Annotated in this window: 219 protein-coding genes, 6 tRNA genes, 1 other RNA gene, 3 pseudogenes, 2 riboswitches and 1 other annotated feature (1 of these 232 only partly in view); of the genes and pseudogenes, 36 read left to right on the forward strand and 193 right to left on the reverse strand. The window is 36.1% G+C overall.

Features of this window, described 5'->3' with window-relative positions:
• Nucleotides 1-322 precede the first annotated feature (322 nt).
• Nucleotides 323-1,318, forward strand: a complete 996-nt coding sequence (locus BN1066_RS16745) for a carbon-nitrogen hydrolase family protein (RefSeq protein WP_077320578.1) — start codon at nucleotides 323-325, stop codon at nucleotides 1,316-1,318.
• Nucleotides 1,319-1,742: 424 nt separating this feature from the next.
• Here the strand turns inward: BN1066_RS16745 and BN1066_RS20935 are convergent.
• The 11 genes and pseudogenes from BN1066_RS20935 to BN1066_RS16795 all read right to left on the reverse strand — a co-directional run.
• A pseudogene (locus BN1066_RS20935) lies at nucleotides 1,743-1,913 on the reverse strand (IS5/IS1182 family transposase); the annotation flags it as partial.
• A gap of 324 nt (nucleotides 1,914-2,237) precedes the next feature.
• Nucleotides 2,238-2,750 carry an isoprenylcysteine carboxyl methyltransferase family protein gene (locus tag BN1066_RS16750; protein WP_077320579.1) on the reverse strand — a complete coding sequence of 171 codons (513 nt, stop codon included), beginning with the start codon at nucleotides 2,748-2,750 and terminating at the stop codon, nucleotides 2,238-2,240.
• On the reverse strand, nucleotides 2,751-3,839 hold the full coding sequence (locus BN1066_RS16755; protein WP_077320580.1) for a type III polyketide synthase: 1,089 nt from the start codon (nucleotides 3,837-3,839) through the stop codon (nucleotides 2,751-2,753). It abuts the gene before it with no gap.
• Between the two features lie 72 nt (nucleotides 3,840-3,911).
• Nucleotides 3,912-5,411, reverse strand: a complete 1,500-nt coding sequence (locus BN1066_RS16760; protein ID WP_077320581.1) for a carboxypeptidase M32 — start codon at nucleotides 5,409-5,411, stop codon at nucleotides 3,912-3,914.
• On the reverse strand, nucleotides 5,411-6,553 hold the full coding sequence (locus BN1066_RS16765; RefSeq protein WP_077320582.1) for a THUMP domain-containing class I SAM-dependent RNA methyltransferase: 1,143 nt from the start codon (nucleotides 6,551-6,553) through the stop codon (nucleotides 5,411-5,413). The genes BN1066_RS16760 and BN1066_RS16765 overlap by 1 nt, the downstream gene beginning before the upstream one ends.
• A gap of 448 nt (nucleotides 6,554-7,001) precedes the next feature.
• An RNA gene (gene rnpB, locus BN1066_RS16770) (RNase P RNA component class B) lies at nucleotides 7,002-7,385 on the reverse strand.
• Between the two features lie 60 nt (nucleotides 7,386-7,445).
• Complete coding sequence (gene gpsB / locus BN1066_RS16775) at nucleotides 7,446-7,760, reverse strand: cell division regulator GpsB (RefSeq protein ID WP_077320583.1); 315 nt, start codon at nucleotides 7,758-7,760, stop codon at nucleotides 7,446-7,448.
• Nucleotides 7,761-8,296: 536 nt separating this feature from the next.
• A complete protein-coding gene (cdd, locus tag BN1066_RS16780) occupies nucleotides 8,297-8,707 on the reverse strand; it encodes a cytidine deaminase (RefSeq protein WP_077320584.1) in 411 nt (136 codons plus the stop codon).
• Nucleotides 8,708-8,781: 74 nt separating this feature from the next.
• Nucleotides 8,782-9,132: a DUF1798 family protein gene (locus BN1066_RS16785; RefSeq protein WP_077320585.1), complete on the reverse strand. Its 351-nt coding sequence runs from the start codon at nucleotides 9,130-9,132 to the stop codon at nucleotides 8,782-8,784.
• Between the two features lie 376 nt (nucleotides 9,133-9,508).
• Nucleotides 9,509-9,733, reverse strand: a complete 225-nt coding sequence (locus BN1066_RS16790) for a hypothetical protein (RefSeq protein WP_077320586.1) — start codon at nucleotides 9,731-9,733, stop codon at nucleotides 9,509-9,511.
• A gap of 571 nt (nucleotides 9,734-10,304) precedes the next feature.
• Nucleotides 10,305-11,276, reverse strand: a complete 972-nt coding sequence (locus tag BN1066_RS16795; RefSeq protein WP_077320587.1) for a DUF2515 family protein — start codon at nucleotides 11,274-11,276, stop codon at nucleotides 10,305-10,307.
• Between the two features lie 118 nt (nucleotides 11,277-11,394).
• Here BN1066_RS16795 and recU point away from each other — a divergent pair, with 118 nt between their 5' ends.
• A complete protein-coding gene (gene recU, locus BN1066_RS16800) occupies nucleotides 11,395-11,976 on the forward strand; it encodes a Holliday junction resolvase RecU (protein WP_077320588.1) in 582 nt (193 codons plus the stop codon).
• Nucleotides 11,977-11,994: 18 nt separating this feature from the next.
• Nucleotides 11,995-14,805, forward strand: a complete 2,811-nt coding sequence (locus BN1066_RS16805; RefSeq protein WP_077320589.1) for a PBP1A family penicillin-binding protein — start codon at nucleotides 11,995-11,997, stop codon at nucleotides 14,803-14,805.
• A 32-nt stretch (nucleotides 14,806-14,837) separates the two neighbouring features.
• Here the strand turns inward: BN1066_RS16805 and nth are convergent, their stop codons facing one another.
• The 13 genes from nth to BN1066_RS16875 all read right to left on the reverse strand — a co-directional run bounded on the left by nth (nucleotide 14,838) and on the right by BN1066_RS16875 (nucleotide 28,120).
• Nucleotides 14,838-15,491 carry an endonuclease III gene (gene nth / locus BN1066_RS16810; RefSeq protein WP_077320590.1) on the reverse strand — a complete coding sequence of 218 codons (654 nt, stop codon included), beginning with the start codon at nucleotides 15,489-15,491 and terminating at the stop codon, nucleotides 14,838-14,840.
• 4 nt (nucleotides 15,492-15,495) lie between these two features.
• The gene (locus tag BN1066_RS16815) at nucleotides 15,496-16,188 is read right to left on the reverse strand and encodes a DnaD domain-containing protein (protein ID WP_077320591.1); all 693 of its coding nucleotides are present in this window, start codon (nucleotides 16,186-16,188) and stop codon (nucleotides 15,496-15,498) included.
• A 606-nt stretch (nucleotides 16,189-16,794) separates the two neighbouring features.
• Nucleotides 16,795-18,087 (reverse strand): asparagine--tRNA ligase, encoded by a 1,293-nt coding sequence (gene asnS, locus BN1066_RS16825; RefSeq protein WP_077320593.1) that lies wholly within the window; start codon nucleotides 18,085-18,087, stop codon nucleotides 16,795-16,797.
• A 17-nt stretch (nucleotides 18,088-18,104) separates the two neighbouring features.
• Entirely contained in the window at nucleotides 18,105-19,289 is a 1,185-nt protein-coding gene (locus BN1066_RS16830) for a pyridoxal phosphate-dependent aminotransferase (protein WP_077320594.1), read from the reverse strand.
• Nucleotides 19,290-19,302: 13 nt separating this feature from the next.
• Nucleotides 19,303-19,836, reverse strand: coding sequence for a cell wall elongation regulator TseB-like domain-containing protein (locus BN1066_RS16835; RefSeq protein ID WP_077320595.1), 534 nt, complete (start codon nucleotides 19,834-19,836; stop codon nucleotides 19,303-19,305).
• A complete protein-coding gene (locus BN1066_RS16840; protein WP_077320596.1) occupies nucleotides 19,799-19,969 on the reverse strand; it encodes a YpmA family protein in 171 nt (56 codons plus the stop codon). Before BN1066_RS16840 ends, BN1066_RS16835 begins: the two co-directional genes overlap by 38 nt.
• Nucleotides 19,970-20,357: 388 nt before the next feature.
• On the reverse strand, nucleotides 20,358-23,156 hold the full coding sequence (gene dinG, locus BN1066_RS16845; RefSeq protein WP_077320597.1) for an ATP-dependent DNA helicase DinG: 2,799 nt from the start codon (nucleotides 23,154-23,156) through the stop codon (nucleotides 20,358-20,360).
• A gap of 47 nt (nucleotides 23,157-23,203) precedes the next feature.
• Nucleotides 23,204-24,205, reverse strand: a complete 1,002-nt coding sequence (locus BN1066_RS16850) for a biotin--[acetyl-CoA-carboxylase] ligase (protein WP_077320598.1) — start codon at nucleotides 24,203-24,205, stop codon at nucleotides 23,204-23,206.
• Complete coding sequence (locus BN1066_RS16855) at nucleotides 24,181-25,380, reverse strand: CCA tRNA nucleotidyltransferase (RefSeq protein ID WP_077320599.1); 1,200 nt, start codon at nucleotides 25,378-25,380, stop codon at nucleotides 24,181-24,183. The genes BN1066_RS16850 and BN1066_RS16855 overlap by 25 nt, the downstream gene beginning before the upstream one ends.
• Nucleotides 25,381-25,385: 5 nt before the next feature.
• Nucleotides 25,386-26,528, reverse strand: coding sequence for an N-acetyl-alpha-D-glucosaminyl L-malate synthase BshA (bshA, locus tag BN1066_RS16860; RefSeq protein ID WP_077320600.1), 1,143 nt, complete (start codon nucleotides 26,526-26,528; stop codon nucleotides 25,386-25,388).
• Nucleotides 26,525-26,947: a methylglyoxal synthase gene (mgsA, locus tag BN1066_RS16865; protein ID WP_077320601.1), complete on the reverse strand. Its 423-nt coding sequence runs from the start codon at nucleotides 26,945-26,947 to the stop codon at nucleotides 26,525-26,527. The genes bshA and mgsA overlap by 4 nt, the downstream gene beginning before the upstream one ends.
• Nucleotides 26,948-26,962: 15 nt before the next feature.
• Nucleotides 26,963-27,760: a 4-hydroxy-tetrahydrodipicolinate reductase gene (gene dapB / locus BN1066_RS16870; RefSeq protein WP_077320602.1), complete on the reverse strand. Its 798-nt coding sequence runs from the start codon at nucleotides 27,758-27,760 to the stop codon at nucleotides 26,963-26,965.
• 27 nt (nucleotides 27,761-27,787) lie between these two features.
• Nucleotides 27,788-28,120: a nucleotide pyrophosphohydrolase gene (locus tag BN1066_RS16875; RefSeq protein WP_077320603.1), complete on the reverse strand. Its 333-nt coding sequence runs from the start codon at nucleotides 28,118-28,120 to the stop codon at nucleotides 27,788-27,790.
• A gap of 421 nt (nucleotides 28,121-28,541) precedes the next feature.
• On the opposite strand from BN1066_RS16875, the gene BN1066_RS16880 reads away from it, so the two are divergent.
• Nucleotides 28,542-29,414, forward strand: a complete 873-nt coding sequence (locus tag BN1066_RS16880) for a YitT family protein (protein WP_077320604.1) — start codon at nucleotides 28,542-28,544, stop codon at nucleotides 29,412-29,414.
• A gap of 652 nt (nucleotides 29,415-30,066) precedes the next feature.
• Here the strand turns inward: BN1066_RS16880 and BN1066_RS16885 are convergent.
• From BN1066_RS16885 to sleB, 36 genes and pseudogenes are all read right to left on the reverse strand, one after another.
• Entirely contained in the window at nucleotides 30,067-30,753 is a 687-nt protein-coding gene (locus BN1066_RS16885; protein WP_077320605.1) for a zinc metallopeptidase, read from the reverse strand.
• Between the two features lie 45 nt (nucleotides 30,754-30,798).
• A pseudogene (locus BN1066_RS20940) lies at nucleotides 30,799-30,918 on the reverse strand (sporulation protein YpjB); the annotation flags it as partial.
• Nucleotides 30,919-31,131: 213 nt separating this feature from the next.
• Complete coding sequence (gene lhaT, locus BN1066_RS16895) at nucleotides 31,132-31,719, reverse strand: lipoprotein heptaprenylglyceryl N-acetyltransferase LhaT (RefSeq protein WP_077320607.1); 588 nt, start codon at nucleotides 31,717-31,719, stop codon at nucleotides 31,132-31,134.
• Nucleotides 31,720-31,899: 180 nt separating this feature from the next.
• Complete coding sequence (locus tag BN1066_RS16900) at nucleotides 31,900-32,673, reverse strand: menaquinol-cytochrome c reductase cytochrome b/c subunit (RefSeq protein WP_077320608.1); 774 nt, start codon at nucleotides 32,671-32,673, stop codon at nucleotides 31,900-31,902.
• Nucleotides 32,674-32,688: 15 nt separating this feature from the next.
• Entirely contained in the window at nucleotides 32,689-33,363 is a 675-nt protein-coding gene (gene qcrB / locus BN1066_RS16905; protein ID WP_077320609.1) for a menaquinol-cytochrome c reductase cytochrome b subunit, read from the reverse strand.
• A 6-nt stretch (nucleotides 33,364-33,369) separates the two neighbouring features.
• Nucleotides 33,370-33,882 carry a QcrA and Rieske domain-containing protein gene (locus tag BN1066_RS16910; protein ID WP_077320610.1) on the reverse strand — a complete coding sequence of 171 codons (513 nt, stop codon included), beginning with the start codon at nucleotides 33,880-33,882 and terminating at the stop codon, nucleotides 33,370-33,372.
• A 135-nt stretch (nucleotides 33,883-34,017) separates the two neighbouring features.
• Nucleotides 34,018-34,476: a DUF2487 family protein gene (locus tag BN1066_RS16915; RefSeq protein ID WP_077320611.1), complete on the reverse strand. Its 459-nt coding sequence runs from the start codon at nucleotides 34,474-34,476 to the stop codon at nucleotides 34,018-34,020.
• Nucleotides 34,477-34,698: 222 nt separating this feature from the next.
• Nucleotides 34,699-35,274 (reverse strand): ReoY family proteolytic degradation factor, encoded by a 576-nt coding sequence (locus BN1066_RS16920; protein WP_077321530.1) that lies wholly within the window; start codon nucleotides 35,272-35,274, stop codon nucleotides 34,699-34,701.
• Nucleotides 35,275-35,323: 49 nt separating this feature from the next.
• The gene (locus tag BN1066_RS16925) at nucleotides 35,324-36,589 is read right to left on the reverse strand and encodes a tetratricopeptide repeat protein (protein WP_077320612.1); all 1,266 of its coding nucleotides are present in this window, start codon (nucleotides 36,587-36,589) and stop codon (nucleotides 35,324-35,326) included.
• A gap of 545 nt (nucleotides 36,590-37,134) precedes the next feature.
• On the reverse strand, nucleotides 37,135-38,421 hold the full coding sequence (gene aroA, locus BN1066_RS16930) for a 3-phosphoshikimate 1-carboxyvinyltransferase (RefSeq protein ID WP_245799821.1): 1,287 nt from the start codon (nucleotides 38,419-38,421) through the stop codon (nucleotides 37,135-37,137).
• 24 nt (nucleotides 38,422-38,445) lie between these two features.
• Nucleotides 38,446-39,546 carry a prephenate dehydrogenase gene (locus BN1066_RS16935; protein ID WP_077320614.1) on the reverse strand — a complete coding sequence of 367 codons (1,101 nt, stop codon included), beginning with the start codon at nucleotides 39,544-39,546 and terminating at the stop codon, nucleotides 38,446-38,448.
• Between the two features lie 12 nt (nucleotides 39,547-39,558).
• Nucleotides 39,559-40,650, reverse strand: coding sequence for a histidinol-phosphate transaminase (hisC, locus tag BN1066_RS16940; protein ID WP_077320615.1), 1,092 nt, complete (start codon nucleotides 40,648-40,650; stop codon nucleotides 39,559-39,561).
• On the reverse strand, nucleotides 40,647-41,030 hold the full coding sequence (aroH, locus tag BN1066_RS16945) for a chorismate mutase (RefSeq protein ID WP_077320616.1): 384 nt from the start codon (nucleotides 41,028-41,030) through the stop codon (nucleotides 40,647-40,649). Before aroH ends, hisC begins: the two co-directional genes overlap by 4 nt.
• Complete coding sequence (gene aroB / locus BN1066_RS16950) at nucleotides 41,027-42,106, reverse strand: 3-dehydroquinate synthase (protein ID WP_077320617.1); 1,080 nt, start codon at nucleotides 42,104-42,106, stop codon at nucleotides 41,027-41,029. Before aroB ends, aroH begins: the two co-directional genes overlap by 4 nt.
• A gap of 1 nt (nucleotide 42,107) precedes the next feature.
• Complete coding sequence (gene aroC / locus BN1066_RS16955; protein ID WP_077320618.1) at nucleotides 42,108-43,277, reverse strand: chorismate synthase; 1,170 nt, start codon at nucleotides 43,275-43,277, stop codon at nucleotides 42,108-42,110.
• Between the two features lie 441 nt (nucleotides 43,278-43,718).
• A complete protein-coding gene (locus BN1066_RS16960) occupies nucleotides 43,719-44,489 on the reverse strand; it encodes a CheR family methyltransferase (protein WP_281250279.1) in 771 nt (256 codons plus the stop codon).
• Between the two features lie 557 nt (nucleotides 44,490-45,046).
• A complete protein-coding gene (gene ndk, locus BN1066_RS16965; RefSeq protein WP_077320619.1) occupies nucleotides 45,047-45,493 on the reverse strand; it encodes a nucleoside-diphosphate kinase in 447 nt (148 codons plus the stop codon).
• Nucleotides 45,494-45,576: 83 nt separating this feature from the next.
• Nucleotides 45,577-46,548 (reverse strand): heptaprenyl diphosphate synthase component II, encoded by a 972-nt coding sequence (gene hepT, locus BN1066_RS16970; RefSeq protein ID WP_077320620.1) that lies wholly within the window; start codon nucleotides 46,546-46,548, stop codon nucleotides 45,577-45,579.
• Between the two features lie 24 nt (nucleotides 46,549-46,572).
• The gene (locus tag BN1066_RS16975; protein ID WP_077320621.1) at nucleotides 46,573-47,292 is read right to left on the reverse strand and encodes a demethylmenaquinone methyltransferase; all 720 of its coding nucleotides are present in this window, start codon (nucleotides 47,290-47,292) and stop codon (nucleotides 46,573-46,575) included.
• Between the two features lie 3 nt (nucleotides 47,293-47,295).
• Nucleotides 47,296-48,090, reverse strand: a complete 795-nt coding sequence (locus BN1066_RS16980; protein WP_179104423.1) for a heptaprenyl diphosphate synthase component 1 — start codon at nucleotides 48,088-48,090, stop codon at nucleotides 47,296-47,298.
• A gap of 106 nt (nucleotides 48,091-48,196) precedes the next feature.
• Nucleotides 48,197-48,421 (reverse strand): trp RNA-binding attenuation protein MtrB, encoded by a 225-nt coding sequence (gene mtrB / locus BN1066_RS16985; protein WP_425445285.1) that lies wholly within the window; start codon nucleotides 48,419-48,421, stop codon nucleotides 48,197-48,199.
• Nucleotides 48,422-48,654: 233 nt separating this feature from the next.
• Nucleotides 48,655-48,927, reverse strand: coding sequence for an HU family DNA-binding protein (locus tag BN1066_RS16990; protein ID WP_077320623.1), 273 nt, complete (start codon nucleotides 48,925-48,927; stop codon nucleotides 48,655-48,657).
• A gap of 730 nt (nucleotides 48,928-49,657) precedes the next feature.
• A complete protein-coding gene (gene spoIVA, locus BN1066_RS16995) occupies nucleotides 49,658-51,136 on the reverse strand; it encodes a stage IV sporulation protein A (RefSeq protein WP_077320624.1) in 1,479 nt (492 codons plus the stop codon).
• A 698-nt stretch (nucleotides 51,137-51,834) separates the two neighbouring features.
• Nucleotides 51,835-52,518, reverse strand: coding sequence for a hypothetical protein (locus BN1066_RS17000; RefSeq protein ID WP_077321533.1), 684 nt, complete (start codon nucleotides 52,516-52,518; stop codon nucleotides 51,835-51,837).
• A 64-nt stretch (nucleotides 52,519-52,582) separates the two neighbouring features.
• Nucleotides 52,583-52,780 carry a DUF2768 domain-containing protein gene (locus BN1066_RS17005; RefSeq protein WP_077320625.1) on the reverse strand — a complete coding sequence of 66 codons (198 nt, stop codon included), beginning with the start codon at nucleotides 52,778-52,780 and terminating at the stop codon, nucleotides 52,583-52,585.
• A 558-nt stretch (nucleotides 52,781-53,338) separates the two neighbouring features.
• On the reverse strand, nucleotides 53,339-53,599 hold the full coding sequence (locus tag BN1066_RS17010) for a stage VI sporulation protein F (RefSeq protein ID WP_077320626.1): 261 nt from the start codon (nucleotides 53,597-53,599) through the stop codon (nucleotides 53,339-53,341).
• Between the two features lie 61 nt (nucleotides 53,600-53,660).
• Entirely contained in the window at nucleotides 53,661-54,695 is a 1,035-nt protein-coding gene (locus BN1066_RS17015) for an NAD(P)H-dependent glycerol-3-phosphate dehydrogenase (protein WP_077320627.1), read from the reverse strand.
• Nucleotides 54,696-54,711: 16 nt separating this feature from the next.
• Entirely contained in the window at nucleotides 54,712-56,022 is a 1,311-nt protein-coding gene (gene der, locus BN1066_RS17020; RefSeq protein WP_077320628.1) for a ribosome biogenesis GTPase Der, read from the reverse strand.
• Between the two features lie 232 nt (nucleotides 56,023-56,254).
• Nucleotides 56,255-56,440, reverse strand: a complete 186-nt coding sequence (locus tag BN1066_RS17025; protein ID WP_077320629.1) for a capping complex subunit for YIEGIA — start codon at nucleotides 56,438-56,440, stop codon at nucleotides 56,255-56,257.
• A 1-nt stretch (nucleotide 56,441) separates the two neighbouring features.
• Complete coding sequence (locus tag BN1066_RS17030; protein WP_077320630.1) at nucleotides 56,442-57,335, reverse strand: YIEGIA family protein; 894 nt, start codon at nucleotides 57,333-57,335, stop codon at nucleotides 56,442-56,444.
• A 445-nt stretch (nucleotides 57,336-57,780) separates the two neighbouring features.
• Complete coding sequence (gene rpsA, locus BN1066_RS17035) at nucleotides 57,781-58,917, reverse strand: 30S ribosomal protein S1 (protein WP_077320631.1); 1,137 nt, start codon at nucleotides 58,915-58,917, stop codon at nucleotides 57,781-57,783.
• 165 nt (nucleotides 58,918-59,082) lie between these two features.
• Nucleotides 59,083-59,664 carry a lysophospholipid acyltransferase family protein gene (locus BN1066_RS17040; RefSeq protein ID WP_077320632.1) on the reverse strand — a complete coding sequence of 194 codons (582 nt, stop codon included), beginning with the start codon at nucleotides 59,662-59,664 and terminating at the stop codon, nucleotides 59,083-59,085.
• A gap of 588 nt (nucleotides 59,665-60,252) precedes the next feature.
• Entirely contained in the window at nucleotides 60,253-60,927 is a 675-nt protein-coding gene (gene cmk, locus BN1066_RS17045) for a (d)CMP kinase (protein ID WP_077320633.1), read from the reverse strand.
• A 158-nt stretch (nucleotides 60,928-61,085) separates the two neighbouring features.
• Nucleotides 61,086-61,736, reverse strand: coding sequence for a flagellar brake protein (locus BN1066_RS17050; RefSeq protein ID WP_179104424.1), 651 nt, complete (start codon nucleotides 61,734-61,736; stop codon nucleotides 61,086-61,088).
• Between the two features lie 68 nt (nucleotides 61,737-61,804).
• Nucleotides 61,805-63,145 carry a germination protein YpeB gene (gene ypeB / locus BN1066_RS17055; RefSeq protein WP_077320637.1) on the reverse strand — a complete coding sequence of 447 codons (1,341 nt, stop codon included), beginning with the start codon at nucleotides 63,143-63,145 and terminating at the stop codon, nucleotides 61,805-61,807.
• 15 nt (nucleotides 63,146-63,160) lie between these two features.
• Nucleotides 63,161-63,907 (reverse strand): spore cortex-lytic enzyme, encoded by a 747-nt coding sequence (sleB, locus tag BN1066_RS17060; RefSeq protein WP_245799854.1) that lies wholly within the window; start codon nucleotides 63,905-63,907, stop codon nucleotides 63,161-63,163.
• A 460-nt stretch (nucleotides 63,908-64,367) separates the two neighbouring features.
• Here sleB and BN1066_RS20375 point away from each other — a divergent pair, with 460 nt between their 5' ends.
• On the forward strand, nucleotides 64,368-64,535 hold the full coding sequence (locus BN1066_RS20375) for a hypothetical protein (protein WP_179104425.1): 168 nt from the start codon (nucleotides 64,368-64,370) through the stop codon (nucleotides 64,533-64,535).
• Between the two features lie 586 nt (nucleotides 64,536-65,121).
• On the opposite strand, the gene prsW is transcribed toward BN1066_RS20375, so the two are convergent.
• The 9 genes from prsW to BN1066_RS17105 form a co-directional block, all read right to left on the reverse strand.
• The gene (gene prsW, locus BN1066_RS17065; RefSeq protein ID WP_077320641.1) at nucleotides 65,122-65,811 is read right to left on the reverse strand and encodes a glutamic-type intramembrane protease PrsW; all 690 of its coding nucleotides are present in this window, start codon (nucleotides 65,809-65,811) and stop codon (nucleotides 65,122-65,124) included.
• A gap of 114 nt (nucleotides 65,812-65,925) precedes the next feature.
• Entirely contained in the window at nucleotides 65,926-66,903 is a 978-nt protein-coding gene (locus tag BN1066_RS17070) for an asparaginase (protein WP_077320643.1), read from the reverse strand.
• A 1,556-nt stretch (nucleotides 66,904-68,459) separates the two neighbouring features.
• On the reverse strand, nucleotides 68,460-69,422 hold the full coding sequence (locus tag BN1066_RS17075) for a YpdA family putative bacillithiol disulfide reductase (RefSeq protein ID WP_077320645.1): 963 nt from the start codon (nucleotides 69,420-69,422) through the stop codon (nucleotides 68,460-68,462).
• Nucleotides 69,423-69,584: 162 nt separating this feature from the next.
• On the reverse strand, nucleotides 69,585-70,865 hold the full coding sequence (locus BN1066_RS17080; RefSeq protein WP_077320647.1) for a Glu/Leu/Phe/Val family dehydrogenase: 1,281 nt from the start codon (nucleotides 70,863-70,865) through the stop codon (nucleotides 69,585-69,587).
• Nucleotides 70,866-71,610: 745 nt separating this feature from the next.
• The gene (locus BN1066_RS17085) at nucleotides 71,611-72,198 is read right to left on the reverse strand and encodes a genetic competence negative regulator (protein ID WP_077320649.1); all 588 of its coding nucleotides are present in this window, start codon (nucleotides 72,196-72,198) and stop codon (nucleotides 71,611-71,613) included.
• A 462-nt stretch (nucleotides 72,199-72,660) separates the two neighbouring features.
• Entirely contained in the window at nucleotides 72,661-72,978 is a 318-nt protein-coding gene (locus BN1066_RS17090) for a hypothetical protein (protein ID WP_077320651.1), read from the reverse strand.
• Nucleotides 72,975-73,559: a CPBP family intramembrane glutamic endopeptidase gene (locus tag BN1066_RS17095; RefSeq protein ID WP_077320653.1), complete on the reverse strand. Its 585-nt coding sequence runs from the start codon at nucleotides 73,557-73,559 to the stop codon at nucleotides 72,975-72,977. Before BN1066_RS17095 ends, BN1066_RS17090 begins: the two co-directional genes overlap by 4 nt.
• Entirely contained in the window at nucleotides 73,546-75,093 is a 1,548-nt protein-coding gene (locus tag BN1066_RS17100; RefSeq protein ID WP_077320655.1) for a RecQ family ATP-dependent DNA helicase, read from the reverse strand. The genes BN1066_RS17095 and BN1066_RS17100 overlap by 14 nt, the downstream gene beginning before the upstream one ends.
• A 74-nt stretch (nucleotides 75,094-75,167) precedes the next feature.
• Nucleotides 75,168-76,250 carry a YpbB family protein gene (locus BN1066_RS17105; RefSeq protein ID WP_077320657.1) on the reverse strand — a complete coding sequence of 361 codons (1,083 nt, stop codon included), beginning with the start codon at nucleotides 76,248-76,250 and terminating at the stop codon, nucleotides 75,168-75,170.
• Nucleotides 76,251-76,617: 367 nt separating this feature from the next.
• Between BN1066_RS17105 and BN1066_RS17110 the strand changes: the two genes are divergently transcribed.
• Nucleotides 76,618-76,866: a ferredoxin gene (locus BN1066_RS17110; protein ID WP_077320659.1), complete on the forward strand. Its 249-nt coding sequence runs from the start codon at nucleotides 76,618-76,620 to the stop codon at nucleotides 76,864-76,866.
• A gap of 229 nt (nucleotides 76,867-77,095) precedes the next feature.
• Here BN1066_RS17110 and BN1066_RS17115 read toward each other — a convergent pair whose 3' ends face one another.
• Both BN1066_RS17115 and sigX read right to left on the reverse strand, forming a co-directional pair.
• Nucleotides 77,096-78,241 (reverse strand): hypothetical protein, encoded by a 1,146-nt coding sequence (locus BN1066_RS17115; RefSeq protein WP_077320661.1) that lies wholly within the window; start codon nucleotides 78,239-78,241, stop codon nucleotides 77,096-77,098.
• The gene (gene sigX, locus BN1066_RS17120) at nucleotides 78,228-78,770 is read right to left on the reverse strand and encodes an RNA polymerase sigma factor SigX (protein ID WP_077320663.1); all 543 of its coding nucleotides are present in this window, start codon (nucleotides 78,768-78,770) and stop codon (nucleotides 78,228-78,230) included. Before sigX ends, BN1066_RS17115 begins: the two co-directional genes overlap by 14 nt.
• Before the next feature lie 660 nt (nucleotides 78,771-79,430).
• Between sigX and BN1066_RS20945 the strand changes: the two are divergent.
• A pseudogene (locus BN1066_RS20945) lies at nucleotides 79,431-79,908 on the forward strand (IS5/IS1182 family transposase); the annotation flags it as partial.
• Nucleotides 79,909-80,438: 530 nt separating this feature from the next.
• On the opposite strand, the gene BN1066_RS17130 reads toward BN1066_RS20945, so the two are convergent.
• The 8 genes from BN1066_RS17130 to BN1066_RS17165 all read right to left on the reverse strand — a co-directional run bounded on the left by BN1066_RS17130 (nucleotide 80,439) and on the right by BN1066_RS17165 (nucleotide 88,645).
• Nucleotides 80,439-80,951 carry an ECF transporter S component gene (locus BN1066_RS17130; protein WP_077320667.1) on the reverse strand — a complete coding sequence of 171 codons (513 nt, stop codon included), beginning with the start codon at nucleotides 80,949-80,951 and terminating at the stop codon, nucleotides 80,439-80,441.
• Nucleotides 80,952-80,956: 5 nt separating this feature from the next.
• Nucleotides 80,957-81,385, reverse strand: coding sequence for a DUF4430 domain-containing protein (locus tag BN1066_RS17135; protein WP_077320669.1), 429 nt, complete (start codon nucleotides 81,383-81,385; stop codon nucleotides 80,957-80,959).
• A gap of 390 nt (nucleotides 81,386-81,775) precedes the next feature.
• Entirely contained in the window at nucleotides 81,776-83,542 is a 1,767-nt protein-coding gene (locus tag BN1066_RS17140; protein WP_077320671.1) for an ATP-binding protein, read from the reverse strand.
• The gene (locus tag BN1066_RS17145; protein WP_077320673.1) at nucleotides 83,542-84,258 is read right to left on the reverse strand and encodes a response regulator transcription factor; all 717 of its coding nucleotides are present in this window, start codon (nucleotides 84,256-84,258) and stop codon (nucleotides 83,542-83,544) included. Before BN1066_RS17145 ends, BN1066_RS17140 begins: the two co-directional genes overlap by 1 nt.
• 119 nt (nucleotides 84,259-84,377) lie before the next feature.
• Complete coding sequence (gene ccsB / locus BN1066_RS17150) at nucleotides 84,378-85,568, reverse strand: c-type cytochrome biogenesis protein CcsB (RefSeq protein ID WP_077320675.1); 1,191 nt, start codon at nucleotides 85,566-85,568, stop codon at nucleotides 84,378-84,380.
• 28 nt (nucleotides 85,569-85,596) lie between these two features.
• On the reverse strand, nucleotides 85,597-87,240 hold the full coding sequence (gene resB, locus BN1066_RS17155) for a cytochrome c biogenesis protein ResB (protein ID WP_077320677.1): 1,644 nt from the start codon (nucleotides 87,238-87,240) through the stop codon (nucleotides 85,597-85,599).
• Between the two features lie 31 nt (nucleotides 87,241-87,271).
• Nucleotides 87,272-87,844, reverse strand: a complete 573-nt coding sequence (resA, locus tag BN1066_RS17160) for a thiol-disulfide oxidoreductase ResA (RefSeq protein ID WP_077321534.1) — start codon at nucleotides 87,842-87,844, stop codon at nucleotides 87,272-87,274.
• A gap of 69 nt (nucleotides 87,845-87,913) precedes the next feature.
• Entirely contained in the window at nucleotides 87,914-88,645 is a 732-nt protein-coding gene (locus tag BN1066_RS17165; RefSeq protein WP_077320678.1) for a pseudouridine synthase, read from the reverse strand.
• Nucleotides 88,646-89,500: 855 nt separating this feature from the next.
• Here BN1066_RS17165 and BN1066_RS17170 point away from each other — a divergent pair.
• Complete coding sequence (locus BN1066_RS17170) at nucleotides 89,501-90,058, forward strand: delta-aminolevulinic acid dehydratase (protein WP_077320680.1); 558 nt, start codon at nucleotides 89,501-89,503, stop codon at nucleotides 90,056-90,058.
• A gap of 638 nt (nucleotides 90,059-90,696) precedes the next feature.
• On the opposite strand, the gene BN1066_RS17175 is transcribed toward BN1066_RS17170, so the two are convergent.
• The 6 genes from BN1066_RS17175 to BN1066_RS17200 all read right to left on the reverse strand — a co-directional run bounded on the left by BN1066_RS17175 (nucleotide 90,697) and on the right by BN1066_RS17200 (nucleotide 95,896).
• Nucleotides 90,697-91,167 (reverse strand): spore maturation protein, encoded by a 471-nt coding sequence (locus BN1066_RS17175; RefSeq protein ID WP_425445301.1) that lies wholly within the window; start codon nucleotides 91,165-91,167, stop codon nucleotides 90,697-90,699.
• Between the two features lie 63 nt (nucleotides 91,168-91,230).
• Nucleotides 91,231-91,815 (reverse strand): nucleoside recognition domain-containing protein, encoded by a 585-nt coding sequence (locus BN1066_RS17180; RefSeq protein ID WP_077320684.1) that lies wholly within the window; start codon nucleotides 91,813-91,815, stop codon nucleotides 91,231-91,233.
• On the reverse strand, nucleotides 91,809-92,915 hold the full coding sequence (locus tag BN1066_RS17185; RefSeq protein ID WP_077320686.1) for a D-alanyl-D-alanine carboxypeptidase family protein: 1,107 nt from the start codon (nucleotides 92,913-92,915) through the stop codon (nucleotides 91,809-91,811). Before BN1066_RS17185 ends, BN1066_RS17180 begins: the two co-directional genes overlap by 7 nt.
• Before the next feature lie 237 nt (nucleotides 92,916-93,152).
• On the reverse strand, nucleotides 93,153-94,025 hold the full coding sequence (locus BN1066_RS17190) for a superoxide dismutase (RefSeq protein ID WP_077320688.1): 873 nt from the start codon (nucleotides 94,023-94,025) through the stop codon (nucleotides 93,153-93,155).
• A gap of 543 nt (nucleotides 94,026-94,568) precedes the next feature.
• A complete protein-coding gene (gene scpB / locus BN1066_RS17195; protein WP_077320690.1) occupies nucleotides 94,569-95,159 on the reverse strand; it encodes an SMC-Scp complex subunit ScpB in 591 nt (196 codons plus the stop codon).
• 2 nt (nucleotides 95,160-95,161) lie between these two features.
• A complete protein-coding gene (locus BN1066_RS17200; protein WP_077320692.1) occupies nucleotides 95,162-95,896 on the reverse strand; it encodes a segregation/condensation protein A in 735 nt (244 codons plus the stop codon).
• A 142-nt stretch (nucleotides 95,897-96,038) separates the two neighbouring features.
• Here BN1066_RS17200 and BN1066_RS17205 point away from each other — a divergent pair, with 142 nt between their 5' ends.
• Complete coding sequence (locus tag BN1066_RS17205; RefSeq protein WP_021291215.1) at nucleotides 96,039-96,128, forward strand: YjcZ family sporulation protein; 90 nt, start codon at nucleotides 96,039-96,041, stop codon at nucleotides 96,126-96,128.
• 70 nt (nucleotides 96,129-96,198) lie between these two features.
• Here the strand turns inward: BN1066_RS17205 and BN1066_RS17210 are convergent, their stop codons facing one another.
• The 7 genes from BN1066_RS17210 to BN1066_RS17240 form a co-directional block, all read right to left on the reverse strand.
• Nucleotides 96,199-96,576, reverse strand: coding sequence for a GNAT family N-acetyltransferase (locus BN1066_RS17210; RefSeq protein ID WP_077320694.1), 378 nt, complete (start codon nucleotides 96,574-96,576; stop codon nucleotides 96,199-96,201).
• A gap of 292 nt (nucleotides 96,577-96,868) precedes the next feature.
• Nucleotides 96,869-97,327 carry a site-2 protease family protein gene (locus BN1066_RS17215; RefSeq protein WP_077320696.1) on the reverse strand — a complete coding sequence of 153 codons (459 nt, stop codon included), beginning with the start codon at nucleotides 97,325-97,327 and terminating at the stop codon, nucleotides 96,869-96,871.
• 18 nt (nucleotides 97,328-97,345) lie between these two features.
• Entirely contained in the window at nucleotides 97,346-97,783 is a 438-nt protein-coding gene (locus BN1066_RS17220) for a peptidylprolyl isomerase (protein ID WP_077320698.1), read from the reverse strand.
• An 82-nt stretch (nucleotides 97,784-97,865) separates the two neighbouring features.
• Nucleotides 97,866-99,179: a diaminopimelate decarboxylase gene (lysA, locus tag BN1066_RS17225; protein ID WP_077320700.1), complete on the reverse strand. Its 1,314-nt coding sequence runs from the start codon at nucleotides 99,177-99,179 to the stop codon at nucleotides 97,866-97,868.
• Between the two features lie 149 nt (nucleotides 99,180-99,328).
• The gene (locus BN1066_RS17230) at nucleotides 99,329-100,807 is read right to left on the reverse strand and encodes a spore germination protein (RefSeq protein WP_077320702.1); all 1,479 of its coding nucleotides are present in this window, start codon (nucleotides 100,805-100,807) and stop codon (nucleotides 99,329-99,331) included.
• 151 nt (nucleotides 100,808-100,958) lie between these two features.
• Nucleotides 100,959-101,387, reverse strand: coding sequence for a stage V sporulation protein AB (locus BN1066_RS17235; protein ID WP_077320704.1), 429 nt, complete (start codon nucleotides 101,385-101,387; stop codon nucleotides 100,959-100,961).
• Entirely contained in the window at nucleotides 101,356-101,976 is a 621-nt protein-coding gene (locus tag BN1066_RS17240; protein WP_077321535.1) for a stage V sporulation protein AA, read from the reverse strand. The genes BN1066_RS17235 and BN1066_RS17240 overlap by 32 nt, the downstream gene beginning before the upstream one ends.
• A gap of 170 nt (nucleotides 101,977-102,146) precedes the next feature.
• Here BN1066_RS17240 and BN1066_RS21075 point away from each other — a divergent pair, with 170 nt between their 5' ends.
• On the forward strand, nucleotides 102,147-102,275 hold the full coding sequence (locus BN1066_RS21075) for a hypothetical protein (protein WP_281250297.1): 129 nt from the start codon (nucleotides 102,147-102,149) through the stop codon (nucleotides 102,273-102,275).
• A gap of 276 nt (nucleotides 102,276-102,551) precedes the next feature.
• Here the strand turns inward: BN1066_RS21075 and sigF are convergent, their stop codons facing one another.
• From sigF to BN1066_RS17305, 13 genes are all read right to left on the reverse strand, one after another.
• A complete protein-coding gene (gene sigF / locus BN1066_RS17245; RefSeq protein ID WP_077320706.1) occupies nucleotides 102,552-103,307 on the reverse strand; it encodes an RNA polymerase sporulation sigma factor SigF in 756 nt (251 codons plus the stop codon).
• 12 nt (nucleotides 103,308-103,319) lie between these two features.
• Nucleotides 103,320-103,763 (reverse strand): anti-sigma F factor, encoded by a 444-nt coding sequence (gene spoIIAB, locus BN1066_RS17250; RefSeq protein WP_077320708.1) that lies wholly within the window; start codon nucleotides 103,761-103,763, stop codon nucleotides 103,320-103,322.
• Nucleotides 103,760-104,113, reverse strand: a complete 354-nt coding sequence (gene spoIIAA, locus BN1066_RS17255) for an anti-sigma F factor antagonist (RefSeq protein ID WP_077320710.1) — start codon at nucleotides 104,111-104,113, stop codon at nucleotides 103,760-103,762. The genes spoIIAB and spoIIAA overlap by 4 nt, the downstream gene beginning before the upstream one ends.
• Before the next feature lie 108 nt (nucleotides 104,114-104,221).
• Nucleotides 104,222-105,397: a D-alanyl-D-alanine carboxypeptidase family protein gene (locus tag BN1066_RS17260; protein ID WP_077320712.1), complete on the reverse strand. Its 1,176-nt coding sequence runs from the start codon at nucleotides 105,395-105,397 to the stop codon at nucleotides 104,222-104,224.
• Nucleotides 105,398-106,419: 1,022 nt separating this feature from the next.
• On the reverse strand, nucleotides 106,420-107,727 hold the full coding sequence (locus tag BN1066_RS17265; RefSeq protein ID WP_077320714.1) for a pyrimidine-nucleoside phosphorylase: 1,308 nt from the start codon (nucleotides 107,725-107,727) through the stop codon (nucleotides 106,420-106,422).
• Between the two features lie 9 nt (nucleotides 107,728-107,736).
• The gene (locus tag BN1066_RS17270; RefSeq protein WP_077320716.1) at nucleotides 107,737-108,561 is read right to left on the reverse strand and encodes a purine-nucleoside phosphorylase; all 825 of its coding nucleotides are present in this window, start codon (nucleotides 108,559-108,561) and stop codon (nucleotides 107,737-107,739) included.
• A 14-nt stretch (nucleotides 108,562-108,575) separates the two neighbouring features.
• Entirely contained in the window at nucleotides 108,576-109,757 is a 1,182-nt protein-coding gene (deoB, locus tag BN1066_RS17275; protein ID WP_077320718.1) for a phosphopentomutase, read from the reverse strand.
• Nucleotides 109,758-109,859: 102 nt separating this feature from the next.
• Nucleotides 109,860-110,753: a site-specific tyrosine recombinase XerD gene (gene xerD, locus BN1066_RS17280; RefSeq protein WP_077320720.1), complete on the reverse strand. Its 894-nt coding sequence runs from the start codon at nucleotides 110,751-110,753 to the stop codon at nucleotides 109,860-109,862.
• 7 nt (nucleotides 110,754-110,760) lie between these two features.
• Nucleotides 110,761-110,967: a DUF4227 family protein gene (locus tag BN1066_RS17285; protein WP_077320722.1), complete on the reverse strand. Its 207-nt coding sequence runs from the start codon at nucleotides 110,965-110,967 to the stop codon at nucleotides 110,761-110,763.
• Between the two features lie 609 nt (nucleotides 110,968-111,576).
• Complete coding sequence (fur, locus tag BN1066_RS17290) at nucleotides 111,577-112,035, reverse strand: ferric iron uptake transcriptional regulator (protein ID WP_077320724.1); 459 nt, start codon at nucleotides 112,033-112,035, stop codon at nucleotides 111,577-111,579.
• Nucleotides 112,036-112,145: 110 nt separating this feature from the next.
• The gene (spoIIM, locus tag BN1066_RS17295) at nucleotides 112,146-112,781 is read right to left on the reverse strand and encodes a stage II sporulation protein M (protein WP_077320726.1); all 636 of its coding nucleotides are present in this window, start codon (nucleotides 112,779-112,781) and stop codon (nucleotides 112,146-112,148) included.
• A gap of 101 nt (nucleotides 112,782-112,882) precedes the next feature.
• Nucleotides 112,883-114,046, reverse strand: coding sequence for an endonuclease Q family protein (locus BN1066_RS17300; RefSeq protein ID WP_245799822.1), 1,164 nt, complete (start codon nucleotides 114,044-114,046; stop codon nucleotides 112,883-112,885).
• A 2-nt stretch (nucleotides 114,047-114,048) separates the two neighbouring features.
• Nucleotides 114,049-114,594, reverse strand: a complete 546-nt coding sequence (locus BN1066_RS17305) for an NUDIX hydrolase (protein ID WP_077320728.1) — start codon at nucleotides 114,592-114,594, stop codon at nucleotides 114,049-114,051.
• A gap of 113 nt (nucleotides 114,595-114,707) precedes the next feature.
• On the opposite strand from BN1066_RS17305, the gene BN1066_RS17310 reads away from it, so the two are divergent.
• Nucleotides 114,708-115,622, forward strand: a complete 915-nt coding sequence (locus BN1066_RS17310) for an aldo/keto reductase (protein ID WP_077320730.1) — start codon at nucleotides 114,708-114,710, stop codon at nucleotides 115,620-115,622.
• Between the two features lie 467 nt (nucleotides 115,623-116,089).
• Here BN1066_RS17310 and BN1066_RS17315 read toward each other — a convergent pair whose 3' ends face one another.
• Genes BN1066_RS17315 through BN1066_RS17325 form a run of 3 tightly spaced genes read right to left on the reverse strand, consistent with a single transcriptional unit; the run spans nucleotide 116,090 to nucleotide 118,224 of the window.
• Nucleotides 116,090-116,458 carry an iron-sulfur cluster biosynthesis family protein gene (locus BN1066_RS17315; protein WP_077320732.1) on the reverse strand — a complete coding sequence of 123 codons (369 nt, stop codon included), beginning with the start codon at nucleotides 116,456-116,458 and terminating at the stop codon, nucleotides 116,090-116,092.
• 19 nt (nucleotides 116,459-116,477) lie between these two features.
• Nucleotides 116,478-117,275 (reverse strand): SDR family NAD(P)-dependent oxidoreductase, encoded by a 798-nt coding sequence (locus BN1066_RS17320; protein WP_077320734.1) that lies wholly within the window; start codon nucleotides 117,273-117,275, stop codon nucleotides 116,478-116,480.
• Complete coding sequence (locus BN1066_RS17325) at nucleotides 117,250-118,224, reverse strand: MBL fold metallo-hydrolase (RefSeq protein WP_245799823.1); 975 nt, start codon at nucleotides 118,222-118,224, stop codon at nucleotides 117,250-117,252. Before BN1066_RS17325 ends, BN1066_RS17320 begins: the two co-directional genes overlap by 26 nt.
• A 379-nt stretch (nucleotides 118,225-118,603) precedes the next feature.
• On the opposite strand from BN1066_RS17325, the gene BN1066_RS17330 reads away from it, so the two are divergent.
• From BN1066_RS17330 to BN1066_RS17345, 4 genes are read left to right on the forward strand one after another with little or no spacing between them, the layout of a single operon-like run.
• Nucleotides 118,604-119,347: a glycerophosphodiester phosphodiesterase gene (locus BN1066_RS17330; RefSeq protein ID WP_077320736.1), complete on the forward strand. Its 744-nt coding sequence runs from the start codon at nucleotides 118,604-118,606 to the stop codon at nucleotides 119,345-119,347.
• A gap of 14 nt (nucleotides 119,348-119,361) precedes the next feature.
• Nucleotides 119,362-120,378, forward strand: a complete 1,017-nt coding sequence (gene namA, locus BN1066_RS17335) for an NADPH dehydrogenase NamA (protein WP_077320738.1) — start codon at nucleotides 119,362-119,364, stop codon at nucleotides 120,376-120,378.
• A gap of 16 nt (nucleotides 120,379-120,394) precedes the next feature.
• Nucleotides 120,395-121,312, forward strand: coding sequence for a ribonuclease Z (gene rnz, locus BN1066_RS17340; protein ID WP_077320740.1), 918 nt, complete (start codon nucleotides 120,395-120,397; stop codon nucleotides 121,310-121,312).
• 17 nt (nucleotides 121,313-121,329) lie between these two features.
• Nucleotides 121,330-122,700 (forward strand): aldehyde dehydrogenase, encoded by a 1,371-nt coding sequence (locus BN1066_RS17345; protein ID WP_425445286.1) that lies wholly within the window; start codon nucleotides 121,330-121,332, stop codon nucleotides 122,698-122,700.
• Nucleotides 122,701-122,934: 234 nt separating this feature from the next.
• Here the strand turns inward: BN1066_RS17345 and BN1066_RS17350 are convergent, their stop codons facing one another.
• From BN1066_RS17350 to mce, 4 genes are all read right to left on the reverse strand, one after another.
• A complete protein-coding gene (locus BN1066_RS17350) occupies nucleotides 122,935-124,185 on the reverse strand; it encodes a DNA polymerase IV (RefSeq protein ID WP_077320742.1) in 1,251 nt (416 codons plus the stop codon).
• Between the two features lie 180 nt (nucleotides 124,186-124,365).
• Nucleotides 124,366-125,484, reverse strand: a complete 1,119-nt coding sequence (locus BN1066_RS17355) for a M20/M25/M40 family metallo-hydrolase (RefSeq protein WP_077320744.1) — start codon at nucleotides 125,482-125,484, stop codon at nucleotides 124,366-124,368.
• A 28-nt stretch (nucleotides 125,485-125,512) separates the two neighbouring features.
• The gene (locus tag BN1066_RS17360) at nucleotides 125,513-127,039 is read right to left on the reverse strand and encodes an acyl-CoA carboxylase subunit beta (RefSeq protein ID WP_077320746.1); all 1,527 of its coding nucleotides are present in this window, start codon (nucleotides 127,037-127,039) and stop codon (nucleotides 125,513-125,515) included.
• Nucleotides 127,040-127,468, reverse strand: coding sequence for a methylmalonyl-CoA epimerase (gene mce / locus BN1066_RS17365; RefSeq protein ID WP_281250280.1), 429 nt, complete (start codon nucleotides 127,466-127,468; stop codon nucleotides 127,040-127,042).
• 711 nt (nucleotides 127,469-128,179) lie between these two features.
• Here mce and prli42 point away from each other — a divergent pair.
• On the forward strand, nucleotides 128,180-128,287 hold the full coding sequence (gene prli42 / locus BN1066_RS19980; protein ID WP_077320748.1) for a stressosome-associated protein Prli42: 108 nt from the start codon (nucleotides 128,180-128,182) through the stop codon (nucleotides 128,285-128,287).
• A gap of 307 nt (nucleotides 128,288-128,594) precedes the next feature.
• Here the strand turns inward: prli42 and BN1066_RS17375 are convergent, their stop codons facing one another.
• The 10 genes from BN1066_RS17375 to BN1066_RS17420 form a co-directional block, all read right to left on the reverse strand.
• The gene (locus BN1066_RS17375) at nucleotides 128,595-129,572 is read right to left on the reverse strand and encodes an aromatic acid exporter family protein (protein ID WP_077320750.1); all 978 of its coding nucleotides are present in this window, start codon (nucleotides 129,570-129,572) and stop codon (nucleotides 128,595-128,597) included.
• A 414-nt stretch (nucleotides 129,573-129,986) separates the two neighbouring features.
• On the reverse strand, nucleotides 129,987-130,418 hold the full coding sequence (locus BN1066_RS17380; protein WP_077320752.1) for a BrxA/BrxB family bacilliredoxin: 432 nt from the start codon (nucleotides 130,416-130,418) through the stop codon (nucleotides 129,987-129,989).
• Between the two features lie 101 nt (nucleotides 130,419-130,519).
• The gene (locus tag BN1066_RS17385) at nucleotides 130,520-131,785 is read right to left on the reverse strand and encodes a dihydrolipoamide acetyltransferase family protein (protein ID WP_077320754.1); all 1,266 of its coding nucleotides are present in this window, start codon (nucleotides 131,783-131,785) and stop codon (nucleotides 130,520-130,522) included.
• A gap of 19 nt (nucleotides 131,786-131,804) precedes the next feature.
• Complete coding sequence (locus tag BN1066_RS17390; RefSeq protein ID WP_077320756.1) at nucleotides 131,805-132,788, reverse strand: alpha-ketoacid dehydrogenase subunit beta; 984 nt, start codon at nucleotides 132,786-132,788, stop codon at nucleotides 131,805-131,807.
• Between the two features lie 15 nt (nucleotides 132,789-132,803).
• On the reverse strand, nucleotides 132,804-133,796 hold the full coding sequence (locus tag BN1066_RS17395; protein WP_077320758.1) for a thiamine pyrophosphate-dependent dehydrogenase E1 component subunit alpha: 993 nt from the start codon (nucleotides 133,794-133,796) through the stop codon (nucleotides 132,804-132,806).
• Between the two features lie 296 nt (nucleotides 133,797-134,092).
• Nucleotides 134,093-135,517: a dihydrolipoyl dehydrogenase gene (gene lpdA, locus BN1066_RS17400; protein WP_077320760.1), complete on the reverse strand. Its 1,425-nt coding sequence runs from the start codon at nucleotides 135,515-135,517 to the stop codon at nucleotides 134,093-134,095.
• 5 nt (nucleotides 135,518-135,522) lie between these two features.
• Nucleotides 135,523-136,620, reverse strand: coding sequence for a butyrate kinase (buk, locus tag BN1066_RS17405; RefSeq protein WP_077320762.1), 1,098 nt, complete (start codon nucleotides 136,618-136,620; stop codon nucleotides 135,523-135,525).
• A gap of 337 nt (nucleotides 136,621-136,957) precedes the next feature.
• Nucleotides 136,958-138,055 (reverse strand): Leu/Phe/Val dehydrogenase, encoded by a 1,098-nt coding sequence (locus tag BN1066_RS17410; RefSeq protein ID WP_077320764.1) that lies wholly within the window; start codon nucleotides 138,053-138,055, stop codon nucleotides 136,958-136,960.
• A gap of 2 nt (nucleotides 138,056-138,057) precedes the next feature.
• Nucleotides 138,058-138,975, reverse strand: coding sequence for a phosphate butyryltransferase (gene yqiS, locus BN1066_RS17415; protein WP_077320766.1), 918 nt, complete (start codon nucleotides 138,973-138,975; stop codon nucleotides 138,058-138,060).
• Nucleotides 138,976-139,092: 117 nt separating this feature from the next.
• Complete coding sequence (locus BN1066_RS17420; RefSeq protein ID WP_077320768.1) at nucleotides 139,093-141,156, reverse strand: sigma 54-interacting transcriptional regulator; 2,064 nt, start codon at nucleotides 141,154-141,156, stop codon at nucleotides 139,093-139,095.
• A 197-nt stretch (nucleotides 141,157-141,353) separates the two neighbouring features.
• Between BN1066_RS17420 and BN1066_RS17425 the strand changes: the two genes are divergently transcribed.
• Together BN1066_RS17425 and BN1066_RS17430 are read left to right on the forward strand one after the other, a co-directional pair.
• Nucleotides 141,354-141,605: a DUF2627 domain-containing protein gene (locus BN1066_RS17425; RefSeq protein ID WP_077320770.1), complete on the forward strand. Its 252-nt coding sequence runs from the start codon at nucleotides 141,354-141,356 to the stop codon at nucleotides 141,603-141,605.
• Nucleotides 141,606-141,943: 338 nt separating this feature from the next.
• Nucleotides 141,944-143,290, forward strand: a complete 1,347-nt coding sequence (locus tag BN1066_RS17430) for an aspartate kinase (RefSeq protein WP_077320772.1) — start codon at nucleotides 141,944-141,946, stop codon at nucleotides 143,288-143,290.
• 415 nt (nucleotides 143,291-143,705) lie between these two features.
• Here the strand turns inward: BN1066_RS17430 and spo0A are convergent, their stop codons facing one another.
• The 25 genes from spo0A to BN1066_RS17560 form a co-directional block, all read right to left on the reverse strand.
• The gene (gene spo0A, locus BN1066_RS17435) at nucleotides 143,706-144,506 is read right to left on the reverse strand and encodes a sporulation transcription factor Spo0A (RefSeq protein ID WP_179104426.1); all 801 of its coding nucleotides are present in this window, start codon (nucleotides 144,504-144,506) and stop codon (nucleotides 143,706-143,708) included.
• A gap of 284 nt (nucleotides 144,507-144,790) precedes the next feature.
• On the reverse strand, nucleotides 144,791-146,059 hold the full coding sequence (gene spoIVB / locus BN1066_RS17440) for a SpoIVB peptidase (protein ID WP_077321540.1): 1,269 nt from the start codon (nucleotides 146,057-146,059) through the stop codon (nucleotides 144,791-144,793).
• A gap of 350 nt (nucleotides 146,060-146,409) precedes the next feature.
• Nucleotides 146,410-148,146 (reverse strand): DNA repair protein RecN, encoded by a 1,737-nt coding sequence (recN, locus tag BN1066_RS17445; protein ID WP_077320776.1) that lies wholly within the window; start codon nucleotides 148,144-148,146, stop codon nucleotides 146,410-146,412.
• A gap of 24 nt (nucleotides 148,147-148,170) precedes the next feature.
• A complete protein-coding gene (gene ahrC / locus BN1066_RS17450; protein WP_077320778.1) occupies nucleotides 148,171-148,620 on the reverse strand; it encodes a transcriptional regulator AhrC/ArgR in 450 nt (149 codons plus the stop codon).
• Between the two features lie 17 nt (nucleotides 148,621-148,637).
• On the reverse strand, nucleotides 148,638-149,474 hold the full coding sequence (locus BN1066_RS17455; protein WP_077320780.1) for a TlyA family RNA methyltransferase: 837 nt from the start codon (nucleotides 149,472-149,474) through the stop codon (nucleotides 148,638-148,640).
• 14 nt (nucleotides 149,475-149,488) lie between these two features.
• A complete protein-coding gene (locus BN1066_RS17460) occupies nucleotides 149,489-150,067 on the reverse strand; it encodes a hypothetical protein (RefSeq protein WP_077320782.1) in 579 nt (192 codons plus the stop codon).
• A gap of 929 nt (nucleotides 150,068-150,996) precedes the next feature.
• Complete coding sequence (locus tag BN1066_RS17465; protein WP_245799825.1) at nucleotides 150,997-151,881, reverse strand: polyprenyl synthetase family protein; 885 nt, start codon at nucleotides 151,879-151,881, stop codon at nucleotides 150,997-150,999.
• Nucleotides 151,882-151,883: 2 nt separating this feature from the next.
• Entirely contained in the window at nucleotides 151,884-152,120 is a 237-nt protein-coding gene (locus BN1066_RS17470) for an exodeoxyribonuclease VII small subunit (RefSeq protein WP_077320784.1), read from the reverse strand.
• Nucleotides 152,121-152,122: 2 nt separating this feature from the next.
• Nucleotides 152,123-153,466, reverse strand: a complete 1,344-nt coding sequence (gene xseA / locus BN1066_RS17475; protein WP_077320786.1) for an exodeoxyribonuclease VII large subunit — start codon at nucleotides 153,464-153,466, stop codon at nucleotides 152,123-152,125.
• Nucleotides 153,456-154,316: a bifunctional methylenetetrahydrofolate dehydrogenase/methenyltetrahydrofolate cyclohydrolase FolD gene (folD, locus tag BN1066_RS17480; protein WP_077320788.1), complete on the reverse strand. Its 861-nt coding sequence runs from the start codon at nucleotides 154,314-154,316 to the stop codon at nucleotides 153,456-153,458. The genes xseA and folD overlap by 11 nt, the downstream gene beginning before the upstream one ends.
• A gap of 331 nt (nucleotides 154,317-154,647) precedes the next feature.
• The gene (gene nusB / locus BN1066_RS17485) at nucleotides 154,648-155,025 is read right to left on the reverse strand and encodes a transcription antitermination factor NusB (RefSeq protein ID WP_077320790.1); all 378 of its coding nucleotides are present in this window, start codon (nucleotides 155,023-155,025) and stop codon (nucleotides 154,648-154,650) included.
• A gap of 1,100 nt (nucleotides 155,026-156,125) precedes the next feature.
• The gene (locus tag BN1066_RS17495; protein WP_077320794.1) at nucleotides 156,126-156,521 is read right to left on the reverse strand and encodes an Asp23/Gls24 family envelope stress response protein; all 396 of its coding nucleotides are present in this window, start codon (nucleotides 156,519-156,521) and stop codon (nucleotides 156,126-156,128) included.
• 58 nt (nucleotides 156,522-156,579) lie between these two features.
• Complete coding sequence (accC, locus tag BN1066_RS17500) at nucleotides 156,580-157,941, reverse strand: acetyl-CoA carboxylase biotin carboxylase subunit (RefSeq protein WP_077320796.1); 1,362 nt, start codon at nucleotides 157,939-157,941, stop codon at nucleotides 156,580-156,582.
• Between the two features lie 13 nt (nucleotides 157,942-157,954).
• Complete coding sequence (gene accB, locus BN1066_RS17505) at nucleotides 157,955-158,437, reverse strand: acetyl-CoA carboxylase biotin carboxyl carrier protein (protein WP_077320798.1); 483 nt, start codon at nucleotides 158,435-158,437, stop codon at nucleotides 157,955-157,957.
• Nucleotides 158,438-159,333: 896 nt separating this feature from the next.
• Nucleotides 159,334-159,906 (reverse strand): SpoIIIAH-like family protein, encoded by a 573-nt coding sequence (locus BN1066_RS17510; protein ID WP_077320800.1) that lies wholly within the window; start codon nucleotides 159,904-159,906, stop codon nucleotides 159,334-159,336.
• Nucleotides 159,907-159,920: 14 nt separating this feature from the next.
• On the reverse strand, nucleotides 159,921-160,562 hold the full coding sequence (gene spoIIIAG, locus BN1066_RS17515; protein WP_077320803.1) for a stage III sporulation protein AG: 642 nt from the start codon (nucleotides 160,560-160,562) through the stop codon (nucleotides 159,921-159,923).
• A complete protein-coding gene (gene spoIIIAF / locus BN1066_RS17520; RefSeq protein ID WP_077320805.1) occupies nucleotides 160,559-161,182 on the reverse strand; it encodes a stage III sporulation protein AF in 624 nt (207 codons plus the stop codon). The genes spoIIIAG and spoIIIAF overlap by 4 nt, the downstream gene beginning before the upstream one ends.
• Nucleotides 161,183-161,192: 10 nt before the next feature.
• Nucleotides 161,193-162,368, reverse strand: coding sequence for a stage III sporulation protein AE (spoIIIAE, locus tag BN1066_RS17525; RefSeq protein ID WP_077320807.1), 1,176 nt, complete (start codon nucleotides 162,366-162,368; stop codon nucleotides 161,193-161,195).
• A 176-nt stretch (nucleotides 162,369-162,544) separates the two neighbouring features.
• On the reverse strand, nucleotides 162,545-162,937 hold the full coding sequence (spoIIIAD, locus tag BN1066_RS17530) for a stage III sporulation protein AD (protein WP_077320809.1): 393 nt from the start codon (nucleotides 162,935-162,937) through the stop codon (nucleotides 162,545-162,547).
• 5 nt (nucleotides 162,938-162,942) lie between these two features.
• A complete protein-coding gene (gene spoIIIAC / locus BN1066_RS17535) occupies nucleotides 162,943-163,149 on the reverse strand; it encodes a stage III sporulation protein AC (protein WP_077320811.1) in 207 nt (68 codons plus the stop codon).
• 19 nt (nucleotides 163,150-163,168) lie between these two features.
• On the reverse strand, nucleotides 163,169-163,681 hold the full coding sequence (spoIIIAB, locus tag BN1066_RS17540) for a stage III sporulation protein SpoIIIAB (protein WP_077320813.1): 513 nt from the start codon (nucleotides 163,679-163,681) through the stop codon (nucleotides 163,169-163,171).
• 3 nt (nucleotides 163,682-163,684) lie between these two features.
• The gene (gene spoIIIAA / locus BN1066_RS17545; protein WP_077320815.1) at nucleotides 163,685-164,605 is read right to left on the reverse strand and encodes a stage III sporulation protein AA; all 921 of its coding nucleotides are present in this window, start codon (nucleotides 164,603-164,605) and stop codon (nucleotides 163,685-163,687) included.
• Nucleotides 164,606-165,671: 1,066 nt separating this feature from the next.
• Entirely contained in the window at nucleotides 165,672-166,235 is a 564-nt protein-coding gene (gene efp, locus BN1066_RS17550; protein ID WP_077320817.1) for an elongation factor P, read from the reverse strand.
• Nucleotides 166,236-166,247: 12 nt separating this feature from the next.
• Nucleotides 166,248-167,309, reverse strand: a complete 1,062-nt coding sequence (locus BN1066_RS17555; protein WP_077320819.1) for a M24 family metallopeptidase — start codon at nucleotides 167,307-167,309, stop codon at nucleotides 166,248-166,250.
• 113 nt (nucleotides 167,310-167,422) lie between these two features.
• Nucleotides 167,423-167,950, reverse strand: a complete 528-nt coding sequence (locus BN1066_RS17560) for a YqhR family membrane protein (protein WP_077320821.1) — start codon at nucleotides 167,948-167,950, stop codon at nucleotides 167,423-167,425.
• 799 nt (nucleotides 167,951-168,749) lie between these two features.
• Here BN1066_RS17560 and BN1066_RS17565 point away from each other — a divergent pair.
• Nucleotides 168,750-169,130, forward strand: coding sequence for an SA1362 family protein (locus BN1066_RS17565; RefSeq protein ID WP_077320823.1), 381 nt, complete (start codon nucleotides 168,750-168,752; stop codon nucleotides 169,128-169,130).
• A gap of 14 nt (nucleotides 169,131-169,144) precedes the next feature.
• Here the strand turns inward: BN1066_RS17565 and BN1066_RS17570 are convergent, their stop codons facing one another.
• Both BN1066_RS17570 and mntR read right to left on the reverse strand, forming a co-directional pair.
• Nucleotides 169,145-170,035, reverse strand: coding sequence for a patatin-like phospholipase family protein (locus tag BN1066_RS17570; RefSeq protein ID WP_077320825.1), 891 nt, complete (start codon nucleotides 170,033-170,035; stop codon nucleotides 169,145-169,147).
• Between the two features lie 101 nt (nucleotides 170,036-170,136).
• Nucleotides 170,137-170,568, reverse strand: a complete 432-nt coding sequence (gene mntR / locus BN1066_RS17575; protein WP_077320827.1) for a transcriptional regulator MntR — start codon at nucleotides 170,566-170,568, stop codon at nucleotides 170,137-170,139.
• Between the two features lie 405 nt (nucleotides 170,569-170,973).
• Here mntR and BN1066_RS17580 point away from each other — a divergent pair, with 405 nt between their 5' ends.
• Nucleotides 170,974-171,342, forward strand: a complete 369-nt coding sequence (locus tag BN1066_RS17580; protein WP_077321542.1) for a rhodanese-like domain-containing protein — start codon at nucleotides 170,974-170,976, stop codon at nucleotides 171,340-171,342.
• A 344-nt stretch (nucleotides 171,343-171,686) separates the two neighbouring features.
• Here BN1066_RS17580 and gcvPB read toward each other — a convergent pair whose 3' ends face one another.
• From gcvPB to gcvT, 3 genes are read right to left on the reverse strand one after another with little or no spacing between them, the layout of a single operon-like run.
• On the reverse strand, nucleotides 171,687-173,156 hold the full coding sequence (gene gcvPB, locus BN1066_RS17585; RefSeq protein ID WP_077320829.1) for an aminomethyl-transferring glycine dehydrogenase subunit GcvPB: 1,470 nt from the start codon (nucleotides 173,154-173,156) through the stop codon (nucleotides 171,687-171,689).
• Nucleotides 173,149-174,498, reverse strand: a complete 1,350-nt coding sequence (gene gcvPA / locus BN1066_RS17590) for an aminomethyl-transferring glycine dehydrogenase subunit GcvPA (RefSeq protein WP_077320831.1) — start codon at nucleotides 174,496-174,498, stop codon at nucleotides 173,149-173,151. The genes gcvPB and gcvPA overlap by 8 nt, the downstream gene beginning before the upstream one ends.
• Before the next feature lie 12 nt (nucleotides 174,499-174,510).
• Nucleotides 174,511-175,626: a glycine cleavage system aminomethyltransferase GcvT gene (gene gcvT, locus BN1066_RS17595; protein WP_077320833.1), complete on the reverse strand. Its 1,116-nt coding sequence runs from the start codon at nucleotides 175,624-175,626 to the stop codon at nucleotides 174,511-174,513.
• A 418-nt stretch (nucleotides 175,627-176,044) separates the two neighbouring features.
• A riboswitch (glycine riboswitch) is annotated at nucleotides 176,045-176,133 on the reverse strand.
• Nucleotides 176,134-176,136: 3 nt separating this feature from the next.
• Nucleotides 176,137-176,245: riboswitch (glycine riboswitch) on the reverse strand.
• 150 nt (nucleotides 176,246-176,395) lie between these two features.
• On the opposite strand from gcvT, the gene BN1066_RS17600 reads away from it, so the two are divergent.
• Together BN1066_RS17600 and BN1066_RS17605 are read left to right on the forward strand one after the other, a co-directional pair.
• Nucleotides 176,396-178,057, forward strand: coding sequence for a DEAD/DEAH box helicase (locus BN1066_RS17600; protein WP_077320835.1), 1,662 nt, complete (start codon nucleotides 176,396-176,398; stop codon nucleotides 178,055-178,057).
• Entirely contained in the window at nucleotides 178,044-178,826 is a 783-nt protein-coding gene (locus BN1066_RS17605; RefSeq protein WP_077320838.1) for a YqhG family protein, read from the forward strand. The genes BN1066_RS17600 and BN1066_RS17605 overlap by 14 nt, the downstream gene beginning before the upstream one ends.
• Nucleotides 178,827-178,836: 10 nt before the next feature.
• On the opposite strand, the gene BN1066_RS17610 is transcribed toward BN1066_RS17605, so the two are convergent.
• Nucleotides 178,837-179,028 carry a YqzE family protein gene (locus BN1066_RS17610; RefSeq protein WP_077320840.1) on the reverse strand — a complete coding sequence of 64 codons (192 nt, stop codon included), beginning with the start codon at nucleotides 179,026-179,028 and terminating at the stop codon, nucleotides 178,837-178,839.
• 144 nt (nucleotides 179,029-179,172) lie between these two features.
• Between BN1066_RS17610 and comGA the strand changes: the two genes are divergently transcribed.
• From comGA to BN1066_RS17650, 8 genes are all read left to right on the forward strand, one after another.
• Nucleotides 179,173-180,189 carry a competence type IV pilus ATPase ComGA gene (gene comGA / locus BN1066_RS17615; RefSeq protein ID WP_077320842.1) on the forward strand — a complete coding sequence of 339 codons (1,017 nt, stop codon included), beginning with the start codon at nucleotides 179,173-179,175 and terminating at the stop codon, nucleotides 180,187-180,189.
• On the forward strand, nucleotides 180,146-181,198 hold the full coding sequence (gene comGB / locus BN1066_RS17620) for a competence type IV pilus assembly protein ComGB (RefSeq protein ID WP_077320844.1): 1,053 nt from the start codon (nucleotides 180,146-180,148) through the stop codon (nucleotides 181,196-181,198). The genes comGA and comGB overlap by 44 nt, the downstream gene beginning before the upstream one ends.
• Before the next feature lie 13 nt (nucleotides 181,199-181,211).
• A complete protein-coding gene (gene comGC, locus BN1066_RS17625; RefSeq protein WP_077320846.1) occupies nucleotides 181,212-181,520 on the forward strand; it encodes a competence type IV pilus major pilin ComGC in 309 nt (102 codons plus the stop codon).
• Complete coding sequence (gene comGD, locus BN1066_RS17630; RefSeq protein WP_077320847.1) at nucleotides 181,483-181,938, forward strand: competence type IV pilus minor pilin ComGD; 456 nt, start codon at nucleotides 181,483-181,485, stop codon at nucleotides 181,936-181,938. The genes comGC and comGD overlap by 38 nt, the downstream gene beginning before the upstream one ends.
• Nucleotides 181,925-182,263 (forward strand): prepilin-type N-terminal cleavage/methylation domain-containing protein, encoded by a 339-nt coding sequence (locus BN1066_RS17635; protein WP_179104427.1) that lies wholly within the window; start codon nucleotides 181,925-181,927, stop codon nucleotides 182,261-182,263. Before comGD ends, BN1066_RS17635 begins: the two co-directional genes overlap by 14 nt.
• Nucleotides 182,214-182,660: a competence type IV pilus minor pilin ComGF gene (locus BN1066_RS17640; RefSeq protein ID WP_077320852.1), complete on the forward strand. Its 447-nt coding sequence runs from the start codon at nucleotides 182,214-182,216 to the stop codon at nucleotides 182,658-182,660. The genes BN1066_RS17635 and BN1066_RS17640 overlap by 50 nt, the downstream gene beginning before the upstream one ends.
• Complete coding sequence (locus tag BN1066_RS17645) at nucleotides 182,632-183,021, forward strand: competence type IV pilus minor pilin ComGG (RefSeq protein ID WP_077320854.1); 390 nt, start codon at nucleotides 182,632-182,634, stop codon at nucleotides 183,019-183,021. The genes BN1066_RS17640 and BN1066_RS17645 overlap by 29 nt, the downstream gene beginning before the upstream one ends.
• A gap of 495 nt (nucleotides 183,022-183,516) precedes the next feature.
• The gene (locus BN1066_RS17650) at nucleotides 183,517-183,759 is read left to right on the forward strand and encodes a DUF2626 domain-containing protein (protein ID WP_077320855.1); all 243 of its coding nucleotides are present in this window, start codon (nucleotides 183,517-183,519) and stop codon (nucleotides 183,757-183,759) included.
• Between the two features lie 68 nt (nucleotides 183,760-183,827).
• On the opposite strand, the gene BN1066_RS17655 is transcribed toward BN1066_RS17650, so the two are convergent.
• On the reverse strand, nucleotides 183,828-184,451 hold the full coding sequence (locus BN1066_RS17655; protein WP_077320857.1) for an MBL fold metallo-hydrolase: 624 nt from the start codon (nucleotides 184,449-184,451) through the stop codon (nucleotides 183,828-183,830).
• Between the two features lie 163 nt (nucleotides 184,452-184,614).
• Between BN1066_RS17655 and BN1066_RS17660 the strand changes: the two genes are divergently transcribed.
• The gene (locus BN1066_RS17660; protein ID WP_077320859.1) at nucleotides 184,615-184,785 is read left to right on the forward strand and encodes a DUF2759 family protein; all 171 of its coding nucleotides are present in this window, start codon (nucleotides 184,615-184,617) and stop codon (nucleotides 184,783-184,785) included.
• 227 nt (nucleotides 184,786-185,012) lie between these two features.
• On the opposite strand, the gene BN1066_RS17665 is transcribed toward BN1066_RS17660, so the two are convergent.
• The 4 genes from BN1066_RS17665 to BN1066_RS17680 form a co-directional block, all read right to left on the reverse strand.
• Nucleotides 185,013-186,932, reverse strand: coding sequence for an LTA synthase family protein (locus tag BN1066_RS17665; protein WP_077320861.1), 1,920 nt, complete (start codon nucleotides 186,930-186,932; stop codon nucleotides 185,013-185,015).
• Between the two features lie 597 nt (nucleotides 186,933-187,529).
• Complete coding sequence (locus tag BN1066_RS17670; protein WP_077320863.1) at nucleotides 187,530-188,492, reverse strand: ROK family glucokinase; 963 nt, start codon at nucleotides 188,490-188,492, stop codon at nucleotides 187,530-187,532.
• 19 nt (nucleotides 188,493-188,511) lie between these two features.
• Entirely contained in the window at nucleotides 188,512-188,706 is a 195-nt protein-coding gene (locus BN1066_RS17675) for a YqgQ family protein (protein WP_077320865.1), read from the reverse strand.
• A gap of 333 nt (nucleotides 188,707-189,039) precedes the next feature.
• Nucleotides 189,040-190,497: a spore germination protein gene (locus BN1066_RS17680; protein ID WP_077320867.1), complete on the reverse strand. Its 1,458-nt coding sequence runs from the start codon at nucleotides 190,495-190,497 to the stop codon at nucleotides 189,040-189,042.
• Nucleotides 190,498-190,639: 142 nt separating this feature from the next.
• On the opposite strand from BN1066_RS17680, the gene BN1066_RS17685 reads away from it, so the two are divergent.
• Nucleotides 190,640-191,488 (forward strand): hypothetical protein, encoded by an 849-nt coding sequence (locus tag BN1066_RS17685; protein ID WP_077320869.1) that lies wholly within the window; start codon nucleotides 190,640-190,642, stop codon nucleotides 191,486-191,488.
• A gap of 288 nt (nucleotides 191,489-191,776) precedes the next feature.
• Here BN1066_RS17685 and BN1066_RS17690 read toward each other — a convergent pair whose 3' ends face one another.
• The 4 genes from BN1066_RS17690 to rpmG form a co-directional block, all read right to left on the reverse strand.
• Complete coding sequence (locus tag BN1066_RS17690) at nucleotides 191,777-193,327, reverse strand: rhomboid family intramembrane serine protease (protein WP_077320871.1); 1,551 nt, start codon at nucleotides 193,325-193,327, stop codon at nucleotides 191,777-191,779.
• Nucleotides 193,328-193,499: 172 nt separating this feature from the next.
• On the reverse strand, nucleotides 193,500-193,679 hold the full coding sequence (locus tag BN1066_RS17695; RefSeq protein WP_077320873.1) for a hypothetical protein: 180 nt from the start codon (nucleotides 193,677-193,679) through the stop codon (nucleotides 193,500-193,502).
• A 286-nt stretch (nucleotides 193,680-193,965) separates the two neighbouring features.
• The gene (locus BN1066_RS17700; RefSeq protein ID WP_077320875.1) at nucleotides 193,966-194,520 is read right to left on the reverse strand and encodes a 5-formyltetrahydrofolate cyclo-ligase; all 555 of its coding nucleotides are present in this window, start codon (nucleotides 194,518-194,520) and stop codon (nucleotides 193,966-193,968) included.
• Between the two features lie 489 nt (nucleotides 194,521-195,009).
• On the reverse strand, nucleotides 195,010-195,159 hold the full coding sequence (rpmG, locus tag BN1066_RS17705) for a 50S ribosomal protein L33 (RefSeq protein ID WP_050353076.1): 150 nt from the start codon (nucleotides 195,157-195,159) through the stop codon (nucleotides 195,010-195,012).
• Between the two features lie 574 nt (nucleotides 195,160-195,733).
• On the opposite strand from rpmG, the gene BN1066_RS17710 reads away from it, so the two are divergent.
• Nucleotides 195,734-195,949, forward strand: coding sequence for a hypothetical protein (locus tag BN1066_RS17710; protein ID WP_077320877.1), 216 nt, complete (start codon nucleotides 195,734-195,736; stop codon nucleotides 195,947-195,949).
• Nucleotides 195,950-195,967: 18 nt separating this feature from the next.
• On the forward strand, nucleotides 195,968-196,534 hold the full coding sequence (locus tag BN1066_RS17715; protein ID WP_077320878.1) for an endolytic transglycosylase MltG: 567 nt from the start codon (nucleotides 195,968-195,970) through the stop codon (nucleotides 196,532-196,534).
• Between the two features lie 38 nt (nucleotides 196,535-196,572).
• On the opposite strand, the gene phoU is transcribed toward BN1066_RS17715, so the two are convergent.
• The 13 genes from phoU to BN1066_RS17780 form a co-directional block, all read right to left on the reverse strand.
• Nucleotides 196,573-197,229, reverse strand: coding sequence for a phosphate signaling complex protein PhoU (gene phoU / locus BN1066_RS17720; RefSeq protein ID WP_077320880.1), 657 nt, complete (start codon nucleotides 197,227-197,229; stop codon nucleotides 196,573-196,575).
• 369 nt (nucleotides 197,230-197,598) lie between these two features.
• Nucleotides 197,599-199,659, reverse strand: coding sequence for a peptidoglycan D,D-transpeptidase FtsI family protein (locus BN1066_RS17725; RefSeq protein WP_077320882.1), 2,061 nt, complete (start codon nucleotides 199,657-199,659; stop codon nucleotides 197,599-197,601).
• A 452-nt stretch (nucleotides 199,660-200,111) separates the two neighbouring features.
• Nucleotides 200,112-201,380 (reverse strand): MFS transporter, encoded by a 1,269-nt coding sequence (locus BN1066_RS17730; protein WP_077320885.1) that lies wholly within the window; start codon nucleotides 201,378-201,380, stop codon nucleotides 200,112-200,114.
• 336 nt (nucleotides 201,381-201,716) lie between these two features.
• Nucleotides 201,717-202,595 (reverse strand): MurR/RpiR family transcriptional regulator, encoded by an 879-nt coding sequence (locus BN1066_RS17735; RefSeq protein ID WP_077320887.1) that lies wholly within the window; start codon nucleotides 202,593-202,595, stop codon nucleotides 201,717-201,719.
• A gap of 709 nt (nucleotides 202,596-203,304) precedes the next feature.
• Nucleotides 203,305-203,916, reverse strand: coding sequence for a superoxide dismutase SodA (gene sodA, locus BN1066_RS17740; protein WP_077320889.1), 612 nt, complete (start codon nucleotides 203,914-203,916; stop codon nucleotides 203,305-203,307).
• Nucleotides 203,917-204,480: 564 nt separating this feature from the next.
• Nucleotides 204,481-204,556: transfer RNA gene (locus BN1066_RS17745), tRNA-Phe, on the reverse strand.
• Nucleotides 204,557-204,605: 49 nt separating this feature from the next.
• Nucleotides 204,606-204,698, reverse strand: a tRNA-Ser gene (locus BN1066_RS17750).
• Nucleotides 204,699-204,706: 8 nt separating this feature from the next.
• Nucleotides 204,707-204,783, reverse strand: a tRNA-Ile gene (locus BN1066_RS17755).
• A 22-nt stretch (nucleotides 204,784-204,805) separates the two neighbouring features.
• Nucleotides 204,806-204,881: transfer RNA gene (locus BN1066_RS17760), tRNA-His, on the reverse strand.
• A 20-nt stretch (nucleotides 204,882-204,901) separates the two neighbouring features.
• Nucleotides 204,902-204,975: transfer RNA gene (locus BN1066_RS17765), tRNA-Met, on the reverse strand.
• Nucleotides 204,976-204,979: 4 nt separating this feature from the next.
• Nucleotides 204,980-205,054 (reverse strand) — tRNA-Asn (locus BN1066_RS17770).
• Nucleotides 205,055-205,627: 573 nt separating this feature from the next.
• Nucleotides 205,628-207,253: a Na/Pi cotransporter family protein gene (locus BN1066_RS17775; RefSeq protein ID WP_077320891.1), complete on the reverse strand. Its 1,626-nt coding sequence runs from the start codon at nucleotides 207,251-207,253 to the stop codon at nucleotides 205,628-205,630.
• Nucleotides 207,254-207,931: 678 nt separating this feature from the next.
• Nucleotides 207,932-208,561: an NfeD family protein gene (locus BN1066_RS17780; protein WP_077320893.1), complete on the reverse strand. Its 630-nt coding sequence runs from the start codon at nucleotides 208,559-208,561 to the stop codon at nucleotides 207,932-207,934.
• A gap of 76 nt (nucleotides 208,562-208,637) precedes the next feature.
• Between BN1066_RS17780 and BN1066_RS17785 the strand changes: the two genes are divergently transcribed.
• Entirely contained in the window at nucleotides 208,638-208,970 is a 333-nt protein-coding gene (locus tag BN1066_RS17785; protein WP_077320895.1) for a LysM peptidoglycan-binding domain-containing protein, read from the forward strand.
• Nucleotides 208,971-209,495: 525 nt separating this feature from the next.
• Here the strand turns inward: BN1066_RS17785 and BN1066_RS17790 are convergent.
• Nucleotides 209,496-209,870 (reverse strand): DUF4190 domain-containing protein, encoded by a 375-nt coding sequence (locus tag BN1066_RS17790; RefSeq protein WP_077320896.1) that lies wholly within the window; start codon nucleotides 209,868-209,870, stop codon nucleotides 209,496-209,498.
• Nucleotides 209,871-210,044: 174 nt separating this feature from the next.
• Here BN1066_RS17790 and BN1066_RS17795 point away from each other — a divergent pair, with 174 nt between their 5' ends.
• Nucleotides 210,045-210,329, forward strand: a complete 285-nt coding sequence (locus BN1066_RS17795) for a DUF2624 family protein (protein ID WP_077320898.1) — start codon at nucleotides 210,045-210,047, stop codon at nucleotides 210,327-210,329.
• A gap of 280 nt (nucleotides 210,330-210,609) precedes the next feature.
• Here the strand turns inward: BN1066_RS17795 and BN1066_RS17800 are convergent, their stop codons facing one another.
• The 17 genes from BN1066_RS17800 to BN1066_RS17885 all read right to left on the reverse strand — a co-directional run.
• Nucleotides 210,610-211,503, reverse strand: a complete 894-nt coding sequence (locus tag BN1066_RS17800) for a deoxyribonuclease IV (RefSeq protein WP_077320900.1) — start codon at nucleotides 211,501-211,503, stop codon at nucleotides 210,610-210,612.
• A gap of 25 nt (nucleotides 211,504-211,528) precedes the next feature.
• Nucleotides 211,529-212,839, reverse strand: coding sequence for a DEAD/DEAH box helicase (locus tag BN1066_RS17805; RefSeq protein WP_077320902.1), 1,311 nt, complete (start codon nucleotides 212,837-212,839; stop codon nucleotides 211,529-211,531).
• A 29-nt stretch (nucleotides 212,840-212,868) separates the two neighbouring features.
• Nucleotides 212,869-213,984, reverse strand: coding sequence for a Nif3-like dinuclear metal center hexameric protein (locus BN1066_RS17810; RefSeq protein ID WP_077320904.1), 1,116 nt, complete (start codon nucleotides 213,982-213,984; stop codon nucleotides 212,869-212,871).
• Nucleotides 213,981-214,682: a tRNA (adenine(22)-N(1))-methyltransferase gene (locus tag BN1066_RS17815; RefSeq protein ID WP_077320906.1), complete on the reverse strand. Its 702-nt coding sequence runs from the start codon at nucleotides 214,680-214,682 to the stop codon at nucleotides 213,981-213,983. The genes BN1066_RS17810 and BN1066_RS17815 overlap by 4 nt, the downstream gene beginning before the upstream one ends.
• A 485-nt stretch (nucleotides 214,683-215,167) precedes the next feature.
• Nucleotides 215,168-215,545, reverse strand: coding sequence for a cytochrome c550 (gene cccA, locus BN1066_RS17820; protein WP_077320908.1), 378 nt, complete (start codon nucleotides 215,543-215,545; stop codon nucleotides 215,168-215,170).
• A 1,143-nt stretch (nucleotides 215,546-216,688) separates the two neighbouring features.
• Nucleotides 216,689-217,813: an RNA polymerase sigma factor RpoD gene (rpoD, locus tag BN1066_RS17830; protein ID WP_077320912.1), complete on the reverse strand. Its 1,125-nt coding sequence runs from the start codon at nucleotides 217,811-217,813 to the stop codon at nucleotides 216,689-216,691.
• A gap of 31 nt (nucleotides 217,814-217,844) precedes the next feature.
• Entirely contained in the window at nucleotides 217,845-219,662 is a 1,818-nt protein-coding gene (gene dnaG, locus BN1066_RS17835; protein ID WP_077320914.1) for a DNA primase, read from the reverse strand.
• A 1,350-nt stretch (nucleotides 219,663-221,012) separates the two neighbouring features.
• Nucleotides 221,013-221,813, reverse strand: a complete 801-nt coding sequence (locus tag BN1066_RS17840) for a pyruvate, water dikinase regulatory protein (protein WP_077320916.1) — start codon at nucleotides 221,811-221,813, stop codon at nucleotides 221,013-221,015.
• An 18-nt stretch (nucleotides 221,814-221,831) separates the two neighbouring features.
• The gene (ccpN, locus tag BN1066_RS17845; RefSeq protein ID WP_077320918.1) at nucleotides 221,832-222,461 is read right to left on the reverse strand and encodes a transcriptional regulator CcpN; all 630 of its coding nucleotides are present in this window, start codon (nucleotides 222,459-222,461) and stop codon (nucleotides 221,832-221,834) included.
• 93 nt (nucleotides 222,462-222,554) lie between these two features.
• Complete coding sequence (glyS, locus tag BN1066_RS17850) at nucleotides 222,555-224,633, reverse strand: glycine--tRNA ligase subunit beta (protein WP_077320920.1); 2,079 nt, start codon at nucleotides 224,631-224,633, stop codon at nucleotides 222,555-222,557.
• Between the two features lies 1 nt (nucleotide 224,634).
• Nucleotides 224,635-225,513, reverse strand: coding sequence for a glycine--tRNA ligase subunit alpha (gene glyQ, locus BN1066_RS17855; protein WP_077320922.1), 879 nt, complete (start codon nucleotides 225,511-225,513; stop codon nucleotides 224,635-224,637).
• Nucleotides 225,514-225,579: 66 nt separating this feature from the next.
• Nucleotides 225,580-225,748 (reverse strand) — a binding site (T-box leader).
• A gap of 49 nt (nucleotides 225,749-225,797) precedes the next feature.
• Nucleotides 225,798-226,541, reverse strand: a complete 744-nt coding sequence (recO, locus tag BN1066_RS17860) for a DNA repair protein RecO (RefSeq protein WP_077320924.1) — start codon at nucleotides 226,539-226,541, stop codon at nucleotides 225,798-225,800.
• Nucleotides 226,542-226,591: 50 nt separating this feature from the next.
• A complete protein-coding gene (locus tag BN1066_RS17865; RefSeq protein WP_077321543.1) occupies nucleotides 226,592-226,738 on the reverse strand; it encodes a YqzL family protein in 147 nt (48 codons plus the stop codon).
• A gap of 281 nt (nucleotides 226,739-227,019) precedes the next feature.
• The gene (gene era / locus BN1066_RS17870; RefSeq protein ID WP_077320926.1) at nucleotides 227,020-227,922 is read right to left on the reverse strand and encodes a GTPase Era; all 903 of its coding nucleotides are present in this window, start codon (nucleotides 227,920-227,922) and stop codon (nucleotides 227,020-227,022) included.
• Nucleotides 227,923-228,286: 364 nt separating this feature from the next.
• Nucleotides 228,287-228,649, reverse strand: a complete 363-nt coding sequence (locus BN1066_RS17875) for a diacylglycerol kinase family protein (protein WP_245799826.1) — start codon at nucleotides 228,647-228,649, stop codon at nucleotides 228,287-228,289.
• On the reverse strand, nucleotides 228,639-229,103 hold the full coding sequence (ybeY, locus tag BN1066_RS17880; protein ID WP_077320930.1) for an rRNA maturation RNase YbeY: 465 nt from the start codon (nucleotides 229,101-229,103) through the stop codon (nucleotides 228,639-228,641). Before ybeY ends, BN1066_RS17875 begins: the two co-directional genes overlap by 11 nt.
• A protein-coding gene (locus BN1066_RS17885; protein WP_077320932.1) for an HD family phosphohydrolase crosses the window boundary here: on the reverse strand, nucleotides 229,104-230,686 show its 3' portion. Its footprint extends 562 nt past the window's final position; 1,583 of the gene's 2,145 nt are visible here — the last part of the coding sequence; its start codon lies beyond the right edge, outside the window; the stop codon is at nucleotides 229,104-229,106.

A 230,686-nucleotide genomic window follows, 5' to 3' on the forward strand; every position in this document is an offset into this window, starting at 1 on the left:
TAAGGACGAGGATACATGCGTCTGCCTCTGTGTTTCTAAAAATAATAAATTTGTTGTTCCAATTACATAAACTAGTAGATGCAGATAAAAAAACAGAAAAATTCCCCCCTAAATGAAGGATTAGATGAAACTTATTATGTTCTTCAATTGTTCATCGGCCGTTTGGGCAATTCACTCTTCCATTTTTGGGAAAATGTTACATTTTATTGAACCTTTGTTTGTTTTACAATCTAAAAAGAAAATAATTGTTATAATTATACCAAGAAATAATTTTCACATAATTTAAAAGCGAAAAAATATTAAAGGAGAGGTGCGTATAACTATGTCAAAACAATATCCAAAGTTTAAAGCAGCAGCAGTTCAAGCTGCACCAGTATACTTGAATTTAGATGCAACAGTTGAAAAGTCTTGTAAGTTAATTGATGAAGCAGGAGCAAATGGAGCAAAATTAGTAGGATTTCCGGAGGCTTTCCTACCAGGATACCCTTGGTTTGCTTTTATTGGACATCCGGAATATACAAGAAAATGGTATCGCGTATTATATAAAAATGCAGTAGAAATTCCTAGTTTAGCAGTTCAAAAAATAAGTGAAGCAGCAAAAAGAAATAAAACCTATGTTTGTATTTCCTGCAGCGAGAAAGATGGAGGATCATTATATCTAGCACAATTATGGTTTAATCCAGAAGGAGATTTAATTGGAAAACATAGAAAAATGAGGGCTTCTGTTGCTGAAAGACTCTGCTGGGGGGATGGAAACGGAAGCTTAATGCCTGTATTTGAAACAGAAATTGGAAATTTGGGAGGATGCATGTGTTGGGAGCATCAGGTACCTTTAAATCTTCTTGCTATGAATTCTCAAAATGAACAAGTACATGTAGCATCTTGGCCTGGATATTTCGATGATGAAATTTCAAGTAGATATTATGCAATTTCTACCCAAACTTTTGTGTTAATGTCTTCGTCAATTTATTCAGAAGAAATGAAAAATATGATTTGTGAAACGAAAGAGCAAAGAGATTACTTCGATACGTTTAAAAGTGGCCATACTTGTATTTATGGTCCAGATGGAGAACCAATTAGTGAAATGATTGAAGCAGAAACAGAAGGTATTGCATATGCAGATATAGATGTAGAAAAAATTATTGACTTTAAATATTATATTGATCCAGCCGGACACTACTCTAATCAAAGTCTTAGTATGAATTTCAACCAAAGTCCAAATCCAGTTGTTAGAAAGTTCGGAGAAAACAAAAATAAAGTTATAACCTATGATGAACTTAATTTATCAATAGGTAATGAAGAAGTAAGTATTGAATAATCCCTACCTAATTTAATTTGGGCTTAAATAGAGAACTAAAATAATTTGAACTTTTTTTATTCTCTATTAGGAATGATACCTCTTAATTCTTAGAAAATAATCTTATTAATCAGGACACAAGGATTTAATACAAATTCATATGACTATTAGTAAATCATCAACAAATATAAATTAAACGATACTAAACTATTACGCAAGGTGTAGAACTAAAAATTATTTGGCATACTGGAAAGGTAGCTTTAGACGGGAAGAGGAACATAACTAGCCTAAAATAACAAAAAGGTTCCGATCATCGTTTTTTGATGACCAGAACCTTTTTTGTGAATTATTTTTATGATCTGTTACGGCATTCGCTGCCATCGTGATGTACTTTCTCAAGTTAATGTCGTAAGCGAAACCCTACACCTTTATCTGTTCGAGTATCATTTGAACAGATGAAAGTATCACTTTCTATATCCTTTTCCCATTTCATCATGTAAAAAGGATTTTGCTTATATTTTTTTTTCTTCTCTTTCCGATACATGCTATACGTAGTCAACGGGGTGCGCTTTCGGTTAACCATCACATCTTCGTAATTTTGTTCACTTTCGTAGCCCTTAATAGTTCCAGATGAACAGTAACAGTCAACACTTTATCTCTTGCGCTTGGTTAGCGACGTAAAAAGCGGAGAACTCTGATAATGACTAGATAAAGAAAACATACCCTGCAACAAGGGGATGCCGATGACTGAGGGGCAAGCCGGATTTTAGTCGCCTTCCTTTAGATTCGAGCCGATGTTGACTTATTATAGAAAGGAAATTCGAAGTTTGCTACAGATTGAGCGATCTTATGCTAAACGATGCTACGTTCACAAACGATGTCCATTATGCAAATGTATATCGTTCCCTGGATATTAAATAAACGATAAACCATGCTAACGTCATTTTTTTAATTCCAAAAGTGCTTTTTCTTCGGCGGGGATGCGAATCGTAAGTAATAGGATATGCAAAATTGGAAAGACAATACCGGTAATATACGCATTAAACAGAAATGGAATGACCATTAATTCAATGCCAACAATAATATAATTAGGGTGTTTCACATATTTATATGGCCCTTCTTTGACTAGTGAAAATTGCGGTGAAATAATAATTTTTGTATTCCAAAACTTTCCTAGACTAGTAATACACCAAATTCGCCCTATTTGTGTCAGCAAAAAAAGAAGAAATAGTAAATAATTGAATTTGAAAGTTTGCTGGTTGTTTAACAATGCTTCTGCAAGTAACGAGACAAAAAACAGCGTGTGGACGATAATAAACCATTTATAATGATCTTCTCCTTTTTCCACTCCTCCCCGCTGTTTCAACCATGCTTCATTCCTTTTAGCAATTCGAAGTTCCAGCAACCGTTGTATGATAATTAGCAATAAGATCATCCACATATAAATAGGCATTTATGATTCCCACTCCAATAAAATCAACTCTGAACTAAAGCCTGGACCAAGAGCAGAAATGATACTCTTTTCACCAGTTGGGATTTTTTCATTCATCCATTCTCGTAACACATATAAAACGGTACTGGAAGACATATTGCCATGTTTCTTTAATATTTCCCTCGAATAACAAAATTTTCTCGGATCGGCATGAAGCACTTTTTGCATCGCTTCAATAACTTTCCTTCCTCCCGGATGAGCAATATAAGCAAATATATCGGCTTCTGTTAATTCATGATTAGCTAAAAATAATTGGATATGCTCTTTCCAAAATGACCTTACCAATGCGGGAATGCTTTTCGAAAAGATAACTTCAAAACCAGCATTTGTTACATTCCATCCCATGACGGAAAGACTATCTTTTTTCGTATACGTATGAGATTGCAATAATTTAGGTGCGCCCCCTTTTTTCTGTTTCACTAACGGCGACTGTGCTCCAACTGCTAATGCAGCGCTAATGCCATCCCCAAATAAAGCAGTACCAACTATATTGCTTTTGGTTACATCCCCTTTTTGAAATGTTAAGCTGCATAATTCACAGCAAACAATTAATGCTGTTTTATCAGGATTAGCAGTTAACCAATCACGAGCTCTTGCCAATCCCCCAGCTCCTCCTGCACACCCTAACCCCCAAAGTGGCATTCGTTGTACGTCTTGTCTAAAGGGACGCTCATTCATAAAATGAGTATCTAAAGTAGGTGCAGCAATACCTGTACTGGATACAAAAATAATCATATCAATATCTTGATAAGCAACCGTTTCTAATAAAAAATCAGGATTTGTCAAACAGTCATCCATTGCTTTTAAAGCATAATGTTTAGCTAACTTCATAAATAAATCATTACGCTCTTTAAATGAATGGTCTTCCAAGAACCAGGTCGATGGGACAACGAATTGCCGGTTATCAATTTGAGCATTTTCAAAAACAGGAAGTAATCGATTAATCTGTCGTTCCGAATTAATAAAAAGATGCTGTACCAGTTGCTTTACTTCATTTTGATTTAGTTGATATTTCGGGATTCCAAGCCCTACGGAACAAATATACGTCATTGTCAAATCTCCTTTAGTATTAGGCAATAGCATAAAATGACAAGATATTCTTTCCTTCCTGGTTATGTCGACTTAAAATTGATACATAGCTGCATATTTTTGCTCTAAGTAATGAACGAGGTAATTAGGATTTAATGTTTCATTCGTTACGTCCTTTAAGATTTCTAATGGTTTTTTCATTTTTCCATATTGATGAATAGATGTGGCTAACCATTGGTTTATCTTCATAAGCTCACCAGATTGAATAATATCTTGAAGATTCAATTTTTCTGTTAATGTATGATAAATTTGAGCTGCGTACATATAGCCTAGTGCATAAGACGGAAAATATCCAAAATCTCCACCCGCCCAATGAATATCCTGCAACACACCTTCTCGATCTGTAGGTGGAGTAACACCAAGATATTCTTTCATTTTTTTATTCCATAAGTAAGGTAAATCACTTACAGCTATTTCTTCGTTCATCAACGCTTTTTCCAGTTCATATCGAATAATAATGTGTAAAGGATAAGTTAACTCATCTGCTTCAATTCGAATGAACGACGGTTTTACTTCATTAATTGACAAATAGAAATCATTTAGTGCCACTTGCTTAAAATGGTCTGGTGCATAGTTTAGGAATAAGTCGTAGTTTTTATTCCAAAATAGATCGCTTCTTGCTATTAAGTTTTCCCAAAATAAGGATTGTGATTCATGAATTCCCATAGAAGTTCCTGTCGCAAGTGGAGTCTTTGCTAAACGTTTATCAATGTTTTGTTCATATAAAGCATGCCCACCCTCGTGAATGGTTCCAAATACGGCAACACGAAAATCCGTTTCATCGTAGTTTGTAGTTATTCGTACGTCATTTTGATTAATCGTTATTTCAAATGGATGAATGGTTTCATCTAAGCGACCTGCGTCAAAGTCATAACCCATTTGGTGTAATACTTCTTTTGTAAAGGCTTCTTGAGCTTCTTTTGGAAAATGACATGTTACTAGCTGTGGATTTGGCTTAACATTGCTAGCTTCTACTTTTTCCAAAAGTGAATGAAGTGATTTTTGTAATGTTGGAAATACTTTATCAAGCGTCTTTGTTGTTATTCCTGGCTCAAAATGATGTAGTAACGCATCATAAATATTATCTTCATAACCCCAATATGATGCAAACTTACGGTTATAATCAACGAGCTTTTCTAAATAAGGCTGGAATAAGTTAAAATCCGCTTTTTCTCTTGCTGTTTGCCATACTGCTTCAGATTTAGACTGGGTAATCATAAACTCTTTATACATTTCATGTGGAATTCTACGGTTTCTTTCATAATCTTCCTCACATACTTCAAGTGTTTTTTGCATGATGCTATCAGATGAATAAATTTTCAGTTCGTCGATATAATATTTCATTTTATTTGAGGTTTTTAGCTTGTGAATTTTTCCACCTAGAAAACCAGCAACTTCTGCCCGTTGCTCAACCCCTTTTTTAGGTATTTTCGTACGCATGTCCCAATAAATAAGCATCAAAGCTTCTTGATAAGCGTTTATTTCCTCCAAGTATTGCTTAAACTGTTTTTCCTTTTCCCGTTTAGATTCCATTATGAACTCTCCCCTTTTATTTTTTGTCCGAAGTATTGATAATAATCGGTACGAATATAGCCATTAAATAGTTTTCTTTTTTTGGTAGCCTTAACGCCAAAGCCTTGTTCGAATTTTTCAAATGCGGTTAAAATATATATGCTCCAGCTTGGGTTTTCTTGCCATATAGAGCTGAGTTCTTCTGCTAATAGCTTAGCATTTTCCTGATCTCCAATCCTTAGTCCGTATGGTGGATTGCCAATCAGGTAGCCATTTGGTTCTTTGATGGTTAGATCCTTTAGCTGCATTTGTTTCCAAGTGATCAGATCGCCAAGACCTGCCTCCATTGCATTTTGGTTTGCGATTTCTACCATTTTATGGTCGATATCGGAACCAACAATATTTAATGGTTGATCATATTTAGCAAGATCTTCTGCTTCTTCAAAAGCTTTTTCCCAATGCTTTTGTTTCACCAATGTCCATTCTTCTGAGGCAAATTCTCGGTTAAATCCTGGAGCAATATTTTGCCCAATCAGCGCAGCTTCAATGGGAATAGTTCCTGATCCGCAAAATGGATCGATAAATGGTTCGTCAGCATGCCAATTCGTGAGTAAAACTAATGAAGCTGCAAGCGTTTCTTTCAATGGAGCTTCACCCTGACCGATTCGATATCCCCGTTTATGCAAGCCAGCTCCGGATGTATCAATAGTCAGCGTGACTTCGTCTTTTAGCAAAGCGACTTCCACCCGATAAAGCGCTCCAGTTTCTGGCAACTTGGAGATCATACCATATTTTAATTTTAATCTTTCAACGATTGCTTTTTTGGTGATTTTTTGACAATCTGGTACACTATAAAGTTTGGAATGGACGGATTTTCCAATTATGGGAATTTGCCCATCTTCGGCAATATAATATTCCCAAGGCAGTGCTTTTGTTGCTTCAAATAGCTCATCAAATGTAGTTGCTTTAAATTTTCCGACAACCAATTTCACGCGATCGGCAGACCGTAACCACAAATTGCAACGAGCAATTGCTGAAATTGGTGCATCAAATTGTACTTTCCCATTATCTACTTGAACTTCATATCCTAAATCTCTTACTTCATTAGCAACTACGGATTCTAAGCCCATGGCTGCTGTGGCGATTAACGTCACTGTTTGCATAAAGAGCTGTCCTTTCTGTTATGTATTTGTTTTTTTAGTTTATCACATCTTCAAGCATTTAATAAAAGGAAACAGTGAAACTTTATTCAAGGAGTGCTCTTCTTCTTGAAACAGTTGGTGTAGGCTAAGTTCCCAAACGTCCTTGAAAAACCACGGTGTATTGCTGCCGAAACATACTCTGTTTTTGAAAAAGAAAAACGCTTTTTCAGCGTGCGAAGTATTAACTATGTCCGGTTGTCCCAAACGAATTGGACATTTAGAGCTGTTTCTCTCATAAAGTCCGTATAATAATCAGATTTCTAAAATGAGAGAAATACGGCTTCTTATAAAGATATTCACCATGAAGAAATGGATCACAAAAATAAAACAGTCTCATTAACTTCTATGATGTAGAAATTAACGAGACTGTAAATTATTTATTGTATATAAGAATTAGACCTGTTAAATACTCTATAAGCCATGTTCTGTACCATTGTACTACAAACGGTGGTCAGCCTCGTACTCCGGTTGCGATCATCTATCTACAAGCTTCTTAACTTGTCCCTCTTTCGGTTCCTATTCCCTACTAAAGGATGCCCCTACCATTATTTGGGTTGCTCACTCGTGGGGTTTACCTCGTTCCACCTGACTGGTTTCCCAATCAGCTTCGTCACTGTGGCACTTTAAAGGCAACTTCCATATTCAATTATGAACGTAGGTAGTTGTCCTGCCGTTAACCAATAAGTTTGATTACCTTGACTTATGATTTCGTCAAGCACGAACACTACAAACATCGCAGTTTGTGTGAGCATGGACTTTCCTCTGTATTTGCATACAGCGATCACACGAGTATTTAACCATTAACCTTATTAATTATACCATAGATATTTTTCAGATTCAACAATACGTTTTATTAGCTATCCGATTCTGCAAATTTTTTACCAAATACCGCTTTTTCCAAATTGGAAAGTCGTTTTAACACATCATAATTAACCTGATGATTTGGAACAGCTTGTACGGACCTTGTTTTCGGTTGTTCTGCTGGAGTCTTTTTCAAACGATCAATTTCTTGTTGCAATCGTTCAATTTCCACTTTAAATGCATCATAATCCTGGATAATTATGTCTAAAAACTCATCAACCTCTTCCTGGTTGTATCCACGCATTGCAGTTTTAAAATCTTTTTCCAGTATATCTTTACTAGTTAATTTCACTTGTTTCGAGCTCATCTACGATCACCTCATGATATTCCATAATAAATTGGCTTTTTCGATTCTTTTTCCATTGTATGATACGTAATTTATTTTATGTTTACATTATTCTATTTTATTATAGCATTAAAAGAAGAACGTGAAAAATGAATCTGTAGATCTAATATACATATGAAACAAGTATAGATAAATTTTTTAAAAAAGCAATACCTACTATATTACTATTTAAAAAAGAGAAAAACACACTTTGTTAAGTGTGCCTCCTATTACCATTATAAATCATGTCGTTATATGAAACAAGCTTTGAGAAATAGATGTTAATACCGATCGAATTAAAATCTTGTGTAAATGATGCAAATCCGTAAAAATAGCCACTCGAAAACTTTATGCTGACACGTTTTTTCCTACATCAGATGCCGTAAGATTCGCATTTTAAGAGTTATACTGAAAATATGAAGACGTCTAAGTGATGATTCAGGTCGAAGCGATACATCATAGAGAAAAACGCTCCTTGAATGACGTTTCTGCTTTTATCCCCTATTTAAAACATGCACTTATGCTTTAGGTTCTGTTAAATCAGATGGCTGGAATGAAAAAGGTAATAATTCCTCCATCGTCACTGTTTTAATATCATCTTTTAGATTAGATAAATGAATAATCATATCCGTTTTAAAAAATTCGCTCATTACTTGTCGACACGAACCGCATGGAGGTACGGGGCGATCCGTATCAGCTACTACAGCCATTTCAGCAAAGTCCCTTTCACCGTTAGCGATTGCTTGAAAAATAGCAACCCGTTCAGCACAACAAGATACAGGATAGGCAGCATTTTCTATATTACAACCTGTGTACGTGTTTCCCGATTTTGTTCGTAAAGCTGCCCCGACCGGAAATGCTGAATAAGGTACATAAGCACGATTTCGTATCAATTTAGCTGCTTCTAACAAGTCATCTTTTGTTGTCATGATTATCACCTTTCATTAGTGTATGGAAGCATATTATAAGCAATAAAACAAAAAATGTAAAGAGTTTACAGATGCTAGTCTAATTCAGCCAACAATTGATCAAGAATATATAAGACAGAATGATTTAATTCCATATACCGTTTTCTTCGCACATCAAGGTAATAACTATGCATCAATAATAACTCCATATTCTCCCTAGTAGAAATAATCTGTTGTGGATGAATATTCACTTTTCTCGTTTTAATTAATTGGAGTACGTCTCTTTCCCACTGTTCAAGCAATTGAAAGACTGGAGCGGTTTCATTCTTCACCTGGGAAAACAATGCTTTATCTTTTGGATTCTCCGGTTTTTCGCCTTTTTCAAATTTTTGCTTCAAGCTGTGAAAATGTACTTTAAGTACTTTGGTTTGTTCGTTTACGTTCATAACTCATTCCGCCTTTTGCTAAAATATACATATCTATTTTAACATAAGACATATTTTCTCGAGTATATGAATATCATCCAGAAACTTTTTTAAACGAACAGCCAAAGGATTAAACATATTCGTTTATTTATCCTGTATCTATAATGATATAAGAATTTCAAAAATTAGTGGAAGATAACGGAACCTAAATATCCAATTTGTTCAAGTCGACAGGATAGAGAAGCTACGGCAGCAATACATCACGATTTTCAAGAGAGAGAGATTTCACGGTTTTTCAAGGACGCCTGCGAACTTAGCCTTTAATCCAATGGTTCAGAAAAAATCGCTCCTTGAATATAGTTTCATTTTAATACATTTAGGTTTAACACACAGTATTTCACCCATCATTTGACCATTCCTCATGCTGATTTACCAAACGTTTTTTCAATAAACTTAATTCATTTAAACGGTCATAATATTGATAAGTAATCGTATTTTCCACTTTCATGATGAGCTTTTGATCCATCCATCGCAGCTGATTTGAAAGTTGATATAAAGCAATTTCTAAGGTTTTTCTGTCCACCCCTTGCTTTTGATCCATTGGTAAATGACGTATAAGCATGTTATTATTTCCTCCTTACGTTCAAAAGACTTTACTAATAACTACTTCTTGTTATGATAAACTCTTCCTGCACGTTCGACAAAACTAGAATAAAGCTTACAAAACAAGTGAATTTGCTCATTTTTTTCGTGGATTTTGACAAACTAATAATGAAAGGAGGAATAACAATGAAAGATGTAAAGCATAAACAGGTTAAACAACCTAAAACAAAAACGGAAAGCATTATTTCAAAGTCATTAAAAGAGGGAGATAAAAAATTGAACGGTCCGAATATCCCATCGACCTAATGATTCATTTAGCGCAGGGTTCATTTGAAGCCCTGCGCCTTCTGATGTTCTAGGTTTAAAAATTTGTATTTAGGTAATAATTCGTAATTATCCTCGCTAGAGTTTCAGTAGCTTGTCGGTCTCTAGCTTTTATTCTTCCGGATATTCTTTTTACTTTACCTCCTCTCCGATAGCTGTTTAAAACAGAAAATATCTTCTCATTCGAATTTAACTGTTAGGCTTTATAGGATAAGAAAAACGAGCTTTCGCCATGAAGACTTGGAGATAAGCCAAGTTTTTCCAATCTAACTGAAATGATTCTTCATCGTTATCGCTCGTTTGACATGGAAATAAACATACATGAATTGACGCTTTTGATAAAATGTTTTTCCTGTTTTTGAGCTGATATTTACGTTCTGATTCTTTAACCATTTACGCTTTATACCCCCTGATTTATACCAATCTTTTCGAATAATATCGCGATGTGTAATTATTGGATACACCATTCTTAAATACGGAGCCCTTGGCATAGATAGATGTAAAAAGCGTTCATAATCATAACGAGAACCTGTATGTTCAATACATTTAGCAAATTCATAGGTTTGATTGTATACGGTTGGGGAAAAAATAATAGATGCCAGCTTTTTTCCTAATTCAATACGATTCGTTAAGTTTGTAAAATTATGTACATAGCAACCATATAACTGCTGAGACATGGTTGGTATGAGTACTGCATTCATTATCAATAAATTTTGCAATAAATATGGCGGTTGACAAAATACACGCTGTTTAAAAAAGGACTGTTTGATGACAGGAGCTTGAATAACATTTTGCTCATTAATAATCAATGCTTGAACTAAGCGGTCTTCATCTAAGTGTTTCCAAAAATGAAACCACTCTTTTACCATATACGTAGATACTTTAAAAGATGACAAAAGGTGAAACAATGGTTTATTATATTGTCTGGATAACTGATAAATCAAAAGCTGTGGAAAAGCATCGGAAAAGATTAACCAATTTGCTCTTTCATAGGTTATAAATAATCGTTGTCTTTCTTTTGTACCTAATAAATAACGAAAAGGTTCTAACTCTAAATCTGTCATATTCCATCCTGCATTTCTGGATACAATACTTGCTAAAAATGCCCATTTTATTTCAGGAAATTGTAAATAAAACGAAAAATACGCTTTCGTTCGAGAAATATTATCTCGATTATGTTCCTTTGTTTTATTTGTTATATAATGAATGTAGGAGCGTGATAGCAAATCATTACACATGCTTCGATCCTGCTTTCTTTTTGTTTTTTAACATGCAGCAAGATGTTTAACTGTATACATTTTTTGAAATGGCATTTTTTTCTTACTAGATATGGTAAAATGCAAGGAGGATTTAAAATTGAATTACCCAAACGGTAAAAAAAGGAATGGCAGTGTTTCTAATCATCGTCCATATCGGTTTGGAAATCGCGGTATGACGCTTGAAGAAGATATAAATGATACAAATACGTATTACTTAGCAATAAAAAGAGCTGTCATTCATAAAAAACCAACCCCTGTACAAATTGTGCGAGTTAATTATCCGAAGCGTAGTGCAGCGGTTATTACAGAAGCTTATTTTAAACAAGCGTCAACAACAGATTATAATGGAGTATACCGTGAAAAATATATTGATTTTGAAGCAAAGGAAACGAAAAATAAAACAATTTTCCCCTTAGCTAATATACATGATCACCAAATCGAACATATGAAAGCAGTGGTCGAACAAGGAGGAATTAGTTTCATGATTATCCGCTTTTCGACACTTGATGAAACTTACTTTTTCCCTGCTGAGAAACTTTTTAAACACTGGAACGTCAAATTAAACGGTGGAAGAAAATCCATTCCGTATCAGACGATCCAGCAAAAGGGATACCTTATCCCTTTTCAATATAAGGCAAGAGTTGACTATTTAGCAATTATTGATAAGCTTTATTTTTAGAGACGGAGGAATGAAGCGATGGCAAATAACAGCCCATCTCGTACAGCGAGAAGAAAACAAAAAAAATCAAAGAAAAAACCTTTATGGAAAAAAATATTCCTTTCTTTATTTATTATTTTTGTAGTACTAGTAATAGGTGCAAGTGCAACTGCTGCCTATTGGATTGCTACTGCACCAGATTTGGATAAGTCCAAGCTGTCCGATCCGCTTGCATCTGAAATACTTGATAAAGACGGAAAGGCTTTTGCAGTTTTAGGAGAAAAGAACCGAACAAAAATTAGTTATAGTGATTTACCACAAGTATTAATTGATGCCGTAACAGCGACAGAGGATGCCAGATTTTTTGAACACTCGGGTATTGATTTACGAAGAATTGGCGCCGCGGTTATTGCTAATATTAAAGATGGATTCGGTTCTGAAGGAGCAAGTACAATTACACAACAAGTAGTAGAAAAATCCTTCTTGTCAGCGGATAAAAAAATCAGCTTGAAGGTTCAGGAACAATGGCTTGCCTTACAGCTTGAAAGAGATTATTCTAAAGAAGAAATTTTAGAAATGTATTTAAACAAAATATTTTATGGAAGTAATGCTTACGGTGTAGCAGCAGCTGCTGAAACGTATTTTGGCAAAGAGGATTTAAATGATCTTACTTTGCCAGAAGCAGCTATTCTAGCAGGTCTACCGCAACGTCCAACGGCCTATAATCCATTTAAAAATCCAGAGCTTACGAAAGAGAGAATGAATACCGTATTAAAATTAATGGTACGTCATGGCAAAATTACCGAAAAACAGGCAGAAGAAGCTAGAAAAGTGGATATCCCTTCCCTGCTAGTAAAATCAAAACCTGATTCTACACCTTATGAAGCATTCATTCAGCAAGTGGAAAAGGAAGTAAAAGAAAAGGTTGATGGTGCTGATATATATACAGACGGATTAAAAATTCATACGACGATTGACCCCAAAGTTCAAGAACATGTTGAATTTTTGTTAACAGATAGTGAAACTAATCCTATCCCTTATCCTGATGATGAAATGCAAGCCGCAATGACTGTGTTGGATACGAAAAGCGGTGCTATTCGTGCAGTTGGCGGTAGACGTAATAGCGAAGGGAAAAAAGAATTCAACTATGCGATTGAAGGGAAAACGCAAGCTGGTTCAACCTTTAAACCAATCACAGCTTATGGTCCTGCTATTGAATACAATAAAATATCAACATACCATCAGATTAATGATGACAAACCATATCAAATACCTGGCACCAGCAAAACGATAAGAAACTGGAACAGGCAATATAGTGGCTGGATGTCAGCACGAGAAGCTTTAAATAAATCATTAAACGTGCCAGCAGTAAAAATGCTTGAAGAAGTAGGCTATGATAAAGCGAAGGAATTTGCAGAAGGCTTAGGGATTAAATTTCATAAAAATCGTGTGCTAATTGGCGATGCAATTGGTGGTACAGATACAGAGGTTACACCATTAGAATTAGCAGGCGCCTTTCGAGCTTTTGGAAACGAAGGTATCTATAATGATCCATATTCTGTAACAAAAGTTGAATTTCCAGACGGAAAAACAGTAGATTTAAAACCGAAAGCAAAACCGGCAATGTCTGACTATACCGCTTATATGATAACAGATATGTTAAAGACAGCCGTTACAGAAGGTACAGGAACGCAAGCTCATATCCCTGGTTTGCCGATGGCTGGAAAAACAGGTACAACAAGCTTAGAGAATACAGAAGGAAGTCCGGATGCTTGGTTTAGCGGATATACGACGAATTATACGATTTCTGCATGGGTTGGCGGTTATCATGATGAAAATAAACGCCGAGCTCCTATACCGGATGGATACACGAAAATTCCTTTGCAAATGTTTAAAAATACAATGACAGAAATATCTAAGGATATTGAAACGAAGGATTTCGTGAAGCCAGATTCTGTCGTTGAAGTTCAAGTAGAAAAGGGCTCAAATCCGCCTGCAAAACCAAGTAAACATACACCATCAGAAAATATTACTACCGAATTATTTGTTAAGGGAACCGAGCCAAAGGGTACTTCAGAGAAATTTGCTAAGCTTGATCCAGTAAGTGGCCTAACTGCCAGCTTTAATAAAGATAATAATTCAATTGATGTTTCGTGGAATTACGATTCAGATGCAGATGTATCGTTTGAGGTGAGTGCCCAAGTTAATGGTGGCGGTATGCAGCCACTATCAACAACAAAAGAAAATTCCCTGGAAATTAATGAAGTAGAACCGAATGCAGAATATACCATTCAAGTCATAGCGGTAAGTAATGAAGACGGCTCAAAAAGTGAACCAAAAACAACTACCGTTTCTACTGGCGAAGAAAAGGAACAGGAAGAGATACCAGCTGTTGAAGGTTTATCAGCCACATACAATGAATCGAGCTCACTCATTAATGTTAGCTGGAATTATAACGGTCCACCTGCTTCATTTGAAGTATCTGTAAACGGGCAAGCACAAACTGTGGGATCAAATGGATTAGAAATTAGTGGAGCAACTCCGGGAGAGACTTATTCCATCACTGTTACTCCGATTGGAAAAGAGGGAGCGAATGAAGGAAAACGTGGTTCCGCACAAAGTACATCCATTACAGTTCCCTCTGAGCAATCAGAACCTCCTACCAACGGGAATGAAGAGGATAAACCTGATGATCAGAACGGTAATGTTAATGAGAACAATGATGGCGATAGTGGTAATAACGAGGAAAATAACAACGATGGTGATGAACAAGATGACCAACAGAATCAAAATAATCAACAAAACAATCACCAGAATAACCGGAACCGATCAAAAGAAGAAAATGAATAAATTAAAAAGAGGTAAACGAGAATACTGCTCGTTTACCTCTTTTCTATTTTCATTCGTTTTTTTCCTTCGCGGCATATTTCCAATAACGGACATTCTGGACAATTCGGATTTCTGGCTTTACAGTGATACCGACCGAAAAAAATCATACGGTGGTGTGTATCGCTCCACTCTTCCTTTGGGATTTTTCGCATCAAAGTCTCCTCAACTTCAAGGACGGAATCTTTCCACCTGCATATACCCAATCGTTTTGCGACCCGTTCAACATGGGTATCAACTGCAATCGCAGGTTCATCAAATGCGACAGAGGCTACCACATTCGCTGTTTTTCTCCCTACTCCAGCAAGCTTCATCAACTCTTCTTTGGACTTAGGAACAATTCCGCCATATTCTTCTAATAACGTTGTACAGAGCTTACGAATATTTTTTGCCTTATTACGATATAAACCAATTGACTTTATATCCTCTTGAAGTTCCTCTAAGGGTACCGCTAAATAGTCTTCGGGAGTTTTGTATTTCTTAAATAAATCCTTCGTTACTTTATTAACGAGATTATCCGTGCATTGAGCAGAAAGAACAACTGCGATGAGTAATTCAAATGGGTTACCATGAACTAATTCACATTGTGCATCGGGAAACATTTTTTTCATCTCATCTAAACAAAATCGAATTTGCTTTTTTGTCAGCATACTCCTACTCTTCCCCTTCTAACCAATTATAATAAAAAGAAGTATCACGCTTTTGACTAGACTGTATACTAGAATTTGCTTTACGCGCATGATATTCTTTACTGGATCTGCGTGCTTGTTCAACGGATTGAATTCCTTTTTTCATCCATTCTCGTAAAATACGATCAATATACTTAAAGTTTAACTTGCTCATTAGAACTGCTTCACGTAAACCCGCTTTTATTAAAGCTGGAGAGATTTTATCCTGGTCAAGCCATGCATTAATGGTTTCTATTTCAAAAGGAGAAAGCGGTCTGCCAAACTCCTGTTCAAATAAAATAAAAATGGTACCTTCCGACGTTTCTTCTTCACTTTGTTGATGATGATTTACCTTAAATAGTTTTTCCCAAAGTGGGTTTAAACAGTATGCTTCTTTTAGCTTCTGTCCTTGTTCTTCCTGTTGATCAATTGTCAGCATACCTTTTTGAATCAGTCCGCGCAAGATAAGTGCACATTCCTTCTCACTCATTGTTACATATTGAGCTAGTTGATCTGGCGTTGGAAAATCAATTCCGTCTTGGATAAAACGCTGTAATTGTAAAAGAAGCATCACTTCTCTTTCATGGAGCCCCAATGTAGTATACGAAGTTAGTAATTGTGTTGGGACATGTAATTGCTGCAATAATAATTGCTGAATAGAAAACTGTTGCTTCTTCATAAACTTAAGCACCTCTTTAAAATATCATGATAAGAACAAAAGCTTAGAAGCGCTCAGTTAGCCATGTGCAAACTGGGAAACTTCTGACAAGTTAAAGTGAAAACTTCAATCCGTGGAACGCTTTTTACAGGAAATGTTAGTACCGTAAAGGTATGACCTAAAGGCCCATGAACTATTCGGGCATTTAGTTGCCGTTTTCCTTTCCCTTTGAATTCCTCCATATTCTCTTTAATCTTGAATACATGCGGGCTAGAAAAACATGCCGCTAACATAGGGGAATGCATACACCTAAGCGGGCAAGCCTGCTTTTAGTCGACCTTTCTTAGATTCGAGCAGATGTTAACTTATCAAAGATCTCCAGTTTGTTTAAAGCACGAGCGCTTAAGATAAACGACGCTACTTTTTCAATTAGATAAATTCCTAGATACAAGATAAAACAATCCCTCGCTTATAGAGCAAGGGATTAGCATTTTTTGGAGATGTTATCAAAATGAAGTAAAGATCCCGTTATATACCCTTAGTTAGCCCGCTGCTGCTAGAGTCATATTAGAAACAGATGTTACTCATAGACGTATGAATTTTTCGCACACATTATGATAGGCAAACTTAAGGATAAAGCCGATTTAATAAGCGAGGAAATGGTATTGTTTCACGAACATGGTCAACTCCAGAAATCCAAGCAACAGTACGTTCTAAACCAAGTCCGAAACCGGAATGTGGAACACTTCCATATTTTCTTAGCTCTAAATACCATTGATATGCTTCTCCAGTTAATCCATGCTCTTCGTATCGCTGTTTCATAAGCTCTAGATCATCAATACGTTGAGAACCTCCAATTATCTCTCCATAGCCTTCAGGAGCAATTAAGTCTGCACATAAAACTACGTCATCTCGTTTTGGATGGGGCTTCATATAAAAAGCTTTGACATTCTTAGGGTAGTTGGTTATAAATACAGGCTTGTCATAGCTCTCTGCTATTGCCGTTTCATGTGGTGCTCCAAAATCTTCACCCCACTCTATATCCGTAAACCCTTTTTCTTTTAAGAGTTCGATTGCTTCATCATAGGTAATCCGCGGAAAAGGTGCTTGTACTTTTTCTAATTTATCAGTGTCACGATCTAACGTATGTAACTCTAATTTACAATTTTTTAGTACACTTTGAACTATGAAGCTTACGTATTTTTCTTGGATCTCGAGACTTTCTTCATGCTCTACAAAAGCCATTTCCGGCTCAATCATCCAAAATTCAATTAAATGTCTTCTCGTTTTGGATTTTTCAGCTCGGAATGTTGGCCCAAAGGAAAAGACCTTTCCAAATGCCATTGCTGCAGCTTCCATATATAACTGACCACTTTGTGATAAATAAGCTTCCTCATCGAAGTACTTCGTGTGGAACAGTTCAGTAGTTCCTTCTGCTGATGATGCTGTTAATATTGGTGGGTCAATTTTAACAAATCCATGTTCATTAAAAAATTGATACGTAGCACGAATGATTTCATTACGAACTTTCATGATGGCATGTTGTCTTTTTGATCGAAGCCATAGATGGCGATGATCCATTAAAAATTCCGTACCGTGTTCTTTTGGTGTGATTGGATAATCATGTGATTCGTGAATTAATTCAATATCTTTTACATGCATTTCGTAACCAAATGGTGATCTTTTATCTTCGACTATTTTACCAGTAATGTACATGGAAGATTCTTGGGTTAAATTTTTGGCCAGTTGGAACGTTTCTTCACTTACATCATTTTTGGCAACCACCCCTTGGATAAATCCAGTCCCATCACGTAATTGTAAAAATGCGATTTTTCCACTGGATCGTTTATTCGTAAGCCAAGCGCCGATGGTTACGATTTGGTCATGATAGTTTGGTGCTTGAGAAATAGTTGTTTTCAAAAGAATACCTCCTAATGCTATGATTGATGCGTTTTGATAAATCGTTTAATTCGATTAGCTGCTTCTTCTAATGCTTCGATCGATGTAGCGTAGGATAAACGGATATTATTAGGTGCACCAAAACCAGTTCCCGGAATAAGTGCCACCTTCTCCTCTTCTAATAATGCACTAGCCCAATCATCTACATTTTTAAAGCCATTCGCACGTACAGCCTCCGTGACATTTGGGAATAAATAAAATGCTCCTTTTGGCTTAATGCATGTCACTCCTGGTATTTCAGTAATTAACTGATACAGTTTTTCCAAACGCTCAGAAAAGACATGTTTCATTTTCTCACTGAATTCTCCATCCATCTTATAAGCAGCTAATGTAGCATATTGTGCAATTGAAGTTGGATTGGACGTAGAATGTGAAGCTAGGCTAGTCATTGCCTTAATGATATTAGCAGGACCAGCAGCATAACCAATTCTCCATCCAGTCATAGAATGAGATTTTGATACTCCATTTACAACGACCGTTTGCTCTTTTAGTACAGGCGATAATTGTGCGATCGATACATGTGGATCTTCTGAATAAATTAGTTTTTCATAAATTTCATCGGAAACAATTAAGATATTATGCTTTAGGCAAATTTCCCCTAGCTGCTCGAGTTCTTCTTTGCTATACATCATACCAGTTGGATTGCTCGGAGAATTAATAATAATCGCCTTTGTTTTATCGGTAATCGCTAATTCCAGCTCTTCTGGAGTAATTTTAAATGCATTTTCTTCTTTTGCAGGCACAAAAACTGGAACCCCGCCAGCAAGCTTTACTTGTTCTGGATAACTTACCCAATATGGAGCAGGAACAATAACCTCATCACCTTCATTTAAGATGACTTGGAATAACGTATAAAGTGCATGCTTTGCTCCCGTAGTAACGATAATTTGCTCTTTTTCATAAACAAGATTATTATCTGCTTTAAATTTAGCGATAATCGCTTCCTTTAGCTCGACAATACCACCAGATGGGGTATATTTAGTCATCCCTTGCTTCATTGCTTCTTCAGCAGCTTGCAAGATAGATTCTGGTGTATTAAAATCTGGCTCTCCTGCTCCTAAAGCGATGACATCATGTCCTTGTTGCTTTAATTCCTTGGCTTTTGCGGTAATAGCCAAGGTAGATGAAGGGGTTAATGTTTTAACTCTGTTTGCTAGTTCCATTTTGATCACCTTTCTATTTAAACATTCGTTTTAAACGGTATTGTTCATAACGAGAACCATCATACATATCGAAATAATCGAAGACGTAACGACCCGATGAATCTACATATGTAAGTTCCCAGAGTTCCTTTCCATCAACTAGTGCTGGTGTAATTTTAATAAATTTGCAGGATGAGCATTCTTTTTTCCAATCAGTAAGGATCGCTTCTTTATTAAGAATTTCTGCTTGGTCCACAGTTGTAAGTTGTTTTTCTTTTCCTTTCAACGGATAAAAAATAATCTTATTCTTTCCTTTTTTATCTTTACCATACACTACATGATAAGCATTTTCGCCATTAAACGTTTCAATGTCTGTTACCTCTTTTAAAGAACCAGCTTTTAAAAGCTGCTGCTTTGTTTCTTCATATCCTGCTGTTTTGCTATCTAACAAATCCATATATAACACGGTTAAATAAATACCACAAGAAACAATAATAAAAATGATGGCGAAGAGGCTCCACTTTAACCATTTAGGATTGGTAAATAGTGAAGATAGCTTGTTCTTCATTTGTACCATCCAATGCTAATCCGAACATAAAATCTTGTTCTTTTAAGGTTTTATTTAACAAATCAACAATTTTATATAGATCCGGTGAATAGTGAAGCTTTACAGCTGCTAATTTTGTTAAAGAATTCTCCATCTTTTTCCCTCCTGGATAAAAGTTTCTTGTTTTATCAAGATCTGTTAGACATAATATGCAGCTTGCTGCAAATGCTAGGTATATGCTGAATGAATATAAATGAAGCATAGTTATAGTATACCAAGCTTCTTACCAAATTTGTTTTGTTTTTATTTATTTCGGCAAATTTTTTTCTAACCTATACCACTTTATGAATGCTGATGCTTCTATTGAGCATCAGTTTTTTTATACTATAGGAATGTATAAAACTTTAGGTTTTGTATCTTTCGCCATAAAACTTGGCGACAAGCCAAGTTTTTCTAATATAGGAAATTATATATGCATGTTGAGTAACTTCTTTAAACGTATCATGATCTCGCTGAATCGCCTAATCATTGAGTTCGCTTCATTAAAACCATTGTTCTGCTTTTTTCAATAACTCATTGGTTGTATCAAAGGTCAATGGTACCTTAGGAATGGAGTCAATAAAATATTTCCCATATCGAGCTTTGATAATTCGTGAATCACAAATAAAAACAATTCCTCGATCATTACTGGAGCGAATTAGTCTGCCAAAGCCTTGTTTAAAGCGAATGACAGCATTTGGTAAAGCATATTCCATAAATGGGTTTTTCCCTTTGTTCTTAAAAAATTGTGCCTTCGCCTGATGAACGGGATGATCAGGCGGTTGAAATGGTAATCGGACAATGACAAGGCAAGATAAATCTTCTCCTGGTATATCAACGCCTTCCCAAAATGAACTAGTTCCTAATAAGATGGCGTGATTGAATGATTGAAAATTTTTCTTCAAACGTGTTCTGCTGCCACTAGAAATACCTTGAGCAATTAATACATAACGATCATCTTGCATCATTTCTTTTAAAATTTCATATGATTTACGTAACATTTCATATGAGGTAAATAAGACTAGCATACGTCCATCTGTAATTTGTGCCAAAGATAAAATTACTTCGCTAGTTGCGTAAATAAAATCATCATTATTTCCATATTTTATATCTGGAAAATCATTCGGTATCATTAACTGGACTTGATCATAGTAAGAAAATGGAGATGCAATTTGTTTTGCAATTAATCTGTCCGGATCAATTCCAAGTCGATCGATAATAAATTGGAATGACTTCCCCATCGTTAAGGTAGCACTTGTCAAAATAACACTGTGCTTTGTAGTAAAGAAGTCTTCAGCTAATAATGTTGACACATCAGTAGGTTCGCTATACAAATAGACCGCATTTTTGGCTCCATTTGCTTCAATTTCCATCCACTTTACCTGTTTCATACTGTCTTCAACAAGAAAAAGCTGTTCCAGTTGATCAATATATATTTGTAACTGTTCTGTACAATAATTAATTCTCTCATTATCCTCAGTTCGAATTTCTTCTTTGTTTAACTGGGCTTTCATGATAGCCAAACCATGAATCAAATCCCTAAGGTAAAAGATAAGCCGAGTTACCATATCAATAATCGTACTCCACTTTCTTTCATCTTCCTGCTTTTTTTCAAACCGATACTGAGTTCTGCCAATATCACTTAACGTTTTATTTATTCTTCGTTGCTCCATGACGTATTGAAATAACTGCCGAAACAAATCATCTGTTTCATACTTTGCATTATCTAATAACTCATTCCACTGTTCTACTATTGTTGCAGGTACAGCTACTTCATAATGCGAGAGAATGCGATAAACAAGCTTTTCATCATCTGTTTTCCCCAGTTGATTAAGCGTATACTGTATTTGAACATAATCCAGTTTTAAACCGTAATACCTAGAGACGGTTGCTTCAAAATGATGTGCTTCATCGATAATTACTTGATCAAAGCTTGGCAACAGAGATGAGGCATGAAACATATCGGTACATAACAATGCATGATTCGTAATTACAATATTTGCCTGCTGCGCCTTCCGACGTGCCTTTTGATAATAAGATTTAAAAAACCATGGAGAAGTCGGATCAATATTTTCTTCCATCTCAGCGGAAATCCGCCTGAAAAATCGATAACCACTAGCGGGCAATTGGATCTCATCAATATCACCGGTACATGTTTCTGTTAACCAAACGAATATCATAGCTTTGGTTAAGGCAATATCATAATTGTTCTCTTCTGTTTCAGCTAGTTCTTGTTCTAACTTCTCCAAGCTAATATAATGAGATTTTCCTTTTAAAAGCGCAACTCGAAAAGGAAATGGCAGCAGTTTTTTGATTAGCGGGGTTTCTTCTTCCAATAATTGTGATTGCAATTGAGTTGTATACGTACTAATCACGATTCTTTTCCCTGTTGTAACTGCTTTGTAGACGGCAGGGATTAAATATGCTAATGATTTTCCAGTACCGGTCTCTGCTTCAATTAATGCATGCTCTTTTCTCTGAAACGCATCAAAAATAATTTCTGACATTTCCCGTTGTCCAGTTCGCCTCTCATATTTTTCCATCGTTTTTGCAAGCGTTCCGTCCGCTTCATAAATGCTGTCAAGATAATCACCGAATGATATATCTACAGAGGTAAGCGGTTCATCTATTATCTCTGTATGCCGATAGGCCAGTCCCCGATATGTATCTATTTTCGTATCCTCGGATGGGTTAAACAATCGTTGCTCTTTATAATAATGAAACAGTTTATACACGTCAGACTTTAATGTTTTTTCTAGTTTTAAAAGCTGATCCATTGTTTCATATGGTAAAGAAGCAAGCTTCTCTTTTATTTTTAAAAATAATTTCCCTGTTACGAAAGCGTCCGATAACGCTCGATGAGGTTGATTATGATTAATCTGTAAATGTTCGGTAAGCTGATTTAACTTATAACTAGGTGAAGTTGGGAAAAAAATTCTAGCCAATTCTACCGTATCGAGTACCGGATTAGTTAACTTTGATTGACCGCAATTCTCTAATTCCAAATTTAAAAAACCTAAATCAAATGGAACATTATGAGCTATCAGGTAGCTGTCTTTAAACAGTTCGATAATTTCTTCAGCAACCTCATTAAAGGTAGGAGCCTCCATAACATCTTCATCTGAAATCCCTGTTAGATTTGTGATAAATGAAGGGATTTCCTGTTTGGGATTCAGTAAGGTGGAGTAACTATCAACAATGGCATCTTGTTCAATAACAACAATTCCTACTTCAATAATTTTATCTGTTTTTGCTGGTGAGTTTCCGGTTGTTTCTAAATCTATGACTACATATCGATCCATACATAACCACCTCACTTCATTTGTGATCGTATTTACCAGTTGTTCAGTTAGTCGGACGATGAATAGTCAAACCAGTCAATTTCTCCAGAATATAACCGTTCAACACGATTTTCCTCATTTTTTACTAATAATGCTCCATCTTCGGCCAACCCGTAAAATATAGCTTTTTGTTGTTTATTTAATTGGTGAATCGTAATCATTTCACCGATGCGAAACCCGTACTTTTCCCATTTTGTCTTTACCACTTGAAAACCTTTCTTTATATATAAATCATAAATATGCTCAAAAGATACTAAAAAATGCTGGATTATTTGTTGAATAGACCACTCTGTTCCAGATTCAATTCGCAGTGAAGTTGCTCGCTGCTGTAATTCCTCCGGCCAGTCTTCCAATTGTTGATTTATATTTAATCCTACACCAATGATTACGTAGTCGATCTGATCTTGTTCTGCTTGTAGTTCTGTTAAAATTCCAGCACATTTTTTACCATTACTAAACAGTATATCATTTGGCCACTTAATCAGTGGATGTAAAGGTGTAAGTTCTTTAATCGTATCCGCTAAAGCAACAGCAGTTAATAATGTTAATTGCGGAGCAAGATATGGAGGTAAAGGTGGTTCGAGAATTATGCTCAACCACATACCATCGCCTTTTTTAGTGTGCCACGTTCTATTCATTCTGCCTCTACCTGAAGTTTGTTCATTTGCAATAACAATTGTTCCATGTTCACTAATACTTTCCTTAGCAGTGTTATGAGCAAGGATTTGCGTAGAGCTAGTTACTTCACGGTGAATGATCTTTTTGCCAAGCCAGTTCGTATCTAAGCCCCATTGCAGCGTATTTGCTGTTATTTTATCCGGATAGCCAATAATTCGATAACCAAGCTTCGACTTTGCTTCAATCAAATAGCCATCTTTTTTTAGATCATTCATATGTTTCCAAATGGCACTACGCGATATATTTAGTTGTTCAGAGAGTTTTTGTCCGGAAATATACGTATCTTTATTCTCTGCCAATAGATGAATTAATTTATTCCGGGTGGATTCCATTTTATCCACTCCTTTATCGCTTGATATTCATTAGGTAATTGCTTTGTAACAATTTGGCGTTCAATAGAATTTAATAATTGCTGGATCCATGGTCCACGTTTTGAACCTGGAAATAGCTCTAAAATATCATTACCGCTAAAATTGATTTCCTGTTTTGTATGTATTGGTAATGCATGGTCTATTTCCAGCATCTGTTCCATCATAACTTTCTTACCGCATAAACAACTAATAAGCCGCACAAAACCGCCATAGAGAGTATTCGGCAATTGATAAACAAGCCAAGGACTTAGACCTTCATGACTGAATAAATCAATTTGCTCGGTTAATTGTAATGCTTCTCGTTTTTGCTTGTTGGAGCATTTCCAAGCCTTTGACCAAGCTGCAATAGAAATAGAGCGATCTAAAAAATGAAATAAGACCAATACTTCACTAAATGAAAGTAATGGCTTTACATTAGCTGGCAAACGAACAAATAATTGATCGTTGTCACGAAATATCGGTAAATATTGATATATTTTTAAATTTATAATGTAATCGAGCGCTTTTTGTACATGTTCTCCTGCAAACAACTTCGTAAATTCTTTTGTAATTCGTTCCACAGCAAGACCTTCTATTTCCTGTTTTACTTGTTTCATATGTGTAATGGTTTCCGGATGAATGGTAAAGCCGAGCTGACTGCTAAATCGTAATGCACGAATAATACGCAATGGATCCTCCGAGAATCTTTCTACCCCATTGCCAACTGTTCGGATGATTCCTTTTTTTAAATCACTTTTGCCATGAAATAAATCAATAATCTTTCCATCTTTATCCATGGCAAGTGCGTTAATGGTAAAGTCCCTTCGCTCAAGATCCTTGTCAATTTGGTCAATATACGTAACTGTATCTGGATGGCGTTGATCTGAATAATTGCCATCGACCCGGAATGTCGTTACCTCATAGGATTGTCCTTCAAATCGAACGATCACAGTACCATGCTCAATCCCAACCGGAATAATCGATTCAAATATTTGCTGTAACTCATCAGGGGTTGCTGATGTAGCAATATCAATATCTCCAATTGGTCGACTTATCAAATAATCTCGAACACAGCCACCAACAAAATAAGCTTGGTGCTGATAACTTTCAATTATTTCTAAGATGGCCTTTGCTTTATGAAAGGGGTTTGCTAACATGTTAATCACCAATTTCTAATTCTATGACTACCTAGTACTTGTTCATACAATTGCTCATATTCGTTTACAATAATATCGGAATGGAACTTAACGTTTGCCCGCTTCAGCGCCTGTTCAGAAAATAAATGTAACTTGTTTTCATCTGTTAATAATTGAACCGCATATTCCGCTGCTTGATTTACTGCACCAAGTTGAACAAGATAACCTGTTACTCCATGTTCAATCACTTCAGGAATACCGCCAATTCTCGTTCCAATACAAGGAACACCGCAAGCCATTGCTTCTAATAAGACAAGGCCAAAGCTTTCTTTTTCAGATAAAAGTAATTTCAAATCACTAATTCGTATGAAATCACTGATGTTTTTTTGTTTTCCTAAAAACAATACATGTTCCTGTAAACCTAATTCATCAACAAGCTCCATTGCAGTACTACACTCAGGGCCATCACCAATTAATAATAGCTTGCAATCAATTCGTTTTTGGATTTGAGCAAATGTATGAATAATATCTGGCAATCGTTTTACCTTGCGAAAGTTAGAGATATGGACGATTACCTTTTCCGATGGTTTGATCCCATATTGTTCTTTAATGGACGGTAATGATTTTGGATAATATTCCTTTTCATTGACAAAATTATAAATAACATGAATGGGCTGTTTAACATTTAATTGTTTTTTCGTTTGTTCTTTCAGATGTTCTGAAACAGCAGTCACAGCATCAGAATGGTTAATAGCATGGGTAATCATATTTTTAAAAATATCGTCAATCGCCAATACTGTAATATCCGTCCCATGCAAAGTGGTAACTATTTTTACATCTCGATCTGCTATATCTCTTGCTAGGAGCGCACTAACTGCATGTGGCATGGCATAATGAACATGCAAAATATCTAACTCCTCCCGACTTATTACTTCCGCCATTTTTGCTGCTAAAGCCAAGTCATAAGGAGGATACTGAAATACGGGATAATGACTTAATTCAACTTCATGATAGTAAATTCGTGGGTTAATTCGATTTAAGCGAAAGGGTAAACTGGATGTAATAAAATGTACTTCATTACCTCTCTCAGCCAAAAGCATACCAAGTTCTGTTGCGATAATACCAGACCCGCCAACACTAGGATAGCAAGTAATACCTATTTTTTTCATTCCTGCTTTCCTTTTGTTTTTTTCTGTTTTATAATTTCACGCCACTGGAAATCGCCATCGTGCAAGCCTCGAATAAATATTTCCGAAGCAGCAATATTGGTAGCAAGCGGAATTTGGTACACATCACATAGCCGCATCAAAGCACTAACATCCGGTTCATGTGGTTGAGCTGTTAATGGATCTCGGAAGAAAATCACCATATCCATATTATTATCAGCAATCATAGCACCTATTTGTTGATCACCACCTAATGGGCCTGATTGAAATAAATGTATATCTAAGCCAGTTGCTTCCATGATCATACTTCCAGTCGTTCCTGTTGCATATAGCTGATGCTCTTTTAGAATGTACTGATATGCTCTTGCAAAATTAATGATTTCTTGTTTCTTTTTATCATGAGCTATTAACGCAATATTCATCGAATACCCCCAAGATTATAAAATGTTTTCTAAACCGTATGTTAATCCTTTTGTTTCCATTACTTTTTCAATACTAAGTCTTATGCCAGCCATAAATGAAGTACGATTGATAGAGTCATGCTTGATCGTCAACGTTTGTCCCGGACTGCCAAAAATAACCTCCTGATGCGCAACTAATCCAGGTAGACGAACACTATGTAATCTAATTCCATCTAGATCAGCCCCTCTTGCACCTGGCAATGTTTCTTTTTCATCTGGATGTCCTTGCTTTTTAGGGACACGATTTTCCCTAATCAATTCTGCAGTTTTTATAGCTGTGCCGGATGGTGCATCTAATTTGCCATCATGGTGTTTTTCAATAATATCAACATCCGCAAAGTATTTTGCTGCCATCTTAGCAAATTTCATCATAAGTACAGCACCAACAGCAAAATTTGGTACGATCATGCACCCCATATTTTGTTGTTGAGCAAGCGTATCTAATTCCTGTAATTGAGATTCAGTAAATCCTGTAGTCCCTACAACAGGACGAATATAATGTTCTAAAGCTATTTTTGTATGGTTATATCCCGCTGAAGGAACAGATAACTCAATAAGCACATCTGCTTCTTCATGCTGTTTAAAACATTCTCGTGCATCATTATAAATCGGAACTGCTGCTTCTGTTCCCGGAAGCACTTCATTTAACGTTTTGCCATTATTTTTCCGATCAATACAGGCAACTAATCTGAACTCAGCTTCATTCATTACCATTTTCACTGCTTCCGATCCCATATTTCCTCTTGGTCCAGCAATTACAACATTAATGGTCATATGCTTCTTCTCCTCTTCTTATGTGGTTCAATCTTTTTTCGTCCAGCGATCTTTATCACGTGTTTCTATTTTCCTTATAGCTGTATGAAATGCATCGGATAAATCAATGTCTAATGAATTAGCAAAACAAGTTAAGACAAAAATGATATCGCCTAATTCTTCTTCAACCGTTTTTTCCTGTTCTGTCGGCTTTTTTGGCTTTTCTCCGTAATAATGATTCACTTCTCTTGCTAATTCACCTGTTTCTTCCGTTAAACGGGCCATTAGGCTTAAAGGAGAAAAATAACCTTCTTTAAATTGACGGATATATCGGTCAACTCGCTCTTGAATCTCTTTCGTCGTATATAGTGGTGTCGTCATAAAAACCTTCCTTTTCAACAACGTTTGCTATTATCATGTTAGCTAATCCGCACTGTTTTGACAAATTATTTCTATTGGTTTCAAACAAATTTTTATCCCGCATGTAAGATGCCGTAAGACTCCCACTTTAAAATCTTGAGTTGATACAAAAGGTCTAAGTGGGAGAAAACGGCACCTAAATGCCCGATTCGTTCAACTAACATTATTCCGCTGTTTCTCTACTAAAAACCAAATTGTTCTTTAACGTTAGTTTGTCTATACTAAAAAAGAAGTTTTTTCTATTTTAACAGAACATTTATATCACACCACAAGAGAATATGGCATATCTTTTCAATTTAACTAGTCATTTATGAACTTATAAAATAAACTTATGTAACTTTACTTACAAATAATCGATGTTTGCACAATAGGAGGTAATCGTTTGTTTTTAGGATTGAAAATAAAAAATATCATATTTATTTTATTTGGTGCAGCTATTTTTTCTTTTGGTATCGTTCATTTTAACATGCAGCATAATCTGGGGGAAGGCGGATTTACAGGTATAACACTTTTACTTTATTTCTTATGGGGATTCGATCCAGCGATCACCAATATTTTATTAAATATTCCCCTTTTTTTAGTCGGATGGAAATTTTTGGGTAAAGCAACTTTTGTTTATAGTATTATCGGTACAGGAGCAGTATCTTTATTTTTAAGTATATTTCAATACAAGCCATTTGCTATCCACCTTGAATCTGACATGACATTAGTTGCACTATTTGCCGGAGTATTTATCGGTGTCGGCTTAGGAATTATTTTTCGGTATGGTGGAACAACGGGTGGTGTTGATATTATCGCAAGGCTTGTTAATAAATATGTCGGTTGGAGTATGGGAAAAACAATGTTTCTCTTCGACTTTATCGTCATTACGACTTCTGTATTTGCTATCTTAGATTTAAAACAAGGGATGTATACGTTAGTGGCTGTATATCTTGGAGCTAGAGTAATTGATTTTATTCAGGAGGGTGTCTATTCAGCAAAAGGAGCGATGATTATCTCTAATTACAGTGAACAAATTGCCGAAAAAATCCTAACAGACATGGATCGAGGTGTTACTGTATTAGAAGGGCGAGGGAGTTATTCGGGTCATAAGCGAGCTGTTTTGTATTGTGTTGTTGCAAGAAACGAAATTGTTCGTCTTAAAAATGTAATACACCAAATTGATCCACATGCATTTGTAGCGATTAGTACTGTTCACGATGTAGCTGGTGAAGGATTTACACTAGATGAAAACAAAAATCCAATACAAAACTAACGAGAAAGTAGTAACTACTTACACCAGTCGTTAGAAAAACTTGGCTTGTCGTCAAGTCTTTATGGAGAATTCTTATACGATCAAGCCTAAAGTTTTATATTTTCCTATAGACAAAGCCCTAATAATGATGCTTCTTGGTGGGATCAAAACAACATTTTTAAGTGATGTTTAAGGATGCTGAGCTAGAAGCCTTGTTTAGGGACGTACAAACGGAAGAACCTTAAGTCAACATCAGGAGAGCCGACGTTGACTTATCGTAGGAAGAAGAGCGAAGTTTGCTACAACTTTAGCGCTTAAGCTAGATGATACTAATTTTCAAAAAAATCACCTACAAGCTAGAAATGGAAATAATTCTTGGAAACTAAAAAAGAGATGGCACTATTGACCATCCCTTTTCATCGTATTTATCCCGCATGTAAGGTGCCGTAAGACTCCACATCAAGAGTCTTTAGTTGATATAAAAGGATCTAGTGGGAAAAAACGGCACCTAAATGCCCGATTCGTTCAACTAACATTCCGTATAAAAAGCATTCCACGGAATGAAGTTTCACTTATCCCGCATGTAAGGTGCCGTAAGACTCCACATCAAGAGTCTTTAGTTGATATAAAAGGGTCTAAGTGGAAGAAAACTCCTACTGAATAAAGTTTCTCTTTATTCATTGCTGGAAACGTACATCAGGATAAATCGGACAAGCTCTGCTACAGCTACAAGTGCCGCTGCAACATAGGTTAATGCAGCTGCATTCAGCACTTTTCTCGTAGCTCGTTCTTCGTTATTACGAATAACTCCAGATGAGACGAGCTGAGCCATTGCACGGTTTGATGCGTCAAACTCGACCGGCAAAGTTACTAGCTGGAATAACACAGCTAGGGCAAAGAAAATTATTCCCAATAAGAATAATCCTGACATGCCGAGGAAAAGTCCAGCTAGAATTAAAAAGAACGACATATTCGAACCAAAGTTTGCTACAGGAACGAGTGCGCTTCTAAATCGTAAAAACGCATAGTCCTCTGCATCCTGAATAGCATGTCCAACTTCATGTGCCGCAACGGCAGAAGCGGCCATGGAATGTCCGTGATAGTTATCTGTTGAAAGACGAACTACTTTTTTTCTAGGGTCATAATGATCCGAAAGCATCCCTCTGGTTTCTTCGATAGTAACATCATATAGCCCGTTTTCATCAAGAATTTTCCGTGCAACTTGTGCACCGGTCATATACGAGGAAGTAGGCTGCTTCGAATATTTTTTGTATGTGCTCTTCACCTTCGATTGTGCCCAAAGTGGGATTATCATCAATAAGGCAATGTAGATTAGGTAACCTCCTAAACCACCAAACATATGCATCCCTCCTTATTAAGGTCAATTTTAGTCAAAAATCAGCTGTTAGTCAACTGTTTTATCTTGCTTATTTCTTTTTTCCGCTTCGCCTTTATATTTTCTCCAACTAACATAAGTTAATGTAATTCCAATGCATCCTCCTACAATAATAACAATCCAAATAAGAGGAATAATCCCTCCATTTTGTTCCCTCGCAGTAGTTGTCTTAAGAAGTGTGCTCGCTTGCATGTTTGACATAAGAAATCCATCACTGATTATAATCCCTATGATTATCAGGCAAGTTGTGGTAATACATAACATAAGTTTTTTCATAGAGACCTCCCCATCTTTAACTTCTTATACTAATGTATGAATGGGAGGAATATTATATAACAGCGATTATCTAGGTAGCGTATGATGTTTTTTATTTCCAACCGTTAAGAAATAAGCCAAGGCAATGGATATGATACTTAGCCAAAACGTAAAATAGCCTATCTCATTCATATAAGTTATCAGTGATGAATAGACCGGCATTTGCTCAAACACATAATCAATCACATCATTATGTAATGTCCAAATCGAAGCTACTACAATATGACGTAATTTCAACTGATAGAATGGTGCATATAAGAGGCCTTGAATAGCCATTGCTCCATGAGAAGCCATTAACATATATCCTTGCCAACTTAAAGTTCCATCCAAAAATAGTGTGAGGAGATTCATCATCACAGCCCAGATCCCGTATTTAAACAAGGTGATCATTGCTAATGCTTCAATATAAGGTACATGTTTACCAAAGATAAAAAATAACAAGAAAACAGTAAAAAACAAACTTGCTGTCGGACTGTCCGGTACAAAAATGAAAAATAAGGGTTCGGTATTCGAAAGTTGGCTTTCATACCACATATATCCATAAATGGTTCCACTTAAATTGATAAAAAATAATATGATTAGCAATCGTTTATCAAGTAATATGTATTTATTCAAAAATATCCCTCTTTTCTACGGTCGAGGTTAGGGTAAAGATAAAGAAAACGTTAGACTAATTCCCATTAAATACAAGCAACTTGTTATAATTAAAAGTACTCTATCCCAGCTATCTTATTCTTTCTTAATGGATGAAAAAGGCACCTTTACCAGCAATGTGATAAAGGTGCTTGTTATTGCTTATTTTTGTGACTCATTAACGGATACGATAAAATCTACTAATTGCTTAAGCTCTTCTTCTGTTCCTTTAAATTGCTCCGGCGGCATCGAACCAATACCTTCAACAGCAATTTTCGCAATTTCTTCAGCAGATTTATCCGTTCCAACTAACGGTGGGCCAGCCGCACCACCTTGCAGCATTTCCCCATGACAAGATAAGCAACTATTTTCATAAATCGCATAGCCCGGATCTTCAGTATCAACTTCTTGTCCCGGAGGAATCGGTTTATTTGCTTCCGCACGGGCCTCCCAATCAACTTTGGCAGCAGACTCATACGTAAGCCATATAACCGATGCTAATGCAAGAACCATCATGCCAACAGCTATTGGTCGTTGATGTGGTCTTCTTCCAGGTCCATTATCCAAAAATGGTGCGAGTAATAATGCACCAAATGCAATCCCCGGCAAGACAAGAATACCCAATAGAATAAAATCTTGACTTGCAAATTCATATTTCAACAATTCATACAAAAACAAGAAGTACCAGTCTGGCAATGGTATATATCCTGAACTAGTTGGATCAGCCATTCCTTCTAAAGGAGAAGGATGAGCTAAAGTTAAGGATAAAAAGCCAACTAAAAAAACGGCACCTACCAACCATTCTTTTAATAAAAAGTTGGGCCAGAAAGCTTCTGTTCTCCCAGGATATTCTGAATAATCTTTTGGCAGATTCGATTTCTTCTCTAAAGGAATTCGCGAATCGCCGACAAATTTCATACCTTTACCCCTATGCATGCTTTCCCCTCCTTTTTATAATGGTCCTGATATACCTTGTCTACGAATTAAAATAAAGTGTACAGCTAATAAAGCAAATAATGCAGCTGGTAAGAAAAATACATGGATCGCAAAGAAGCGAGTGAGTGTCTGAGCCCCTACGATATTCGCATCTCCAGCTAACAGCGTTTTCAATTCTTCACCTATAAATGGAACTTGTTGGGCAATTTCTAGCCCGACCTGAGTCGCAAAATAGGCTTTGTTATCCCATGGTAATAGATAGCCTGTAAACCCTAGGCCAAGCATGATAAAGAAGATTAGCACACCAACAATCCAATTTAATTCACGCGGTTTTTTATATGCTCCTTGGAAAAACACACGCAGTGTATGTAATAATAGCATTACGATTACAACACTGGCACCCCAATGGTGCATACCACGAACAATTTGTCCATGTGCAACCTCGGTTTGTAAGTAATAGACCGATTTCCAAGCATTTTCTATATCCGGTACATAATACATGGTTAAAAACATACCAGATAGGATTTGAATAACAACAACAAAGAATGTTAACCCGCCAAAACAATAGACAAATGCAGAAAAATGGTGAGCTGGATTAACATGCTCTGGTACTTCATGATCCGCAATATCCCGCCAGATTGGCGTAATATCTGCGCGCTCATCAATCCAATCGTAAATTTTTTGTAGCATAAGTTATTACGCCCCCTCTCTAGGTACCGGGTCACCTAAATATAACATGCCATCCTTTACTTCATACTCATAAACATCCAATGGCTTTAAAGGCGGTGTACCTGGTACGTTTGTTCCATCCTTATAGTATCGACCATCATGACATGGGCAGAAAAATTGATCAGGATGTTCGTCACTTCCTCCCCAGTTAACGACACAACCCAAGTGCTTACATACCGGTGAAAAGGCTTGAATCTCACCCTTGTCGTCTTTAAATACAAAGGCTGATCGACTTACTTCAGATTCATACCAGCCATCAATTTGTTTGACCTTCCAGTCGATTTTCTTAGGCTCTGTTGTAATATCATCAACAGCTAAATCGACACTCACCATATCACCGCGCCCCGATTCTTTTAACACTGGGTCAATTGCCATTCGCAACATCGGTGCCAGCATTCCTGCTGCCATAAATCCACCGACCCCGGTTAGCGTATAGTTTAAAAATTGCCTGCGGGATACCTGCTGCTTTTTTTTGCTCATGATTTTCCCCCCTCTTCTTACAATAATCACGGACAATATTGTTACATCAGATTACTAGGACATAACCATGATAGCGTAAACTGTTTGTCTGGTCAATCATATTCCCCCTTGAAAAGAAAAAGTTTTCATTATTTTTCACCAATAAGATTGGATGAGTTCACTTAGTTGCTCTACCTGATCACGAATGAAGCGATGCATTTCAGCTGATTTTAAATCTCCTGACTTCATTCCGGAAAGCCATATTAATGTTCCAGCAAATGCTAGTTCATGTTTTTTCCAAGCTGGATCTAACGTTAAGATAAACACATGTTTAAACGGTTGTTGCTTGACTTCTTCTATCCATGCATTTATTCGAGAAAGCTCCTCTGACCTATCGGCTGTCTTTATATAATAATAAATAGGTGCTAGCAAAATCCGTCCCGTTAATTCTTTTTCCAATTCATTTGCTAACAAATTGGTCCATTCACTTTGAAAAGCATTTACTTCCATATTTGCATCATTGTCCATTTGATAAGGTACCAAAGGAATCAAAACTGAATCAATATATTCTTTTGCTTCTATGTATTGAATTACGTCCGATTTCTCCCATTTCATATAGTAAGTCCAACCTTTCGCTTGTCATCTTATGTTATATTTCTGTATTTTTTAAAAAGTCCGGTAAACATGCGGTTATATGCATTGCTGACTTGTGGTAGCGTTTTATATTCAATTGATACACTCCACTACTCGAAACTACATCGCCTCAATTCTCTTAACCTCTTATTTTTGACCATGCACGTTAATTAAATCTTATCTATCCAGACAAAAAAAATCAACCTATTGCTTTTGCAATTTTGGTTGCATTGAATAGGTTGCATCTAACGCTTTTAGTTCATTTACCAATACCAAAAAAGCAGCTTCGTCCATATCATCTAGCGCCTTATCGATTTTTCTTTGGATGATTTGTTTTTGAAATTTGTATAGGGATTGATCTAAAATTTGTTTAGCGATTTTTTTATCTTTTTCCGTAATAAAATACTCATCTGGGATAAATGGATTCTCCTCGAGAACAGAAATATAAAGTGCATTTTGATAGGACTTATGAAAATTTAGTTGTAGATACAACGGTTCGTTTTTATTCAAGCGAATATCATGAAACGACTTTTCTGCATCTGTTGTAACTAATTGATTTTTATAAAAGCGAAAAGCTACTTCTTCTGAACATTGACTTGTCATAATTATGCCACGCGGGCAGAATTTTGCTTCCCGAACAAAATGAAGCTGTCCAAGTAATTCATCATGATTCATTAAATAATTTAAAATCCATACGCTCTCTCGCTTTTTTAACTGATAATTGTTTAAAAACCATTGGATGAAGTTCTTTTTATCTTCCACAGATACCGGAGTGTGCACCATCCTCTAACCTCCCTCACAACCGCTAACTTGCCTTGCATAAACCTTTCTAAATCCCTCTATCTGATTGTTGTAATCGACGCAGAAATTCAGTAATCTCATCATCAAATGGCTGTTTTTCTAGATATGCAGTAAAAACAGGTATTGCTTCTTCTACCCTCCCTTCTTCCGTTAAAAAGTATCCATACTCCTTCAAGAAATCACTATCATCTTTTAGATTATTATATGCTATTGTATAATGTTTTAATGCATTATTATATTCTTCAATTTCATTATAAGCACGGGCTAGTTCCCATTCATACAAAGGATCAAGAGCCCCTATATCTTTTATTTCGATAAGCAGGTCAATAATTCCTTTAAAATCGGCCCTGTTTTTTAAGAGTTCAATTAAAAATAAAATCGCTTCTTTAAAGTCAGGGTCAATCGCAACTGCTTCTCTTACATACGTTTCACTTGCATCATCCTTATTAAGTTGATGTGCGAGCCGTCCGGCAAGTAAATATAATTCTTTATGAAACTCATCTACTTGCAAACCTTTTTGAGCAGTTTCATATGCTTTTTCAATTAAACCTTCTTCCATATAAACATTAGCAAGATGAAGGTAAACAGTATGATAATACGTATCAAGCTCAATAACTCGCTCCCAAGCTTTTCTTGCAATATCGTTTCTGCCAGCTTGATAGGCAGTAAAACCGTATTTAAACAAGGACTCCGGATTTTCATTTGCTTCATCTTGGTAATAGGTTAAGGCAAGTTCGAATTCACCAGCTTCTGCATATGCTTCTGCCAGCCGATCGCGAACCGATACATGCCCAATTTCGTTCGTTTTTGGCAAGACTTTTTCATAATAAGTCGTTGCTTTTAAATAATTTCCTGTAGAAAAATATAATTCTCCTAACGCAAAATCAATGATTGGTTCATTTGGATCGAGTCGCTTCGCAGCTAATAACTTTTGTTCTGAAACCTCAAATAAACCTTGAGATTGGTAAAGATCAGCTAATTGAATTAACGTTTGCATATAAGCAGGATCATTTTCATGAATATCGTTTAATAATTCAATGGCAGATTCATCATCTTCTAATTCAATATAAATATCAGCAAGTGTTAATTTTAGTTCCGCTTCATCAGGGTATTGTTGAATTAATTCCTCTAGTAGTACTTTTGCTTCTTGCAAAAAGCCCCATTGTATATATAATTCAGCAATCGTATAGCGTTCCTCTTCATTTGCAACTGGCAAAAAATTTTCTAATAGTTCGATTGCTTTTTCTGTTTGTTGGGCCTCCATAAGTCGAATGGCTTCCATAATTGTTTCCAAATTGAACTCCCTTTCTACACGTTCTTCATACTTTTTATGATAACGAAAAACAGATGCATGTTCAAAATATAAGTATAGCTACATATAACAAACTATTTTCCATCTTAAACGAAGAAGCAAGCTAGCCTTTATGAAGACAGGTGCTGGGACATAAGCAAATACGAAATAGCACAAACCGAACAATTCATTTATAATTGTTCGGTTTGTTTGTGTTTAGAAAAACTTGGCTTGTCGCCAAGTCTTTAGCGAAAGCCATCGTTTTTCTTATACGATAAAGTGAAACTTCATTCAGTAGGAGTTTTCTTCCATCTCCTATTGAATGTTAGTACCGCAAGGGTATGACCTAAAGGCCCTTAAACGAATCGGGCATTTAGGTGCCGTTTTCTCCCGCTTAGACCTTTAGTATCAACTCAAGATTTTGAAGTGGGAGGTCTTACGGCACCTTACATACGGGATAAAGCCTAAAATTTTATACTTTCCTATAGTACAAGGACGATTTGTTGTTCGTTTTTTAATCAGCAGTTTTTGTTTTGTCCCAGCCTCTTTTATATAATTTGCTCCAAATCTTTAAAAAAACTTGGATATGATGTGGCGATTGGAGTGATATCATCAATCGTAACTTCTGTAGTGGTAATCAGTGAGGCGACCGCTGCGAGCATCCCCATTCGATGGTCATGATAAGATTCAACTCGGTTACCTACTAATTTTGTTTTTCCACAAATAATGAATCCATCTTTCGTTTCTTTAATGTTTGCCCCTAAACGTGTTAAGGTTTCTGTGACAGCGCGAATTCGGTCCGTTTCTTTAACGCGAAGCTCTCGTGCATCTTTAATTACGGTTGTGCCTTCAGCTTGGGTAGCCAAAAGAGCAATAATTGGAATTTCATCGATTAAGCGAGGAATAATCTCACCCTCTATAGTTACAGCTTTTAATTCCCGATACGTAATGGTAATGTTACCGATCCGCTCTCCGCCTTTTTGCCGCTCATTTTCTATCTGGATATCCGCTCCCATTTCCAATAAAACATCAATGATTCCCGTTCTTGTTTCATTTAACCCTACGTTTAAAAGCTTTAAACTACTTCCAGGTACAATCGCTGCTGCTACTAAGAAAAAGGCTGCAGAAGAAATATCACCAGGGACATAGATATCCGTTGCTGTTAGTGTTTGATTACCTTTTAAAGAAACAGCAGTTCCGTTTATATGTAACTCAGCGCCAAAAGCTTCTAACATCGTTTCTGTATGGTTTCGCGTTGACGTACTCTCCGTCACGGTTGTTTCTCCTTCAGCAAATAAACCTGCTAAAAGAATAGCTGATTTCACTTGTGCACTTTTAACAGGCAACTCGTAACGGATTCCCTTCATTGTTTGTCCTCTTATGGCTAATGGAAGATAATTACCGTGATCTCTACCATCTATTTGCGCTCCCATTAAACGGAGTGGCTCCACTACCCGGTTCATGGGACGTTTCGTTAATGAAATATCACCATGTAATGTAGTAAACATTGGCAATCCTGCTAAAATGCCAAGCATTAATCTTGCAGTTGTTCCAGAATTACCGAAATACAATGGCTCCAAAGGTTCTTTTAAAGCTTCCGGTCCTTTACCAAAAATGGTTAAACTGGAACCTTTTTGCTCGATTTTTACTCCCATCGCTTGAAAGATAGTCAACGTACGCAGACAATCTTCACTACCTAAAAAATGTTGAACATGCGTCGTTCCATGGGCTAACGAACCAAACATAACGGAACGGTGTGAAATAGATTTGTCTCCAGGTACCTCAATTTTTCCTTGTAACGGTCCTTTCGGCGGCTGAAGCTTTCGTTCCCTCAACAGATACTCCTCCTTTTGCATGGATTAGTTTTCAATCATTGTTTCATATCCTGCTTGTTTTAAAACCAATTCACTCGTTTTTTGTAATTTTTCCGAAGCAAAGCTTAAGCGTAATGCACCCATGATACCTTCACGAATTTCTAATATTTGAATATTATTAATACTTACTTCATGCTGTGCTAATAATTGCGTTACATGTGCTAACGCACCTGTTTGGTCACGAATGTCTACATATAAATCGTGATAGGAAGGAATTACCCCTTTATCCGATGTACCTAAACCGTCGCGATACACTTTGGCCTCTTCTAAATAGTTTATCATTTCTTTCTTTCTATTTTTCTCTAGTAGCGTTTTTAATGTTTCCATCTCGGTAATCCATTCACCTAATAATTGAGCCATTTTTTTACGGTTATGATAAAAAATATCTTGCCATAGAGCTGGATTACTTGAAGCTATTCTAGTAATATCACGAAAACCACCAGCAGCGAGGTTTGGGAGATATGCATGTGTTTGTTGCCAATGTTTTGCTTGATGAACTAATGATGAAGCAATAAGATGTGGAAAATGGGAAATCACTCCTGTCATTTCGTCATGCTCTTCTGCTTCTAAAACAACAAATTTACTCTTTGTAGGAAGCAATAATGATTTTAATGCTTCCACATCGGATGATGAACTACTCTCTGTTGGTGTAAGGACATAAATGGCATTTTCGAACAAATGGCCTTTCGCTGCTTCTATCCCTTTTTTATGTGAACCTGCCATCGGATGACCACCAATAAACGCTACCTGGCTATTTTTTAGTTGGTTAGCTGCTACTATTATGGATTGCTTTACGGATGAAACATCACTTACGATAAGTTTCTTCGTCAATGGTATTTCGTCTAACATTGCTAATAGACGAATCGATTCAGAAATGGGCGCAGCTATAATTAAGTAATCTGCCCGTTGTACTGCTGTTGTATAATCCGTAATAGCCTCCTGAATAATTCGATGCTCCTTTGCATATCGAAGCGTATCCTTATGAATATCATAGCCAATAATATGATTTGCATCGCTCGGTTGAAGTGCTTTAGCGATAGATGCTCCAATCAATCCCAAACCAGCAATTGTTATGGTTCGCTTCACGTTGCCATCTCCTTAGCCCTTTTGTTTATGATACTTTAAGATTAATTCTTGCAGTCGTTCCATATCTTCTTTTAATCCTAGTGTTAATCGAATTGTATTAGGTATACCTAATAGTTCTCCTGGACGTAGGATAAAGCCATGTTGAATTAAATAATCAAACATATCTGTTCCGCTTTCGGGTGTTGCCACGAGCATAAAATTAGTTTCAGACGGAAAATAATGCCATCCTATATCATCTAAAAACTGTTGAAATGCTAATTTCACTTCTAAGTTTTTTGCTTTTGTGTCTTTGATAAAAGCTTCGTCATTTAACGCAATTCGGGCAATTTGCTGAGCAATAGATGTTGTATTGAACGGACCACGAACTAAATTCAGCTGCTTAACAATAGCTGCATTTGCTATTCCATAACCAATGCGGAGGCCTGCGAGCCCATATGCTTTAGAAAAGGTTCGTAATACAATTAGATTGCTATATTGTTTTACTTGTTCAATAGCTTGTATATCTTTTTCCGGATCGACATATTCGTAGTATGCTTCATCCAAGACAACTAGAACTTCTTCAGGGCATGCATTCATAAATCGAATAAAGTTCTCTTTTGGCATCGGATTTCCAGTCGGGTTATTCGGTGAGCAGAACCATACCACATTGGTGTTTTCATCAATCGCTTCCAGCATACCGTCTATATCATGATAGCCGTCAATGGTAGCTATTTCCCTCACCTCTGCTCCCTCAATAATGGCATTATGCTTATATTGCGGAAAGGTAGGAGCTGCCATTACAGTATTCACGTCTGGAAAAAGAAACGTACGACAAATCATTTGAATGATTTCCTCTGATCCACTGCCAAAGATAATTTCAGCCTCGTGTACATTTAGTTTTTTGGCAAGGTCTATTCGTAACTCTCTTGTATATCCATCTGGATACATATCAAAAGCAGGTACATAATCTATTAAAAACTCCTTAATTTTTGGTGTAAAACCATAAGGATTCTCATTAGAAGATAATTTAACGATTCGATCTAATTTATAATATTTTTTTATGTCTTGAATCTGCTTTCCTTGCTGATATGGTGCTAATTGATTTAATCTATCTTTTATCTTCATTGTCTAAACCCCTTTTTTGTTAGGTCTGGCCGTAAATGTATCGCTTCATTTTGAAATATGTGCTGAATACTAGCTTGATCTTTCTCTGTGTTTACTACCATCATAACACGGATACACGCCATTAAACTGTTAGGTACGTCTATTTCCTTCATACACATAACAGGCACATACTTCCACCCTGTTCCTGGTAATAGTCGTAAGGCTTTGGCTGGAAATGCAGCCGTAATGTCTTTTGTAACAGAGATAAAAACATGCGATACATCGTCAGGAACTATATTATTTTTTTCTACCATTTCCTCAACCAAAATTCTTGTATTCTCAATAATAACTTCTTCTTTATTCTCAGATACAGTTGTCGCTCCACGAATTCCCCTTGTCACTTCTTCACCAGCTTTCTTTCAAAAGAATGTAAGTAATCTAACATTGCTTGATCACCAATTGTTCTTATGGCTGGTTTACCAATCTTCTCAAGTAAAACCATTTGAATCTGCTTTTGTTTATTTTTCTTATCTTTTTTCATTTTTGCAAGTAGTGCTTGATGCTCGATGGCTTTTAAATGGAGAGGATATTTATTTTGCTCCATCCACTGTTTTAATTGTCTAAATGGTAGTTCATTATTAAAGAACTGCTCACTCACATGAACAGCAAACAATAGACCAATTGCCACTGCTTCCCCATGAGTTAAAGATCCATAGCCTAACTCTGCTTCTAGTGCATGCCCTAACGTATGTCCTAAATTTAAGTATTTCCGAATACCGGCTTCTTTTTCATCTTTTTCCACAACTTCGGCCTTAATTTGAATTCCTGTACGGAGATGAGTTTGTAAGCTTTGTAACGATAAAGCAGCTAAGTCAGCTTTTAAAAAGGAATGAAAGGTCAACTCATCCGAGATCATTGCTTCTTTTATTAATTCTGCATAGCCAGACCGCACTTCTTGCTCACTTAGGGTCTGCAATGTTTCTACATCATAAATGACTGCTTGCGGCTGATAAAAGCTGCCAATCAAATTCTTGCCCATCGAATGATTAATGGCTACTTTCCCGCCTACACTGCTGTCATGAGCTAAAATCGTTGTTGGCATTTGAATATAATCTATTCCTCGCATGTATGTTGCAGCTACAAAACCAGCCAAATCGCCAATAACTCCCCCACCTAAAGCAATAAGTAAAGCATCACGATCCAGACCAAATTTGATAGCTTCTGTTTGCAATTGGTAAAAATATTCGATACTCTTTGTTCGTTCTCCTCTTGGAACGACAGTATGGTAAACTTGATGATCTGAAAGGCTTGATAAACAATCGGATAAATATAAATCTCTCACCCGTTCATCGGTGACAATCCAAATAGCCGAGTACTCCTTAGGCAAATAATTCGCAATCTGGTTACGTATACCTTCTCCAATTGTAATCGTATATGAATTCGTACTTGCTTGTACGATAAGTTCTGTCGTTTTCACTTTAAAAACACCTGATTTCTTCCCGATATTGATCCATCGCTGCTTGCAATTTGGGAAATTGATCACTCGTAAATTGTTCCGTAATCGCTTTGGCTAATTCAAAAGCTACTACATGTTCCATCACTACAGCAGCAGCTGGAACTGCACAAGCATCCGATCGTTCTACTGTTGCTTTAAATGGCTGTTTCGTTTCTATATCAACACTTTGTAGCGGGTGTTTCATCAATGTTGGGATCGGCTTCATAACCCCTCTTACAACAATCGGCATTCCGGTCGTCATTCCACCTTCAAAGCCGCCAAGACGGTTAGTAGTACGATAATAACCTCTTTCTTCACTCCAAGCAATCTCATCATGAACCTCACTACCGTTAAGCTTGGCTGCTGCAAAACCAATCCCAAATTCTACCCCTTTAAATGCATTAATACTCACAACACTACCTGCTATTTTACTATCAAGCTTGCGGTCATAGTGAACGTAAGATCCGATTCCTGCTGGCATTCCTTCTACGTAGACCTCGCAAATGCCCCCGATAGAATCACCTTCTTGTTTTGCTAGATCAATCGCATCCATCATCGATTGTTCCACATCTTTATCCAGCACACGGACCGGTGAATCCTCTGAAAGTTGCTGGCGATCTGACATAGTTAAATGCTCTTGATCTTTGGCAACGATACCTGCTATTTCTTTCACATAACCAGATATTTCAATCCCTAAATGTTTCAGCATTGTTTTAGCAACAGCACCAGATGCTACACGTGCTGCTGTTTCACGAGCAGAGGAACGCTCCAAAATATTTCGTATATCGCGATGCCCGTATTTTAGGGCACCATTCAAATCAGCGTGTCCAGGCCTTGGTCTCGTTACTACTCTTCTTATTTTGGTTTCCTCAGAAATAGGGTCTTCTCCCATAATATCTTCCCAATGCTTAAAATCATCGTTATGTATGACTAAAGAGACGGGAGAGCCTAAAGTCATACCATGTCTAACACCGCCTACAATCTCAACTAAATCCTTTTCAATTTGCATTCTTTTTCCACGCCCATGGCCTTTTTGCCTGCGTAATAGAGAACTATTGATATCTTCTTTTAAAAGCGGCATACGAGCTGGTACGCCCTCAATAATGGTTGTTAATTGCTTTCCATGTGATTCTCCCGCTGTCAAGTAACGCACATCTCATTCTCCTTTTATGAATTTTTCTAATTACTATACCATAAATTGTCGTGTTTTTGGCAATAAAAACACAAAAAAACGAATTAATACGTTAAAAGATTAAAGTGAAGCGCTATCAATTCATCTTTTAACAAAACGAATGGTTATAAATTGATGTTGTTTCTCTATCTCAAATATCACGGAAGATAAGTGAATATTTGAGATAGGGTCACGATGGGAATGAAAAGTACGAAGAAACATATATATGTCAGGAGGCAGGCAGATATCCCCATTGTACTAGCTTACACTTCCCACTACATCTTATTAACTTCTAAAGCCCAATAGTGACCATTCTTCCATACGATTTGTCATTTTCACCGATTTTTGAACAACCTTTCAACAAGACATATTAATTAACCCCAACAGCCAAACGGTGTTTGACAATTGGGGTACAAACTAAAATCAAATTTTTTGATAAAAAAAGGTATCTAATAATTGCAAGCCATATTTTTCCGGATTAAAGATTTGTTCGGTACTACCTACAAACAATACGCCATTTGTATTTAAAGCCTGAGAGAAATAGCGATAAATTTTTTCTTTTGCTTCATCTGTAAAATAAATAAGTACATTTCTGCAGATAATTAGATCTAAATTTTTAGGATAAGCATCAGCAAGCAGATTATGCTTTTGAAAATTTACTTGTTGTTTTATTTCCTCACTCACATGATATAAATTATGCTGTTGAATAAAGTATTTGTTAATTAAATTTTTTGGCATATCTTTTAACGCTTGTTCTGGATAGATAGCTTGCTTTGCTTTATTCAGGGCTGTTTCGTCAATATCTGTGGCTAAGATTCGATACATTGCGTTAGGGAAATATTCTGAAAGCATAACCGCAATACTATAAGGTTCTTCCCCCGTGGAACAAGCAGCACTCCAGATATGGAAAGGTCGTTTGTTAACTAAGGCTGGTAATACAGAGTGTTGTAGGACTTCCCACCGTTTCGGATTCCGATAAAACTCAGATACATTAATGGTTAAACGATCAATAAATTCTTTTAGCAGGACTTTATCTTGATCCAAAGCATGATAATAAGTGGCGAAATCTGTAAAGCCACGTTTGTTTCGTAATGAAGTCAGTCTCCGCTTCATTTGCGTTTCCTTATACAGCTGCAAATCGATTCCCAGCTTATTCTTAATTTTGGCCATAAAGTTAAAATAATCTCGGTCCAATGTTCCCCCTTCTTTCAATCGGTTATTTTTATTGCCTTTATTTAAATCTAAACTTAAGCTCGACTAGATATAAAGTCTTTGGTATACGATTGTCATTTCCTTTTTAACATCACTATTTTCCGACTAAAACCTAGCTCTACGCTAATTATTTCGCTTTAAAACGTATAAAACACTTATAGAATAGTGATTTAAACGCATTTTATGTATTGTAAAACTACTAACAGTATTACCAGACAGAGGAAAAGCTAGTAGCGCTCGGTTAGTGACATACAAACCAGAGAACTTCTGACATGATCAAGGAAACATGCCTCTAAAACAAGGGGATGCCGATGCCTGAGCGGTAACCCTACTTTTCGTCGGCCTTTCTTTAGATTCGAGCCGATGATTGACTTATCATCAGAAGAAAATTGAAGTTTGCTAGGCGCTTGAGCGCTTAAGCTAGACGATGATGCTATTTTCAAAAAAGATATCCACCATGCATGGAAGGATATAATTTCTTATGATGCAAGAGGATGCCGTGAGGATAACCTCACGGCCAAACTATTTTATATTTACTTTTAGTAAATCCAAGCAGAATCCTGCTTATGGTAAGAAACAAGTTCTTCTTCTTTAAAAAATAATTTAAGCTCACGTTGGGCACTTTCTGGAGAGTCTGATCCATGAATGACGTTTTTTCCAACGGTCAACCCATAATCACCGCGAATGGTTCCTGGCGATGCATCTGCAGGATTTGTTTTTCCCATCATTTCACGTGCGATTGCGATTACATTTTCCCCTTCCCATGCCATCGCAAACACTGGTCCGGAAGTAATAAAATCTACAAGCTCATGAAAGAATGGACGCTCTTTGTGTTCTGCATAATGCTCTTCTGCTAAAGCTGTTGAAATTGTCATTAGCTTTGCCCCTACTAATTTAAAACCTTTTGCTTCAAAGCGTTTAATAATAGATCCAATTAGATTACGTTGTACTCCATCTGGTTTTACCATTAAAAATGTTTTTTCCATGCTCCAAATCCCCTTATTCTATGTATTTTTCTAATCGATAAAATTCTATCAAATCTATGTAAAAAAGACAACGGTACGAGATATCATGTACGGCGTTTTCCGATGTATTTACCAATTTGTATGAGCGTGCGTTTAGGACGGCTATCTGGTAAGCCATCTAATTGCTGTAAGGCTTTAGCCAAATACCGGTTACTTAAATCATAAGATGCTTCAATCGCATGTGTCTGTTTTATTGCTTCTACGACATTTTTTATACGTGCTTCTCTTATGGAGTAATCAGCCTGCAAACTACTCTTTATGTTTTCTCGTAAAGAAGCATCCTTCATCGCCATAAAAACAGGCAATGTTAAATTTCCTTGTAATAAATCATTACCTGCAGGTTTTCCCATTTCTTTTTCTGATCCAATAAAATCAAGAATATCATCGATAATTTGGTAAGACATTCCAATATTGTAACCATAGCGATACAAACGTTGGGCATCTCTATCATTTACACCTGAAGCAATTGCCCCTAATTTACAGCTTGTAGCGATTAGTAATGCTGTTTTTCGTTTAATTCTGCGTAAATAATTTCGCAAACCCTGGTTCCAATCAAATTTGTCTTTAATTTGTTCTATTTCACCTTTACAAACTTCAACAATTGTTTGGGATAGCAAGCGATGAATTTTCGGATCTCGCAGTAACGTAATCTCTTCTAAAGCACGGGCTAAAATATAATCCCCTGTATACATGGCTACTCGATTGCCATATATTTGTCTAACTGTAGGCATGCCTCTGCGAATTTCGGCATCATCTATAACATCATCATGCACCAAAGTGGCTGTATGTATAAGTTCTAATGACACTGCAACTAGCTTTAATTTTTCTAAATTATACGCGCCCATTTGCCCGGACAACAAAACAAAAACAGGGCGAATCCGCTTGCCCCCTGCTTGCAGTAGTTCTGTTGAAGCCTGTCGTAATACAGGATGCTTTGCTTGTATCACTTTGTTAATGGATTGTTCTATTTGTTCTAAATCTTTTTTTAAATATCCGTAAGCTTTAGCTAATTTCATGAATGTCACCTTTAATTTTACTTATTAATCATGCGGTTCTCCCTTAAATCCAATATGCATTGCTGCTACACCACCAGTATAACTTTTCACTTGAACATTTGAAAACCCTGCACGGATAAACATTTGCTTTAATGCTTTTTTATCAGGAAAGTCTCTTGCTGATTCATTTAACCATGCATATTCTTTTTGACTTTTAGCAACCAACTTTCCCAGTAAAGGCATAATATATTGAAAATAAAGATAGTATAATTGCCGGTAAACTGGTATTGTAGGCTGAGAGGTTTCTAAACAAACCACTTTTCCGCCTGGTTTAACTACACGATACATTTCTTTTAGGACAGCCATATAATCTTGAACGTTGCGTAATCCGAACCCAATCGTTACATAATCAAAACGATTATCCGCAAATGGTAATTTCATCGCATTTCCTTCAATAAAACGTACATTGTCCAGATTCGCCTGTTGCTTTTTCTCTTCTGCAACAGATAGCATATTTCCACTAAAATCAAGACCTAATACCTCGCCAGTTGGTCCTGTTTCCTCTGCCATTACTAGTGTCCAATCTCCTGTACCGCAGCAAACATCTAAAGCTATTGTACCAGGCTGTACATCCATTCGTTTCATGACATCTTTTCGCCATGCTTTATGACGTTTAAACGATATAATTGAATTCATGGAATCATACTTGGAATAAATTCGTTCAAATACATGATGTACACGTTCTTCTTTCGATGATTGTGCCATAACCTAACCTTCTCCCCCCATCGTTAGATTCATATTCCCGACAGCCGTAATTTCACGATTGATTTGGTACAAAAGATAATTATGATTTGGTATTTTTTCTAAATCAGCAGTAAGTTGCTTCATTGTTGCCTTTAATTGTTCTTTTAACTCGTCTATCATAGTAAGCTGGGATGGAAAACTCCACTTCTCAATTTTTGCCGAGTTATCATGTGATTGTATGATATAGAACATTTGCGTTAGTATCTTTATAAATAACCAATTTCCAGCAACTTTACCCAAAACGGGAACATGTAAATATTCTGCGACACGTACAAGTAATAATGTATCAATGATTTTTTGAATTTGCATATATTCCGTCAATGAACTCGTTTCATTATAATAGAGAATCATTTTATACTCATTAATTTCTTTAATAGCTGAAGCAAGCTGACGGATAAAATCAAAATCATCTATTTCAGCTAGTAACAAATAATAGAGGCCACTATAATAATCACCTGCAAGTACGTGGAGCTGCTTTGTTAGTTTAACGTCATCTTCTTCATCCAATGCCGTTACACTAGGAACTAAATCATGGGTATCAAGTGCCATTTGGACAAGCATTGTCGTTATAATATATCTTTCTTTAAGAGATTCAGATAAGGTAGTGTGATAGACCATTTCCACTAGTAACTGCAATTTTCTCTCATCGATGGCAGGCTTTTTAATATGCTTTTCTAAATAGGAGTGCTCTATTTTAGCTACTATTTTTTGTTTAAGGTACTGTATATTCACCTTTGAATTAATCAAAAAATCACCCAAGCCCTTCATCCAATCTATTCATGCTTTAGCTATTATAGCATAATTTATACGCATTCCATAATCAAGCATTCTGGACTTTAGTTGATCTTTTTCTAAATAATGGGGCTTAGTAGTTTTCTATCTCACCATGACTTGTTTGAATTAATGCTTTTCCTCTTACTTTAACAGCCGATGTATGCTCTGTAAATTGAGCAATCATCGTTTCTCCTTTATCCAGCTTTTCGGAATGGTGAAATCTCGTGTCATTTCCTCTTGTTAGTCCGATTACCTGTACACCGTCTTCTAACGCTTTAATTACAAAAAAATCGGCTGAAACCATTGGCTTATCCATTACCTTTCCTCCTTCATTTGGGTGAAAAATGCTATTCAAGTACATTTAATTTTATGTCAGCTAAATTGATGCTAACGGGATCATATATCCCCATCTCACCTTTTATTTTGCTTATAGGATGAATTATTAGGTGACGTATGATTTACTATTCCTTCAATTTTATTTTTTGTTAGAGAATCTTATCAGCAAAAAGAGGATACGCTTTTGCGTACCCTCTCGCCCTATGTAACCTATTATTTTACAGCGTCTTTTAGGGCTTTACCTGGTTTAAATGCAGGAACTTTGCTTGCTGGAATTTCGATCTCTTCCCCTGTTTGAGGATTACGACCTTTACGAGCAGAACGTTCACGTACTTCAAAGTTTCCAAATCCAATTAACTGTACTTTTTCACCTTTTTTAAGTGAATCCATGACAGATTCGAATACTGCATCAACAGCTTTCGTTGCATCTTTCTTAGAAAGTTCGCTTTTTTCAGCTACAGCATTAATTAAGTCTGTTTTATTCATGACATTCACCTCCTCCCATTAAACATCAATCGACATTGGAACAAATTCTAATGAAGCTATCATCATTTGTTCACCATTTTGCCAGTTTTTATACCTCATGTCACGAAATTCATGTAGTGACATGGCTTATCTTAACCGAGTTTGCAACAAAATTCAACACTTTCCCGGTAATTTTTCCGTATTTCTTGTAGTTTTTATATGTTTAAACTAAAAAATTGGGTTGTTTTACCATTATGGTCAGAAAGGTTGATGAATAGCTTTGTTAGCAATCGTTCGGTTATATTAAAGATATACGACATCCCTATTAAATATCCTGCCGTTTTTATAAATTTTTTTTAATAGACAGCTATATAGTAATTTTTAAACATAAATTAATAGGTACATAAAAACTGTTATTTTGCACAAAAGGACAACATCGTAACCCCTCCCTTATCACTCCCAAGAAGCGCTGGAATCTGCGATAGGGACTGTTCCCTGCACGACGACGAGGAGTGAAAAAACCTCGAGGGCTAGGCATTGAAGCTGGATGGGAATAAAATTAACACAAAATAGGTTCCTAAAAAGAACAAAAGTTAGAAGCACTCGGCTAGCGGCGTGAGGAGATTGAAGTTTGCAATCGCTCGAGCGCTTAAACTAAACGACGAAGATACTTTTCAAAAAAGCTGTCTACAATGTACAAATGGATATTGTTTCTCACAAAATAAAAAAGCAGCTACATTAGCTGCTTATGCTATAAAATAATAGCGATAAGTCCTCCAGACCCTTCATTAATGATTCGTTCAAGTGTATCTTTTAACTTGTAGCGTGCATTTTCAGGCATTAAAGCAATTTTGGCTTGAATTCCTTCCCTGACAATCGAACTCAGTGAGCGCCCAAAAATATCTGACTCCCAAATGGAGAGCGGGTCCTCTTCAAAGTCTTGCATTAAATAGCGGACAAGTTCTTCACTTTGCTTCTCTGTGCCAATTATCGGTGAAAATTCAGATTCCACTTCTACTTTAATCATATGGATAGACGGAGCAACAGCTTTCAGCCGAACACCAAAACGAGATCCTTGACGGATGATTTCTGGTTCATCTAAGATCATATCTTCTAATGCAGGAGCGGCAATTCCATATCCTGTTTGTTTAACCATTTGTAATGCCCCAGCAACTTGATCATATTCTCGTTTAGCATAAGCAAAGTCCTGCATTAGCTCCAATAAGTGGTCTTTCCCTCTTATTTCCTCACCGACAATTTCTTTTAATACTTCATCATACAAATGATCTGGTGCATGTAAGTCAATTTCTGCAATTCCCTCTCCCATTTCCATTCCTGCGAGCTTTGCCTGATCAATGTACTCATAGTCAGAAAAATCTCCAACAATTTGATCTACATCCCGTAATCGCTTTATGTTTTTTACCGTATCTTGGATTGCTTCTTGATAGCTTTTTCTTAACCAGTGTCCTTCATTCAAGACCATAACCCAGCTCGGAAGATTTACATTTACTTCTAATACCGGGAATTCATACAGTGCTTCCCGTAGTAAGTTCGTCACATCATGCTCTGTCATTGATTCAACGCTCATTGCTAAAACGGGAATATCATATTTTTCCGCAAGATCTTGCCGCAGTAATTCCGTTTCCTGACTGCTGGGACGTTGTGAATTTATAACCATAATAAATGGTTTGCCAACTTCCTTTAGTTCTTCTACCACCCTAACTTCTGCTTCAACATAATTACTTCTTTCAATTTCGCCAAATGTACCATCTGCTGTAACAATTACTCCAATAGTAGAATGCTCTTGAATTACCTTCCGAGTACCAATTTCAGCTGCATCATGAAAGGGAATAGGGTCCTCGTACCATGGCGTATGAATCATTCTTGGTCCATTTTCATCCTCAAACCCTTTTGCACCTTCTACAGCATATCCCACACAGTCAACAAGACGGATGTTAACATCTAATCCCTCGTCAACATGAACCGATACCGCTTGGTTTGGAACAAATTTGGGTTCCGTAGTCATAATGGTTTTTCCAGCTGCGCTTTGAGGTAACTCATCTAGTGCACGTGCTCGTTCGCTTTCCTCCTCTATATTAGGAAGGACTACTAGCTCCATAAATTTTTTTATAAATGTAGATTTACCAGTGCGAACAGCTCCTACAATACCTAAATAAATATCTCCATTCGTCCGTTTCGAAATATCATTAAAAATATCAACTCTTTCCAAAAGATCCCCTCCCGATCTTCGTTCTTTTTAATTACGAACAAACTACGAATAATTGACATTACAAGTCTATGATGTTGTCCTATCAAAATATGCCTGAATTATGTATAAAAGTTTAAAAAGCTTAGCACTATATCCGATAGCTCTGTGAAAAGTATAGCGCTTACTATTCAGTGTAGAGAGAACAAGACGCAAACTATAAATACAACTAGGTAATAAAAACGGAATCGTTTATACAGATTTTTCGAAAAGGACTTAAGTAAACCTCCTTTTTTATAAAGTGAACTTCCGTCCATTTTTCTCCGAGATGACCAAAAACTAAAATTTTAGATATCCTTAAAAAGGTACCATTGCCAAGTTATTCCTCGTGCAGAAGAAAGTTGTCATAGCTTTTCTGCCATCGAAAAAGCACTTTTTATTTGTACGGTGTACTCCTACCGAAGCTTTATCGCCCCGAATGAATCTGGATTTTAGGTGTTGTCTTTTCATCATTCTATAACTCTTAAAGTGAGGGTCTTACAGCAACTTAGGCAACGGGGTTAATAATGCTATAACTCAAGACATAAACGAGCTGTACTGCATCTATTATTTATAATTTAAAAAATACATCCAAAATACATTTTCTACTATTTACGTTTTTAAATTGCAAGCAAAAAACCCTTGAAATAATATATGTTTCAAGGGCTTTTATATGATGAATTTTATTTATTTTCTTGTAAAAATATTGGTTCTCCATTCTTAATCGTATAAGGAAGCGAATAAGCAGGAACAAACGGTGTATTATCTGCTAAGATATAACGAATATCATCCCCTGGCTTATAGTCATGCTTATATTTCTGCAAAGCCTTAGCTAAATCAATTCGATAGTCGACATAGAGTTTTCCATCTGTATCCATCACGATTGGCAGTTGCTCTTGTGAATAAGGGCTAACTACGGTTGGCGAAGAATCCAACCCTAGTTTTTTATAATCAATCATATATACTCCTTCTGCAACTTCCCTGGAAAATGGTGGATATAGATGCTCATTTCGATATATATCCAATTTCAAATTTACACTGCGAATTGCTTCTGTTATTCGTAAATCAATTAATTTTACACGTGGTTTTTTTTCCGGTCTAATGACGGTATATTGATAAACACCACCATTTTCAAAAGCGTTTCCAGGAATTTCAGTTAAAATACCTACTTCTTTCAATTTAGAAAAATCAACTAAATATTTTTCAAAGATTGGCGTATCACTATCTTTCGTTCGAATTGGTACAAGTCCACCACTTGTTTCCTGATATTGTTCAACAGCTGATTGAACCATCTCCAACTGGTCTTCATTTGGTACCTGGTTTTTTGCTAATTCTTCCTCTGGATATAAACAACCACTTAATAGCATGGTGAAAAATAAGATAACGGCTACATTTTGATATGTGCGATTCAATCCCGGCTCCCCCCTTACTTTAGCCTGTTGGACCACTAAATACAACATAGAAAATAATAAGACTTCCTAACAGTAACGATATGTATGCAAATAACGAGATAATCCTTGCAAGCCAACCCCTTAGTTTATATCTGGCTAACAAAATCAGACCTATTGCTACAAGTAATAACGCCATTCCAATAAATGAAATGTACATTTTTAGCATCGATTCCGACATATATTCCCACCCCTACTAAACGAACTATTATTGCACCACGTATTATAACATAAACAGCAAAGATAAAGTTAGAAAAGGGCATTTCACTTTAACAGATACCAAAGCTTAAAGCGCCTTGAATAAGCGGCTGGAACGGAGACTACCTACGCCGCAGGAGAAGTGAAGCGACCTCAAAGGGCTAACCGCTGAAACTGGCTGTGAATAAATACAATCTAAAATAAAATAAAGTGAAACTTCATTCAGTAGGAGTTTCTTCTATCTCCTACTGAATGTTAGTACCACAAGGGGATGACCTAAAGGCCCTTGAACGAATCGGGCATTTAGGTGCCGTTTTCTCCCACTTAGACCCTTTTGTACCAACTCATGTCTTAAAGTGGGAGTCTTACGGCACCGTACATGCGGGATAATTTCTTAAACCATAGCAAAAGCCGAGACGAAGGGGGCTTCTCCATCTCGGTTTGACTAAATAATTATCCGCTGCAACTCTATCCATGAATGCTTGTGCGATTTATTTTATGCAAGAATATGAATAATTGTATCCTCACTTGCCCAAGTATGCTATTTTTTAAATAGTTTGTTTAATGAATTCATATCCATAGGAATATCATTTTTAACAATGGATTGTACAATTTTATCCTCTTTTTGCTTTGATACAGGCTTATTTGCCAATTTACTCAACTGACGTACTAATCTTCTCACTGTTTTCTCATCCGAAAAATCAGCATGCTTTACAGAATCAGCTACTTTGTATACATCATCTGGATTAATTTTTGCTTTTTGTTGAATTTTGTCAAAAAGCCCCTTTTGAAAATTGTTCACATACTCGCCTCCCTGCTAAGTTACTCAAACACAGTATATGCAGGAAGCAGTGTGCATGTTATTACGAATACCTTTCCATTAACAATTGGGCAAGATCGTCCATTTCCTCTCGTTTCGAACGGTTCATCAATTGTTCCACAACATCTTTTGGATCTTTTGCTTCAAATAGAACTTGATAAATACCTTCTGTAATCGGCATTTCTACTTGTTGCTCTTTAGCAAATTGGTAAGCTGCTTTTACGGTTCTAACCCCTTCCACAACCATGCCCATTTGTTCAAGAACATCTTCTAATTCTTTCCCTTTCCCTAATAAATTACCGGCACGCCAATTTCTGCTATGGACACTCGTACAAGTAACAATTAAATCGCCAACCCCTGATAAACCTAAAAAGCTTAATGGATTCGCACCTAATGATGTACCTAATCTTGTAATTTCCGCCAGCCCTCTTGTCATGAGTGCAGCTTTTGCATTATCTCCATAACCTAAGCCATCCGAAATACCAGCACCTAAAGCAATAATATTTTTAAGTGCACCACCAAGTTCAATTCCTAATACATCTGTACTTGTGTAAACACGAAAAAACTCATTGATGAATAAATCCTGAGCCAATTTTGCTTCTACAGAATTTACTGAAGAAACGGTAACTGTCGTTGGTTGTCGTAATGCGACTTCTTCTGCATGACTAGGACCGGATAAAACAACCACATCTTCTTCATTACATGTTGTTAATTCTTCTCCAATAACTTGTGATACACGCTTCAATGTTCCTGGTTCGATTCCTTTTGAAGCGTGAATAATTGTTATATTATCTGGGAGAATTGGATCCAATTGTTTACATACTTCACGAATAGCTTTTGTCGGTACAACAATAACGATTGCTATAACGTCTTGAATCGCTTTTTGTAGATCATGATAAGCAGTAATCGCTTCAGGAATATCTACATCCAAATAATGTTCATTTCTTCTTGTTTTATTAATATGATCAGCATGGTCGCTGTCGTGTGTCCATAGTCTTACATCATGTTTATTATCAGATAATACGATACTTAATGCTGTTCCCCAGCTTCCGGCTCCTAATACAGCAATCTTTGCCATATACAGCTCCTCCTTATTATTGTCTCATTCTTGGAACAATTTTTATCGGTGTTCCTACAAATCCGAATGCTTCTCTAATTTTATTTTCCAAAAAGCGTTTATATGAAAAATGCATCAACTCTGGATCATTTACGAAAACAACAAAGCGTGGAGGCTTCACTCCAACTTGTGTGCAATACAGTACTTTTAATTTTCTTCCTTTAATTGTTGGCGATGGATTCAAAGCGATTGCATCCATAATAACATCATTTAAAACATTCGTAGGTACACGCTTTGAATGGTTTTCACTGGCTAATTGAATAGCAGGAATTAACGTATGCAATCGTTTTTTTGTTTTGGCGGATAAAAAGACGATTGGGGCATAATCCAAATATTGGAAATGAGCACGTATATTTGTTTCAAATTCCTGCATGGTTTTATCTGTTTTTGTCACCGTATCCCATTTATTAACAACAATCACAACAGCTCTTCCTGCTTCGTGTGCATAACCTGCTATTCGCTTATCCTGCTCTCTTATACCTGTTTCTGCGTCTAATAACACCAAGACGACATCAGATCGTTCAATCGCTTTTAGCGCACGTAACACACTATATTTTTCGGTTGATTCATATACCTTTCCGCGCTTACGCATTCCGGCTGTATCAATGATGACAAAATCCTGGTCATAGGCATGTAATTTTGTATCAATTGCATCTCTTGTCGTTCCTTCCATATCACTAACGATTACCCGCTCTTCATTAAGCAATGCATTTACTAATGAAGACTTTCCTACATTCGGTCTGCCAATAACGCTGAAGTATATCGTATCTTCGTCCTGCTCAGTCGTTTCATGTTTTGGAAAATGACGAACTACTTCATCTAATAAATCGCCTAACCCTAATCCATGTGCCCCTGAAATCGGAAATGGTTCTCCAAAGCCAAGTGAATAATATTCATAAATCGTTTCACGCATTTCTGGATTATCAATTTTATTTACACCAAGAACTACCGGCTTATTAGATTTGTATAATAGTTTTGCAACTTCTTCGTCAGCAGCTGTAATACCTTCCTTCCCGTTAACGAGAAAGATAATAACATCTGCTTCTTCAATCGCTATTTCTGCTTGGTGACGAATTTTTGTTAATAATGGTTCATCACTCATTTCAATTCCGCCTGTATCAATCAGATTAAACGTCGTTGTCAACCACTCTGCCTGCGCATAGATTCGATCCCTTGTTACTCCGGGAACATCTTCTACAATAGATATTCTTTCACCAACTAATCTATTAAAAATAGTTGATTTTCCTACATTTGGTCTTCCTACAATTGCTACAGTTGCTTTTCTCATGAAAGGGAACATCCTTTCTCTTTCTCAAAATTAATCTATAGCACATAAAGTACTATTGGTTTATATCTTGCAAATCGTGTTAGCAAAATATGGACCCTTTTGGAAATCTCACAACCATTATTAGTGTTGATAGACCTTCAAAAAGGAGATTATCTCTTTTTGCCAAACCATTGGACAACCTCTATCATAGCAAAAGAGGGACGTATAAACAATTAAAACTTACGAGAAGAACTTAATGTTTTACAATGATGAATAGATCCTCACTAAGTTGATGTGCTATCCCATCCATAATCGCTTCTAAATTTGCAGCTATATCCTCTGCTTCTTTTCTGCTTTCACAAATAAAGGTAGGAGCTCCCCCTTCGATAGCAGAGGGGTTTGTCGTGACAACAGCGAGAATCGCTTTTTCGATTTCCATTTTACTGATTCCCCTTTCTATAGTTAAAAGCAGACTCTGAAGGCATGCGAATAGCATTCTCAAGTACGGGGACTTCTCCTATTACCTTTTTCGCTTTGTTAATATCTCGAATTTGCGGCAACATAAAAATACCGATACGCCCATCGTCTAAATCTCGTTTTATCAATGGTGTAAGAGCAGGTGTTCCCGAATCTCTAAATACACCTAATGTTACCGATACATCATGCAAAATCGCTTGACGTTGTCCCAGATTTGCAATAGTTGTTACGATATTTATATTCTTGGGTTTTAAAACAAATCCCATTCCATATCTTAGAATTTCATCTTGTCGTTCCGGAAGACCAATGTTCATAATGTAAATATTATCAACATACAATCCTGCACCTTTAAAATGGAGTGAATGATGTTCAATTTCCACAATATCTTTGATTCGCTTCCCGCTCATTAATGCCATCGAAATAGCTAGGCAACTGGTTGCTACTAATAATGCAATATACACGCCAAAAACAATAAATGTAAGTGTAGAGAAAAATGACGTAAAAATAACTAAGTAATTTCTACTTTCAAACGATATGGCAATTCCTTCTATATACGTTTTTCCTCTTGGTACTAACTCAAAACCATCTACTTCTGTCAATGTATTTCTCTCCATATTTCTCACTTCTCTAAATTGCGTTGCAGCAACAGTTAAAAAGGTTACTGCGGTAAATTCTAATTCCATAATTGCTGGAATAGCTACCGCACCTAAGGCAGCTGCGATAAATCCCAGTGATATATGAATCACTTTTCCATGTAAATATGTAGGATATTGTCGATAATCGGTACGAAGCATTAGAATACGTGCTAACGTTCCAATAATTACCCCAAATAAAATTGGCATCGAATATTCATTCATTCTGTTACCTCCATAGTTGTGTACTAAATTAATTGCTCGATTTGGAATTAATATAAAGTGAAACTTCATTCAGTAGGAGTTTTCTTTCATCTCCTACTGAATATTAGTACCACAAGGGTATGACCTAAAGGCCCTTGAACGAATCGAGCATTTAGGCGCCGTTTTCTCCCACTTAGAACTCAAGTCTAAAGTGGGAGTCTTACGGCACCTTACATGCGGGATAAGCAAATAATACCCTTGTATAATTCCCTCTCAAATGTTAGGCGATCCTTATTATTCGTATATTAGCAGTATTGCTGTTTCTTTTCATTTGTATACAAAAAAGACGCTTTTCCGAATAGGAAAAGCGTCTTTGAAAGGACGTGTTAGTAACAGTGTTGTAAACAGAACAAGGAAAACATGGATAGCCAGACATCGCCTCTTTTTCAAGGACATTCGCTCATAGTTATTGTTTGTATTTATTCAATTTGTCCCCGATAATATCACTGATATGAAAACCAGATTGCTCATCATCTTTTTCATATCGTTTATACTCATCTGCTTCTTTTTCCTGCTCCAGCTCTCGAATGCTTAATGAAATCCGTTCATCTTTTTCATTCACATCAAGTACCTTTACCTTTACTTCTTGACCTGCCTCAAGCACTTCCTGGGGAGTACCAATATGACGTGTTGCAATTTGGGAAATGTGTACAAGACCTTCAACACCTGGCTCTATTTCAACAAATGCGCCAAAATTAACAAGGCGTTTCACAGTACCGTTAAGCACATCTCCACGAGAAATTCGCTCTTCAATACCAGCCCAAGGCCCCGGTAAAACTTTCTTTCTCGATAAAGAAATCCGCTCACTATCTGGATCAACAGATAACACTTCTACTTTAATTGTATCCCCTTCTTTTACTACATCTGAAGGGTGCTCCACATGCTCATGCGCCAATTGTGAAATGTGTACTAATCCATCCACTCCACCAATATCAACAAATACACCAAAATCAGTAAGTCGTTGTACAGTTCCTTCAATGACCTGTCCAGCTTCCAAAGACTGAAGCAATGATTTTTTCTTTTCCTGTAGCTTTTCCTCTTGAACGGCACGGTGTGATAAAATGACGCGATTCTGCTCAGGTACGAGGTCTACAACTTTAACAGTTAGTGTTTTATCTTTATAGTCACTAAAATCCTCTACATAATATGTTTCTACTAATGAAGCTGGAATAAACCCTCTTACACCAACATCAACAACCAATCCACCGTTAACAACCTCTTTAACTTGAGTTTCAAATACTTCACCATTCTCATATTTCTCTTGTAAATCCTTCCATGCTTTATCAGCATCTACTGCTTTTTTGGAAAGGATAATATCTTCATCTTCTACTTTTTTTACTTTTAAAGTCAATGTATCTCCTTCATTCACTGCATCACTTACAGTATCAATATGAAGGTTGGAAATTTCACCAATCGGCAAAATTCCTTCCGCTTTGTAACCAATATCAACTAAAGCTTGCTTTTCCTCTACTCTTACTACAGTTCCAGTTACAATGTCACCTACATTTAAATCGATTTGTTCTTTGTTTGTTTCTTCACTCATATCCATAGCCCTCCTAAAATCATATCGAAACCCCAAATAACTTTATGTAATAAGCTACTTAAGCTTTCTTTTAATTAACAAATAATAACGATAAATAATTGCTTTTAAAAATATCCCTTTTTTATAACTTCTAATAATTATAATTATTTGTCAAGTAATGTAGTTTTATTTATTTGCATCCATTAATTTTTGAATCTCTGACATGATCACTTCCGCCGCTTCTTGCGCAGATGCTTTTCGTTCCTTAAGTTCTTTCATTGAAATTGGCTGTCCATAGACGACCTTTAACTTTTTAAATGGTTGATATGTTCCAATGATCGCACAGGGAACGATTGTTGCCTCTGATCGAAGGGCAAAGAATCCTGCTCCAGCTAGCGGTTTTCTGAGTTTTCCAGTTTTACTTCTGGTACCTTCAGGAAATAAACCTAGCGTGTGACCTTCTTTTAGAATCGCCATCCCTTTTCTTAAAGCATTTCGATCGCCTATTCCCCGTTTTACCGGGAAAGCTTGAATAGCTGTTAATAATTTACCGAGTAAAAGTTTTTCAAACAATTCTTGTTTTGCCATAAAATAAATACTTCTTGGTGAAGTTATTCCAACTGTTGGTGGATCTAAATTAGAAATATGATTCGAACAAATAATAACAGGTCCCGTTTTGGGAATATTTTCTTTTCCAATTACTCGAATGCGAAATAATGGGAAAAAAATAACGGAAACTACCAATTTAGCTATTTTATATAAATTCATCATCTTTCCCTCTAACCAGCTTATTTATTTTAATAAAGGAATGAGCTTATTTAATCAATAGAAATTAGTTCCATCTAATAATTTTTCTATATAAAGTGAATCTTTAATCAGTGGAGGGCTTTTATTGCCCACTGATTGTTAGTACCGCAAGGGTATAACCTAAAAGTCTCTGAACAGAATCAGGCATTTGATTTGTAATTGATTCCTTCACTTACCCTCTAGAATCCACCTCGTAGCATGGTAAGGGTTAAACTAGAATTATAACCAAATATACTTATTTATAACTTTTCTTTTTCATTTATACTTATAAATTTGTATTTAAAAAGGAGTTACAATGACCAAAGTTGGCTAAGATCGAAGTATGCTAGCAACACGAGCTCTTAAGCTAGACGAAGATACGTTTTAAAAAGTTATCCGCTATGTACAAACGGATAGCCAATAAAAATTTCACTACGTCGACTTAACTACAATGCTAAAATTTTATCCATTTCTTTCTAATGGTATACAGAAAATTTGTCGTCATGTTTGACACACTTTTGAGCACGCCTGATAAATGCACGATTAGGAACCCTTGCTCATTATTTTGAATTAATGTAATTTACGAACCTCTTCAAGAATTCGTTCAGCTACTTCCTCAATTGTTAAAGATGTCGTATCAATTTTTACAGCATCTTCAGCCTTTATTAAAGGGGAGATCTCCCGTTTGGAATCAAGTTCATCTCTTTGTTCGATTTCTTTTTTCAATTCATTGAAATCTGTATGTATTCCTTTTCTCTTATTTTCTTCATATCTTCGTTTTGCTCGTTCTTCGACAGATGCGACTAAAAAGATTTTAACCTCTGCATCTGGTAATACATGTGTCCCAATATCACGTCCATCCATGACGACATCTTTTTCTTCTGCTAACAACTGTTGTCGTCTTACCATTTCTTTTCTAATTAATGGATGCTTCGCAACATAAGACACAGCATTCGTTACCTCGTTTGAGCGAATGGCTGTTGTGACATCTTGCCCATCAATAAATACAAGCTGACCATCTCTGCCTTGCTTCAACTCCATTATGGTTGTTTCAAGTAATTTTACAAGAGCAGCTTCTTCATTTACATTAACATCATTTTTGAGCGCTTTCCAAGTAATAGCTCGATACATCGCTCCAGTATCTATATAAATACAAGAGAGCTTTTCTGCTACGATTTTTGCTACTGTACTTTTTCCTGCTGCAGCAGGACCATCAATTGCAACCGTTATTGTTTTATTTTCCATGAATGGTATCCATTCCTCTCATACATTTCTTGCATAAAAATTAGCTGAAAAAACTTGACCGTGCCAAGTTTTATAAAAATAAGCCCTGTATTAAATAATAACATATTCATTAAATGATGGTCTATTCCTATAGCTAGGTTTTCCCTTTTTACCTAAGATTAATCTAATAATTGCTTTCTTCTTGCTTCTCTTTGCTTTTCAAAGCAATAACGGATAATAGACTGCTGCATCTTTTGATCTATATTCACATATTTAAATGCAGCGATCGTAATTCCGTTTTCTCCCTCCTTGTCAAAGACTAATTCCGCTTTTGTATGGGGATAAACGTACTGCCCACCTGCTAATGGCAATACCATCCATAACTCAACTAATTTTCCTTTTAATTTTTTATGCTTCGGTAATAAAATGGATACCCCTCCGCCACTTATATCATTTGTAACTGTCGTAAACGGCGGAAAAAGCTGATCTGGAGAATGGACAGCTATATCGACTGCTGCATCTACCCGAACGAAATTTCGCCGTTGTACGCGCTTTAATTCTTCTGGTAATGTCATTGCTAAAGCTTTTATATTTAATTTAACTTTAGCGGCTAATCTGGAACGAAAGTGATAAACGACCTCATCCTCACCTATAAAAAACACATCAAATACGGTGCCTTTATTAAAAAAAGCAGTTTTTTTCGTTTTTACATCGACAGGATAATCAATGAATAAATACTTGTCATTTTTATCGATAATTTTACACCGATACTTTTTATTTTGTTTATTGGCTTGGGTAATCAGCAACTGGAGTACCGTTCCTATTTTCATACCCATTCACCTCCATAGACCTTTATACCTATTATTACAGATATTAAAAAAAAGAGGAAGACATAACGTCATCCTCTAGCATAATTTATTTCCGATCCGGTTAGTTTTTCTACATTTTCTTCTCGACCATCTTCAGCGTTAATAAAGATTCGATAGGTCTCATTTCCCATTGTTCCAAGAAATTCATATGTTAGTACTTCTTCGCCTAAATCGTTATCAATCACAGCTAGGTATTCTTCCTGAATATCTACATTCGGGTTTACCTTTTCTTTAGCTTCCTCATTACTAATTTTCGGTTTAGGCTTTTCTCTTTCATTGTGGTTCATAAAATAATCAATCGCCGTTAAACCGAGAATTTCACCATTATCTAGGGCTACTTTTACTTCAACTGCATCTGAATAGTAACGAACACCATCTTTACTATATAGGAATGAATAAGCCCCAATATTATTATATTGTGCACTTTGAAAAACAATCATATTATTAAAATCATTTTTTTTCAAAAATACTTCTGCTTTTTTCATCCCACTATTTAAGCTAATCTTCTTTGTATTAACAGGTCGATCAATGAGGAAGGTCATTGGGTGTCCACCTTTTTGTGATAGATCCATATAAGCACTTTTCTTATTATTCCGGTAGGAAATACTATATACGGGAACATCAGCACCTTTTCCGCTTTTTGTAATTCGTATCTTTTCTTTGTTATCTATCGAAAGAATTTTTTTTGCTTTAGCTAGTGCTTCATCCTCTTTTAAAGGTTTGCCTTTTAAATTTTTAAAATGGTGTTCCCTAACGGTTTGGTTAGAGATAGATGCTTGGCCAATTCCTTCTGCAAAACCTTCTGCTTTTTTCTCCACTGTTTTAAATCCATCTATAATTGTATTATCGATTTGCTCACCTTCATTTGCTAACGCAAGCTGTACATCCATCCAACGTAAATCATTTTCTAAAGCGGTATGTTGAACTTTCCGTAATTCATCTTTAATTTCTCCAGACTGTTTATACAAATTTTCTAACGTCTTCGTTTCTTTATCCGATAACGGTTCTTTTTCAAGATCTCGTACTGCAGTACGGTATGTGAACTCACCGATATTAGCTAGGAACTCCTCGGTTTTATTAAATGGTAATAATCCTAAAGGCAATTGTCCCACATCTGATAAGGCTTCTGAAGTAACCCGCCATATCTCAACAAGCTGAGGAGATATGCGTTGCTTTGAATTCATTGCTAATGCCGAACCAATTTTATCATTTAACACATCAATTCGGTATGTTAACTCATGGAAAGCTCGTTGATACGTATTTTCCGCCTGAATGAGCACGGCATTTTTTTCCTGATGTTCTTGGTAACCCCAGACCCCTGTTCCAATAATTCCTAGGGATAATACAACAATAAGTATCCAACGAAACATTTTTATATCACCTACCTATTTACAAAAAATATGTTTACCAATTTTTTTAATTTGTGGTCTTGACCAAATCCAAGACGATGTCGCGGTATTTGGATTAAAATAATAAATAGCGTTTCCTGAAGGATCCCAACCATTTATCGCATCCAATACAGCTTCTCTTGCCGTTTCGTCTGGAGTTAACCAAATCTGTCCATCAGCAACAGCAGTAAAGGCTCTCGGTTCAAAAATAACACCAGACACCGTATTGGGAAATGTTGGACTCTCCACGCGATTTAAAATTACTGCAGCTACAGCTACTTGACCAACATAAGGTTCTCCTCTTGCCTCTCCATGAACCGCATTAGCCATTAACCGAATATCGTTTTGCGAATAACCCGGTGGTACGTTAACAGCGGTAGTATTATCTTGCTTATTTGCTTGCCCACCACCTCCAGACTGTTTTTTTCCACCACCATAATGGGTGAATTTTCTTCCTTTATTAATTTGTTCTTTTACATAGGCTTCATCATATTTACTAGCTTTAACTAACTTTTGCTTTGTTGTAGGTCCGGCTAATCCGTCAATTTCCAGACCAAACTCATACTGAAAATTACGTAATGCCCAATACGTTCCCCAGCCAAAGACACCGTCAATTTTTCCATTATAAAAACCTAAATATTGTAATCTTGCCTGCAGTTCTATAACATCATCACCTGCTGCTCCATGCTGAATAACTTGGGAACTAAAAGCATGAACTGTTTTATCCGGCTGCACATTTTGCATTCCAAGGAATAAAAAACTAACTATAAATAAGGAAATCATCAGTTTTTTATTGGTCATACATTTTCCTCCTGGTATTCATAGTATTGTCTAGATAGTTTTTGATATAATTCTTTTTTTATTCATGGTTGATTTATAATAAATAAGGTTTTACACGCTAACCTTAGGTTGTTTACTTCAGAATCATGAAGTTATAGAAAGTAAAAGAATAGTTGTAATACGTTAAGGGGGGAGGGAATATCCATGTGAATACTCCAGTTGATAATTGGATACAGATTAAAACAGAAGTGAGCGACTAAATTTAAAATATAGTCATAAGGCAACTATTTTCGAAAAATTGGTAATTCTATTTCAAACGAACCATTTTTATCCCTTACTTCCACTGACGGCAGTTCTATCTCCATTCATTCCCTTAATATACAACTAATTTAAGAAGATAATAATTATCAGGAGGTGATAAAACATGAACCATCAAACGAAATTAACAAATGAACAGATCCTTGAACAACCTTGTAATTCAGGTGACAGAAAATGTATTGGTGATCGTTGGCATGTATGTGAAGACGGTAGATGGAAACCCTCAGGTGGATATTGTCCAGATGATAGTAGTCAGAATGGTAATTGTAAATAACATGGCACCAATAGGGATATTTTTTGTTGGAGACGTATTACGAAAAGTATAATATAAATTAAAAAAGGGTCTTCCTTTATTCCTTTATTAGGAAGTCCCTTTTGTGATATCTAATGTTTCATTTGAAAAAGTTAATGTAAATTAAAATAGTTTTTAAATCCTTCATTATAATTCTTAGCGATATCGAGTGTTCCAAATAAGAGGCAATTATTCACTAAAAGATAATAGCCTTTAATTAAGCAAAATGGACATAAACATTTATAAGCAAACCACGATGTTTGTAAGAAAAACACGAAGTATTGAATAAAGTTGCGATAGTTATAAAAAGATACCTTTATCTGTTCAATCAAAGAATTCTAAATAAGTCTTTTCGATAATACTAAATGTTCATTCAAAAAGAAACGAATCCGATTTGCCCAATCTTTTTTATGGGTTCTTTTATTTATTGTAGAATAAGGATTTACGAGATGTTTTTAATTAATTTTTATCTTAAACATTAGCGACTGCTATTTGGATTTTTCTTCACAAAAAATTCCCTGTCTAAACTGTACAGAGAATTTCATTGTTTTATACATATGATACATAGCTATATTGCTGGATCATCCTCTTGTTTTTCATAGTTAGAGTAAGCTGGATACATTATAGTATTAGCAATTTTCATTCGATGTAAAGAAAGGAGCCACAAACCAATCATGAATGGCGCTAAGATTATGACCCAATTATCTTTAAGTTGGGTAAGAATATAGTTATAGGTTCCATGTAATAAATAAGGCATGAGGAAGGCTAAAAACAATGTCCTACGCTTATGAACAGAAAATATTTTCGCTTTTCCAAAATAGTACCCCATAATAACTCCGAAAAGTGCATGTGAGGAAACAGGGAAAAAGGCCCGAATAAATGCATATTTAATACCATTTGTAAATAAGTATAAAATATTCTCTAGTGTTGCAAACCCAAGGCTAATAGCTACTGCATAAACAATACCATCGTAATGTGCATCGAATTCAGAATGGTGGTAAATAGCATACATAAAAATAAACCATTTAAAAAACTCTTCCAATAAGCCAACAACTAGAAACGATTCAACAAACGGATTTGTTACAACACCTTCCGTTTGCAACACATACTGAATAAACATAATAGGAAAAACAAGCAACATCCCTAAAATAAAGGTACGAATAATTAATGCTAGTGGTTCCGTAACACGATCTTTTAAATAAAAAAATGACATTAAGGCTAATGCCGGTGCAACTCCAGCTGATAAAATAGTAAACATAGCTTACAAACCTCTTTCCCTAATACCATTATCGTTTCATCTAACCGATATAATTAAAAACAGACAGAAGATAAGCATTTACTGGCTTTGCACATTTGTAACCAACATTAAGTTCTAAAGTGGATTAAATATTTCAGATATATTTGGATGGTTACTAGCTAACCCCACCATTAGCTTCATTCTGGCTTTTTTACTATCATAATCTCTTCCAAGAATAACTCCAGCTTTTTTTAAATCAAACGCGCTTCCTTCATAATCATAAGTCGTATAAACTTCCCCCTCCACAGCAGAAGTAGTAATAACTACAATAATTCCAGCTTGAATGCACTGTTTTATTTCTCCCATCATTGCAGGTGTTACTTGACCTCTGCCGACACCTTCTAAAACTATTCCATCAACATTAGCTTCTCTAGCTGCTCTTACATATTTATCATCAGCACCCATATAACACTTAATAATATCAACTTCAGGTAATGATGACTTCAACTCATAAAACTCATTGACTAAAGGTTTCTGGAAAATGTACACTGCTTCATTATCAATAATTCCAAGATAACCAAAGCCGAATGAATTAAAGCCTTGAACATTGGAAGCATGTTCCTTTTTTACATAACGAGAATGAAAAATACGTTCATTAAAAACGACTACAACACCGACATGATATAAATCCTCACTACACGCTGCGAGAATAGCATGCTTTATATTTATAAAAGCATCTGTTCCTACTTCACCAGGTGAACGCTGTGATCCAGTAAAAACAATTGGTTTTTTATGATTGGTTATTAAATTAATAAAATAAGATGACTCTTCTAATGTATCTGTTCCTTGAGTAACAACTACTCCAGATACATCATCCTTTCTTAAATAAAGATCGATCCGCTCTTTCAATGTTAATAGATCATCAAAGGTTAGATGCATACTTGCCTTTTGTAACATCGACTCTACTTCTACATTTATGTCTGCTGGTATATCACAGTATTGAACAATTTCTTCTCCTGTAATAACTCCAGATTCTAATAACCCTGTGTCTTCCTTCTTTTTACTTGCAATTGTGCCACCAGTAGCAATTAAAACCACTTTTTTTCGTTTCATAAGGCAACACCCACTTATCTAATTTTTTACTAATCACCTTTTTATGAAAAGTACTCTTTTCTAGCATATTTGTTTTGTCGAATCCAGTCAATTAAAAGGGAATGTTTGTACGGAATAAGAAAGTCCTTCCTCAAGTATTGACCAACAAAAAAAGTATAGTATAACCAAAATGACTAAGACACAAATACTTAGGGTGAAATGATGTCAAATTGCTTTAAGAAAAACATCTTTATTCAACTTTTTGGTAGTGGAATTTATTAAATAAAAATGCATGGATTTAAAAACATTCATTGAAGCTATTCGTAAGTCTGAAGGAATTGGCATGCCGTTGTTGCAGTGAAGTATTTTTCTTGCGCTTAAAAACATAATGTATTACTATGGCTATCGAAGTTTATCTGTCAACGAATCGGATATTTTATGTACCGCTCTTTTCTGATTTTCTTAAGTGGTTATGGCACTTTTGATAGGGTGAAAAGGAGGAATGAAAATGAGTTTACTTACCATTCTTAATTTGGTAAATAATATGATGATCAGTTTGCTGTGAGTAATCTGAATTTGCAGATAAAACTTGGAGATATTTACGATTTACTCCGTCTCAACAGGCAGGAAAATCCCCATCATTCACGCTGTTACAAGACTTTTAGAATTGATGAAGGAAAGATTATTTTTGAAGATGGAAAAACATTCATCATTGGTATAGGTACATTCATCGGACTTGTTCTACAGAAGTTATATTTCTATCCTTATATAACAGTTCAAGAGAATATCGAATTCTTTTGTTCATTATAGAGGTTGTTCAAAAAGTACGCTAAAAATGGCATATCAAATTTCTTCGCACGTTAGAACGGATAAAATGTTAGGTTGGTTCATTCAACGTAGTTAAAAATTTTTAAGTTCTACATATACGTGCAACAAGGCTTTTTGCTCTTCGCTTACTGCTAGCCAAGTTTTCTTTATTGGCTAGTTTCTCCGTTCCTTGGAAAAGAAAAACACTTTTCCTACGCGGAAATGAGTCTCAATGAAGTAATGCTCGTGCTTATGTATCTATATACTGCATACACTCCAGCTATTCGAAACTCTGCCGCCTTGAACTTCGACTAGATAGGGCATACTTGTGTTGGTGTTGCAACAGGATAAAGAAAGCTTCTTGAATAAACATCACGATTTATCAAGTATGCTTCGACAGCAATACACCGTACGCAGAAAAAGCACTTTGCTGCCTGAGACCTATAAACGACCTTGGTCTGCTTAACGTTTTTATATAGCTATAATAAATCTGAATTAAAGCTACAAACTGAAAAAGCTACGGAAATAGCCGATTAAACAGGCGGACAAGAAATTATACGTATCACAAATGAAGCACTTAGTTAGAAGCAACCTTTCTATTAAATGAAAGGGCTTTTGATACTTTATTCTTTTCTAAAAAAATTTATGACAATTCATATATCATAAAGCCAATGTCATGTTTGTGTTTATCATTCCCCTTTATCCTTAATCCTTGCGGGAAGATATTCCGCAAGGATTAAGTTATCAGCTCAAACCTCTCGCCCTAGGGTTTATAATTTACTAGAAACAGAATCAGCAATTTTCCCTCCGTGAAAACGTCCATTTTCGATGAAAATTTTATTGTTATTAAAACCTGCTGCTACAACACCAGCTATATATAGGCCTGCGATATTAGTCTCATACGTTTCTTCATTATAAAAAGGCTCTCCTGTTTTAGGATCTACTTCGATCCCACAGGAGGTAAGAAAGCCAATATCCGGTCGGTAACCAGTCATGGCAAATACAAAGTCGTTACGAATCTCCTTTTCCTCATTACCAACTTTGTAAAATACAGCGTTATCTGTAATTTTACAAACCATAGCATGGAAAATCATATTTACTTTTTCTTTTTGAACAAGTGAATCAAATTCTGGCAGAATCCAAGGCTTTATGCTTTCTGAATATTGACCACCACGATATAATACCGTGACATAAGCTCCTGCTTTATGCAATTCCATTGCCGCATCGACTGCTGAATTTTTTCCGCCGATGACAACAACATTCTTTTTAAAGTATGGGTGTGCTTCTTTAAAATAATGCGAAACCTTTGGTAATTCTTCTCCAGGTATATTTAACATATTTGGTTGACCGTAATATCCCGTAGCTATGACAACATAATCTGCTAAATATTCCTGTTTTGTAGTTACTACATGAAAACGATCTTCCACTCGATTAACAGTTATAACTGTTTCAAACGTATGAATACGTAATTCTTTACGTTCAGCGACAGCTCGGTAATATGCAAGTGCTTGATTACGCACAGGCTTATGTTTTTCAGTAATAAAAGCAACATCGCCAATTTCTAACCTATCACTGGAACTAAAAAAGGTCTGATGGGTAGGATAACGATAGATTGCATCTACAATATTACCTTTCTCAATAATTAATGGTTGAACCCCTAATTTTTGTAACTCAATAGCTGCAGACATTCCGCAAGGCCCACTGCCAACGACAATCACTTTTTCTTGTTGCATATACTTAACCCTTCTTTCTATCTATAAGTCTGACTAAATTCGCTATTTTTTTCTTATCTTACATCTGTACATAAAAGCTTTCTTCTAATAGAAAAAACTCTTATCTAACTATACAAGATAAGAGTTTTTTCGTCATCTATTCGTGCTTATCTAATTTGTTATTTATACCCAACCGCGAAATCTTGAAGCTTCTGCCATTTTCCGAACACCAATCATATAAGCAGCTAGACGCATATCAACTCGTCTTGTTTCCGCAGTATTATAAATCGAATTAAATGCCTTAATCATAATCTCGTGGAGCTTCTTATCAATTTCTTCTTCAGACCAATAATAGCCTTGGTTATTTTGTACCCATTCAAAATAAGAAACGGTTACTCCACCAGCTGAGGCTAGTACGTCAGGTACTAACAAAATTCCGCGTTCTGTCAAAATTTTTGTGGCTTCCATTGTTGTAGGACCATTGGCTGCTTCAACAACAATACCGGCTTTAATATTGTGAGCATTTTCTTCTGTGATTTGGTTCTCAACAGCTGCAGGCACTAAAATGTCACATTCCTTTTCAAGCAATTCTTTATTGGTAATGGTGTTATTAAACAATTTGGTTACGGTTCCAAAGCTGTCTCTACGATCTAACAAATAGTCAATATCAAGGCCTTCCGAATCATAAAGAGCGCCATAAGCATCAGATATTCCTACAACTTTTGCACCAGCATCATGCAAAAATTTAGACAGAAAACTACCAGCGTTTCCAAATCCTTGAATGATTACACTTGCGCCTTTAACATCAATGCCTCTTTTTTTCGCAGCTTCATTGATACAAATTGTAACACCTTTCGCAGTTGCAGATTCCCTACCATGTGAACCGCCAAGAACTATTGGTTTACCAGTTATAAAGCCAGGACTATTAAATTCATCAATACGGCTATATTCATCCATCATCCAAGCCATGATTTGTGAATTTGTAAATACATCTGGTGCTGGGATATCTTTTGTTGGTCCGACAATTTGGCTAATTGCCCGGACATACCCCCTGCTTAATCCTTCCAGCTCGCGGAAAGACATTTCACGAGGATCACAAATGATACCGCCCTTTCCACCACCATATGGTAAATCAACAATTCCGGCTTTTAAGCTCATCCAAATAGATAATGCTTTTACTTCATCTTCTGTCACGTCCGGATGAAATCGAACTCCACCTTTTGTCGGTCCAACGGAATCATTGTGTTGTGCACGATATCCAGTAAATACTTTAATCGAACCATCATCCATCCGTACAGGGATACGAACTGTCATCATACGAATCGGATCTTTGAATAATTCATAGACCTCCTCAGGGTAACCCAATTTCTCCAATGCAGTTTTTACAACAGCTCGTGTTGAACTTAAAATATCCATTTTCTCTTTCACTTCTTTGGTAGAATCTGCTGCGTTATCGGCTACCATGAATTTACCTCCTAGAATATCTCAAAATAATAGTTAATAGAAGATGTTCAAAAGGTTTGGTAAAAGTGACGCAAAGAAATCCTTATTGGCTTTTTTCTCCAGCTCCTGAATTTGTTTTATGGTTGTTTAGTCTATCATTTCAGGAGTTAAGTAGATGACATTGTAATACTACCCCTTTTCCGATTGTAAGCGCCTTCTTAGAGCAGGAATCTTCTAAATACTTCATCTGCAAGAAACACTTAAACGGTTTTGCTAATTAAAGCTTACGCCATTAAAACCTCTCCGTCCTTTTTAATCCCCCTTATTTGAACATACAATATAGCTGTACTCAGACATTAGTATACACTTTCACTGTAAATATGCAATAAAATTACTCTAATTTTTCACAACGAAAATTTGTTAGATTAATTTCATTGCTTTAGCAGCTAGTAACTTGACTTTATTATGCTTACGTATTTGCCTTCATAACAGCAATTATCCAATAGATATCGTAACATTTTATAAAGAAACCTTCTAGTCCATTCTCTAATTTATTGGATAAATAAAAAACGAAATGCAACTCGCAATAAAGTTTAACACAGTTTTATTACATGATAGTTACATATTGTCATAAGAAAGTACTAGAAATATATTTTCTCTAAGGGAAGTTCTTATTCGATTATTTCTATTTATCTACTTCAATAAAAAACTAATGAAAAGTAAAGTTAATAACTATAAAGCAAGCCCATGGTCACGAGATCCGAAATTAGCGTTTAGAATAAAATAATTGAATAATTTTCTTGACAGCTCCTTCAGAAAAAATTTCTTTTCCGTATTCCTGTAGCCGATGTGTTGTCAAAATGCTAGGTTGAGCAAATTCAGACATTATAGCAATGATATCCTCCCGGTTTGCACCATTTAATTCATGATCATTTAATAGCATATAATACGTATGGTTCATATAATATAACTTTCCCCCCTCAACGGTTAAGGCAGATAAATAGGAAGCGACATCGATGACATTTTCAAAATCATGAAAAGAAAATAACATTTTTTTATTTTCATCTAACGTAACTTTCATTTCTACAAAATCAGTATCAAAAACTGCATCAGAAAATTTTTGCGTTACAATAACATGCATGCCCTGTGCTTGCATTAGATGGACTTGAACAAGGAGTGCCCCTTCCAAATCAAAACCTAATTCTGAACTTGCTTCATACATCATATCACTAAACAACTTTCGAACGTTTGATCCGTCATACCATAAATCATCTTTTGTAAATCCACGTTCAATTAAATCATCAAATGTTAAAAAAATAGTAAATTGATTATTAGACACTCTCTCAAATCGCATATTGTAACCTCCTCCAATTGCTGCTTAAGCAGCATCGATAATGATATATAAAGAAAAAACTTCATTCGGTAGGGCTTTTGCTGATAAGAGATAGAACGAGGTCTAAGATTTCAGGAATCCTTGAAAAATCGCACGAGGTGTGGCCGTTGTAGCTTTCCCTGTCCTTGAAAAAACACGATGCGTTACTGCCGTAGCTTCTCTGTCCTATCGACCCGAATGAATCAGGCATTTATTATCTCCCACTTATACTTCTTCATATTCTCTACAGCTATTGAAGTAGGAGTCTTACAGAACCTTAGCTGTATAATTATTGTTCACTAGTTTAATAATTTTAGAACACCATTATTCTCTTTATACATCCTATGCTTATTAAGCTGTTGTTGAACATGGGCATCTTATTTTTTATACAGTTTTACGAAGATTTCTTAAATAACATATATTTTCAAAGTCCTATCTTCAAAATTAAACACCGTAAAAAATCTCAGAAAAGCTGGCAAATAACTCATCACCAAGAAAGAGATAAGCCATGATTAAAATGGCTAAAAGAACCAAAATGATAAATGCTAGTCTACGAAAGGGAACACTTATTTTTATTCGAGTTGGTTGTCCCTTATTATTATGAACTTCGCTTCGTGGTGGTAAATTGAGAATGTCTGTATCCCTCTCAATTTCCTCATCAATCATTAATTCTCTGCTTTCGTTTTGCTTATCATCATCTGCAACTACCATATTTCGTAACTCTTTTGCTTGGTCGTCTTGATTATGCTTTTCTTCATTCACCTCGTCCACACCTCTCTTTTAAATCGAATGAAAAATCCTAATAAACAATCGACAATAAAATGAGCAACCATCGTTACAACTAAGTTTTCCGTTAAATAAAACAGATAACCAAGATAAAAACTAACGAAAAGTACAGATATAAGTAATACAGGTTTCTTTAAATAGCGAAAATGAACCAACGCAAACAACAGGCTGGCAAACCAATACCCAAACGACGTTTGCAGCACACCACGAAATAATAGCTCCTCAGAAACAGCGACTAACAGTGAAAAAACAAGGATAAACCAAATTGGCTGTTCAGCAAATATTTTTTCATTAATTCCACCGTCATCATAATATTTTGCTGGCAGAAGATATGTCAAGATTAAATCAATGGAAACAATAACCAAACCAGGTAGTACTCCATAAAAGAGGATTTCCTTTATCTGCCATTGAAACAATTGCAACCATTGAGCGGTGAATGATTCAAATAGAGCAAAGCTAAGGACGAGGCTTATTAAGATGAAAATAATTTGCGATAGAGTAAGTTGCTTTCGCAATTCTTGATTGTCCATACGCAATATCAGTTCACGTTGTTTCATTTGCTCCTCCGATTAATAGTTTATTTTTAAGCTGCTCCTGCCAAGAATAAGTATTCCCTTTGCGCCTTGTTTGTTGTGGTTGCCAATCTTTCCAGGAAAATCCACAATTGCTGCAGCATTGAAATACTGGGGGTTGATAAGAAGATTGAAATCCCTTATACAAATGTTTACGCAAGCAGTCTTGCTGATAAATCCAATCAATGATTTCAGCTAATTTTGCTTGTTTTATCATCGTTCGTTTTTCAATATATGTATATATTTGCTTAAAAGCATGGTCCCATGTCTCCTGCTGAAAATGTATGCTATTATGTTTAATAATACCATGATTTTCTAAATGATACTTGATAAATCGCCATTGAACTTCATTTATATCAAAGCAATTTACAACTTCTTCTTCCTTAATTGGTAGAGGTTTGTCTGCATCATCTAATACCTTTAACTTGTTAAATACGAATACTAATTCTTGCTTGGAAGGAAGTTCTCGGCTAATGATATGTTTTGGTAGCTGAATGTCTTTATTTGAATATAATAATAGGCTGACACTTGCTTCTCCATCTCTTCCAGCCCTGCCAATTTCTTGAATGTACGCTTCCAGTTGTGTTGTTAAATGATAATGAATAACTAAATGAATATTAGACTTATTAATCCCCATTCCAAAAGCACTCGTACAACAGATAATATCCAATTGATCATTCATAAACTGTTGCTGTATCGTAATACGGTCTTGTTGCTCCATTCCCCCGTGATATACAGCGATGCGAAGATCTAAGCTAGAAGCTAACTCCTGTGCAACTTCTTCTGCTGCTTGCCTGCTGGAAAAATACACTAAGGAGGGAACCCGATATTGGCTAAACAACCGTTTCATAATAACTAGCTTTTCATCTTCGTTTTCTACTTGTTCTACACTAAAAGCAATATTAGGTCGATCCATTGGATAGATGTGCTTAACAAATTCCTTACCTCCTAATGCATATATAATGTCCTCTTGTACCTTTGGTGTAGCTGTAGCACTCAGCGCTAAAACAGGGGGGGATTTACAAGCCATAATTACTTCCTGCAATTTCAAATAGTCCGGTCTAAATTCATGTCCCCATTGAGATATACAATGTGCTTCATCAATAACAAACAAGCTTACCTTTAAATTTCTTAATCTTCCTTGTACATATTGTTGCTGCAGAAGTTCTGGTGAAACATAAATTAGTCTGTAGGTGTGGAGTTTACGTAAAACACTATTCCTCATCTCCCGATTCATAAAGCTGTTAATCGCTGTAACCTGTTTAAATTGCTTCGCTTTTAACTGTTTCACTTGATCAATCATAAGAGAAATAAGCGGAGATACAACAATTGTAGTCCCGTTTAGTAGCTTTGCAGGCAGTTGATAACAAATCGATTTACCAGATCCTGTTGGTAGAATTCCTAAAACATTTTTTCCAGCTAAAATATCACGAATTATCTCTGCTTGTCCTCGACGGAAAGAAGAGTAGCCAAAATTTTGCTGTAATTGCTCTTGTAAAAAAGTGGTTTCAACTTGCAACCTATTCCCTCACTTTCTCCGTATTTTTTAACGTTTAGGAAACTACATCCGTTTTTGCATGGTGGATAACTTTTTTAAAATATAGCTTCGTCATCTAGCTTAAGCGCTTCTAACTTTTGCTCCACCGCCAACACTAAGCGGATTTGAAAATACGATATATGGCTTGGCACGAGTTCTTTTATTAGTTTCAATTTATAAGAACGCACTATTTTGAAAGCTTCGGTTACCAAATGATAATCTTCATCAGAGACGTAGCGATCAATCGGAAAAGCTTCTTCATATAGTGCTATTTCTACAACATGATCATATATCGTATTGACTTTCAATCTCCTTTTTTCAGCGATTTCCTCAATAGAATAACCCACTTTCAGCAATTGATCGGTAGTCTGAGCAGATGCCGTTATTTGTGAAGTTACCATATCTTCAATTACCTTGGTTAAAATGGGGAAATGATCTCTATTTGCTTTTATTCGTTGAATCATATGATGGATAATAGCCGTAAGCATCAACTGTACATCGATGGCAGACATTTGATAATCGCCTGCCAATTGATAGATACTCTTCCCGTAATCCTTAAAGCTAGTTAAACGTTCAACAAAAAGTTTTGCTAGTTTATCTGGGAAATCACATAATAATTTAAATAATTCTTGATATAAGTTGGATAAAAATAGATCTAAGGAGGATTTGATTTTTTGATACTGCTGTTTTACCCAATGTTCTACCTGTGGATTTTCCACAACAGGTATGAATTGAAAATAACTCATTTTAGCATTTGTAGCGGTCTGAATGATTAGATGTAATCGATCGGAAAAAAGTCTGGCTATACTGCTGTATTGTAATCCATGAAACCATGTTAAATAAAGGCCGGGTTCATTTTTATGCAGCCAAAGACTGCCATGTTTTGTTAACATATATACTTGTTCATCATGATGGATTTCTTTGATCATTTCTTGCTCTGTTAAAGCAGTAATCATTTGATCAAACTGTGACTTCGGTAGATGTTGGCATACAGAAAAATATGCTTGCAAATGGTATAAATGGATATCCTGTACGGTTTGGATCGACTTTTTCCCTGTTACTATATGATAAACTGCGGAAATAGATCTTTCTGTTTGCAACTTAGACAGACAGCTCAGTATAATTCCTTCTAAAATCAATGATCACTCCTCCAATTCTATAAAACACATTATAGCATTTTTTACACATCTAATGTGCCGTATTTTGTCTCGTTTGAAAAATCTGTATATTATTCTGTAACTATTTTGAGAGAAACGTAACCCCAATGCTCGATTCGTTCAGATCGACAGGACAAGGAAAGCTTAATATGGTATTATACCAAGAAAAACGCTTTCTCTTTTTTAAGACGTGGATCCCAAAGACGTTGAAAACTTAGCCTTTGATCCACTGCTTCAAGAAGAAAAACAATCCTTCAAAAATAATTCACTTATCTACTATCCGCAGCATTGAAAAATGATTATATGGAGTATAAACTTAGAAGGGAATTTCACTAAAGGAGATAACAACATGACTTATTATACTAGAATTGACAGAGAAAAATGCATCGCTTGTGGCGCCTGCATAATGGCAGCACCTGAGCTTTATGATTGTGACGATGATTGTCTCGCCTATTCCTTAAAAGATCGCAATCAAGGAATAACTCCCGTTTGTGAACCCTTGATTGAAGCAATGTTTGATGCACATGATGGTTGTCCAACAGATTCAGTAAAAATCGCTAAACAACCTTTCCATGGGTTATCATTAGATGACGAATAATCTATTTACCAATCCAAATTAGAACAGAAATGCTACGATAGCAACATAACATAATTTTTCAAGGGCAAGAGAGTCTTTGGCATAAATATGCCATATTTTTTAAAGTGATACCTGAGTTTTTAGCCGTTATTCCACTTCAAGGAGAAAAGTACTCCTTGAAGTAAGCTTCACTTTATCTTGTCAAAAGTTCCCCAGTTTTGTACATCTACCTAGCGCCTGTACCATTTGTCTATCTCCTTGCTAAGTCAATATATACCGGATTTGGAGCTTGCGGAACTGAAATTGGCTTAGCTAAATTGTAATTTTCTATTTTATTGCCCGTAGTTAAATTTTGAAAAATGACTTGCTGATAGCCATAACTTTTGGCAGTCATTAATACAGATTCAATAAGTAACACTAAATTAACGTTTGTTATATTTTCTAGTTTTTTAGAAAACCGAATTTGTAATGTATCTTGAGAAGTAGTAAGCTCATATTCGCTATCTTCAGGAATAGTTCGTTTAATACCAAATTTCTCGTCACTTACCTGCAACTTCTGGATAGCCTCTTTAATCGTCTCCTGATGATTATTCGGTATCTGTACAAGCCATTTTTCTGTAGCTTGTTTATATAGCTTGTAACTATATCTAGGATTTGGAGTTAGGGTGATTTTAGAATATAACTCTCCGTCCATCTTTTCTTGATTGCCTTGTCTAAAGCTAATCGTTCGAATTTGATATGGAAGAAACATCGTCATAATATGCTGTTCTAATAAGTTATTTGTAACTGTTTTTTCCTTCTTAAAAAAATCCACTGGTAACTTCAATGTAGCTTTTTGCTCTTTTTGCTTCAGTTCATATGTTACTCCATGAAGTAAATAGCGTTCATTCGAAATTTGCAGTTCTTTTATGAAGCTGTCTATTTGATTGTAAGCAGCTTGCAAGTTGTTTGCTCCACGGATAATAAATGATATTGGGATCGTATATTGCAATTGCTCATCAGCAATTGCAGCATAGACAATTTGTTCGGAAACATTCATATCATGAATAACAAAACTGTTTTTCTCAATATTTGATTCTGGCTGGTTTGAATATGTCGTCTCTTGTTCTATTGCCTGATCATAAAATTCACTTTCTTCAGTTGTTCTATGATCTGCACTCTCTTCTGTTGTCAGAAAAAAATCAAACGAATAAAATATTTGGATGGAAAAAAAGCCAATTATAAGTACGAAGCCTACAGCTAGGATAGGAATGAGTCTCATTCGTTTACCAGCAACTTGTTTCCGTTGTAAGTTTTCAGAGAGCTGACGATATACAACTGCTTTGGAACAGTTATCTGTTATTTTTGGCAACTGCTGTAGTTGTTTTTTCAATTGTTTATCATTATAGTCGCTCATAATCCGCTTCTCCTTTTCTGTATTTCTCCATCGCCATTTTTAATACCTTTAAACCACGATGCTGGGTTGTTCTTACTTTACTTTCACTAAAATTAAGAATTTCTGCTGTTTCACGAACGGAAAACGATTGTATGTATCGAAGGATAATAACACTCTTTTGATCAACAGTACAATTATCTAAACAACGATAAAGATTTTGGATTTCCTCTTGCTGTTCGGCTATTTCGTCTGGCAAAGGCTGAGCATCTTTTAATTTTTCTCCCTTTTCTCCCCAATCAAAAAAGTCTACAAAACGTTTTCGTTTACGTTTTTGAGAACGGAAATAATCAATAACTACGTGACGTGCAATGGAGAGTATCCAGGTCTTAACTGAACTGTCTCCCCTAAAACGAGGTAATGATTTAAACACTTTCAAATAAACTTCTTGTAGTAAATCTTCTGTTAACGTTTTGTCCTTTACCATGTAAAAGATAAATTGATATAGGTCTTGATGATGATCGTCATATAGTTGATCAAAAGTTATCTTCATAAAGCCCCTCCGTTCTCTAAATAGTCGATTTTTACATGGAAAAGGTTACAGCTTTCTTATCCTTTACTATAAAATGATGATTACTTTTATGCAACATTAGTTTGAAAGCAAGAACAAAAGCTTAAAGTCTCAGTTATTAACGTATAAACTGGAGATCTTCTGGAGAGATAAAATGGACTTCATTCAAGGAGTGGTTTTTTTCTCGAAAACAGTAGATCAAAAGCTAAGTTCGTAGGCGTCCTTGAAAAACCACGATGCGTCGCCTAACGTAGCCTTTCCTCTCCCTTCCAAAAAGTAAACTTTTTGGAAGGGAGATACCTATTTAAATAGTTTCTCTAGTCTTGTCACCTCAAACGAATCGGGAATTTAGGAGCCGTTTCTCTCATGAAATTCGAAAAATAATAAAGCAGATTTCTCAATGAAGTAATATAAATTCTTCGATAAAGGCGATATAAAACTGATGTCCTTATCGTAGGAAGAAGAGCGAAGTTTGCTACAGATTAAGCGATTAAACTAGACGAAGTACTTTTAAAAACCATTTTAGATGTATGAATTTCATAATTCTTAGCCTATGTACCACAAGGGCTGTAAGATATGAAAAAGGAAGTACCTCCCCAAATCTTGTATAGTGGTAGTTGACCAAAACAACCAAAAGACTGGATGACCATTATACGACAAACTAGTTTATTCAGCATTCAAGAATTATACGATATGGAACCTAAATTGATGCAATTATCTTAGCGATAGATTTGAATATAAGATTTATCGCAAAGTATCCAAAAAATCACGAAATAGCGCCAGAAGAACTGAATGATGCTGCCATGATTATTTCTACTTTTGTGAGTATGTCGAACGCATCCCCACGATGAAGGATCTTGTTAAGCGCCTTAATGATGATATTGTTTTTAGTTAAACTGCGGGTATCTAGTATCATCAGACTACGTACTATCAGAGGGCTCTTTCATGGATGATATAGTTACCATCGATGCAACCCATTTGAAGTACGTGATCAAACACCGCCAAAAGAGGGAAAGCCAAAACCTGAACCCCAAAAAACGTAGACGCAAATCTAAAAAACAAGTATGAACAACGGCTAAAAGAACAAGGTAAAAAGGAAACTAACCTATTTTTTTATAAATGGATAGTACGAGGGATTTAGGTCTGTGTGCCGGATACACGTAGACTCCTGTCGGAAAACAACAGCTGAAAATCCCGCAGGAAGCCGTTCTTTGCTTCCGAGGAAGTTGAGGCGTTGTCCATGGAAAGCGAAGTGTATCCGAATGGAACACAGATAGCAAAACTTTATATTGATTCAAAAGTAAAAGAGGCTACGACATACTTAAAACAGCTGATTAAAAAACGAACATTAATCGTCCTATATAAACGAAGTTTTAGCGTAGTCAACATATGTAGACTCCTACAGCTGAAGATCCCGTAGGAAAGCGATCTTTGCTTTCCGAGGAAGCTGAAGCCGTGCCCACGGAAAGGGAAATATGTTGACGTAGCGAGGATAGGAATTTTTTTACACTATAAGAAAGTATAAAATTTTTAGGCTTTATCGTATAAGAAAACCTATGGCTTTCACAAGCCAAATTTTTCTAAACACAAACAAACCGAACAATTATAAATGAATTGTTCGGTTTTTGCTATTTAGTATTTGCTTTTGTCTCAGCCTCTTTTTACTGAAAAATGATTTGACGCATATTTTCGGATTAGAAATGTGATGATAGGATAAAACAAGACCATAAATACAGCATTACCAATGGCATGGTTTGTATCAAATGGTAAACCACTAATGTAATAAGGCCAGAATGCTCCAGTAATTTGGTACGTTATCAAAGAAATAATAAAACCGAAAAAATAGCCGCTAAATATCGCAAAGAGCAATAAAAATGGCAACGAAATAGGATGAAAAACCTTTCCCATCCAGCCACTTAAAATTCCGATGATTCCCCAAGAAATTATTTGCCAAACCGTCCATATGCCCATTCCTAACAGCATATTCGAAACAAAAGTAATAATAAAAGCAAGTATTACTGCTGATACAGGTCCTAATAGTAAACCGGCAATGATAATTATCGAGGTTACTGGTTGAACATTTGGAATGAAGGAAAACCAATATCTGCCAACGATTGCTATCGCAGCTAAAATCGCAAGCAGTGTTAGCTTATACGTATTCATTTGCTTCATTTCCAAGCTTGAAAATCGAAAATAACCTTATCATTTGGCTTTAGCTTATACTCAGCTGCACCAATATTTGGCATCTCTCCATTTACTGTATAAATCCAGCCCTTTTTTTCTCCCTCTTTAGCAGACAACCTTTCAATAGAAGTGATAAATTCGCCACTTTTATCTGTTTCAATATAAAAGTTTTCCTCCATGACATCCATTAAGATATCGCCTTCTTTAATCGGTATTTCCTTTTCATGTAAATACTCCGCGCCATCATCTTTGGAAATAGTGATTAAGACGGTTTCTTCAGATTGTTTTTCTTGTGTTTGTTCCTCGTTAGTATTCGAAGTTTGGTTTGTCGGTGTTTCCTTCTCTGCTCCACAGCCAACTAATAAGAAAATAGCTATAAAAAGAGAGGTTAGACGTAAGAACCATCGCTTCATAAATTGATTCACCCTTTCTTTCATACCATTTTTCCAAATAATCATATCATATAAAGTGAAACTTCATTTCTTGGAATGCCTTTCCCAAGAAATGTTAGCTGAACGAATCTCGCATTTAGATGCCGTTTTACCTACCATAGACCCTATTTTGTATCAACTCAGATCTTGAAGTGGGAGTCTTACGGCACCTTACATGCGAGACAAATAAAGTGAATTAGAAGAAGTTTCCTGTTTTATTACTTACTTTGTTTTGTAAAAAAATAGATCGTACAATGGGGGCTTATTCCCTCCCCATGGTTAAACGAGTTTTTACATCTTTCGGTTTTACATAAATGGTAGAAGTAAAAGCCATCCCTTGTGATACCCAAAAACAACTTGAGAGTTATGGCATTACTCTACATCCTGGTGTGGAATGCGAAAATGAAAAGCAGTACCTTGATTTAGTTTACTATTCACATTTATCGAACCATGATGTGCATCAATGATATTTTTAGCAATTGCTAAGCCTAAACCAGTACCTTTTTTCTTTTTATCTCTCGCTCTTGATTTATCTGCTTTATAGAACCTCTCAAATACAAATGGAAGATCTTCTTCTGGAATTCCGCTTCCGGTATCTTGAATTTCTACTTGAAAATCAGTTTTGTAATTAATAACTTTTACATTTACATAACCGTTTTTGCTTGTATGACGAATAGCATTATCAATAAGATTCGTAAACACTTGTTCAATACGATCAGGATCAAATTTTGCTACTGGTTCGTCAATTTGTTTTTCAAGTGTTATTGTAATCTCATTTTCTTGAGCTAAACCTTTAAATTTCTTTAAAATTCGTTCTACATATGGATTTATTTCTACTGGTTCTTTGTTAAGATGAATATGACCAGCTTCCATACGAGCCAAGTCTAATAATTCATTAACTAAACGCCCCATTCGCAATGATTCTTCATGAATAATTTTTGCTAACTCATTTTTTTCCTCTTTTGTTTCGGCGATATCATCAACAATTGCTTCACTATAGCCCTGTAACATCGAAATAGGTGTTCGCAATTCATGAGAAACATTAGCAATAAAGTCTTCTCGCAATTTATCCATTCTGCGTTCTTCCGTCATATCTCGAATAACCGCTACTGCACCCCGAACATAAGATTGGTCATAAAGAGGGGTCATTAACATTACCCAATTTCTTCCTTGTAAACTTAACTCATGAATCGCTTCCTTTTCACCCTCAATAACTTCCTGTAAAATCTCATATAACTCATCTGGAAGTTTTCGTTTTTCTGCATCATAGGTTAAATTGTTCTCATAATACCAATCTTCAATAAATCGATCTGCCGGTGCATTCGTAACGATCATCTCTCCGGAACGGCTTAGTGTAATAACACCATCAGCCATTGAGCTTACAATACTGGATAATTGTTCCTTTTCTTGCCGCAGTGCATTCAAATGAAATTTTAGCTGCCTTCCCATGCGATTAAAGGCTAAAGCTAATTCTCCTATTTCATCATGTGTTAAAATAGGTACCTTTGTATTAAATTCACCTCTGGCCAAATCAAAAGCTGCTTCCCGCATCTTTATTAGAGGCGATGTAATTCTCGTTGATAAAAAGAAGGCAAAAATTGTTGTCAGTACAATAGCGATACCAGCAGCTAGAAAAATAATTTTTGTCGTCTCTGCTTTTGTCTGGTCAATTACATTTAATGATTGATATACATAAATGGCGGCATTTTGGTTATCAATAGGAACACCAACAATCATCGCTTCCCTTTCATTTCCTGGCAAGTGAATTTGCTTTCGAATTTGCTGGTTATCTGTTAGTACTTTTGATAATTCATCTCGCTTTAGCCAATCTTCTTCTAATTTCGCCAAACTGCTATCTTCGCTGTCAGAAACCCATAATTCACCATCATCAAAAACAATCGCTACTCGGCTAGTAGGGTCTTTAACCCGTTCTGTTGTTTCGGTTATCAGTTGTTTGTGTTCATGGGATTCTACTAGAAGAGAGACCTTTGTGGCCGTTTGCAGCATATCTTGTTCCGCTTCCTGTATATGAAAATCTTCAAAAAACTGCAAGAGAAAAATCGTTAAAATAAATAATACAAAAGAAACTAGCAATAGAATGGTTATTGCTAGTTTACCAACTACACTTCGCCAAAACATTAGTCTTCAGCCACCTCAAATTTGTAACCAACTCCCCATACAGTAACAATCATTTTTGCTGCCTCCGGAGATACATGGTTCAGTTTTTCACGTAATCTTTTTACATGAGTGTCCACCGTACGCAAATCGCCGAAAAATTCATATTGCCATACCTCTTTCAGCAAATGTTCACGGTTAAATACTTTATCAGGTGATTTTGCCAAAAAGCATAATAGTTCATATTCCTTTGGTGTTAAATTAACTTCCTCACCATCTGCAGTAACTCGATGTGCATCATGATCAATTGTTATATGTGGAAAAACTAAAATATTTTTTGCTGTTGTATCGGCATTTTGAAAGGATGAACTTGATACACGTCGAAGCAAAGCCTTTACCCGTAATACAACCTCTCTTGGACTAAATGGTTTTACAATATAGTCATCAGCTCCAATTTCAAAGCCTTGTACTCGGTTAGCTTCTTCGCCTTTAGCTGTTAACATAATAACCGGTGTATCCTTTTCTTTTCTCAATTCTTGACAAACTTCTACACCGTCCATTTCCGGCATCATAATATCAAGTAAAATAACATCATAATGATGATCTAAAGCGAATTGTAATGCTTCCGTTCCATTTTCTGCTTCTTCGACAATAAAACCCTCTCGCTCCATATACATGCGGATCAGCCTACGTATTCTTTCTTCATCATCTACCACTAATACTTTTGTTTCCTTTTCCATCTACGTTCCCCCCTGTATCATATCTGCTCTAATAAAAGTATAAACTAAGTTGTTTAAAAAGTATAAGAAAAACAAGGCATCACGATGAAACGATAGGATGCCTTGCGATTAGGGGAATATTACGCATAAGAGTGCAACCCTGCGAGTACAAGGTTTACAACAATTAAATTAAACATGATAATACCAAAACCTATTGCTGCTAACCATGCAGACTTTTCGCCATGCCATCCCCTTGATAATCGCAAATGTAAGAAGGCTGCATAAAAGAACCAGGTAATGAGCGCCCAAACTTCTTTTGGGTCCCATCCCCAGAATCTTCCCCACGCTTCTTCAGCCCAGATCGATGCAAAGATCAGCCCGCCTAATGTAAATAGCGGAAATCCAATAGCCACTGAGCGATATGTGATTTCATCAAGTAAATCCGGTCTTGCTTTTTTAAGTAATGGCTGAATTGTAGCTCCAATTCGTTTTCTAAATACAAGTCTTAACAATAGATAAAGACCTGTACCAAAAATGAATGACCAAATTAACGTATTAAATTTTCTACCAGCATCCGTACCGTGCATCCATTCAGGTATTTCAAACCATGGTTTCATTACACCATCGGTTATTAATTTTCCATCTGTTGGTGCTGCAATTGCCGGCATATGATATTCGGTTTGTACCATTGTCTCACCAGTCGTATTTGGATATTCAAATACAGCCTGGTAGTTCATAACATTAAATAGTGTAGATGATATAATAAAGCCAATAAATAAGACTAGGCCGTACAAAATAAGCTCCAGCCAGGTTGTTCGCTTCGTTGTTTTTGTTTGATCGATTTGGCGAATTAAATAAATTAACCCTGACACAAAGCTAATGGTTAAAATTCCTTGTGATAACGATACAGTCGTTACGTGAATATATAACCAATGACTTTGTAAAGATGGAATTAACGGTGATATCTCTGTTGGAAACATGCTCGCATAAGCAATGATTATTAAAGCTATTGGAAGAGCAAATAGTCCTAAAACAGTTACCTTATAAATAAAGTAAAGAATAATAAACCCGAGGACAGTTGCCATTCCAAAAAAAGTCATGTACTCAAATAAATTGCTGACAGGAGCATGCCCACTTCCTATCCATCTAGTAATAAAGTACCCTAATTGAGTCAAAAAACCAATAATAGTTAAGGTAATGCCAATTTTAGCGGCTTTTCCATCCGATTTTCGCTTACTTCCAATTGTAAACGAAAAAAATAAAGTTGCAACCAAATAAAGAAAAAAAGCAGTATATAGCAGTGTACTACTTAATTCAATTAAGTTATACATGAAACCCCTCCTAAATTACCTTCGTTAGCTATTTGTCTATTTCTTGCTGATCGACAACCATGTTAATATTGGTAGCAGCAATTGCCTTTTCGATATCACGTTTTATCCCATGCCAGTTTTTATTCGTATGAGCAGCCAAAAGAAGTCCCCCTGCTTGCGGTCGAATCCAGATTCGACGGTGCTGCCAGTACATTCCTTGAATTACTCCAATCATAAAAATAATTGCACCAATGATAAAATATGGTAATGAGTAGTCACGTCTCACACTTAATCCGCTAACATCTCTCATTTCAAAGTCCGTAATCCCAACTTTATAGTCATTTTCCCCAGTAGCATCGATGTTTTTGCCGATTCCTAAAAAGCTAATTTCCGGCTCACTTCCATTGGGCGGATAAACCATCATAACAAACGCAGGATTTCTTGGATAGTTTGTCTCTGAAGCAGGCTCTCCTTTATCATCAAGATAATAGTCCGGATAATAGTTATTGATCTCAACTCGAAAGCCATTTTCTAATTCATACGTTGACTTTGGAGAAGCAAAATCAACGGTAAACTCACCCAAGGATTTTTCTTTTGCATCATTGGTTTCATGAATTTTAAATGTCATGCTGGAAAATTCATTTTGTTGATAACCTGATTGATATACCACATAGTCATCAAACTTAATTGGTTCATTCATACGAATGCTGCCTTCTTTGATCTTTTTCAGTTCAGGCTCTGCACCTGTTACTTCCGGCTTCATCGCTTGATAAATTACTACATTTGTTTGATAGTTACTCGGAACGATGCCCCCTTCTTTGGCTATTGCATCTTTAAACTTCTCATCTTCTGGATCATAGTTCTCTATAATAAAATCTTTGTTTTCAATGTAGTACGCCTGGTCCGTTCCTGGGATAACCTTCTGCTCACCCTCGCGTACCCAGACGTACTCATCCATGTAGAAAACAGAGGTTTGCCTTAATAATGCGGCAAGCAAAATTATAATTAATCCAATATGATTGACATACGGGCCCCATCTGGAAAATCTCCCCTTTTCCGCCAGAATATGTCCATCTTCAACCGTAACATGATAGCGTTGTTTCTTTAATCCTTGCTTTAATGTTTCCATGTCGGTATCTGTTATGTTATCTGTCTGACTGAACAGACGTTGTCTTTTCAAAAACGTTTCATGACGTTTTGCTTTTTGATTACGCAATGCGCGAAATAAAGGGACAAATCGATCCAGGCTACAAATGACCAATGAAATCCCAATAAGCGCAATTAAAATCATGTACCACCACGAGCTATACAAATTGTGAAAGCCTAATTGATAATAGATTTGTCCGAGAATTCCATACCGCTCCTCATAAAAAATAGCAGGATCTCGTGAAACAGCATCTGCTGGTATGTATTGTTCCTGTGGAAAGATCGATCCGATAGCAGAGGCGAATAAAGCAATGACAATAAGCCAGACCCCCACTTTTACCGAAGAAAAGAAACTCCAAATTTTATCAACAATCGTTTTATTATATGTTTGCGACCTGCGAGCAGTCCCGTCATAGCGCATATTTAACAGCTTTTTCTTATCATTGCCATCAAGATGCTGATTTTCATCAATTGGCTTTCCACATGATTCACAAAGTACTGTCCCCTCCGGATTAACATGACCACATTCACATTTAATTTTATTCATTTTATACCCCTTCCCCTTACAAACGAAGTTACTACTTAGGTGTTATCTCCTGAAGATAACCATCCAATCGTTCCAATGTTAATGCACCATTGACTACCTCAACAATTTTCCCTTGAGGGTCAATAAACACAGTACTTGGAATGGGGCCCACTTTATATAAATCTCGTACTTGGCTGTCTTTATCATGAGGAATTGGAAATGTTAAATCATATTTATCAATAAATCGATGCACAACCAACTCCGTTGAATCGAGACTTACAGCAACTATTTCTACTCCTCGCTCTTTATATTTTGGATATAACTTCTCCATATAAGGCATTTCTTCTTCACAAGGTTTGCACCAAGTCCCCCAAAAATTAAGCATAACCCCTTTTCCTTCTAGATCACTTAATCGAATGGTCTCATTCTCATTATACTTATTAATTTGCTCCAATTGAAAATCTGGTGCATCATCTCCAACTTCGTAAATAATTTTATCGCTTTGCAGATTTTGCACCACCGCAAAAATGACTGCCCCTATTAATACAGCTAAAATGATCGACCGAAATATGAAGCGGTTTCGTTTTTTATTTTGCTTCTTTCTTTTCCTCTCTTCAAGACCCATCATGAATCAACTCCCAGAGTCATTATAACATTCAGAAATGATGCAATTTTTGACTATTATTCAACAATTTCATTCCAGAGCTAAATTTCGCATTTGCTTTACTTCTTTTGGATTGAGCGGTCGATACTCACCAGGCTTTAATCCATCCAGTGTTAATAAACCATATCGCTCTCGTTTTAACTTTACTACAGGATAACCTAAACCTTCCATCATTCTGCGTACATGTCTATTTTTCCCTTCTCGTAATGTCAGCTGTAAAATCGTATGGTTTTTTTGTTTGTCTATTTTCAATACACGGTAATCTATAGCTTTTAATAGATCGTCTCCAGAATGCACCCCTTTCCGTAATTGAGCAAGCTTAGCCTTATCTGGAATACCCTTTATTTTAGCAACATACACTTTATCAATCTGAAACCGAGGATGCATTAACAAGTTAGCAAACTCTCCATCATTCGTTAAAATTAAAATACCAGATGTATCATAGTCTAATCTCCCAACCGGAAAAACACGTTCTTCGATTTCATCAAGTAAATCGGTAACCACTTTTCTTCCTTTATCATCCTTGACACTGGAAATAACGCCACGCGGCTTATATAGCAAGTAGTAAACAGGTGCTTCTTTTTCTAACGGTACACCATCCACTTCAATTCTATCCTCTAGGTGCACCTTGGTTCCCAACTTCGTGATAACTTTATTATTAACTTTTACCTTTCCATCAAGAATAAGTTGTTCTGCTTTTCTTCTTGAGGTTATACCACTTTGAGCAATTACTTTTTGTAAACGTTCTTGAGCTTTTGTCATTATTTCACCACTACCTTTAGTTAAACTTAAACGAAATATCAGATTAAATAGCTAGTAATTAGTTACTTTTACCTTTTCTACATGTATTCCATTAAATTGTACGCGCCAATTACACTATACGAATTAATGTTACAGATAACAAACATTACGCCTTTTTCAGATCCACTATTTTTAGCGACAGAGACCTTATCTAGCACCTAGCTAGGCAATTTGTATTTGAAATACCAATGAAGGACAACCAATTTTCCAGCTGATCTTATCATCCATTTACTGCACGTATTCCCCTTGATGGTTACGTAACTGCAACAACTAATTGCGTATACGTCCCTCTAGTTATGCTTAAATGTTAAACCTACTTTTTACGAGTTTTAGTCAACTTGACGGTAATTTTATCCACATGTAACTTGCAGTAAGACCTCCACTTTTAAAACCTAGGAAGAAAAGCGTGCAATCCAACTGCAAGTTACATGTCCGATTCTGTTCAGAAGGCTTGAGGTCATACCTTTAAAGTACTAACAATCAATGGGGGATAAGAGAAATCTCCACTGACCTGAAGATTTGATTTATCTGAACCTTAAAAAATTTCTTCAAGTGGAGGTTTCTAGTTCGTTCATGCTAGAAACTTTTCCAGGTTACTAATTGTATAATAAATGAAGCATCTTGAAAAGGGACTTTACGCTTTACTTTACTAATGCAATATTAAACAGCTTTAAGTTAATTTAATATGGTCAGCTAGTTTTATCGTCCTGTCAAAGGTATAATAAAATCTCCTATAATATTTTTAACTGAGTCAGATTTTGATTTCAAACCTTTTTTTCTAGTGTTATAGTAAATTTAAAAAAAGGAGCTGCTTCTATGAGTAAACCAGAGTTGTATATAAGCCTCATTGTTGGACCAAACTGTGAGTGGGATTCATTTGCTCTTCGTTCATCTCTAGAATACTTTGGAGCAAGAGTTAACACATATGCTGTTGGTCGACCTCAAGATCTAGTTGATGTACTGTCTGGAAAGGATCGGGAGGATAAATTGGATTATCTAATTTTAAACTTCCATGGAGACGAAGGACGATTTTGTATGCCTTTATTGGGTGAGGATGTGTATGAAGTAGGAGAACCAAGAGAAGAATTTTTTGATGAACAACATGTGAGGCGTTATTCGAAGTTAAATAATGTAAGAGTAATAGCGTCTGGTTGTACATTGGGAAGGGAATCATTAGCAAAAGCCTTTTTAAGCTGTGGAACCCGATCTTACTTAGGACCTGATGATTATATAGACGGCAATTCAAACTTCATGTTTGTTGTCAGATTTTTCTATGAACGAATAACAAATCATAAAACAGAGCAACAGGCATTTAAAATTGCTGCCTCTATGGACGAGGAAACTGCAATGTATAAACGCTACTGTTCCTCCTGATCTTGTAGCTGTTTCTTCTACACTTCCATTGAAACAAAGGTACAAGCACTCGGTTAACAACACACAAACGAAGAACACTTAACGAGATAAAGAGAAATTTCATTTAAGTAGTAGCTGACGTCCTTGTAAAATCGCGATGTGTTGCTGTCGTAGCTTTCCTTGTCCGATTTCCCAAACGAATCGGGAATTTAGGAGCCGAATCTCTCTTAAAGTTCATAAAATAATAAACAGATTTTTCAAAGGTGAGAAATACGGCTCCTTACGAAATAAAGGAAATTACGTCTCTAAAACAGGATTATGCCGACGCCTGAAACGGCAAGCCTTTTAGTCAGCCTTCCTTAGATTCGAACTAATGTTTGGCTTATCGAAGAAAGAAGATCAAAAGTAGTTTGCTAGTCGTTCGAGCGCTTAAAACAGGTGATGCTACTTTTAAAAAGGAAATTCACCTGCGAAAACGGATATAAGTATTCTAGAAATCGATGAAAAACATCTTATCTTTCTCAGGGTTTTGGATTTTGCAAGCTGATGTTATTTTCTATCATTATAAGAACATGGTCAGCGCCTTTAGACGTTGATAAACATTACAATAATTAGCTATTTTTCACCCTATTTAGTTGTCCCTTGATCATTTGGACGATTTAGCCAAAAAGAATGGTTACAATTATGATTGAGGCTGTAATACCAACCACGTCAGCTAATAAGCCAACCTTTAAAGCATATCCCATTTTTTTTATACCGATTGCTCCAAAATAAACGGTTAAAATATACAAGGTCGTGTCCGTACTCCCCTGCATAACGGATGCTAATCTTCCAATAAAGGAATCAGGTCCGTAAGTATGAATTAATTCAGTAGTCATTCCTAAGGCAGCTGTACCAGATATTGGCCTAATAAGTGCTAATGGAATGATTTCTGGAGGGATACCGATAAGTGTAAGAATTGGTGCCAATAACTGAATAAAAGCTTCTAAAGCTCCAGAACTTCGTAAGATAGCAATTGCTACAATCATCCCAACTAGAAAAGGAACTAAGGAAAAAGCCATTTTGACCCCTTCCTTCCCACCATCTACAAATAATTCATAAGCAGGTACTTTCTTTATCATTGCTGTCATTAAAACGAGCAAGATGAAACAAGGAATGATCCATGTGCTAATAGAAGTAAATAACGCCATGCATTATGCCCTCCACCTACTTCTATAGTAAAAAAAGCGGTCAATGATAATTGCACTCAATGAAGATATAATTGTTGCCATCATAGTTGCTCCAACAATTTCTGTAGGGGATACGGAATCATATTGCATCCGTATAGCAATAACCGTTGTTGGAATTAGTGTTAAGCTTGATGTATTTAATGCTAAAAAAGTAATCATCGAACGAGAAGCGGTATTTGTTCCGCTTAACTGTTTCATTTGCTCCATCGCCTTGATCCCCATTGGTGTAGCTGCATTACCTAATCCAAAAACATTTGCTGTGAAATTTGATAAAATATAGCCAATTGCTGGGTGATCTTTTGGGATATCAGGGAATAGTTTTATTACAAGTGGACGAAAGATTTTTGCTAATACTGCTAATATCCCTGCTTTTTCTGCTACTTTCATAATTCCTAACCAAAAGACAAGTACACTAATAAGGCCGATTGACAAGGTAACTGCTTCACCAGCACTTGTAAAAATCGCTTCATTCACTTCATCCATTGTTCCATGAATCATGGCATATACTATTCCAATTATTGCCATAAATGCCCAAATTAGATTTACCACAAATCGTCACCCCCTGACACCCGACGAAATATTTCCCAAAACTCCTTTACCATTGAATTTGTTGCTGTGTGTTTAGGCTGTTTACTTAAAACTGTTGCTTCTGCAATTTGGGTTCCATTTAAATAAAAGACGTTTCGTCCAATTGTTTGTTTATTCATTGCATTGTTTAAGATGAACAATTGATTGGATACTTTATTTTTTTCTTGATTGGTTAATGGATATATAACATCTTTGTCTAAATAACCAAATTGAATTTTCTCTTCATTACCTAGTTGATAAGCAATCTTTTTTTCTTCCGATAACGTTTCTAAACGATAGTTTTTAAACCCCCATTCAAACATGGCAATATGGTCACGCCAATCATCAGGGGCATTCAGTGTAACAGCAATTAGATCCATATCATTTTTAGTGGCAGTGGATACTAAGGTTCTACCCGTTTTTTTCGTAAAGCCTGTTTTTCCGCCGGTGCTATATTCATAATATTGCGTAAGTAGTTTGTTTTTATTTTGCCAAGAATATGTTCGATTCTCTGCCTTATAAGATTTTGCTCCTGTAACTTCACGAAAAGTGGGATTCTTCATTGCATATTGCGTTAATATGGCCATATCATAAGCAGATGAATAATGGTTTTCTTCATCAAGGCCATGTGGGTTAGCAAAATTAGTATCATTCATGCCCAACCACCTTGCCTTTTCATTCATTAAATAGACAAACCCTTCCTCACTTCCGCCAATATGTTCACTGATTGCGACAGCTGAGTCGTTTCCAGAACGAAGCATTAAACCGTAAACAAGGTCTTTGATTGTCATTTTTTCGCCTTGCTCTAAGTAGATGGATGATCCTTCTGTATAAATTGCGTTGCGACTAGTCTTGGCCTTTTCCTCCATTTTTCCGGATTCAATGGCAATAATTGCAGTCATAATTTTTGTAATACTAGCAATTGATTCTTTTGAATAAGCCTGTTTTTCAAATAACACACGCCCTGTCGATTGTTCTATTAATACGGCATTACGTGCTGAAACTTGAGGCTCTGCTTGTCCTACTACTGGAAAAACAAGAATAAAAGTAATTGTAAAGATTGCGATTGCTATCAAACGCATAACCAAGTTCCTCCCAATGGTGGTCTCTGTACAATTTATGCATGTCCATCAAAGTTATGCGTAAAAGTATTTGTTATACGTGTTCAAAAAGGAGAAAATAGACCCGATAGTTCGAGAGTGAGCTGAATAGACGCATTTAAATCCATTGACCGGCAGAATTAAATCAAAAAAGATACTATTTTTGAACATCCTCTACTAATGAGATAAAGGCAGGATCGTTTTCCTACCTTTAGCCCGTTAGTAGGGTTGCCACTGTAACTTTCTTGCTTGTTTAAATCGTTCATTGACATCCTTCCAGTTAACAACATTCCACCAATTGTTGACATATGCTTTTTTGTCTGTTTTATATTGTAAATAATATGCATGCTCCCACATATCTAATACGAGTAAAGGAATGATATCAGCAATTTGGAAGAGCTGATGCTTTTCAAATGATTGCACTCCTAGTTTTCCGCTTCTAGGATTCCAATATAAGATTGCCCATCCGTCCCCTTCAACTGAATTGGCTGTGTTCGTAAATAGAGTTTTAAACTTTGGCCATGACCCGAAATCCATTTCTATTTTTTTTAGTAATTCACCATATGGCTGTTTACTTGAACGAGGGGTCATATTGAACCAAAATATCGTATGCAAGTGATGACCTGAACCATGAAAAGCTTGTTCACGCAACCAGTGCTTGATTAACTTATCATCCTGAGTTCTTCCATAAATTTCTTTTTCCGCCTTATTGAGACCATCTACATATGACTGATGATGTTTGTCATGGTGTAATCGCATAATCTCTTCGCTTATATAAGGTTCCAATGCATGATATGGATAAGGTAATTTAGGTAAGGTGTGCTGACCATATGGAACAGATTTCACAGTGGTAGAAGTGTCTTGCTGTTTTACTATATGGAATATGCGTTCCCCTTCTTCATGAATAGAATGAAGTTGATCTGGTTCAATGCGTTTATTTCCTTGAAGCATTTCACTAACTTTTGCCTGCCAATTATCTATTTGTTCAAGCAATGTCTGTTTTTCTAAGACATCTGAATGTTGCAATCTACTTTTAATTTGTTCTCCCCAGGTCAATAATTCTTGTAAATATATTTCATTTGTTTGACTCATTTGATCACCTCTTTGTAGCATATGCCTAGTTATCCATAGTGTGCATATGAACAAAAGGTTAAGCGTTCAGATAGCGGACATACAAACGGCAGAGCTTCTAATAAGATAAAATGGGACTTTATTTAAGGAGTGCTTTTCTCCTTAAAAAACCTGCGATATATCGCTGACATAGCTTTTCTTGTCCTTAAAAAATAGCGATGTGTCGCTGCAAAGCTTCTCTATCCTTGAAAAATAGCGATCGGTGTCGTAGTTTTTTCTTGTCTGTCAACCGACGAACCGGAAATTTAGGAGCCGTTTTTCTCATTTATGTTCACAAAATAATAAGCAGCTTTTTAAAAGGAGAGAAATGCGGCCCGCTACATCGGGATAAACCTGCAACAGGGGTATGCCAACGCTAGATTCGAGCCGATGTTGACCTATCGTAGGAAAAATTGCGAAGTTTGCTAGACACTATAAGCTAACGGAGATACTTTCAAGAAGATATCCCACCATGCAAATACAGATATAGGTTCATAAACAAAAAAGCTTGCGAATAGTTAACCTCTAGGAAGGATCTTCATTCATATGTTCATGAAACCGTTCAAAAAACAAATCCGCTTCTGTTTCGATATTAGAGTCATCTGTGTCAGGTAAGGGTGGTAAATCATCCAACGATGCTAATCCAAAATAAGTTAAAAATTCTTTGGTTGTCCCGAATAATACTGGGCGGCCAACTGTATCTTTCCTGCCGACCTCTTCAATGAGTAACCTTGATAACAGCGTTTGTACCGGTCGATCACTTTTTACTCCTCTAATTTCTTCGATTTCTGTTCTTGTAATTGGTTGATTATAAGCTATAATTGCAAGTGTTTCCAGCGCTGCCTGTGACATTCTGGTTGTCTGGGGTGTTTCAATTAATTTTTTATAATAATCACTATGCTCTGGTTTAGTAGTTAAATGAAATACTTCATGTGCCTGCATAATTCTAATACCGCGATGAGGTTGTTCATAATCTTTCTTTAATTCTTCTAAGCTTTGTTCAATTGTTGTTTCTGATACCTCTAAAACATCGGATAGTTGTTTGATTGTTATTCCTTCACTTCCTGAAGCAAATAACAATCCTTCGACTATGGCTTTCAAATTTTTTATTTCCACCTTTATTCCTCCATGCTAAATACGTATAATTCTGCTAATTGTTTTTCTTGCTTACAATAGACCTTATTTTTCTTCATCAATTCTAAGATGGCAATAAAAGTTACAACAATATGTGAACGGGAATATACTGTAAATAAATGATCAAACAGTATCCCTCCTTGTGTTGCATGTAGAGTTTTTAGTACTTCTTCCATTCTTTCATTAATGGAAATCTCATTTCTTTCTATTTTTGTTTCTAATGGCGCATCCCATTTTTTACGTTCAAACATCTTACGTAGTGCTGAGAGCATATCATAAATGGATGTTTCCCCCTGAACAACCGTTGGCGGCGAAGTAATTCCTTCTTCAAGCTGAATGGGTGGTCTTGTATAGATTTGATTTGCCTCTTGCTCTTTCTGCTTTAATTGTACTGCTGCTTCTTTGTATTTTCGATATTCGATTAATCGTTGCATTAACTCTTCGCGAGGGTCTTCCATATATTCTTCCGTTTCTTCAGGAAGTTCAGGCTTTGGCAAGAGCATTTGACTTTTAATTTCTACGAGCGTTGCAGCCATAACTAAATACTCACTTGCAATATTTAATTCAAGCTGTTTCATCGTATGGATATACTGCATATATTGTTCTGTAATTACAGCTACAGGTATATCATATATATCAATTTCATATTGATTAATCAAATGGAGTAGTAAATCAAGCGGACCTTCAAATGAGTCTAGTTTCACATAATAACCTTGCACCTATTTTACTCCCCTTCCTTTAAAAATTATACCATTAATTATAAACGCCCAAACAAGACCTTTCCCATTTACATACGTTAGTAATGTAAGATAAATGTTATTCAAAACATTTAGGTTAAGAAGAAAAAGGAGGTATTTCACTATGAGTGGTGGATATGGTTATGGCGGAGGTTTCGCACTAATCGTAGTATTGTTCATTTTATTGATTATCGTCGGTGCTGCTTGGCTATAAAATAAATTAGTCTTTACATGGTTAATCAGCACGCGAAAAGAAAAGCCGGCCCTAACAAAAGGGCTGGCTTTTATTCATCGTTTTTCATTTCTTCAGCTGATCCATCACACTTCTGATAAAAATCCAGAATTTCTTCCGTAGTTGATACGGAATACTGATCTTGATAAAGTCTCTCTACTTCATTTACCATTTTCTTGCCAATCCCAATGTTTCGATGTGATGGATTTACTGAAATATGCTGAATAACAGCATTTACTTCTCCTTCAACTCTTACCCCGATAGCACCTAATACATCATCATCTTCTTTCCACAGATATAGATGCCAATCAGGATTTGTTTCATATTCTTTTATCGTTTGTTGCAATTTTTTTACATCTTTTTCGTCAGGCATAAAAGATAGTAAACCCATTGCAATTTTCTCTAAATTTTTCTTAAAACGAATTAACATAGATACCCCTCATTAACATAATAGCTTATAAGTGACTCTGTTTATCAAGCAATGGTTTTAAAGCAGCCAGCATATATGCCTTAACTGAACAGTTTTAAGTAACTTTTAGACAATATGAACGTTAGTGGCTGCCGGCTACTTGAGTTATACTACTTAGCTGTAATTTTGTCCATAGTATAAGCTTCATATATTGGAGTTTGTAATTATATTTATGCATGTTTCCCTACTTTTGTCAAATATCGGATGTTTTTAATGATCCTGTAATCCTTTTATAATAAGTGTTAAAAAAGGATTAGTTTTTAATAGCACGGTATAAAAGTTTTAACATTACATAACCATCCGTTTGTTTACTTTTTAATTGAATAGGAATCAAGTTAACAACCGCAATCCAAGTATTAAATAGTATAAATAATTGAATAAAAGGAGTTGCAAAAAATTGGCTAATCAACCAGAACAAAAAAACAACAATGCCGCTTGAGATTGGACCGGAAATCGTAATAAATAACTTTTCTATCCAGCTATAGTTTTTTTTGCGTTCACTTACAGCCAATCCGCCCACAAAAAAAAACGATGCAATGGAAATTTGAAATTTTCCAGATTTAAACGTTTTTTCTTTTGATCCTGTACCGATAAATATGTAAATATGATCGGCTTTAACGAACCATGCAGCCATAGCATGTCCAACTTCGTGTAGCAATATACTAATTGGAACAACAAAAGCTATTAAATAAATGAGTAACCCTAATTGCATATATGCCATCCTTAGGCATTAGACCGTATATACTTTTACTTCTTTCATTACATCGCCGTTTTTCATAGACTTGGCGTACTCTATACCTGACGTAACTTGTCCAAATACTGTATGAACACCATCTAAATGTGGTTGAGCTTCATGAACAATAAAAAACTGGCAGCTTCCTGTATCTCTTCCAGCATGTGCCATCGAAAGTGCACCTTCCTGATGCTGATGCGGATTTCCTTTTGTTTCACATTTAATTGTATAGCCAGCTGAACCTGTCCCGTTACCATTCGGACAGCCGCCTTGGCTTACGAATCCCGGAATAACCCGATGGAAGGTCAATCCATTATAGAATCCCTCGTTTGCCAATTTTTCAAAGTTAGCAACCGTATTAGGCGCTGCATCTTCAAATAAATCAAATTCAATTTTATTGTCATTTTCTAAAATAATATATCCTTTTTTATCCATATATGAAAGTCCCCTTTTTTAATGAACTAACGTATATTTTAACACTTAATCAACATCCTGCAAATAATTTGCCGGATATTGATTAATTATCTTCATATGTTAAATCATACTGAACAACGTCTTGATAGCTTTCCCGTCTTATTACTAATTTGTCTTGTCCATTTTCCACAAAAACAACAGCTGGCTTGGCGAAACGATTATAGTGATTCGCCATGGAATAACCATAAGCACCAGTGGAAAAAACAGCAAGTATATCGCCAGGCTTAACCTTTGGTAACGGTAAATCCCAAATTAACATATCACCAGACTCACAGCATTTACCAGCAATGGAAACTTTATCCACTGGCGGAACGGAAGCTTGATTAGCCAACACTGCTTCATATTTTGCTTGATATAATGCGGGTCGTAAATTATCAGTCATTCCTCCATCGACCGCTACATATTTACGAATTCCTGGAATTTCCTTCATTGCACCAACCGTATATAATGTGATACCAGCACTTCCTGCTATTGCTCTTCCAGGTTCTATCCATAACTCTGGCATTGGCATAGCTAGAGCTTCCGTATGTGTTTGGACTTCCTTGACAAGTTCCTCTACAAAAGCAGCATAAGAAATAGATGAATCCGCTTTTGTATAACGAATACCGTAACCGCCACCAAGATTTAGAACTTCTGGAACAAAATCATATTTTTCTTTCCATTTCCGTAATTCGTTGAATAAAACATCCGTAGCAGCTAAAAAGCGGTCTGTTTCAAAAATTTGGGAACCGATATGACAGTGTAGCCCTTTAAAGCGAATATATTCATCTTTATATAATTGTTGAAAGGCAGATTCGGCCTGTCCATTTTGTAAATTAAAACCAAATTTGGAATCTTCATTGCCGGTCATAATGTATTGATGCGTTTTCGATTTAATTCCAGGTGTAATCCGCATAAGGACATCCATTTGTTTATTATATTCTTGTAACAAACAACGAATTTGTTCAATTTCATAAAAGTTATCAACTACGATACAACCAATATCGTTTTCAATTGCCATCCGTATTTCTTGGATACTTTTATTATTACCATGTAAATGAATTCTTTTTGTCGGGAAATCTGCTTGTAATGCAGTATATAATTCCCCTTCAGACACCACATCAAGGCACATACCTTCTTGTTTCATAACTTGAATCATAGCAATCGATGAAAAAGCTTTACTAGCATAGGCAACCTTTGCAGAGACACCCAATTTCTTAAACGTACCTACAAATGCTCGGCAATTATCACGAATCATTTGCACATCGTATACATAAAGCGGTGTCCCATATTTTTCTGCAAGATGGGTACTGTCTATTCCGCCAATTTCCAAGTGCCCATCTTTGTTTACTGGAAAAGGATGGTTATCAATAATCATGTCGTAAAGCCTCCAAGTTTTGTGCGCTAACGCATAATATAATTATAATTAAAAACTTTACCATACCGGCGTATAAAAGAAAAGAGCCAATGCTTGCATTAGCTCTACTGCTCATTAAAAATCTCGTTACATATTTAATTTTTGTCAACTTATTGACCTTCAGGTTGACGATAATCGTTTTTCGGATGAACAATGCTCGGTCTACTATTTGTATAAGGAATTGGTATACGAAATAGCGTGTGAAGCATAGCTTTGGCATTAAACGGGATAAATGGCCATAGATATGGTGTTCTCAGTGACTTCAATTGAACCAAAAACAAAATATGTGCCAAAAACACTGAAATAAAACCAATTAATCCAAAAATACCCGTTAAAATAACAAATATAATATTCACAATCTTGTTCGATACACTTAATTCATAGCTCGGGGTTACATAGGAACCAATTGCACTAACAGATACATACAAAATAACCTCTGGACTAAACATACCAACATCAATCGCAATTTGTCCGATTAGAACCGCTGCAATTAAACCCATAGAGGTTGATAATGGTGTTGGTGTATGAATAGCAGCCATACGAAGAAATTCAATCCCAATCACGGCCATAATGATTTGTATGGGTATGGAGATATTCCCTTCTTCGTTCGGACCAATAAAAGCAAATTCTTTAGGCAAAAGTTCTGGTTCCGTAACAAAAAGCAACCATAAAGGCAGTAAGTACATTGATGCAAATACAGCTAAAAAACGTATCCATCTAACAAAAGTACCAACTGCAGGTGTTTGACGATATTCTTCTGCATGCTGCATATGATGAAAAAAGGTAGTAGGTAATATGATGACACTTGGTGATGTGTCTACAATAATTAATACATGACCCTCTAATAAGTGATTAGCTGCTACATCTGGTCTTTCGGTATAACGAACTAAAGGAAAGGGATACCATCTACGGTCTATGATAAATTCATCGATTGATTTATCTGCCATGGAGATACCGTCTACTTCAATTGCTTGTATCCTTTCCTTAATTAAATGTACAAGTCCATGATCAGCAACGTCTGCAATATAACTAAGACAAACATCCGTTTTGGAGCGTTCACCAACTTTTAGCATTTCATTTCGTAATCTTGGATCACGAATTCGTCTTCTCGTTAATGCAGTATTTTCAATGATATTTTCCGTATAGCCATCTCTTGATCCACGTATAACGCGTTCAATATCGGGTTCTTCTGGTGTTCTTCCCGGATAATTTCTTACATCAATAACAAAAGCAAATTTTTCTCCATCCATAAAGAGAACAATTAAACCAGAAAGCAATTGATCAATGGCTTCATCCATTGTGTTTGATCGTTCTACTTGCTGATGCAATAAACGGTTTTCGATTATTTCCGGGAGCTTCCTTCCGTTTGATTCACGATCATTAACTTGAATTAACTCTTTTAACAGTTCCTGAATAACCAATGAGTCGCATAGTCCTGTTGCATAGTAAATTTGAATCGGACGTTTCAATAGCACAATTTCACGAAAACCTAAATCAAATGACACACCTATACCAACACGTTTTTTCATGTACTGCTCGATATTTTTTAGTTTTGGGAAGACGGGGATTTTCTGATCGGTTTGCGGCATATGTAAGCCCTCCTTTGTTGTTTCTTAAAGGCTAATCCAAAGCCTTTGACACGATTATGTTTATCTACTTAAGATCTAAAAAGTCACGAACTGAATAATCCATGCGGTTAGCCTAGAACACAGGAGGACTGGTTGTACCACTTAAACTTACTTAACGTACAAAAAATACCCATTGGAATAACGAACCAGCAATTTTCCCAAAGACAATCGCCATAAATAACCAAAGCAAGTGCTTTTCAACACCCATTCGTTTATACAAGATAGGAAATACGTTAAGAACTTCAGTTAAAGCAGCCGCCAGCATACCGTTAAAAATACCTTGCATTAATCCCCAAATAGCAACTATAATTGCTGAGTATTCCCACGTCCGGCTTGTAAACGATAAGTAAATTCCAAATATACTACCAAGTAAAATGCATGCCGTATAAATTGGTAAAAACATTTCGGTTTTACTCAATTGAATCAGTCTAGGGATAATTCCTAATATCGTAATAAATGCTACATACCCAGCCCCTACAGCAAGACCTGCACTAAAGCCAATAAGAGCTTCAAGAAGATGAATGAGGAGCATTGGTATCATTTAGTGTATTTTCATGATGGATGACATAGCTGTCAAGATCTTGCTGATAGTTATAGATCTCAACTTCCAAGGGGCTTGGTTCTTCATTAAATCGTTTATTGAACCAATGGTTGAAAAATAACAGCATACCTATCCCTAAGCCAAATGAATAAGGAATTTGCAACCATAAAGGATATTCCTTCTTCTCTCCAGTTAACAAATAATGGATTTTTTGCTGAACTTCTTGCATACTAACATCGTAATGAAAGTTCATAATCGTCATAGCAGTTCCAACAAATATTAACAGCCATACTCCCATTGCTATAAAAACCGATGGTGAATTTCGCCGTTTTTGAATTCGAATAACTGTTTGAGCTGGACCGATTAACTGAAACTCCAAATCCGCAAACTCCTTATTCAAATGCTCGATAACCATAAAACTGTCAATAATAACTATATTATGATCTTTTTTACTTACGCGATAAATCGGTAAATTTTCCAACTGGTGTTTCTTGCTGCTATTTGTTGATATAACAGCAATATCTTTTAGCTTTAATTCTTGGTAACCGGTTAACTCTAAATTTTTTTTCATCCGCAAATAAACTTGCATTGCCAAGTATATCATCCCCCTTTACTTGCTATGATGTACAAATTAGTATGTACTAAATAACTGATAATTACACTGGATAATTGTAGAACTAGTATGACGCTGATAGATCATTATAATTAGACTTTACTTTGTAATGGAAACCGTTAAGTCATTTAAGGAAAGGCTGAGCAATGAAGGGAGTAATGGCTCTATCAATGAGAAAAGAAAAAGTAGAACGTGGCTTAGCCGATTCTAAAGAACTGTATGGGATGCGGTATTATCGTATGCGAGAAAAAAACATCCATGGCAAGATTTATTAATCGCTTCTTATCCGAGAACGTAAAGAAGACTCTCCTTCACCTATCCAGGGGTTAGATAAGTGGAAGACGCCTTTTTCACATAAAGGAAAGATGAATACTGCAAGACTCCTATCGGAAAAACGGGCAATCTGAGCCTCCTGAGTAACGGTTTTATGAAGGTGGCCCGGGGTTCATCCGCGGAAAGCGAGCAGTATTCGTTTGACTGTAAACAACAAAAAAGCTTGTAGGAAAACCAAGGGGTTTCTCTACAAGCTGACCAGAGCAAGCTGGTGTGTTTCAGGAATCGATATAATGCTTCATTTCCTCTAGAATTTTCTTTTCCAAACGGGATACTTGAACTTGGGAAATGCCTAACCGTTCAGCAACTTCGGATTGTGTTTGATCTTTATAATAACGCAAATAAACAATTAATCTTTCTCTTTCACTAAGCACTCGAATCGCTTCCTGCAAGGTCAGTTTTTCAAACCACTTCGTATCCTGATCTGAAATTTGATCTAATAATGTAATTGGATCCCCATCGTTTTCAAAAACGGTTTCATGTATAGATTGGGGAGATTTTGCAGCCTCTTGTGCATGGACTACTTCTTCTGCAGAAATATCTAACGCTTCAGCTATTTCATGTACAGTTGGCGATCTGTCTAATTGTTTAGTTAATTCATCTTTCTTCTTACGAATACGATTCCCCGTTTCTTTTAGTGAACGACTAACTTTAATGGTGCCGTCATCGCGAATAAATCGTTGAATTTCTCCAATAATCATCGGAACTGCGTAGGTAGAAAAGCGCACATCATAAGATAAATCAAATTTATCTATCGATTTGATTAGCCCGATACTTCCTATCTGAAACAAATCATCCGGGTCATATCCTCTGTTAATAAAACGTTGAACAACAGACCAGACGAGACGCATATTTTTTTCCACTAATATATCTCTTGCGGCTTTATCACCTTGTTGACTTTTTTCAATTAGTTGTTTTACTTCTTCATCTGTTAATGTCTCGGCTTTATTGTTCCCTTTTACATTAACATTCATTGACATATTCCCTCATGATGAGCACACCGTTTTAGCTTTTGTTAATTGTTTTGTCATATGCACGGTTGTACCTTTACCAGGATGGGATATAACCTCTACCGTGTCCATGAAGTTTTCGATGATTGTAAATCCCATTCCAGAGCGTTCCAGCTCTGGCTTGGAAGTATATAACGGCTGACGTGCTTCATCTAAATTAGCAATTCCGACACCATTATCTTTAATTGTCAACTCTACTTCTGCATCCATAATAGAGCATGTAATCGTAACTTCGTGATGAGATTCATTATTGTATGCATGAATAATACAATTGGTTACAGCCTCTGAGACAACTGTTTTAATCTCGGTTAGCTCGTCCATTGTTGGATCTAATTGGCTGACAAAAGCTGCAACTGTTACCCTAGCAAAAGCTTCATTTTCACTGACACTAGAAAATGTAACCGTCATTTCATTTTTCACGATGCCACCCCCAATGTTTCTAAAGCAAATCGTTCATTCTCCTCCAAACGAACAATTTTGAAGAGACCTGACATTTCAAATAGTCGTTTAACTGATGGAGAAATTGAACAAACAACCATTTCTCCACCAAGCTGCAATACTTCTTTATATCTGCCAAGGACTACTCCAAGACCTGAACTATCCATAAATGTCATTTCTTCTAAGTTCAAAACAACGTGTTTTACCTTATGCTTATCCATTACTTTTTTCCATTTCTTACGCAAAAATTCTGCTTCATGGTGATCCAACTCTCCAGAAAGCCTTACAATGAGTACATCTTCTTTAACAGCAAATGTTGAGTTCAGCCCCATTTCCTTTCCTCCTATGCTTTACTTACTGTAATTACCTGTTTCTCCATACAATAGGCTAATTCCTGCAAGTTGACAAAAGAAGAAGAAATCCCTTAAAAATAGAATTAATTATTCATTTTTCGCCAATGTTTGCCATGTGCGTTTCCATAGTGTTAAAAAGGATGCTTGCTGAATAGGCTCTTCTACGGTTAGAGCACTTTTTGACAAAATGGTATCCCCATTTTTGACGATCAATTCTCCAACCTTTTCACCACGTTTGACCGGAAGATTTAAATCTTTGACTAAGCGAATATCTGTCGTAATTTTATCGGTTGATTCTCCACGGCGATACAATGTACTTATCGACTCAGAGGCAACAACATCTGTAATTTTATTTTCTGCTTTCAAAAGATTCAGTTCCGTGATCTTATCCCCTTTTTTAAATAGCTTTTTTGTCTGGAAATGATTAAAAGCATAATCTAACATTTGTGATATTTGTGCATTTCTCTCTTTTGTAGAATCTGCTCCCATTACAACCGCAATAACACGCATATCATCTTTTTCAGCAGTTGCTGTTAAACAATATTTCGCTTCACTTGTATAGCCAGTTTTTAAACCATCTACCCCTGGATAAAATTTCACTAAACGGTTTGTATTTACTAGCCAAAACTCATTTTCTTTCCCTTTGCGTAAATAATCTTCATAAATAGACGTATACGTTGTAACGGATTCATGTTTTAACAGTTCTTTAGACATAATCGCCATATCATAAGCTGTACTGTAATGATCATCTGCAGGAAGTCCTGTTGAATTTTGAAACTTTGTATTTTTTAGTTGCAGTTCCTTTGCCTTTTCATTCATTTTTTTAACAAAAGCTTGCTCACTTCCAGCAATTCGTTCTGCCAAAGCAACACTTGCATCATTTCCTGAAGCAACTGCAATTCCTTTTAGTAAATCTTCAACGCTCATCTCCTCCCCAGCCTCTAAAAATATTTGTGATCCTCCCATTGAAGCAGCGCGTTCGCTAATACGTAATTTTTCATCCAGTTTTAACTTTCCTTCTTCCAATGCTTCCATAATTAATAGTAGTGTCATTATTTTAGTCATACTTGCTGGTGAAAGCTTTTCATGTTCATTTTTATTAAATAATATTTTTCCTGTATCCCGTTCAATTAAAATGGCAGATTTAGCATCGACAGTTAAGCTTTTAGCATCGGTATTTTCTTCTGCTCTAGCACTTACTGGTAACATGATGTTTACAAGTAAAAAGAAGACCATACCTGCTGCGAATAGACGTTTCTTCATCCTTTTTCCCTCCAATGGCTTGTATGTATTGTCGTCCGCTGTTTTTTATAAAAGTTATTCTATATAGTGAAACTTCATTCAGTAGGAGTTTGCTTCCATTTCCTACTGAATGTTAGTAGAACGAATCGGGCATTTAGGTGACGTTTATCCCTTTTCGACTTCTTCGTATTCCATAATTCTTGAAGCGGATCTTACGGCACCTTACATGCGGGATAAAACACTTATCTTAAAAATGCAGTACATTTCATTTTTTGATGGTTTACACAAAGAAGTGAAACGCTAGTGTATCGCATTTGTAAGAACCTAATTCGTTAAATGAATAAGGAAAGCTTTTTGGATCAACACTACTTATAAACAGTTTTTAGAACGAGTTTATACCACTTCTTATGAACAGGAATGAAAGAACTTCAACTGGATGGTTGAAAATTACATTCCTTCGGTAAAGAAAAGCAGAATACACAAATAAGTTTGTTTTTCCTGCACGTTAAACTTTCTTTCCAGACGACATACATCTAGCTTATCCATTTCATGTTTTTCTTATACTATCGATTTATAGGAGTTGGAGAATTTACTAATATGAAGGAAGATTGGAAGTATCCAAATAAGTGAGATAGATCTAGAGGTTTTTAAGTGAACAAAGTGATGCTTGCATGAAAAAGGACGAAAAAGAATTTATATTTTTTCATTAGAAAAACTTGGCTTATCGGCAAATCTTTATGGCGAAAGCTATCGTTTTTCTTATACGATAAAGTGAAACTTCATTCCGTGGAATGCTTTTTACACGGAATGTTAGTACCACAAGGGTATGACCTAAAGGCCCTTGAACGAATCGGGCATTTAGGTGCCGTTTTCTCCAACTTTGATTCTTTTGTATCAATTCAGGTCTTGAAGTGGGAAACTTACGGCACCTTACATGCGGGATAAAGCCTAAAGTTTTATGCTTTCCTATAGTACTTAAAAAAACTCCTTTGAAAGAATCCGTTATAAAATAACGCTTCTTTAAAGGAGTCCGTTCATTTAAGTTAAGCAGTTGTTATAATATCATGGATTAATGTTGGTGCAGTAACATCGTCTCTAGAGATAGAAATACTGTTATATAACTTTTCCTTCACTTCATCTAGATTTTCAGAATTAGCATAGATCGTAAGTAATGACTCTCCTTCATTAACTTTATCACCTATTTTCTTATGCAACACCATTCCTACTGCTAAATCAATCTCAGCATCCTTAGTTGCTCTACCAGCACCTAACATCATCGCTGCTGTGCCGATATCATCAGCTACGATTTCAGCTATGGTACCTGATGATTTAGCTGGTAATTCAATTTGGTAGGAAGCTTGTGGAAGCTTTTCCGGGTTATCTACCACGGAGGCGTCCCCACCTTGTGATTCAAGAAAGACTTTAAACTGCTGTAATGCTTTGCCATTATGAAGATTTGCTTCTAATTTAGCTCTCGCTTCATCAATCGATTCTGCTTGTTTAGCTAATACAACCATTTGACTTCCTAAAGTGAGACAAAGTTCGGTTAAATCTTTAGGACCACTTCCACGTAATGTTTCAATAGCTTCACTAACTTCTAACGCATTTCCAATCGCATTACCAAGTGGCTGACTCATATCAGAAATAACTGCCATTGTATTTCTGCCAACTTTATTTCCAATCGCAACCATTGCTGTAGCTAATTCTTTTGCTTCATCTAATTTTTTCATAAATGCTCCGGCACCTGTTTTTACATCAAGTACAATGGCATCTGCACCAGAAGCAATTTTTTTACTCATAATCGAACTAGCAATTAACGGAATGGAATTAACGGTCGCCGTAACATCACGTAAACCATATATTTTTTTATCTGCTGGAGTTAAATTGCCCGATTGCCCAACAACTGCTACTTTATTTTTGTTTACCAAATCAATAAATTCATCATTGGAAATTTCAACATGAAACCCTGGTACAGATTCAAGCTTGTCAATCGTACCACCTGTATGCCCTAATCCTCTACCACTCATTTTAGCTACGGGAACACCGACAGAAGCTACTAATGGTGCTAAAATTAATGTTGTTGTATCACCAACACCGCCGGTTGAATGCTTATCGACTTTAATTCCGTTAATCTTTGACAGGTCAATCTGATCTCCAGATTCAACCATTGCTTGTGTAAGCTGAGCGCGTTCTTCATGATTCATATCTTGAAAATAAATAGCCATTAATAGTGCACTTACTTGATAATCAGGAATTTCATTTTTGGTATAGCCATCAATAAAAAATTTAATTTCATCCTTCGTTAATGCATGCCCATCGCGTTTTTTTTCAATAATGTCATACATACGCATAATATCACTCTACCTTTCAGGAATGGTCTCAATTACTTTTTTAACAAATTGCAAAAATGATTCTTTAACTTGTTCCGTAGTTTCGATTACTTCCTCATGGGTAAGTGGCTGATCAAGGATCCCTGCAGCCATATTTGAAATACAAGAAACTCCTAATACATCCATTCCAGCATGTGCGGCTACTATAACTTCTGGAACTGTTGACATACCAACTGCATCACCGCCTAACATACGCAACATACGAACTTCAGCTGGTGTCTCATATACAGGTCCTGTATTTCCAACATAGACCCCTTTTTGAATCGATAAGTTAATTTGCTCAGCACATGCTTCTGCGTGTTGAATAAGATTTTTCGCATAGACGTTAGATATGTCTGGAAAGCGGACACCTAAGCGATCATCATTTTTACCGATCAATGGATTGTCTCCCATATTATTAATGTGATCGGTAATAATCATTAGATCCCCTGGTTTGAAATTTTCATTTATCCCTCCGGCAGCATTTGTAACGACTAATGTTTCTATACCAAGCTCTTTTAAAACGCGGACAGGAAATGTAACTTGTTGCATAGAATAGCCTTCATAATAATGAAAGCGCCCTTGCATAGCAATAACATGCTTTCCTTTTAATAAGCCGGCTACTAATTGCCCCTTATGACCAGCTACAGTAGAAACCGGGAAATTAGGTACTTCACTATAAGGGATAGTAATGGCGTCTTCAATTTCCTCAGCTAATACGCCTAATCCCGAACCAAGAATTAAGCCAATTTGTGGTCTGTTCTTTAATTTCTTCTCTATAAAAGAACTCGCTTGTTTAATTGACTGTTGATCCATATTGATTCTCCTCCTTAAGATTGGATATCGTTTAGAAAACTTGTACCATGTTTTGGCATCGGAATATCAAAGTTATCTGCAATGGTTGCTCCTATATCAGCAAATGTTTTACGGATTGGCAGTTCTTTTCCTTCTTCAATGCCATTGTAGTATACAAGTAGTGGAACATATTCTCGTGTATGATCTGTCCCATGATGGGTTGGATCATTACCGTGATCGGCAGTAATAATAAGTAAATCGTCATCCTGTAACTCATTTAACACCTCTGGAAGGCGAGCATCATATGCCTCTAAAGCTTCTGCATAACCATCCGGATCACGTCGATGTCCATATTTAGCATCAAAATCAACCAAATTTACGAAGCTAATACCTGTAAAATCTTTTTTCATTGATTCCACTAATTTTGTCATTCCATCATCATTATCTTTCGTGCGAATTGCTTCAGTAACCCCTTCTCCATCATAAATATCAGAAATTTTCCCTAGAGCAATCACATCAAATTTATTGTCTTTTAACTCATTCATCACTGTTTTTCCAAATGGCTTTAATGCATAGTCATGACGGTTTGGTGTTCGCTCAAATGCACCTGGTTTACCGATAAATGGGCGAGCGATTACACGACCAACCATATATTTTTCATCTAAAGTCAATTCTCTAGCAATTTCGCATATACGATACAATTCTTCAACTGGGATAATTTCTTCATGTGCAGCAATTTGTAATACGGAATCAGCAGAAGTATAAACGATTAATGCGCCGGTTTCCATATGCTCCTCGCCCAATTCTTCAATAATTTTTGTACCTGACGCAGGCTTATTACCAATCACCTTCCGACCGGTTCGTTCTTCCAACTGTTGAATTAACTCTTCAGGAAAACCGTCCGGAAAAGTTCGAAACGGTTGTTCAATGTGTAACCCCATAATTTCCCAGTGCCCTGTCATCGTATCTTTACCATTTGATGCCTCTTGCATTTTTGTATAAAATGCCTTAGGAGAAGCTGCTTTTTCAATTCCAGGGATTTCCCGAATGTTACTTAATCCTAAGCTGCCCATAGTTAGCATATGAAGTCCATTTCGATGTTTTGCAATAGACCCAAGCGTATCTGCCCCCTTATCATTAAATTGCTCCGCATCAGGAGCTTCTCCTATCCCAACTGAATCCATGACGATAAGAAAAACACGCTTAAATTTTTTCATGTTATTACCTCCTTGTTATACTATTACTATGTTCCCAAATTTGACCAGAAGTATGTCTTCATTTACTAGTTGTAGGATGTCAGACAACACTAATCAAAAAAATTATGCTCTTGGATGAAAATGTTTATAAACATCCTTTAATCGCGACTTTGTTACATGGGTATAAATTTGTGTCGTTGAAATATCAACATGTCCCAGCATTTCCTGAACAAGCCGCAAGTCTGCACCATTTTCTAACAAATGTGTAGCAAAGGAATGCCGCAATGTATGTGGTGTAATCGTTTTTGTTATCCCTGCCTCTTGCGCTCTTTTCTTCAATATTTTCCAAAACCCTTGTCGTGTGAGCGGTTTACCATGCTGATTGACAAATAAAATTTGATTATCGGTCTGTTGTTTAATTAATTTTCCTCTAGCTTGCTGTAAATAAGTTTCGATTGCTTTAGCCGCTATATTACCAATTGGGACAATCCGTTCTTTAGCACCTTTACCGACACATTGAACAAATCCCATCGTCAAGTGGAGATCCGTGATTTTTAAGGTAATCATCTCGGTTACTCGTAATCCCGTTGCATAAAGCAATTCAAACATTGCTTTATTTCGAATATGTAAAGGGCTATTTCCTGAAATATTTAAAAGCGCATCCATTTCTTTCACCGATAAAACATCTGGCAGTTTCCTTTCTTTTTTCGGTGTTTCAATATGCAAGCTGGGATCATGAGTCACCGATTGGTCACGGATTAAAAATTGATGAAAAGCTCGTATCGCTGAAATATGGCGTGCGATAGTCGCTGATGATTTATTAGCATCTTTTAAACCATAAAGAAAACCAATAATATCACTCCGCGTTACTTGCTCCCAGTCGTCCTTTTTCACCATTGTTTTTAAATAATCCATATACTGTGTCAAATCTCTACGGTATGATACAAGCGTATTTTCTGCTAGTCCCCGTTCAACCTGTAGATAATTAAAGAAATCTTCTACACTGTCGTTTAACATCCTACTTCTACTCCCCTAAACGGAAAAATAATTGAATGCGGTCAAAAAAACTTAACTCTTCTGTAAAAACCTTCATCGCTGGACCTTCAGGGGTATCATAACGATGATATTGTTCATACTCAGCATGCATCAGGCGAAAACCACAATAAAACAGCCATGTACAAGCTACAAAAATGAAAAACACTTTTATCATGTCTAATAGTAATGATTTCATATCTTTGCCCCTCTATTCCAAAAATTCCTTTGTACAAGATATGCAAGAATAGACAGACAATATACATAGAAAACAAGCTTAATTTAAAAAAAGGGTCATAACTTTGTCTATGAGCCTCATCATAGACTTTTTTACTTACCTGCCAATGATAACTCTAAAAACGGATTAAACTATCATCAATTCTAGTAAATGAAGTTCTATCTTTAATGTAACGTTTTTCGGCAAATTTGTAAAACGTTTTCTATCTAATCCACCAAAAATCTAAAAAATGCTAGCAATGGGCCTACCATTAGAAAAACTTGGCTTATGCCAAGTCTTTATGGCGAAAGCTATTGTTTTTCTTACACGATAAAGTGAAACTTCATTCCGTGGAATGCTTTTTACACGGAATGTTAGCACCACAAGGGTATGACCTAAAGGCCCTGAACCAATCGGGCATTTAGGTGCCGTTTTCTCCCGCTTTGACCCCTTGCACTTAACTCAAGGTTTTGAAGCAGGAATCTTACGGCACCTTACATGCGGGATAAACCCTAAAATTTTATACTTTCCTATAGTATAAAAGACTATATTCTTCATTAAAATAAAAATGCTTCTAGTCTAAGTATCCCATTAACTAGAAGCATTTACCATCGCCGCTTGACATTCCTTACATATACCATGAAATGTGAGTCGGTGATCCTTTACTTTAAATCCCCATTCATCTTGGACAATTTTTTCAACTTCCTCTAACAAATCATCTTCAATTTCTTGAACAGCGCCACATTCAGAACAAACTAAATGGTGGTGGGAATGCTTTGCTCCTTCTTTCCGCAAGTCGTAACGGGAAACACCATCACCAAAATTTATTTTATCAATAATTTTCAACTCTGATAATAATTCTAATGTACGATAAACGGTTGCTAAGCCGATTTCCGGCGCTTTTTCTTTTACAAGTAAATAAACATCCTCAGCACTTAAATGGTCTGTTTCTCTTTCAAGTAACACACGTACTGTTGCTTCACGCTGTGGGGTTAACTTGTAACTTTGGGCATGGAGCTGTTTTTTTATACGATCAATTCGATGTTCCATGGGCAGTTCCCTCCTCATATCCCATCTTAATTATATGCATCGATTAAAACTGTGTCAAAGCATAATAGTATTATTTTGTATTTATAATAATTATAATCTAATCTTTATTATTAGTAAAATGTACGAACAACCCATTGCATTGCCTCATTAGCAACAAACGTTTCCAAGAAAGCCGCAATACACGCAATTGCTATCAAAATAGAAAATAACGTAACATACTTACCAAGGGGTTGAAGTACCGGCTGTGCCATTCGTTTTGTAAATAATTTGCTTAATAAAGTGAGGGAGAAGATCATAGATAGACTACCGGCTATTAAATAAATCGGTATAATTAGGAAGTTTTGTGGTGCAATCGATAATGCTGCTAATAGAAGTCCATCCATACCAAGCTGATTTACAATAAAGCCTACGGAAAATCCTACTACTAAACCTTTAATAAAAATAAGTATCCAAACAAGCGGCAAACCAATTACGGATAAACCTAAAATAAATAAGAGCAATAAATATTTGGTGTGATATAAGAAACTATTTTTAAATATTTCAAGATAATCTGCTTCATGATGATCTTCCAGTTGCTTAAAAAAACGCTCTAAGTAAAAAAACAAATCTTGTTTCTGGATAAAATTCATACTATTAACGAGGATTGCTCCAAAGACAATACCGGTTAAAAATAGAATTACCATAAATAGATAAATGGTAGCATGTTCTTTTATATGATTGATGAAAAGTACTTTATTCTTATGCATTGGAATCCTCCATTCATTATACTGCTATATTAAAAACTATGAAGGATTCCAAATAAAAATACCAAATTTCTATGGAGGTCTATCAAATACTATTGAACAAACTATCTTACTGATCCGTACCTCCCTCCCCCACCCTCACGAATCGTTAATAATCCTTGACGCATATCAATAATAGATTGTGCTAACTTTTCCGGGATAACGTTCATTAGTTCCTCACGGCTTGCTTTATGAATAACATTCATTTCCGTACCAAACTCTTGCAAGAGTTTCGCATATGTTTTTTTGCCTAAACCAGGCAAATAATCTAAAGGGACTTGATACGTGTATGGAGGTCTAGAAACTTTCTGTCCATTTACATCACATAATTCCCTAATCCGGTCACTAACACCTTTGATAATTTTCTTGGAATGACAGAGAGGACAACTCTCCACATCTGTTGAAACACGGTTATAGCAGTTACCGCAAACCGTCGTATAGTATTTACCTAACTTTGGATTCAGTCCATAATTCTTGATAATTCGTCGGCCATTCTGTTTCCTTAACGCCCATAATAGTTCGGTAAAGGACGGAGTTTTCATGTTAATAAGCTGATACTCACGAGCAATTTTTCCTAAGGAATGGGCATCCGAATTTGTAAGATACGTATAATGATGTAATTCTTTAATTTGATCAGCCATATGTGTATCTGAGCTTAATCCTAACTCTATTCCGTCGATTAACAAAGGGGAAAATACTTCGGTTAAAGATTGTTGAACTCCTTTTCCATATAAGCTTTTAAACGGAGTGAATACATGAGCAGGGATAAAAATCCCTGCCAGTTCTTTTACTTTTTGTTGCAGTTCTATACCGGTACCATAAAATCGTTGAGAGCTTAATGTACTATTTTTCATTTTCGTACATAACCAACGAGAAAAAAGACTTATTGTCTGTAATGTTGGAAAATAACATAACACATGAATAGGGCCGTGACAAGCTTCGTCATAAACTTCAATTTCGGATCCAAGCAAGAGGGTTACCTTCTCAAATTGGATACCGCCTTCCGTTAATTCATGTGCAAGACCAAGATCAATCAGTCCTTGAATTTCTTCTAATACCCCAGGTGACTGACAATCAATAACTCCGACGACATCGACACCTTTATTTCTACTAGCTTCTTTTAGAATGGAAGTTAATGTAAGCTTATTCGATGCCGTAATCTTTACTGGGCGGTCATACATATCACGGCCTATATGAATATGTAAATCTGCAACATAAGAATGTAACACGTTTAGCTCATCCCCAATGCATGTAAATAAAGAATCGCATAGTTTGTTTTTGAATCATGAATTCGTTCTTCTTCTACATATTGCTTCGCTTCATCCAATGTTACTTCAACAATCTCAATAAACTCATCATCATCACCCTCAGCCGGTTCATCGACACGTTCCAATTGATCGGTTATATAAATGTACATCAACTCGTTTGCAAACCCTGGAGAGGTGTAAAATGAAGTAACTAAGGAAAGCTCATTCGTTGTATAGCCAGTTTCCTCTTCTAATTCACGAATTGCGGTTGTTTCCGGGTCTTCTCCCGGTTCCAGCTTGCCAGCAGGAATCTCTAATAATGATTTCTCTAGCGGCTTCCGATATTGTTCAACCATCACTATTTTTTTATCTTTCGTAATTGGAATGATTGCCACTGCTCCTGGATGATTAATAATCTCTCGCTTCGCTTGTTTTCCATTAGGTAAAATAACATCATCTACTTGTAAATGAACTACTTTTCCCGAATAAATTTCTTGTGAGTTAATCGTTTTTTCTGCAAATTTTTTCATGCCTATCATCCTTGTTTTAATCATTTTTCACCTTTATTCTACCACAGTTCCAGTTGAAATCGTTGTTTTAACTATGACATCTATTTAAAATAGATGTAGGAGGGATTTGATTTATGAAACGGAATAAATTAGGTAAATCTGACATTTATATTTCACAACTGACTTTGGGATGCATGTCACTAGGAACAGACTTAAAAAAAGCAACATATATCATTGATTACGCCCTTGATCAAGGAATTAATCATTTAGACACAGCTGATTTATACGATTTTGGCAAAAACGAAGAAATTGTCGGTGAAGCGATTAAAGAAAAACGTGATCAGATTGTTTTAACCTCAAAAGTAGGCAATCATTTTAATCAACAGACAAAAACGTGGTTTTGGGATCCATCCAAACAACATATTCACCAAAGTGTAAAGAATAGTTTACAACGGTTACAGACAGATTATCTTGATTTTTATATGCTACATGGAGGAACGATAGAAGATCCTATTGATGAGACGATTGAAGCGTTCGAACAATTAAAGCAGGAAGGATTAATACGTGCTTATGGTATCTCTTCCATCCGGCCAAATGTCATTCGGGAATATATAAAACGTTCTTCGATTGATGGAGTCATGATGCAGTATAGCTTATTGGATCGCCGACCAGAAGAGGAACTACTTGACTTATTATATAAAAATGAAATTAGCGTTTTAGCCCGGGGTTCTTTAGTGAAAGGAATTTTAACTAGTGACGGACTTAATCAAATCGAGGCAAAAGCAAAAGGCGGCTATCTGGATTACTCCCATGATGAACTAAACACTTTACTAAAAAAACTTGCTACAATTGCACCAGCTAATGTAAGCGAGCTGGCACTGCGATATGTGCTTACCAACCCTGCTGTCACTAGCGCTGTGTTTGGTGCAAGCTCGTTAACACAAATAAAAGAAACAATCTCAGGGAAACTTGAACATAAACTATCTGATGACGTTTTTGAACAATTAAAACTGTTAACGAAAGCAAATAGTTATCAGACTCATCGATAAGTTAACCACTATTGATATAGGTAAGCTTCACTCAAGGAATGCTCTTCTCCTTGACTGTTAGCACCGCAGGAGGTATGACCTAAAGGCCTCCTGAACGAATCGGGCATTTAGGTGCCGTTTATCTCTCTTTGACTCTTTTGTATCAATTCAGGACTTGAAGTGGGAAACTTACGGCACCTTACATGCGGGATAAACTAATTAAAACGACTCCTGACGTTATGAAACGTGGAGGGAGTCGTTTTAGATGTTGGTACATTTAATGCAAATTATTTTCTGCTAACAATTGAGTAGAAGAAATAAAGTGAAACTTCCATGAGTGGGAGTTTTCTCTCATCCTCATACAAAGGATCTCAAGCTAAAAGCGCGGGCGTCCTCAAAAAAGGAAACCGCTTTTTCTTCGTGCGATGCTGCTTCAAGGAAGCTTCCTTGTCCTGTCGGCCCGAACTAACCGGACATTTGACTTGCAGTTATCCCCCACCTAGGCTTCTCCGATCCCTCTTACTCTCCGAGATGGGGGCCTTACTGCCAGTTAGATGTGGGATAAATGGATTTAAAATGCCTTCTGGACTTGATAGACGGAACATTCCATTTACAAAGTCTAGCGTCGTACTAGCAGCAAAAAATATCTCCTGCTGTTCCTCAACATAGCTGGCTATAGGATAATTGGATATTTGTTTATATGTGGGATGAATTCGGCTTGTAAATCGAATTGTTGGCAATCCATTTACCCCACACCCACATCCTTCTGTATCGTACCATAATAATAAATAAGGAGATGTTTCAGGCTTTATTTTTATCAGTTCCTCACTTGCTTTTTCAGAAATAATAAGCTCCACTACTTGTAGCCCTCCCCTATTATTTTTTGGAAAATTGGTTTCGTAACAGACGTTCACATAATCCAGGTAATAATTGATAAATTCTACTGCCAATATCCATCCATAATGGTAAGTTAATTTCCCGTTTTCGTACAAATAAACAAGCAGCTACTTTTTTGGCTACGTCATCAGGATTCAGTATATAGCGTGCTACATTTTGCTCATACTTTCCTTCTGGATCTGCTGTACGGAAAAAATTTGTTTTAACAGGACCTAAGTTAACAGCGGTTACGATAATATTACTTGTAGCTAATTCCATTCGCAACCCGTTTGTAAACCCCAATACTGCGTGTTTTGTTGCACCATAAATGGCAGCTTTAGGAGTAGCTACTTTTCCTGCCTGCGAAGCGATGTTAATAATATGTGCATGCTCTTGCTGGAGCAGATAAGGTAACAACTGTTTGGTTACATAGATTAATGCTTCCACATTTAATTGGAACATTTTGGATATCGCTTCTTCGCTAATATGATTAACTTCCGAAAACACACCGACTCCAGCATTATTTATTAGACCGTGAATTGGATTGTGTTCAGAAATAATCGTATGCACTACTTTTTTAGTCATTGGTTTATTGCTCAAATCTACTGGATAAAATGGGGTCAAAACAGCAAATTTTTCATGTAACGAAGTACTGATCTGCTGTAATTTTTCTGTAGATCGTGCCAACAATATAGGGATTCCGCCTTTTTTTGCAATCTGCCAAGCCAAACTTTCCCCTAGACCGCTAGATGCTCCAGTAATAATTATCTTTTTATCTGTCAATATCTGCTGCTTCATAAAAAAGTTTCCCATCTACCATGAATTTAATTACAAGTTGTTTCGATTCCAAATAATCCAGCTGTCCAATCGTTTCTGACATGGTTAAACTAATTTGCTGTTTATATTGTTTGGGAAAAAGCTCGGCGCATATTTCAAATGGCGTTCGTTTTCCCCCATGTTTAATAAGTAATTGATAAACAAAATCCGCTCGTTCCTCTTGTTTTTTTAATCGATTAAAAATCAACTGTCCAGGATTATTTACAGCTTCTCCATGAGATGACAAAATCTTTTTTATCCCTAGATCTGCACATTTTTTTAAATTCTCCCGATATTGGAGCAGTGGTTTTGGCCGATCTTTCATTGGTCTTCCTAATTCCGGCGGCTCTACAATTGGATTGGAGGAAATATGCTTTAAAACATGGTCTCCTCCGATTAACACCTGATCCTGCTCGCGGAAAAATGACAAATGACTCTGGGCATGTCCTTTTGTATCAATAACCTTCCAATCGGGATGCCCCGGTAAGGCATCTCCTTCCGTTAACATGTCGGTTAATTCCCCTTTCCCAACATATTGTAAGGTTGCTTTAAGCTGTTCCAGTGCGGGATAAAATACTTCAGGAATACTACAAGCTTTAAAATACTCCTGAAAAAAATGCAAATAGTGTTCAACATATTGCTCATCCAATGTCAACCAATTATTAACGTTTGGATGTGCCACAATCTTTTCTGCATTAGAAAACTGTTCGATTAAACCAATATGATCTGGGTGGTGATGTGTTAAAATGATCTGCTCGATGTCATTTGGGTGATAGCCAATTTCTTTTAATTGTGAGGTGAAAGCTTCCCAGGAAGCCTTTGTTTTTGCACCGGCATCGATAAGCGATAATGCCTCACCAGCTAACACATATATATGAACATCCCCTACTTCAAAAGGAGTTGGCACTGTTATTCGGCTAATTTTATCCATTACTATAATTCCTCCAACTGAATGTTCATTCATTTTCTATATATTTTACTCCGTTTGTGAACAATTGTCGATAAATTTATCCTTTATCATCGTTCATCCTTCCAACCAACGCCGTATAATATCCCCATTATTACATACCTATTTAGCATTCGGTTGTCATTGATTCACCAAATCGTCCGCTTACGAATAAACTGCTGTCAATAGAGAGACCATTGACTTTTCAATCATTTTCCAACACAATAAATGAAACAGTTTCTATATTATTTTTTATACAGAAACTGTCATTTTCCACTTATTTTCTCAGTTTTAATATCCTAATATAATGGTAAACAGAAGAAAGAAGCATCTCTCTTCTTATTTTTTACGAAGAGGTGAAAAAATGAAACCAAAAATTTACGCCCATCGTGGAGCGAGCAATTACGCACCTGAAAATACGATGCCAGCATTTCAATTGGCATATGATATGAAAACAGACGGCATTGAAACGGACGTGCAATTGACGAAAGACAATGTTCCAGTCCTTATCCATGACGAACATGTTAACCGAACAACAAATAGTATCGGCTATATCAAAGATTTTACGTATCATGAACTAAAGCAACTTGACGCTGGCAGTTGGTTTTCACCAAAGTTCAAAGGAACAACGATTCCAACGTTGGAAGAATTATTGACATGGATAAAGGGTAAGTCAATATATTTAAATATTGAACTGAAAAATAATAAAATAGACTATAAGCATATAGAAGCTATTGTTTATGAACAAATCAAAGCTTATCAGTTAATTAATCGTACGACAATTTCGACATTTAATCCAAACAGTGTTAAACGTCTGGCTGCTCATACCAATTTTAGAGAACTTGCGTTATTAACTTCAAAAAGAATCCGAAACCCAATTCAATTTGTGAAAGAACTTGGAGCTAATGCCATACATGTAAAATATAACCTGGTAAATCCAACGATGGTTACTTTAGCACAGCAACAACATGTAAAGTTGCGGATTTTCACTATCAATCGGCCAGCTCGTATTATTCGTTCCATCAAATATGGGGTTGATGGTATTTTTACGGATGTTCCAGACGTAGCATTATACTATAAGCATCTCCTGTTAGGTAAACAGCAATAGAAGGAGGAAGAACAATGGTTAAATTATTTTCACCCATTACCTTGAAAGGAATAACCTTAAAAAATCGCATCGCCATGTCACCAATGTGCATGTATTCTTGTCCTGATCAAGATGGAATGGTAGCGCCTTTTCACAAAACTCATTATATTTCACGTGCTGTTGGACAAGTGGGCTTAATTATGCTTGAAGCGACTGCTGTAGAACGAGCAGGAAGAATATCACAAGAGGACTTAGGAATTTGGGATGATAAACATATCGAGAGATTAAAACAACTCAATAAAGAAATTCAAAGCTACGGTGCTAAAACCGCCATTCAGCTTGCCCATGCTGGTAGAAAAGCAAAACTTCCTTCCACCATCTATGCTCCATCTGCTGTGAAATATGATGAACAATCCAAGCAGCCAAAAGAGATGACAGAAAACGAGATAAAAACAACCGTTACAGCATTCAAACAGGCTGCTAGTCGTGCTAGAGAGGCAAATTTTGATATAATTGAAATACACGCTGCTCACGGCTATCTCATCAATCAATTTTTATCACCTTTAACGAATTTCCGAACAGATCAGTATGGTGGTACGCGGGAAAATCGATACCGCTTCTTACATGAAATTATTACCGCGATACATACTGTGTGGAAAGGTCCTTTATTTGTTCGCTTATCCACAGATGAATATGTAAGTAACGGTAATACATTAAAAGATATTTTTTATTTTTCTAAACGGTTAAAAGCAGATGGAATTGACCTCATCGATTGTAGTTCTGGTGGAGTTGTACCAGCTAAAATAAACGTCTTCCCCGGTTATCAAGTCAAGCGCTGTGAAAAGATCAAACAAGAAGTAGAGATCCATACTGGTGCAGTTGGGTTAATTACAACCGGGAAACAAGCCGAAGAAATTTTACAAAATGATCGTGCTGATCTTGTATTTATTGGTCGTGCACTACTTAGAAATCCTTACTGGCCCAAAACTGCTGCTGACGAACTAGACTATAATTTACAATCCCCAAAGCAATATGAACGGGGATGGAAATAGCATTGGAGGAATTATTTTGGAATTAATTTTCCTTGGAACAGGAGCCGGTGTTCCTTCCAAAGAGAGAAATGTTTCGGCTTTGGCACTTTCCTTATTACAAGAACAAAACAGCATTTGGTTATTTGATTGCGGGGAAGGAACACAGCACCAAATCCTTCACAGTTCGATTAAGCCAAGAAAAGTTAATAAGATTTTTATTACACATATGCATGGCGATCATATATATGGATTACCCGGCTTTCTTAGCAGCCGTTCCTTTCAAGGAGGAACAACACCTTTAACCATCTATGGACCAAAAGAATTGAAACAGTTTGTGGAAATTAGTTTACAACTTAGTGAAACACATCTGACTTACCCCCTATCCATTGTGGAGGTAGCTGATAAAATGGAACTAAAATTAGATCATTTTACCGTTTATGTCGAATTATTGGATCATGGCATACCAAGCTTTGGTTATCGGATTATCGAAAAAGAGAAACCAGGGGAATTACTCGTTGATAAACTAAAATCACTTGGTATTAAGCCAGGTCCCATCTATCAACAAATTAAAGAAAATGAAACAGTTACCATTCCAAATAAAGGTATCATTTACCGTAAAGACGTTGTTGGTCCGCCTAAACAGGGAAAGATCATTACTATTATTGGAGACACGAGGTATTCACCACGTTTTGTTTCGCTAGCGAGAAATGCTGATGTTCTGGTTCATGAAGCAACCTTTCGTCATGACAAAGAAATGCTTGCACACCAATATTTTCATTCAACGACTTCGCAAGCGGCTAGGTTAGCGTTAGAAAGTAATTGTAAACAACTTATTTTGACGCATATTTCTTCTCGCTATCAACAAGAAGAAAATGATCAGCTTTTACAGGAAGCCACAGTGATATTTCCTAATACAAAGCTGGCCTATGATTTTTCCAAGTTTACGATACATTAACAGGAGGAGGGCTTTCATTGACAGATATTCCAACAATTGTTTCGAATCAAAGGACTTTTTTCCTAAATGGAAATACAATGGACTATACCTTTCGGAAACAACAACTGCAAAAATTAAAAAACTTGTTAAAAGATAATGAAACAGCTATTTATCAAGCTTTGAAAGCAGATCTAAACAAATCAAAACATGAGACGTTTACAACTGAATTAGGCTTTCTATTAACGGAAATTGATTATACATTAAAGCATTTACGAGGTTGGATGGAGCCGATTAAAGTATCGGCTCCAATAACGCATAAAGGATCAAAAAATTATATTATGAAAGAGCCATATGGAGTTTGTTTAATTATTGCACCGTGGAATTATCCATTGCAATTAGCACTTGCTCCTGCTATTGGTGCATTAGCTGCCGGTAACTGTGCAATTATAAAACCTTCTGAATATGCAAGGGAAACATCTGCTTTGATCACGAAATTAATTGTAGAAAATTTTGATCCTTCCTTCTTAACTGTCGTAGAGGGGGAAAAAGAGACCGTACAAAAGTTGTTAGAGCAACGTTTTGATTATATCTTTTTTACCGGAAGCACAAATACCGGTAAAATCATTATGAATGCGGCAAGTAAGCATTTAACACCAGTAACCCTTGAATTAGGTGGAAAGAGCCCGGTAATTGTAGATAAGGATGCGAATATTCCCTTAGCTGCTAAACGCATCGTTTGGGGGAAATATACTAATGCTGGTCAAACTTGTGTAGCGCCTGATTATTTATATGTGCATGAAAAAGTAAAATTTAAATTAATTAAAGCAATGAAAAAGTATATTCGTAATTTTTATGGAAGAAACCCAATAACGAATAAGAATTATACGCGTATCATTAATGAAAAACATTTTCAGCGCTTGACAAAATTTCTAGATAATGGATCGGCATTACACGGAGGAGAAACAAATCCTTTAACGCTAAAAATAGAACCAACCATTTTAGATAAAATAACATGGGAAGATCCTATTATGCAGGAGGAAATATTTGGTCCGATTCTCCCGATTTTGACATTTCGTGAAATTGATGAAGCTGTCAGTGTTATTCGAACGAAGGAAAAACCATTAGCATTATACTATTTCGGAGAGAATGGGAATACTCAGCAACAAATAATGCAATATTTATCTTTTGGTGGAGGAAGTATTAATGATACTCTTCTTCATCTAGCGAATCCTCACCTACCTTTTGGTGGTGTCGGAGCTAGTGGAATGGGAAATTATCATGGGAAATTTAGCTTTGATACATTTTCTCATAAGAAAAGTATTATGAAGCAGTCAACGAAATTTGATATCCCGTTTCGTTACCCTGGTAGTAAACTGTCTGAGGCAATTTTAAAAAAGATAATGAAATAAATCATTTTCTATCCTCATTGATAAGTAAAGCGAAGCAGGGCTCGATTAGCTCATTGAAAGGCCGCAAGATGGTTCTGCGTGTATCTTGTAAAAAAGCAAATCTTTCTTCACGTGATCTGCTATTGCACGTAAAACATTGTAGATCTATAACTCTTGTCTACCTATCATTTTACAATTTATTCATATTTTTAAAAAAGCTAAGTCGCATCTGTCACTTTATATTCGGCTTAGCTTTTATAATTTATAATCATCTAAAAAATCCTTTTGGAAGCTCGTAGTTGGGCGGTAATTATCTTTGTCCGAAACGGTGGTTTCTATGTCAATAAATGGGTTCTTACCATATTTTTCAGCTAACTGATCCATTACTTCATACAATTTTTCTTTTTCCACTTCTTTCTCATACGTAAATAAATTAAGTTGTTGTGCTGCCTGATGTTTTTGTTGGAGATCCGCTACCGTGATTCCTAGTAATCGGATCGGCTCTAAGTTCCAATGGTTTTCTAATAATTCGCTAGCTACTCGTAAAATATCTTCTTTCGTTTCGATATAAGAGCTTAGTTTTTTACTACGAGTAATCGTTTTTCGATCATGATAGCGAATCATTAATTGAACGCTTCTGCCAACCACTTTTTTTCGTTTCAACCGTTGATCTACTTTTGTCGCTAAATGTACTAGCAGTGTCTCAATTTCTTTATTGTCCTTCGTGTCATATGGTAATGTTTTAGAGTTGCCAATACTTTTAAAATCATTGACGGCATCTGGGTCAACCGGCCTCATATCGATACCGTTCGCTCTCTGTTTTAAACGCTCGCCATTTATCCCTAGAATTTGCCTTAATATATACGTATCCTTTTTAGCTAAATCACCAATTGTATAAACACCTGCAGCCTCTAATTTCGCCGCCGTTTTCTCCCCTACTCCGTACATTTTATGAATCGGCAGAGGCCATAATACAGTTGGCACCTCACGCTTTCTTAAAATGGTTAATCCTTGAGGTTTTTTCATATCAGAGGCCATTTTAGCTAAAAATTTATTTGGTGCAATCCCGATACTGCAAGGCAAATTCAAGTCATGTAAAATACGTTTTTGCAGATTGTTTGCTAGTTCAATTGGATTTAACTTTGTTGCAACATCAGTTACATCCATATACCCTTCATCAATGGAAACTGGTTGAACAAGTGGTGTAACTTCGGCAAGCATTTGGAATAAAGCTTTAGAGGCAGAACGGTAACGGTCAAAGTTTGGACGCATCACGATTAATTCCGGACATAGCTTTTTAGCCTGCCATACATTCATCGTCGTTTTAACTCCTTTTTCCCGCGCTTCATAGCTGCTTGTAACGACAATCCCTTTTCTCTCTTCAGGGTTACCGGCTATTGCTAGTGGCTTTCCTTTTAGATCTGGATTATATGCCATTTCAACTGAAGCATAAAAGCAATTCATATCGACATGAAAAATAATCCGTCCTCGTTTAGGATGTGTCATTGGTATATCTCCCTTTATCCTATCTATTGTCTACTTTATACTGTTAATCATTAAAAGGTCAACTGTTACAACCAGTCACTAAAAAGAAGTTGACAGTAAATAGTCACGCCTTTCGCTCGCCTATCCATATAATTAAATGAATCCTTCTAAAGATTACTCCTTAGAAGGATTCATTTACGTTTATTTTGCTGCTTCTTGAATGATCGCCGTAACAAGCTCTGTAACCTTTACCAAATCCTCTACTTTAATTCGTTCATTCGTTGTGTGAATTTCTTCATAGCCTACAGCTAAATTAACTGTTGGGATACCATATCCAGAAATGATATTGGCATCACTTCCACCACCACTATGAAGTAATTTACTTTCCCTGCCAATCGCTTTAGCAGCCTTTCTAGCTACTTCAACAACCTTCTCACCTGCTTCATGCTTAAAACCAGGATACATTACTTTAACCGTAACCTCAGCAGAGCCGCCAAACTCTTTTGCCGTTGTTTCAAAGGCTTCTTTCATTTTGGCTACTTGCGTCTCCATTTTTTCCGGAACAAGTGATCTTGCCTCTGCTAAAATTTCAACATGGTCTGCAACAATATTTGTCTGCTTTCCACCTTCAAAGCGACCAATATTAGCTGTTGTATCTTCATCAATTCTGCCTAATGGCATTTTGGCGATTGCTTTAGCAGCTAATGTTATGGCTGAAACCCCTTTTTCAGGTGCTACCCCTGCATGGGCTGTTTTTCCTTTGATTACTACATGGAGCTTTGCTTGTGTAGGAGCAGCTACAATAATATCCCCTACTTCCCCATTACTATCTATCGCATAACCATAGCTCGCATGAAGTAACGACGGGTCTAATGCTTTTGCCCCGACTAACCCAGATTCTTCACCAGCAGTTATAACAAACTGAATATCACCATGAGGTAAATTATTTTCATTTACTGTACGAATTGCTTCTAAAATTGCTGCCAGCCCCGCTTTATCGTCAGCACCTAATATCGTAGTTCCATCTGAGGTAATATATCCATCTTTTATAGTTGGCTTAATATTTTTCCCTGGAACAACCGTATCCATATGTGAAGTAAAGTAAATGGATTCCACATCAGATTTATTTCCAACCCAATTACAAATCAAGTTGCCAGCTTCATGACCCGTAGTTTCTTTACTATTGTCTTCTATTACTTCTAGCCCTAATTCTTGAAATTTTTGTTTTAAGGTCTCTGCAATTTTAGCTTCATATCCTGTTTCCGAATCGATTTGAACTAATTCTAAAAACTCTTTCACAAGTCTTTTCTCATTAACCATGAGTATCCTCCTTTTTAAATATTTCTAGTCACAGCGGAATGTTGCCATGTTTTTTTACTGGTTGTTCCTCCTGCTTATGGGCTAACATTTCTAAAGCATAAGCTATCGTTTTTCTCGTTTCCCTTGGATCAATAACGTCATCTACTAGTCCAAGCTGGGCCGCTTCATAAGGATTGGCAAAGCGCTCTTTATATGTAGTTATTTTTTCTTTTAGGAACTGGGCTGAATTCTTGCTTTTTTCTGCTTCCTTAGCGTATAAAATCGAGACCGCTCCTTCTGGACCCATTACTGCGATTTCTGCATTCGGCCATGAAAATACAAGATCAGCCCCAATCGATTTACTATTTAAAGCCACATAAGCTCCACCATAAGCTTTACGAAGAATGACGGTAATTTTTGCAACTGTTGCTTCCGCATAAGCGTATAACAGCTTAGCTCCATGCCGAATAATACCTTGATGCTCTTGATTTACCCCAGGCAAAAAGCCTGTAACATCCTCCAATGTCACAAGCGGAATTTGAAATGCATCACAAAAGCGTATAAATCGAGCAGCTTTATCACTGGCGTCAATATCAAGACTGCCCGCTAAATATTTCGGTTGGTTGGCTATAATGCCTACAATCCTTCCACAAATGCTGGCAAACCCAACCACAATATTTTTAGCAAAATGTGCATGAACTTCTAAAAAACTAGCCTGATCCGTAATCAAATAGATGATTTGCTTTACATCGTATGGCAACCTACAATCAAAAGGAACTACCTCTATTAAATCACTTTCTTTTGTAATATCATAATGAAACGGTATAGGTTTTGATTTTTCTTGGTGATTGGCGGGAAGATATATAAGCAAACGCCGGACTAGATCTAATGCCTCTGTTTCTGTATTTGCCAAAAAGTGAGCATTTCCACTTTTACTATTATGAATCTCTGCTCCTCCAAGAGCTTCTTTATCTATTATCTCCCCGGTAACCTTTTCTATTATTTTGGGTCCTGTAATAAACATTTGCGCCGTTTTTTTCACCATAATAACAAAATCCGTCAACACTGGTGAATATACTGCTCCACCAGCACTAGGACCTAAAATTACAGAAATTTGTGGAATCACTCCAGAAAAATGGACATTCTTCCGAAATATTTGTCCATATGCATCTAAAGCGGCAACTCCTTCTTGAATTCTAGCCCCGCCTGAATCGATTAAACTTATAAATGGAACTTTTGCCTTTGCAGCTAAATCTAATACGGATGCTATTTTTTTACCATGGATTTCTCCTAGTGTACCGCCGTGAACCGTAAAATCATGTGCCATAATATAAACCGGTTTGCCATTGATTTTCCCGTATCCAGTTACTACCCCATCACCATTTGTTGGAGCCGTACGTTTCTTCATGAATGGATTTAGTTCGATAAACGTCTCTTTATCTAAGAGATATGCCAGACGTTCTCGTGCAGTTAATTTTCCTTTGTCTCGTTGATTATTTAATTTTTCTTCTCCGCCTCCGTGTTTTACCTTTCGTCGTTTTTCATAAAGCTCACTTATTTTATCATAAATATCCATCTATATTTTCCTGCTTTCACAAAGTTCAACTAGCACACCATTTGTTGCTTTTGGGTGAATAAATGCTACCATTTTTTCTTTGGCACCATGTCGAGGCTCTTCGTCAATAAAAGGTATTCCAGCTTGGTTCAATTGAATAATTCGCTCCGAAAGACCTTCCACTTCTAGGGCAATATGATGGATTCCTTCTCCATGCTTTTCGATAAATTGATAAATAGTTGAAGTAGTAGTTGTAGGCTGTAGTAATTCTAAATAACTGTTGCCAACAGATAAAAAAGCAATTAATACTTGCTCTTTCTCCAGTATCTCCAAATGTTCAACCTGTAATCCTAGAGTTTGTATATAAAAGGGCAATGTTTCCTCCATGTTACGAACAGCAATACCAATATGTGCTACATGTTTTATGAAAGGCTCGTGCTTTACTTCCAAGTTTATTCCTCCTTTGAAAGAATAAAAAATACTCCTTATATGGTGTTCAAAAAAGAGTTGTAAAAGACACCAAGGTCAACCTAGATCGTAATATCCTTTAGAAAGGAAAATGCTTTTTTATACATGTGGTTTAGCATTGTCAATTGTTTTTCTTTTCCTGTCGTTCCGACTCTATTTGGCAATTAGGAGTCCTTTCTCTTATAATGTTGTCAAGGGTATTTGAAAGAACAAAAGCTAGAAATACAAAGGCTTAAGCTAGCCGAGAAAGCTACTTATAAAAAATATAATCAAATACAGATACATATCGTTTCCTAAACAACGGAGAAATACGGTATCTTACATGATTAGTGTATTCTTATGATAAGGAATTCATTATGTCATTTTTAATGAACTTTTATGAACATCCTCTTATATTAAAGGTATTTAGTTAATCATTGAAACAGACCAAACACTCTGTTATTTTTTGAAAATACATGGAAAGCCTTGTCCAATTTGTAGATTCACGGTAAAATAAGATGAAACTTCCGTCAGTGACTCTAAACAAAAAGAATACAGAAACTAAGAACCTAAACATCCCAATTGATCTAATGCAAATTTAATGATCAAATCGTTTTTACCTATAATCTAACTTTTCCAGGGTCTTCGGACTAAATAAATATGTAAATTGCCGTTTAATAATAATCTGTAATTGAGAAACAAAGGAGGATTAAAATGGCAAAAAAATCTAAACGCCAACGCAGAAATAAAATAATTGTTTTTATTATGATTATTGCTATGCTTTTATCAACTTTTACAGCAGCTTTAGCAATGTTTATATAACAACAAAAGTCCATCAGGAAGAAGCTTCGTAAAAACAAATAATGTCATTACAATTATCCCGCATGTAAGATGCCGTAAGACTCCCACTTCAAAACCAGAGTTGATACAAAAGGGTGTATGTGCGAGAAAACGGCACCTAAATGCCCGATTCGTTCAAGGGCCTTAGGTCATACCCTTGTGGTACTAACATTCCGTGCTCCACGGAATGAAGTTTCACTTTATTTTGAAACAATAGAATCCCCATCTTCTGTTATTACCCGACAGAAGATGGGGATTCATGGCAACACATCCTAAATTCTCATATAACTTAATTTTCAACTTGTTTTGCTTTTCTTCTAACATCACTTTCTTTATATTTTAATTTTAAAATTAAATATTCCTCTATATCATGTAGCAGTCTAAATAAATTTGCTCTTGTTTCAAATTCTGCTTTTGTACATGGTAAATCCTCTTGATCAAACGCTTCTCTTAATTTTTCTAATTTTTCCAAACGAATAATGGCTGTATTCTCTGGATGTACAGCATTTGATAATTCTTCAAAAAAAGAAGCTATTTTTTCTGAAATAGTGTACTTTTCCGGAAGTTTTGTAACAAGAGGCAGCATTCGTTGTAATAATTCAAATTGTCGTTCTCGCATCTTGAAATAATCACGATATATATGCTTATCTCGTAATAGATGGTTTTCCTTATCACGTTCTACTAAATCATTTGCTTCGTCAAGTATTTTTTGAATCCTTGTAATTTCCTTACCGTCCCAATCGATATTTTTATTTCTCACATATAATGCAATTTCATACAATACTGTTTGAAAATTCTTCTCAAGCTCTTCTTGTTTTTCTTTTAACTTTCTGTCTAAACTAGGCATATATAAATTTAATAAGAGACCTGTTCCAATACCAATAATGATAAGTAGAAATTGGTCCATTAAAAACTTAAAATCTAAGTACCCTGCCCCGTATAAGTTCAAAATAATAACAGAACTCGTAGCGATACCTTGGGTGATTTTTAATAATACGGTTACTGGTATAAAAACAACCAGCAATAAACCTAAAATGATCGGATTATAGCCGATAAAATGAAAGAAAACAATCGAAAAAATCGATGCAATAATACAAGCCAAAAACCGATTCCAAGCACTTAAAAAGGATTTTTTTCGTGAAGGCTGAATACATAAAATCGTTAAAATACCAGCAGACACAAAGTTTGTAACACCTAATAACTGCGCAAGCCAAATCGCAATCGGCGTTCCTATAGCGGTTTTAATTGTTCGATAACCTATTTTCACATATCATTCTCCTTCTAGAGCTTCTTAAAAAGAGTGATAAGATTGCTATACATCAGTGATTCATATCATATATTTTTTGCATGCTTAAAAGATATCACTGCTTCCATGGAAATTAGAAAAACTAACTGTCAGAAGTCAAGACTGCTCAGTCTAACTGAACGTTAATCATTATAATTTTAACTGCATGTCTTAACTTCCGTACAAAAATTTGACGCTTTCTTAACATATAGAGTGAAACTTCATTCAGTAGGAGTTTTCTTCCATCTCCTACTGAATGTTAGTTGAATAGCCCCTTTTGTATGAACTCAGGGATCTTGAAGTGGAAGTCTTACGGCACCTTACATGCGGGATAAAAATTAGGCTGACCTACGTTAAACCATAGAGCCAGCCCTTTTTTCCATTTCTCATTTTTTATTACATTTCTTCACAATGATCATCGAAAATTTTCTGTAGCTTTCCGATTACATCGACAGGGCTATGCCCCTCAATATCATGGCGCTCTATCATCGTTACGATCTTACCATCTTTTAAAAAGGCGAAAGAAGGAGAAGAAGGTGGATACCCTTCAAAATATTCTCTTGCCCTTTCGGTTGCCTCTTTATCCTGGCCAGCAAATACTGTAACTAAATGATCGGGACGCTTATCGTAGTGAATGGAGTTGGCTGCAGCAGGTCTCGCAATTCCACCAGCACAACCGCAAACAGAGTTTACCATTACTAATGTCGTTCCCTTACGAGAAAGCGCCTCATCAACAGCTTCTGGTGTTGTAAGTTCCTCATAGCCGGCTTCACGTATGTCTTCACGTGCTGCATTAACAACATCATTCATAAATATGTTAAAATCCATTAAAAATCAAACCCCTTATATAAATATATAGTTCTTCTGCTTGTTGATAGAATAACAGGAATAGATCAACATTTCAATTAAATAAATCTCTAGCATTTCCCTTAATAAATATGAACTGTCTCTTCGTTCATACTTTCTAATAGTTCCTTAACTCGTGCCATAAATTGCCCACATATTAAACCGTCTAAAACTCGATGATCTAAAGACAGGCACAAATTAACCATATCTCTTGCAGCAAACATATCATTTATAATTACAGGGCGCTTAACAATTGACTCAACTTGCAAAATGGCAGCCTGGGGGTGATTAATTACTCCCATTGAATGAATGGAACCAAATGAACCTGTATTATTTACCGTAAATGTTCCTTCTTTCATATCGTCAGCTGTTAATTTCCCAGTACGTGTTTTGACAGCAAGCTCGTGAATCGCTTTAGCAATACCTTTAATGCTTTTATCATCTGCATGACGAATAACGGGAACAAATAACTCCTGTTCTTTTGCTATTGCGATCGATACATTGATGTCTTTTCGTTGAATAATTTTGTCCTCTCTCCATGTGCTATTCAATTGTGGGAATTCTTTTAGCGCTTGTGCTACTGCTTTGACAAAAAAGGCGAAAAATGTTATTCCATAACCTTCTTTTTGCTTAAAAGAATTCTTTATATTATTTCGTAACCTGACCAAATCTGTAACATCTACTTCTACTGTCATCCAAGCATGTGGTATTTCCTGTTTTGAACGAACCATATTTTGTGCTATTGCTTTACGGACTCCTGTTACAGGGATTTCCACGTCGCCAGAATAAGCAGTTGGCTGCTGTCTTGTAGTTGGTTCACTTATAGTCGAATTTGCTTTCGACGTCGCTGATACAGACACACTTTTACTAGTTGACTGATTTTCCCCTTTAGCGATAAGTTTTTCAAGATCTTTTCTCGTAATTCTTCCTGCTTTACCAGTTCCAGTAACATGTTCTAAGTCAATATGATGCTCTTGTGCCATTTTCAAAACAGCTGGTGAATACCGTTTTTTCATTGATTTGTCTTTTTCTAGCATTGAATCGTTTTGGTCTTTTATTTCTCCTACTTCAGCTTGTGAAGTTTCAAGAGGTGTTTGTTGCTTACTTGTTTCCGTTTCGATATAACACATCAGCTCGCCAACAGCAATGGTCTCCCCTTCTTGAGCCACTATTTCTTTAATAGTTCCAGTATACGAAGAGGGTACTTCGGCATTCACTTTATCGGTCATCACTTCGGCAATCGGATCATATTTATTAATTTTATCCCCTGCTTTTACAAGCCAAGAAGTAATCGTCCCTTCTGTTACACTTTCCCCTAATTGTGGCATATTGATTTTTTCTACTACCATGTTTTTCCCTCCTCATAAGTTAAAATTCAGCAAGTTCTCGCATTGCTTTTTCAACTTTATCTGGATTAATCATAAAGAATTTTTCCATTGTCGGTGCATATGGCATGGAAGGAATATCAGGACCTGCCAGACGTTGAATAGGGGCATCTAAATCAAATAAACAATGCTCGGCTATAATCGCTGCTACTTCTCCAATGATACTTCCTTCTTTATTATCTTCTGTTATTAATAAAATCTTTCCAGTCTTTTTAGCTGCTTCAATAATTGCTTCTTTATCTAATGGATAAACCGTTCTTAAGTCTAAAATATGAGCTTCAATACCTTCTTCAGCAAGTTTTTCAGCGGCTTGTAAGGCAAAATGTACACACAATCCATACGTTATGACCGTAATATCCGTACCTTCCCGTTTTACATCTGCTTTACCAATTGGTAGAACATAATCTTCTTCTGGAACTTCCCCTTTTAGTAAACGGTACGCACGTTTATGTTCAAAGAATAAGACAGGATCATTATCACGAATTGCCGCTTTTAATAAACCTTTCACATCATACGGCGTAGATGGCATCACGATTTTTAAGCCAGGTTGATTGGCAAAAACTGCTTCTACCGATTGCGAATGATAAAGCGCTCCATGTACACCACCACCATACGGGGCACGAATTGTCATCGGCACGTTCCAATCGTTATTTGAGCGATATCGTATTTTAGCAGCTTCAGAAATGATCTGGTTTACTGCTGGCATAATAAAATCGGCAAATTGTATTTCCGCTACGGGCCGCAATCCATACATTGCTGCACCAATACCAACCCCAACAATGGCTGATTCAGCTAATGGGGTGTCCAACACACGAGCCTCGCCAAACGTTTCATGTAAACCATCGGTAGCTCGAAATACACCGCCTTTTTTCCCAACATCTTCTCCTAAAATAAACACATTTTCATCTCGTTGCATTTCTTCTTTTAAAGCAGTTGTGATCGCTTGTATATAGGACATAACTGGCATGATTCTTTTCCCTCCCTACTCTTCATATACATGCTTTAACGCATCCTCTGGTTGTGCATAAGGAGCATTTTCAGCGTAATCTGTCGCTTCATTAACTTCTTGACTAATTTCATCATTGAGTTGCTTTTCGATGGTTTCTGTCAGTATGCCTGCATCTTTTAAGTATTTATTAAAGGTAATAACAGAATCATTTTTACGTGCTTCATCGACCTCATCGCTTTTCCGATAAAGTCGATCATCATCATCACTGGAGTGAGCCGTTAATCGATACGTTATTGCTTCTATCAATGTTGGGCCATCTCCATTTAATGCTCGCTCTCGCGCTTCCTTTACAGCTTTATATACAGCTAATGGGTCATTTCCGTCCACCGTTATACCGGGCATACCATAAGACTGAGCACGGTCAGCGACGGTTTTACTGGCAATTTGTTTTTCAATGGGAACAGAAATAGCATATTTATTATTCTCAACCATTGTAATTACCGGCAATTTATGCACACCTGCAAAATTCAACCCTTCATGAAAGTCTCCTTGATTGGAGGATCCTTCACCTAAGGTAACAAAGGAAACAATAGGATCATTTTTCATTTTAGCAGCTAGTGCTACACCTACTGCATGGGGTAATTGTGTAGTAACCGGGGATGACCCAGTTAAAATTCGGTTTTTCTTTTGCCCAAAATGACCAGGCATCTGTCTTCCGCCGGAATTAGGGTCTTCAGCTTTGGCAAACCCTGATAGCATTAACTCTGTTGACGTCATGCCAAATGCTAACACAACGCCCATATCTCGATAGTAAGGAGCTACATAATCCTTTTTTCGATCAAGAGCAAAAGCAGCTCCAACTTGTGCTGCTTCTTGTCCTTGACAAGAAATAACAAACGGTATTTTCCCCGCTCGATTTAGTAACCACATTCTTTCGTCGATTTTTCTTGCCAATAGCATGATTCGATATATTTCTAATACTTGCTCATCTGTAAGTCCTAAATCATGATGGCGTTTTGTTGTCATTCATGTTCCCTCCTTAAATAAATAAAGTGAAACTTCATTCAGTAATGGTTTTCTACTTGAAGCTTTGCAGGGGTCATCAAAAAACCAGGTGTAGTGCTGCCATAACTTCTCTGCCCTATCGACCCGAACATTTAGACCGCTATCTCCATGTCAGACTTCTTCGTATTTTTTACACTATAGGATAGTATAAAACTTTCGGCTTTATCGTATAAGAAAAACGATTTTCGCCAAAGTGATAAACCAAGTTTTTCTAATAATTCGTGAAGTGGTCACGGCACCTTACATTCGGGATATAATTAACCGTGGATTTGCTTTCCATCAACAGCAAGCGCTGCTTCTCCAACTATCTCAGCAAGCGTCGGATGCGGATGAATCGTATGGGCAATCTCCCAAGGCGTAGCATCTAATACTTTGGCTAAAACCGCTTCTGAAATCATATCCGTTACATGTGGACCTACCATATGAACCCCTAATAAGTCATCGGTTGCTTTATCAGCAATAATCTTTACAAATCCATCTGCTTCTCCATAGACAAGCGCTTTTCCAACAGCTTGAAACGGAAATTTACCAACTTTTAACGAATATCCTTGCTCTTTTGCCTGCTTCTCGGTTAATCCAACTCGTGCTACCTCTGGATTGGAATAGATACAAGCTGGAACATGGTCATAATTAATTGTCATCGGGTCTTGATCGGCCATATGTTCTACAGCAACAATTCCTTCATGTGAAGCCACATGTGCTAATTGCATACCACCGATTACATCACCAATGGCGTATATATGTGATTCCTTCGTTTGATAATATTGGTTAGTCTGAATTACCCCGTTTTCCACGATGATATCCGTATTTTCCAGCCCAATATTAGTTGTGTTTGCTTTTCGTCCGACCGAAAGCAGCATTTTCTCTGCTTGAAACTCCTGCTTATCACCATTTACCTCTGCTTGTACAGTTACACTTTCGCCATCTACCTGTACCGTATCTGAAAGCACCTGTGCCTGTTTCACAAAATTAATTCCCTTCTTTTTGAGTAACCTCTCGACCTCTTTTGCAACTGCATGATCCTCAGTAGGTAAAATCTGTTCTGCATATTCGATAACAGTTACATCGACTTCAAAATCAGCTAGCATGGAGGCCCATTCAATCCCGATGACACCTCCCCCAACAATAATGATTGATTTTGGCAGTTCTGTTAATTGCAGCGCGTCATCTGACGTAATGATTCTATTATGATCCATTTTTAAACCTGGTAATGTATTAGGCGTAGAACCAGTCGCAATTAACACATTTTTAGGAATAAGCATCGTATTTTCTTCACCATTTGCATATTCTACAGAAATCGTACCTGGTATAGGAGAAAAGATACTTGGCCCTAATATTCGCCCAAATCCTTTAAAAACGTCAATTTTCCCTTTATTCATTAAAGAATGGACACCTTGATAAAGCTTATCAACCACTTGTTGTTTTCTAGCTTGTGCTTGCGAAAAGTTTAATGATACAGCTTCTATATCAATACCGTATGTATGCGCAGATTTTGCCTGTCTATATACTTCAGCACTACGCAATAATGCTTTAGATGGAATGCAACCGCGATGTAAACAAGTACCACCTAACTTTTCTTTTTCTACAACAGCTACTTTCATTCCTAACTGCGATGCTCGGATTGCAGCAACATAGCCGCCCGTTCCACCACCAAGTATGACTAAATCATAATCCTCTGCCAATTTCTTCACTCCTTTACCTCATTTTTACTATGATAAACTTTTGGTGTTTCTTCCCCACGTAAAACACGAAGTACGCCCTCGTTTAATGCTTGTAATTCATCTTCACCAGGATAAACAATAGTGTCAGCTATCCAATCAACACGACTAATAATTAAATCGGTAAATGATTTTCCATAAGCAAGTCCTCCGGTTAACACAATGGCATCTATTTCACCTTTAAGTACGGCACTCATTGCTCCGATGTCTTTGGCAACTTGATACGCCATTGCTTCATAAACTTGCTTTGCGAATGTATCCCCACTTGCTATACGTCTTTCTACTTCCATTAAATCATTTGTTTGTAGATAGCCCATTAGCCCGCCATTACCTACAATTTTGTTCATCACTTCTTCTGCATAATACTGTCCCGAAAAGCAGAGTGAAACGAGATCACCAACTGGAACAGTACCTGCTCGTTCAGGAGAAAACGGCCCTTCTCCATGCAACCCATTATTCACATCAATCACTTTGCCCCGACAATGGGCACCGATTGTAATCCCCCCACCCATATGAGTGACTATAAAATTCATCTCTTCATAGCTTCCATTTAATCTGCCAGCTACCTTCCTGGCTACTGCCTTCTGATTAAGTGCATGAAATATACTTTTTCTAGGTATTTCCGGTATGCCGGAGAAACGGGCAACGGTAGCCAGCTCATCGACAACGACTGGGTCGACAATATAGGCAGAAATATTTAGCCCTTTTGCGATTTCATGAGCAAGAATCCCCCCTAAATTAGAGGCGTGATTGCCATTATAACCTGCTTTCAAATCTATTAGCATACGTTCGTTTACTTCATAAGTTCCACCTTGTATCGGCCGTATTAATCCACCGCGAGCACAAACAGCGTCTAGTTTTGAAATATTAATTCCTTCATGATGTAATTGATCAAGGATGACTTGCTTTCTAAACGCCTTCTGATCATTGACGGTTGAAAACTGTTTTAATTCCTCCGCTTTATGGCGAATAATTTTTTCAAAAATACATATTTCATTATCAAAAACCCCAATTTTTGTAGATGTTGACCCAGGATTTATAATCAAGTTCCTAAAGTTCACCCGCAATAAACATCCCCCCGTTTCGCAGCAGAAAAAAGGGTTGGTTAATTAGACGTTACTCCCTTTCTCCTGCTTTGGTAATAAAGTTATGAAGAATTTGTCTGGGAATTTAATCCGTTCTACATAGTGATAATTTTTAAAAAGTAGCTTCATCCGGCTTGCGCACAAGGCTATAGCAAACTTCGATTTCCTCAACATCAGTTCTTCCTGTCGCCAAATTTCTCTCAGACATGAAAAATCTGCTTATTATTTTGTGAATTTTATAAGAGAAACGTCTCCTAAAATTCCCGAATTCATTTGGGGAAACGGACTGAGAAGCTGCTTGAATAAACATCGCGATTTTTCAAGGACGTCTACTTAAAATATGACGACCATTTAATAAAAACTGACTTTTTGAACGATATTCTGATTTAATTCTTTCTTCTACCATCCGATCCGCCGCAAGATATGTAGGAATATCATCACGTTTAGAAATAGCAAAGATCTTTTGTAAGCTATCATAGATCGTTTCTACTTTTTTCAAAGCCCGCTTATGGTTATATCCATTTAACTCATCAGCAACATTAATCACTCCACCGGAATTAATAACATAATCAGGTGCATAAACAATTCCCTGTTCGTGAAGCATATCCCCATGTTTGGTTTCTTTCAATTGATTATTAGCTGATCCAGCAATAACTTTTGCTTTTAATTTAGATATTGTTTCATCATTTATGGTAGCCCCTAAAGCACACGGAGCATAAATATCACATGCAACATCATAAATTTCATCAGGATCAACGGCTTTTGCGCCAAATGCCTCTACTGCACGTTCTACAGCTTCCTGATTAATATCTGTTACAATTAATTGCGCTCCTTCTCTATGAAGATGTTCACACAATGCATAAGCAACATTGCCGATTCCTTGAATAGCAATTACTCTACCCTCTAGTGAATCATCCCCAAACGCTTCTTTCACTGCCGCTTTCATTCCTTTATAAACACCATAGCCTGTCACAGGTGATGGGTTACCTGAAGAACCTGACTCTGGAGAAATACCAGTAACAAAATCCGTCTCCATATGTATTAGATCCATATCATGTACCGTTGTCCCAACATCTTCAGCTGTAATATAGCGTCCGTTTAACCCTTGAATATACCTACCAAAAGCTCGGAACATTTCTGGATTTTTATCCGTTTTTGGATCACCAATAATAACCGCTTTTCCCCCGCCTAAATTTAACCCAGCAGCTGCATTTTTATAAGTCATTCCTCTAGCAAGCCTCAATGCGTCTTCAAGCGCCGCTTCCTCAGAATCATATGTCCACATCCTCGTTCCGCCTAATGCAGGGCCTAAAGTTGTGTCATGAATGACAATAATTGCTTTTAATCCAGAGTTCTTATCCTGACAAAAAACAACTTGCTCATAATCATATTCTTCCATATAACTAAATAACTCCATTATTATCCCCCATTTTTTGTTGTCATGATGGCCAAAGAGAGCGAATAAAGTTTACTTTCAGCAGAATCTGCCCGTGATGTTAAAATAATCGGTGCTTTTGCACCGCAAATAATGGCAGCTACCTTTGCCTTTGCGTAATAAACAAATGATTTATACAATACATTTCCTGCTTCGATGGAAGAAGCAAGGAGTATGTCTGCCTGTCCAGCCACAGCTGAAGATATCTGCTTTTGTTTGGCAGCTTTTACAGATACAGCATTATCAAATGCTAACGGACCGTCTACCAAACAACCTTGGATTTGTCCTCTCCGCTGCATTTGTGTTAATAAAGCGGCATCAACTGTAGACGGAATATCCGGGTTAACCATTTCTACAGGAGTAACGGCAGCAACTCTAGGTAGTTCCAAACCTATACTATGAGCTACGTTAACAGCATTGTTTATAATTGCAACTTTTTGCTTTATATCAGGGTTAATATTCATGGCTGCATCAGTTAAAAACACAAGTTTATTTTGATTTGGCACTTCAAATAAAGCTACATGAGATAAAATCTTTCCTGAGCGCAAACCATAGTCTTTATCGAGTACTGCTTGTAAAATATCCTTTGTAGGTATATACCCTTTCATTAAAATAGTTGCTTTATTTTCATGCACAGCTAAGACAGCTGCTCTAGCAATATCTGCTTTCGTTTCGGCATGTTGAATAATAACTCGATCTCCCCATTGATGGAAAGTAAGAGCTACTTCTTTTGCGAGTTTTTTTATGTTCGCTTCATTGCCAATTAGTAAAAAGTCGCACAGATCTTCTTCTAATCCCATTTTAACGGCTTGCAGCACGTGTTTATCTGCTGCATTTGCAACAGAAACAATTTGCTTTTGTCCTTCTTTTGCTTTTTCTTTTAATTCTGCTAAACGCTTCATTTTGCCCTCCTTGATACCTCCACTACTTACTCAAGCAAATAGTATGCCAAAACACCATTATTGAAAGCGCTTCATTTCAGCCATGATAATTTGCAACATTTTGCATTACCTTGCAAATCATTGCCTGCTACCTTTTGCGAGCTGATATTTTTCTAATTTATAATATAAATTTCGTATGGAAATTTGCAATTGCTTTGCCGTTTTCGTCTTATTAAAATTGTTTTGCTCATACACCTTCTTTATATAGTTCTTTTCATATTTCTCTACTGCTGATTGCAAAGGTTCTGTAGTAGTTAAAACAACTGTTTCACCATCTTGATGAGAATGATTTAATGTAAGATCAGGAAGATGTTTTCGTTCAATTGTTTTTTCATGCACCCCCATATAAATCATTGCCCGGCCGATTACATTTTCCAATTCTCGAATATTTCCCGGCCAATGATATTCTTTTAATGCAGTTAAGGCTTCTTTCGAAATAAATTGTACGTCTCTTCCATAATCTTGATTAATCTTCAAAATAATGTGGTTTGCCAATAAAGGCAAATCGGATAGTCGTTCTTTAAGTGATGGTACATAAATCGGCAAGCGACTTAATCGATAATATAAATCTTCACGAAATGTCTTTTTCATAATTGCTTTTTCTAAGTTTACATTGGTTGCAGCAATAATACGAACATTTATAGCAACTGGATTGGTTCCACCAACTCGTACAATTTCATCTTCCTGCAGAACACGAAGTAGTTTCGCTTGCATATTTAAAGATAATTCTCCAATCTCATCTAAAAAGATACTTCCATTATTCGCTTCTTCAAACAAGCCTTTCTTTCCTCCCCGCCTTGCTCCTGAAAAAGCCCCGTCTTCATAGCCAAACAGTTCACTTTCCAAAATAGATTCAGCTATAGCAGCACAATTAACTCGAATAAACTTATGATGCTTACGATCACTTTCATGATGAATGGCATGGGCAAATAACTCTTTTCCAGTTCCAGAGTGACCACGAAGTAAAACTGTTGCAGGTGTTCTTGCTCCTACTTTAGCCTGTTCCAATGCTATTTTCATTTCAGGGGATTTTCCTATAATATCATCAAATGTATATTTAGCTTCTAAATTGCGAATAATTTGTCTGGCGCGTTTTAATTCACTTGTTAATGCTTGAACTTCTGATATGTCATGAATTACCCCAACACTGCCCTTTAATTTTCCATCAACGATCATTGGGGCGACATTGACATAGACTTCTTTCTTAGCAGGTCCAACCTTTAGCGTTGCTCCTCTTACTGCTCTTCTCGTTTGTAGAACTCGCATATGTATACTTTCGCCTTCTGAGATGTCGGTTGTCGCGGGCTTGTCAATGACATCTTCCTCTGTTAAACCGGTAATTCGAGTATAAGCTGGATTAATCATCATTCCAAGTCCTTGCTCATCTACAACACTGATTGCTTCATCTGAGGAATAAATAATTGCTTCTAACATCGTTTTAATTTCTTTTAAATCCGTGTTTTCTTCCGCCAATTTAACAACTTCGGTAATATCTTTAAATACTGCAAAGGCACCTAATAAAAGGTTATCAGCATTTATAATCGGAATCCTTGTAGTAATAATCTGCTTGTCATTTTCTAAGGTGAGCTTTTGATTTACCTCTCGTCTACGATTTCGTAATATTTCTGGTAAATGAGTATTAGTAATAATTGTCTCAATTGATTTTCCTTCACACTCATGTTTTTTTAATTCCATAATTTCTTCCGCACTTTTATTAATAAACGTAATGATTCCTTGATTATTTACGACAATCATTCCATCGCGAATATTATTTAAAATCAGTGCTTGATTACGCATCTGCAGCTCAACTTTCTCCAATAGCTCTTGTTTTTCATCAAACAGCTCTGAAATAATGTAAGCCACAGTTCCTGGTATGACAACAGTCTTACGGCTTCTATGCTCCAATATAGCTTGAAATACTTGTTCGTCACCAGTAGCTTCAATTACAATATCAATATTTTTATCAATCCACGATTCCCATTGATTATCTATAGGGATGTTTTGCTTTTTCGCAAGCTTTAACCCGGGCGCATTACGATTTATATCTATCATCGCCACGATTTCCAGTATGTTCGTAGCATTTAAAATATTTAATAAAGCACTTCCCCCTTTTCCGGCACCAACAATGAGTACACGCTTCATTTCATCCCACCTTGCATTTTTTTGCATAGTTTTATCATACGTTAGTCTGCAAGTTAATGCAATAACCGTTTATTTGTTTTTACTGATATTTTTGCTATACTTAATAAATGAAGATCAGTTGTATTCTAACAGTTTTCATGCTCAATACTAGCCATCCATGAGAACTAAATTCCCATGAATGGAAGGAGAATAAATAATTGATTAGAATTATCGCTATTATTATATTATTTATACCTGGTGTAATCGCTGCTATTGGGATTAAGTTAATGAGAGATTCATTATTTACTTCGTTTTATCCAATCTTTTTACATAGCAGTATACAATTTACGATTGGTTTAATTTTGTTTCTTGCCGGACTGGCTTTTATTGGTGGCTTTATTGTCCATCGAGATCGCAAGCAACAAAAAACGAAACAAGGTAGACGAAACTGTTACGCAGATGGGGAATAAAATCCTCATCTTTTTATTTATCTTAACGTATTAGAAAACTTGCGTTTACCTGCATCTTACAAGGGAATGCCTAGTTGCACTTATACTTCTAACCTGAAAATTTTTACTGCGTCGAATAAGCTTCCTCGCTAAAATTTTATATTTATCTTAACGTATTAGAAAACTGGCATTTACCTGCATCTTACAAGGGAATGCCTAGTTGCACTTATACTTCTAACCTAAAAATTTTTACTACGTCGAAGAGCTTCCTCGCTAAAATTTTATATTTATCGTAACGTACAAAAAAAACTGAATTTATGATATGATGTAAAATAAAAATAAAAGCAGGAGGAATTCTCGTGAAAGTAACAAAGTTTGGGGGAAGTTCTGTTGCCAGTGCAGAGCAAATAAAAAAAGTAGCCAACATTGTAAAAGCTGACCCTCAAAGAAAATTCATTGTCGTCTCCGCACCAGGAAAAAGGTTCAAAAAAGATAAAAAGATTACGGACATGCTTATCGAACTTGGTGAAATAGGCAGAAAACACCGTCCAAAAGCAGAATATATTGAGCCTATTATGAAGCGATTTACTGAAATTGTTGAAGAATTAAAGCTAGGTGGAACGATTTTGAAAGAAATAAACCAAACGATCGAAAATGTATTACATATGGATGCAACTCCATCGGAGAAATTAGAAGCTTTAAAAGCAATCGGTGAGGATAGTTCCGCTAAAATCCTTAGCGCTTATCTTACTTCGATTGGCATACCAGCACGCTATATGAACCCGCAGGAAGTTGGAATAATTGTAAGCAATAATCCGGGAAATGCAAGAATTTTACCTGAAAGTTTTCCGAAAATTTACAACTTGCGAACCACCGAAGATATTTTAATTATTCCTGGTTTTTTTGGCTATACCAAAAAAGGACAATTAAATACCTTTTCTAGAGGTGGATCAGATATAACAGGTTCTATTATTGCTGCTGGAATTAAGGCAGATCTTTATGAAAACTATACAGATGTCGATTGCGTGTATTCTGTTAATCCAGCTTATATCGAAAAACCTAAAAAAATTACAACCTTAACTTATAAAGAAATGCGTGAATTATCATATGCGGGTTTTTCGGTTTTTCACGATGAGGCGTTGATACCGGCATTTAAAGAGGAAATCCCCGTATGTATAAAAAATACAAATAACCCAAAAGCACCCGGTACATTGATCGTCTCTGAAAAAAAACCGAGTGAAAAATGTGTTGTTGGGATTGCAAGTGATACAGGATTTTGCAGTATTTATATTAGTAAGTATTTAATGAACAGGGAAATTGGTTTTGGACGAAAGTTGTTTGCAATTTTGGAGGATGAAGGTATTTCATTTGAACATGCTCCTTCTGGTATTGATGATATGTCCGTAATCATTAGAGAAAGTAATCTACCACTGGAAAAAGAAAAGCTAGTGATGGAGCGAATCCAACATGAATTAAATCCTGACTTAATCTCCATTCATCGTAACCTAGCTATGATTATGGTGGTTGGTGAAGGTCTAGTAAGAACAATTGGAGTAGCACAAAAAGCAACAGCTGCAATCTCTAACGCGAATGTAAATATTGAAATGATCAACCAGGGTTCATCCGAAGTTTCTATGATGTTTGGGATTAAAGCAGAAGATTTGGATAGAGCGGTCAAGTCATTATATCATACCTTCTTTGATTAGTATTAACATATCCTCCCTATGTAGGAGGATATGTTTTATTTATAAATAAGATTGATTGTATAAGTACATTTTTAACATGATTTGCCCTTCCTTATCGGAAACTTCGCTAAATCCGATAAAGAAGAGCGTTTTTCAAAAAACGCCAGTATATTTATAAAAAAGATGAAACTCATACTAACGAATACAGATTTATACAATATTAGCCAAGTGCTTGTAATTTTTTCCATTCTAAAAATCTTAACTCGCTTTATGTTCTAAACGAAGATAATCTGTAATTGCAATAAATGAATCACAAAACTTATACTAACGGAAAAAGGAATTTATCGGTGTGAAATCGGAGTTTGTTGGTTTAATCGTGTAGGAGGAAAATTATCCCAACCGCCAAACCCCGTGTCATTACTGCGTTTTGTAAAGGTTAACTCGCTTTATGTTCTAAGCGGAGATGATCTGCAACCATTGCAATAAATTCTGAATTTGTCGGTTTTGCTTTTGTTATACTAATCGTGTATCCAAATAAAGCAGAAATAGAATCAATATTTCCTCTGCTCCATGCTACTTCAATAGCATGACGGATAGCACGTTCTACACGAGAAGCAGTCGTGTTATATTTTTTCGCTATATCTGGGTATAATACTTTCGTAATGGAACCTAACAATTCGATATCGTTATAAACCATTGTAATTGCTTCACGTAAGTACATATATCCTTTAATATGTGCTGGAACACCGATCTCATGAATAATATTTGTAATACTTGCCTCAAGATCTTGCTTCTTTTTCTCTTTCCGTTGTACTTTTGATACGACACCAGAATGTACAGTACCTTGCGCCTGTCTAATTTGATCTGCTAAATTATCTAAATCAAATGGTTTTAAAATAAAATAAGCAGCGCCAAGGTCAACCGCCTTTTTCATGACTTCTTCTTGTCCGAACGCTGTGAGCATAATTACATGGGGAATTTTTCCTCCTGAAGAACGAATCGTGTTTAATACAGCTAAACCATCGACATGTGGCATAATAATATCCAAAACTAAAACATCAGGTTCTACATCCTCGAGCATGGTCAAACAATCTCTTCCGTTAAACGCCGTACCAACTACTTCAATATCTTCCTGTTCTCCAAAATAATCTTCCATCAGGTGAATTAATTCACGGTTATCATCAACAAGACAAACTGAAATCTTTTCCACAAAAGTTCCTCCTTTTATGTAATACATAACTTTTCACTATTTTACATATTCTACACAAATCACAAATATCCTTTTTTTATTTAAAAAACTTTGGTTTTTTTGAATTTTACTTCTGTTTTCTCTGTTTTCCTATAAATTACGATACATTTCGATAAATGTAGACAAATTTGTCGAAAATTATTTATTGCTTATCATTATATCATATTTACTATTATCAAAAAAATGACCATAAGTCACAATAATATAAAAATAACAATAAAAACATCGAAAAAAGGACTTGAATTGGAAGAAATCCAATACAAGTCGCGTTTTTAACTTACTTTATTTGCTTGATCTTGCTCTTTATAAATATTAATCCCTGCATCCTCTAGCATCCATTCAATATGGACCCCATATCCTGAAATTGGATCATTAACAAATACATGAGTTACAGCTCCAATGATTTTGCCATTTTGAATAATAGGGCTCCCACTCATACCTTGCACAATACCCCCTGTTTTGTTTAATAATTCCTTGTCTTTAATTTGAATAACCATACCTTTTGTTGCAGGCATCTTTTGAGGAACAGTACTGACAATTTCTATATCGTATTCTTCCACTTTTTCCCCTTCGAGAACCGTTAGTATCTTTGCCGGTCCTTCTTTTACCTCATGTGATAAAGCAATTGGCATTGGCTTTCGAAAATTATCCAGATTTTGATTTAATTTACCAAATATTCCAAAGGGAGTATTTTTATTAATTGAACCAATTTTATCATGAGCAGGGGAAAATTTCGCTTGCTTCTCACCTGGGATACCATTATTGCCTTTTTCAATGGAAGTTACAGAGGAACGAACAATCGCACCATTGTTAATTTCAATGGGCTTTTTCGTATCCATATCAGAAATCACATGGCCTAGGGCCCCATATTTCCCTGAATTTGGTTCGTAAAAAGTCATTGTTCCGATCCCAGCAGCAGAATCACGAATATATAAGCCAATTTTATAATCTTTTTCATCTTGATCTAAAGTGGGCTTTAATTCAGTGGAGATGGTCTTTTTACCACGCTTTATTTTCACATCTAAAGCATGATTTGTTTCTCCAGCTTGTTCAATAAATGGCCTTACATCATTCATCGTTTTAATTTTATTGCCATTGATTTCTAAAATAACATCTCCTACTTTTATATCTGCTTTTTCACCAGGAGAAGCTTCACCAGCTTTTCCATTGACTAAATGATGGCCAACGACTAATACCCCTTTTGTTTGTAACTGAACCCCAATTGATTGTCCACCAGGAATTACTTTAAGATCATCTCTCACTTCTGCAGTAGCTTGCTTTATAGGCAAGCCAGCCAATTCATAAAACGACGGTAGATTGTCCGATGAATCTGTACTGGATAAGGATTTATTTAAAGAACCAGCACTGACAGCCGTTATTTCATTGGTCAATGGAGATAAGGAATTTTTTGTTTGGAAACTTTGTGGAGCAAAAAAAGGAAATGCGAATAAGGCAATTATTACCAAAAAGGCTATGCCAAATTGTATTTTTTTATTTTTCTTGCCGTTCAATTCATTCACTCTCCTCTTTTCTAAACCCATCCACTTTTGTTTTTCTGTACTTTTAATTTGAGCTAATCGATATCGTTTTAAACTGGTGAAACTTAAGCAGTCCTGCATAACATTACCTTCCTTAATGGAGAAGCATGAACGTATAGTCCGCGGTATGAAAGAGGTGTCTTATATGTATGCTAATTATACTAAGGGAAACTGTTTATTCATCAGTTATACTAATAGCTTCAAGATTTTTAATAATTCCACTAAAATGTTTTTAACATGTTAGAAAAACTTGGCTTGTTGCCAAGTCTTCATGGTGAAAGTTATCGTTTTTCTTATACGTTAAACCATATAAAGTTTTATACTTTCCTATAGCGTAAAAAAAGCCAGATAACTTATTTTCTGGCTTTTTGCGTTATATTATTCTTCTTTTGTTTTAAATTAGCAGCCATCTCCAACATTTCCCGAGCATGATCCAAAGCAGTTTCCGTAAGCTTAGTTCCTGTAACCATGCGAGCTAGTTCATTAATTTGCGACTCTGGCTTTAATTCAATTACATGTGTTGTTGTACGCTCATCACTAGTTTGTTTTTCAATTAGTTTATGGGTATCAGCCATGGCAGCCACTTGAGGAAGATGAGTTATGCATAAAACCTGTGATTCTTGAGAGATTAAGTATATCTTTTCAGCAATTGCTTGGGCAACTCTGCCGCTAACACCTGTGTCCACTTCATCGAAAATTACACTGGTCACACCTTGATGTTTTGCAAATATTTTTTTTAAAGCCAGCATGATTCTCGAAAGTTCTCCCCCAGAAGCAACTTTAGCCAACTGCTTTAAAGGCTCTCCTGGATTGGTGGAAATTAAAAAGCTAACTTGGTCAATTCCATTTTTATGAAGTTCTACCTCGTCCCTCTCTTGAAGCGTTGATGACTGAAATTGTACGGAAAAGGTTGCTTTTTCCAAATAAAGATCTTTTAATTCATCATGTATATCTTCGACCAATGATTTCGCTGCGGCTTGACGAATATCATGTAATTCCTTTGCTTCTAAATAAGCATCTTTTGTTTTTCCTTCAATTTGTTCTTGTAATTTTAATAAGTGTGAATCCTTATTATTAATTTCTTCGATTTCTTCTTCAATTTTTGCCATATATGTTAACATTTCAGTGACGGTCGAACCATACTTCTTCTTTAAACGATTTATTTCATTCAGACGAGCTTCTATTTCATTTAGACGATCTGGATTATATTGCATAGTTTCAATCATATTACCCAAGTCATACGTTAATTCCTCTAACCCAAAATAATAATCAGCAATTTCATTAGCTCTGTCGGCAATTTTCGAATCAAATTTACTGTTTTCTTGGAGAACGATTTGGGCTTGATTTACCCAGTCAAGACCCTTTTGTTCGCCATAAAGCGAATTGTAAGCTTCTTGTAAAGCAGAATAAATTCGTTCAAAATTGATAAGCGTTCCTCGTTCTTCTTCCAACTGTTCATCCTCATTCAACTGCAATTGGGCTTGCTCTAACTCGTGTAATTGAAACTGTAATAAATCTAATCGTTGTGCCGTTTCCTGTTCATTTTTACTTAGCCTTTGATAGCGGCTTTTTAAGTGAGATAACTCATCATAAAGCTTTCGGTACTCTTTTTTTGCTTTTTTTATTTTATCAGGCCAATATAAATCCAACAGTTCAATATGTTGGTCTTCATCCATCAACGATTGTGTTTCATGCTGACTATGGATATCAATAAGCGTTTTACCAAATTCACGAAGAATTCCCAAAGTAACTAATTTACTGTTCACGCGACAAATACTTTTTCCATTTGCAGTAATCGTTCGTCTCAATATAAATTGGTGATCCTGATATTCAATTCCGTATTGTCTGGAAAGCGCAAATATAGGATGTGTCTCATCATCAACGATAAATAGTCCTTCAATATCTGCTTTCTTCGCACCATGCCTTACAAACTCAACAGAACCACGACCTCCAGCAAGTAACTGAACGGCATCAATAATAATAGATTTCCCGGCGCCTGTTTCACCGGTTAATACCGTTAGCCCTTCATGAAATGTGATTGAAATCTTATCTATAATGGCAAAATCCTGAATGGATAATTCGGTTAACACGCCATTATTCCCCCCATTCTTAGATCACAGCATTTCAATAAACCGGTCTTTAATAGTCAATGTATCTGCCTCTGTTTTACAAATGATTAAACATGTATCGTCTCCACAGATCGTGCCCATGATCTCTTGCCAGTCTAATTGATCAATTAAAGCACCGACCGCCTGCGCATTACCAGGGAGGGTTTTTAGTACGATAAAATGGCTAGCATGATCAATTTTTACAAATGCGTCCATCACCAAGCGTTTTAGCTTGTCCAACGGATTAAATCGTTGATCTGCTGGTAAGCTGTATTTATAGGACCCTTTTGGAGTAGCTACTTTTATTAGATGCAGTTCTTTAATATCTCTGGAAATGGTTGCTTGTGTCACATTATAACCTAATTTTTTCAAGCGATCGACAAGCTCATCTTGCGTTTCAATTTCATTTTCTGTAATTAACTCACGAATTTTAATATGTCGTTGTATTTTACTCATAAGGTTCCTCCGTTTCTTTAATCTCCATTCTTCTTTTGCTTACGTATTAGCTCGTTATGCGCTTTATGAACGATGGATGCTATTACATTATCGCTAAACGGATTAACTGCTGCTTGCTTTTTCCATCCTAAATGAGTTAAAAATTCAATATTTCCATCTCCCCCGGTAATCGGTGAAAAGGTTAATCCTAAAACTTGGTATCCCTCTGATTCACTAAAAGCTAGAAGACGCTTAATCACTGATTGATGGATAGCAGGATCACGAACAATTCCTTTTTTACCAACCTGTTCCTTTCCCGCTTCAAATTGCGGTTTAATGAGCGCTATCACATCACTGGCCTCCATTAATAATTGCTTTAATACAGGTAAAAGCAATCGTAATGAAATAAAAGAAACATCGATGGAAGCGACATTTGGCTTACCGTATTCGAGCATATCGGGTGTAACATAGCGAAAATTAGTTCGTTCCATGACAATAACACGATCATCATTTCGTAATTTCCAGTCCAGTTGGTTATATCCTACATCAATTGCATAACAGAGCTTAGCTCCATTTTGTAAAGCACAATCCGTGAATCCGCCGGTTGATGAACCGACATCAACGATAATTTTATCCTTTACGGTTATTGCAAATTCTTTTAGTGCTTTTTCTAATTTCAACCCACCACGACCAACATAAGGAAATGGTTTTCCTTTAACCGTTATAGATGTGGCTTCTTCGATTTGCATACCGGGTTTATCTAATCTTTCCTGATCAGAAAAAACAAGGCCAGCCATAATTAAACGCTTAGCCTTTTCTCTCGTCTCAGCAAGTTTTTTTTCCACTAATAATACATCTAATCTTTTTTTACTCATAACGGATTCCTTTATTACTTATTTTTTGGCAATACTTTTATTTTTAATCTATTTTCAATAAGGGATATTACTTTTCCAGCAAAGAAGATTATTTTTGTTGAAGAATTGATGGCAAAATATTTACCTAGTGCTTTACCACCAACTGTAATTGCTGCAACAATACTTGTCAATAAAACTGAAATTGTAATTTGTAACGTGGATCCTTCTCCATGACCTAAAAGATTGGCTATTTGTAATACAACGATAGCAGAAGCTGTTCCACTAACAATTCCCGATATATCACCAATTACATCATTACAAAAGCTGGCAAACCTATCGGCATTTCGAATAATGATGACCGCCTCTTTTGCTCCAGTTACTTTTTCTGCAGCCATAGCATGGAATGGTGCTTCATCTGCTGCTGTCGAAGCAATACCAAGCATATCAAAGGCGACACCTATTAATACAATAACAAATACAATAATAAGTCCGATTGACCAAACGACTTCGCTCATAATGGAAGAAGAAACAACTGAAAAAATAGCCGCTAACACAAATGTGATAACGGCAATAGTTAAACTAAATTTGATCGATCGTTTGACTTGTGGTTTCATTTCATACCTCATTACATGTAAATTATCGTTATCCTATGTAGGGAGAAATGGTCATTTAAAAGGTAAAAACTGTGGCTTAGGTCCAGTAGGTTTTCCCAGACCGCTACCCCATGTTGCCACGCAGGCGGTTTCCCTTTAAAGCGATCTTAGCTTTGTCACCAAGAGCTAGACTGGATTACCACTTAGTCCACACTATAATCCCTTTTAAATGTCGTACGAACAGTCTAGGAGATTTCCTCAACAGTCCTTAACCGTCCCCTAGCCTCTTTTGCAGTGCTGATTTCATAGAGATGAAAGTAACAAATCAGTGGCCATCTAATTTATTACTTAGACTCTAATCCCCTCAGTCACCACTCAAGGCAGGCTACGCTGCATATCAGGTGTCCCTTACCGTCTACTGCAGGTTCATACCCCATTCCATAGTAAAACCTAGGCTTAGCTTTTACTACAGAGATGGGCCTCCGCGGTAATCGGGTCAACGCCCACATGCCTTTGTGGATCGCCCAAAAACCTTAACTCCCAGCACAGACCCAAAGCTGGGCGCTCCAAGCCTGCACAAGGAACTTCATCGATGTGCCCTTTGGCGAATTTTTAGGCTCGCCTTCAGGTACGGAGGACTGACTAGAATACTGCACCATTTCTCAGTTACATTTATTATAACATATTTTTGGTTGAAATTCTATTTGAACTCTTACAATTAACAGTCTGTTTTTACACGATTTATAACTATATTTAAACAACTTATCAAAAAGCTAAAGCGAATATAAACGATGCTAAAGCAGCCACAATAAAAATTATCTATAGTGCTTGTTCAAAGTCTAAGGCATCTTAGCATCGGCAAGCGAAATAAAGTTGGGTTTATTGTCATTAAATAAATCAACTAAAAAACTCGATGATAACATTTTTGCTGAACGCTTTATCCATCTTCTTCAATGATCACGTTGACTAAAAAACAGCGTTAAGTCCATTAATAAAGAACCCGCTATATCTGCTCGTTCTAATGCTTCTTTTGCCTTCGTTACATACCATTCTTTTTTCTCTACAGCACCATCTAAGCCAAGCAACTTAGGATATGTACTCTTTAAATTAACCTCATCACTGCCAACCCGCTTACCTAATTTTTCTTCATCACCTGTTATATCTAAAATATCGTCCTGTACTTGAAAGATCAATCCTAAATAGTAAGCAAATGTTTTTAAATGAGTCATTTGTTCTTCCGTGGCCCCACCGAGATACGCACCCGCAATCACAGCAAAACGCAATAGTTCACCGGTTTTTAATGTGTGAACCTGCTCCATTTCTGTTAAGGAAATTGACTTATCTTCTGCTTGCATATCTAATATTTGTCCAGCAACCATACCTTTTGGCCCGCTCGCTTCTGCTAACAGCATAATCAGTTTTGCTTTTTGAATTGGCGACAACTTAGAGTCTTTAGCAATTAATTCAAAACTATACGTTAATAATGCATCCCCGGCTAAGATTGCGGTGGCTTCATCAAAAGCTTTATGATTAGTAGGCTGACCACGACGAAAATCATCATCATCCATTGCAGGTAAATCATCATGGATTAATGAGTATGTATGAATCATCTCCAGAGCAGCTGCTGAACTTAAGGTTATCGCTACATCCTCGCTATATGATTCAAAACTGGCCATTAATAAAATTGGTCTTAATCGTTTTCCTCCTGCTTCAACGGAATACATCATTGATTCCTTCAGATTTTGTGGAATAGTTAATGAACCAATATACTGCTCTAAAATTTCATCGATTAGTTGCTTTCGGCTTGTTAAATACTCTTTCATCGTCAGCTGCACGTCTATTCTTCCTCCTGGATCTGAAATGGATCAAGATCTCCCTGTTCATTCATTATCTTTGTCATTTTATCTTCTACTTGATTTAGTTTATCATTACAAAGCTTAGACAACTTCATGCCATCTTGATAATAAATAATGGCTTTTTCCAAGGGTACATCCCCTGTCTCCAACTTTTCCACAATTTCTTCGAGCTCTTGCATTGCTTCTTCAAATGACAATTCCTTATCCTTCTCTGCCATAATTAATTTTTCTCCTCCACTTCCTTAACATGACAAGTAATCAGTCCATCCATAACTCTTAAAGAAATAATGTCCTCTGGATGAACATGTTCGATCGATTTAATAATTTTATCTGATGGTGAATAAGCTATAGAAAAACCCCGTTTCATAATCTCTAACGGATTAAGCAAACTTAATTTATCCACTTGCTTATATAAAACCTCTCGTTTACTTGTTTGCACTTGTTTCATTGCGAAACTGTGTCTTTTTGCTAACTGCTGTAGCTGAAGTTTTGCCCTTTCTAATTGTTTACCAGGATGTTGAGTTGCTAGTCGTACGTGCACGTGCTGATAGTATTGACGTTTTTTTGTTACTTTATGGACCATTGCTTTTTGTAATTGCTCTACCCTTCTATCTAGCTCTTGTTCCTTTTGTTTTAAAAGCTGACCTGGATAACGGAAGGCGTAGGATTGTTGTAATTTGATTAACAGCTGTCGCTGCTGTTTTATTTTTTGTCGCATATCTTTTGTAAGTATTCGTTTTAGTGTGAGTATTCGGTCCTTTAATTCGCTACTAGAAGGAACTGCAAGCTCTGCCGCTCCTGTTGGTGTTGGTGCGCGTAAATCAGCAACATAATCACTGATCGTTGTGTCTGTTTCATGCCCCACAGCCGAAATAATTGGAATGTTAGAATGAAAAATGGCTTCTGCTACTATTTCTTCGTTAAAGCTCCATAGTTCTTCAATCGAGCCACCGCCTCTTGCAACAATTAACAGATCAAAATTACCCACCTTATTTGCTGTTTCTATTGCCTGTTTTATGGAATTAGCTGCTGCTTCTCCTTGAACTAATACAGGCAGTACAATCATTTCAACAATTGGATACCTGCGTTTAATGGTCGTGATAATATCACGAATCGCCGCTCCTGTTGGCGAAGTAATTATGCCTATTTTCTGCGGCAATAGAGGGATCGACTTTTTATAGGCTTGATCAAAGAAGCCTTTCTTCTGCAATTTTTCTTTCAACTGCTCATACGCAACATACAATGCCCCTATCCCGTCTGGTTCCATATGCTGAATGTATAGCTGATATTGGCCGTACACTTCAAATACACTAACTTCTCCTTTAATCAGTACATTCATTCCGTTTTCTGGAGTAAATTTTAAAAATCGGTTATTCCCCGCAAACATCACTGCTTGAATCCGTGAACGATCATCCTTAATTGTTAAATACATATGGCCTCGCGAATGATGTTTAAAATTCGATATTTCCCCACGTAACCAAACTTCCCTTAGATGAGGGTCTGTATCCATTTTCCGCTTAATGTACTTGGTTAATGCCGTCACTGTTAAATATTTATCCTTCACGGTTCTCGAGCCCTTTTGCCGCTTTGATTGTATTCTTTAATAACATTGTTATTGTCATTGGCCCTACCCCTCGTGGTACCGGAGTAAGGTATGCCGCTTTTTCTTTAACGCTTTGAAAGTCTACATCACCTGTTAACGTTCCATTATCTAAACGATTAATTCCAACGTCAATCACAGTTGCTCCTTCCTTAATATAGCTCTCGTCAATAACATGTGCTTTTCCAATTGCAACAATTAAAATATCGGCTTGTTTTGTAAGGCTTTTAAGATCTTTTGTTTTCGAATGACAAGTAGTCACCGTTGCATGATGATTTAATAATAATTGGGCTACTGGTTTACCAACAATATTACTTCTTCCGATAACCACTGCATGTTGTCCCTTGATTGGAATTGATTTCGATTGTAACATGGTGATGATTCCATATGGAGTACAAGGTAAAAATGTATCCATTCCTGTCATCATTCTTCCTATATTAATAGGGTGAAATCCATCTACATCTTTTTCCGGTATAATCGCTTCAATTACTTTTTGCTCCTCAATATGACCCGGCAATGGTAATTGAACAAGTATGCCATGTACTGTGGGATCATTATTTAATTTATGTATCTGTTGCAATAGTTCTGTTTCCGTAACTGTTGTTGACAACTCCAAAATCTCCGAATCAATTCCAGTTTCATGACAAGCTTTTTTCTTGCCATTAACATACGACTTTGAGGCAGGATGATTACCGACTAATACTACTGTAAGCTTAGGATGGATTCCTGCCGCTTTTAGCTTGGTAACTTCTTCTTTCATTGCTTCTCTAAGCTTTAGTGATAAAGCTTTACCATCTATAATTTCTGCTGTCAATGTATAGAACCCCCTCAATTATTTTAAAAACGATGTCAAAAATTCCGGAAAATAATGTCTTGAATTTCCTCATACGTTAGAATGCATCAGATTTTAGCGCTCAAGTTAACTTAATATAGTGAAAATCTTTTAAGGTCTAAGTATAAACTAGGCTATTTTCTTTGTTCCGCTTGCAGTTTTCCTAATTAATTTGTTTCTGACGGCACTTAACTAAGTTGCTACATTGCCTCGAAGTCCTACTCGGCAGGGCGTACGATAGTGTCGGCTTAGCATTTACGATGTCGAGAACTATAACGACATCGACCCTTCTTAACTCCTTTTGAACACATACTTAAACAAAATTAGATAGTACACCATTTATGAACTTTCCTGATCGATCATCACCATACTTATTTGCCAACTCAATTGCTTCATTGATGGAAACACTCGTTGGAATATCATCTACATAGTTTATTTCAAATATCGCCATACGAAGAATTGTCTTTTCAACCGAAGCGATTCGATCAATGGACCAATTTTTTAGCTTAGCTGTAAGCAATGAATCAATTTCTTCTTTATGTTGTATAACTCCATTAACCAGCATAGTTAAAAAGGCATTTTTGGTTGCTGTTTGACTTACATATTCCATATCTTCTATTGACTTGACTTCATGTATGTCAAGGGAGAATAATAATTGTAATGCCTTTTCTCTTGCTTGATGTCTATTCATTCCTTTGTAGCTCCTTTAATTTATCTCTTCCAAAATCATAACATGATTCTAATTGCAACGCTATTACCAACTTTCAATTGTCCAAAGATAAAAAACAAAGCTTTATTTTTAGAGATTCTTGTTAGTACCCGTATCTTAATCTATCCATTGGTTACCATTCCGGAATTTTCCTTATTTTACTTCATTAACTAACGGGGTTTAGAAGCCCTTATCCTACTTAAGCTTTTAACTCCAAACTCTTGAGACACGCTCTAGCTGCAACGGTGCCAGCTTTTTATAAATTAGTATAAGGATTTGTAATAGAGCTATTCCCCTTTGAGTGATGATAAATAAATTTCTTCATTGCTTATGTTCAGCTAGTCTTGGTTTTCTTTTTTAAGGACGTCGAACAATTAGTCAATCTCTAGTTTTAATTCTCCTGTTTGGACAAGCATGTTATAAAAATTCTCATCTCGTCTAATTACGAGCCTTAGCGAGAGACATTATCATTAGAAAAACTTGGCTTGTCGCCAAGTCTTTAGCGAAAGCTATCGTTTTTCTTATACGATAAAGTGAAACTTCATTCCGTGGAATGCTTTTTACACGGAATGTTAGTTGAACCAATCGGGCATTTAGTTGCCGTTTTCCCCCACTTTGACCCTTTGCACGAACCCAGGTCTTGAAGTGGGAAACTTACGGCACCTTACATGCGGGATAAAGTGAAACTTCATTCCATGGAATGCTTTTTACACGGAATGTTAGTTGAACCAATCGGGCATTTAGTTGCCGTTTTCCCCCACTTTGACCCTTTGCACGAACCCAGGTCTTGAAGTGGGAAACTTACGGCACCTTACATGCGGGATAAAGTGAAACTTCATTCCGTGGAATGCTTTTTACACGGAATGTTAGTTGAACCAATCGGGCATTTAGGTGCGTTTTTCTTTTATGTTCACAATGCATAATAGATTTTAGAATTGAGGAAAGCACGGCACCTTACATGCGGGATAAACCCTAAAATTTTATGCTTTCCTATAGTAAAATAAATACCCTTTCACAAGGAAGTTATATTCCTCATGAAAGGATCATTTTTAAACATTGTATGAAAAAGGTTAAGTGTACAATTATCTATGTGTTTCTGCCTCATCTTCCGCAGCATCCATCTGAATTCCAACCACATGAACATTAATTTCTTTAATATCTAATGCGGTCATATTTTTTAGTGTTTGTCTAATATTTGATTGAAGCAATTGAGCTACTTGCGGAATGGAAACTCCGAATTGTAAAATTACATACAAATCGATCACAATCCCATTATCAGAAAGTTCAACCTTCACCCCTTTACTATGGGTTTTTTTTCCAAATTTTTCTGCAACACCGGAAGCAAAATTACCTCGCATAGCATAAAGTCCTTCTACTTCAGAAGCTGCTATTCCAGCAATCACCTCAATGACTTCTGGTGCAATTTCTACTTTACCTAAATTATCATCACTCACATTTAATAGTGGTTGTTCACTCATATGCTCACTCACTCCTTTATGTGTAACGGACAGAATCACAAATTGTCCGTATTACATTCTATTTCTTTTCAACTTGTACTATCGGATTTTCTTCAAGAAATTTCGTATTGAAATCCCCATTTAAAAATACAGGATGCTCCATGATTAAGCGATGAAAGGGAATTGTAGTATGTACCCCTTCAATGATAAATTCATCTAATGCCCGTCTCATACGATGAACAGCCTCGTCACGGGTTTTACCGTACGTAATTAGTTTTGCTACCATGGAATCATAATAAGGAGGTATTCGATAGTCTGAATATACTGCCGAGTCAACACGAACACCAAGCCCCCCTGGTGGCAAATACATCGTAATAGTACCTGGAGATGGCATGAAATTTTTAAACGGATTTTCTGCATTAATTCTACACTCAATGGCCCAACCATCTAACGTAATATCCGATTGCTCAAATGATATTTCCTGATTATCGGCGATTTTAATTTGCTCTTTGATTAGATCAATTCCCGTAATTAATTCAGTTACAGGATGTTCAACTTGAATTCGCGTGTTCATTTCCATAAAGTAAAATTCATGTGTTGTTCGATCAAATATATATTCAATCGTTCCTGCACCTTCATAGCCCACTGCTTTCGCAGCCTTTACAGATGCTTCCCCCATTTTTCTTCTGATTTCTGGAGTTAATGCAGGTGACGGAGCTTCTTCCACTAACTTTTGTAATCGACGTTGAATGGAACAATCTCGTTCTCCAAGATGAACAACATTACCATGCTTATCAGCCAACACTTGGATTTCTACATGACGAAAATCTTCAATATATTTTTCGATATAAACCCCTGCATTACCGAAGGATGTTTCGGCTTCTTTCTGCGTTACTTCAATACCCTTAAGCAATTCTTCTTTCGTTCTCGCTACACGAATCCCTTTTCCGCCTCCACCAGCTGTCGCCTTAATAATTACGGGATAGCCAATTTCGTTGGCAATTGCTTTCGCTTCCTTTTCATTTTCAATAATACCCTTAGATCCTGGAACAATTGGCACATTGGCCTCTTCCATTGTCTGACGTGCTACATCCTTGATTCCCATCTTTTGAATGGCTTCAGGAGTTGGACCAATAAAAATAATATTACATGCACGGCAAATTTCTGCAAAGTCAGCATTTTCGGCTAAAAATCCATATCCTGGATGAACAGCATCCACTTCTGTAAGTGTGGCTACACTCATAATGTTCGTCAAATTAAGATAGCTGTCTTTACTTTGCGTCGGCCCGATGCAATAAGCTTCATCAGCCATTTGCACATGTAATGCATCTCTATCTGCTTGTGAATACACAGCAACCGTTTCTATCCCCATCTCTTTACATGCACGAATGATTCGAACTGCAATCTCCCCTCTGTTTGCAATCAACAGTTTTTTTATCACACTCTCCATCCCCTTACTTTGTACTAACCCGGAATAATGGCTGCCCATACTCGACAAGCTGACCATTTTCTACTAGTATTTCTACAATTTCACCAGAAACTTCTGCTTCAATTTCATTGAATAATTTCATCGCCTCAACAATACATACTACGGTTGATTCTTCAACTTTGCTACCTACTGTAACAAAACTTTCCTTTTCCGGGGATGGAGCCGTATAAAATGTACCGACCATAGGAGAGACAATTTCATGATCATATGCAGCTTTCGCTTCTTCTTGTGGTATAGGTTTTTCTACTTTTTCTTCAGAAAGCCTGTCCGGTTCTGATTGCTGCTCTATATTTGGCTGCGTTTGTGACTTCATATCATGACCTTTTAGTTGGGTATTTACTGATTTTTTTAATGAAATCGATGTTCCGTTTGCTTCATAAGTAAACTCTTCTATTGACGATTGGTCAATCAGCTTTATAATCTCTTGTATTTCATGCACATTTAACATGTATATAGGCACCCCTTCATCTTCAAACTTATTATTAGGTACTAATAACTCCTTTTAATATTTTACGATAAATAGTAAAGAAACTTCAAGGTATTTTCTGAAGTGAAGGAGTAACGACGTAATATCAGTTTGTTCTAATTATACCAAGCTTAACCTTAGAAAGCGAACATTTGCAGTAGTTTATAATAGATGAAAATATCAAAAAAATTATAAACATTATTGCGTGACAATTCATATTAACTCCGTTTTGAGTAAATATTCATTTTTAACTTGTTAATTACTTAACTGTTTTCTTTGTAATTTAAAAAGGCAACTTAATTAAGATTTTAAAAATTTTTCTTTATTTTATTTATGAATAAAATAGGCATTACATATTAGACAAAAATACAAATACCGACTATTGATTACTAGCATTAACCAAATTAGTAGGAACAAAAGCTTAAGCGCTCAGTTAGCTTGCGTACAAACGTCAGATCTTCTAAATCCTGTTGTAACGTCTTCATGATCAACATCCTTAAAAAACCGCGAAGTATCACTGTCTTGGTTTTTTCTTGTCCTGTCGCCCAAACGAATCGGAGGTTTAGGACCATTTTTTCATCATGTTCGCAACATCAGAAGCACATTTTAAAATGAGAAAAATGCGAAACCTTACTTCGGGATAAAGAAAACATGCCACCTGCAGTAGGGGTATGCCGACGCCTACGTCGTAAACTCGTATTTTAGTCGTCTTTCCTTTAGATCGAACCGATGTTGACTTATGGTAGAAGGAAGAGCGAAATCTGCTGTAGCTTAAACGCATAAGCCTGAGGAAGCTTTCAAGAAAAGACATCATCATGAAAATCGGATATAGGTTTCCTAGATATAAAAAAATCCGGGCTTTTCCCGGATTTTTTACGCTATTCCTTTTTATTTGCTTCGGAAGGTACGTAGGATACATTTACCTTTTTATCACCCAGTTCATCTTTTACCATTTGTATGATGGAAACTGCTTCGGATTTTGGTAAATTCTCTTTGACTTTTACTTGGACTGTTATACCTGCATCTTCTGATCGAACAAGTACGTCTTCATAATTAGCTGAAGCAACAATCGTTTCTTCCAGAATTTTTTCTTTGGAGGCTATTTCTTCCATTGCATCGATTTCTTTTAATGCCTCATCTTTCTCAGCTGCACTTGCTGAACTGGAGGCAACAATATCCGTTAGTCGCTCTTTTTCCATATTTCTTTTATCCTGTAATTCCATGCGAATCGTCGTAAATAATTCATCCTGACCTAGGTTAGAAATTTCTTCCACTTCCGCATCTTCTGCTGCTTCATTTGAATCAGTCGGTACTGCCTTTTCACTTGCTTTGTCTTGTCCATCATTCAAATAAGCTAAATCTTCACTATCTGGAGAAGTCATATAATACACACTTAACACAATCATGAGACTCAACATAGTCAATAACCAAACTGTTTGCTTTTTTAACATTTTGATTCCTCCTTTTAATTCTTTGGCATTACGGATACTCGGTGTGTTGGTACGTCCAACACTCGGGAAACGGCTTCAACTACCCATTTCTTGACAGTAGCATGGTCTGTTCCTTTTGCAACCACAAACACTCCACGTACTTCTGGTTTTTTCGTTTGAACGAGTAAGGGTACCTCCTTTTCCCCTTGTCTAACTAATACGGTTTGTGTCTCTTGGGTCTCCTCCTCTATTTCTCTTGTACCACCACTTTTATCTGTTTCTTCTGTTGTTTGTTGTCCCTTTATCAAATTTTTTTCATATACTTTTATACTCGTTGATTCCAAATTCACCATTACTTCAGCTTCTGATACACCTTTAATTTTATTTAACAATGCTTCTAAATCTTTTGTATAAATGGACTCCAGTTCTTCTAGATCGGATGTTGTACTTATTTTTGGGGAAGCTGTTTCTTCTGCTCGCTCATCAGCTTGTTCATTTGGCTGTTCAATGGCTGGTCCGGCTTGATCTTCTTTGTCTTTTTCAAACGTTGAAGAAAAAATATTACCAATAATCAAAAGCAAAATACTTACTAAAGCTAAAATAACGATATATCCCTTTTTTTTTATAAACTTACTTCCATTGTCTTTTTGAAATAACTTTGAAAATTTATCTTTCAAGATGGACCTCCCTCCCACTGTAGTATCAATTTTTTCTTATCCATCTCCCACACCTCATTAAGCACTGCCTCTATTTCTTGAAGCTTCTTATCTTCTTTTGACGTATTTGGGCTGTCTGAATAAATTACAACATCATCAACTACTCTCACTGCTCCCTCCCCATCATTATTTGATTCAGTTAAATAAACAATGACTTCATCCAAGTTCTCAAACGTGTTTTCTCCTTGATGAGTAAATCGGAATTCGATATCTTTTATTTCTGTTTGAAATCCCTCTTTGAGCGGTTCTTTTGCAATTTGTTTTAATTGGACAGCCATTTGTTCTAAAATATATGCATCTTGTGTCCCTTCTATTTCATTTTTTTGTGATTCAATTAAATTTTCCATTGATTCTACCTGCTGTGAATTTCGATCAAGCTTTGATATAGAAGCTTCTAATGCATGTTGGACATCGATTTGAAATAAGAAAAAAATCGGTTTTAATAAAATTAAAATAAGGATAAAGCCAACGACTAGCTTAATATATTTTTTAAATGAAGAAGCAGGTATTAGTAAGTCAATGACTGTAGCAAGCAAAATAAATATGATAATTTGTGTCACCCATTGAATAACTATTTCCAAGTTAATCACCCTATCGTAAAAGCAGTGTCAGATTACTTGCTACTATAATGATGACAATTGCTAAAAAAAACATGAAGGAAACGGCAAGTAGAGAAGCCAGGATAAAGACGATATATTTACTAATCGTATTTAATGTTGTAATGACTGGCCCGTCACCAATTGGTTGTAATATTGCCGCTGCCAGTTTATAAATGATCGCAATAGCAAAAATTTTTAAAGCAGGGAAAAGTGCAATAAATAATATGATAATTACCCCGACAATACCTACTGCGTTTTTTAATAATAAAGAAGCGCTTAATACAGTATCCGCTGCATCCGTCATTGTTCGACCGACTACTGGAATGAAATTGCCGGTTATAAATTTAGCGGTTTTCATCGCTACACCATCTTGAATAGCACTGGCAGCTCCCTGTACGGACATCACACTAAGAAAAATAGTGAAAAAAACACCAAGTATACCTAATCCTACATTTTTAAACAAATTTGCTAAGTGTGTCACTTGATAATTTTCATTTAGACTACTTACTATTAGCAATAACGCAGCTAGAAACAATAAAGGTAAAACAACAGCTGAAACAATTAAGCCTCCAGAATTAACCAGAAAAATGATGATCGGATGGAAAAAAGATACAGTTACAACATTACCAAATGAAGCCATTAAGCCAAGAACGAGTGGTAACAATGCAATCATAAAGCTGCTCATACTATCTATTGCATCCTTTGCATAGGTTACAGCAGAATAAAAACTATTTAATGCTAAAAATATAAGTACGATGTAGACAACAAAATAGGCAATTTTACTTACTGTACTTGCCTCAAATGCATGCTGCATTGTCTGTAGGATAACTGAGAATAAGGTTAACATTAGAAGCAATCCTAGTAGTTTGCCGTTTAAAATTAATTCATGGAACAAAAATTGCACAAAACCAATAAGGGTATGTTTTAATGAAAATGATTCTTGTTCTTTAATAAACTCATAAACACTTGTTTTTTCTAATTCAGGCATGTAGCCGCCATACTCTTTACTAATCTTATTCCAGTGATTTTCCACTTCTTCTAAAGATATTTCATCTAATATACCGGATTGTACGTCGTCCTCCGAAGTACTTGCTGCAAGCGGCTCTTGCCCCAGAAAGAAAAAGGATAATGTACAAATTATAAACGTGATTGTAAATTTATATTTCATCCACGATAAAAGCTCCTTTCCGGGATAAAATAAAAATCAAGTATTGTTTATTGATCAAAGAGCAGGATTTCTGATTAAAAAACTTGGCTTGTCGCCAAATCTTTAGCGAAAGCTTCGTTCTACGTTGAAATAGCATGATAATAATAAGCTCCATTGTTTCCCTTGTATCTGTCACTCTATGCTGCAGGTATAAATCTTAAAATAGCTTCAATCACAGCCGTAATAATCGGAATAGCTAGAAGCAAAATGAATATTTTACCTGCTAATTCAATCTTGCTAGCTACGGATGTAAGACCCGCATCCTTTGTAATACTTGCACCTAACTCAGCTATATAGGCAATACCAATAATTTTTAAGATAGTTTCCAAATACATCCCATCTACTTGCGCTTTTGTACCTAATGTTTTAATCAATTGAAAAATACTGTTAATCTGTTGTATAACGGATATGAAAATTATTATTCCGGTAATCAAGATAACGAAGAAAGCAAAGGTTTGATTTACATTTTTCAAAATAAGAAATAGCAACGTAGCAACTATCCCCAATGTTACAATTTGTAAAATCTCCATCGTAATTACCCTTGAAATAGAAATACAGATTTTATCTGCTGAAATAGTTCAGATAAACCATCAATAACTAGTACAAGGACAATGATAAATCCGATCAAAGTTGCAAATTGTGCTATTTCTTCCTTACCCATTTGTTTTAAGATCGTATGGATTAATGCAACAATAATACCTATTCCAGCAATCTGAAATAAAATAGTAGCGTCTGTTAACATTGGGGTTAACTCCTTTCATCTATAGAAGCAGTAATACGATAAATAAACCGCATAACACACCTAAGCTTTTTGCCATTCTTCCATATTTTTCATACTGATCATTGGCATTTTCCAATTCACGTTCGAGATGACTTCTAGCCAAATAAATATGTTTTTGCTGTTGATTAAAATCATGCTGACCTAGTGTTTGTCCAAACTGCATTAAAATTTCTTTTTCATTTTTTCCTAGACAGGAAATATCCATCAATTCATCTAAACTGTTGGCCCAAACGATTTTAAAGTCTTTACTTTCTTGATGCATATTTTTATAAAGACGATCAAAAAATGCATGGATGGGAAAAGGGGTTTGTTTTTTAATGGCATGAAAAGCTTCCTGTAATGGCAGTTGACTATACATCATTTCTGCCTCTAAGATTTGTAATGCATTTTTCACTTGTCTAATATGCTTCGGCCTATTGGCCAAGCGACTGCTCCACTCAAATCCAACCCATGTTGTCGTTGCAATTAACATAAGCGCTCCTAACCAAACCATGAATTAGACCCCCGATTTTTGTTGCAGCATATTTCTCTCGTTTTCATCATAAATCGTATATGAACTCCCAGGTATAGATGTACGGTGTAATAAAACAAAGCGCTGAAAGATTCCTTGTGTAAGCAACCGCTTTATAGCTGGTCTGCGCTTTAATTCATCTAGTGTATAACCATGTACCGTGCAGATGACAACGACTCCAGCATGTAGTGCTTCTAATAATGCTTCCACATCTTTATTGCCGCCAATTTCATCAACAATCAGTACTTCCGGTGACATGGAACGGATCATCATCATCATTCCTTCGGCTTTAGGACAGGCATCCATCACATCTGTTCTTGTCCCTAAATCATGTTGAGGAACACCATTGATGGAAGCCGCAATTTCCGAACGTTCATCAATCACTCCGACTTTAAGTGGCGACACTTGATTCGAACCAGATGAAATTATCCTTGCTATATCACGAATTAACGTTGTCTTTCCGGTTTGTGGTGCCCCTATAATTAATGTATTCTTATAACCTCTATTATATAAATAAGGCATTAACTTACTAGCAGCTCCGATTTTTTGTTTAGCAATACGAATATTTAAAAAAGTGATATATTGGATAGCTTTCACAGATCCATTTAACGTGTTTACCTTTCCAGCTAAGCCGACTCTATGCCCACCTTCAATTGTCATATAGCCTTCTCGTAGTTCTTCTTCCATGCGGTATAAAGAATAATCACTTAATTGCTGAATAATGTGGACAAAATCATGCTTGTCCGGCTTTAAATAAACTAATTGTTCATGCGACTGATTGAAAATAAGCTCGATCGGTTGTTGTAAACGTAAGCGAATTTCTTGTAAATGTTCCCATCTATTAGTAAGAGCTCTATCTAATTCTGTTTGTAGTTGATTTGGAAATAGCCGGCTGATCTCATTCATCGCTTTTCTTCCCTCGCTTTTTTTCTTGCATTATCTAATAGTAAATGTATGCAGGGAAGGACAAAATATGACTTCACATCAAACTAGCAATTTTCTATTACTCATATACTTATGCAATAATTATCATGATATGAAAGTTTACGATATAGCTAGTTAATCTTTTGAACTAAATGTATTATTACACCTAAGCATAAAGTGGATTTTATTTTCTTCTAAAAATCATTCAATATGTATGATGTGTTACATGTAGAGTCACTACCGGTAAGGATTCTAGCGATATGTGAAGATGATCTGAAGCGTAGGACTTATAATTAAAACTTTTTTGACTGAAAATCTGCCCTCTAAAGCAAATTTTTATGCTTTGCTTTTTAACGAACAAGAACAAAAGCTAGAAGCGAGTTAGTGTCTTATCAACAGAAGTTCTTCTGACAAGAAAAAGGAAACATGCCTCTAAAACAGAGAGATGCCGACGCCTAATCGGAGAGACCGCTTTTAGTCGGCCTTTCTTTAGATTCTGAGCCGATGTTAACTTATCGTAGGAAGGAGATTGAAGTTTGCTAGCTGTGCGAGCGCTTATGCTAGATGATCCTACTTTTCAAAAAAAGTTATAAAGCTAGCATCTAGCATGCGCTTGGCTAGGCAGGAGATTTGCGGAAAGCGAAATAGGTTGACGTAGCGAGGATAGGTAAGGTTTTTACACTATAAGAAAGTATAAAATTTTTAGGCTTTATCCCGCATGTAAGTGCCGCAAGACCTCCCACTTCAAAATCTTGGAGTTGATTCAAAAGGGGCTAAGTGGGAGAAGACGGCACCTAAATGCCCGATTCGTTCAAGGGCCTTTAGGTCATACCCTTGTGGTACTAACATTCATTAGGAGATGGAAGAAAACTCCTACTGAATGAAGTTTCACTTTATAGTATAAGAAAACTATGGCTTTCGCTAAAGACTTGGCGACAAGCCAAGTTTTTCTAAGCACAAACAAACCGAACAATTATAGATGAATTGTTCGGTTTGTGCTAATTAGTATTTGCTTACGTCCGAGCCCCGCAGCACCTAGGACTGGTTTTTATTTATTAGCTCGTGATACATATTTTCCATCTGAAGTACTTACTACGATAATATCTCCTTGGTTAATGAAGAAAGGAACTTGTAAGGTGTGCCCTGTTTCTAATGTAGCCGGCTTTGATCCACCACTTGCAGTATCCCCTTTAATACCTGGTTCTGTTTCTACAACTTCTAATTCTACGTTATTTGGAAGTTGTACACCAAGAATTTCCCCTCCATACATAACAATCGATACTTCCATATTTTCTTTCATAAATTTCAATTCATGTTCTATTTGACTGCTGGAAAGCTCAATTTGTTCATACGTATTTGTATCCATAAATGCGTGCATATCACCAGAAGCATATAAATATTGCATTTTTTTCGTTTCAATATGTGCTTTCGCAACTTTTTCCCCAGCACGAAACGTTTTCTCTTGGATATTTCCACTACGCAAGTTTCTAAGCTTTGATCTGACAAATGCTGCACCTTTTCCTGGTTTTACATGTTGAAATTCCATTACTTGCCAGATATCATTATCTACTTCTATGGTTAATCCTGTCTTAAAATCATTAACTGAAATCATATTATGCCTCCATTACAAATGAATTAATTCTTTTGGCGCTTGTGTAAGTCGTTCATTACCTGTTTTAGTAATTACAACATCATCTTCAATCCTACAACCACCAACTCCAGGAATGTAAATCCCCGGCTCTACCGTGACTACCATACCTGGATCTAATATTTTATCAGAACGAAACGATAGAGAAGGAGCCTCATGCACTTCCATTCCAAGCCCATGGCCGGTAGAATGGCCGAAATATTTACCATACCCTTGTTCTGTAATATAATCTCTTGTTACCGCATCTGCTTCTTTTCCAGTAATACCAGGCTTAATAGCAGTTACACCACGTAATTGAGCCTCGAGTACAATATGGTAAATCGAATGTAATTGCTCATTTATTTCGCCAACCGCTACCGTTCGAGTAATATCCGAACAATAACCTTTATATAATGCTCCGTAATCTAGCGTAACCAGTTCACCCGTTTGGATTTTTTTATTTGAGGCAACACCGTGTGGTAAAGCAGATCGTTCTCCAGAAGCTACAATAGTATCAAAACTAGATGCTGTGGCACCTTGCTTACGCATAAAAAATTCCAATTCATTTGAAATATCAATTTCTCTTACACCTGGTTTAATAAAGGATTGAATATGTTCAAAAGCATCATCTGCTATTTTAGCAGCTTGTTTCATAATTGCTAATTCATCGTCTGTTTTAATTAACCGTAATGCTTCTAACATACCACTGACAGGAACAAGTGTAACATCAAATGAATCTCGAAACTGTTCATATTGATGATATGTAACATGCTCTTTCTCAAACCCAAGATGAGTAATATTCATTTCCTTTAGTTGGTTCTTAATTTCTTCGATTAGACTATCCTGGTACTCAATTACTTTAAAATCCTTAATCTGTTCGTTCGCTTGTTTCGTATAGCGAAAATCTGTTATAAAACGAGCATCCGTCTGGCTAATGATGGCGGTTCCGGCAGTACCAGTAAATCCAGTAATGTAACGTCGATTAATGGGACTAGATACTAAGATACCATCTAGCTTCTTCTCCTCAAGCGTTTGCCGTAATTTTGTTAGCTTGCTCATTATTTCATCCCTTTCCTTATGTTTTCTTTGTTATGGATACAGGAACACAAGACTGTATCCAGTTTATCATAAAGCGTTCCATTTGAATAATATAACTTCACATGCATTTATGTCTATACCTTTTCTGTCTTCTGATTATTTGATTGATTATTTGATCCTTGCAAATCATGATAATCATATGAAATGGAATAACCGATAAAGGTTCCGTACAAGATAAATAAACAGCTTGTAGATGCTATTGTATCCATATGAAGTTTAGTTAGTGGTGGTACCGTTGAAAAAATGGGATTCATGATGTAAAAAATTACAATCCATAAAAGAATCCCAAAAACCGCACCTACCCACATCGAGTTAATTTTTTTAAATAGTCCATAATAAATAAGCGCTGTTCCAATTGAGAGCAACCCAATAATAAAAATAGTTATCACATTTCCTAACCATGTATCAACCCATTCTGCTTGAATCCAAGAACTTAGTATAAAAGATTTAGGTGCAACCTCAGAAAAATTAAAATAATACAGAACCGTCCCAAAGATACTCCAAAAGACACCGCCAATAAAACCAGTCAATAAAGATCTTGCTAGAATTGTCATTGGGGTTTCATGTTGATTCTGCTCTAATTGTTTCTTTTGCTCTGCCATACTATACACCTCCAAGTTTAGTATGACCAGTTGTTTACGAACCAATCCATTAAATTTCGTTGATTATCTCTAGTTATTTATGCAGCATTGCAGTAAAATAAAGGTAATGAAAGGTTCTCAAATGCATAACCGGTTCGTTTTGATGGTTTTCGAATAAAATAAAGATTAGAAAGACTTGGCTTGTCGCCAAGTCTTTAGTGAAAGCCATAGTTTTTCTTATACTATAAAGCCTAAAAAAATTTTATACACTTTCCTATAGTACAAAAAAGGAATAAATTTCTTAATTAAGTTAATACTAACATAAAGAACATGTTCAAAAAGAATAAATAGATATGCAAAGTTTGAAATAGCTTAGTTTCGCTGTACCGAGTGTATACAGTTTGATACGGTGCAAGCACCTTGGTTAGTCCAATAAACGATAAAACTGCGAGAGGAATCTGCCTGGTCTCAGTAAGAGTAGTCTTGAGGGGCTTATCTCGCTGGATATGGAGTAATGTCATACAAAAATTATCCGCTATGAGCCAATTTTATAATTTTCTCGATCATGAAAACCTGCCTAGCTCCCAGTCCTTTGACTAAAGGTCATTACCCAGTCACAAGAAAGGATACGTTAGACATTAAACGTTTTCACCTACGTCGTCCTAACGCTAAAATTTTATATATTCAAAGGGTCCATGCATTATTTTCACCGGACTTTTCGGACATTCGTATAAAGGTCTATACATCAATATTTAAATTGTAAGATTATGAATAGAAATGATTATAATAGTGCATAACCTGATAAGGAGGAACATCGATAATGAAACGAAGATCTATTTCTATTCCAGTGTATATTATTCTTGGTTTAGCTCTAGTCGGTCTTTTATCACAGTTGTTTACCAATACTGTCAGCTTTATCAATAGCATTTTTATTTCAATTGGAATTGGAGTTGCTTTATTTTCCATCTTTTATTTCCTGTTTATTCGAAAACGAAATAGTTCCAATGAAATGAAAAAGTATCGTCAAGCCGTAAAACAATCGAAGGCAAAGTATCAACGTCACCAAGCCAACAAACCTGCTGCTGTGAAGGGTCAATCAACGATTTCTCAACAACGAAAAAAGCGACTTAAACGAGCCCCTCATTTACGTGTTATTGATGGGAATAAATCAACAAAGAAAAAGGATCGTGCTTCGTTCTAAAGCACGATCCTTTTTTATCTTGGCCAACTCCTTAAAAACCTACTTGTCTGTTCATAACCTGCTTGAATTAACTTTTTCTTTATATCATTATCAATATTAAAGTCCGTGCTTTCCAAATTTTCTACTGGAATAAAAATAATATTGTTTGCTTGTGACATAGATACATATCTACTATCATGAGCTTCTATCATCGTTAAAAATAAGGCATGAAACATAGCCAAGGCCGTTTTTATTTTTCGGGGTTTTAAATGCACAGAAGCTGCGCTTAATTTTACACCTAAAACCGGGCGCTTGCGTTTATTATGGTCTTCTCCAAAAACCCATAATGGAAAATTACTTAACAAGCCGCCATCGACCATAAGACTTTTTGTTTTATTTTTGCCTGATAGCTTTTTAGGCATAAAAAAATAAGGGAAGCCTGCACTCATCCGAATTGCTGTTGCGACAGGAAAATGTTCAGGTGGAATACCATAAATTCGTTCTAAATCGTCTGGGATAACTACTAGCTTTCCTAAAGAAATATCACTAGCTATTACTTTTAAATAGTCAGGATGAATATCTTTAAATGTATATATATGTTTAACAGCTAGCTTTTCACCAATCCATCCTTCTAATTTGTTCCCTTTATTTATGCCAAGCTGAAAATATAAGAACAACCATTTTGTAAATGGTAGCCATTTTGTAATTACGGGAGGATCTAAAAGGTTCTTTAGGTTCAACTCTTCCATTAATGTGCGAATATCATGATAACTGTAGCGTGCAGCAAGTAAAGAAGCAATAATAGCACCTGCTGATGTTCCTGCTACTCGCTCAAATGCCAGCCCTTCTTCCTCAATGCGCTTCATAACTCCGATAAAGGCATAAGCCTTTACTCCGCCACCTGAAAAAACTCCGTCAATTCGCATAAGCCTTCCCCTCTTCATTGCTAAATGTGATATTTACCTTATGTGTAAGCAATGAAAAAGGCAATTAGAACTTAAATTTAAAATATTTTAAATTTAAGTCGTTATTTACTGCTTTCAACTTCAGACGCTTGATGAATTTTCTTCAATTCTGCTAGACGCTTCTCATCTGCTTTGAAATAATTGACCACATCACCAATACGATCAATTGAATTCCAACTTAAATGATGTTCAATTCCTTCTACATCATTATAAATATTCTCATGATCCACACCGATTATATTTAAAAATTCTTCTAATAATTCATGACGAAATACGAGTCGCTCGCCAATTTTTTTGCCCTTTTTTGTTAAAACAAAACCGCGGTATTTTTCATAGTCTAAATAATCATCACGATCTAACTTTTGAATCATTTTTGTAACCGAAGACGGATGAACTTCTAGTTCCTCTGCAATATCAGAGACACGGGCATACCCTTTAGATTCCATTAAATTATAAATCTGCTCTATATAATCTTCCATACTAGGTGTAGGCATTTATGCTCCTCCATTTCAAAAATATTTTTTGTCGAACGCAAAATTGTTTCACCTTAAAGGATACAGGAATGTTAACCAAGAAACAAGCTATAACACCCATATATTATATATTCAAATGATTTTGCCGAATTTACGGTTACGTTAGATTCGTAATAGCAAATAAGTGATGAATTTAACATAGTTATGCTCAAAGACTATAACTTCTTTATCATAATCTGTGAAACATAGCATTTATTTTTAAAGAGTTTAGATATTCGTGTGTATGCCAAAAATCAGAGCTAGCCAGTATAGAAAAAGTGCTTTTTCATCCACATTTTTGAACATCCTTATAAATAAGTTTTGAAAAATCAAGGTTTTACACCTATAATAGAGGATGTACAAATGTTGATAGACGGGGGAAAAGCAATGGAAATTTTAGTTTTACTCATCGTTGTTTTCATAGCATTTCTAGTATTTCGTTATTTTAGACAGAGAATGTATTTGAAAACATTGACAGAAGATCAATTTCGTGAAGGATATCGTAAAGCACAACTGATAGATGTACGTGAACCACAAGAGTTTAAACGCGGACATATCTTAGGTGCGAGAAATATTCCCGTTACACAAATGAAACAACGATTAGTGGAATTGCGCAAAGACAAGCCTGTGTATCTTTATTGCCAAAGTGGTGCGCGAGCAGCTCGTGCCGCTCAACTTTTGCATAAAAAAGGTTATAAGGATATCAGTGTCTTAAAAGGCGGATTTAAAAAGTGGACAGGCAAAATTAAAAAATAAAGCTACACTTCTTTCGTAAACATTGTTTTCTAATACGAATAGAAGTAAATCAAAAGGACAGACACCCGAGATATCCTCGGGTGCGATGTATTCAAGTAGCTTTTACCAATCTGTTAGCTAATTGGGACTTGTATTAAAAAGTAGCATCTCAGAGACAGTATAAAAAACCAGCAAATCGTATACTAAATCAGACTGCTAGTATTGTTATATATACAAGCTGAATGTTTCAACTATAACGGTTTTTGCTAAACCTGATATCTTTAGCATATAAAAAACACCATGGTTAATATAACCATGGTGTTTTTTAACAAAGGTAAGACTATACACTTAAGTAAAAATCATATTCAAACTTCTGACTTAGGCTTATACCGCAAAATTGGTTTTCTAGCAGCTGTCGTTTCATCCATTCGTTTAACAATCGTATGATGTGGCGCTTCCTGTACTAATTCTGGTTCCTCTCTAACCTCTTTTGCTATCTGCAACATTGTTTCAATAAAACCATCCAATGTCTCTTTTGATTCGGTTTCAGTGGGCTCAATCATTAATGCTTCCTCGACATTGAGAGGAAAGTAAATTGTCGGTGGATGATAACCATAGTCTAATAAACGTTTTGCTATATCTAAAGTACGTACACCCAGTTTTTTCTGTCGTTTTCCGGAAAGAACAAATTCATGTTTGCAATGCTGCTTAAATGGAAGATCGTATTCTTTTTCCAGATTACGCATTAAATAGTTAGCATTAAGCACAGCGTATTCACTAACCTTTTTCAAACCTTCAGCTCCCATTGTTCGGATATACGTATAGGCTCTTAAATAAATTCCAAAATTACCATAATACGGTTTTACTCTACCAATGGATTGCGGCAGATCATCCTTAAATAAATAACGATCTCCACTCTTTTCTAACAATGGTTTAGGGAGGAAAGGCTTTAATTCTTCTGTTACGCCAACAGGACCAGAACCGGGTCCACCACCGCCATGGGGTCCAGTAAAGGTTTTATGCAAGTTTAAATGTACGGCATCAAACCCCATATCGCCGGGACGGGCATAGCCCATAATTGCATTTAAATTAGCCCCGTCATAATACATTTTACCTCCAGCATCATGGACAATCTTTGCCATTTCTTCAATTTCTGTTTCAAATAAGCCCAGCGTATTCGGATTCGTTAACATAAGTGCTGCTGTATCTGGACCAACTACTCGTTTTAAATCTTCTAAATCAACTAATCCTTGATCATTGGATTGGACAGTTACTGCTTCAAATCCGGCAACAGTAGCAGAGGCTGGGTTGGTTCCATGTGCTGAATCCGGCACGATTACTTTTGTACGCTGATAATCACCATTTGCTTCATGAAAAGCACGAATCATCATTAATGCTGTCCATTCGCCTTGCGCTCCAGCAGCAGATTGCAAAGAAACTTCATCCATACCTGTAATTTCACATAAGGATTGTTGTAGATCATACATCATTGCCATCGCACCTTGTACACTACTTTCAGGCTGATCAGGATGAATATGGCTAAAGCCTTCCATTCGAGCGACATCTTCATTAATCTTTGGGTTGTATTTCATTGTACATGAACCCAGGGGATAAAAACCCGAGTCTACTCCGTAATTTCGTGTGGAGAGCGCAGTATAATGTCTTATCAAATCCAGTTCACTAATTTCCGGAAGATTAGCAGCTTCTTTACGAATATACGTTTCTCCAAGCTCCTGTTCCAAGTCTACATCAGGTACATCTAATTCTGGTAAGCTGTAGCTTGTTCTTCCAGGTTTGCTTCGTTCAAAGATAAGTGGAAAATCTTGTCTATTCATTTAAATCCCCCAATTCTTTGACAAACTTATCAATTTCTTCAGCACTCCGGTTTTCTGTAACCGCAACGAGCATCTGTCCAGACATATTAGGATAATCTCTTTCTAGATCATAGCCACCGATAATCCCTCTCTCAAGTAATTGTTCATTTACTTCAGCAACAGGCTTATCTAATTGAATAACAAATTCATTGAAAAATGTACCATCATAAATAATGGTAAAACCTGCTTCTTCAAGCTTTTGCTTTGCATAACGTGCCTTTTTCATATTTAAAGCAGCCATTTTTTTCAAACCGCGCTTGCCAAGAGCACTCATTGCTACTGCACTAGCTAATGCATTCAATGCTTGATTCGAGCAAATATTAGAAGTGGCCTTATCTCTCCGAATATGTTGCTCTCGTGCTTGTAAAGTCAGTACAAAGCCTCTAACTCCATCTTCATCCATTGTCTGTCCCACTAAGCGTCCAGGAACTTTACGCATTAATTTTTTTGTGGTGGCAAAATAGCCACAATGGGGCCCACCAAATTGAGCAGGAATACCAAATACTTGTGTATCGCCAACAACTATATCAGCACCAAATTCAGCAGGTGGTGTCAGGTATCCCAGTGCTAACGGATTGCTTGAAGTAATAAACATGGTTTTCTTCTTATCTGATAAAAGTGTCTGGATTTCTTTCATCGGTTCTAATAGACCGAAGAAATTCGGATATTGTATAACTACGCTCGCTGTTTCATCATCTAATTCTTTTTCTAGGTTAGCTAAATCAGTCACACCTTTATTCGTGTCAATATATACAATTGTCAAACCCGATCCCTTAGCATAGGTTTCAATTACTGCACGACTTTGTGGATGAACGGCACGAGATACTAAAATCTTTTTTCTTCTCGTTTGAGCAGCGCTTAAGTTTACCGCTTCAGCTAACGCAGTACCGCCATCATACATAGAGGAATTGGCCACATCCAACCCTGTCAACTCACAAATCATTGTTTGAAATTCAAAAATCGCCTGCAATTCTCCTTGAGAAATCTCTGGTTGATAAGGCGTGTAGGCAGTATAGAACTCAGATCTAGAAATGACATGATTGACAACCGATGGAATATAGTGATCATATACGCCAGCACCTAGGAAACAATGATACTGCTTTAAGTTCGCATTTTTAGCTGCCATGTTTGCTAATTCTTTCTTTAAATCTCCTTCATTTGCAGGTGATTTTAAGTTCATTGGCTGCTTTAGGCGCACCTTTCTAGGTATATCGGAGAAGAGCTCATCTGTATCATTTACTCCAACGCTTCTAAGCATGGTTTGTTTATCATCTTCTGTCATTGGCAAATAGCGAAATTCCATTCTATTCTCCCCCTATTTTTTTCTTTTATAAAAAGGTGTTTCGACTACTTTTGCTTGAAGTTGCCGTTTTCTAACTTGCACGGTCAATTCAGTACCTATATCGGCATAGTCTGTATTCACTAAAGCAAGACCAAGATTTTTGTTAAGCGTTGGTGCCTGCGTTCCTGAAGTAATAAAGCCAACATGCGCTTCCTGATAATAGACATCATATCCTGTCCGCGGGATACCTTTATCGATCATTTCTAAGCCGATAAGTTTTCTGGTTGTACCTTCTGCTAGCTGTTTTTGCAATGCTTTTTTTCCAATGAAATCTACTGCTTTATTCGTTTTTACTGCAAAGGCTAAACCGGATTCTACTGGGCTAATTGTATGAGATAACTCTTGACCATATAAAGGCAGACCTGCTTCAAACCGCAATGTATCTCTTGCCCCTAACCCAACTGGCTCTACTCCCTTATCTTTACCAGCTTGTAAAATAGTTTTCCATAAAGCTATTCCGCTAGCAGCTGGAATATAAATCTCAAATCCATCCTCACCCGTGTAACCCGTTCGTGAAACAAGTGCGGTCTCCTCTATACCAGTGAAATTGACATTATTTTCAAAGCGAAAAAACCGAATAGTTGATAATTCCTTATCTGTTAACGCTTGCAATACTTCTTCAGCGAAAGGGCCTTGTAAAGCAAGCTGCGCATATTTACTGGAAATATCCTCAATAGTTAACTGAGTCTCACTAAACTGATTATGACGAACTAGCCATTGATAATCTTTTTTTGTGTTAGCCGCATTGACGACAAGGAGATAATCATTATCATCAAGCATATAAATTAGAAAATCATCGACAGTTCCACCATTCTCATAACACATAAACGTATATTGAGCACGGTTTGGCGTTAACTTTCCCACATCATTCGTTACCATTTGTTGTAGAAATTCTAGACTTTTCGGGCCTTTAACAGCGATTTCCCCCATATGAGAAACGTCAAATAACCCAGCCTTTGTTCTTGTTATTTCATGTTCATGCTTAATACCGGCGAATTGTACAGGAAGATCCCATCCACCAAAATCAATCGTTTTCGCTCCATGTTCTGCATAAATGGGAAATAAAGGTGTCCGCTTTAATTTACTCATCCCACCACTCCTTCTCCAGACTGAAAATTTGAAAAAATAATTCAACAATGCCATTTTCCGATGTTTAGACAGTTAGAAAAACTTGGCTTGTCGCCAAGTCTTTAGCGAAAGCTGTCGTTTTTCTTATACGATAAACCCTAAAAATTTTATACTTTCCTATAGTGGAACAAAAGTGTAGCTTGGTTAGCTTAGCCATGTACAAACGGCAAAACTTCTTACTAGATACAGTGAAATTTCATTCAAAGAGTGCTTTTGTTCTTGAATGTTAGCCAATGTTAACTGATTGTAAGCAGAGATCGAAGTTTATTACTTTTTAAGTGCATCAGCTAGACAAAGCTACCATTTCAAAAATACCCATTAAGTAAAATGGATATTTTTTAGTCAGTAAAAAACAGAGATCCATTGCATGAAATGAAATCTCTGTCCTGCTACCAGAAAGTTGCATACCAATAGCATATTGGTATTTGCTTCGTGGGTGGTTTACATCTTTGTAAACTCTCTCCAGAGTCGCGTCCTACAAGAGTCTGTTTGCCTGAGAGATTCGCTTTCACTTGCTCCTTCGGCGTTACATAACGGTAAGAACCATCTCCGCATTCGTAAGCTCTCCCCTTGTATTCATTCGCTTTTATGAAAAATTAACGTTTTGGTTATACTATGTAATACCTTTATCGGCAATGTAGCCTCTTTTTTTTACTGTGTATTATTATATCACATATTTAGAAAGATAAAATAGATAACCCCAATAATCTATAGAAAAAGGAAGTATACGATGAAATCCATTTATTTAGATAAAGATACAGTGTTTATTAAAGAACTTGAAGATAGACTCGAAAAAAACACCTCTCTTTCGTCCTGGGAGCTATTCAAAATGGCCTATGAAGCCGAGCAAACTACTATGTCTCCTTATTTTAGAGGGTTACGGGCATTGGAATTCTTACCACATATGGAGTTTTTAAAACATCAGATCCATACAGCCGAGCAAGTTATTGAACAAATGAATGGTAGAGCTATTTTGGCTGATGAAGTTGGGCTTGGAAAAACAATTGAAGCAGGATTAGTATTAAAAGAATATATGATTCGTGGCTTAGTGAACAAAGCACTAATTCTTGTTCCAGCCTCATTAGTCAATCAATGGGAAAAAGAATTAAATGAAAAATTTTATATCCCTGCTGTTGCTTATCGGAAAAACATGAGCTGGGAGCAAGGTAATATAATTATTTCATCTATAGATACAGCAAAACGTGAGCCACATCGAAGTACAATTCTCGGTATGGACTATGATTTTGTTTTAGTAGACGAAGCTCATAAATTAAAGAATCATAAAACGAAAAATTATGCTTTTGTTCGTTCATTAAAGAAAAAGTATTGCCTGCTCTTAACAGCAACTCCTGTGCAAAATGAATTAATAGAAATCTTTAATCTTGTTTCCATTTTAAAACCTGGGCATCTAGGTAATTATGATTCTTTTGTTAAGAGTTACGGTAACGACCGTAAAAATATGAAGCACGATCTATACTTAAAACAGCTTGTAAAAAAGGTAATGGTAAGAAATACAAGAAAAGATACTGGCTTAAATCAAGTAAAACGAAATATTGAAACCATATGGACAGAATTCTCAAAAGAGGAAGCTGAGGTTTATCAATGGTTAGAAAATAGCAGTGCATTACTTCCATCCTTTTCTAAGATTACATTACTCCGTGAATTTTGTTCTTCAAGAGAGGCCTGCTATTTATCGCTCAAAAAAATGCTAACAGAAAAACCGGATTTAGATGTATTTCAGCAAATCACGGAAAAAATTGAGCAATTACCTCACCATAAAAAAGCGGAAAAAGCAGTTGAACTGATTCAACAAATCGGCGATGAAAAAGTGATTATTTTTACGGAATATAGAGCCACTCAATTTTATTTGCAATGGTATTTACAGCAACACGGCATCTCTTCTGTTCCTTTCCGCGGAGGCTTTAAACGCAGTAAAAAGGATTGGATGCGCCAGCTTTTTCAACATCATGCCCAAGTATTAATTGCTACAGAAGCAGGTGGTGAAGGAATTAACCTACAATTTTGCAACTACATGATTAACTATGACCTGCCATGGAACCCGATGCGCTTAGAACAGCGAATTGGGCGAATTCATCGTTATGGCCAGGATAAAGATGTTCATATATATAATTTTGCTATCAAAGATACAGTCGAGGAACATATTATGAAACTGTTGTATGAAAAAATTCACCTGTTTGAGCAAGTTATTGGCGATTTAGATGCAATATTATCAGAACTGTCCATCCATGATCTTGAACAAGAAATCGAACAAATTTATGCTGAATCGGCTACTACTGGAGAAGCAAAAATAAAGCTCCATAATTTATCTGCGGTTATTCAAACAGCACATAACACAGCGAATCAGGAGGAACAACAATATGGCGATGCGTAATCATTTAAATAAATTTCTGATCTCATTTTTTCAAGCTAATAACTGTAAAATTCTTCATAATAATGATGGAATAATAACGATTCAGTTAACAGAGAAAATGGATAAAGTTCTTATGAATCGCCCATTTTACTGGCATTATATAAAAAAAATGGGATATCCTGGTGATCCTATGCAGCTAACGTTGATAACAAATCCGCACAAGCGAGATGAAAAAGGGGAATGGATTCATTTTGGAAGCCCGCGTTTACAACAAATTATTCGATATTTACAAGAAAACGAAAAATATACAAAGCTTTTTCAACAAATAACACCTATCGTCCATACCCCACTTTATCCTTGGCTCGTTACCAATATAAAAATAAGCTATAAAGGAAAATATAAACGAGATGAACTATTTTCTATCGGCTTAAATTTAATTAATGGCACCATGAAATCAGACATGATGCAAACATTAGCGCAGCTTCCTTTGAATACAACCATTTCTGACTTTTGTTATACACTTTCTCCGATGATTAAGCTAAAAAGTGGGTATAAGCGTATTGAGACTGTTCTCGACCAATATGTAGAAAATCAAGATCATGGTTGGGCGGTTGACTCATTACAAGCATTGGAGGAAGAAGCCAAGCTACTTGAGCACTTTTATAAAACGGATACAGAAGATGAGCAGATGGAACGGGAACTAGAGGAAATTACCAAAAGATACCAACCACAAATTACGTATCAAGTTGTAAATGGTGGACTATTTTATTTAACGACGGACATCGCTTAAGCAGGCAAGATTACCTTGCCTGCTTTTTGTATTTATGAAGCATGATGCGAAACGCAAATGGTAAAATACCAAACCAATGATGAATATAGGCTGTATTAGGGGTTCGTTTTTTCTGCCGACGCTGCTTTTTTTCTTCAGCAGGCAAATCTAAATAAGTCACTATTTGCATCGTAACAAATTCAATATAATCCTTTGTTGACATCCTACCCCTCCTTTATCAAACAGTTTACTATTAGCTTTACCAAACAAAAAAGCACTATGACAAAAAAGTTTTTAAAAAAAGAAGGGTTTTATATTTTCTTGTCGAATATACAGATTTAAGCAAATCAAGGAGGTGAATTCGTTTTTGAATCCTGCAGAAACCATGTCGAAAAAAATTCTTCAGTATGCGATTGGTCAAGACGCTTCCGACATTCATTTCTCCCCTTTGTCCAAGCAAACGAATATTTATTTACGAATCCAAGGGAACCGAATTTTTTATAAATCTATCCCCATCTCTACTTATCAACTTTTATTAGCATTTTACAAGTTTACATCTGCAATGGATATTGGAGAAACAAGAAAACCACAAAATGGCACGATTACGTTTCAATTTGCCGATCAATTCTTCGATCTTCGCTTGTCTACCTTACCTGTCAAGCAAATGGAAAGCTTGGCAATTCGAATTCTTCCTCAACAAGAAGGGCTTTCTCTTCACCAACTTTTTTTATTTCCAAATCAACTTCATCATTTATTATCATGGATCACAAGACGATCTGGCTTAATTTTGATTAATGGACCGACTGGAAGTGGAAAGACAACCATGTTATATGCAATTCTTCAAGCTTTACAGCGACAGAAATCTTTTCAAACCATTACTTTAGAAGATCCCATTGAAAAAGATCTTGAACAGGTTTTACAGGTCCAAATCAACGAAAAAGCAGGAATCACTTATCAATCCGGTTTTAAAGCAGCACTAAGACACGATCCCGATATTATTATGGTTGGTGAAATTCGCGACTCCCCGACAGCTAAATTTGCACTTGAAGCTTCCTTATCTGGACATCTTGTCTTAAGCACAATCCATGCTTCTCATGCATTAGGGACATTATATCGATTAAAAAGTCTCGGATTAATGATGACTGATCTGCAACAAGCATTAATTGCCATTGCTTCTATTCAATTAATTCCGTTTGAAACAGTAAAGCATGGGCTTAAACGAGCCGCTATACTGGAGTTATTAGATGAGCCATTACTTGCTGCTTATTTCCAAAAGGGTATAAATTGGCAAATCAAAAAATATCATTCCTTTACTCATTTACGAAAGAAGGCGTTTGCTTATGGCTTCATTACTAAAGAGGCATTTCTTAACCTCCAAGAATGAATTAACTGATGAAGAGCAGTTACGTTTGCTTAAGCGACTGCATCGACTGTTAGAAACTGGATACCCACTGATAGAAGCACTTGAAGTAATTAGCTGGGATAAGCAGCTCCATTATTCGGCTAAAGAAATCATGAACATACTAACTTATGGAAAATCATTAGATCAAGCCCTGCAATTAACCTCGTTTCATCCTTCGATTACCAGTTACCTCTCTTTTGCAAAATCCAATCAAAATCTGCAGGAAAATATAAAGCGCTGCTGTGACATGTTTGAACGGCGACAAACATATACACGTAAATTTAAACATGTTATTCGCTATCCAGTCATTCTGTTCATTATTTTTGTACCTATCCTATTTGTATTAAAGCAAGCCGTTATCCCTTCATTTATTGAGCTTTATAAAGGGACACCCGGATCTTCTCCAATACTTGTCATTTCTTTATGGCTCATTGACTTGTTAGGAGTTTTATTAATTGTTCTTCTGTTGCTTATATTCGTCGTTGCCGTTTTTTGGAAAATTTATCGACATCGACTGGAAATGGATAAACAAATACAGTTATATGAACGTATACCTTTTTATCGCAGTTATTTGAGATTGCAAACTTCCTTTATGTTTGCCAGCCAATTTAGCACATTGATTAAAACGGGTCTTTCCTTTAAAGATATACTGGAACAGATGACGAAGCAAAAAAAACAGCCAATCATTTCCTATTATTCATCATTAATGATCAATCAACTATCAGAAGGACGACATCTCTCTACATTACTTTCGCAATTCCGTTTTTTAGAAAAGCCACTTACAGATATATTCCAAAAAAACAATAATACAGAAACACTAGAAATGGATTTAATGGTTTATGCTGAAGTACTAATGGAAGAAACAGAACGAAAAATAGTCCGCATGATGACATATATTCAACCCGTTTTTTTTATTATTATAGGCTGCTTTGTTTTATTTATTTACTTGACACTGATGTGGCCGATGTTTCAACTGATTAAAACAATATAAAGGAGACATTGCAATGTTGAAAAAAAATGACGCTTTTACGCTGATTGAGATGTTAATTGTGCTTATGATTATATCCGTGTTAGTTATTCTTATTATTCCAAATCTAGGAAAGCGAAGTAAAGAAGTAAATCATAAAGGCTGTGATGCTCTTATATCAGTAGTACAGGCACAAGTAGATACGTATCATGCTGAAAAGAATCGCTATCCTAGCAGTTTAAATACAATGATACCAGAGTATCTAAACGAAGAACAAAAAACATGTAATGGGAATAAGGAGTTAGTATATGATAGAGAATCAGGAAAAGTTCGTGCACCCAACTAAAGCTAAGCAGGGTTTTACTTTAGTCGAAATGTTAATTGTACTAAGTATTTTCATGATCTTAATAGGTTTAAGCACTCCGCCTATTCTATCAGCTTTATACAATGTGGAGAGTGCAACTGTTATTCGTAAATTAGAGTCTGATGTTATGATGGTTCAACACTTGGCAGCTACAACACCAAGTGGCGTTTCCATTCTTTTGTTAGAAACGCGTTATTACATTTTACAATCTGCACGTATTATTAAGGAAGTTAATTTACCTGAAGGTTTCAGCATTAATAGTACGACATCAAGGTTCATTGAATTTGATGCTAATGGCAATTTTAAAAATCCACGTTCATTTTTCATCTCTTCCCCCTCAAAGCGATACAAAATTATTTTCGCATTCGGTAAAGGCAGGTTTCGCGTTGAAGAAAAATAATGGCTTCACCCTAATAGAAGTGATGGTTGCCGCGAGTATTTTACTAACCTTTATCAGCCTCCTTATCCCTGCTGTATCTCTTTTGAAAACCGAAAAGCAAATATTAAGCGATCGACGTATGGTTACTTTTGAACTACATGATCAATTACAGCCATTTATTTGGCAGACAACAAGGCTTAAACGTGATAAATACTCAATAAAAGTGAACACATTACCTGTTGAAATTACCATCTCTACTGAAAAAGAATACTTGAAAGGATGTGCATATTGGAAAAATGCAAAGCAGCGACAAGAAAAAATTTGTTTATATGGCCTTCTACAGTAAAGAAGGATTCACCTTTATTACAACCTTGCTTATGATGGGGATATTAGTAATCAGCTTACCTTTTCTTAGCTATTTAATTCAAGTAGTGACAGAAAGAAGCGATCAATCAGAATTATCTGTCGGTCAGTTTTTCTTATTCATGCGAAATGAAGTCATGCAAGCGAAGCAACTACAAGTTTATCCCAATAAATTAAAACTAACTGCCAAAGATGGAGCAACTGCCTCATTCGAGCTGTATCAACAGCTTATACGTAGACAAGTGGATGGCAAAGGGCATGAAATATACTTACGAGATATACAACGTTTACAATTTATTTCACTTCCTTATGGAGTTCGATTAATGGTTACAACGATAGAAGGTGAACAATTTGAAAAAGAAATTATTTTTTATCAATAAACAACATGGTTTTATGTTACCATTAGTTTTAATCATCATTTCTTTAGTCATTGTATTGATGTCATCTAATATTCACCATTATCACAATAATTTAGCTATAACAAAGAACCAAATCGATCAAGTTACAATGGAAACATTAATTCAAATAGCTAGAGAAAAATTGAAACGTAAACTATTAGAAAATGAACAATTGGATAAGGAAACCTTCACTCTGCCACAAGGAGAGGTGGCCGTTCGCATAACCCAATTAGATAAACATAGTTATCAGCTATTGTTTACTGTCACGCTTGATGAACAAACAAAATTCCAACAGATAGGTTTTATGAATATAAATAAAGAAGCTGAGATAATTAGTCATTAACAACAACAAGGTATAGTGGTCGTTCAAAAACGATATAAAGTGAAACTTCATTCATTGGAAATTTCCTTTATCCGCTACTGATAGAAGTATAACGAAGATTAAAATCTCGGACGTCCTTGAAAAATCGCGATGTGTCACTGTTGTAGCCCTCCCTGGCCTTGAAAATCGCGATGCTTATTCAAGAAGCTTTCCCTGGCCTGTCTCCCCGAATGAATCTGGCATTAGATACCGTTATCTCTGCTTGAATTCTTAGTATTCTCAATCACTATTAAAGCGGGAGTCTTACGGAACCCTGGATGGGATAAAATGATACCGAATTCCATGATCAAATAGCTTCTATAAATCATTCCCCATATATTTATGACTAATATTACTTTTTAGCAAAAACTCATTCTAATGCTCCATACAATGTTTCCGATTTATTACTTTCATTTACAAGTCCATACGGGTCGTTTATAATGTCTATGATAAGGTTACCAAAAGGAGGGGGATAACATGGATCGAATGTTTCGTGGGTTAGCCTTTTGGACAGGGATATTTACAGTGATGTTCTATGTGGGCGATATGCAAAAAACTGCAGTTTTATTTCTTGTTCAAACGGCTTTTTTCTTAACATTAAGTTATTTGAAACTGTCTGAACGAATGTATATGTATTTATTCGGAGCTTATTGTACCATTTTCTTTATTGGGTTCACATGGTATTCAGAATTTATACTTGTACCTGGATTCGGAAATTAACATCCTAAAACCCTGCTTACATATGTTGAATAGCAGGGTTTTTGTTTTGTTAATTTTACGAGCTTCCATCACAGTGTAAAGAAAGGGTTGTTTATCTTTTCAAATCCGATATTCGTTTTTGGTCCATGCCCAGGAAAAACAGTATAAATATCATCTAATGTATATAAAGAGGTTGTGACTGATTTTTTTAATTGAGCATAGTTACCACCTGGAAGATCTGTACGTCCGATTCCTTGATAAAATAAAACGTCGCCACTAATAACAAACTTATCATCATGGAAGATAAAACTAACACTGCCAGGAGAATGACCGGGTGTATGGATCACCTCAATCGAAAATTCACCGATCATCATTTTTTTAGGTACTAATAATCTGTCCGGTTGCGCTGTCTGTACTTGTTGTTGCATGAATAATAAGGAGCCATTTTTTTGCGGATCCTCTAACCAGCTTGCTTCTGCTTCATGAAGATAAACATCAATTTGATAGGTCTTTCTCAACTCATCTACCGCACCAATATGATCAAAATGTGCATGTGTTAATAAAATAGCTATTGGTGTTAGTTCGTGCTCAGTAAGAAACTCCTTTACTTTATCAGCTTCACCACCTGGATCAAAAATTAAAGCTTCTTTTGTTCCATGTACAACATAACAATTTGTACCTAACGGACCTAAAGACATAGTTTCAATATTCAATTACTTTTCTCCTCTCATTCAAATGTAAATCCTTGATTTGTCTCGACAAACTGCATATAATACTATAGAATAAGTTATATAATCGGACTAGTTACATAATAATACAAATGGATTTCCTATAGCAAGATTAGCAATCTAGGAAGTATAAGGGAGGATCAGTTTTATGCATATCGTCTTAGGGGTATTATTTTTATTAGTAGCTATACTAGCAGTTGTATCTATCGTACGTCAACTTAAATTCAAAAATTTCTTAGCAATTGCATTTTCGGCAATTACAGCTTTAGCATTTGGTTTTTTTGCAATTGCAACAATCATTTCAGAATTAAAAGGATAGATAACGGCAAGTAAAACAAGCTGACTTTTCAAGTTAGCTTGTTTCTTTTTTGCCTAAACTTCCGGCTGTTTGCCTAAAACTTTGAAAATAATCTTTTTTGCTATACTTATTCTATTATCCACTAATTACCTATGAAATGCTAAGTTCTTAAACACTAAAAAGCTTCAATCCGTAGAACATCTTTTCTACGGATTGAAGAGCTAATTTTAAAACACTCATATATTTAATTATTTTTTATCAAAATCAAGAAAACGGAATAAGTCACCATAAATGAGATCATCGGAGTAACCCAGTTCTTTTTCCACTTGTTCCCGAATTGGATCACAAACTTGCTTCTCTTTCTCGTTTTCTTCTTTTCCTGTACTATCATTCTTATTATCTTCTTCAGCTATTGGTTCACCCGTTTTTCGATCATAGCATGTGTTATTTGTATACATATGGTCTTCACTAATAAAGCTTCCATCACGTAGGGCAATGAATTCTTTTCGATTATTACTAAATAGATCATTACCAAATTGAATATCATCGCTATTTTTTATACCTAATAAATTTAATAACGTCGGTTTTACGTCAATTTGACCAGAAACCTCTGATTTAACCCCGCCTTTTCCATAACCAGGAATGTGAACAAATAATGGCACTCGTTGTAATTGAATTTGATCATATGGTGTGATCTCTTCTTTACCCAAATACTGGCTCATTGCCCGATTATGGTTTGCGCTAATTCCATTATGGTCTCCCATAATAACGATAATGGAATTCTCATAGAGGCCTGATTTTTTTAATTGATTAAAGAACTGCTCAATTGACTCATCCATATACCTTACAGTTGGAAAGTAATTATTTAGGGTACTGGAATTAGAATTATACGGCTCGATTGATTTATCTTCTTCACCCAATTCAAATGGGAAATGGTTTGTTAATGTGATCAATTTTGCATAAAATGGTTGCTGCAATTTTTGTAAAATTTTAGTGGATTGCTCAAAGAATGGTTTATCTTTAAGACCCCAACCAATCGAGTTTTCCTCTGTTACCTCATACGATTCCTCACCATAATAGTGATCAATTCCTAACCGTTGATACATCTGATCACGATTCCAAAAGCTTTTATTATTGGCATGTAGAACACTAGTGTAATAACCATTTTTTCCTAATATTTCCGGCATGGCATTAAACTCATTTTGGCCATGGGTAAAGAATACTGCTCCACGAGAGAGTGGATATAAGGAATTCTCTACAATAAATTCTGAATCCGATGTTTTCCCTTGCTCCGTTTGATGATAGAAGTTTTCAAAATAAAATGTGTCTTTATCTTTTGTTAAACGATTTAAAAATGGCGTAATTGGCTCACCGTTAACTTTATTGTTAATAACAAAGCTTTGCAGTGACTCTGCATTAATGAAAATTACATTTTTACCTTTAGCAACACCAAAAAGCTCTGATTTTTCATTACGTTTCATATTTTCATCTACATATTCTTGAATTTCTGGTAATTCATTTCCATCAGCAAACACCCGCTGCGTTTTTGCTTTTGCCTGTGTAGCAAGATCATAAATATGATAATTAAACAACCCAATATTCTTCACTAAATATTCTCTATCAAAAGCTCGAGTAAATAACTGTGGTCGTTCCATTTCAGCCAAAAAGAAATTACCTGCCAATAATACGAAAGACATAGCTAAAGCAAAAACTTTTCCGCTTTTTGAATATCGGACAATCTCTTGCTCTGATCGCCTTTTACTTAGATACCAGATGAATATGACATCGGCAAACAATAGAATATCAAATGGCTTAATTAAAGTTAAAATACTAGACCCCAAATCAGCTGCATTACTAGCCTGGAACAACTGCGGTAACGTAATAAAATCAGTAAATGAACGATAGAATACTAGATTTGCGTAAATAATCAAGGTTCCAACCAATGCTGTATACCGCAAAAACTTCATTTGCCTCGTTTGTTTTTTAAACCAAACACTCAAAGCAAAAACAAGAAATGCAGATACAAATGGGTTGATAAATAAAATAACCTCTTGCATTATATTTTCCAATTCAATGGAAAACATAAAACGATAAACAATATATGTTTTAATGCCAAATAATAGTGTAGCTAAAACAAATAATGGTATATTCTTTCGTTTTAACTCCATACAACTTCCTCCTGCTTCTTACCTTATAGATATAAATTTCTACATTTTTCCTACCCTACTCCCCTTCTAGGGAAAATGGCAGCTACGTAAAAGTTATAGCTGCTTCTAAAAGAAAATGTTAAAAAAATCCGTTAAAAACATGTGATATACTTCGTTTTCTGCGAATCTAATATCTATTGGTATATCTTCTACTTATAATGAACTTACTTCTTTTTGAACACATACTAATATTTAGAGACATAGTTAAGTTTTCTTGTGGTACAAAATCAAATCTTAAATTATGGTTTATTAAATAATAATCATACTAAATTCATTTCCATTTTACAACAGTAAAATAATCCCAAGGTGCGGTTAGGTTTATCATGCGTTTTTCTTTTACCCTATTTAGCTTCATTATAAACATGACGTATAATATATGTTAAAAATATGTGAAAAGGATATTTTTCTACCACTCGTTTTTGCGTAAGTTGACTCTTTTACTTCAATAAATATTTCCATTACATTAGGTACTTCTTAACGATAAAAAAAGTAGCTATTAATTATGACGGTTTGTCCAGCCAAAAAGTTTCAATAATCTCGTTATTTATCTTCATTATACTATTTTTGTAGTTTTTGTTTTACTAAATAAGCCGCGCCTATGATACCAGCATCATTACCTAATTGGGCAAGCGCTAATTCACAAGTTTGGTTCACTTTTGGAAGTGCATATCGATCAAATGCTTCGCGAATAGCGGAAAGTAGCGGCTCACCCGCTTTTGACACTCCTCCACCAATTAAAACTTTAGCAGGATTAAGAATAACACCCATAGTTGCAATTGCCATGCCTAATACATCAGCAGTGCGAGCAACGATCTGTTCAGCATCTTGGTCACCTTCTGCTGCTAGTTGAAAAACATCCTTTGTAGTAATTGTTCCATTTGTTGCTATTATAGAAGCTAGTTTACTTTTAGGAAACTCCTCTGCCTTCTGTTTTGCTTGGCGCACGATACCGGTCGCTGAAGCAATGGTTTCCAAACAACCTTTCTTACCGCAGTTACAACTAGCGCCATCCTTTTCAATAATTATATGGCCGATTTCGCCACCTAACCCTGCTTCACCATTAATGATTCTTCCGTTAGCAATAATACCTCCGCCTACACCTGTACCAAGTGTAATCGCGATTAAGTTTGCAACTTGGTGACCAGATCCTCGCCAATTTTCACCTAAAGCAGCCACATTAGCGTCATTTTCAACAAACACTGGTAATTGTGCTCGTTTTTTTAATAAATCACCTAACGGATAGTCTCTCCAACCAATATTTACTGCCTCGTATATAAAACCTGTTTCGTCTTCTATAAATCCCGGAGCGCCAATCCCTATACCAAGAATTTGTCCCTGCTTCATTCCTTTTGCTTCTATTTTTTTAGTTATCGAATCCCATATATCATGAATGATATGAATACCACCATCATTTGTATTTGTTGGGATCTGCCATTTGTCAAGTATGTCTCCTTCATTACTAATCAGTCCTAATTTAGCTGTAGTTCCTCCTATGTCGATACCAATAATTATCTGTTCCAACTTAAAGACTCCCTTTTTTCTATTTTTTTAATGATGTTATTTCTTTTTTTAAAATTAGTTTTGCTTTCACGTATAACTCTTGTTCTATAAAACCTAACCCGTGTAGTTCATCTAACTCCATTTCAAACATTTGGAGATCACCAAGACGACTTCCGGTATAAATGAATGTACCATACTTTTTTAACAATTGCTGGATATCATAGACTGATTTCATTAACGATCACCAAATTTCATTATACTAAAACTGTGTAAGAAAAAGAATAGATTGCAAAAAAATGAGCATAATTTATAGGATAAATACCTAAAGCCATAAAGCCATTTTTTAGAATTTGCATCTATTTTACATGAACAAAAGCTAGAAGCGATCGTTTAGCGACGTTTAAATTGGAGATCTTCTAATGAGTTTAAAGAAACTAGGCAAGCCGATGTCGATATATCGTAAGACGTTCGGAGTTTGCTACGTGTTCGAACGCATATGCTTTGACAAAGCTACTTCCAAAAAGAAGTCCACACTGCGTTCTCAGACATTGAAAAAACCCAAATCTTCTTAACGATCTGGGTCTTTTGGATGCAGAAATGCTGGACGTCGGTTTTTCAGTGGTATTGGGGAACGCAAGAAGACATCTCGAAACGGACGGTAGGAAAAGGGAAGAAATGGCCAAAAATATGGTACATGAAAAGATTCCATACGTGCTAAGTAGAGAACCCAAATGGTTATACCAACGATATAGCCTATGCCGCCAAATAAAGCTACACAAATCAATAAAAAAATGCGAACTAATCGGTTTGCCAAGCCTAACTCATAACTTGGTGTGGCGTAAGTTCCAATCGCTGCAACAGCTAAATAAAGTACTACCTCATGAGAAAACCAACCAACTTGAACAGATACTTCTCCAATCATAATGGCAGCTACAAGTCCAAGTGCAGTTGCTAATGATGAAGGTGTATGAATGGCTGCCATTCGCAAAATATCTATTCCTACCTCTGCTAATAAGAACTGCATGAATAAAGGTACGACCCCTTGGTCAGTAGGTCCGATATATTGAAGGTTCGCCGGTAAATACTCAGGGTTTTTCGTAAATAAGTAATACAATGGCAAGATAAAAATGGATGCCCACACGGCAAAAAAGCGAACAAAGCGCAAATATGCACCTACTAGTGGCTTTTGTCGGTACTCCTCCGCATGCTGAAGATGATGAGCATATGTAGCCGGGGTTATCGTTACACTTGGAGAACCATCAATAATGATAACGACATGTCCTTCATACAAATGTGCTGCAGCCGTATCGGGGCGCTCCGTGTATCTCACCGTAGGATATGGATTCCAATGCCTACCACTAATATACTCTTCGATTGTTTTTTCAGCCATTGGCAATCCATCGGTATCGATTTGCGCTAGTTTGTCTTTTAAAGCTTCTACTCTACGCTGATCTGCAATATCTTCTAAATAGCAAATACAAATATCTGTTTTTGATCTTCTGCCTATTTGCATATACTCCATGCGTAAAGAACGATCACGAACTCTACGTCTTGTGAGTGCTGTATTAAAAATAATGGTCTCTACATAACCATCCCGTGATCCCCTAACAACCCTTTCTAAATCTGGCTCTTCCGGTGAGCGAGCTGGATAGGTTCTTCCATCTATCATAATTACTTTATCGATTCCTTCGACTACCAACGCTGCAGGCCCACCAAGAACAAGATCCGTTACTTTATTTAAATCATCGACCTCATCTACCTCAACATATGGAATATATGTTTCAACCAACTTTTTAAGTGTATTCGTTTGGATATCTTCTGGCTTCAAATCAGCAAATAAATCCATAATATACAGTAATATATCATCTTTAATAAATCCATCAATTAAAAAAAATGCCATTTTAACTCCAGCATATTCCAGGTCACGTTGTACAATATCAAAACTTTTGTCTACAGCTAATCGATCACGTATATAGTCACGATTTTTTTCAAACGAACGAAATAAGGGTTGCTTATCCTTTTGCATATACTCACCTATCCATTTTCATTACTATACATATTGTGTGGATTTTGTGATTGTTCTATGCATTTGCTATATAAATAGCATATCGGTGTAAGTGGCTGCATATAGTGAAAAGAAGAAAGCTTGTACAAAGGTAGGGGATAGTATGAAAAAAGTAATCATCATACTCTGTGCAGGAATAATTTTAGCGAGTATATGTATTATAAATGTACAAACAAAACCTGCAATTACTTACTTTCCAATCGATCAAGATACCACCTTTTCCACTACAAAAACTTCTCTTTCTCTAATTACGGAAAAAGGAAATGATAATTACAAACTATTGTGGCAGACTAATTCCACAACCGACATCCCCGTATACTTAAGACAAGATGTTTCCTTACTTTTTGACAATGGCAGACTTCGTGGCGCTTTAACGAAATGGGTTCAAGATACAGATACAATCCAATTAAAAGAGATGCTACAACTTGAAGACAGTAGCCTATATCAATCTATTTCTTTTCATCACGGTGAAATTCATAAATCAAGAGACGAGATTAAAAGCATCCAAAAAATGTCTAGTGATTATCTTTACGTGATTGATTCACCAACAACTCCGCTTGTATCATTTAAAACAGCGAAGAGTAATTATGAAAGAGAATGGAAAGATTTGCTTGATCGAACCTCCAAGCAACAGTTATTATACCATTGGAATACGTTATTAAATCATTTTCAAATCGATAAAGAAAAATACTTAGCGGTTCCTTTAACTAGTTTGGATAAATATCAAAACGAGCCACTTCCTTCTCTTTCACAAGCACAAACCAATAAAATAATTGGTCAGCTATGGGAAGGTTTATACAAAAATTATGTGATCCCAATTGTCAAAACAGAAAAAGAAGTAGTAGATAGTTATATCCCTTTAATTTTATTTGATAAGGAAAATAAGCACCTGCTTCTTCTTTTTGAATTAAATAAAAAAAAGAAACAACTGATTCAAGAATATTCCCTGTAACAACAATAGATTTCCAAAATATTGTTTACCATATAATTATTATGTAAACTTATCAATGAGAGTATGGGACATAATTAAAAAGCATCAACTTTAAAAGCGATGTTTACTGGAATAAGCATGTTTATAAAAAGAGAAATCCGAACTAATTCCAATTCTAATTGAAGAATTTTGAATCACGCTTCGGATTTTTCTTTGACTAAAACACATTTTCCCCAGTCCCTCTCTTATAACTGATCCTCTGATCGTTCCACTATCCGATTAATAAAAACCAGATGTAAACTTTCTGGATTATTTTGCTACTTTTCCGGTAATTTCCTCATATAACTCAGTAAATTTTGGGTTATTCGGATCTAATTGATATGCTTTTTCGATAGCAGCATCCGCCTTATTCATCTCCCCTTTACGAAAATATAAGGAAGCAAGATTATAATGCGCCTCTGGAACGCTATTATCCAGTTCAATGCTTTTCTCTAGATCTTTGATTGCTTTATCAGGCTGGTTTAATTTAATATACGCATAAGACCGCTGAAATAAGATAGCCGCTTTTAAGTCCCCTTCACTGCGTAATGCTTGATTAGCATGCTCAATCGCCTTATCATAATTTCCTTCCTTTACCAGTCTTTCTAATTGCATAGCATGATAGAGTTGACTATTCTGATTATTAACTAGCCCATATTGAACAACACCAAATAGAAGCGCAATGAATATGACAAGTGCACTTAATTGTTTTAGTAACTCTCTATGTTTCGGCAAATGGACAATTGACGACGCAATAAAACCAGCGATAAGACCACCTAAATGTGCACTATTATCAATTTGCGGAACAGAGAACCCAAAAACGATGTTAATGCCTATTAACAGGAGCACGTTGGTGCCAATGGTTTGGAAAAATATTGTACGATGATAAAGCCCGAAAAATAATAATGCGCCAAACAGTCCAAATAAAGCGCCGGATGCTCCGGCAGCTATGTTTACAGAAAAAGCAAAACTAGCCAATCCTCCGCCAATCCCTGCTAGAAAATAAATGATCAGAAACCGGATGGATCCATAGATTCTTTCAACTAAAGATCCCAAATAATAAACGGCAATCATATTCATTGCCAAATGGAGTAATCCAATGTGTAAAAACATGGAGCTAATTATCCTCCACCATTCACCATCTTCAATAATTGCAGGATTAAACTTAGCACCAAATTTGATTAATGTTTCCGTATTTTTACTGCCTCCATTCAATTCAAGGAGTAAAAACATACCGATACATAAAAGCAAGATAATATATGTAAGTCTTGGCTTACCAAAGGAAAAAACAGCCTTCGTTTGTTGTTGATGATCAAACACATGTTGAGTTAAATACTGTTTATAGGACACTAACTTCCTTTCTTTTTCCTCTATATCCAATGAAAGATCTGTATCTGTGATGGAAACACCGACTTCATTTGCAAGTCTTTGTTTTTCTTCTTCATAAAGAGAATTAGATAAGTAATAAAGATGCATTGAAATAGATTGCTTGGTATTTAACTTCATTGGTTTTTTTAAAAGTTCCCAATTATCAACTGGGGCATGTTCAGAAATATAAATATTATGTATTTCAATAATTCTTCCACGTAACATACGCTTCATTGCTTTCACTTTCTGAAAAACAACGGCGATATCTTTTTTTAAATGATTTGTCCAATCAAATCCCTGGTTAATCAATCGTACAACATTTGAAGTTTTTCCTTGCTTCTTTTCCAACCATATTTCATTGCCTTGATCATTTACATATAATACATCATAATTATCAGCGGAAACAAATTGAACTGCCAGTTTGTACAACTTATATTGTTCATCCAAATACATTACCACATCTCCCCTTAAGTTCTACCTTCATTAAACTGATTCTTGTCTAAGCTTTTTCTCTTTATATATAGTATAAGTGCTATATATGATAAAAGAAGTTGTTTCCCACAACTTCTTTTTCCAGTGGATGGTATTCATGTATCTGTTTGGCATGAGAATTCTTCACCATTTATCATGATTTAAACATCCAAGGGATTAATTTACTGCGTACTGTCGGCATATTCATTGATAGTTGGACAGCTAATTTACGCAAAAAACTGATCGCCAAAAGAGTATTCATTACTCGATAGCGCCATTTAAATAATAAAGTTGCAGTAGTTAGTATACCAGCAATTAAAACTATAATACGCAATAGGAACACCTCTTTTTTCTAAGTTGTGTTCTTAGTTATGGCAGAAGCATGAAGTTTTATACATTTATTATAAAGTGAATTCGGTCAGTGGGATGTTTTCTTTTATCCCCACAGATTGTTCGTACCACAAGGGGTATGACCTAAAGGCCTCTGGACCGAATCAGGCATTTGACTTGCAGTTAGACCCTCCACTTATCCTTCAAAGTTTCACCTCGTAGCATTGGTGGAGGTCTTACAGTCAGTTACATGCGGGATAAAATCATTGTAAAACTTAACTACCTTCCTTTTATATCCATCCTTGCTCCGTAATTAAATGGTCAACAGGTAAGTCAAAAGGATCCTTTGGGATGGTATCAATGAGTTGAGAACTATGTAGAATCGATGCCGTTTTATTTTTATACTTTACTAAAAATCGGTCATAATATCCACCGCCAAAGCCAATCCTGTATCCTTGTCGATCAAAGATAATACCGGGAACTAATAACAGATCCATTCGCTCTGGTGGGATATGCTTTGTCATACTCCGTTTTGGTTCAAGCAAATTGTAGTAAACAACTTCTAATTGCTCATATGTATCGATTTGATAAAATTCCATTCCTTTTGTAGCTGGAAAACATTTTGGCACACAAACTGTTTTCCCTTGCTTCCAGCCCGTTTCAATAATTTTCATTGTATCCCATTCAAACTCTTGTGATATGGTTATACCAACAGTTTCTGCTTGTTTCCACAAGTAAGAAGTAAGGAGATGAGCATGTAACTGTTTCTCCGTTCCCTTTTTCTCTTCCTCACTGAATTGTTTTAACTTAGCAATTCCAGTCGAGCGCAATTTCTCCTTCGTCACTAAGCTAGCTTCCTCCCTTCCATATGGTTGAAGTTATCTATAATTGGCGTATAATGTTATTTCAAGCAGTAGAATCTATGATAATTAGATGCTTATAGAATGCAAAAACAAACCAAATATATGACCCTTATTGTTATCCATTTTTTAACAGTCTTACACTTATCACTTTTCTATATATAACTTTACCATAATTTTAGGCAAGAACAAAAGCTCAGGCGCTTGTTTAGTGCATACAAATTGGATAGTTTCTAACTAGATCAGGAAGACATGCCTCTCAACAGGAGTATGCCGACGCCAGCGGCAAGCCCGCTTATAGTCGGCCTTCTTTTAGACTCAAGCCGATGCTGACTTGTCTAGGAAAAAGAAGGGAGTTTGCTACAAACTGAGCGTTTAAGCTAGACGATGCTATTTTCAAAACGTTATCCACCATGAAGACTATGATAATAATAAAACCTTTATCTTTTCGATAAAGGTTTTATTAAGAAGATCTTATTTTGTTTCTCGATGTAGAGTATGTTTTTTTAGTCGTGGACTATATTTCATAAGCTCAAGACGCTCAGGATTTGTACGTTTATTTTTAGTTGTAATATAATTACGGTCTCCTGTTTCAGTGCAAGCTAAAGTAATATTAACGCGCATTTTCTTCCCTCCAAACTATATCAAATTCCTTTATCACGTAATAGCGAAATTTTCATTTCAGACTTAATCATAATATCAAATATTACCGAAAGTATCAAGGCTTAACCTGGGATTATTTTTCAGCAAAAACTTAATCATTAGAATGGTTAATGAACGAATGCTACGCTTCAATTTTCAGTCTGAAATCATTATTATTTATTAATAAAACCTTGTTCTAAAGGAATTAACCTTCAGCTTCTCTCAAAATTACCTGAGCATTTTACAAATACAAATATATGAAATCATATACTCATGGTATATCATCACTTTAGCTGGACAAGTAAATGCTATTTTTGATTTTTAGTACATTTTTTTATATAATTCAACATATGTGGCTACCCCTACTTAACTTTTTAATAGTTTGTAAAAGTTACATTTACATCGACCTTTTCTGGATCCCCCTTGCCAAATCATGACTTCATGCAATCGATTCGATATAAAAATTAATGTTGTTTCGGCAAAAATAACAAAATTATAATGGCTTTTCGATAGTATTTTATGATATAACTAGTATTGAGTAAAAGGAGGGAACCAGATGTTATATGCAATTATTTCCATTATTGTTGTGGGAATTGTTTTACTTGCAGTATCATTTTTTATGAGTGATCGAATTGAGCAAGTCGAGAGTCAATTAGAACAATTTTCCATTACAACGATGCAAGATACATATCAAATAAAAAAGAAGATTAAAATCTTAGAAGAAGAGTTGCTAACAGAAGATTTTACCGAAAATCGTATTGATAATAGATAATGAAGGGAGGAGGAAAACATGAAACAACCCGTACGTGTTTTTGCTATTGGCTTATTAACTGCCGGTGTTATCATGCTAGGCGTTTATTTTTTTTCCAATGGAAATATTCAAACTGCAGATAACCTATCCAACGAAGAACTAGTGACACTAATTGAAGAAAAGGGTTATCACGTTTTATCAGACTCTGAGTATGTTGCTCTATCTGTTGATGAACAAGGGGCCACAGATTCCCAGGATCCTCAGAAAGAAGAACAGCCAACGTCAAAAGCGAAAGCAGCAGAAAAAACGAACGATGAGCAAAATAGAGACAAACAAAAAGAAGCTGACAACAACAAAGATCAAGAGGATAAAGAAAAAGATAAGGAACAAGAAGATAAAAATAAAACATACACATTAAAAATTAAATCAGGAATGCCTTCTTCGGATATAAGCGATCTATTAGAAGAAAATAACATTATTGATGATGCTAGTGAGTTTAATAAGTATTTAGAGAAACATAATTATAGTGAAAAAGTACAATTAGGTAAATTTAAAGTATCAAGTGATATGAGTTTATATGAAATAGCAGAAGCAATTACAAAATAAGCTAAAAAGCAGCACTTTGTCTGCTTTTTAGCTTATTTTTAATTTAAATTATAGTTTTCGCCTTTAATCAAATATAAAATGCTCTCACCAATATTCGTAATATGATCCCCAAAACGCTCTAGATATCTAGAGCATAAAGAAATCTGCATAATATATTGGATCTTATCAGGATTTGTTGCAGTCTCTCCTAATAATTCACTAAGAATTAGCTTATTTTCTTTATCAACGAAATCATCCATCTCAGCTAGCTGACTGGCTAATTTGCTATCCTCTTCCATAAAAGCTGTGATAGCTGTATGAAGCATATGGATTAATGCATCCTTCATTGTATGCAGTCGTTTAGGAATTAGCGCCTCCTCGCTTTCTCCTAAACGAATCGTTGAACGTGCAATATTTCTAGCATTGTCAGCCATTCTTTCTAAATCCGCAACGATCTGTAAAGCAGTAATTAGCCGTCGTAAATCAGTAGCCACTGGATTTTGTTTTGCAATTAGCAATACGATTTTATCGTTTAGTTCTAATTCTTTTTTATCAATATCTTTATCGGCTTCAATCACTTGTTCAGCTAATTGAATATCTTGATTAAATAGTGATTCCACAGCATTTTTTAAAGCTTTTTCTGCCAAGTTAGCTACTTCAACAATTGCATTGTCAATTGCTTTAAGTTCTTGATCAAATTGCCCTCTTGTCTGCATATTGCACCCTCCTAATCTGCCAACATACCATTATTCTAGCAGAACACTATGTACGAATTATTGAGATTATGTAAAATCTTTGTAAATTATTTTAGAAAAACTTGGATTGTCGCCAAATCTTTATGGCAAAAGCTTAGTTTTTCTTATACGATAAAGTGAAACTTCATTCCGTGGAATGCTTTTTACACGGAATGTTAGTTGAACTAACCGGGCATTTAGGTGCCGTTTTCTCCAACTTAGACCCTTTGTATCAATTCAGGACTTGAAGTGGGAAACTTACGGTACCTTACATGCGGGATAAAAGTTGTAACTTTCCTATAGTGTAAAAGAATAAAAGCACAAGCAAATAATTGCCTGCGCTTCTACTCGTTAATCTTTTTTCTTTTCTTCACTGCGCTCTTTTTTCAAATCAAAATACGTATCCATAATTCTGGAACCAATCTTATGGTTAATACCGCTTCCTCTACTAGGTGATGTGTTAGGAACCATGATCGCAAACGCTACTTCAGGGTCATCATAAGGTGCATAGCCGATTAAGGACAAGTTCTCCGTGTCAGCAATTTGTTTACCATCTTTATAAATTTCATTTTGCGCTGTACCTGTTTTTCCTGCGGGCTTATAATTCTTACCTTTCCAGTGCGGATATGCAGTACCTCCTGGAGCCTGAAAAACTTGCTTAAAACCTTCCTGTACACGCTTGATATAAGCTGGCTTCATTTCAATTTGATTTAATACATCGGTATTTTCACTTCGATATATCTTTCCTAATTGCTTATCAGAACGCCCAGGTTCACGAACTTCCTTTAAGAAACGTGGACGCACGCGATAACCATCATTCGCAATGGTGGAAACATATTGCGCTAATTGCATCGTTGTATACGTGTCATATTGACCGATAGCTTGGTCCATTAAAAGACCTGCTCTAGGAAGGGAAGGACCTTGATAACCAACACTTTCATATGGGAAATCGATACCGGTTTTTACTCCTAATCCGAGTTGTTGGAAATAATTTCGCATTTCCTGCCAAGCAGCTGGATTAAAGCTTGCTTTTCCACCACTTGGAAATGGATAACGATTTTCTCCCCCCATTTTCAGTGCAATGTAAAACATATACACATTAGAGGACCGTTTCAATGCAGCCACATCATTCACTGCACCAATACTGCCACTGTATGATTTTTTTAACGGCGTACCTTTTATCTTGATTGGCTGGTCAACAAAGACTGTTCCTGGTGAGATTACTCCCGACTGAAGACCCGCTAACACGGTTGCTCCCTTTACTATCGATCCAGGACGATTCCCATCAGAAATAGCCTTAATCGCAGCATCTTTATACTTATTACCGTCTCTTGTTTGACCACTAACAGCCAAAAGTTCCCCAGTTTTAGGATTCATGACAACTGCAATTGCGTCTTTTAAATATGGATTCATTGGTACCGCTGCTTTTAACTCTTCGCGGATAATTTTATCTACTTCCTTCTGAAACTCCATATCGATCGTTAAAACAAGATCTTTTCCTCGGCTACCTTCAACTACTGTTTTAGTACCGACAATTTCTCCGGACTTTGTTGTCGTATATTGTATTTGCTCTTTACGACCACGGAGGATATCTTCATAATATTCCTCCAGTCCACTTTTCCCTACTCGATCATTACGGCTATAGCCTCTTGTTAGAAAATATTCCTCTTTATCAGCCGGAATACCTTGTTCTTGAGAAGTGATCGATCCAAACAAACTTCTAATTGAATCTTTAAAAGGATAATCTCTATTCCAATCGGTTGTAGCGTTTATTCCCGGAAGCTCAGCTAAATGCTCAGAAACTTTAGCATATTCTTCCGCAGTTACATCTTTATTTTTAACAATCTGCGGTGTTAAAGAGTATGCTTTGTCCAACTCTTTTTTTATCGCAATAACTTCTAACTGTTGTTTGGAAAAATGAGCTACTTCATCTTTCGTAATCCGATTTAAAATTGTTTTATATTGTTTCGCATTATCTAGCTCAGCTGCTTCTTTCTTTGATAACCGACTATCTGCTTCTTTTTTATTTTTCAAATACCAGTATTCCTTTTTATCACGTTCAGTAATCGTGTCTAAATATTCTTTACTATCCATTGAGATAAATTTAGCAAGCTTCTCCGCCAATTCTAAACGATCTTCCGCTTGTGTTCCTTTTGGCGGTGTATACGTAATAGAATATAATGGCTTATTATCGACAACAACTTGATGATTGCTGTCGTAAATTTTACCTCTAGGCACAGGAACCTTTGTCGTATCTTTCACTGTCCGATTAATTTCTTCTTGATATTCTTCACCATTTAATATTTGCACGATACCTAGTTGCAAAATTAGTACAGCAAACATTAGAAAAATGAAAAAAAACAATATATTAACACGGAAGGGAAGCTGTTCCTTTTTCTTTTTTTTCTTCATATTCTCTCCCCCAAATAATGTTACAGTTTTACCATGCTTTATTTACCCCACACCTAAGAACCGTATGAATCGATTACATACAGTCCATCTTTACCGAAGTAACGGTAACCTAAATACCCGATTCGTTTAAAGGCCTTTAGGTCATACCCTTATGGTACTCCTATTCCGTAGAAAGAAGAGCTACAGAATGAAGTTTCACCTTATTATATCATTTCTAGCAACGCAATTCATCTATTTTTTTATCCCGCATGTAAGGTACCGTAAGACTCCCACTTCAAAATCTTGAGTTGATACAAAGGGTCAAAGTGGGAGAAAACGGTACCTAAATGCCCGATTCGTTCTACTAACATTCAGTAGGAGATGGAAGAAAACTCCTACTGAATGAAGTTTCACTTTATATCGCCGAATTCAAAGTTTGAAGTGTTCTATTATCTTTTTTTATACAATTACTTCTATCTGTTTTTATCATCTGTTAACTGTTCCTTAATTAAAACCTGTTTATCTGTTTCACTTTCCAAATATATATTTTTCACAAAGAAATAAATAATGACATGCCCTGCACCAAAAATTGCTAACAAATAAGGAATGATTACTTCTGCTGAAGTAAACGAAAGTGTAATTAAGAATATTGAAATGGAAATGATCCTGCCGATATTTACAAATAGTTCTCTTACTACAATATATTCTACTCGATATTCTTTAGCTCTCCATGCTTTTCCAATTACATCATATGTTAATGAAACATATGGGATTGTCAAAATAGGATAAGCGATACCAATGCAAATGGCATAAATAAGTAACTGCATATAGCTAATGTTAAAAATAATGATTGCAATCGAAAAATAGAGAACTAAACCGCCAAGTAAAATTGCCTTTTTTCTTAAAGAAGGCTTAATCATTCTCGTGCCAACAAAATAAGAAATAAGCGACAGTCCGGAAAATACCAAATTAAACATTCCTAGTGCAAATTCACTTTGGGTAATTAAAAACACCCAAATAGAGATTATAAATGCAAATATTCCTTCTCGTAATCCTTGAAAAATATGAGCGTTCTGAATCCGTTTCCAGTTCTTATTATGGAATCGTTCTGCAAACACTCTGCGAAAATGAAAGCTTCCCTCTGCCTTGCGCTGATTTAAAAAGAAGCTAATAATTACTGCACAAATAAACATCAGGAATGAAACAGTAAAAATAACAGAATAACCAATATTAGCCTTCATTTTTGAAATAATCATCCCAGCGAGTAAAGGGCCGACCATACCACTAAATGATTGCAATATTCCTAAAAAACCATTAAAAAAATCACGTGTGTCTGGTTCTGTAATTTCAAAGGTCAACACATTAAATGCAAGCCAATAAAATCCATAACCAACCCCTAAAAGACCACCAAGCATGAAATTAAAATAAGCAGCTTTTTCACCTATTACAAGCACACTTAAAAAAAAGAGCGATAAAAAAAATACTCCCAATCGCAACACAATGATTCGATCAACTTTTTTCGCTAATATTCCAGCTATAATAAAAGTAATTGGTAAAAAGGTGTAGATTGCTAAGTTATAGACTGCAATTGTAACAAAATCTCCTGATTGCTTCCAAAGATAAATGTTGACAAACGTGTTGGATAGAAATAGTCCCAGTGAGTATAGACCTCCAATAAGAAGTAATAAAATAAGATCTTTATTTACATTCATATGGCGGTTAATAGCATGGATTTTCTGCATATCGGATACCCCTTTTTCAAGTCAATATTAGTTTGAACAAAGTACGAACCAGATATACAACCATACAATAGAATTGATTAATTTTTATATAGGTAGCAAGTTAAATTAGTGATACTTCAATTATTTTTTCATTTAGATTATTAGATTTGCACTAGTTAGCAACATATTACCGTTTCATTAGGAATGCATAATTATCTGTGAACTACTACCACTAGAGGAAAGAAATATCACGGTTTTTCTCCTCGTAATTCTACTGTCAAGTTTTCATACGTATAATCCTTTCCTCTTCCAAAATTAACCATATATACACCTTTACGTAACATTTATTTCTTTTAATCAGTTACGATTAGAGCGTTTACCTTTTTTAGATAAAAACTCGACCGCTTCTCTAGTTGCATTCAAATGCTCAACTGTATCATCATATTGTAATGATGCTACTGACATAAACAGAATATCGATTACGTGAAGTTGGGCGATACGAGATGAAGTTGCGCCACTTCGAAAGGTAGGCTCTCTAGTTGCAGAAGTGTATAATTTTAAATCTGCTTCTTCTGTCACTAAAGATTTCCCATATTTAGTCAGACTAATCGTGGTAGCATTATTTTTTTTCGCTAATTGAAGAATCTTAGCGACTTCTACAGTTTCTCCGGAAAAAGAAATTCCTAAAACTACATCTTTCTTTGTTGTATTGGCAACTTGTGTTGCTGCCATATGTAAATCCGTAAACGCATATGCATTTTTATTAATCCGCAAAAATTTTTGCTGTGCATCCTGTGCAATTATACTGGAAGCGCCGACCCCAATAAAGTGAAGACTTTTTGCATTCTTCACTTTTTCTACTACTTTTTGCAACTGTTCAACATTTAATAATTCAGCAGTTTCCCGAATTGTTTGAACGCTATTATTTGTCATCTTCTTAATAACAGAAAGTAAAGGTTCATTAGGCTCTATATCTCTCAATCCAACCTCTTCTGTTTTATGGAGGTCTCCAGCTATTCTTAACTTTAAATCTTGAAATCCCTTTAAGTTTAATGATTTACAAAGTCTAATAACAGCAGCTCCGCTGGTTGAACTTCTATTCCCTAACTCAACAGCTGTCAAGGTCAACGCTTCCTCTGGATTATTTATAATATAGGAAGCAATTTTTCTTTCAGAAGGTGGAAGCGAAGAAAGCATCTCTGTAAGAATTACTATACCGCCACTTGTCGCCATCATATCAACTCATTTCTAATTAATTACTGTCATTATTCTATTATATGAATAATAAAAAATTACATCAATCTATCTTGCTTAAAAGTACCAGGTATAAATTAAAATTTTATCTGTGCTTTTTCTTCCTTCTGATAAGAGGTAGAACAAAAAACAGGCGATCAGTTAGCAACGACAAACTGGAAAAATTTTGATGAGATAAGAAGACATGCCTTTAAAATAGGGATGCCGACGCCTGAGCGGCAGCCGCTTTTAGTTGCCCTTTCTTTAGATTCGAGTCAATGTTGACTTATCATAGAAAGAAGAATGTGGCTTTTTCTAGGAGCACTATCGCGTAAACTAGACAAACCTACTTTCAAAATAAATAGCCACTGGATAAAAGCGGATACCGTTTCCTAGACACGTACAGAGGGTTAAATTGCAGACCTTAAAAATCGCGATGTATCGCTTTCAGGACATCCTTGTCCTTGACAAAGAAAATCCCTTTTTCTTCGTGCGATGTATCGCTCTCGAAGCGTTCCTTGTCCGTCGACCTGAACGCGGAAATTTTAGGTATCCCCACTTAAACTTTTTCGTAATTTCTATCATACCTAATGGGAGTTTTATGGAGCTTAGAAGCGTGATATAGGGTTTTATTAATCCTATTGAATCTTGATTTTAACGAAACACAAAAAGCCACCTTATCGGTGACTTTTTATTTCTTTTATAACGTCTTTTATTTTGCTTCGTTATAGTTTTTTGCAACTTCATCCCAGTTAACGATGTTCCAAAATGCAGAAACATATTCTGGACGTCTATTTTGATAGTTTAGATAGTAAGCATGCTCCCAAACATCTAAGCCCAAAATAGGTGTTTTTCCTTCCATTAATGGTGAGTCTTGGTTTGGTGTACTAGTTATTTCTAATTTTCCATTATTTACAACAAGCCATGCCCATCCTGAACCGAAACGTCCAGTTGCTGCACTTTCAAACTGTTCTTTAAACTTTTCGAAACTACCAAAAGTCTCGTTAATTTTAGCAGCAAGCTCACCAGTTGGTTCTCCACCACCATTTGGTGAAAGAATCTTCCAGAAAAGGCTATGGTTAGCGTGTCCACCGCCATTATTTCTTACAGCAGTACGAGCGCTTTCTGGCACAGCATCTAGGTTGCTAATTAAATCCATTAATGATTTATTCTGAAGGTTTGCATGTCCCTCTAAAGCATCATTTAATTTTGTAACATACGTATTATGATGCTTTGTATGGTGTATGTTCATGGTCTCCTTGTCGATTGTAGGCTCAAGTGCATCGTATGCATATGGTAGTTCGGGTAATTCAAATTTTGACATTATTCCTTCCTCCTCTAATAAATCCATTTTAATTAAAAAGGATCTAATATCACCCTTTTAATCAAGCCTACCAAAGGTTTTTTAGTGTTGCAAATTATATGCATTAACATACTATAGGCTAAGGTGTATAAAGAACACTGGACATATACAAACTGGAAAATTTCCGACGGGATAAAGTGAACTTCATTGCGTGGAATGCTTTTCCAAGAAATGTTAGTACCGCAACGGTATGATCTAAAGGCCTCTGAACCAATCGGGCATTTAGGTGCCGGTTTCTCCAATTTAAACTTAAGATACGGAGCCTTCCATTTTCGGATAAAGAAAATATGCCTCTAAAAACAGGGGAATGCTGACGCCTGAGCGGCAAACAGCCTGCTTTTAGTCGCCTACCTTTAGATCTGAGCCGACGTTGACTTATCGTAGGAAGAAGACCGACCAAAGTTTGCTAGTCGCTCGAGCGCTTAAGCTAGACAACGTTACTTTTCACAAAAAATTAACCGCCATGTAGAAACGGATATAATTGGCTAGACAAATAAAAAAACAAGCAGATGCTTGTTTAAAAAATGGTGGCTCGGGACGGAATCGAACCGCCGACACAGGGATTTTCAGTCCCTTGCTCTACCGACTGAGCTACCGAGCCATCAGAATATAAAATTGATTTTCTGTACTTCTTAACCGCACTATATGTATGGAGGAGGTAGAGGGATTCGAACCCCCGCGGGCTGTTACACCCCTGTCGGTTTTCAAGACCGATCCCTTCAGCCAGACTTGGGTATACCTCCAACTAGACTGGTGGACCCTGCAGGACTCGAACCTGCGACCGATCGGTTATGAGCCGATAGCTCTAACCAACTGAGCTAAGGGTCCGGTTGATATAATTTTAATATAATGGGGCGACCGGTGGGGATCGAACCCACGGATGCCGGAGCCACAATCCGGTGCGTTAACCACTTCGCCACGACCGCCATACAAGTTTATATTTAAGTGGCGGTGGAGGGGATCGAACCCACGACCTCACGGGTATGAACCGTACGCTCTCGCCAGCTGAGCTACACCGCCAAATTGGCTCCACAGGTAGGATTCGAACCTACGACCGATCGGTTAACAGCCGATTGCTCTACCACTGAGCTACTGTGGAACGGGTATGCTATAATTTGTTTAAATTATAGCGACAAGATATAATTTACCACGTTCAACAACTTCTGTCAATATCTTTTTTTACAAAATCTTAACAAACTATTATGTATGTATTTCATTTATATATCGCTTTAAAACGACAATATTTACTATAGCATCTTTCTATATGGATTTCAAGGCTTAATTTAAAATTAGAAAATTAGAATTAATCACCTACCAAAATGAAATATTTGCATCGTTCTAATTAATTAGAACGATGCAAAATTATAATAAAGTGAAAGTTCATTCAGTGGATTTCTTCATTAGAAATGGAACAAAGACAAAAATCATAATTATGCTTAAAAAACGCTTTTTCTTCATTCGTTACGATGTTTGGTGCAAAGCTTTTCTTGTCCCTGAAAAACCGCGAAGGAAGTATCGCTGTCTTGGTTATTTCTTGTCAGTCAATGAATAGGTATTTAAATGCCGTTATTTCCCGCTTAGATGCTTCGGATTTTCTATCACTCCTGAAGCAAAAGTCGTATGTCACAACCTTAGATGCGAGATAAAAGTGAAATAGCACCGTAACTAAACACTACTCGCCAAGAACTTCTTCAGCAAGGTTTACTGCGTGATCTCCGATTCGCTCTAAATTACTAATAATATCCACAAATACAATTCCAGCGGATCCACTACAAATCCCTTCATTCATACGAATAATATGTTTTTTTCGAAATTTCCGCTCCATTTTATCGATTTGGTCCTCTTTTTGAATAACTGAAAGTGCTTCTTCACGGTTCATTTCTTGAATGGCGTAAACGGCCTGCTTAACAGTAGAAATCGTTAACTCAAACATTTCATTAAGATCTTCTTTCGCATAATCTGTTAAGTATAGTTTATTAGAAATTTTATATTCAATGAGTTCAACAATATTTTCAAAATGATCTCCAATTCGCTCAACGTCACGAACTGAATCGAGGATAGAAGAATGTTTTTCACTTTCTAATTCAGACAGTGATTCTGTCGATAATTCAATCAAATAATTAGTAATTTTTCGGTCAAGATTATTTAACGCACTTTCGATTTGCATTGCCAACTCCGAGTGTTTAATCAAATGAGTATTTAAGTATTTATTGGTCTCTTCCAACCCCTTATATGCATACTCGCCCATTCTCACTAACTCAGACTTAGCTTGATCTAATGCTACAGAAGGTGATTGTTGAATGAATATAGGATCCAGATGTTTTGGCTTATATTCTATAATGGAATCTTTACCTGGTATAATTTTGGTTACCAGCCAGGCTAAAGCGCCAATAAATGGAAATTGTATAATCGTATTGGTTATGTTAAATGTCCCGTGAGCAAACGCAATGGTCATTTCAGGGTTCAAATGAAGCTGACCTTGTAAAAAGGAAATAAAACTTGTAAATATCCCTAAAAATATAAGAAAGATTGTTGCTCCTACCAAGTTGAAAATAACATGGGTAAGTGCAGCTCGCTTAGCGCCTATAGTTGCACCTATGGAAGCAAGCACTGCAGTAATGGTCGTACCAATATTATCTCCAAATAAAACAGGGATTGCTGCCTTTAATTCCATTGCTCCTTCAGAAAATAAGCCCTGCAAAATACCAATAGTTGCACTTGAGCTTTGTACAATTAAAGTAAATACAGTACCAATCACTACACCTAAGACAGGACTATCACTCATATTAATTGTTAGCTCTTGAAATGCTTCTAAGCTTCGCAACGGCTTCATACCATTACTCATTAATTCTAAGCCAAAGAATAGCGCTCCAAAACCAAAAACGGCTTGTCCTATAGCGTTAACTTTCTGACTTTTAAAGAAAAACAATAAGAAACAACCTACAGCAAGAATTGGCAACGAATATGCACTAATATCAATTCCTATAATAAATGCAGTAATAGTTGTACCAATATTTGCTCCCATTATAACCCCAATAGCTTGCTTTAATGACATAAAGCCTGCATTAACAAGACCTACAGTTAATACGGTTGTTCCAGAACTACTTTGAATTAAAACAGTAACAATAATACCTGCGAGCACACCCAAAAATGGGTTACTTGTAAAACGATCCAATATATCTCGTAAGCGGTCACCTGCTGACTTTTGTAATCCATCACCCATGTATTTAATACCTAGAAGGAAAATACCGAGACCACCAATAAATTCAAAAATCAGTTTTTGAACATCAATTTCCAAAATGTATACCTACCCTTCTTTATGTTGAATCTTGTCGCACCATAACAATATTAAGTATATATAAAGTTTTTGTAAAGGAGTTATAATTATATTTAACATTAAATTTACAATTGAAAAAAAAGCGTTGTTTTTTATACGAACAAACGCTTTTTTCTCAAACTTAATTTGCCATAAACAGAAACTTCATTCAATGGGGCTTTCTTCTTCACTGATTAGAAGTAGAATAAGGATAACATTTCAGACGCCCTTGAAAAAGAAGTAACTTTTCTGCGTGCGATGCGTCGCTCAGGTGTCCTTTAAAAATATCGGTGTCTTGATTATTTTCTTGTCCTGTAAATGAATCGGGCATTTAGACGGCGCCTACGTATTCTCTACAATTTAAAGTGTTACCCTACAGCACTACAGATGTGGAATAGATAACTAGCCACAGGTTAGTTGTTAATATTTCCTAATAGATTACGCATAAATGAACAATTATAACCTTCTTCATACTTCCATAGATAGATTATATGAAGAGATAACAGCCATAAAAGGTGTACGTAATGAAGTATAATTATAACTACTTTACTAAACTTTTCTTATATTACATATGTATAGACTAAAACAGCAATTGGCATTGAATTAAATTTACTTAAACATATAAACAAAAGATAACCTTTTTTGGTTATCTTCTTATTTTCATTCAACAGTTTCAACTAATATTTTGGTTCCATCAACTTTTATAATCCTCACCTTTGTGTTTTTAGAGATCCATTGTCCATTAGAAATGGCACTATAATTCTTATGATCAACGCTAATCGTCCCAACCGGTCGCAAATCGGTTAAAGTCAGTCCCTCTTTATTTACCAATTGTTCATAGCTAATATTCAATGAATTGTAACCAGCTTCTTTTGTTAACTGATCTTTTAATGTTATTTTATTCCACATCTCTCTTCGCTTAAATACTTTTAAGAAAAAAAACGAGGCACCACCGCCTAATAACACCCCTAAAACTGCATACAATCCCGAGGTAAAGCTGGGAGCTGGAAGTGCTACTGCTGTCAACATACTTGCTAATCCAATGGTAGCTAACGTACCGTCATTAAGGAGTTTTCCATCAATAATAATCAGTAATAATCCAATAAAGTAAATAATAAGCATAATAATAATAGAGTCCGCCTCAACATATGCTCCAAAATATACTGTAATGAATCCTATTCCTAATAATGCAAAAACTCCACGCATATTTACTAATACTTCGCCAATTAAAAATAATGTAGCAAAGCCAGTTATAATAAGCCCAATCCATTCCGTCTCAAAAACAGCCAAATATGCTCCTCCTCTCATCGTTCATTCATTTATACGTATATAAGTTATATTTTGTTTCATTATAAGGAGTAATTCTATGTATTTTATTAAAAAACTTACTGCTTTATTATTCAGTATAATTGCTATTTTCGTTATTTATCAAGACCTTTCTCAGGTAGCAATACATTCCAAAAAAGATAAATATGAGGTTGAACAAAAAGCTGAGCCAGCACCTTTAGCTTATCATGTCATTCCAATTAAAGTCCAAGCAGGAGATACTGTTCTTTCCATTGTAGAACGACTAAACCCTCATTTAAATGACATTCATAATATAAACATATTTGCTGATTTTCAACTGATTAACCCAGAAAGTGATCCATCTTCGCTCACTCCAGGAGATATTTATTATTTTCCTAAGTATGAAAAATAGTATGAAATTAAGGGTGGGTTTTAACATATTATTGTTTGTATATATTAAAAATTCATATCTGTTTTTACTAATAATATTCATGTTTTTAGAAAAACTTGGTTTGTCGTCAAGTCTTTATGGCGAAAGCTTCTTATACGGTAAAGCCTAAAGTTTTATACTTTCCTACAGTGTAAAAAACGACTCGTTTTTTTCTAGTTATAGAAAGTATAGTACTAAAACATTCCATTTTTTACTATTAAACATTTGTCTATGTTAATTTAACACTAAAATTTTAAAACATAAAAGTTAGAAGTCGCACATTTAGTACAAACCGCAGATCAAAAAACATAGGAGTATGCCGTCGCCTGAAGCGGTAAACCCACTTTTAGTTGGTCTCCCCTCAGATTCGAGACGATGTTAACTTATCGTAGGAAGAAGAGCGAAGGTTGAGTAGCAGCTTAAGTTAGATGATGCTACTTTTCAAATAAGTTATCCACGATAGAGAAACGGATATAAACAAAAAAAAGGAAGGCAAATGTACCTTCCCTAAACAAATGGCAATATAAATAAAGCAATGAGAATTGATATTGCTCCTGCAGCAATAGCAATATTCCCCAGTGCATCTGCTCCTCTATTTCTAGACATGAAACCGAGTACGATTCCTGCTATACCAAAGATCACTGGCCAAACAAAAAAGGAAATAATGGATAAGGCGATGCCAATCCAACCAAATGTTGCATTTGCATCTACTTCATCATTTGTGACTTCAGGCTCATAATCATCGGCTGACATTTCTGCAGCGAATTCTTCGTCTCTTGAGCTATCTGGTTCGACGCCAATAAAGTCTTGATTTTTTCTTTGTTCTTCGTAATTTGGCGCTTCTTCAACATCCTTCATACCTTTGTTCGGATTTTGATCCATTAGCTAAGACCTCCTTTTGTTTTGAGGTACACGCTTAGGTTATGGATTTTTGATTATTTTACAGATGTTATTTAATGGAAGCCTTTCCTTTAAAAAATAATAAATGGGACAAGTTGATTTTTATTTTTATTTACATATAGTAACGTAGAGCTTTTATTAAGGGAGCAATGTAGAATGTCAAAAATCATAAAAGAAATAATTAGAAAAAAGTTAACCCAATTATCAGCAGAAGAGCTTATGAATTATGCTGACCAATATGGCTTTTCATTAACACAGCAAGAAGCAAAACAAATAATTATGTACTTAAGACAGTATGAAGTTGATCCATTTAGCGTTGAAGGAAGAAAAAAGATGATTCAACAACTAGCGAGGATAACAGACCAAACAACTGCGCAAAAAGCCCAACAATTATTTAGTGATATGGTTTCATCTTATGGTTTAGATCATTTATTCCGTTAATGAAGCGGAATGAAGACTAAAATCTCGGGTATCCTTGAGACTGCGATGTGTCTCTATCGTAGCTTTTCTTATCCTTGAATACGGTTGTGCTACCGAATCTTCTACGTTCTGTCGATCGACGAATCAGGCGTCTAGTGCCGTTAACTTCCACTTTGATTCTTGCTTGGTATTGAAGTTGGAGATAACGGCACTTAGATGCGGAATAAAGGAGCATTAAGTTCTACATTTACGCACTCTTAACACGTTACAAGGCACCTTATCGCTAATAATAACGGGAAAATTATTGATTCATAATTTTTTCTTTTAAAGCAGGATCAAATTCACCAGATCTGATCATATCAATTTCATACTTATATGGCGCTTTTTTATTTTTTTTATCTTCCCCAACATAAGGAGTTTCTAATATTTTTGGCAATTCCTTTAATTGCGGATGATTGATAACATACAGTAAAGCTTCAAAGCCGATATGACCAAATCCAATATTCTCATGACGATCTTTCTGAGCTCCTATTTCATTTTTACTATCATTAACATGGACAACTTTTATTCGATCCACCCCAATGATTTTATCAAATTCATTAAGCACCCCATCAAAATCTTCGATCACATTATAACCCGCATCGTGAATATGACAAGTATCCAAGCAAACAGACAGCTTTTCATTGTGTGTTACCCCATCAATAATTTTGGCTAACTCATCAAAGCTTCTACCTATTTCTGAGCCCTTGCCAGCCATTGTTTCCAGTGCTATCTGAACCTCATTATCCTTTTCCAAAACTTCATTTAAACCCTTAATAATCTGCTTAATACCTGCTCCTGCACCCGCTCCAACATGAGCTCCTGGGTGTAAAACAATTTGCTTCGCTCCAATGGCAAAGGTTCGATCCATTTCACTCCTTAAAAAATTGATACCTAAGTTAAAGGTTTCAGGCTTATTTGTGTTACCAATATTAATAATGTATGGAGCATGTACTACGATATCTTCTATGCCGTTTTCCTCCATATGTTCCCTTCCAGCCTCAATATTCAATTCCTCAATTGGCTTTCTCCTTGTGTTTTGCGGTGCACCTGTATAAATCATAAAAGTATTTGCACCGTAGGATACAGCTTCTTCTGATGAACCTTTTAGCATTTTTTTACCACTCATCGATACGTGGGAACCAATTTTTAACATACCTTCATCTCCCCTAATTAAAAACCTATTTCTTTCTATATTTATTTTTCTTCAACCTTTTCTTAATTGCTTCTTTTTCTTGCTTCATTTTTTTCTTATAGCCGGGTTTTACTTTTTTAACTTTTTTTACTCGTTTCCAAGCTTCTCGATCTACCTCTGATTTTTGGCTCGTACGTAATGAACGATGATTCCATGGCTTAGCCTCACGCCATTCCCCATTTTGAATATCCATATACGCAAAAGTTAAACCCTTTTCCTCCAACTTTTTAATAAGCGGTACATCTTCCGTTTGATAAATGCTGATGGCGGTACCTTCCATGCCAGCCCTTGCTGTCCTGCCGACACGATGAATATAAAAATGTTCTTCTTTTGGCAGTTGGGCATTTATGACATGGCTAACACCTTTAATATCAATACCTCTGGCTGCCAAGTCCGTCGCAACAATATACTGATAGCGTAAATTTTGAATTTCTTTTAACATACGCTTTCGTTCACGAGGTGGTAAGCCGCCATGGATAAGGCCAACATTTACACCTTTTTGCTGTAAAGAGGCAGCTAATTCATTCGCTTTTTCTTTCCCGTTTGTAAAAATGATTGCTAAATATGGATGGATTGTTTTTGCAATATCTGCAATAATCGACGCTTCATCTCTATGTTTTAAGTAGATAAGACGATGTTCCATTGTTTCCGGTGATAAATCATCTGCTACTTTAACATACAATGGATTTTCTAAATATTTTTTTAAAAAATGCTGTAAGCGTTGTGGAATGGTCGCTGAAAATACCAACAATTGAATAGATGGATGGCAACGTACTAGTAATTGATCAATTTGATTAATAAATCCTAAGTCAAGCATAAGATCTGCTTCATCCATGACAAAACTATTAGCAGTATAAATGGATAAGGCGTTCTCTTTAACGATATCAAGAATTCGCCCAGGAGTGCCTACAATAATATGCGGCGGCTCTTTTAGCTTCTCCATCATTTTCTGTTTATCTGTTCCACCCACTAATAACTTGGCAATCCATTTTTGTTGTTTATCAGCAAACTCAATTATTTTTCTTACTTCATCATAAAGCTGTGTAGCCAATTCCCTAGTTGGTGCAGTAATTACTATCTGTACTTCTCGTTTGTCTTCTTGAATTCCATCAAAGAGCGGCAATAAAAAGGCATGGGTTTTTCCAGAACCAGTTCTAGATTGGCCAATCACACTTTTCCCCGCTAAAATAGCCGGGATTACTTGTTGTTGTATTTCCGTAGGTGTGCTAAAACCTAAACGGTCGATGACTTGATTGATAATAGGTGTAAACGAAAAGACCTGAAATTTTTTGTTCATACATGTCCTCCTTTTCCATTTCATACAAACTAAATAAATTGAAATGGATCTGTATTCGTAGTTGAAGTGATAATTTTTATGTCTGTATTTTTAAGTTCTACGTCCAAATACTTTTTAACCAATGTTTTCATGACTTTTTCAGCATAATGTCCAACATCGATTACCGCTAAACCAGTCTCCTGTGCATCTTGAGCATAATGAAAGGACATATCACCTGTTATATAAACATCAGCACCGTTTTGCTTTGCTTGATGGATGTATTTTTCCCCACTCCCGCCAATAACTGCTACTGTACGGACTTGCTTGTCCAGATTACCTGTAACCCTTAAATCGGGTATTTGTAAAACTGATTTTATATGCTCGCAAAAATCCTCTAAACTTAAGCTTTGATCCAACTTACCAATTCTCCCCAATCCGAAAGTTTTTCCTTTGTTTTTTAGCGGAAAGATATCATACGCCGGCTCTTCATAAGGATGTGCTTGTAACAATGCATGTAAAGCTGTTCTCAACTTGCTCTCCTGAATAATGGATTCCAGCTTTACCTCATCTACTTTTTCGAGCTGGTTAATACTTCCGATAAATGGGTTTGTGCCTTCTAAAGGCTTAAAAGTCCCTTGACCCTGTGTTTGAAACGTACAATGACTGTAATTTCCAATATGTCCAGCACCTGCTTCACTGATTGCATCTCTAACCTGCTCTACATGAGTGAGTGGTATATAAGCGACTAGCTTTAACAGCTGTTCCGTTCGAATATCAACAAGTGGCTTTACTTGCCGAACTCCAATATGATTACATATTGCATCGTTGACCCCATTTTCGGCTATATCTAAGTTCGTATGAGAAGCATAAACAGTAATATCATGATGTAATAATTTTTGAATTATTCTCCCCTTTGATGTGTCTGTGTTAATTTGACGCACTGATTTAAATAATAACGGATGATGAGCTATAATCATATCAACTTGTTTTTCAATTGCCTCATCAACAACAGCTTCCAATACATCCAATGTAACCATTATGGTGCGTACTGGCTTGTTATAACTTCCCACTTGTAAGCCGACCGGATCCCAATCATAGGCAAGCTCTTTTGGTGCTAATTGTTCCATGAGACCAAAAATATGTCCTGTTGTTCGTTCACGATTCATAATTTAATAACCTCCTTTATCCATTCCCATTCCTGAGTTAATTGGTTCAGTTTTTTCGTATCTATTTCTTTTGCACGTTTGATTTGTTGAATCACATACTCCAGCTTTGCAGCCTCTTGCCTCCACTTTTTATAAAAAGCAGTCGGCTTTGTTTGTAATAATATTGGACCAAATAGCAATACTCGTTCATCTAATTGCTGTTCTATTTGTTGGGTAAAACGCACTGCATGGATGATTTCATAAAAATGACCATTCTCCTCCATTATATCCTCATCCGTAATCATAAATCCATGCTGATACAACCAGATACGCACAGCTTTTGCTTCAACATTAGGTTGTACAATAATTTGCTTCGTTTCTTTTAATTTTTCCTTCCCATCATCCAAAATCTTTCGTATCAATGATCCCCCCATTCCAGCAATAACAATTTGTTTTACTTCGTTTGCCTGAACGACTTCAAGACCATCGCCTAGCCGCACATCAATTCGATCAGTCAGTGAGAAAGCTTGTACCGTCTCTAGCGCCTTTTGATACGGTCCCTCGTTTACTTCTCCGGCAATTGCCGAGGCTGTTAAATCATTTTGGCAAACATAACAAGGTAAATAAGCATGATCAGAGCCGATGTCAGCAAATTTGGCTCCTTTCGGCAGGAATGAAGCAACCCGTTGCAATCGTTTTGATATTTTCATTTTCACCATAAAACTCCCACTTCTTTCTAGTTACCATAATAACGTGAAATTTCATTCAAGGAGAGCATTTTTCCTTGATATGGAACACGGAGACATACTTGTAAAAAACGCGGTGTATTGCTGTTATAGATCCTCTGTCCTTTAAAAAAGAAAACCGCTTTTTCCGGTGCGATGCATCGCTTCCGCAGCTTCTCTTGTCCCTTGAAAAATCGCGATGCGCCGCTGCCGTAACTTTCCTTGTCCTGTTGACTCAAATGAATCGGTATTTAGATGCCACTATCTTTTACTTACCACTTAGTATTACTACAGTACTACTTTAATTGTAGTAAACGAACTCTGTTCATTATTCTAAGACCTAAGAAATTAGCCTTGGCTACTATGATATTAGGTATATTCTCCTTTATGTGTAGTCAAACATAAAATCCTTAACTATTGAAAAAGAAAAGCTTTCTGTTATAAAGCAGAAAGCTTTTACGTTGTCTTATTTTCTAATCTTACTTTTTCTCCGCCAACCACTCTGCTAAAACTTCAGCTTCGGCTTCTGTGGCTAATCCAGGAGGCATTTGCCCCTTACCATTAATAATTATATTTTGAACTTCATCTTTTGATAATTTACTGCCTACCTGGGTTAAGTCTGGCCCCGCTCCCCCTGATAAGTCAGCACCATGACAACTGGAACAGTTTGATTCATAAATGGCTTCAGGATCGTCAGAAGTTTCCCCTTCTTGACTCTTCTCTGTTTGTTCCCCGCCGCCTTCCTCGGCTTTTTTAATATCCTCTCGTTGATTTAAGCCTACGAATGATATTACAATAACAGCAAGTATCCCTAAAATAGCAATTAATGCATAAGGGACAACAGGGTTCCTTTTCATTGCCTTTCCTCCTTATGTATCCCCATTTGATATTAGATGTTGTTCAAAAAGCTCATTCATATAAACGAGGTGATGCTTATAAGAAAATGCTCAAAAGGTCCGATAAAGTGAAACTTCATTTCTTGGAATGCCTTTCCCAAGAAATGTTAGCTGAACGAATCGGGCATTTAGGTGCCGTTCTCTCCCACTTAGATCCTTTTGTATCAACTCAAGATATTGAAGCGGGAGTCTTACGGCACCTTACATGCGGGATAAAAATGATGCTACGAATTTCAAAGCTGGTTTGCTACTATAAGCTCGTGCTCCTAACCGTGTACAATCGTTACTCGAAACCGTACCCCCGCATCAAACTTAGCAGAACCTTTTTCCCTCTTTTTTGAACGTGCTTAATAAACGTTTCATTATAAAAGTTCACATTCTTATACAGCAAACCCTCTATGATGTCATTTAACCATCTTTTTGAACAAACATACTCTAAAAGACTATATTCATTTTACTTGAAAAATACTTTTCTTTAAAGTGTTTCGCTATGAATTTTTATAAAACGGTGTATATAAGCAAGAATAATAGAGATGTTATCCCGATTATGACTAAATAGTGCACGTGCTTATAAAGACCGTATAAAACCCAACATACAAAATGAATCGAAATGATCCAAAAGCTAAAACTTTCATGCAAATAGTATTTAGATAGGTGTACCGAGATGAATAATGCTAACAAGAAACTTGTCATTAGTGGCCAATGGTAATAACTTTTGTACTGTCTTCTCCGATGTTTTAGCGTATAATACATCCACACGGAGTACCCGAGAAAAAGAATTAAAATAGTTAGTTGCAAAATTATCTGAAATTGCGTACAATAAATAATAAGGAATGAAAACGGTATCAATACTGATAAAAGAAATAGTTGGATAAACATAACGACTTTTTGTTTATATGTCAATTTTTGCTGAAAACCGTCACCTTTTGAATATAAAGCAAGTAAAAAATCGCAATATTCAGGTGGTAAAAGTTTATGTTCTTTCCAAAATAAGATTTCTTCAATGACTAGTTGCTTACGTTGGTCAATTATCGTTACCTCCATTTCAAACATAAAATGGGAAAGGTCATTGGACAAACATAAAGTTGTCCAATGACAGGTTAATTACTGATCTAAGAAGTCTTTTAGTCGTTTACTTCTGCTTGGATGTCTTAGTTTACGCAATGCCTTTGCTTCAATTTGACGAATTCTTTCTCTCGTTACACCAAACACTTTACCAACTTCTTCTAGCGTTCTTGTGCGCCCGTCGTCTAGACCAAAGCGAAGTCTCAACACATTTTCTTCTCTGTCTGTAAGTGTATCTAATACATCTTCAAGTTGTTCTTTTAGTAGCTCATATGCAGCATGATCAGATGGAGAAACTGCTTCCTGATCTTCAATAAAGTCACCTAAATGTGAATCATCTTCTTCACCGATTGGAGTTTCAAGTGAGACAGGTTCTTGAGCAATTTTTAAGATGTCTCGTACTTTCTCTGGAGAAAGATCCATTTCCTCTCCAATTTCTTCAGGTGTCGGCTCTCTCCCCAGATCCTGCAATAACTGTCTTTGCACACGAATTAATTTATTAATGGTTTCTACCATATGCACAGGTATCCGAATGGTTCTTGCTTGGTCGGCAATTGCCCTCGTAATTGCTTGTCTGATCCACCAAGTTGCATAGGTACTAAATTTAAAACCCTTACGGTGATCAAATTTTTCAACTGCTTTGATCAATCCCATGTTACCTTCTTGGATTAAATCTAAAAACAGCATTCCTCGACCAACATAACGTTTTGCAATACTGACTACTAAGCGCAAGTTTGCTTCTGCAAGACGACGTTTTGCTTCTTCATCACCTTGCTCTATTCTTGTAGCTAATTCTATTTCCTCTTCAGCGGACAATAAGTCGACACGACCAATTTCCTTCAAATACATACGAACAGGATCGTTTATTTTAATACCTAGTGGTACACTGAGATCATTTAAATTAAACTCTTCTTCTTTTTCAATTTCTTTCATGCTGGGATCTTCTTCCGATTCACCTATAACTTCAATTCCTTGATCTCCTAGGTACTCATAAAATTCATCCATATGATCTGATTCAATGGTAAAGTTAGATAAGCGATCAGCAATTTCTTCATACGCTAAAGTGCCACGCTTTTTTCCCATTTCCACCAAGCGATCTTTCGCTTGATCTAGGGTTAATTCATGTTCGTTTTCTTTCGTTTGTGAAGGCTTGTTATCGGCCATGAGTCCCCCTCCTTCCAGACTACACCAAATATTAATTCATATTTTTTAATTGCTTTTTTATCTCAATAATTTGCATGGCAATTTGTGCTGCTTTTATTGGATCGTTTTGTTGCTCTGCTAATTTCTGCTGTTCCTTTAATGATTTAATTGTCACCTTATCTGTTTGATTTGCTATGATCATATGAATATAATCATCCAATTGTTTATCACTTATATCCTCCTGCAACGGCAACATTGCAATTTCTGTAATTATCTTTTGCAAACCAGGTTCAGTGATTCGTCCTAGGAATAAACTAACATCTGGATCATTTCCTTCTTCATAAAATGCATATAAATGAGTAACAATAATTTTATGAGCGTCTAACTGAAAGCCTGCTCCAATTTTATCTTGCACCCTTTCAGCTATTCGTATATCTTGTAACATATAAGCAAGTAAATAACGTTCTGCATTATGAGAGGCTGGTAATAATTGGGAATTTCTAGCATTCCATAGTTTACTACTAGTATATCTGTTCTTTTGTTGATTATCCTTATTTAATCCAAACTTTTCCCGATAACCGAAAATTTCATCTTGTAATGCAGCTATAGAAATATTGAATTCATTACTTAATTCCTTTATATAGTATTCCCGTTCTAACGGGCTGTCAATCTTCGCCAGCTGTTTTAATACTGCTTCCATATAGTCTATGCGATCTCCTTCATGATTTAAATTATAATCTTTCTTCAAAAATCGCATATAAAAACTCATAAACGTATCACTAGCTTTGATTACATCTTTTTCAAAGGCTTCTCCTCCATACGTATGAATATAACTATCTGGATCCATATCAGGATCAAGGTGGGCAATTTTTACTTCACACCCTGATTGCTGTAATAACACAGCAGCTTTATAAGCAGCATCAAGACCAGCTCGATCACCATCATAACAAATAACCACGATATTAACATACCGCTTTAGTAATTTTGCTTGAAAATCAGTCAATGCAGTTCCTAAAGTAGCAATTACATTACGAATCCCGGCCTGGTATGCTGCGATAACATCCATTTGCCCCTCAAGTAATATAGCTTCATTTTGTTTGCGAATATGTCTTTTGGCTAAATCAAAATTGTATAGCAGCTTGCCTTTGTGGAAAAGTTCACTTTCGGGACTGTTGATATATTTCGGCTTATGATCACCAATAGCTCGTCCACCAAAAGCGACTGTCTTTCCTAAATGATTACGAATAGGGAAAATAACTCTGCCCAGAAAACGATCTGTTGCTTTTCCAGAGTCAGTAACACGAAGTAACCCAGCTTTTACTAATAATTGTTGATGGTATCCTTTTTTTTCGAGGAATTCAGCAGTAAATTGTGCCACATTTGGACTAAATCCAAGTTGGAAAGCATCAATAGTTGTATCATTAATCCCTCTTTCTTTTAAATAGGTATACCCTTCTTTACCATCTTTTGTATAACGTAATAAGTGATGGTAAAGTTTTGTTAACCACTCATGTGCAGATAACATATCTTGACTTTCCTGAGAAAGAGAGCTTTCCTTTTTTAGCTGGAGATTATCTGGTAATGGAATCCCACTACGATCTGCCAGAAATTGTAATGCTTCATAAAACGAAAAATTCTCTATCTCCATTAAAAACGTAATTACATTGCCTCCTTTACCACAACCAAAACAATGAAAAATTTGCTTGTCTTTGGTTACGGAAAATGATGGTGTTTTTTCACCATGAAAGGGGCATAATCCAAAATAGTTTCTTCCCTGCTTTTTTAATTGAACATAATCTCCTACAACATCTACAATATCATTTGCTTTACGAATTGCTTCGATTACTTCTTCAGGAATTTGGTTAGACATAAAATATCACCATGGTATTTAATATTCGCCTTTCATAAAAAAAACCCTTTATTTTTCGACAATATTTTTTCTTGTCTCGAAAAAAATACCTTCTCTATATGTTAAATAACTTAGCTGAAGGATCGGCTTTTTCACATGCATATTTTAGAGGTTATTCAAAAAGTTCGCTAAAAAATTCATCGTACGTTTGAATGAATAAAATTTTAGGGCTGAAGTAAGACGACTCGAATGAAGATTAATCTGGCATGTGGGATGCTATAAACTCTATCACCCTTAATGGTTTTCTTAATGGTTTTTCAACTAGAGTTATCAGCATTTAAATGCCCAATTGGAGTCGGCCGACACGACAATAAAAACGTTGATAGCGACAGATGCGTTTTTTCAAAAGTGATCTTAGCCGCTCTCCGTCTATTTGCTCTCTTTTTGAACACACACTATATTTATTACATGTAATAAATATTTAGTTACATGAATCAGTTCCTGAAGCAGCGAACTTTTTAGAGTCACGCTATATTACATACTTCTACATCTTTTCTAAAAAGTCCTGCTTTTAAAGATAAGTTTATTTCATAAGTCCCGTTTCTAAAGTCCTGAGAATAAAAGGAAATACCTATTGCCCATGCGAGTTAGTTTAATGAGTAGTAAAATCTACTGCTCAAATTGATGTTATCTGATTGATTAAAAGCAGCTGAATGTGCTTGCAATAATTGAAAAATGTAAAAGAACTATTTAAAATTCCTGCTTTATCTCATCACTCCACATTAGATAAACTTGGCTTATCGCCAGTCTTTAGCGAAAGCTATCGTTTTTCTTATACGATAAAGTGAAACTTCATTTAGTAGGAGTTTTCTTCCCTCTCCTACTGAATGTTAGTACCACAAGAACCTAAAGGCCCTTGAACCAATCGGGCATTTAGGTGCCGTTTTCTCCCACTTAGACTCTTTGTATCAACTCAGGTCTTGAAGCAGGAGTCTTACGGCACCTTACATGAGGGATAAACCCTTAAAATTTTATACTTTCTTATAGTATAAAAAGATATTATTTTTAAAATATATGGGGTAAGGTTAAATACCTTATTTGACTGACTTCTTAAAAAACTCTACATTTGTACAGTCCAAAAAAACATTATAGTATACTTCGAAAAAAAATGCTATTCAAATGCTCTTAAGATTTCATTATTACCAATAGTTTAGTTTCCTAATCATAATTTTAATGATCTTCTCTTTTAGCTATTAAAGTTAAAACATACATCATCTTTAGCAACTGATGATTCGTGTTTAAACATCGATAATCTATAAGGTCAAAAAACATTCTATGAAGATAGAATGTTTTTGAAGCTATAATGTATGTTTATTTATGGACGATTTGTCTAATACTATTGGCTGTTTCTTCCACAGCTTTATTCGAAACATCGATTACCTTACAGCCAATTTTTTTTACGATCTCATCAAAATAATCAAGTTCTTTTTGAATCCGGTCAAGATTTGCATAAGTTGCTTGTTCTCCTAAACCTAAAGCTCTTAATCGTTCTTTACGAATTTCATATAGTTTATCTGCATTTATTCGAAGTCCAATGCACTTTGCCGGATCAACCTCAAATAGCTCTTCAGGAGGATCGACTTCTGGCACAATTGGAACGTTAGCAACCTTTAATCTTTTATGGGCCAAGTATTGAGAAAGAGGAGTTTTTGAGGTGCGAGAAACACCTATAAGCACAATATCTGCTCTTGCAATGCCTCTTGAATCACGTCCATCATCATATTTTACTGCAAATTCAATCGCTTCTATTCGTTTAAAGTAATCTTCATCCAGTTTATGGACTAAGCCTGGTTCTAATCTCGGCGAATGATCAAATATGCGCTCCATCGATTTTAACACAGGCCCCATGATATCAATCGCTTCTATATTCAATTGCTTCGCACGTTCATTTAAATAGTTTCTAAGCATTGGATCAACAAGTGTGAAACCAATAAGTTCTTTACCTTCCTTAGCAAGCTGTAATGCTTCATCAATGGTTGCTTTATCTTCTACGTATGGAATTCGTTGAATCTTGTAAGAACCATGATTAAACTGGCTTAAGCCTGCCTTAATTACCAATTCTGCTGTTTCCCCGACAGAATCGGATAATATATAGACGGTATGTGTATACATGAATCTACTCCTCTCAACTTAGATATGATCGCCCAGCACCAGTTCAACAAATGCTTTTGTAATGGTTGTTTTTGTTATTCGACCAACAACTTCTAAGCCTGAATCTGTATCCTTAACAACCGGTATACCATCAATTTGTTTATTAATTAAATTCTGAGCTACGTCTACTAATGGATCTTCTTTTCGACATACCGTTATATTCGGCATTCTAGTCATAATAATATGAACAGGGATTGAATTTAAATCCTGTTTTCCTATACTGGCTCGCAATAAATCTTTTCGTGATAACACCCCTGCTAAGCAGGCTTTGTCATCTATGACAAACAGTGTTCCTACATCCTCTAAAAACATCGTTGAAATTGCATCATAAACAGAAGCACTCTCTTTTACAACAATTGGTACATGTTGGTATTCATGAGCCTTTAGTTTTTTCACCTGTTCGGTGAGCAACTCATTTCCGGTTTTACCTGTGTAAAAATAGCCGACCCGAGGACGGGCGTCAAGAAAGCCCGCCATCGTTAGGATAGCTAGATCTGGTCGTAACGTTGCTCTTGTTAAATGAAGATGCTCTGCAATGTTTTCTCCAGTTATTGGTCCATTTGCTTTAACAATTTCAATGATTTCTTCTTGCCTTTTTGATAATTCCATTCCCTCACCACCTACAAACGATGTAACCCATATACTATTATAGACGAATTAAGCAGGAATGAGAATCATACCGGCTATTTAAGCAAGATTTAATTAAAAACTTTGCTTCCATTCAATCTTAGTTAAGTCTGCATAACGCTTGATTAACGTAGCAATTTGGTAAAGTAATGCTAAACGATTATTGCGAATTTCAATGTTGTCCACCATTACCATATTATGATCAAAAAACGCATGAATTGGAGTTGCCAGTTGCCCAAGTAATTGTAAATCTTTTTCAGCGTTTCTAGATGTTGTATGATACGCTTCTTCAACCGTACAAAATTTTTGGTATAATACTTTTTCGGATTCCGTTTTAAATAAATTTGGATTGATCTCACCTGCTTCTGACTTTTGCACCAAGTTTAAAACTCGAACAAACGCTTCCTGAATGGCTTTAAAATTATCATCATTTCTCTTTAATGACAACAGATTAGCTTTTGCTAAACTATATTCATAATCACCAATCTGTTCATGCAGTACAGCTTGAGTAATATCTTGTTCGATTCCTGCTTCCTTAAAAAGATAAGCGGCACGTTGTAAGAAAAAGTCCTGAATATTTACAGCAACTGATTCCTTTTGAGTGATTTGGACGGTTGATTCAGTAAGTACAGTCAATGCTAATTGAATCAGCTCTTCTATCGAAATATGCCACTTATTCTGATGAATCATTCTTAAAATGCCAATAGCTTGACGACGTAACCCATAAGGATCATGTGAGCCAGTTGGTAGTAAACCAACAGCTATACATCCTGTAATTGTGTCTAGCTTATCCGCAATGCTAATAATCGTCCCTATTCCTGTCTCTGGAAGATCATCATTTGCTTGTTTTGGTAAATAATGCTCACGAACAGCTTTTGCTACGATGTGATCTTCACCGTAGAAGCGTGCATATTTTTCACCAATAACTCCTTGTAATTCAGTAAATTCATTAACCATACTTGTCGTTAAATCAAATTTACAAATTTCTGCAGCACGTAATGCTTTTTCCATATCATCCGCAGATAGTGCTAAACATTGACTAATATGCTTTGTCAAGGAAATTAATCGGTTTACCTTATCGTGTATCGTTCCAAGTTGTTCTTGAAAGACTACACGTTCCAATTTAGATAAGTAATAATCGATCGATTGCTTCCGATCTTCATCATAGAAAAAAGCAGCATCCGATAAACGGGCACGTAATACCTTTTCATTCCCTTTAATAACTGTCTCCAAATGGTCCCCATTACCATTGCGTACACCAACAAAGTAGGGAAGTAATTCTCCTGTTTGCGATCGCACAGGAAAATATCGTTGATGTTCCTTCATGGATGTAATTAATACTTCTTCAGGAATCGCTAAAAATTCATCTTCAAATTCACCAAGAAATACGTGAGGATATTCTACTAAGTTCCGAACTTCGTTTAGTAGATCCTCATCTACCGGGATTTGTATGGATTTTTCTTGCTCTAATTTATGAATACCTTGTAAAATAAAGGCTTCCCGTTTTTGGGCATCTACCATAACATATTGTTGATTCATTATTTCTTCATAGTTAGCCGGAACATCAATGATTACTTTTTCTCCTAAAAAGCGATGACCATAAGTAACATTACTGCTTAATACATTTACTATTTCAAATGGAATAATTTCGGATCCAAACAAACCAACTAACCAGCGGATTGGACGTGCGTAACGTAAGGAATGTGTTCCCCAGCGCATATTTTTACCAAAAGTTATGGAGGTAATAATATCTCGAAAACCAGGTAATAATTCTTTGGTTGGTTTCCCTTCAATATGCTTTTTCACATATATATAAGGTGTACCCTTGTAATCCTTGATATAAATGTCTTCTACTGACCTCCCCTGTCCTTTCGAAAACCCAATCGCTGCCTTTGTCCAATTACCAGATTCATCTTTAGCTATTTTTTCAGCTGGCCCTTTTACTTCTTCCTCTATCGTTGTTTGCTCTTCAGATAGACCTGTTATAAGTACAGCTAACCGTCTAGGGGTAGAATACGTTGTTAAACTTTCAAAAGGTATACGTAATCCCTCCAGCCAAGCTGCGGTTTTTTCCTTTAATTGGTGTTCAGCATCATCAATAAATCGAGCTGGTAACTCTTCTAATCCGATTTCAAATAAAGCGTCCTTTGTCATGTTATTGCTCCTCCTTTTTCAGCATAGGGAACCCTAATCGTTCTCTTTCAGCAACATAAGCTTTGGCAATTCCTCTTGCTAAATTTCGGATTCTTGTAATGTATCCTGTTCGTTCAGTAACAGATATGACGCCCTTAGCATCCAAAAGATTAAATGTATGCGAGCATTTGAGCACATAATCATATGCAGGGAATACGAGGCCCTTTTCCATTGTTGTCTTTGCTTCTCGTTCATAATTAGTAAACAGCTCAAAAAGCATTTCTGTATTAGATGTTTCAAATGTATACGTAGAATGTTCATATTCCGGTTGGAAAAAGATATCTCTTACAGTCACTCCATTTGTCCATTCTAAATCAAATACATTCTCTTGGTCTTGAATATACGAGGCTAACCGCTCAATTCCATACGTTAATTCTACTGAAACTGGATTCGCTTCTAAGCCACCGATTTGCTGAAAATAGGTAAATTGTGTAATTTCCATCCCATCTAACCAAACTTCCCAACCCAATCCAGCTGCACCCAATGTCGGATTCTCCCAATTATCCTCTACGAACCTTATATCATGAGCAAGCGGATCAATGCCTAATTTTTCTAAAGATGCTAAATAGAGCTCTTGAATATTATCTGGAGAAGGCTTCATAATAACTTGAAACTGGTGATGCTGATATAGCCGATTTGGATTTTCGCCATATCTCCCATCTGCCGGTCTTCTTGAAGGCTCAACATAAGCTACATTCCAAGGCTCTGGACCTAGGCTTCGTAATAATGTCATAGGTGACATCGTACCTGCTCCCTTTTCGACATCATATGCTTGCATTAAAATACAATTGTGTTCAGACCAATATTTTTGTAGTGTTAAGATCATTTCTTGAATATTCATCCGTGCGCATCCTCCAATACAGTTAATACAATATAAAATCCCCGGCCCTCATGTCTAGCGAATAGACATAGGGACGGGGTTAATCCGCGGTTCCACCCTACTTGCTTATAACTTATAAGCCGCTTTATTCAACATGCTCCGAAGCGCCCTTCCTAATTGTCTTCTCGCTCAGCTCCCACCATTCTGAACTCGCTATAGAGATTTCAACAGTACTCCTCTTCATCTTCGCATAAACTTATAATATTCTATGTCAAATAATAAGGGAAACTGTAAGACCTGTCAACTTATTTCACTGAATTCAGTTGACGTAAAAATCTTCTCGATTTCAGGAAGTATCCTCCATAATAATCATAATAGTTATCTAACAATTGCCTGAGCAGTTGTTTGTTTTCCTCTTTTACTGATATACTGGTTACTTGCTTAAGCTCAACAGTAGAAAAAATATGTAATAATTTTGCAACAGCATCTGGTAATAAAACAGCTTGGGGGTCCATGCTTCGACAAGATGAACATAGTAGCCCCGCCTCTTTAATAGAGAACGCAAAAGGAAGATGTCGTTGTTTGCAATTTGAGCAGTGGGTCAATGTTGGAGCAAAGCCGCCTTTCTTATATAGCTTTATTTCATACATCATAAGGGGAATACGAGAATCCTCCTCTTTTTCAATCCATGACATAGTTTGATAAAGCTGATCGAAAATAAAAGGATCTGGCTGTTTATCATCTAATAATTTATCCGTAAGTTCGACTGCATAAGCTGCGTATGCAGTCTTAATAATATCTTCACGAATGGATCGAAAGGAATAAAGAATATCGCCTTGTTGTATCGTGCTTAACCCTTTGTTTATATACATTAAAAATTCAGCGTATATGAATGGCTGCGTTACAGCAGCCATTCTGCTCTTTGGCTTTTTTGCCCCTTTTGCTATTGCTGAGAGCTTCCCAATTTTTTTACTATAAATCGTTACAATCTTATGCGTTTCCCCGTAATCTCGTGTTTTTAATACAATACCTTGTATCTTTTCAAGCAATTAACTTCACCTTTCTTACTAAGGAAGCTACTTTCATTAGCTACAGTTATTTACAACTTCGTATCGATTGGAGTTCTGTTTTGATCTTCACGTTGTCTAGGTCTAAGAGGGTTTTGTTCATTTTCTAACTCTTTCATTAGCAAATAGGTTTCAATATTTCCTGTTTGACTAAATAGTTTCCAGGTTAAATCGATCACCATAAACCCCACCTTTCTTCAATATTTGAAAATGGAACCTATTATTAGAATGACCACAACAGATAAAAGAATTAGTATAAAAATTTACCATGTATTTTGTTAAAAAGGATGTTTAAAAATTTCGAGATACCATGTGTTTTTTATTTTTTTCCAAGTAAATTCTGACTAGTCATGCTAACGTTCACCGGCTACGGTATACTCCCAACTTCTCTACTCTTTTAATCGTTTCTTATATGAAGCATGTAAAGGGAAAATGTCGTTCTATTAATATTGTCAAGTCTTTAATATTCGTCACTACGGAAACCAAATTCATGGAGCTGACTTTGTTTATTACGCCAATCTTTCTTTACTTTAACCCAAAGTTCTAAATAAATCTTTGTGCCCAATAAAGCTTCTATGTCTTTGCGCGCAGCTTTGCCAATTTTTTTTAACATACTTCCTTGTTTACCAATCAATATACCCTTTTGTGTTTTTCTTTCAGTAACAATGGTAGCCTGAATAAGCAACTTATTATTTCCGTTTTGGTCCACATTTTCAATGACAACAGCTATAGAATGCGGAACCTCTTCTCTGGTAAAATGTAACACCTTTTCTCTTATTAGTTCGCTAATAATAAAACGTTCCGGATGATCTGTGATTTGATCATCAGGGTAGTATTTTGGACCTTCATCCAGCTGTTGCTTGATAACTTCAAGCATATGAGCCACATTATTTCCATGTAAAGCAGAAATCGGAATAATTTCAGCGAAATCATATTTATCCTTGTATTGTTCAATCAAGGGTAATAATTCATCAGGATGAATAAGGTCTATTTTATTTATAATTAAATACACAGGTCGATTTACTTTTTGTAATAAATCGATAATATATTGATCTCCTTTTCCATACCCTTCCTTAGCATTTATCATAAATAAAATAACATCTACTTCATTCAGCGTATTTTCAGCCGTTCTTACCATAAATTCTCCAAGCCGATGCTTTGGTTTATGAATACCAGGTGTATCAATAAAAATCATTTGCGCATCTGGCTGTGTTAACACGCCTTGAATCTTATTCCTTGTAGTTTGCGGTTTATCACTCATAATAGCAATTTTTTGTCCGATTGCCTGATTCATAAACGTTGATTTTCCAACATTTGGTCTACCAATGATTGCTATAAACCCAGATTTAAATGGTTTGTTCATGTTGTTGCCTCCGCGAATTTTAGATATGCTTAATCATATAATACTACAAAAAAGCACTCATTTCATATAATCGACAAAAGCTTTAAAAACTTTTGGTTCTTCTCTCAACAATAGCATTTTTATTGACAAATTTCACGTTTAACTGTGGACCAAAACCACTTTTATCAACATTTTATTCCCTTTTTTATATTGTTAAAACATTTAGCATATCAAGCCTTTAATATAAACTCACTGTCTAGTTACACTTATATGTAGCACCCTAAATGTTCACCCAGCGGATGAAGCTTCTATGATGTTAATTAACGCAGCAAAAGCCGGCTACGAACTGTTGCTCTATCGTTAGATTGCGGTTCGTAACCGGCTTTTATACGATTGATATAATCTTTGGAATAAAGATAATACAGCCAATGGCAGCGGCAGCAATAGCCGCAATAAGTACCGCCCCTGCTGCCATATCTTTAATTTTTTTAATAGCTGGATGAAATTGCAAACTCAAATAATCCATTATCGCTTCTAGGGCACTATTGATCATTTCAGTAATTAATACATTAGTAATAGCAACAATGATAACAACCCATTCCAGCATACTAAGATGTAACAGCGTCCCAGCAAGTATAACAATAACAGCAGCTAATAAATGAAGCTGAAAATTTCGTTCATTTCGAATGACAAATAAAATCCCCTGCCAAGCATAAGCGAAACCAATAAACTTCTGTTTACCTTTCAATGCCAAATTCACCTAAAATAACTTTTTGTCTTGAGAACATCTGTTGTTCATCTTCTTTTGTCATATGGTCGTAACCAATTAAATGAAGGAAACCATGCAGTGCTAAAAAACATAACTCCCTTTCTAAAGAATGGTCGTAGCTTTTCGCTTGCTCTTTTGCTTTGTCAACAGATATGACTATATCTCCAAGTAAGAGAGGAAGGTCTTCATCTAGAATATCAATTTCTCCTTCCCCATTTTCCTGCATAGCAAAAGATAGTACATCAGTCGGTTTATTTATTTGTCTATAATTACGATTCAACGCTTGAATTTTTTTATTATCGACAAAATTTATGGAAAGCTCTGCCTCCTGCGAAACTCCTTCTTTATCAGCAGCGAATGTAATAAGCCGTTGAATCATATCAATATAATCACTCTCAACAGAGTTCGTATGGTCATGGAAATCAATGTACACTTACTTTACCTCCTTCTCAGGATATTGAATGCGGGAATGAAAAATCCCTTTCAATGTTCCACAGATTGTTTCTTGAATCGTATGCAATTCTTTTAATGTTAACGGACACTCATCAAATTGTCCATCTGTTAATCGATCTTGAATAATAGAAGCAACAATTTGCTCAATTTTTTCTTCTGTAGGTTCTTTTAACGACCTTACTGCCGCCTCAACAGAATCGCAAATATTAATAATCGCCGTTTCTTTTGTTTGTGGCTTTGGACCTGGATAACGATAAGCTAGTTCTTGCACCTCTTCGTTTTCCTTTTTAGCCTTCATATAAAAATACTTTAATAACGATGTGCCATGATGCTGTTTTGCAATATCAATAATCTCTTTCGGAAGTCGATATTTTTTCAACATCTCTGCTCCGTCATATGGGTGACTAATAATAATTTTAGCACTTTCCTCTGGTTCGATAAAATCATGTGGATTTCGAATTGCTAATTGATTTTCAATAAAATAATGAGGTGCAACTGTTTTTCCTAAATCATGATAATAAGAGCCCACACGTGCTAATAAACCATTTGCTCCAACTGCTTCACAAGCAGTTTCACTTAAATTGGCAACCATAATAGAATGATGATAGGTTCCCGGTGCTTCTGTTAATAGTTTTTTTAATAACGGATGGTTCGGATTTGACAATTGAAGTAATTTTATATCTGATAAAATTCCTAAAGCTGTTTCAAAATATGGTAGTAAACCGATCGTTAAAACTGCTGATAAAAGTGCTGATGCGGTAGCAAGCGATGATTGTATAAAAATATCACCGAGGGCATATTTCTCAAACGACAGAAATATAAATAATAGTACGATAACAATATTAACAACCCCAATACCTAATCCAGCTTTTACAACAGCAAGTCGATCCTTGACGTTACGCAAAAAGAAAATAGCTGCCAGCTGCGAAAGTAAAAAGTAGATACCAGTCTCAACATTTAAGGAGCCTGGTATTTGATTATTAAAAATCATACTGCCTAAAATTGCAAATAGACAACTAAAAATGATGGCTGTTCGTTCATGAATGAGCTGTTTGATTAACAAGGCTCCAGTAGCAATTGGCATCACGTAAAACAGCTGATTTACCTGTGTTGTATAAATGCTTGCGATTTTCATTAAGGCAACCATGATCACACTAATAATAGTGAGTGTGACAACGGTTCGATTATTTAATTGCTCCTGCTTTGCTAACCAATTCATTTCATGAGCAATTACACTACAAATAAGTAAAATTAATAAAGATAATCCAATTACTGGAAATAAATTTCGTTCTTTATCCAGTACACCAACAAGCTTTAGCTTTTCATATACTTCGTTTGTAATAACCTGTCCTTCCCGAACAATGATTTCTCCAGCCCGAATTACTACTGGTTCAACATTACTAGCTGCTTCCTTCCTTGCATTTGCAGTTTCATCGACATCAAAAAATGAATTCTCAACAACTGCAAATTCACTTAATCGAGTTAGCGCTTCTTTTAAATTTGCATCTAACTCAGCATACTTAATATCTTGTTTCAAATTAGAGATAGCACTTTGAGTATTTT

The sequence above is a fragment of the Virgibacillus proomii genome (genome assembly GCF_900162615.1).
GTDB lineage: Bacteria > Bacillota > Bacilli > Bacillales > Amphibacillaceae > Virgibacillus > Virgibacillus proomii.

Excerpts from the sequence above, each read along its gene's own strand:
- BN1066_RS17605 (WP_077320838.1), top strand. The coding sequence starts at position 178,044 with ATGGCGATGCGTAATCATTTAAATAAATTTCTGATCTCATTTTTTCAA.
- BN1066_RS17220 (WP_077320698.1), bottom strand. The coding sequence starts at position 97,783 with ATGGATAAAAAAGGATATATTATTTTAGAAAATGACAATAAAATTGAA.
- namA (WP_077320738.1), top strand. The coding sequence starts at position 119,362 with ATGGTTAAATTATTTTCACCCATTACCTTGAAAGGAATAACCTTAAAA.
- BN1066_RS17040 (WP_077320632.1), bottom strand. The coding sequence starts at position 59,664 with ATGAATTTATATAAAATAGCTAAATTGGTAGTTTCCGTTATTTTTTTC.
- BN1066_RS17145 (WP_077320673.1), bottom strand. The coding sequence starts at position 84,258 with ATGGAAAAGGAAACAAAAGTATTAGTGGTAGATGATGAAGAAAGAATA.
- BN1066_RS16750 (WP_077320579.1), bottom strand. The coding sequence starts at position 2,750 with ATGCCTATTTATATGTGGATGATCTTATTGCTAATTATCATACAACGG.
- BN1066_RS17140 (WP_077320671.1), bottom strand. The coding sequence starts at position 83,542 with ATGTTTTGGCGAAGTGTAGTTGGTAAACTAGCAATAACCATTCTATTG.
- BN1066_RS16830 (WP_077320594.1), bottom strand. The coding sequence starts at position 19,289 with ATGGAACTAGCAAACAGAGTTAAAACATTAACCCCTTCATCTACCTTG.
- BN1066_RS16835 (WP_077320595.1), bottom strand. The coding sequence starts at position 19,836 with ATGAAGAACAAGCTATCTTCACTATTTACCAATCCTAAATGGTTAAAG.
- era (WP_077320926.1), bottom strand. The coding sequence starts at position 227,922 with ATGAACAAACCATTTAAATCTGGGTTTATAGCAATCATTGGTAGACCA.
- BN1066_RS17085 (WP_077320649.1), bottom strand. The coding sequence starts at position 72,198 with ATGCGATTTGAGAGAGTGTCTAATAATCAATTTACTATTTTTTTAACA.
- yqiS (WP_077320766.1), bottom strand. The coding sequence starts at position 138,975 with ATGAAGCGTTTAGCAGAATTAAAAGAAAAAGCAAAAGAAGGACAAAAG.
- spo0A (WP_179104426.1), bottom strand. The coding sequence starts at position 144,506 with ATGTATTACATAAAAGGAGGAACTTTTGTGGAAAAGATTTCAGTTTGT.
- BN1066_RS17815 (WP_077320906.1), bottom strand. The coding sequence starts at position 214,682 with ATGGTGAAAATGAAAATATCAAAACGATTGCAACGGGTTGCTTCATTC.
- xerD (WP_077320720.1), bottom strand. The coding sequence starts at position 110,753 with ATGTTAAACGACAGTGTAGAAGATTTCTTTAATTATCTACAGGTTGAA.
- spoIIAA (WP_077320710.1), bottom strand. The coding sequence starts at position 104,113 with ATGGGGCTGAACTCAACATTTGCTGTTAAAGAAGATGTACTCATTGTA.
- gcvT (WP_077320833.1), bottom strand. The coding sequence starts at position 175,626 with ATGAGTAAATTAAAGCGGACACCTTTATTTCCCATTTATGCAGAACAT.
- BN1066_RS17000 (WP_077321533.1), bottom strand. The coding sequence starts at position 52,518 with ATGCTATTAAGTGGTTGTTTATATCCAGAGGAAGAATTAGCAAAAAAC.
- sodA (WP_077320889.1), bottom strand. The coding sequence starts at position 203,916 with ATGTCAAAATTTGAATTACCCGAACTACCATATGCATACGATGCACTT.
- accB (WP_077320798.1), bottom strand. The coding sequence starts at position 158,437 with ATGTTAAATGTGCATGAAATACAAGAGATTATAAAGCTGATTGACCAA.
- der (WP_077320628.1), bottom strand. The coding sequence starts at position 56,022 with ATGAGAAAAGCAACTGTAGCAATTGTAGGAAGACCAAATGTAGGAAAA.
- BN1066_RS17470 (WP_077320784.1), bottom strand. The coding sequence starts at position 152,120 with ATGGCAGAGAAGGATAAGGAATTGTCATTTGAAGAAGCAATGCAAGAG.
- BN1066_RS17165 (WP_077320678.1), bottom strand. The coding sequence starts at position 88,645 with ATGACAAAAGCTCAAGAACGTTTACAAAAAGTAATTGCTCAAAGTGGT.
- BN1066_RS17260 (WP_077320712.1), bottom strand. The coding sequence starts at position 105,397 with ATGAAGAAACGTCTATTCGCAGCAGGTATGGTCTTCTTTTTACTTGTA.
- BN1066_RS17565 (WP_077320823.1), top strand. The coding sequence starts at position 168,750 with ATGAAACGAAGATCTATTTCTATTCCAGTGTATATTATTCTTGGTTTA.
- BN1066_RS20375 (WP_179104425.1), top strand. The coding sequence starts at position 64,368 with ATGAACCATCAAACGAAATTAACAAATGAACAGATCCTTGAACAACCT.
- BN1066_RS17495 (WP_077320794.1), bottom strand. The coding sequence starts at position 156,521 with ATGAGTGAACAACCACTATTAAATGTGAGTGATGATAATTTAGGTAAA.
- glyQ (WP_077320922.1), bottom strand. The coding sequence starts at position 225,513 with ATGAATATTCAAGAAATGATCTTAACACTACAAAAATATTGGTCTGAA.
- BN1066_RS17210 (WP_077320694.1), bottom strand. The coding sequence starts at position 96,576 with ATGTTAATTCGTTTTAAGAAAAATTTAGAGAAAATTGCAATGGGTTTA.
- BN1066_RS16815 (WP_077320591.1), bottom strand. The coding sequence starts at position 16,188 with ATGAAGAAGCAACAGTTTTCTATTCAGCAATTATTATTGCAGCAATTA.
- BN1066_RS17025 (WP_077320629.1), bottom strand. The coding sequence starts at position 56,440 with ATGGAAATCGAAAAAGCGATTCTCGCTGTTGTCACGACAAACCCCTCT.
- comGC (WP_077320846.1), top strand. The coding sequence starts at position 181,212 with ATGTTGAAAAAAAATGACGCTTTTACGCTGATTGAGATGTTAATTGTG.
- BN1066_RS17570 (WP_077320825.1), bottom strand. The coding sequence starts at position 170,035 with ATGCGAATTGACGGAGTTTTTTCAGGTGGCGGAGTAAAGGCTTATGCC.
- BN1066_RS17355 (WP_077320744.1), bottom strand. The coding sequence starts at position 125,484 with ATGGTTAATGAGAAAAGACTTGTGAAAGAGTTTTTAGAATTAGTTCAA.
- BN1066_RS17325 (WP_245799823.1), bottom strand. The coding sequence starts at position 118,224 with ATGGATAAAATTAGCCGAATAACAGTGCCAACTCCTTTTGAAGTAGGG.
- prsW (WP_077320641.1), bottom strand. The coding sequence starts at position 65,811 with ATGTTTACTATTTTATCAGCTGGAGTTGCACCGGCATTAGCCTTAATG.
- BN1066_RS16900 (WP_077320608.1), bottom strand. The coding sequence starts at position 32,673 with ATGCATAGGGGTAAAGGTATGAAATTTGTCGGCGATTCGCGAATTCCT.
- ccpN (WP_077320918.1), bottom strand. The coding sequence starts at position 222,461 with ATGGAATTATCAAAAAGGCAAGAAGAAATCATTGAAATTGTTAAAGCA.
- BN1066_RS16790 (WP_077320586.1), bottom strand. The coding sequence starts at position 9,733 with ATGCTTATACGTCATTTACCAATGGATCAAAAGCAAGGGGTGGACAGA.
- BN1066_RS17190 (WP_077320688.1), bottom strand. The coding sequence starts at position 94,025 with ATGAGTCAAACAAATGAAATATATTTACAAGAATTATTGACCTGGGGA.
- nth (WP_077320590.1), bottom strand. The coding sequence starts at position 15,491 with ATGCTGACAAAAAAGCAAATTCGATTTTGTTTAGATGAGATGAAAAAA.
- BN1066_RS17410 (WP_077320764.1), bottom strand. The coding sequence starts at position 138,055 with ATGGAGTTATTTAGTTATATGGAAGAATATGATTATGAGCAAGTTGTT.
- BN1066_RS17070 (WP_077320643.1), bottom strand. The coding sequence starts at position 66,903 with ATGAAACGAAAAAAAGTGGTTTTAATTGCTACTGGTGGCACAATTGCA.
- BN1066_RS17715 (WP_077320878.1), top strand. The coding sequence starts at position 195,968 with ATGAAACAACCCGTACGTGTTTTTGCTATTGGCTTATTAACTGCCGGT.
- bshA (WP_077320600.1), bottom strand. The coding sequence starts at position 26,528 with ATGAAAAAAATAGGTATTACTTGCTATCCTAGTGTTGGCGGGTCTGGT.
- BN1066_RS17320 (WP_077320734.1), bottom strand. The coding sequence starts at position 117,275 with ATGAAGCAGCAGATATTGACAGATAAAAAGATAATTATTACTGGAGCA.
- BN1066_RS17560 (WP_077320821.1), bottom strand. The coding sequence starts at position 167,950 with ATGGCAGAGCAAAAGAAACAATTAGAGCAGAATCAACATGAAACCCCA.
- BN1066_RS17240 (WP_077321535.1), bottom strand. The coding sequence starts at position 101,976 with ATGCAAGTTTATTTGCGGATGAAAAAAAATTTAGAGTTAACCGGTTAC.
- spoIIIAB (WP_077320813.1), bottom strand. The coding sequence starts at position 163,681 with ATGGTTTGGTTAGGAGCGCTTATGTTAATTGCAACGACAACATGGGTT.
- BN1066_RS17690 (WP_077320871.1), bottom strand. The coding sequence starts at position 193,327 with ATGTATTTGGATGAACAATATAAGTTGTACAAACTGGCAGTTCAATTT.
- nusB (WP_077320790.1), bottom strand. The coding sequence starts at position 155,025 with ATGAATAGACATCAAGCAAGAGAAAAGGCATTACAATTATTATTCTCC.
- dapB (WP_077320602.1), bottom strand. The coding sequence starts at position 27,760 with ATGACCATTAATGTTGTAATTGCTGGACCAAGAGGAAATATGGGATCG.
- BN1066_RS17800 (WP_077320900.1), bottom strand. The coding sequence starts at position 211,503 with ATGTTAAAAATTGGTTCCCACGTATCGATGAGTGGTAAAAAAATGCTA.
- spoIIIAE (WP_077320807.1), bottom strand. The coding sequence starts at position 162,368 with ATGAAATATAAATTTACAATCACGTTTATAATTTGTACATTATCCTTT.
- BN1066_RS17080 (WP_077320647.1), bottom strand. The coding sequence starts at position 70,865 with ATGGTAGCCGATAACGCAGCAGATTCTACCAAAGAAGTGAAAGAGAAA.
- sigF (WP_077320706.1), bottom strand. The coding sequence starts at position 103,307 with ATGAATGTTAATGTAAAAGGGAACAATAAAGCCGAGACATTAACAGAT.
- ndk (WP_077320619.1), bottom strand. The coding sequence starts at position 45,493 with ATGGAAAAAACATTTTTAATGGTAAAACCAGATGGAGTACAACGTAAT.
- BN1066_RS17095 (WP_077320653.1), bottom strand. The coding sequence starts at position 73,559 with ATGAAACAACGTGAACTGATATTGCGTATGGACAATCAAGAATTGCGA.
- BN1066_RS17175 (WP_425445301.1), bottom strand. The coding sequence starts at position 91,167 with ATGACAGCAATGATAAAGAAAGTACCTGCTTATGAATTATTTGTAGAT.
- BN1066_RS16850 (WP_077320598.1), bottom strand. The coding sequence starts at position 24,205 with ATGGAATCCACCCGGAATAAATTAATTCATCTATTGGCAGAGAATAAA.
- BN1066_RS17665 (WP_077320861.1), bottom strand. The coding sequence starts at position 186,932 with ATGGAGTTAAAACGAAAGAATATACCATTATTTGTTTTAGCTACACTA.
- BN1066_RS17170 (WP_077320680.1), top strand. The coding sequence starts at position 89,501 with ATGAGTAAACCAGAGTTGTATATAAGCCTCATTGTTGGACCAAACTGT.
- BN1066_RS17455 (WP_077320780.1), bottom strand. The coding sequence starts at position 149,474 with ATGAGTAAAAAAAGATTAGATGTATTATTAGTGGAAAAAAAACTTGCT.
- BN1066_RS17730 (WP_077320885.1), bottom strand. The coding sequence starts at position 201,380 with ATGCAGAAAATCCATGCTATTAACCGCCATATGAATGTAAATAAAGAT.
- sleB (WP_245799854.1), bottom strand. The coding sequence starts at position 63,907 with ATGCAAAATGTGCAGCCGGATAAAACAGTTCATGCTTTTAGTTCCCAA.
- BN1066_RS17600 (WP_077320835.1), top strand. The coding sequence starts at position 176,396 with ATGAAATCCATTTATTTAGATAAAGATACAGTGTTTATTAAAGAACTT.
- qcrB (WP_077320609.1), bottom strand. The coding sequence starts at position 33,363 with ATGCTACAAAAAATTTACGATTGGATTGATGAGCGCGCAGATATTACG.
- BN1066_RS16765 (WP_077320582.1), bottom strand. The coding sequence starts at position 6,553 with ATGCAAACAGTGACGTTAATCGCCACAGCAGCCATGGGCTTAGAATCC.
- BN1066_RS17130 (WP_077320667.1), bottom strand. The coding sequence starts at position 80,951 with ATGAATACGTATAAGCTAACACTGCTTGCGATTTTAGCTGCGATAGCA.
- BN1066_RS17795 (WP_077320898.1), top strand. The coding sequence starts at position 210,045 with ATGTCAAAAATCATAAAAGAAATAATTAGAAAAAAGTTAACCCAATTA.
- gcvPB (WP_077320829.1), bottom strand. The coding sequence starts at position 173,156 with ATGAATAGACAAGATTTTCCACTTATCTTTGAACGAAGCAAACCTGGA.
- BN1066_RS17115 (WP_077320661.1), bottom strand. The coding sequence starts at position 78,241 with ATGAGCGACTATAATGATAAACAATTGAAAAAACAACTACAGCAGTTG.
- BN1066_RS16840 (WP_077320596.1), bottom strand. The coding sequence starts at position 19,969 with ATGGAGAATTCTTTAACAAAATTAGCAGCTGTAAAGCTTCACTATTCA.
- BN1066_RS17735 (WP_077320887.1), bottom strand. The coding sequence starts at position 202,595 with ATGATGGCGACAAGTGGCGGTATAGTAATTCTTACAGAGATGCTTTCT.
- spoIVB (WP_077321540.1), bottom strand. The coding sequence starts at position 146,059 with ATGGGTTTAGAAAAGAGGAGAGTGAATGAATTGAACGGCAAGAAAAAT.
- BN1066_RS17360 (WP_077320746.1), bottom strand. The coding sequence starts at position 127,039 with ATGGATATTTATGATAAAATAAGTGAGCTTTATGAAAAACGACGAAAG.
- dinG (WP_077320597.1), bottom strand. The coding sequence starts at position 23,156 with ATGGATCGATATGTAGTCATAGATTTAGAAACAACCGGAAACTCACCA.
- rpsA (WP_077320631.1), bottom strand. The coding sequence starts at position 58,917 with ATGAGTGAAGAAACAAACAAAGAACAAATCGATTTAAATGTAGGTGAC.
- BN1066_RS17050 (WP_179104424.1), bottom strand. The coding sequence starts at position 61,736 with ATGAAAATAGGAACGGTACTCCAGTTGCTGATTACCCAAGCCAATAAA.
- BN1066_RS17265 (WP_077320714.1), bottom strand. The coding sequence starts at position 107,727 with ATGCGTATGTATGACATTATTGAAAAAAAACGCGATGGGCATGCATTA.
- mtrB (WP_425445285.1), bottom strand. The coding sequence starts at position 48,421 with ATGGATAAGCCAATGGTTTCAGCCGATTTTTTTGTAATTAAAGCGTTA.
- BN1066_RS17270 (WP_077320716.1), bottom strand. The coding sequence starts at position 108,561 with ATGGATCAACAGTCAATTAAACAAGCGAGTTCTTTTATAGAGAAGAAA.
- BN1066_RS17015 (WP_077320627.1), bottom strand. The coding sequence starts at position 54,695 with ATGGCAAAGATTGCTGTATTAGGAGCCGGAAGCTGGGGAACAGCATTA.
- rpmG (WP_050353076.1), bottom strand. The coding sequence starts at position 195,159 with ATGCGCGTTAATATTACTTTAGCTTGCACTGAAACAGGAGACCGTAAT.
- BN1066_RS16795 (WP_077320587.1), bottom strand. The coding sequence starts at position 11,276 with ATGTGTAATGATTTGCTATCACGCTCCTACATTCATTATATAACAAAT.
- mgsA (WP_077320601.1), bottom strand. The coding sequence starts at position 26,947 with ATGAATATTGCGTTAATAGCTCATGATAAAAAGAAACAAGAAATCATT.
- BN1066_RS17650 (WP_077320855.1), top strand. The coding sequence starts at position 183,517 with ATGGATCGAATGTTTCGTGGGTTAGCCTTTTGGACAGGGATATTTACA.
- BN1066_RS16805 (WP_077320589.1), top strand. The coding sequence starts at position 11,995 with ATGGCAAATAACAGCCCATCTCGTACAGCGAGAAGAAAACAAAAAAAA.
- spoIIIAD (WP_077320809.1), bottom strand. The coding sequence starts at position 162,937 with ATGGAGATTTTACAAATTGTAACATTGGGGATAGTTGCTACGTTGCTA.
- fur (WP_077320724.1), bottom strand. The coding sequence starts at position 112,035 with ATGGAACATCGAATTGATCGTATAAAAAAACAGCTCCATGCCCAAAGT.
- BN1066_RS17420 (WP_077320768.1), bottom strand. The coding sequence starts at position 141,156 with ATGAAGCGTGTACTCATTGTTGGTGCCGGAAAAGGGGGAAGTGCTTTA.
- BN1066_RS17660 (WP_077320859.1), top strand. The coding sequence starts at position 184,615 with ATGCATATCGTCTTAGGGGTATTATTTTTATTAGTAGCTATACTAGCA.
- BN1066_RS16990 (WP_077320623.1), bottom strand. The coding sequence starts at position 48,927 with ATGAATAAAACAGACTTAATTAATGCTGTAGCTGAAAAAAGCGAACTT.
- BN1066_RS16855 (WP_077320599.1), bottom strand. The coding sequence starts at position 25,380 with ATGTTAGCAAACCCCTTTCATAAAGCAAAGGCCATCTTAGAAATAATT.
- comGB (WP_077320844.1), top strand. The coding sequence starts at position 180,146 with ATGGCTTCATTACTAAAGAGGCATTTCTTAACCTCCAAGAATGAATTA.
- lysA (WP_077320700.1), bottom strand. The coding sequence starts at position 99,179 with ATGATTATTGATAACCATCCTTTTCCAGTAAACAAAGATGGGCACTTG.
- mntR (WP_077320827.1), bottom strand. The coding sequence starts at position 170,568 with ATGCCTACACCTAGTATGGAAGATTATATAGAGCAGATTTATAATTTA.
- cmk (WP_077320633.1), bottom strand. The coding sequence starts at position 60,927 with ATGGAAAATAAAACAATAACGGTTGCAATTGATGGTCCTGCTGCAGCA.
- comGD (WP_077320847.1), top strand. The coding sequence starts at position 181,483 with ATGATAGAGAATCAGGAAAAGTTCGTGCACCCAACTAAAGCTAAGCAG.
- resB (WP_077320677.1), bottom strand. The coding sequence starts at position 87,240 with ATGAATAAAATTAAATGTGAATGTGGTCATGTTAATCCGGAGGGGACA.
- BN1066_RS16885 (WP_077320605.1), bottom strand. The coding sequence starts at position 30,753 with ATGTTTGGTGGTTTAGGAGGTTACCTAATCTACATTGCCTTATTGATG.
- BN1066_RS17675 (WP_077320865.1), bottom strand. The coding sequence starts at position 188,706 with ATGAAATCAGTCTATGATATCCAGCAATTGTTAAAAAAGTATGGTACA.
- BN1066_RS17460 (WP_077320782.1), bottom strand. The coding sequence starts at position 150,067 with ATGAAACCACAAGTCAAACGATCGATCAAATTTAGTTTAACTATTGCC.
- BN1066_RS17790 (WP_077320896.1), bottom strand. The coding sequence starts at position 209,870 with ATGGATCAAAATCCGAACAAAGGTATGAAGGATGTTGAAGAAGCGCCA.
- efp (WP_077320817.1), bottom strand. The coding sequence starts at position 166,235 with ATGATTTCAGTTAATGATTTTAAGACAGGATTAACCATAGAAGTAGAT.
- ahrC (WP_077320778.1), bottom strand. The coding sequence starts at position 148,620 with ATGAGTAAAATACAACGACATATTAAAATTCGTGAGTTAATTACAGAA.
- BN1066_RS17185 (WP_077320686.1), bottom strand. The coding sequence starts at position 92,915 with ATGCGTTTGATAGCAATCGCAATCTTTACAATTACTTTTATTCTTGTT.
- BN1066_RS16975 (WP_077320621.1), bottom strand. The coding sequence starts at position 47,292 with ATGGCACAATCATCGAAAGAAGAACGTGTACATCATGTATTTGAACGA.
- BN1066_RS17685 (WP_077320869.1), top strand. The coding sequence starts at position 190,640 with ATGAAAAAAGTAATCATCATACTCTGTGCAGGAATAATTTTAGCGAGT.
- BN1066_RS17215 (WP_077320696.1), bottom strand. The coding sequence starts at position 97,327 with ATGCAATTAGGGTTACTCATTTATTTAATAGCTTTTGTTGTTCCAATT.
- BN1066_RS17110 (WP_077320659.1), top strand. The coding sequence starts at position 76,618 with ATGACTTATTATACTAGAATTGACAGAGAAAAATGCATCGCTTGTGGC.
- cdd (WP_077320584.1), bottom strand. The coding sequence starts at position 8,707 with ATGACAACAAAAGATGACTTGTTAGAAGCAGCTAAATTGATACGAAAT.
- BN1066_RS17135 (WP_077320669.1), bottom strand. The coding sequence starts at position 81,385 with ATGAAGCGATGGTTCTTACGTCTAACCTCTCTTTTTATAGCTATTTTC.
- resA (WP_077321534.1), bottom strand. The coding sequence starts at position 87,844 with ATGGGTCTTGAAGAGAGGAAAAGAAAGAAGCAAAATAAAAAACGAAAC.
- BN1066_RS16760 (WP_077320581.1), bottom strand. The coding sequence starts at position 5,411 with ATGGAATCTAAACGGGAAAAGGAAAAACAGTTTAAGCAATACTTGGAG.
- BN1066_RS17725 (WP_077320882.1), bottom strand. The coding sequence starts at position 199,659 with ATGAAGAAAAAAAAGAAAAAGGAACAGCTTCCCTTCCGTGTTAATATA.
- BN1066_RS17310 (WP_077320730.1), top strand. The coding sequence starts at position 114,708 with ATGAAACGGAATAAATTAGGTAAATCTGACATTTATATTTCACAACTG.
- gcvPA (WP_077320831.1), bottom strand. The coding sequence starts at position 174,498 with ATGGAATTTCGCTATTTGCCAATGACAGAAGATGATAAACAAACCATG.
- BN1066_RS17810 (WP_077320904.1), bottom strand. The coding sequence starts at position 213,984 with ATGAATCGTGAACGAACAACAGGACATATTTTTGGTCTCATGGAACAA.
- dnaG (WP_077320914.1), bottom strand. The coding sequence starts at position 219,662 with ATGTCTAACCAAATTCCTGAAGAAGTAATCGAAGCAATTCGTAAAGCA.
- BN1066_RS17380 (WP_077320752.1), bottom strand. The coding sequence starts at position 130,418 with ATGGATTTTAACATATTTATGAATGATGTTGTTAATGCAGCACGTGAA.
- sigX (WP_077320663.1), bottom strand. The coding sequence starts at position 78,770 with ATGAAGATAACTTTTGATCAACTATATGACGATCATCATCAAGACCTA.
- spoIIIAC (WP_077320811.1), bottom strand. The coding sequence starts at position 163,149 with ATGTTAACAGACGCTACTATTTTATTTCAGATTGCTGGAATAGGTATT.
- BN1066_RS17385 (WP_077320754.1), bottom strand. The coding sequence starts at position 131,785 with ATGGTAGTAGAAAAAATCAATATGCCACAATTAGGGGAAAGTGTAACA.
- BN1066_RS17005 (WP_077320625.1), bottom strand. The coding sequence starts at position 52,780 with ATGTCGGAATCGATGCTAAAAATGTACATTTCATTTATTGGAATGGCG.
- BN1066_RS16875 (WP_077320603.1), bottom strand. The coding sequence starts at position 28,120 with ATGACGACACCACTATATACGACGAAAGAGATTCAAGAGCGAGTTGAC.
- glyS (WP_077320920.1), bottom strand. The coding sequence starts at position 224,633 with ATGACAAAGGACGCTTTATTTGAAATCGGATTAGAAGAGTTACCAGCT.
- BN1066_RS17075 (WP_077320645.1), bottom strand. The coding sequence starts at position 69,422 with ATGCAACAAGAAAAAGTGATTGTCGTTGGCAGTGGGCCTTGCGGAATG.
- BN1066_RS16755 (WP_077320580.1), bottom strand. The coding sequence starts at position 3,839 with ATGACGTATATTTGTTCCGTAGGGCTTGGAATCCCGAAATATCAACTA.
- spoIIM (WP_077320726.1), bottom strand. The coding sequence starts at position 112,781 with ATGCATAAGAATAAAGTACTTTTCATCAATCATATAAAAGAACATGCT.
- cccA (WP_077320908.1), bottom strand. The coding sequence starts at position 215,545 with ATGAAAAGGAACCCTGTTGTCCCTTATGCATTAATTGCTATTTTAGGG.
- hisC (WP_077320615.1), bottom strand. The coding sequence starts at position 40,650 with ATGAAGATAAAAGATAGATTAAATCAATTAGCACCATATCAGCAAGGA.
- prli42 (WP_077320748.1), top strand. The coding sequence starts at position 128,180 with ATGGCAAAAAAATCTAAACGCCAACGCAGAAATAAAATAATTGTTTTT.
- gpsB (WP_077320583.1), bottom strand. The coding sequence starts at position 7,760 with ATGAGCTCGAAACAAGTGAAATTAACTAGTAAAGATATACTGGAAAAA.
- BN1066_RS17230 (WP_077320702.1), bottom strand. The coding sequence starts at position 100,807 with ATGCCGCAAACCGATCAGAAAATCCCCGTCTTCCCAAAACTAAAAAAT.
- BN1066_RS17510 (WP_077320800.1), bottom strand. The coding sequence starts at position 159,906 with ATGTTAAAAAAGCAAACAGTTTGGTTATTGACTATGTTGAGTCTCATG.
- BN1066_RS16910 (WP_077320610.1), bottom strand. The coding sequence starts at position 33,882 with ATGAGCAAAAAAAAGCAGCAGGTATCCCGCAGGCAATTTTTAAACTAT.
- BN1066_RS17205 (WP_021291215.1), top strand. The coding sequence starts at position 96,039 with ATGAGTGGTGGATATGGTTATGGCGGAGGTTTCGCACTAATCGTAGTA.
- BN1066_RS17330 (WP_077320736.1), top strand. The coding sequence starts at position 118,604 with ATGAAACCAAAAATTTACGCCCATCGTGGAGCGAGCAATTACGCACCT.
- BN1066_RS17710 (WP_077320877.1), top strand. The coding sequence starts at position 195,734 with ATGTTATATGCAATTATTTCCATTATTGTTGTGGGAATTGTTTTACTT.
- rpoD (WP_077320912.1), bottom strand. The coding sequence starts at position 217,813 with ATGGCCGATAACAAGCCTTCACAAACGAAAGAAAACGAACATGAATTA.
- BN1066_RS17350 (WP_077320742.1), bottom strand. The coding sequence starts at position 124,185 with ATGACACATCCTAAACGAGGACGGATTATTTTTCATGTCGATATGAAT.
- phoU (WP_077320880.1), bottom strand. The coding sequence starts at position 197,229 with ATGCAGACAAGAGGGCAATTTGATCAAGAACTTAAAGCAATTGACAAT.
- BN1066_RS17840 (WP_077320916.1), bottom strand. The coding sequence starts at position 221,813 with ATGTATACACATACCGTCTATATATTATCCGATTCTGTCGGGGAAACA.
- spoIIIAA (WP_077320815.1), bottom strand. The coding sequence starts at position 164,605 with ATGAATGAGATCAGCCGGCTATTTCCAAATCAACTACAAACAGAATTA.
- BN1066_RS17305 (WP_077320728.1), bottom strand. The coding sequence starts at position 114,594 with ATGAAAAAATTTGCAGAAAAAACGATTAACTCACAAGAAATTTATTCG.
- BN1066_RS16915 (WP_077320611.1), bottom strand. The coding sequence starts at position 34,476 with ATGAAATGGGAGAAATCGGACGTAATTCAATACATAGAAGCAAAAGAA.
- hepT (WP_077320620.1), bottom strand. The coding sequence starts at position 46,548 with ATGAAATTAGCTAAAGCTTACGGATATTTAAAAAAAGATTTAGAACAA.
- BN1066_RS17390 (WP_077320756.1), bottom strand. The coding sequence starts at position 132,788 with ATGCCAGTTATGTCCTATATACAAGCGATCACAACTGCTTTAAAAGAA.
- BN1066_RS17785 (WP_077320895.1), top strand. The coding sequence starts at position 208,638 with ATGTATTTTATTAAAAAACTTACTGCTTTATTATTCAGTATAATTGCT.
- BN1066_RS17395 (WP_077320758.1), bottom strand. The coding sequence starts at position 133,796 with ATGACAACAAAACGCCATCATGATTTAGGACTTACAGATGAGCAAGTA.
- BN1066_RS17610 (WP_077320840.1), bottom strand. The coding sequence starts at position 179,028 with ATGTCAACAAAGGATTATATTGAATTTGTTACGATGCAAATAGTGACT.
- BN1066_RS17555 (WP_077320819.1), bottom strand. The coding sequence starts at position 167,309 with ATGAGCAAGCTAACAAAATTACGGCAAACGCTTGAGGAGAAGAAGCTA.
- BN1066_RS17285 (WP_077320722.1), bottom strand. The coding sequence starts at position 110,967 with ATGAAATCATTACTATTAGACATGATAAAAGTGTTTTTCATTTTTGTA.
- BN1066_RS17030 (WP_077320630.1), bottom strand. The coding sequence starts at position 57,335 with ATGAATGAATATTCGATGCCAATTTTATTTGGGGTAATTATTGGAACG.
- BN1066_RS16745 (WP_077320578.1), top strand. The coding sequence starts at position 323 with ATGTCAAAACAATATCCAAAGTTTAAAGCAGCAGCAGTTCAAGCTGCA.
- BN1066_RS16785 (WP_077320585.1), bottom strand. The coding sequence starts at position 9,132 with ATGAACGTAAACGAACAAACCAAAGTACTTAAAGTACATTTTCACAGC.
- BN1066_RS17805 (WP_077320902.1), bottom strand. The coding sequence starts at position 212,839 with ATGAACAAAAAATTTCAGGTCTTTTCGTTTACACCTATTATCAATCAA.
- ypeB (WP_077320637.1), bottom strand. The coding sequence starts at position 63,145 with ATGTTTCGTTGGATACTTATTGTTGTATTATCCCTAGGAATTATTGGA.
- BN1066_RS17680 (WP_077320867.1), bottom strand. The coding sequence starts at position 190,497 with ATGCAAAAGGATAAGCAACCCTTATTTCGTTCGTTTGAAAAAAATCGT.
- BN1066_RS17580 (WP_077321542.1), top strand. The coding sequence starts at position 170,974 with ATGGAAATTTTAGTTTTACTCATCGTTGTTTTCATAGCATTTCTAGTA.
- BN1066_RS17235 (WP_077320704.1), bottom strand. The coding sequence starts at position 101,387 with ATGATACCAATGCTCCTCATTCATCTTCTTGAAGCTCTTATTGGCTTT.
- ccsB (WP_077320675.1), bottom strand. The coding sequence starts at position 85,568 with ATGTATAACTTAATTGAATTAAGTAGTACACTGCTATATACTGCTTTT.
- BN1066_RS17640 (WP_077320852.1), top strand. The coding sequence starts at position 182,214 with ATGCAAAGCAGCGACAAGAAAAAATTTGTTTATATGGCCTTCTACAGT.
- BN1066_RS21075 (WP_281250297.1), top strand. The coding sequence starts at position 102,147 with ATGAAGGGAGTAATGGCTCTATCAATGAGAAAAGAAAAAGTAGAACGT.
- deoB (WP_077320718.1), bottom strand. The coding sequence starts at position 109,757 with ATGAAAAAATTTAAGCGTGTTTTTCTTATCGTCATGGATTCAGTTGGG.